174 protein-coding genes, 5 tRNA genes, 6 rRNA genes and 3 pseudogenes (2 of these 188 cut by a window edge) are annotated in these 230,686 nt (G+C 55.3%); 99 read left to right on the top strand and 89 right to left on the bottom strand.

Features of this window, described 5'->3' with window-relative positions:
* A protein-coding gene (locus tag ACI0FJ_RS10025; RefSeq protein WP_424302629.1) for an aminotransferase class V-fold PLP-dependent enzyme crosses the window boundary here: on the top strand, positions 1 to 912 show its 3' portion. 321 nt of this gene lie to the left of the window's left edge; only the last 912 of its 1,233 coding nucleotides appear in the window; its start codon lies beyond the left edge, outside the window; it ends in the stop codon at positions 910 to 912.
* Between the two features lie 200 nt (positions 913 to 1,112).
* Here ACI0FJ_RS10025 and ACI0FJ_RS10030 read toward each other — a convergent pair whose 3' ends face one another.
* The 5 genes from ACI0FJ_RS10030 to ACI0FJ_RS10050 form a co-directional block, all read right to left on the bottom strand.
* A complete protein-coding gene (locus ACI0FJ_RS10030; protein WP_424302632.1) occupies positions 1,113 to 1,925 on the bottom strand; it encodes a formylglycine-generating enzyme family protein in 813 nt (270 codons plus the stop codon).
* A 318-nt stretch (positions 1,926 to 2,243) separates the two neighbouring features.
* Positions 2,244 to 5,111 (bottom strand): formylglycine-generating enzyme family protein, encoded by a 2,868-nt coding sequence (locus ACI0FJ_RS10035; protein ID WP_424302635.1) that lies wholly within the window; start codon positions 5,109 to 5,111, stop codon positions 2,244 to 2,246.
* Positions 5,111 to 6,121: an AAA family ATPase gene (locus ACI0FJ_RS10040; RefSeq protein ID WP_424302638.1), complete on the bottom strand. Its 1,011-nt coding sequence runs from the start codon at positions 6,119 to 6,121 to the stop codon at positions 5,111 to 5,113. The genes ACI0FJ_RS10035 and ACI0FJ_RS10040 overlap by 1 nt, the downstream gene beginning before the upstream one ends.
* Positions 6,121 to 7,569 (bottom strand): hypothetical protein, encoded by a 1,449-nt coding sequence (locus tag ACI0FJ_RS10045; protein ID WP_424302641.1) that lies wholly within the window; start codon positions 7,567 to 7,569, stop codon positions 6,121 to 6,123. Before ACI0FJ_RS10045 ends, ACI0FJ_RS10040 begins: the two co-directional genes overlap by 1 nt.
* Positions 7,570 to 7,636: 67 nt before the next feature.
* The gene (locus tag ACI0FJ_RS10050; RefSeq protein ID WP_424302644.1) at positions 7,637 to 7,918 is read right to left on the bottom strand and encodes a hypothetical protein; all 282 of its coding nucleotides are present in this window, start codon (positions 7,916 to 7,918) and stop codon (positions 7,637 to 7,639) included.
* Positions 7,919 to 8,169: 251 nt separating this feature from the next.
* Between ACI0FJ_RS10050 and ACI0FJ_RS10055 the strand changes: the two genes are divergently transcribed.
* The 10 genes from ACI0FJ_RS10055 (at position 8,170) to ACI0FJ_RS10100 (ending at position 16,745) form a co-directional block, all read left to right on the top strand.
* Positions 8,170 to 8,370: an RAMP superfamily CRISPR-associated protein gene (locus ACI0FJ_RS10055; RefSeq protein ID WP_424306536.1), complete on the top strand. Its 201-nt coding sequence runs from the start codon at positions 8,170 to 8,172 to the stop codon at positions 8,368 to 8,370.
* A gap of 303 nt (positions 8,371 to 8,673) precedes the next feature.
* The gene (locus ACI0FJ_RS10060; RefSeq protein WP_424302647.1) at positions 8,674 to 9,411 is read left to right on the top strand and encodes a class I SAM-dependent methyltransferase; all 738 of its coding nucleotides are present in this window, start codon (positions 8,674 to 8,676) and stop codon (positions 9,409 to 9,411) included.
* 112 nt (positions 9,412 to 9,523) lie between these two features.
* Positions 9,524 to 11,059 (top strand): ABC transporter substrate-binding protein, encoded by a 1,536-nt coding sequence (locus tag ACI0FJ_RS10065; RefSeq protein ID WP_424302650.1) that lies wholly within the window; start codon positions 9,524 to 9,526, stop codon positions 11,057 to 11,059.
* A gap of 75 nt (positions 11,060 to 11,134) precedes the next feature.
* The gene (locus ACI0FJ_RS10070) at positions 11,135 to 12,064 is read left to right on the top strand and encodes an ABC transporter permease (protein WP_424302653.1); all 930 of its coding nucleotides are present in this window, start codon (positions 11,135 to 11,137) and stop codon (positions 12,062 to 12,064) included.
* A 10-nt stretch (positions 12,065 to 12,074) separates the two neighbouring features.
* Entirely contained in the window at positions 12,075 to 12,905 is an 831-nt protein-coding gene (locus ACI0FJ_RS10075) for an ABC transporter permease (RefSeq protein ID WP_424302656.1), read from the top strand.
* Positions 12,902 to 14,470, top strand: a complete 1,569-nt coding sequence (gene nikE, locus ACI0FJ_RS10080; protein WP_424302659.1) for a nickel ABC transporter ATP-binding protein NikE — start codon at positions 12,902 to 12,904, stop codon at positions 14,468 to 14,470. Before ACI0FJ_RS10075 ends, nikE begins: the two co-directional genes overlap by 4 nt.
* 152 nt (positions 14,471 to 14,622) lie before the next feature.
* Positions 14,623 to 15,321 (top strand): SDR family oxidoreductase, encoded by a 699-nt coding sequence (locus ACI0FJ_RS10085; protein ID WP_424302661.1) that lies wholly within the window; start codon positions 14,623 to 14,625, stop codon positions 15,319 to 15,321.
* 276 nt (positions 15,322 to 15,597) lie between these two features.
* Positions 15,598 to 16,176 (top strand): TetR/AcrR family transcriptional regulator, encoded by a 579-nt coding sequence (locus ACI0FJ_RS10090; RefSeq protein ID WP_424302664.1) that lies wholly within the window; start codon positions 15,598 to 15,600, stop codon positions 16,174 to 16,176.
* Positions 16,177 to 16,234: 58 nt separating this feature from the next.
* Entirely contained in the window at positions 16,235 to 16,480 is a 246-nt protein-coding gene (locus ACI0FJ_RS10095) for a CopG family ribbon-helix-helix protein (protein ID WP_424302666.1), read from the top strand.
* Complete coding sequence (locus ACI0FJ_RS10100) at positions 16,467 to 16,745, top strand: type II toxin-antitoxin system RelE/ParE family toxin (protein ID WP_424302669.1); 279 nt, start codon at positions 16,467 to 16,469, stop codon at positions 16,743 to 16,745. The genes ACI0FJ_RS10095 and ACI0FJ_RS10100 overlap by 14 nt, the downstream gene beginning before the upstream one ends.
* A gap of 70 nt (positions 16,746 to 16,815) precedes the next feature.
* On the opposite strand, the gene ACI0FJ_RS10105 is transcribed toward ACI0FJ_RS10100, so the two are convergent.
* The 4 genes from ACI0FJ_RS10105 to ACI0FJ_RS10120 all read right to left on the bottom strand — a co-directional run bounded on the left by ACI0FJ_RS10105 (position 16,816) and on the right by ACI0FJ_RS10120 (position 19,764).
* A complete protein-coding gene (locus ACI0FJ_RS10105) occupies positions 16,816 to 17,028 on the bottom strand; it encodes a hypothetical protein (protein WP_424302672.1) in 213 nt (70 codons plus the stop codon).
* A 528-nt stretch (positions 17,029 to 17,556) separates the two neighbouring features.
* Positions 17,557 to 17,820: a hypothetical protein gene (locus ACI0FJ_RS10110; RefSeq protein WP_424302674.1), complete on the bottom strand. Its 264-nt coding sequence runs from the start codon at positions 17,818 to 17,820 to the stop codon at positions 17,557 to 17,559.
* Positions 17,821 to 18,003: 183 nt separating this feature from the next.
* A complete protein-coding gene (locus ACI0FJ_RS10115) occupies positions 18,004 to 18,270 on the bottom strand; it encodes an RNA recognition motif domain-containing protein (protein WP_424302676.1) in 267 nt (88 codons plus the stop codon).
* A 246-nt stretch (positions 18,271 to 18,516) separates the two neighbouring features.
* Positions 18,517 to 19,764 carry a DEAD/DEAH box helicase gene (locus tag ACI0FJ_RS10120; protein WP_424302678.1) on the bottom strand — a complete coding sequence of 416 codons (1,248 nt, stop codon included), beginning with the start codon at positions 19,762 to 19,764 and terminating at the stop codon, positions 18,517 to 18,519.
* 796 nt (positions 19,765 to 20,560) lie between these two features.
* On the opposite strand from ACI0FJ_RS10120, the gene ACI0FJ_RS10125 reads away from it, so the two are divergent.
* Positions 20,561 to 21,253: a type 1 glutamine amidotransferase gene (locus tag ACI0FJ_RS10125; RefSeq protein WP_424302681.1), complete on the top strand. Its 693-nt coding sequence runs from the start codon at positions 20,561 to 20,563 to the stop codon at positions 21,251 to 21,253.
* 83 nt (positions 21,254 to 21,336) lie between these two features.
* Here ACI0FJ_RS10125 and ACI0FJ_RS10130 read toward each other — a convergent pair whose 3' ends face one another.
* Entirely contained in the window at positions 21,337 to 22,533 is a 1,197-nt protein-coding gene (locus tag ACI0FJ_RS10130; RefSeq protein WP_424302683.1) for a glycosyltransferase, read from the bottom strand.
* Entirely contained in the window at positions 22,530 to 24,287 is a 1,758-nt protein-coding gene (locus tag ACI0FJ_RS10135) for a glycosyltransferase family 4 protein (RefSeq protein WP_424306538.1), read from the bottom strand. The genes ACI0FJ_RS10130 and ACI0FJ_RS10135 overlap by 4 nt, the downstream gene beginning before the upstream one ends.
* A gap of 191 nt (positions 24,288 to 24,478) precedes the next feature.
* Between ACI0FJ_RS10135 and ACI0FJ_RS10140 the strand changes: the two genes are divergently transcribed.
* From ACI0FJ_RS10140 to ACI0FJ_RS10155, 4 genes are all read left to right on the top strand, one after another.
* Entirely contained in the window at positions 24,479 to 25,948 is a 1,470-nt protein-coding gene (locus ACI0FJ_RS10140; RefSeq protein WP_424302686.1) for a GGDEF domain-containing protein, read from the top strand.
* A 366-nt stretch (positions 25,949 to 26,314) separates the two neighbouring features.
* Positions 26,315 to 27,091, top strand: coding sequence for a tetratricopeptide repeat protein (locus ACI0FJ_RS10145; protein WP_424302689.1), 777 nt, complete (start codon positions 26,315 to 26,317; stop codon positions 27,089 to 27,091).
* A gap of 204 nt (positions 27,092 to 27,295) precedes the next feature.
* Complete coding sequence (locus ACI0FJ_RS10150) at positions 27,296 to 28,444, top strand: HD-GYP domain-containing protein (RefSeq protein WP_424302691.1); 1,149 nt, start codon at positions 27,296 to 27,298, stop codon at positions 28,442 to 28,444.
* Positions 28,445 to 28,747: 303 nt separating this feature from the next.
* Positions 28,748 to 30,880 (top strand): methyl-accepting chemotaxis protein, encoded by a 2,133-nt coding sequence (locus tag ACI0FJ_RS10155; protein WP_424302693.1) that lies wholly within the window; start codon positions 28,748 to 28,750, stop codon positions 30,878 to 30,880.
* A gap of 326 nt (positions 30,881 to 31,206) precedes the next feature.
* Here ACI0FJ_RS10155 and rlmN read toward each other — a convergent pair whose 3' ends face one another.
* The 5 genes from rlmN to ACI0FJ_RS10180 all read right to left on the bottom strand — a co-directional run bounded on the left by rlmN (position 31,207) and on the right by ACI0FJ_RS10180 (position 36,119).
* Positions 31,207 to 32,253: a 23S rRNA (adenine(2503)-C(2))-methyltransferase RlmN gene (rlmN, locus tag ACI0FJ_RS10160; protein ID WP_424302695.1), complete on the bottom strand. Its 1,047-nt coding sequence runs from the start codon at positions 32,251 to 32,253 to the stop codon at positions 31,207 to 31,209.
* A gap of 81 nt (positions 32,254 to 32,334) precedes the next feature.
* On the bottom strand, positions 32,335 to 33,714 hold the full coding sequence (locus ACI0FJ_RS10165) for a trehalose 6-phosphate synthase (protein ID WP_424302698.1): 1,380 nt from the start codon (positions 33,712 to 33,714) through the stop codon (positions 32,335 to 32,337).
* A 174-nt stretch (positions 33,715 to 33,888) separates the two neighbouring features.
* A complete protein-coding gene (locus tag ACI0FJ_RS10170) occupies positions 33,889 to 34,146 on the bottom strand; it encodes a TM1266 family iron-only hydrogenase system putative regulator (protein WP_424302700.1) in 258 nt (85 codons plus the stop codon).
* Positions 34,147 to 34,498: 352 nt separating this feature from the next.
* A complete protein-coding gene (locus ACI0FJ_RS10175) occupies positions 34,499 to 34,846 on the bottom strand; it encodes an iron hydrogenase small subunit (protein WP_424302703.1) in 348 nt (115 codons plus the stop codon).
* A 16-nt stretch (positions 34,847 to 34,862) separates the two neighbouring features.
* Positions 34,863 to 36,119, bottom strand: a complete 1,257-nt coding sequence (locus ACI0FJ_RS10180; protein ID WP_424302706.1) for a [FeFe] hydrogenase, group A — start codon at positions 36,117 to 36,119, stop codon at positions 34,863 to 34,865.
* A 453-nt stretch (positions 36,120 to 36,572) separates the two neighbouring features.
* Here ACI0FJ_RS10180 and ilvD point away from each other — a divergent pair, with 453 nt between their 5' ends.
* From ilvD to ACI0FJ_RS10210, 6 genes are all read left to right on the top strand, one after another.
* Positions 36,573 to 38,240 (top strand): dihydroxy-acid dehydratase, encoded by a 1,668-nt coding sequence (ilvD, locus tag ACI0FJ_RS10185; RefSeq protein WP_424302709.1) that lies wholly within the window; start codon positions 36,573 to 36,575, stop codon positions 38,238 to 38,240.
* 133 nt (positions 38,241 to 38,373) lie between these two features.
* Complete coding sequence (locus tag ACI0FJ_RS10190) at positions 38,374 to 39,123, top strand: class I SAM-dependent methyltransferase (RefSeq protein WP_424302712.1); 750 nt, start codon at positions 38,374 to 38,376, stop codon at positions 39,121 to 39,123.
* 746 nt (positions 39,124 to 39,869) lie between these two features.
* Positions 39,870 to 41,303, top strand: coding sequence for an FAD-binding protein (locus ACI0FJ_RS10195; RefSeq protein ID WP_424302715.1), 1,434 nt, complete (start codon positions 39,870 to 39,872; stop codon positions 41,301 to 41,303).
* Between the two features lie 36 nt (positions 41,304 to 41,339).
* Complete coding sequence (locus ACI0FJ_RS10200; RefSeq protein WP_424302717.1) at positions 41,340 to 41,954, top strand: winged helix-turn-helix transcriptional regulator; 615 nt, start codon at positions 41,340 to 41,342, stop codon at positions 41,952 to 41,954.
* Positions 41,955 to 41,956: 2 nt separating this feature from the next.
* Positions 41,957 to 43,039, top strand: coding sequence for an N-acetylneuraminate synthase family protein (locus ACI0FJ_RS10205; protein WP_424302719.1), 1,083 nt, complete (start codon positions 41,957 to 41,959; stop codon positions 43,037 to 43,039).
* Between the two features lie 241 nt (positions 43,040 to 43,280).
* Entirely contained in the window at positions 43,281 to 44,228 is a 948-nt protein-coding gene (locus tag ACI0FJ_RS10210; RefSeq protein WP_424302721.1) for a glycosyltransferase family 1 protein, read from the top strand.
* Here the strand turns inward: ACI0FJ_RS10210 and ACI0FJ_RS10215 are convergent, their stop codons facing one another.
* The 3 genes from ACI0FJ_RS10215 to ACI0FJ_RS10225 form a co-directional block, all read right to left on the bottom strand.
* On the bottom strand, positions 44,229 to 44,489 hold the full coding sequence (locus ACI0FJ_RS10215; protein ID WP_424302724.1) for a hypothetical protein: 261 nt from the start codon (positions 44,487 to 44,489) through the stop codon (positions 44,229 to 44,231).
* A 101-nt stretch (positions 44,490 to 44,590) separates the two neighbouring features.
* Positions 44,591 to 46,486, bottom strand: coding sequence for a chloride channel protein (locus ACI0FJ_RS10220; protein ID WP_424302727.1), 1,896 nt, complete (start codon positions 46,484 to 46,486; stop codon positions 44,591 to 44,593).
* A gap of 17 nt (positions 46,487 to 46,503) precedes the next feature.
* A complete protein-coding gene (locus ACI0FJ_RS10225) occupies positions 46,504 to 47,352 on the bottom strand; it encodes a universal stress protein (protein ID WP_424302729.1) in 849 nt (282 codons plus the stop codon).
* A 395-nt stretch (positions 47,353 to 47,747) separates the two neighbouring features.
* Between ACI0FJ_RS10225 and ACI0FJ_RS10230 the strand changes: the two genes are divergently transcribed.
* The 3 genes from ACI0FJ_RS10230 to hemC are packed head-to-tail and all read left to right on the top strand — an operon-like array spanning position 47,748 to position 49,617.
* A complete protein-coding gene (locus ACI0FJ_RS10230; protein ID WP_424302732.1) occupies positions 47,748 to 48,374 on the top strand; it encodes a D-sedoheptulose 7-phosphate isomerase in 627 nt (208 codons plus the stop codon).
* A 42-nt stretch (positions 48,375 to 48,416) separates the two neighbouring features.
* The gene (locus tag ACI0FJ_RS10235) at positions 48,417 to 48,656 is read left to right on the top strand and encodes an FmdB family zinc ribbon protein (protein ID WP_424302735.1); all 240 of its coding nucleotides are present in this window, start codon (positions 48,417 to 48,419) and stop codon (positions 48,654 to 48,656) included.
* A gap of 34 nt (positions 48,657 to 48,690) precedes the next feature.
* Positions 48,691 to 49,617 (top strand): hydroxymethylbilane synthase, encoded by a 927-nt coding sequence (gene hemC, locus ACI0FJ_RS10240; RefSeq protein WP_424302738.1) that lies wholly within the window; start codon positions 48,691 to 48,693, stop codon positions 49,615 to 49,617.
* Between the two features lie 86 nt (positions 49,618 to 49,703).
* Here hemC and ACI0FJ_RS10245 read toward each other — a convergent pair whose 3' ends face one another.
* From ACI0FJ_RS10245 to ACI0FJ_RS10255, 3 genes are all read right to left on the bottom strand, one after another.
* Positions 49,704 to 50,981 carry an SO_0444 family Cu/Zn efflux transporter gene (locus tag ACI0FJ_RS10245; RefSeq protein WP_424302741.1) on the bottom strand — a complete coding sequence of 426 codons (1,278 nt, stop codon included), beginning with the start codon at positions 50,979 to 50,981 and terminating at the stop codon, positions 49,704 to 49,706.
* Between the two features lie 44 nt (positions 50,982 to 51,025).
* On the bottom strand, positions 51,026 to 51,472 hold the full coding sequence (locus ACI0FJ_RS10250; protein WP_424302744.1) for an ArsR/SmtB family transcription factor: 447 nt from the start codon (positions 51,470 to 51,472) through the stop codon (positions 51,026 to 51,028).
* 449 nt (positions 51,473 to 51,921) lie between these two features.
* Entirely contained in the window at positions 51,922 to 55,764 is a 3,843-nt protein-coding gene (locus tag ACI0FJ_RS10255; RefSeq protein ID WP_424302747.1) for a class I adenylate cyclase, read from the bottom strand.
* A 224-nt stretch (positions 55,765 to 55,988) separates the two neighbouring features.
* Between ACI0FJ_RS10255 and ACI0FJ_RS10260 the strand changes: the two genes are divergently transcribed.
* Together ACI0FJ_RS10260 and ACI0FJ_RS10265 are read left to right on the top strand one after the other, a co-directional pair.
* The gene (locus ACI0FJ_RS10260) at positions 55,989 to 57,185 is read left to right on the top strand and encodes a GAK system CofD-like protein (protein ID WP_424302750.1); all 1,197 of its coding nucleotides are present in this window, start codon (positions 55,989 to 55,991) and stop codon (positions 57,183 to 57,185) included.
* A gap of 636 nt (positions 57,186 to 57,821) precedes the next feature.
* Positions 57,822 to 58,097: a hypothetical protein gene (locus ACI0FJ_RS10265; RefSeq protein WP_424302753.1), complete on the top strand. Its 276-nt coding sequence runs from the start codon at positions 57,822 to 57,824 to the stop codon at positions 58,095 to 58,097.
* A gap of 196 nt (positions 58,098 to 58,293) precedes the next feature.
* On the opposite strand, the gene ACI0FJ_RS10270 is transcribed toward ACI0FJ_RS10265, so the two are convergent.
* The 4 genes from ACI0FJ_RS10270 to ACI0FJ_RS10285 form a co-directional block, all read right to left on the bottom strand.
* Positions 58,294 to 60,630 (bottom strand): GGDEF domain-containing protein, encoded by a 2,337-nt coding sequence (locus ACI0FJ_RS10270; protein ID WP_424306540.1) that lies wholly within the window; start codon positions 60,628 to 60,630, stop codon positions 58,294 to 58,296.
* Positions 60,631 to 60,710: 80 nt separating this feature from the next.
* Positions 60,711 to 60,839 (bottom strand): hypothetical protein, encoded by a 129-nt coding sequence (locus ACI0FJ_RS10275; RefSeq protein ID WP_424302756.1) that lies wholly within the window; start codon positions 60,837 to 60,839, stop codon positions 60,711 to 60,713.
* A gap of 1,288 nt (positions 60,840 to 62,127) precedes the next feature.
* Positions 62,128 to 62,799 (bottom strand): CBS and ACT domain-containing protein, encoded by a 672-nt coding sequence (locus ACI0FJ_RS10280; RefSeq protein ID WP_424302759.1) that lies wholly within the window; start codon positions 62,797 to 62,799, stop codon positions 62,128 to 62,130.
* Positions 62,800 to 62,929: 130 nt separating this feature from the next.
* The gene (locus ACI0FJ_RS10285; protein WP_424302762.1) at positions 62,930 to 64,180 is read right to left on the bottom strand and encodes a peptidase U32 family protein; all 1,251 of its coding nucleotides are present in this window, start codon (positions 64,178 to 64,180) and stop codon (positions 62,930 to 62,932) included.
* A gap of 479 nt (positions 64,181 to 64,659) precedes the next feature.
* Here ACI0FJ_RS10285 and ACI0FJ_RS10290 point away from each other — a divergent pair, with 479 nt between their 5' ends.
* Positions 64,660 to 66,690, top strand: coding sequence for a methyl-accepting chemotaxis protein (locus ACI0FJ_RS10290; protein WP_424302765.1), 2,031 nt, complete (start codon positions 64,660 to 64,662; stop codon positions 66,688 to 66,690).
* A gap of 95 nt (positions 66,691 to 66,785) precedes the next feature.
* On the opposite strand, the gene ACI0FJ_RS10295 is transcribed toward ACI0FJ_RS10290, so the two are convergent.
* The gene (locus ACI0FJ_RS10295) at positions 66,786 to 67,418 is read right to left on the bottom strand and encodes a flavodoxin family protein (RefSeq protein WP_424302768.1); all 633 of its coding nucleotides are present in this window, start codon (positions 67,416 to 67,418) and stop codon (positions 66,786 to 66,788) included.
* 743 nt (positions 67,419 to 68,161) lie between these two features.
* Between ACI0FJ_RS10295 and ACI0FJ_RS10300 the strand changes: the two genes are divergently transcribed.
* The 9 genes from ACI0FJ_RS10300 (at position 68,162) to ACI0FJ_RS10340 (ending at position 80,108) form a co-directional block, all read left to right on the top strand.
* The gene (locus tag ACI0FJ_RS10300; RefSeq protein ID WP_424302771.1) at positions 68,162 to 70,123 is read left to right on the top strand and encodes a TonB-dependent receptor; all 1,962 of its coding nucleotides are present in this window, start codon (positions 68,162 to 68,164) and stop codon (positions 70,121 to 70,123) included.
* 14 nt (positions 70,124 to 70,137) lie between these two features.
* Positions 70,138 to 71,214 (top strand): methyltransferase, encoded by a 1,077-nt coding sequence (locus tag ACI0FJ_RS10305; protein WP_424302774.1) that lies wholly within the window; start codon positions 70,138 to 70,140, stop codon positions 71,212 to 71,214.
* Between the two features lie 26 nt (positions 71,215 to 71,240).
* A complete protein-coding gene (locus ACI0FJ_RS10310; RefSeq protein ID WP_424302777.1) occupies positions 71,241 to 72,071 on the top strand; it encodes a metal ABC transporter substrate-binding protein in 831 nt (276 codons plus the stop codon).
* Positions 72,068 to 72,847, top strand: a complete 780-nt coding sequence (locus ACI0FJ_RS10315; protein WP_424302780.1) for a metal ABC transporter ATP-binding protein — start codon at positions 72,068 to 72,070, stop codon at positions 72,845 to 72,847. The genes ACI0FJ_RS10310 and ACI0FJ_RS10315 overlap by 4 nt, the downstream gene beginning before the upstream one ends.
* Before the next feature lie 19 nt (positions 72,848 to 72,866).
* Positions 72,867 to 73,790 carry a metal ABC transporter permease gene (locus tag ACI0FJ_RS10320; protein ID WP_424302783.1) on the top strand — a complete coding sequence of 308 codons (924 nt, stop codon included), beginning with the start codon at positions 72,867 to 72,869 and terminating at the stop codon, positions 73,788 to 73,790.
* On the top strand, positions 73,787 to 74,410 hold the full coding sequence (locus ACI0FJ_RS10325; RefSeq protein ID WP_424302786.1) for a class I SAM-dependent methyltransferase: 624 nt from the start codon (positions 73,787 to 73,789) through the stop codon (positions 74,408 to 74,410). The genes ACI0FJ_RS10320 and ACI0FJ_RS10325 overlap by 4 nt, the downstream gene beginning before the upstream one ends.
* Positions 74,411 to 75,055: 645 nt before the next feature.
* The gene (locus tag ACI0FJ_RS10330) at positions 75,056 to 75,676 is read left to right on the top strand and encodes a TetR/AcrR family transcriptional regulator (protein WP_424302789.1); all 621 of its coding nucleotides are present in this window, start codon (positions 75,056 to 75,058) and stop codon (positions 75,674 to 75,676) included.
* Positions 75,677 to 75,740: 64 nt separating this feature from the next.
* Positions 75,741 to 76,934 carry an efflux RND transporter periplasmic adaptor subunit gene (locus ACI0FJ_RS10335; protein ID WP_424302791.1) on the top strand — a complete coding sequence of 398 codons (1,194 nt, stop codon included), beginning with the start codon at positions 75,741 to 75,743 and terminating at the stop codon, positions 76,932 to 76,934.
* A gap of 30 nt (positions 76,935 to 76,964) precedes the next feature.
* Entirely contained in the window at positions 76,965 to 80,108 is a 3,144-nt protein-coding gene (locus ACI0FJ_RS10340) for an efflux RND transporter permease subunit (RefSeq protein WP_424302794.1), read from the top strand.
* Between the two features lie 217 nt (positions 80,109 to 80,325).
* Here ACI0FJ_RS10340 and ACI0FJ_RS10345 read toward each other — a convergent pair whose 3' ends face one another.
* A complete protein-coding gene (locus tag ACI0FJ_RS10345; RefSeq protein ID WP_424306542.1) occupies positions 80,326 to 81,705 on the bottom strand; it encodes a sensor domain-containing diguanylate cyclase in 1,380 nt (459 codons plus the stop codon).
* Between the two features lie 516 nt (positions 81,706 to 82,221).
* Between ACI0FJ_RS10345 and carB the strand changes: the two genes are divergently transcribed.
* The 5 genes and pseudogenes from carB to ACI0FJ_RS10370 all read left to right on the top strand — a co-directional run.
* A complete protein-coding gene (gene carB / locus ACI0FJ_RS10350) occupies positions 82,222 to 85,464 on the top strand; it encodes a carbamoyl-phosphate synthase large subunit (protein WP_424302797.1) in 3,243 nt (1,080 codons plus the stop codon).
* Positions 85,465 to 85,536: 72 nt separating this feature from the next.
* Complete coding sequence (purF, locus tag ACI0FJ_RS10355) at positions 85,537 to 86,943, top strand: amidophosphoribosyltransferase (protein WP_424302799.1); 1,407 nt, start codon at positions 85,537 to 85,539, stop codon at positions 86,941 to 86,943.
* Positions 86,944 to 87,067: 124 nt separating this feature from the next.
* Positions 87,068 to 88,078 carry a KpsF/GutQ family sugar-phosphate isomerase gene (locus ACI0FJ_RS10360; protein ID WP_424302802.1) on the top strand — a complete coding sequence of 337 codons (1,011 nt, stop codon included), beginning with the start codon at positions 87,068 to 87,070 and terminating at the stop codon, positions 88,076 to 88,078.
* A 643-nt stretch (positions 88,079 to 88,721) separates the two neighbouring features.
* On the top strand, positions 88,722 to 89,036 hold the full coding sequence (locus tag ACI0FJ_RS10365; protein ID WP_424302805.1) for an NIPSNAP family protein: 315 nt from the start codon (positions 88,722 to 88,724) through the stop codon (positions 89,034 to 89,036).
* A gap of 562 nt (positions 89,037 to 89,598) precedes the next feature.
* Positions 89,599 to 90,813: pseudogene (locus tag ACI0FJ_RS10370) on the top strand (IS5 family transposase); the annotation flags it as partial.
* Between the two features lie 865 nt (positions 90,814 to 91,678).
* Here ACI0FJ_RS10370 and rrf (ACI0FJ_RS10375) read toward each other — a convergent pair.
* The 9 genes from rrf (ACI0FJ_RS10375) to ACI0FJ_RS10415 form a co-directional block, all read right to left on the bottom strand.
* Positions 91,679 to 91,793 (bottom strand): 5S ribosomal RNA (gene rrf, locus ACI0FJ_RS10375).
* 187 nt (positions 91,794 to 91,980) lie between these two features.
* A 23S ribosomal RNA gene (locus ACI0FJ_RS10380) occupies positions 91,981 to 94,911 on the bottom strand.
* Positions 94,912 to 95,074: 163 nt separating this feature from the next.
* A tRNA-Ile gene (locus ACI0FJ_RS10385) sits at positions 95,075 to 95,153 on the bottom strand.
* 73 nt (positions 95,154 to 95,226) lie between these two features.
* Positions 95,227 to 96,777, bottom strand: a 16S ribosomal RNA gene (locus ACI0FJ_RS10390).
* Positions 96,778 to 98,111: 1,334 nt separating this feature from the next.
* Positions 98,112 to 98,226: ribosomal RNA gene (gene rrf / locus ACI0FJ_RS10395) — 5S ribosomal RNA — on the bottom strand.
* A 187-nt stretch (positions 98,227 to 98,413) separates the two neighbouring features.
* Positions 98,414 to 101,343: ribosomal RNA gene (locus ACI0FJ_RS10400) — 23S ribosomal RNA — on the bottom strand.
* Between the two features lie 73 nt (positions 101,344 to 101,416).
* Positions 101,417 to 101,492 (bottom strand) — tRNA-Ala (locus ACI0FJ_RS10405).
* 15 nt (positions 101,493 to 101,507) lie between these two features.
* A tRNA-Ile gene (locus ACI0FJ_RS10410) sits at positions 101,508 to 101,586 on the bottom strand.
* Positions 101,587 to 101,659: 73 nt separating this feature from the next.
* Positions 101,660 to 103,210, bottom strand: a 16S ribosomal RNA gene (locus ACI0FJ_RS10415).
* The 16S, 23S and 5S rRNA genes sit together here with 3 tRNA genes alongside, the layout of an rRNA operon.
* 681 nt (positions 103,211 to 103,891) lie before the next feature.
* Between ACI0FJ_RS10415 and ACI0FJ_RS10420 the strand changes: the two genes are divergently transcribed.
* On the top strand, positions 103,892 to 104,458 hold the full coding sequence (locus ACI0FJ_RS10420; protein ID WP_424302808.1) for a DNA-3-methyladenine glycosylase I: 567 nt from the start codon (positions 103,892 to 103,894) through the stop codon (positions 104,456 to 104,458).
* Positions 104,459 to 104,903: 445 nt separating this feature from the next.
* Here ACI0FJ_RS10420 and ACI0FJ_RS10425 read toward each other — a convergent pair whose 3' ends face one another.
* The 6 genes from ACI0FJ_RS10425 to ACI0FJ_RS10450 all read right to left on the bottom strand — a co-directional run bounded on the left by ACI0FJ_RS10425 (position 104,904) and on the right by ACI0FJ_RS10450 (position 111,495).
* On the bottom strand, positions 104,904 to 105,695 hold the full coding sequence (locus ACI0FJ_RS10425; RefSeq protein WP_424302811.1) for a sugar phosphate isomerase/epimerase family protein: 792 nt from the start codon (positions 105,693 to 105,695) through the stop codon (positions 104,904 to 104,906).
* A gap of 70 nt (positions 105,696 to 105,765) precedes the next feature.
* Complete coding sequence (locus tag ACI0FJ_RS10430) at positions 105,766 to 107,532, bottom strand: M14/M99 family metallopeptidase (protein WP_424302813.1); 1,767 nt, start codon at positions 107,530 to 107,532, stop codon at positions 105,766 to 105,768.
* Positions 107,498 to 108,205: a hypothetical protein gene (locus ACI0FJ_RS10435; protein ID WP_424302816.1), complete on the bottom strand. Its 708-nt coding sequence runs from the start codon at positions 108,203 to 108,205 to the stop codon at positions 107,498 to 107,500. The genes ACI0FJ_RS10430 and ACI0FJ_RS10435 overlap by 35 nt, the downstream gene beginning before the upstream one ends.
* Positions 108,202 to 109,449 carry a L,D-transpeptidase Cds6 family protein gene (locus ACI0FJ_RS10440; RefSeq protein WP_424302818.1) on the bottom strand — a complete coding sequence of 416 codons (1,248 nt, stop codon included), beginning with the start codon at positions 109,447 to 109,449 and terminating at the stop codon, positions 108,202 to 108,204. The genes ACI0FJ_RS10435 and ACI0FJ_RS10440 overlap by 4 nt, the downstream gene beginning before the upstream one ends.
* A 275-nt stretch (positions 109,450 to 109,724) precedes the next feature.
* Entirely contained in the window at positions 109,725 to 111,026 is a 1,302-nt protein-coding gene (gene purB / locus ACI0FJ_RS10445) for an adenylosuccinate lyase (protein ID WP_424302821.1), read from the bottom strand.
* A gap of 100 nt (positions 111,027 to 111,126) precedes the next feature.
* Positions 111,127 to 111,495: an FmdB family zinc ribbon protein gene (locus tag ACI0FJ_RS10450; RefSeq protein WP_424302823.1), complete on the bottom strand. Its 369-nt coding sequence runs from the start codon at positions 111,493 to 111,495 to the stop codon at positions 111,127 to 111,129.
* Positions 111,496 to 112,222: 727 nt separating this feature from the next.
* Here ACI0FJ_RS10450 and ACI0FJ_RS10455 point away from each other — a divergent pair.
* The 4 genes from ACI0FJ_RS10455 (at position 112,223) to ACI0FJ_RS10470 (ending at position 118,426) form a co-directional block, all read left to right on the top strand.
* Positions 112,223 to 112,780, top strand: a complete 558-nt coding sequence (locus tag ACI0FJ_RS10455) for an HD domain-containing protein (RefSeq protein ID WP_424302826.1) — start codon at positions 112,223 to 112,225, stop codon at positions 112,778 to 112,780.
* A 374-nt stretch (positions 112,781 to 113,154) separates the two neighbouring features.
* Positions 113,155 to 114,594, top strand: a complete 1,440-nt coding sequence (locus ACI0FJ_RS10460; RefSeq protein ID WP_424302828.1) for a sigma-54-dependent transcriptional regulator — start codon at positions 113,155 to 113,157, stop codon at positions 114,592 to 114,594.
* A gap of 781 nt (positions 114,595 to 115,375) precedes the next feature.
* On the top strand, positions 115,376 to 116,725 hold the full coding sequence (locus tag ACI0FJ_RS10465; RefSeq protein WP_424302831.1) for a 4Fe-4S binding protein: 1,350 nt from the start codon (positions 115,376 to 115,378) through the stop codon (positions 116,723 to 116,725).
* A gap of 333 nt (positions 116,726 to 117,058) precedes the next feature.
* Positions 117,059 to 118,426, top strand: coding sequence for a nicotinate phosphoribosyltransferase (locus ACI0FJ_RS10470; RefSeq protein ID WP_424302834.1), 1,368 nt, complete (start codon positions 117,059 to 117,061; stop codon positions 118,424 to 118,426).
* Positions 118,427 to 118,522: 96 nt separating this feature from the next.
* Here the strand turns inward: ACI0FJ_RS10470 and ACI0FJ_RS10475 are convergent, their stop codons facing one another.
* From ACI0FJ_RS10475 to ACI0FJ_RS10490, 4 genes are all read right to left on the bottom strand, one after another.
* Positions 118,523 to 119,128 (bottom strand): MBL fold metallo-hydrolase, encoded by a 606-nt coding sequence (locus ACI0FJ_RS10475; protein WP_424302837.1) that lies wholly within the window; start codon positions 119,126 to 119,128, stop codon positions 118,523 to 118,525.
* A gap of 129 nt (positions 119,129 to 119,257) precedes the next feature.
* Positions 119,258 to 119,605, bottom strand: coding sequence for a hypothetical protein (locus tag ACI0FJ_RS10480; RefSeq protein ID WP_424302839.1), 348 nt, complete (start codon positions 119,603 to 119,605; stop codon positions 119,258 to 119,260).
* A 224-nt stretch (positions 119,606 to 119,829) separates the two neighbouring features.
* Positions 119,830 to 120,468: an MBL fold metallo-hydrolase gene (locus ACI0FJ_RS10485; RefSeq protein ID WP_424302842.1), complete on the bottom strand. Its 639-nt coding sequence runs from the start codon at positions 120,466 to 120,468 to the stop codon at positions 119,830 to 119,832.
* On the bottom strand, positions 120,468 to 120,986 hold the full coding sequence (locus tag ACI0FJ_RS10490) for a nitroreductase family protein (protein ID WP_424302844.1): 519 nt from the start codon (positions 120,984 to 120,986) through the stop codon (positions 120,468 to 120,470). The genes ACI0FJ_RS10485 and ACI0FJ_RS10490 overlap by 1 nt, the downstream gene beginning before the upstream one ends.
* A 167-nt stretch (positions 120,987 to 121,153) precedes the next feature.
* Here ACI0FJ_RS10490 and queD point away from each other — a divergent pair, with 167 nt between their 5' ends.
* From queD to ACI0FJ_RS10535, 9 genes are all read left to right on the top strand, one after another.
* Positions 121,154 to 121,537, top strand: a complete 384-nt coding sequence (gene queD, locus ACI0FJ_RS10495) for a 6-carboxytetrahydropterin synthase QueD (protein ID WP_424302847.1) — start codon at positions 121,154 to 121,156, stop codon at positions 121,535 to 121,537.
* Between the two features lie 8 nt (positions 121,538 to 121,545).
* A complete protein-coding gene (gene dtd, locus ACI0FJ_RS10500) occupies positions 121,546 to 122,016 on the top strand; it encodes a D-aminoacyl-tRNA deacylase (protein ID WP_424302850.1) in 471 nt (156 codons plus the stop codon).
* Positions 122,017 to 122,111: 95 nt separating this feature from the next.
* Positions 122,112 to 122,537 (top strand): ATP-binding protein, encoded by a 426-nt coding sequence (locus ACI0FJ_RS10505; protein WP_424302852.1) that lies wholly within the window; start codon positions 122,112 to 122,114, stop codon positions 122,535 to 122,537.
* Between the two features lie 61 nt (positions 122,538 to 122,598).
* Positions 122,599 to 124,392: a CgeB family protein gene (locus ACI0FJ_RS10510; protein WP_424302855.1), complete on the top strand. Its 1,794-nt coding sequence runs from the start codon at positions 122,599 to 122,601 to the stop codon at positions 124,390 to 124,392.
* An 11-nt stretch (positions 124,393 to 124,403) separates the two neighbouring features.
* Positions 124,404 to 126,092, top strand: a complete 1,689-nt coding sequence (locus ACI0FJ_RS10515) for a glycosyltransferase (protein WP_424302858.1) — start codon at positions 124,404 to 124,406, stop codon at positions 126,090 to 126,092.
* Positions 126,089 to 127,486: a glycosyltransferase family 9 protein gene (locus ACI0FJ_RS10520; RefSeq protein ID WP_424302861.1), complete on the top strand. Its 1,398-nt coding sequence runs from the start codon at positions 126,089 to 126,091 to the stop codon at positions 127,484 to 127,486. Before ACI0FJ_RS10515 ends, ACI0FJ_RS10520 begins: the two co-directional genes overlap by 4 nt.
* 313 nt (positions 127,487 to 127,799) lie before the next feature.
* The gene (locus tag ACI0FJ_RS10525; protein ID WP_424302864.1) at positions 127,800 to 129,590 is read left to right on the top strand and encodes a flagellar hook-length control protein FliK; all 1,791 of its coding nucleotides are present in this window, start codon (positions 127,800 to 127,802) and stop codon (positions 129,588 to 129,590) included.
* A gap of 25 nt (positions 129,591 to 129,615) precedes the next feature.
* Complete coding sequence (locus ACI0FJ_RS10530) at positions 129,616 to 130,485, top strand: flagellar hook assembly protein FlgD (protein ID WP_424302867.1); 870 nt, start codon at positions 129,616 to 129,618, stop codon at positions 130,483 to 130,485.
* A gap of 61 nt (positions 130,486 to 130,546) precedes the next feature.
* Positions 130,547 to 132,196: a flagellar hook protein FlgE gene (locus ACI0FJ_RS10535; protein WP_424302870.1), complete on the top strand. Its 1,650-nt coding sequence runs from the start codon at positions 130,547 to 130,549 to the stop codon at positions 132,194 to 132,196.
* Between the two features lie 220 nt (positions 132,197 to 132,416).
* On the opposite strand, the gene ACI0FJ_RS10540 is transcribed toward ACI0FJ_RS10535, so the two are convergent.
* Positions 132,417 to 132,860 (bottom strand): flagellar protein FlaG, encoded by a 444-nt coding sequence (locus tag ACI0FJ_RS10540; RefSeq protein ID WP_424302873.1) that lies wholly within the window; start codon positions 132,858 to 132,860, stop codon positions 132,417 to 132,419.
* A gap of 325 nt (positions 132,861 to 133,185) precedes the next feature.
* Here ACI0FJ_RS10540 and ACI0FJ_RS10545 point away from each other — a divergent pair, with 325 nt between their 5' ends.
* Positions 133,186 to 134,061, top strand: a complete 876-nt coding sequence (locus ACI0FJ_RS10545; protein WP_424302877.1) for a flagellin — start codon at positions 133,186 to 133,188, stop codon at positions 134,059 to 134,061.
* A 161-nt stretch (positions 134,062 to 134,222) separates the two neighbouring features.
* On the opposite strand, the gene rnc is transcribed toward ACI0FJ_RS10545, so the two are convergent.
* The 4 genes from rnc to ACI0FJ_RS10565 form a co-directional block, all read right to left on the bottom strand.
* On the bottom strand, positions 134,223 to 134,915 hold the full coding sequence (gene rnc, locus ACI0FJ_RS10550; RefSeq protein ID WP_424302879.1) for a ribonuclease III: 693 nt from the start codon (positions 134,913 to 134,915) through the stop codon (positions 134,223 to 134,225).
* A 218-nt stretch (positions 134,916 to 135,133) separates the two neighbouring features.
* Positions 135,134 to 138,220 carry an EAL domain-containing protein gene (locus ACI0FJ_RS10555; RefSeq protein ID WP_424302882.1) on the bottom strand — a complete coding sequence of 1,029 codons (3,087 nt, stop codon included), beginning with the start codon at positions 138,218 to 138,220 and terminating at the stop codon, positions 135,134 to 135,136.
* A 115-nt stretch (positions 138,221 to 138,335) separates the two neighbouring features.
* Positions 138,336 to 138,812: a ribonuclease HI gene (gene rnhA / locus ACI0FJ_RS10560; protein ID WP_424302884.1), complete on the bottom strand. Its 477-nt coding sequence runs from the start codon at positions 138,810 to 138,812 to the stop codon at positions 138,336 to 138,338.
* Positions 138,805 to 139,317 (bottom strand): hypothetical protein, encoded by a 513-nt coding sequence (locus ACI0FJ_RS10565; protein WP_424302887.1) that lies wholly within the window; start codon positions 139,315 to 139,317, stop codon positions 138,805 to 138,807. The genes rnhA and ACI0FJ_RS10565 overlap by 8 nt, the downstream gene beginning before the upstream one ends.
* 737 nt (positions 139,318 to 140,054) lie before the next feature.
* Here ACI0FJ_RS10565 and ACI0FJ_RS10570 point away from each other — a divergent pair.
* Both ACI0FJ_RS10570 and ACI0FJ_RS10575 read left to right on the top strand, forming a co-directional pair.
* The gene (locus tag ACI0FJ_RS10570; RefSeq protein WP_424302890.1) at positions 140,055 to 141,284 is read left to right on the top strand and encodes an L-serine ammonia-lyase; all 1,230 of its coding nucleotides are present in this window, start codon (positions 140,055 to 140,057) and stop codon (positions 141,282 to 141,284) included.
* A 295-nt stretch (positions 141,285 to 141,579) separates the two neighbouring features.
* On the top strand, positions 141,580 to 143,124 hold the full coding sequence (locus ACI0FJ_RS10575; RefSeq protein WP_424302893.1) for a dihydrolipoyl dehydrogenase family protein: 1,545 nt from the start codon (positions 141,580 to 141,582) through the stop codon (positions 143,122 to 143,124).
* A 21-nt stretch (positions 143,125 to 143,145) separates the two neighbouring features.
* Here ACI0FJ_RS10575 and ACI0FJ_RS10580 read toward each other — a convergent pair whose 3' ends face one another.
* The 5 genes from ACI0FJ_RS10580 to ACI0FJ_RS10600 form a co-directional block, all read right to left on the bottom strand.
* Positions 143,146 to 143,913: a ComF family protein gene (locus ACI0FJ_RS10580; protein WP_424302896.1), complete on the bottom strand. Its 768-nt coding sequence runs from the start codon at positions 143,911 to 143,913 to the stop codon at positions 143,146 to 143,148.
* Positions 143,914 to 143,933: 20 nt separating this feature from the next.
* Positions 143,934 to 144,887 (bottom strand): hypothetical protein, encoded by a 954-nt coding sequence (locus ACI0FJ_RS10585; RefSeq protein ID WP_424302899.1) that lies wholly within the window; start codon positions 144,885 to 144,887, stop codon positions 143,934 to 143,936.
* A 6-nt stretch (positions 144,888 to 144,893) separates the two neighbouring features.
* Complete coding sequence (locus tag ACI0FJ_RS10590) at positions 144,894 to 145,139, bottom strand: hypothetical protein (RefSeq protein WP_424302902.1); 246 nt, start codon at positions 145,137 to 145,139, stop codon at positions 144,894 to 144,896.
* Positions 145,140 to 145,145: 6 nt separating this feature from the next.
* Positions 145,146 to 146,021: a 3-methyl-2-oxobutanoate hydroxymethyltransferase gene (gene panB / locus ACI0FJ_RS10595; RefSeq protein WP_424306544.1), complete on the bottom strand. Its 876-nt coding sequence runs from the start codon at positions 146,019 to 146,021 to the stop codon at positions 145,146 to 145,148.
* Positions 146,022 to 146,366: 345 nt separating this feature from the next.
* Positions 146,367 to 147,050, bottom strand: a complete 684-nt coding sequence (locus tag ACI0FJ_RS10600; RefSeq protein ID WP_424302905.1) for a LexA family transcriptional regulator — start codon at positions 147,048 to 147,050, stop codon at positions 146,367 to 146,369.
* 132 nt (positions 147,051 to 147,182) lie between these two features.
* Here ACI0FJ_RS10600 and ACI0FJ_RS10605 point away from each other — a divergent pair, with 132 nt between their 5' ends.
* Complete coding sequence (locus tag ACI0FJ_RS10605) at positions 147,183 to 147,473, top strand: helix-turn-helix domain-containing protein (protein WP_424302908.1); 291 nt, start codon at positions 147,183 to 147,185, stop codon at positions 147,471 to 147,473.
* A gap of 182 nt (positions 147,474 to 147,655) precedes the next feature.
* Here ACI0FJ_RS10605 and ACI0FJ_RS10610 read toward each other — a convergent pair whose 3' ends face one another.
* Positions 147,656 to 148,357, bottom strand: coding sequence for a LexA family transcriptional regulator (locus ACI0FJ_RS10610; RefSeq protein ID WP_424302911.1), 702 nt, complete (start codon positions 148,355 to 148,357; stop codon positions 147,656 to 147,658).
* A 654-nt stretch (positions 148,358 to 149,011) separates the two neighbouring features.
* On the opposite strand from ACI0FJ_RS10610, the gene ACI0FJ_RS10615 reads away from it, so the two are divergent.
* On the top strand, positions 149,012 to 150,127 hold the full coding sequence (locus ACI0FJ_RS10615; RefSeq protein ID WP_424302914.1) for an ATP-binding protein: 1,116 nt from the start codon (positions 149,012 to 149,014) through the stop codon (positions 150,125 to 150,127).
* Positions 150,128 to 150,235: 108 nt separating this feature from the next.
* Here the strand turns inward: ACI0FJ_RS10615 and ACI0FJ_RS10620 are convergent, their stop codons facing one another.
* Complete coding sequence (locus ACI0FJ_RS10620) at positions 150,236 to 150,415, bottom strand: hypothetical protein (RefSeq protein ID WP_424302917.1); 180 nt, start codon at positions 150,413 to 150,415, stop codon at positions 150,236 to 150,238.
* 207 nt (positions 150,416 to 150,622) lie between these two features.
* Here ACI0FJ_RS10620 and ACI0FJ_RS10625 point away from each other — a divergent pair, with 207 nt between their 5' ends.
* Complete coding sequence (locus ACI0FJ_RS10625) at positions 150,623 to 153,049, top strand: methyl-accepting chemotaxis protein (RefSeq protein WP_424302920.1); 2,427 nt, start codon at positions 150,623 to 150,625, stop codon at positions 153,047 to 153,049.
* A gap of 106 nt (positions 153,050 to 153,155) precedes the next feature.
* On the opposite strand, the gene ACI0FJ_RS10630 is transcribed toward ACI0FJ_RS10625, so the two are convergent.
* From ACI0FJ_RS10630 to ACI0FJ_RS10660, 7 genes are all read right to left on the bottom strand, one after another.
* Entirely contained in the window at positions 153,156 to 153,482 is a 327-nt protein-coding gene (locus ACI0FJ_RS10630; RefSeq protein ID WP_424302923.1) for a DMT family transporter, read from the bottom strand.
* Positions 153,483 to 153,503: 21 nt separating this feature from the next.
* Complete coding sequence (locus ACI0FJ_RS10635) at positions 153,504 to 154,934, bottom strand: sodium:solute symporter family protein (RefSeq protein ID WP_424302926.1); 1,431 nt, start codon at positions 154,932 to 154,934, stop codon at positions 153,504 to 153,506.
* Positions 154,935 to 155,144: 210 nt separating this feature from the next.
* The gene (locus ACI0FJ_RS10640) at positions 155,145 to 157,244 is read right to left on the bottom strand and encodes an acetate--CoA ligase family protein (RefSeq protein ID WP_424302929.1); all 2,100 of its coding nucleotides are present in this window, start codon (positions 157,242 to 157,244) and stop codon (positions 155,145 to 155,147) included.
* Positions 157,245 to 157,247: 3 nt separating this feature from the next.
* Positions 157,248 to 157,784 carry a 2-oxoacid:acceptor oxidoreductase family protein gene (locus ACI0FJ_RS10645; protein WP_424302932.1) on the bottom strand — a complete coding sequence of 179 codons (537 nt, stop codon included), beginning with the start codon at positions 157,782 to 157,784 and terminating at the stop codon, positions 157,248 to 157,250.
* Positions 157,777 to 158,520 (bottom strand): thiamine pyrophosphate-dependent enzyme, encoded by a 744-nt coding sequence (locus ACI0FJ_RS10650; RefSeq protein ID WP_424302935.1) that lies wholly within the window; start codon positions 158,518 to 158,520, stop codon positions 157,777 to 157,779. The genes ACI0FJ_RS10645 and ACI0FJ_RS10650 overlap by 8 nt, the downstream gene beginning before the upstream one ends.
* Positions 158,521 to 158,532: 12 nt before the next feature.
* Positions 158,533 to 159,573 carry a 3-methyl-2-oxobutanoate dehydrogenase subunit VorB gene (vorB, locus tag ACI0FJ_RS10655; RefSeq protein WP_424302937.1) on the bottom strand — a complete coding sequence of 347 codons (1,041 nt, stop codon included), beginning with the start codon at positions 159,571 to 159,573 and terminating at the stop codon, positions 158,533 to 158,535.
* Positions 159,563 to 159,796: a 4Fe-4S binding protein gene (locus tag ACI0FJ_RS10660; protein ID WP_424302940.1), complete on the bottom strand. Its 234-nt coding sequence runs from the start codon at positions 159,794 to 159,796 to the stop codon at positions 159,563 to 159,565. The genes vorB and ACI0FJ_RS10660 overlap by 11 nt, the downstream gene beginning before the upstream one ends.
* Positions 159,797 to 160,138: 342 nt before the next feature.
* Here ACI0FJ_RS10660 and ACI0FJ_RS10665 point away from each other — a divergent pair, with 342 nt between their 5' ends.
* The 3 genes from ACI0FJ_RS10665 (at position 160,139) to ACI0FJ_RS10675 (ending at position 163,565) form a co-directional block, all read left to right on the top strand.
* Positions 160,139 to 161,299 (top strand): Glu/Leu/Phe/Val family dehydrogenase, encoded by a 1,161-nt coding sequence (locus ACI0FJ_RS10665; RefSeq protein WP_424302943.1) that lies wholly within the window; start codon positions 160,139 to 160,141, stop codon positions 161,297 to 161,299.
* Positions 161,300 to 161,419: 120 nt separating this feature from the next.
* Complete coding sequence (locus tag ACI0FJ_RS10670; protein WP_424302946.1) at positions 161,420 to 162,664, top strand: MFS transporter; 1,245 nt, start codon at positions 161,420 to 161,422, stop codon at positions 162,662 to 162,664.
* 160 nt (positions 162,665 to 162,824) lie between these two features.
* Positions 162,825 to 163,565 carry an IclR family transcriptional regulator gene (locus tag ACI0FJ_RS10675; RefSeq protein WP_424302949.1) on the top strand — a complete coding sequence of 247 codons (741 nt, stop codon included), beginning with the start codon at positions 162,825 to 162,827 and terminating at the stop codon, positions 163,563 to 163,565.
* A gap of 329 nt (positions 163,566 to 163,894) precedes the next feature.
* Here the strand turns inward: ACI0FJ_RS10675 and ACI0FJ_RS10680 are convergent, their stop codons facing one another.
* From ACI0FJ_RS10680 to fdnG (ACI0FJ_RS10725), 10 genes are all read right to left on the bottom strand, one after another.
* Positions 163,895 to 165,169, bottom strand: a complete 1,275-nt coding sequence (locus ACI0FJ_RS10680; RefSeq protein WP_424302952.1) for a TRAP transporter large permease — start codon at positions 165,167 to 165,169, stop codon at positions 163,895 to 163,897.
* Positions 165,170 to 165,178: 9 nt separating this feature from the next.
* Entirely contained in the window at positions 165,179 to 165,730 is a 552-nt protein-coding gene (locus ACI0FJ_RS10685; RefSeq protein WP_424302955.1) for a TRAP transporter small permease, read from the bottom strand.
* A 54-nt stretch (positions 165,731 to 165,784) separates the two neighbouring features.
* Positions 165,785 to 166,762 (bottom strand): DctP family TRAP transporter solute-binding subunit, encoded by a 978-nt coding sequence (locus ACI0FJ_RS10690; protein ID WP_424302958.1) that lies wholly within the window; start codon positions 166,760 to 166,762, stop codon positions 165,785 to 165,787.
* A gap of 448 nt (positions 166,763 to 167,210) precedes the next feature.
* Positions 167,211 to 167,906: a response regulator gene (locus tag ACI0FJ_RS10695; protein ID WP_424302961.1), complete on the bottom strand. Its 696-nt coding sequence runs from the start codon at positions 167,904 to 167,906 to the stop codon at positions 167,211 to 167,213.
* Positions 167,899 to 169,530: an ATP-binding protein gene (locus tag ACI0FJ_RS10700; protein ID WP_424302964.1), complete on the bottom strand. Its 1,632-nt coding sequence runs from the start codon at positions 169,528 to 169,530 to the stop codon at positions 167,899 to 167,901. Before ACI0FJ_RS10700 ends, ACI0FJ_RS10695 begins: the two co-directional genes overlap by 8 nt.
* Before the next feature lie 765 nt (positions 169,531 to 170,295).
* Positions 170,296 to 171,240, bottom strand: coding sequence for a formate dehydrogenase accessory protein FdhE (locus ACI0FJ_RS10705; RefSeq protein ID WP_424302967.1), 945 nt, complete (start codon positions 171,238 to 171,240; stop codon positions 170,296 to 170,298).
* A gap of 424 nt (positions 171,241 to 171,664) precedes the next feature.
* Positions 171,665 to 172,432 (bottom strand): 4Fe-4S dicluster domain-containing protein, encoded by a 768-nt coding sequence (locus ACI0FJ_RS10710; protein WP_424302970.1) that lies wholly within the window; start codon positions 172,430 to 172,432, stop codon positions 171,665 to 171,667.
* A gap of 27 nt (positions 172,433 to 172,459) precedes the next feature.
* Positions 172,460 to 175,498: a formate dehydrogenase-N subunit alpha gene (gene fdnG / locus ACI0FJ_RS10715; protein WP_424302973.1), complete on the bottom strand. Its 3,039-nt coding sequence runs from the start codon at positions 175,496 to 175,498 to the stop codon at positions 172,460 to 172,462.
* Between the two features lie 420 nt (positions 175,499 to 175,918).
* On the bottom strand, positions 175,919 to 176,674 hold the full coding sequence (locus ACI0FJ_RS10720; protein ID WP_424302976.1) for a 4Fe-4S dicluster domain-containing protein: 756 nt from the start codon (positions 176,672 to 176,674) through the stop codon (positions 175,919 to 175,921).
* A gap of 28 nt (positions 176,675 to 176,702) precedes the next feature.
* Positions 176,703 to 179,741 (bottom strand): formate dehydrogenase-N subunit alpha, encoded by a 3,039-nt coding sequence (fdnG, locus tag ACI0FJ_RS10725; RefSeq protein WP_424302979.1) that lies wholly within the window; start codon positions 179,739 to 179,741, stop codon positions 176,703 to 176,705.
* A gap of 362 nt (positions 179,742 to 180,103) precedes the next feature.
* On the opposite strand from fdnG (ACI0FJ_RS10725), the gene ACI0FJ_RS10730 reads away from it, so the two are divergent.
* From ACI0FJ_RS10730 to ACI0FJ_RS10755, 6 genes are all read left to right on the top strand, one after another.
* A complete protein-coding gene (locus ACI0FJ_RS10730) occupies positions 180,104 to 180,409 on the top strand; it encodes a hypothetical protein (RefSeq protein ID WP_424302982.1) in 306 nt (101 codons plus the stop codon).
* 32 nt (positions 180,410 to 180,441) lie between these two features.
* The gene (locus ACI0FJ_RS10735) at positions 180,442 to 181,329 is read left to right on the top strand and encodes a DUF4198 domain-containing protein (protein ID WP_424302985.1); all 888 of its coding nucleotides are present in this window, start codon (positions 180,442 to 180,444) and stop codon (positions 181,327 to 181,329) included.
* A 111-nt stretch (positions 181,330 to 181,440) separates the two neighbouring features.
* Positions 181,441 to 183,513, top strand: a complete 2,073-nt coding sequence (locus ACI0FJ_RS10740; protein ID WP_424302988.1) for a TonB-dependent receptor — start codon at positions 181,441 to 181,443, stop codon at positions 183,511 to 183,513.
* A gap of 307 nt (positions 183,514 to 183,820) precedes the next feature.
* Positions 183,821 to 184,753 carry a helix-turn-helix transcriptional regulator gene (locus tag ACI0FJ_RS10745; RefSeq protein WP_424302990.1) on the top strand — a complete coding sequence of 311 codons (933 nt, stop codon included), beginning with the start codon at positions 183,821 to 183,823 and terminating at the stop codon, positions 184,751 to 184,753.
* Between the two features lie 240 nt (positions 184,754 to 184,993).
* The gene (locus ACI0FJ_RS10750) at positions 184,994 to 187,102 is read left to right on the top strand and encodes a TonB-dependent receptor (RefSeq protein ID WP_424302992.1); all 2,109 of its coding nucleotides are present in this window, start codon (positions 184,994 to 184,996) and stop codon (positions 187,100 to 187,102) included.
* A gap of 210 nt (positions 187,103 to 187,312) precedes the next feature.
* A complete protein-coding gene (locus tag ACI0FJ_RS10755; protein ID WP_424302995.1) occupies positions 187,313 to 188,326 on the top strand; it encodes a helix-turn-helix transcriptional regulator in 1,014 nt (337 codons plus the stop codon).
* Positions 188,327 to 188,461: 135 nt separating this feature from the next.
* Here the strand turns inward: ACI0FJ_RS10755 and ACI0FJ_RS10760 are convergent, their stop codons facing one another.
* Complete coding sequence (locus ACI0FJ_RS10760; RefSeq protein ID WP_424302998.1) at positions 188,462 to 189,805, bottom strand: glutamine synthetase family protein; 1,344 nt, start codon at positions 189,803 to 189,805, stop codon at positions 188,462 to 188,464.
* A 620-nt stretch (positions 189,806 to 190,425) separates the two neighbouring features.
* Between ACI0FJ_RS10760 and ACI0FJ_RS10765 the strand changes: the two genes are divergently transcribed.
* The 3 genes from ACI0FJ_RS10765 to ACI0FJ_RS10775 all read left to right on the top strand — a co-directional run bounded on the left by ACI0FJ_RS10765 (position 190,426) and on the right by ACI0FJ_RS10775 (position 192,047).
* On the top strand, positions 190,426 to 191,625 hold the full coding sequence (locus ACI0FJ_RS10765; RefSeq protein ID WP_424303001.1) for an HDOD domain-containing protein: 1,200 nt from the start codon (positions 190,426 to 190,428) through the stop codon (positions 191,623 to 191,625).
* Positions 191,626 to 191,863: 238 nt separating this feature from the next.
* Positions 191,864 to 191,939 (top strand) — tRNA-Lys (locus ACI0FJ_RS10770).
* Positions 191,940 to 191,971: 32 nt separating this feature from the next.
* Positions 191,972 to 192,047, top strand: a tRNA-Glu gene (locus ACI0FJ_RS10775).
* Between the two features lie 305 nt (positions 192,048 to 192,352).
* On the opposite strand, the gene ACI0FJ_RS10780 is transcribed toward ACI0FJ_RS10775, so the two are convergent.
* From ACI0FJ_RS10780 to ACI0FJ_RS10815, 8 genes are all read right to left on the bottom strand, one after another.
* Entirely contained in the window at positions 192,353 to 193,627 is a 1,275-nt protein-coding gene (locus tag ACI0FJ_RS10780) for a hypothetical protein (RefSeq protein WP_424303003.1), read from the bottom strand.
* A 117-nt stretch (positions 193,628 to 193,744) separates the two neighbouring features.
* Positions 193,745 to 194,743: a TRAP transporter substrate-binding protein DctP gene (dctP, locus tag ACI0FJ_RS10785; protein ID WP_424303006.1), complete on the bottom strand. Its 999-nt coding sequence runs from the start codon at positions 194,741 to 194,743 to the stop codon at positions 193,745 to 193,747.
* Positions 194,744 to 194,882: 139 nt separating this feature from the next.
* Positions 194,883 to 196,187, bottom strand: a complete 1,305-nt coding sequence (locus ACI0FJ_RS10790; protein WP_424303009.1) for a TRAP transporter large permease — start codon at positions 196,185 to 196,187, stop codon at positions 194,883 to 194,885.
* A 1-nt stretch (position 196,188) separates the two neighbouring features.
* Positions 196,189 to 196,686 carry a TRAP transporter small permease gene (locus ACI0FJ_RS10795; protein WP_424303012.1) on the bottom strand — a complete coding sequence of 166 codons (498 nt, stop codon included), beginning with the start codon at positions 196,684 to 196,686 and terminating at the stop codon, positions 196,189 to 196,191.
* A gap of 27 nt (positions 196,687 to 196,713) precedes the next feature.
* Positions 196,714 to 197,064 carry a RidA family protein gene (locus tag ACI0FJ_RS10800; protein ID WP_424303015.1) on the bottom strand — a complete coding sequence of 117 codons (351 nt, stop codon included), beginning with the start codon at positions 197,062 to 197,064 and terminating at the stop codon, positions 196,714 to 196,716.
* A 57-nt stretch (positions 197,065 to 197,121) separates the two neighbouring features.
* Positions 197,122 to 198,546, bottom strand: coding sequence for an FAD-dependent oxidoreductase (locus tag ACI0FJ_RS10805; protein WP_424303018.1), 1,425 nt, complete (start codon positions 198,544 to 198,546; stop codon positions 197,122 to 197,124).
* Positions 198,543 to 198,863, bottom strand: a complete 321-nt coding sequence (locus ACI0FJ_RS10810; protein WP_424303021.1) for a (2Fe-2S)-binding protein — start codon at positions 198,861 to 198,863, stop codon at positions 198,543 to 198,545. Before ACI0FJ_RS10810 ends, ACI0FJ_RS10805 begins: the two co-directional genes overlap by 4 nt.
* On the bottom strand, positions 198,856 to 199,977 hold the full coding sequence (locus ACI0FJ_RS10815) for an NAD(P)/FAD-dependent oxidoreductase (protein WP_424303024.1): 1,122 nt from the start codon (positions 199,975 to 199,977) through the stop codon (positions 198,856 to 198,858). The genes ACI0FJ_RS10810 and ACI0FJ_RS10815 overlap by 8 nt, the downstream gene beginning before the upstream one ends.
* 509 nt (positions 199,978 to 200,486) lie before the next feature.
* Between ACI0FJ_RS10815 and ACI0FJ_RS10820 the strand changes: the two genes are divergently transcribed.
* Positions 200,487 to 202,400 carry a sigma-54-dependent Fis family transcriptional regulator gene (locus tag ACI0FJ_RS10820; RefSeq protein WP_424303027.1) on the top strand — a complete coding sequence of 638 codons (1,914 nt, stop codon included), beginning with the start codon at positions 200,487 to 200,489 and terminating at the stop codon, positions 202,398 to 202,400.
* An 84-nt stretch (positions 202,401 to 202,484) separates the two neighbouring features.
* Here ACI0FJ_RS10820 and ACI0FJ_RS10825 read toward each other — a convergent pair whose 3' ends face one another.
* Complete coding sequence (locus ACI0FJ_RS10825) at positions 202,485 to 203,273, bottom strand: hypothetical protein (protein WP_424303030.1); 789 nt, start codon at positions 203,271 to 203,273, stop codon at positions 202,485 to 202,487.
* 211 nt (positions 203,274 to 203,484) lie between these two features.
* Here ACI0FJ_RS10825 and ACI0FJ_RS10830 point away from each other — a divergent pair, with 211 nt between their 5' ends.
* The 3 genes and pseudogenes from ACI0FJ_RS10830 (at position 203,485) to ACI0FJ_RS10840 (ending at position 206,428) form a co-directional block, all read left to right on the top strand.
* Entirely contained in the window at positions 203,485 to 203,955 is a 471-nt protein-coding gene (locus ACI0FJ_RS10830; RefSeq protein WP_424303033.1) for an IS5 family transposase, read from the top strand.
* A pseudogene (locus tag ACI0FJ_RS10835) lies at positions 203,865 to 204,240 on the top strand (IS5 family transposase). The gene ACI0FJ_RS10830 and the pseudogene ACI0FJ_RS10835 overlap by 91 nt, the downstream one beginning before the upstream one ends.
* A 148-nt stretch (positions 204,241 to 204,388) precedes the next feature.
* Positions 204,389 to 206,428, top strand: coding sequence for a methyl-accepting chemotaxis protein (locus ACI0FJ_RS10840; protein ID WP_424303036.1), 2,040 nt, complete (start codon positions 204,389 to 204,391; stop codon positions 206,426 to 206,428).
* 351 nt (positions 206,429 to 206,779) lie between these two features.
* Here ACI0FJ_RS10840 and ACI0FJ_RS10845 read toward each other — a convergent pair whose 3' ends face one another.
* Positions 206,780 to 207,019 carry a hypothetical protein gene (locus tag ACI0FJ_RS10845; protein ID WP_424303039.1) on the bottom strand — a complete coding sequence of 80 codons (240 nt, stop codon included), beginning with the start codon at positions 207,017 to 207,019 and terminating at the stop codon, positions 206,780 to 206,782.
* Between the two features lie 600 nt (positions 207,020 to 207,619).
* Between ACI0FJ_RS10845 and fabG the strand changes: the two genes are divergently transcribed.
* From fabG to ACI0FJ_RS10945, 20 genes are all read left to right on the top strand, one after another.
* Positions 207,620 to 208,348, top strand: a complete 729-nt coding sequence (fabG, locus tag ACI0FJ_RS10850; protein WP_424303042.1) for a 3-oxoacyl-ACP reductase FabG — start codon at positions 207,620 to 207,622, stop codon at positions 208,346 to 208,348.
* 28 nt (positions 208,349 to 208,376) lie between these two features.
* Positions 208,377 to 209,591, top strand: a complete 1,215-nt coding sequence (locus ACI0FJ_RS10855) for a beta-ketoacyl-[acyl-carrier-protein] synthase family protein (protein WP_424303045.1) — start codon at positions 208,377 to 208,379, stop codon at positions 209,589 to 209,591.
* 3 nt (positions 209,592 to 209,594) lie between these two features.
* Complete coding sequence (locus ACI0FJ_RS10860; RefSeq protein WP_424303048.1) at positions 209,595 to 211,076, top strand: phytoene desaturase family protein; 1,482 nt, start codon at positions 209,595 to 209,597, stop codon at positions 211,074 to 211,076.
* Entirely contained in the window at positions 211,067 to 212,302 is a 1,236-nt protein-coding gene (locus tag ACI0FJ_RS10865; RefSeq protein WP_424303051.1) for a beta-ketoacyl-[acyl-carrier-protein] synthase family protein, read from the top strand. The genes ACI0FJ_RS10860 and ACI0FJ_RS10865 overlap by 10 nt, the downstream gene beginning before the upstream one ends.
* The gene (locus ACI0FJ_RS10870; RefSeq protein WP_424303054.1) at positions 212,292 to 212,552 is read left to right on the top strand and encodes an acyl carrier protein; all 261 of its coding nucleotides are present in this window, start codon (positions 212,292 to 212,294) and stop codon (positions 212,550 to 212,552) included. The genes ACI0FJ_RS10865 and ACI0FJ_RS10870 overlap by 11 nt, the downstream gene beginning before the upstream one ends.
* Before the next feature lies 1 nt (position 212,553).
* Positions 212,554 to 213,363: a lysophospholipid acyltransferase family protein gene (locus ACI0FJ_RS10875; protein WP_424303057.1), complete on the top strand. Its 810-nt coding sequence runs from the start codon at positions 212,554 to 212,556 to the stop codon at positions 213,361 to 213,363.
* A gap of 16 nt (positions 213,364 to 213,379) precedes the next feature.
* Positions 213,380 to 213,796: a hypothetical protein gene (locus ACI0FJ_RS10880; protein ID WP_424303059.1), complete on the top strand. Its 417-nt coding sequence runs from the start codon at positions 213,380 to 213,382 to the stop codon at positions 213,794 to 213,796.
* Positions 213,797 to 213,966: 170 nt separating this feature from the next.
* Complete coding sequence (locus tag ACI0FJ_RS10885; protein WP_424303062.1) at positions 213,967 to 214,431, top strand: 3-hydroxylacyl-ACP dehydratase; 465 nt, start codon at positions 213,967 to 213,969, stop codon at positions 214,429 to 214,431.
* Complete coding sequence (locus ACI0FJ_RS10890) at positions 214,432 to 215,061, top strand: LolA family protein (protein ID WP_424303065.1); 630 nt, start codon at positions 214,432 to 214,434, stop codon at positions 215,059 to 215,061.
* 4 nt (positions 215,062 to 215,065) lie between these two features.
* A complete protein-coding gene (locus ACI0FJ_RS10895) occupies positions 215,066 to 217,426 on the top strand; it encodes an MMPL family transporter (RefSeq protein ID WP_424303068.1) in 2,361 nt (786 codons plus the stop codon).
* Entirely contained in the window at positions 217,423 to 218,082 is a 660-nt protein-coding gene (locus tag ACI0FJ_RS10900; protein WP_424303071.1) for a hypothetical protein, read from the top strand. The genes ACI0FJ_RS10895 and ACI0FJ_RS10900 overlap by 4 nt, the downstream gene beginning before the upstream one ends.
* Complete coding sequence (locus tag ACI0FJ_RS10905; protein ID WP_424303074.1) at positions 218,079 to 218,459, top strand: hypothetical protein; 381 nt, start codon at positions 218,079 to 218,081, stop codon at positions 218,457 to 218,459. The genes ACI0FJ_RS10900 and ACI0FJ_RS10905 overlap by 4 nt, the downstream gene beginning before the upstream one ends.
* Positions 218,456 to 218,914 (top strand): acyl-CoA thioesterase, encoded by a 459-nt coding sequence (locus ACI0FJ_RS10910; RefSeq protein ID WP_424303076.1) that lies wholly within the window; start codon positions 218,456 to 218,458, stop codon positions 218,912 to 218,914. Before ACI0FJ_RS10905 ends, ACI0FJ_RS10910 begins: the two co-directional genes overlap by 4 nt.
* A 3-nt stretch (positions 218,915 to 218,917) precedes the next feature.
* Positions 218,918 to 220,285 carry a lipid biosynthesis B12-binding/radical SAM protein gene (locus tag ACI0FJ_RS10915; protein WP_424303079.1) on the top strand — a complete coding sequence of 456 codons (1,368 nt, stop codon included), beginning with the start codon at positions 218,918 to 218,920 and terminating at the stop codon, positions 220,283 to 220,285.
* On the top strand, positions 220,285 to 221,493 hold the full coding sequence (locus ACI0FJ_RS10920) for a DUF2062 domain-containing protein (protein ID WP_424303082.1): 1,209 nt from the start codon (positions 220,285 to 220,287) through the stop codon (positions 221,491 to 221,493). The genes ACI0FJ_RS10915 and ACI0FJ_RS10920 overlap by 1 nt, the downstream gene beginning before the upstream one ends.
* On the top strand, positions 221,490 to 222,407 hold the full coding sequence (locus tag ACI0FJ_RS10925; protein ID WP_424303085.1) for a lysophospholipid acyltransferase family protein: 918 nt from the start codon (positions 221,490 to 221,492) through the stop codon (positions 222,405 to 222,407). The genes ACI0FJ_RS10920 and ACI0FJ_RS10925 overlap by 4 nt, the downstream gene beginning before the upstream one ends.
* Position 222,408: 1 nt before the next feature.
* Positions 222,409 to 222,660 (top strand): phosphopantetheine-binding protein, encoded by a 252-nt coding sequence (locus tag ACI0FJ_RS10930; protein ID WP_424303088.1) that lies wholly within the window; start codon positions 222,409 to 222,411, stop codon positions 222,658 to 222,660.
* A gap of 1 nt (position 222,661) precedes the next feature.
* A complete protein-coding gene (locus ACI0FJ_RS10935; protein WP_424303090.1) occupies positions 222,662 to 223,864 on the top strand; it encodes a beta-ketoacyl-[acyl-carrier-protein] synthase family protein in 1,203 nt (400 codons plus the stop codon).
* Positions 223,861 to 224,835: a beta-ketoacyl synthase N-terminal-like domain-containing protein gene (locus ACI0FJ_RS10940; RefSeq protein WP_424303092.1), complete on the top strand. Its 975-nt coding sequence runs from the start codon at positions 223,861 to 223,863 to the stop codon at positions 224,833 to 224,835. The genes ACI0FJ_RS10935 and ACI0FJ_RS10940 overlap by 4 nt, the downstream gene beginning before the upstream one ends.
* On the top strand, positions 224,835 to 226,055 hold the full coding sequence (locus ACI0FJ_RS10945; protein WP_424303094.1) for an AMP-binding enzyme: 1,221 nt from the start codon (positions 224,835 to 224,837) through the stop codon (positions 226,053 to 226,055). The genes ACI0FJ_RS10940 and ACI0FJ_RS10945 overlap by 1 nt, the downstream gene beginning before the upstream one ends.
* Positions 226,056 to 226,437: 382 nt before the next feature.
* Here the strand turns inward: ACI0FJ_RS10945 and ACI0FJ_RS10950 are convergent.
* A pseudogene (locus ACI0FJ_RS10950) lies at positions 226,438 to 227,652 on the bottom strand (IS5 family transposase); the annotation flags it as partial.
* A gap of 506 nt (positions 227,653 to 228,158) precedes the next feature.
* Here ACI0FJ_RS10950 and ACI0FJ_RS10955 point away from each other — a divergent pair.
* Positions 228,159 to 229,478 carry an agmatine deiminase family protein gene (locus tag ACI0FJ_RS10955; RefSeq protein ID WP_424303096.1) on the top strand — a complete coding sequence of 440 codons (1,320 nt, stop codon included), beginning with the start codon at positions 228,159 to 228,161 and terminating at the stop codon, positions 229,476 to 229,478.
* A gap of 335 nt (positions 229,479 to 229,813) precedes the next feature.
* On the opposite strand, the gene ACI0FJ_RS10960 is transcribed toward ACI0FJ_RS10955, so the two are convergent.
* A protein-coding gene (locus ACI0FJ_RS10960; protein WP_424303099.1) for a dipeptidase crosses the window boundary here: on the bottom strand, positions 229,814 to 230,686 show its 3' end. Its footprint extends 873 nt past the window's final position; 873 of the gene's 1,746 nt are visible here — the last part of the coding sequence; its start codon lies beyond the right edge, outside the window — the gene reads right to left on this strand; it ends in the stop codon at positions 229,814 to 229,816.

A 230,686-nucleotide genomic window follows, 5' to 3' on the forward strand; every position in this document is an offset into this window, starting at 1 on the left:
CAACCCGGCGACGAGGTCATCGTCACCAATCAGGACCACGAGGCCAACAGCGGTGCGTGGCGGCGGCTGGAAAGCCAGGGTATGGTGGTGAAACAGTGGTCCATCGACCCCGAAACCGGTTCCCTGGACGTGGCCGATCTGGAACGGCTGATAACCCCCAAGACCAAGCTGCTGACCTTTCCGCACTGCTCCAACATTCTGGGCGAGATCAACCCGGTGGCGGCGTTCTGCAAGGTAGCCAAGGACCACGGCGTGCGCACCGTGGTGGACGGCGTATCCTTTGCCGGACACGGCCTGCCCGACGTCCCGGCCCTGGGTGCCGATATCTATCTTTTCTCGCTGTACAAGGTGTACGGCCCACACCAGGGCGTGATGGTCATTGCCCCGGACATGGTGCCCAACCTGCGCAACCAGGGGCACTACTTTCACGAAGAAGTGCGGGTGAAACGGCTGATGCCTTCAGGACCGGACCATGCGCAGATAGCCTCCATCAAGGGCGTAAGCGACTACTTCGACGCCCTGCTAACGCACCACGAATACGACGGCCCGAACTCGGACCAGGAAAAGGCCAAGGCAGTCCGCACACTCCTGAAGGAAGGCGAACGCCCGGCCCTGAGCGCACTGCTGGACTACATTGCAGGCAAGGACGGGCTGCGCCTGGTCGGCCCGGCAGAACTGGCACACCGCAACCCCACGGTGTCGGTGGTGCCTGCGGGTAAGACACCTTGGGAACTGGCTGAACGGCTGGGCGAAAAAGGCATTTTGTGCGGCGCGGGCCACTTCTACTCGGTGCGGCTTATCAAGGCGCTGGGTATTGATCCCGACCTGGGCGTGCTGCGCTTTTCCCTGGTGCACTACACGTCGGGGAAGGACGTGCAGCGGCTTGCCACGGAGCTGGATAAGTTGTTGTAGGGGGGGAGGCGGCAAGAGTGCACTTGAATGGGGTTCAAGGGGGGGGCGATATTTTGAATATTTTTCACTCTTCGCAGCAATTCTACAACGCATACTCATGGAACTTCGCCCCTGACCTTGGCTGCCCAAATCTGTAACCATCCTGCATCGCAGCCCGGCAGGGGCTTCTGTTTTCCCTGTTGCGCCTCCGGCGAGTTCGCTTAACGACCTAGAGAAAAACGAAAGCCAGTGATGACGTAGCGGAAGCCTGGATCGAACCTGCCGCGGTAGGCAGAACGAACGCTCCCGCCGTAGCGGATCCAGCACCCCCCACGAATCAAACGATTCTCGCCAGAATCTGCCCCAAAAGGGTCAACAACTGAAGACGTGGGATACTCACCATACCAATCCTGACACCATTCCCATACATTGCCATGCATCTGGTACAGCCCCCATTGGTTACACTCGAGCGCCTTTACCGGAACCGTTTTTTTTCGGAACCTTCCCTCTTGCCCGTCAGCATACGGGCGGGTTCCATCGTAGTTGACTTGTGCCGGTGTGATATTTTCCCCAAATGAAAAAGGGGTTTCCGTCCCTGCACGGCAGGCGTATTCCCATTGTGCTTCGGTCGGTAGTGTAAGGCGTATGTCAGGAAGCAATGCACTCACCTTTTGACAAAAATTTTGGCAATTCTGCCAACTCACACTATCAACGGGCAATTCCGGTTCCCCGGAGAACTTACTCGGATTATTCTCCATCACTGCTTCCCATAGCTCCTGAGTACAAGCGGTATCGGCGAGCCAAAAGCCATGTGTAAGTGTCACCTCATGTTGCGTTTCGTCATCTTTGCGATCAAACTCTGATTCGGGAGAGCCCATCAAAAATTTGCCAGGCGGGATCCAACGCATGCGTTGAGTAACATCATTTATGATGATATCGGCATGCACGCCGTAACAGTCCATCCCCCAAGCACTCGCCCATTGTGGTGGAAAAGGGGAAGGAGGAATGCCGTTGTCCAGCCATTCAAAAGTCATTACAAAATCCTATGTGTTGCAATTCGGCGCGTTGGGCTGGACACAACAACATGCTTGTCCACAGCTACCACACGATTCTGGGAACAAAATACATTCAGTTCCCCAAATCATGTGCTGGCAGCCTCAGAATCACCGACTGGCACTGTAAAAAAAGCATATTTCATATTGCCCCAAGCAATCTTATCGTCGTGTAATCTCCCAAACCCGTTCCAGCCTTGCTGTCCCGCCCCTGACCTTGGCTGCCCAACGCTGTAGCCATCCCGCATCGCAGCCTGGCAGGGGCTTCTACCTTCCCTGTTGCGCCTCCGGCGAGTTCGCTTAACGACCCAGAGAAAAACGAAAGCCAGTGTTGTGGTCGCGGTAGCCCGGAACGACCCTGAGGCGGCAGGCAGAACGAACGTGCCTGCCGTTGAGGATCCAGCTCCCCCCACGAAGCACACGATCCCCGCCCGAATCTGCCCCAGAAGGGTCAACAACTGAAGACGTAGGATACTCACCATACCAATCCTGACACCATTCCCATACATTGCCATGCATCTGATACAGCCCCCATTGGTTGCACTCGAGCGCCTTTACCGGAACCGTATTTCCCCGATATAATCCCTTTTGCCCGCCAGCGTACGGGGAGGTTCCAGCGTAGTTGACTTGTTCCGGTGTAATGTTCTCCCCAAATGAAAATGGTGTTTCAGTTCCTGCACGGCAGGCGTATTCCCATTGGGCTTCGGTCGGTAGTGTAAGACGTATGTTTGGAAGCAATGCATTCACCTTTTGACAAAAATCTTGGCAATCCTTCCAACTCACTTTTTCAACGGGCAATTCCGGCTCTCCGGAGAACTTACTCGGATTATTCTCCATCACAGCTTCCCACAGTTCCTGAGTGCAGGTGGCATCTGCCAACCAAAATCCGCGTGTAAGTGTCACCCCATGTTGCGTTTCATCATCGTCACGCTCAGGTTCAGACTCCGGGGACCCCATTAGAAACGTTCCCGGATGTATCCAACGCATGCGTTGAATTATCCCCTTAATACGCAGGTCGGCATACAGACCGTATTGGTCTATCCCTTCGGCAACCGCCCAGGAAACATCCGGGAGTTTTTTGCCGCTGAATTTTTCCAGCTGGCTTATATTCACCCAGCGAGCATGCTCTTGAGAACTAACCAAGCCAAAATACTCATCGTAATCACCGACAGGCCGCACTTCATCGTAAGAGGGGCTTAATCCCCATCTCAAAAGCCCCAAGGCCTCCGGCACTTCGCCGGTCTGCTCCAGATATATTCTTTTAAGGTCCGAAGGCAGAACCCACTTTATCTTTGAATCGTTCAAAGGAAGTGTCGCATACAACCCCTTGGCATTTTGCACGATGGAATCGGCCCATTTGGGCTTTTGCATGGAGCCCAACGTGAGAGACTCCTCGGAAGATACAATGGAAATTGTTTCCTGCCTTGGAAGCGAAATGGAAAAGCCATTGGACAACGTGTAGCTGGCATGTTGCTTTGGAAGAACCACCTCGACGATCCTTTTGGCAGGCAACACTCCGAATGGACAGCCTCTGTCGAAATTTCCCAGCTCTTTAAAAAGGAGCTTCTCCCCTTCCTGCACCAGAATCCAATCTTTTGCCTGGCTTGGGGCAGATTCCTCAAGTGCTTCAATGTCGTCATCAGACACGAGAGGAGGAATTTTATGGCTTTGGGCGGAACGCAACTCCTCTGCAAAAGCGGCTGCCACCACCTTTTTCAACGGTTTCGCCCAGGGTGTCTCCCTTTTAAGTTCCGAAAGCTGCCTGTGGCCCATACGCCGAACCCAGGCCTTGAGCATCCCAGGCTCAACAACCTCCTCGCTACGTTCACCAAGCCATTGCAGATACTGCAAAACATCTTGGGGTACAGGCAAATTAGGATTGTCCGAAAGGCGTAATGTATACTGCGTAAGACGCTCTTCCAATTGGACTTCTGCCGGAAGCCCGGAATGGTACAAATTTATCAGTTTGTCGGCTGCCTTACGCAAACACTTGGGGAGTGTGGCAAATTTTTTGCGCAGGGTTTCATGGGAATTCTCGCCCGATGTTTTGAAAGAAAAAGCCAAAGGATTAGGCTCAACATCAACATGATTCCAAGCCATCCCTTCTGTTCCAACATCGGCCTCTGGGAGCAAACGCCTCACTGCACGCAGAAGTTGAGGTTCGACCCGCACGGCAGGGGAACATAACGCCAGCAAAGACTCTGAAGGCGTGCTGTCCCCGGCATCGGCCGGGACCATGGACGGATTTGCTCCGGAGGAAGTAAAACGCACTGGAGCATGATCATCGAGACAGACCACACGAAATAAATTGGCGATATTTTTCTGCACCAAACGCTGGGGAACAGGGCTTATAATTGCAGGCTTGCATCCACGACGGGAAAAAAGTCTCCCGAATTCTTCCCATTGTTCGCGCATCTCGCGTGTACTGTACACGCCACAATCAGAGAAAATCAGACATGGCAATTCTACAGGAAATGAGGAGAAGGGCACGTACTCTCCAGTCCGCAGATCGAACGTTCCATTCAGCGGTCCAAACTCGGCACAGGAAACTGTAAGGCTGTTCTTCCCTACGTGGCGCATAATCCCCTGAATAATCATATAAAAATCGTCCCAAAACGGGATCAGCGGATCAGAGCAGTCAACCAATATGTGAAGACGTGCACTCCACGCCTTCCGCTTTTTTCTCGGGATATCCACAAGATGCTCGCCCCTGGACAGCAACCGTACCGCTTCTGCTTCATCCGGCTGCCTGGAATAGAGATGGCCTGCTACAATATCGCGCAGCAACGGCCATAAACGCACCCACGGCACAAGCGGGGAAAACTCGGGGACAGGGCCTTTCATGTCCGGCAAGTGGGTAGGCACCGCAGGAGGCATTTCTTCTGGAGGGATGTCTCCAGGCTTGTCCGAAGAAAAACGTTCACGCTTCACGATGTGCCAGAACCAGGGCGACTGAAGTTCTGGAGTCTGTTTCTCGGCAGTCTCCTGCTCTTCGGGCGTGTCAGGAAGGCGAGGCGGTTCTTCTACGATCGCCTCCGTTGGAGTGTAGTCATACCCCAAAAAAGACGCGATCTGCTCCGGTGGATGGTTCGGAAAAAGAGTCAGCAGCCTCACAAGGTCTGCACGGCCCACTGCCCCTTTTCTCGCGTTGCGCTTCCCCACAGCCATTACACATTCCGAGCGTTTTTCTTCAACGCAAAGGAGCTGATTTTTTTCAGCAGATCCTCGTCAGACAGCTTAGGCAAATTCTGGCGCATGTGTTCAAAGGCATAGGCAAAATCGAGGTACTCTCCCAACCCAGGACAGTGAATACCGTTTTTTTCCCTGCGTTCCTTAAGAAGAAGTTTGGCTATCTTTACAAGTATGTCGGAGGAAACAGATAAACCATGTTTTTCGGCACGCGCCAAAAGCCACTCAGGGGCGTCCTCATCTTTCGGGAATTCCATATTCAAAACAAAGCAACGCCGCAGAAAAGCAGCGGGAAGTTCACGGTCTTCATTGGTAGTGATAACGACCAACGGTTTGGAAGCGTTGCAGGACTGCCCCGCCCCCCCAGCACGACACACAGGCTCGGCAAAATGCGGAACCGCGAATTCATTTTCAGCAAAAGCTTCCAACAAGGAGTTGGGAACGTCGGAATCTGCCTTGTCTATTTCGTCAATAAGGAGCACCCAGCCGTTCTTGCCGTTTTCTGAGGTAGTTTCATTGCCGGAAGTGTTTTTCTTGGGAAGGCCTGTGTGCTCATCAAGCTGTGCAGCAATTATGTCCTTCATATCATCAAAACTCGGACAACAACTCCCCGGACAAATGGAATGCTGCGCTTTTGCCCACTCCGGCTGAAACACCCACCATAAGGCCCCCGGCGCAATGTAATCTCTTTTGTCCAGAGTTATCTTGTTGCCACCTGCGGTACATTTTAATTGAGCATCCGCTAGCCGCTTCACTCCGTCAAACTGCCATAGCAGGTCGTTTGGCTCGGTGCGTGCCGTCACAACCTCAGAAACAAAATAGCGGCCCAACCTTTCTGCCGCCGCCCTGGCAAGAGTGCTTTTTCCTATCCCAGGCTCTCCCCGGACCAAAAGCGGACGCCCAACTTCAATAGCCGCCTGAATGGCAAAGAGATGGTCGGCCTCCCAGTAGTAACACTGTGAGGCTGAATTTGTGCTGGTGTGTGTCATTATTGATTCTCCAAAATAATCCAATCTCGTTTTATGTTTTCTATGTTATCAATTTTTACTGCATCTTTTTGTTCACTGACAACAGCGAATCGTAAAGAATGAAACTTAGTTGCAAATCCAGTCATTACAGTGCTTACTTCTCTGTTATCATCAAACACAAGATAATAAAATATTTTGAAATTATTCGTTATAGCTCTCATATCTAGAGTTTCATTTACATACGCATCATCAAGGGCACGCCAAAGATCATTCCCTTTTGTTAACTCTTTTTTTAAAAGTACGTCATACTCAGATATCATATTATCAACAAACGCCCCTGTTTCTGGTAAATTAATAAATTTATTTCTTTCTTTTGGAGAAACAATGCGGAAACCTTGACTATCAACCCTAGGAGCTTCGCCATGAACGACAGAAACAACAATGCCAATTTCATCTTTATTGGTATGATGACACAACACACAGTCAGAGCCTTCCACTTTAAAAACGGATTGTGATTTAATATGAATATTATCTCCATTTGAAATTAACTTCCAAAGGAAAAGATCACTTTTTAACTTCAATTCATCGAAAGATTTATCATCTCCCTCTTTAAAAGCTTTAAACATATCGTCTAAAAGCGATCTAAACTCAATGTAAGACAATTTAAAAAAATAAGAATAGGCAGCTTTACGATATTCAGTAATATCATCTTCTTCATAATCGATATTCTCTTTGATAATTTTTGACGCATATGCACGAACAAAGTCACTGTCTGAATCCAAAATATTGTTTACAATATTCCAAAGACATTTATCCTTAAGCGATTTTATAGCATGTGCTTCAAAGACTTTTCTTACTTTATTTTCAAGTTCATTTTCATCTTGACTTTTTAGATGAAGAAAGGCGTTATCAAAGTCACGAGTCCCGCATATTTCATTAATAAATATCGACACTTCTTCTCTTAAACATTGTACATCATTATGAATTTTTTGCTCCTGAGCCATCATTAATGAAAATTTACTTTTCTCTGAAAGCAAAAACAATATAGTGAAATACCCAGTACATGCTTCTAAAAAACTAACATATGCTCTTTTCCTATCACCTGTCATTTCCATAAAACTTTGCAGATTGGATTCAAATTTTTCAACTTTATTCATTTGAGTGTTTCCCTGAAAGGCCAGAATACAATCTAACAAATAGTCATTTGAACAGGCTTGCAGCCATTCAAAGTATACTTCTCTTGTAATATTTTCTCCTATAAATATATTCTGAACTAGTGATGACGCGGTCTTTTCCATTCTATTTTCTTTATTACACAAAAAATTTTTTTGGGACTCAATCACCGCAACTGCGGCAGGAGAATACTTTCCTTTTTTATTCTTAGAAATGTCTTTCAATAAAAATTTGAATTGTAACAGTGGTTTGAATGCACTACAAATTCGTTTTCCTATAGGCAACAAGTCTTCCATTAATTCACCCCCGCTTATAGCCTTATTTTTTTTAAAAGCTCATACTCAAGGTAATAATACATAATATTTATAAATGTAAATCATTCTGAACCTGCACCGCAATATGTCGTAATGGATCATGGTTTGCGAGTTCGTTTTCAACAACATACAAAACGGGCACCCTAATACTCGAAAGAACGATCAAATAACCATCAGGAATATTGCGGACTCTTCCCTTTGCACCGATCTTTTTGCAGTCGAGATAGATTCTCCTTGGGCCGAACAAATCAGCCTCGACCTTCAAAATCGACTTTTCCAGTTCCGCCTCGGTTTCAAATCCAAATTGAAAAAATGCTTGCCAGAAGTTCAAAACATTATCCGCCCCTCTCGTTGATTGCGTGAAATTTAAATAATACCTTCTAGCTCTGTCCACTGTCCCAACAGGCCTTCCCTAAAATAGGCTCTCGTCACACAATCTATTGATTATCAAGATTGTAATACGCAAACAATAAATGAAACTAATAAAAAAAGGACCCCACTTAGCAGCTAAAGATTTAATAATTACAGTAAAATATAGAGTATCTTCCTTCCTTTTCCTTTCCAATCCAGATCAAGCCAGACCTGCGAATAAGCTCCATCCGTGGCGCGCTACGTTTCTGGCGGCGGACCTGGGCCTGGAGCAGGCATAATGGAGACTTATCCCAAATACGAAAAGAAGAGTCGGAATTGGTTGGCAGTACCAATGCAAAGTCTGGGAAAGGCTGGTTTATACTGCCCCGATTTGAAACTACCTCCCCCCGCTATTGCAAAGGCTTAGAGTAAACCTCTAAGCCTTTTTTGGTGCCCCCCAATTGGGGGCAAGCCACTTTCCCCAAAACCGGGAACAGCCCCGCTGAGGGGAAAAAACTTGTAGTTAAATGCCAATTATAATAATACGTCTTTAGTTTTTGTGTTATTTTTGTTCGTCTAAGTTTAAAATATTACTCATTTATCAAGCATATCTTCCCAACTATAGATGATGAACATACCTAAATGCCATTTAGGTATACACATCGGCACAAAATGCCCAGGCCTCCCCTGCTCCGACAGCAGGCCCCTTAACATTTTTTTAAGGAGCAGCTTCAAATGGATACACTGAAAACCAAAATCGAAAGTTATTGGAATTGGCGGAGCACAAGCTACGCCCTGGATATTGAAAAATCACCGGAAACGGAAAAGGCCTGGGAAACAACAATCAAAGCTCTGGCAAAGCCCGGTCAGTCTCAGAAAGCTTTGGATATAGGCACCGGTCCGGGGCAACTTGCTTTTTACCTTGCCGGAGCCGGTTTTGACGTCACCGGACTGGATCTATCCCCTCAGATGATCAGCAACGCCCAGAAAAAGGCGAAAGAAAGGCATCTTGCTATTGATTTTCGCACCGGCGATGCGGAAAAACTCGATTTCGCAGATAATAGTTTCGATGTTGTCGTATCCAGAAACCTGGTCTGGACATTGCCCAATCCTGGTCTGGCGCTCCAGGAATGGCACAGGGTGTTGAAACCAGGAGGCCGCATCATAGTTTCGGATGGTTTCTGGAGAAACCAGACATGGCGTCGCTTCTATGAAATACCAATCAACATGATCAAAAGCATACTGCACATGAACAACAGAATTTCGCTTCGCTTTTTCATGCATTATGCACGCATGATAAAGGATTTGCCGCTGTATGAAGGCGTAAAAAAGAATGAAGTGAAAAAAATGTTGCATCACGCCGGATTCGGCGAAGTGCTCTCATGGGATATTGAAAAATATTTCGCACAAAATCCCTATGCATTTGACATGAGCGTAACGCCGTCGTTCTTCATCGTTTATGCAGACAAATAATCCATTCTGATATTGTTCGACCTTTGAGTCTCGTTCTATCGCACTACTGGAGTTTCCAACCGGAGCGATTCAACTGCCTGACGAAACATGTTTATTCCAAGGAGATTGCGAGATGTTTTCCAAAAGGGGCGCGGATGTTTCCATCAAATGCCTGATGATTTTTTTCATGCTGCTCTCTGTGCTGGCCTTTTTTTCGCCCAGCGTGGAAGCGGCACAGCCAAAAATTGTACGTATCGGCGATCTGTTCGCCAACACGTACACCAGCCTGGACCCGCATAAAGGAACTTTCGGCTGGTATACGTCCACAGTGGGCCTTTCCGAGACCCTGTTCAGGATAGACGACAACTACGCTGTTGTTCCCTGGCTGGCCGAATCCGCTACCGTGGATGGCACCACCTGGACGATAAAAATCAGGGACGATGCCGCTTTTTCCGATGGCAGCAAGCTTACCGCCGATATGGCCGTAAAATGCATAGAACGCGGCAGAAAGTTAAATGAAAGAGCGCGGATGCTTAAGGACGCGTCTTTCGCGGTGGTGGATGCCAAAACATTCACCATCACCACCCCGAAGCTCGTGCCCACCGTGCTCAACGAGCTCTGCAACGTCTATATGGCGATGGTAAATCTCGATGCATCAAAAGACATCGATAACGCCCCGGTCTGTACCGGGCCCTTCAAGGTAGAGGCATTCGATCCGGGCGTGTCGGTCAAACTTGTGCGCAACGACAAGTACTGGGCTGGCAAAGTAAAACTCGACGGCGTCGAAGGGCTGTACGTGGCCGATGCCGATACGCTTTCCTTGGCATTCCAAAATGGTGAGATCGATGCGTATATCGGCCCCACAACCAACGACCTCACCATATTTTCCGAGTCTCCGGAAAAATACACTGTTGTCGCCATCCCGGCCTCCCGCCTGTATTATTACTACTTGAACATGAACCGGCTTCCGCAGAAGGAGCTTCGCGCTGCCATCAATATGGCCTTTGATTCGAACTCCGTATGCATCCTCCTCGCCGGTCTGGCCAGCCCCACTGTCGGCGCCTATGGTACCGAAACAGCCTACGGGCAACTTACAAAACATGGGTACGACCCTGCCGAGGCAAAGAGAATTATCGAAAAACTCGGCTACACCCTCGATGCCAACGGCTACTACGCCAAAGACGGCAAGGAAATTGAACTGGATATTGCCTACTACGCAGCCCGTTCAATTGATAAAATCGTCCTTCTCATGCAGGAACAATTGAAGGCCATAGGCATCAAGGCCACGCTGAGCGTCTCCGAAGACCCGGACGGGACCTATATGAGCACCGCAAACTTCGATATCGGCGTCTACTGCATGACAGCAAACCCTTCGGCAGACCCGTATTATTTTATAGAGCGTGTCGTCGGCGGCGGCAAATACACTTCCGGCAGATACAACAGCGAGAAAGCAAAGCAGCTTCTGGCCCAGCTCTTCTCGGAACCTGTCGCAGCCAAGCGGGCCAAACTCGCTGTTGATATCCAACAGCAGATCATCAACGATGAAGCCATGGGCTTTTTGGCAATACTTAACAAAACAACCGTGATGCGGGCCGGTGTTGTTCACTGTAACGAAAAAAACCCGATCAGTTTTTATTTTCTGAACGCCAATACCGACATAACGGACTAATGTATAAGGCTGATGTTCTTAACGGCGTGTGGATTCATTTTCCACACGCCTTTTTGTGTTCCGCAGGGTAAAGCCATGCTCAAGTATATCAAAAATCGTCTTATACGGCTCATCCCCGTACTTCTGGTAATAACCTTTATTACATTTTCCCTTATGTACCTTGCTTCCGGCGATCCGGCACAGAAAAAACTGGTGGCCCAGGGAAGAGTACCCACAAAGGAAATGCTGGATGCCACCCGGGAGAACATGGGACTGAACAATCCCTTTCTGGTGCGGTATGGTCAGTGGTTGTGGAGCTTCATGCAGGGGGATCTTGGCGAGTCTTATGCAAAAGATCTTCCTGTATCCCAGCTTATGTGGAAGGCAATGGGGAAAACGTCAATGGTGGCGGTTTCCGCGCTGCTTCTCTCGCTTATCGTATCCATTCCCCTTGGTATATGGACAGCAGTCCGACGAAACACATTTGCAGACTATCTTGTACGGTTTTTTACATTTCTCGCCAATGCAATCCCTTCCTTCCTGGCCGCGCTCTTATTGATCTATCTTTTTTGCGTCTATCTTCAGTTGCTTCCCGTATTGGCGAAAAACAGTTTTCAGGGGCTTATTCTGCCCACTGTTGCTTTGGCCATGCCCACCATAGGCAAGTTCATCAAACAGATAAGGGCGGAAGTGCTGGGTGAATTGGGAGAGAACTATGTGATAGGCGCGCAGGCCAGAGGTGTAACCTCCAGAACCATTCTTGTAAAAGACGTACTGCACAACGCCATGCTTTCCATTCTAACGGTTATAGGCTTTTCCGTGGGCCACCTTTTTGCCGGCAGCGTGGTTATAGAAGCGATCTTCCAGTGGCCCGGAATGGGAAAGTTGGTAATGGACGCCATCACAGCCAGAGACTACCCCGTCATACAGGGTTTCGTCGTCTACATAGCAATCATCTATGTGCTCATTAATCTGCTGACCGATCTGGCATATCGTTATTTTGACCCGCGGGTAACTGAAAGCTGAGAACGCCCCTATGAAAAAAACACGTAATGATTTCTGGTTGAGGGTGTTCCTCGTCATAGCCCTTTTGCTCGTTGTAGGAAGTCTGTTTGCCGAGCAATTTGCCCCCAATGACCCATATGCCACCCATGTACTGCGTATGCGGGAGGCACCCGGAGCGGAATACCCCATGGGAACGGACGCCATGGGCCGCTGTGTTTTCTCCCGCCTGCTGTATGGCGCGCAGACCAGTGTTTTTTCCGCCCTGATCCTTGTGGTCATCACAGCAGTGTTCGGTGCCTTTGTCGGCATTATCTGCGGCTATTACAGCGGTTCGGCCGATAGAATCGTCATGCGCTTCATCGACGGCATCATGGCCTTCCCCCAAATGGTTCTGGCTATTTCCGTGGCCGGTATTCTTGGGGGAGGAATGGGCAATGCAATGCTGGCAATGGGTTTTGCCAGTTGGACGCCCTACGCCCGTCTGGCACGGAGCCGGGTTATCTCGCTGAAAAATGAGGAGTTTGTTCAGGCCGCCAGGATATCGGGCTGCAGCGACTGTACCATTATGGCGAAATACCTCCTGCCGAACATCTTCAATTCGCTGCTCACCTTTGCAACCTCTCAGATAGGCACGGTTATGCTGGGCTTTGCAGGGCTCTCCTTTCTCGGGCTGGGCGTGCAGCTCCCCCATGCGGAATGGGGCAGCATGATCAGCGAATCCCGGGGAATGCTGCGCACCGCCCCATGGACTGTAATGTACCCGGCCATGGCCCTTGTTTTTACGGTAATGGTCTTCAATTATCTGGGCGACGCCCTGCGCGACCGTATGGACGTCAAGGATATCGGCGAGAACCGCGTATGAAAAATCCAGTATTGAGCCTTCGGAACCTCTGCGCCGGATACAACGGAAGCAATGTTGTATCCGATATTTCCTTCGAGGTCGGCGCCGGAGAAATTTTCGCACTGGTCGGCGAATCCGGGTCGGGCAAGTCCACTGTTCTCAAGGCGATACTGGGGCTTCCTTCCAATGGTGTACGGACCTCCGATGGCTCAATCACTTTTAATGGTCTGAATATGGCGGAACTCTCCACCGAGGATCGCCGAAAACTACTGGGTGAAAAACTGTGCACGGTTTTCCAAAACCCCACCACGGCCATGAACCCCATACGGAAAATCCGCAGCCAGTTTCTGGACACCATGCGGAGCCATAAACGGGTAGAGCCCCAACAGGCCCTTGCCGCAATACGTACGGTATTCAACAAACTGGGACTGAACGATGCAGACCGGGTGCTGGATTGCTGCCCTTTCGAACTTTCCGGGGGCATGTGCCAGCGTGTTGCCCTGGCCCTGGCAATGGTCATGGAGCCTGCCCTTATCCTGGCCGATGAACCGACCAGCGCCCTGGATGTGATGAACCAGCGGCAGGTTATTGAAGAATTCCGCATCCTGCGCGAAGAATGCGGGGCGTCCATTGTTCTGGTGACCCACAACATCTCTCTTGCCTCGCATATAGCCGACCGGACGGCCATCATGTACCGGGGGGAGCTTGTCGAATGCGGGCCCACCAGCCAGATACTGACGTCTCCGCAACATGCCTACACGAAAAAACTGATCTCCGACGTACCGCGCATTCAGGCCAACGCTTCGGGCCACAGCTTTACCGACCGGCTCCTTGAGGTGCGCAACGTCACGAAGCGATATACCGTCACCAACCGGACAGTGGACGCGGTTCAAAACATCGGTTTCACGCTGGCTCGGGGCGAGGCATTGGGAATAGTGGGCGAATCGGGCTCGGGCAAAAGCACCCTTTCCAGGCAGCTGCTGCAATTGGAAAAAACGGATCAGGGGAGCATCAGGTATGAGGGGGAAGAGATAACGGATTTGAACCGGAAAGGCCTGCGTACTCTGTATCGCCGGGCCCAGATGGTGTTCCAGGTTCCGCTGACCTCTTTTGATCAGCACAAGAGAATCCGCGCAACCATGAGGGATGTTGTGCGCAACCTGAGCGACCGGAAAACAAAGAGGGCGGCAGATGCCCAGATCGACGAACTGATGCAGAGGGTGGGGCTTGCCCCGGAACTGGCCGACCGCTACCCCTGGGAGCTTTCAGGGGGACAGTGTCAACGGGCCGCCATTGCCCGCGCCCTGATTGCCGGGCCGGAACTTCTTATTTGCGACGAGGCTACCAGCGCGCTGGATGTCACCTCCCAGGCGCAGATTGTGGATCTTCTGCGTTGTCTGGTGCGGGAAAGCAACATGAGCATGATCTTCATCTCCCACGATATCGCGTTGGTGAGCGGGCTTTGCGATACCGTCATGGTGATGAAATACGGGCGGTGTGTGGAATACGGCCAGGTGGAGCAGGTCATTACGGCTCCTGCGCACGAATATACCCGGGAATTGCTGGAGGCATCGGCTCTTTGTTGAATGGTATGGCTGCCAGCTGAACCGTTTGAGTCCGACATGGTAAAGCTGCCTTGTGGGCGATAACTTCAGAAAGGCGGGGCCACCTCGCCATTTTTTCGGACATCCCGCCAACTATTGAATTGGGACAACCAATAGTTTATTTTTAAGAGATGATGACCTACCAGTTGCAAAATAAGAAAATAATTGTTGTTGGCGGAAGTGCGGGGCTGGGACTTGCCGTTGCCATTCAGGCGCGGAAGTGCGGGGCAAAAATAGTCATTGCCTCCAGATCCGCAGCCGAAAAGCATGACGAGTTGGCCGCTGTTGTTGGTCCAGAAATAGAAACAGTTTCATTGGATGTGACCTCCCAAAACAGCCTTGACCAAGCCTTGCGCGGAATCGAGGAAATTGACCACCTTGTTATAACCACCCGGCCGGTAATCTCACCGGCTTCCTTTGTTGAAACCGATCTGGAACAGGCTAAAAAGGCCTTTGAAACAAAGTTTTGGGGCCAGTGCCAGCTCATTCAAAAGGTACAGGGCCGGATACGTCCGGGAGGGTCCGTTCTTTTGACGACAGGCATAGCTGGCGAAAAAGTGTATGCGAAGAGTTCGATCATGGCCGTACTTAACAGTGCCACTGAAACTCTCTGCCGCACCCTGGCCGTTGAAATGGCGCCAGTACGGATCAATGCCGTCAGTCCTGGGTTTATTGCGCCAAAGTCCCAGGAGGTAGAACTCTATGCCAAGCAGTTCCCTTCCGGGAGAGTTGCTTCATCTGCCGAGGTAGCTGAAGCCTACATCTATCTGATGGCAAATCAATATGTCACGGGCACGACTCTGGTGGTTGATGGCGGTGCAAGGCTCATTTGAACAGACCAGCCCCTCTACGGAGGGGCGTTTTATAATGACTTGAGCGGTATTTCCACGTTAGCTCCACGGGCAAGGTCCCAATGAGAGCGAAGTTCTTCCAAGCCTTTTTCGTTGCATATGGCAAAGGGCATACTGATTTTCCCACCCTCCTCATTCTGGACCATACGGTCCAAAACGACTATTACTACTCCACAAGTCACGAAACGCTTTCGCCATTCTCCATCGGGAGCGTGACGATTTGGTATTTTCCGGCCCATAAACTTCTTGGAGTAATTGATGGCAAGACCACAGGAATTCGATACGCAGCAGGTTCTGGAGGAAGTGCTGTTGGAGTTCTGGACCCACGGATACGAAAGAACAACCCTGCAGGACATTATGCAGGCGACCGGTCTGAACAAGAGCAGCCTGTACAGCCAATACGAAAACAAACACGCCCTGTTCCTGGCAGCCTTTGATAGATACCGCAAAGAATACCGGGAAAGTCTGCAACGCGTCATGCAGGGGGCCGGAGCCAGGGACGCGATAGAAACATTTTTTCGGGATATGCTCCCCAATACCGAAGGAACGGACCGTCAGGCCGGGTGCATGAGCATCAACGTGGCGGTGGAGATGGCGCCCCACGATCCGGAGGTCAGGGAGCGGGTCGATTCGGACTTTCGTTTTGTGGAAGAACAATTGAAACAAACCATAGAACGCGGGCAATCCGAGGGGGACATCAACCCCGGGCTGAACGCCCGCAGCACCGCACGCATGCTTGTGGTTGCCTTCGCCGGAATTCAGGTGCTTACCCGCTCGCAATGTGGAAAGGAATCTCTGGACGAAGCGCTTTCGGCCTTTTTACAGGTCTTGGATTGATCCTACAGACATTGACCACAATGTATACAATGCATACATTGTGTAAAAGGAGGTCGATATGAGTACTGTAACTGCACGGGTGTCCGAAGAGACCGTGGCAAAGCTGGACGCACTTGCAAAGGCAACAAATCGCAGCAAGTCTTTCCTTGTTGCCAGTGCCTTGGAGCATTTTCTGGAAGACCAGTCCTGGCAGATTTCCCGAACAGCCGAGAGTTTGGCACAGGCAAACAACGGCGAATTCGCAAGCGCTACTGAGGTTCAGGAAGCTTTTGGCAAGTGGGGGCTGAAGGTTGAAGCTGACTAGAATCCGCTGGACGGCAAATGCGATCAAAGACCTTGATGCCATCTGGCGTTATTTGGCAGAGCTGGCAGATGAAGAGGTCATGTATTCCGAAGCACAGCGCATTTGGGATGGCTGCCAACGGCTGAAACACTTTCCCGAAAGTGGCCGCCCCGGGCGTGTTCCCATGACACGGGAACTGGTTATTTCGCCCTACATCATCCCGTATCGAATCCAAGACGATGCGGTCGATATTTTGAATATTTTCCACTCGTCGCAAAAATTTTAAAACTATGCACTGGGGCCCCCCCCCGCTGCAGGGTCTTCATTGGGCTATCAGCCAGCCCTTCTTCCCCTCCCTACTGCGGAATATTATTCCCAAAATCGGCCAGGGAAAGAACATACATCTTGTTTATCCATGTATCCCCTTCTTCCTCGCTAAGGTCCTCCAGCCGGTCACGCTGCACGCCGATGAACTCCATGGAGGTGTCCTTGATGTACGAATCCACGTCGGCTCCCATTTCCCCGCTCAATTGCTTGAAAATTTCCACCTGGATACGGTTCAATTTCATCTGTCAGCTTCCTTTTTGTAATCTTTCCTGATGATATATTGGTATATCCTGGCGGATCAAAAATCCAGTTGGTTATCCAGCCAGTTCTCCAGTCAGTTATCGGGGGACAACTCCGGTGGCCCCAGTGCGTTGCGGGTCATGCCAGACTGGGGCCCTAACTTGGGGCCCTACTGGGGGCCAACTGGGGGGCCCTACCGGGCAGTAATCCGGACATTAATCGGGGCTCAACCGAGGCATCAGCAAGACACTCAACATGACCTATAAAGAAAAAAACGCGTGGGACTGAAAAGGCTGCATGAGGGCGCGATAAAACTTCCGCACGCCTGCGAAGAGCGAAGGGCAAAGGGCGAAGGGAGCTACGGAATTTTCTAAAAGCGCTGTGAAAAAAGAAGGGGGGAAATTTAATCGGCCGTTTGGGTGAACACCCCTTCGACTCCGCCAGGAAGAGAAAAAAGCGACATTTTTCTTCTGCATGGCCGCAGTCGGAGGGCGAATTCAACCGCAAGTGGTCGCTGACATACGGGGCGGCTATGATTCCTCGGCTTGATCCTGTTCTTCAGCATTGGGATCTACCGTAACGCTTTCATCTGCTTGCTTTTCCATTTTCTGAGCAAGCTTGCGTTTTTTCTTCTCATCTTGCTTCTTTTTCTTGGCAGCTTCCTTTTGGCGTTTGAGAAAACCGTAATTCGGTTTTGCCACAGCTTTCCTCCTGTCTGTAGTTGATGCCCACAAAATACGTCCCGTATTTTGTGGAGGACTGCGATCTGAAAAAAATTTTCCAGCTTCGCTCACTCCGCTTCCAGAATTTCTGGTCGCGCAGAATGGGCCATGCCCACCATGTTGCTTATCGCGTGTCCGGCTCCATTTTTAGTCAAACAAATGTAACGGCACGGCTTAAAATTTGAGGTGAATAAAAAAGCCGTCTCCCCCTAAAGAGAGACGGCGTAGGTACTGTCTATAGCAGAGGAACAGCGACTACCAGCGCGGGCGCTCGGCCCGGGGCTTGGCTTCGTTCACCTTGAGGTTGCGGCCGCCAAAATCCTGGCCGTCCATGGCACTGATGGCTTCCTGGGCAGCGGAGTCGTTGCTCATTTCCACAAAACCAAAGCCACGGGGGCGGCCTGTTTCACGGTCTTCAATAAGCTTTACGGAAGTTACTTCTCCATAAGCTTCGAAAGCAGAGCGGACTTCTTCTTCAGTGGCGGACCAAGCAAGGTTACCAACATACAAATTCTTAGACACTGTGTCTCCTGGGTTGTTGTAATACCAGACACTTTTATAAATGATAAGGCATTACTTTGTTAGTTCTGGTGTCGGACTACCGACTACAATGCGGTAAGCCGTACACCTTTTACGAGCTGCCTACAAGAGGCATCTCTTTTGAAATATTTTTCAAAGATACACCTGCTTTCTCCCATAAAAAGAAAGAGAGCAAGCTTTATTTTTAAAACAAAGAGCTGGCGTATCAATTTTCTGCCGTCTGACAGCTTAAGCAGCCTGTGGCCGCCGGCGCCGTCTCCGCTTGGGCGAGGATTTCTTTGCTGCGTCCTGCACCTTTTGTTCGGGATATTTTCCCGCCTTGGCTTCGGACTTCACCGGGGCAACAGATTTACCCTGCCCTTCCAACGCGCCGAACGACTGCACTTTCGCAGTAAGTTTCATCCCACGCTGAATGGCCCGTACCTGCGAAGCATCATCATCTGTCACCAGGCTGATGGCACTGCCCGAACGGCCCGCCCTGCCTGTTCTTCCAATGCGGTGCGTGTAGGTTTCCACCGTATCCGGCACATCAAAATTGATGACGTGGGTTATGCGCTCACAATCGATACCGCGCGAGGCAATATCCGTCGCCACCATGATGGGGAAGCGTCCTGTGCGGAACCCGTCCAGCGCCTTTTCCCGTTGCCCCTGGCTCATGTTGCCTTGCAAAAAGGTGGAGCTGAGGCCGTTTTGGGAAAGCCTGCGTGCCAAATTCTTGGCTTTGTGCTTGGTACGGGTAAAAATAAGCATGCTCTGGAAATCCGCTTTCTTGATAAGCTTTTCCAGCAGAACGGTCTTTTCCATTTTTTGTGTTTTGTAAAACACATGCTCAATACTGGTAACCGCAGATTGCGTGTCGATCCGTACGGTCTTGGGATCGTTAAGAATCCGTTTGGTCAAAGTACGGATGGAATCGGGCATGGTTGCAGAAAAAAGCAGATTCTGCCTTTTCTCGGGGAGTGCGGCAAGAATCCGTTTGATGTCGGGCATGAAGCCCATGTCCAGCATCCGGTCCGCTTCATCCAGTACAAGGGTATTGATACCGCTGAGGTTGATATTATTCGCAGCGTTGAGAGCGACAAGACGGCCGGGACAAGCCACGACAATCTGAGCCGTTCTGCTGGCGCGAATTTGCGGCCCCATGGCGACGCCGCCCATTACAACAGCACTGTGGATGCCGGTGTTGCGGGCGAACTCGTTAAAATTTTCATTGATCTGCATTGCCAGTTCCCGGGTAGGGGCCAGCACAAGAATTTGAGGAGTTTTTTGGGCCGAATTGCTGCCAAGAAGGCGCTGCAAAATGGGCAATGCAAAGGCGGCTGTTTTCCCGGTGCCTGTCTGGGCCAGGCCCATGACATCATGTCCCTGAAGAATCAGCGGGATGGTCTGGTCTTGGATGGGAGTTGGATTTTCGTAGCCGCAAGCCTTGAGATTCGCGTAAATACGCTTATCAAAAGAGAAATTCTGAAAGGTCATAAAAGCCTTGAGTAAAAAAAGTGGTACTAACGACAGCGCGCGACGGCTGCCGAACCTGATTTTTTTCAGGTGGTAATCAGCTGGCTCATGTACGGTGAGTATATCTTTCGACTGACGTAGAACGTTAGTTGCCCAATTGGGGCGAAGAAGTAATCATGCGTCCTGTCACGCTGAGCTGCCTGTTCTTCGGTTATTTCCAGAAAAATGTAAAGTTTTATTTTTAATAAAAATTAAAATATTTTTTAGGAGCCATCCGGCTGGCGCAGTTTTACAGAAAATATCATTGATGTACACGCTCTTTATTTCATTCAAGAGCAGCCTGCAAAAGACAAACGTCTTAACTTTCGCGCTGCATACTTTTCAGTGTTCCAATTGCCGTCAATTATAGCCTGTCCAATGCAACTTCAAAACATGTACAAGGCGTAATAGTCCAAACAAACAGCGCCAATACAGCATTTCATCCAACAAAATACCAACCGGTTTATACATTTACTGCAGGCAACAAAACATTAAAGCAAACTCTAAGAAGAATATCTTCTCTCTTTACTTTATAAAAAAGAGAATAAAAGAAGCTGCCTAAAGGGGAAAACCCCATAGAAAGACTAACATTTCCTCTTTTTAAAACGGCACGTTATCCACATCTCCCTTGTGATTGTCCGGGGTTCCCCCATTGAAATCACATGCCCCCAAATGTATGTTGCGCCCTACGCTGTGGCTTGTGCAATACAAGGCACACGCCGCATATCCGGCCTTTGCAATGGTGTACATGCGCTTACTTTTGAAAAGGATCTCAATAATGAAGCCCAAAAAGGCTCTTGTACTGAATATTCTCTTTGAAACGCCCTTTCGGACAAGCTTTGACAACAGAATCGCCCAAGCGTTTCAGCCCCTCGAAATACCGTACGATACCGTGCACCTGGAAGATTTGGGAAAAATTGGCGACATGGAACGCTATACCCACCTGCTTATTTCCGGCTCCACGGAAAGTGCCGCTGGAGAGAACACATGGTATGCGGAGTTGGACACTCTTCTCCGGCGCTTCATCAACGATGAAAAATCCATTCTCGCCATCTGTTTCGGGCATCAGTTTTTGGTCCGGCATATACTCGGGAAACACCATGTACGGAAGTCGCCGACACCGGAAATAGGCTGGGCCGACATAACCCTTTCCGACAACCCCATTTTCAAAAACATGCATTCCCTGAAATCATCAGTGTTTCACTATGACGAGGTTTTTGATCTGGATGATCGGTTCGAAATTACGGCAAGCTCGGACCGATGCGCCGTACATGGATTTCAGGTTAAAGGGAAAAATATCTGGGGCGTGCAGTTTCATCCCGACTTCATGTACCGGGATGTTTTTGAATTTGCAGAAGAACTTGAAAAGGATGGTGGAGTCCCCGAGGGAAGTCGCAGCCGAACCGAGGTATCTCCGGAAGAATTCAGGGAAAACGACCAGATTTTCAAAAACTGGTTTGAAATCTCCTGATACCTCTGCCCTTACGAAGCGCCAAACGTAGGGCTAAACCCTATTTTTCGGGGAGGGCGACGATCCAAATAACCGCCCGGATATCACACAAACTTCTTGTAGATCCGAAGGTAGTCGTCGGCCATACGCTGCACATTGAACCGCTTTCCCCCTTCCACAAAGGCTTCGCTGCCCATGCGGGCCGCCTTGGCCGGATGGGAAAGAAGATAGATGCAGGATTCGATGAAACCGGAAATGTCACGGTACGGGGCCAGCAATCCGGTTTGGCCGTGCATTATCTGTTCGGGCAGGCCGCCCGTGTTCCAGGCCACCACTGGGCATTGCGCGGCCATGGCCTCCAGCACCACAAGGGGATGGTTGTCCGCCAGGGTGGGATAGGCCAGCACGTCCGCGGCCAGCATCAAAGTATGCAGCCGCTCCCCGTCCAGATAGGGCCAGTGGATGAGGTCCCCTTCCACGTCGTGCCGGTCGCCGCCCACCAAAAAGAACAATGCACCGGGTACGGCGTTTCTGATGCCCGCACAGATATTTCGCCAATACTCGCCCCCCTTGTACACGGCTTTTTCCCCGCCATGGGCCACAAAAAGGACCATCCGTGCGTCCAGCCCCACCCCCACGGCCTTGCGCGCCGCCTCTTTCGCCTGTTTGCCCCCCAAACCACTCAAAGTGGAAGATTCGGGCCACGCCACACCATTGGGCACCACCCGCGTATCCGGGCCGGAAACATGGCTGCGGGCCATGTTCTTGAGCCACCCGGACGGGCTGACCAAAAGCGGATTGCAGGCTTTCAGCAATTCGCGCAGTTCGTCTTTGCGGCGCGCGCTTTCAGGGAAGCCTCTGGGACAGGGATCGGGACACCCGGCAAAATGGCTTGGGCAGTCCAGGGGATAGACGCACCCTCCGGTCAGCAGGCTGCAGTCGTGCAGGGTGAGAACGATGCGAAACAAATTTTCAGAGCCAGGAGAACCATTCCCCCCCAAGGCGGCATTCCCAAAAGAGGCAAATTCCTGACGCAGGGCCAGGACAGCACGTAAGGTTGTGGTCCAGTCGTGGCTGGAATGCAGGTGCAGTATGCCGCCCTTTTCCAGCACGGGCTGCCAGGCTGCAACGGCCTGGTCCAGGCCCGGACTCTTGTGCCCCGCCTCCCGCTCGTCGAGTTCCCAGGTCCGGCTGCTGTGCACTCCCCGCTGACGCAGGGCGGTGTGCAGCATCTCGGCCACGCGGGTGGCCCCGCCCGAGGATCGAAGCAGGGTGTGGTGCACAATCGGAGGACAGTTCAAGCGCAACGCTCCAGAAAATCGTGCTTCAAAGCCCACAGCACCAGGGCCTCGGCCTGCTCCACTGTCTCAATCCCGCCAATCCGACCAATCAGGCCCGGTTCCATGATCATGCCGACAAGCTGTTCCACGGTCTGCGGCTTGCGCGCGGCAAAAAGCAGGGCATGGACCGCCTCTGTCGAGACAATGCCGGAAATGCCCTCATAGATAACGGGATGGTCGATGTCCCTGTACACGGCCTGTCCGGCGCGGCTGATCTGCAGCGTCAACTTTCCGTCCAAAATTTGGGTTGGGTAGCCTTCGAATATGCGGGCATACGGCACCTGCAACGGATGGCGCACCGTTTTGAGCCCGCTTTCAACGTTTTCGGCGTGTTCTACGTGTACGACCGGGGCCTCCCACAGCTCGTCCCACAGCCGCAGGTGTTCCCGCACGCAGCGTGTCCAGGTCAGCTCCATGGCCTGGACGCGTCCTGCCCGGCCCATGTCCCGCGCGCCAGCGGGATCGGCCAGCAGACAGCCCATGCACCGGGCCAGTGCAGGCACATCCACCACCAGCCGCTGGGCCAGGGGCAAATGGTACTGGTTGTCGAACAGCAGGCGCGACATGGCGTCGATTTCCTGCGTGGTGTCCGGCCCTATGGTGGGGACCAGCAAGCCGGGGCCTTCGTCCTGAACCAAATCCTTGTACCCGTCATAATCCGAAGCAATCACGGGCAGGGCAAATGCTCCGGCCTCCAGAATGGTCAGCCCAAAGGTTTCCTGCGGGTTGTCGGCAATGGAAACAAAAATATCCGCAGCCTGGAACAGCTCGGTCTTGGTTTTCTTGTCGGGACGGAGCACCAGCCGCAGATCCAAATTGAAACCTTTGGCCAGAGCGCGCAGCTCGTCGGGAAAATCATCGCCCTCATCGGCCCACCCCGCCAGCAACAGCACAACCTTTTCACGCGGCACACCATCCATGAACAACCGCATGAACGCCCTGAAAAGCGGCAGGATATCCATTTTGGAGTGATGCTCCAGCCGCCCGAAACACAAAAAGGCCGTGGTTTCCTCGGGAATGTCCATCTTCTGGCGCAAGGCTTCCCGTGATGTGGCATCCAGCGGCTGCATTCCCTCCGCATTGACGCCCAACGGAATGGTTTCAAGCCGTGGCTCGCGGTATTCGCCGGACAGGCCGTAGGCCGTGCGGGCTTCGCGGAAAAATCTGGCCACAGCCTCGCGCCCGGCCTGGGACGTGGCCACAATGGCGTCGCGCGGCGTTGTTCCCGGCCAGAGGTGGGCCAGAAACCGCTCCGCATACGAGGCCAAACTCAACGAATGGATCCCCCCGGTAATGGGAAATATCTCCGCACTGCAAAGATTGCGAACCCTGGCAAGGTGCGGCTGGTAATTGATGCAGTCGGATTGGTGAAAGCAGTAATAGGCGCAGCTGCGCAACTGGTGGGGAAGCTCCCGCCGATAGTGCAGCACAATGCGCCCCTGGGCCGTCAGGGAGGGATGCTGCTGGGCCAGGGCCTGCTCCAGATTCTCCAGCATCGGCCGGGACATGGGGAAAAAATGATAGGCGTCAAAGGGGTCGAGCTGCAGCAGGGCATTGAGGAAAGCGGCATTGGCCACCTTGCGCCCCATAAGCGGCCCCGACTCGTAAAAAGGGTCCAGCGATGCCCATATTCTTTGCTTTGCCATGGTGTGATGAAAGACATACTCGGCCAGCAATGTCAAATCATCGTCACACGGAGCTATTTTCCCTTTCACAGCCGTCAAAAGAAATATTTTCCTATATTTGTGGCAACCCCTTTCCCTTTTTGAAACCCCACCAAAAAGTTTTTATCTGTAAATTCAGCCTATTGAAAAACAGAGTCTTTCGATATGCAAGTGGTCTTGATCTTGCATTGATCTTTTCCGAAAACTCTATGGGGTATTGTTCCCGACGACAGGAGAAGAGCATGCAGCGCGGTAAAAACTCCAGGCTTATGTGGGCCGTGGAACTCGAAGAGCAGGACTTTCAGGCAATAGCCCGGGCCGCTGGAGAAAGTCATCATCTTAAGGCTATCCCCCTTGAAGACCTCCCGGAACGCTTTGATAACGAAGAAGAACCATACCTTATATGGATATCCGACAAGGCATATGCACAGATGCCCGATGCCAAGGAAAACTTCCTTGCCAACTGGGAAGGGCCGCAGCGCGCCCTGGTTGTCGGAGCGGGATCTCACGGCCCGGATTTTGAGGAAACTGCGAACAAAGGCTACCTGACCACCGTGCTCTCCCCCCTTTCCGAAGAAAAGCTTCGGGAAGTCATGCTTCGGGCCGATGAAATCAACCACCTGTACTCTGATATTTTCCGCATGACCCGCGAGGTGCTTCTGGAACGGGAACTCCTGGCCCGCAAGACAGATCAGCTTCTTTTTCTCAACCAGATGCTTTCCCGCGCTTCGCAGTCCCTGGACCCCGGCACCATTCTCAACAGGGCAAAGGAAGACATGAACCTGCTCTTCCCGGTCAGCGCCCTGCAGGCTGTGTTCTGGAGCCCCTCGGCCACGGAGAGCATTGAAGCCGAACTGCTGGTAAGCCCCAATACCGACGGCTCCGTGCGTCAGGAATGGATGGATCATCTGCTGGAAAACGCAGTGCGCCTGGCGGCCGCTCCGGTAAAGAACTTCCGTCTCGACCTTCTGCCTTCCAGCGGTTCCAATACGCCGCTGCAGGGCCCGGAAGCAGAAGAAACCGTGGTGATGCCCCTGCGTACCGGGTATGAATATTTCGGCTGTCTGGCCTTGTGCTCGCCCAAGGGAACCCGCCTGGCCAAAGATCAGGTCCAGACCATGCGCGCGGCCATAAACCACCTGGCCCTGGCCCTCAAAAACGCCCTGCTCTACACACAGGCCAAAACCCAGGCCGAATACGACGGCCTGACAAAAATCCACAACCGCGCCAGCTTCGACGAAAGGCTGACTGAAGAGGTCAAACGCCACCAGCGCCATGGCCACGATTTTTCCCTGCTGATGCTCGACCTGGACCACTTCAAACGTATCAACGACGACTACGGCCACCAGGCCGGAGACGCGGTTCTGCGCGGCATCGGTATGGTTCTGGCGGATACCCTCCGCATTTCCGACTTCACGGCCCGCTACGGCGGCGAAGAATTCGTGGTGCTGCTCCCCCAGACCTCGGAAGACAAGGCCTGGTTGCTGGCTGAACGGCTTCGCAAGCGCATTGCCAAAAAGCGCTTCGACTACTTGGGCAAGCCCATCCAGGTAACGGTCAGCATCGGCGTTGCCAGCATCAGCCCCGACTGCCTGAGCAAGGTGGACACGCTCATCAAGGACGCGGACGAAGCCCTGTATCGCGCCAAGTCCAAAGGCCGCAACATGGTTTGTCTTTCCAACAAATTCGAAAGCCAGACCGCTATGCAATAGCGCCTTTCCCAGCCATCTGCCGCACCAATGCCAGCGGTACGGCATGCATTTTTCCCAGCAAGGGGCCGGTTCTTAAAAAAACCGGCCCCTTGCTGCTGCCAAAGGCACATTCTCGTTGTTACTTCCCCACAAAAGCAAGACCGACGAATCTTCGCACCCATCGTCGATCCTGAATTCACCACCCGGCAATAAGTTTTTTGCCCCCTGCGCTTTTTCCGCAGCCTGACGGAAAGAGATGGGAACCCGCATGGCTTCCGGCTTTGCAAAGCATGACAAATTGGACTACAAACAAAAAAATGGACTGACCTTACGATCTGCAATCCAGCAGCAGGGCGTGTCCGTGATGTCAACGTTGCAAAGGAAACCATGCAGGAAGATCAAGCAACCCGCATTCGCGGAATTTTCTCCCAAAGACGGGACAGCACCCTTGGTCCAGGAACCACTCCTCCTAAAACCGAAAGCCTTATCTACTGGTTTGCCAAGGAAGATGCTCAGGGAAAAATCAAGACACAGGTCCTCAACGACGAATTCATCCCATCTGGCAAGCAGGAATTCTTCGAAAAAAACGACTTTCTCAAAAGGTTCACCCTGGAGCCGGAAATCTGGTACCAGCAGGTTACCCAACGCCTTATAATGGGCGAGCAATACCGCCAGACCGACCAGCTCATCGAAGCCCAAATCGCCTACAAACGCATCCTTTCCATCGACGAAGACAACATCCGGGCCAACTTCGGCCTGGGACTCGTCTACCTGGCCCAGAACGAAGCGGGAAAAGCCACCTATGTGTTTGAAAAACTCGTGGGGCTTCAGGAATCCTTTTTGCCCGAACACAAACATCTGTTCAACGAATTCGGCATTGCCCTGCGTAAGAAACAGATGTTCGACGAGGCCATACGCTACTACCACCGGGCCATCGAACTCACGCAAAAGGACGAGAACCTCTACCTCAACCTTGCCCGCGCCCATTTTGAAAAAGGCGACAGAGCCCCGGCCTTTGCCAACCTGCGCATCTGCCTGGAGATCAACAGCGCACACGGAGAAGCCAAATCATTCCTCAAGTACATGGCCCGGGAACGGCTGCTTCCGCCCGGAGACGACGTCATGCCCTTTGTCCGCGCAGCCCTGGCGCAGATGCCCAAGTAACGTCCTTCATCCTTCCTCCCTCAAAAAATCAGAATGCCCTTTCCCCCCGATCCATAAGGGCGATGGCGATTTTCCCCCCGGACTACGCCCCCAAACAACAAACTCTCTGATTGCTGGCCCCTTAATATTTGTGTAATTTATAGATAGAAATCGGGAGTCCTGAACTCCAACCGCATTTATGATCCTCTCGCCAAGGAATTTAAGATGCACAAAAGGATTCGTCTCGGCCAATTGTGCCCCGGCATGTTCGTAGTCAACTACGGAGCCGGCACCTTTGACGATCCTTTTGTTGAACTCGGATATTTCATCAAAACCATGGACCAGATTGTGGAGCTCAAGGAGCGCCGCATCCATGAGCTGCTCATTGACATACGCCTCGGCTGCGATGTCCGCTTCAAAGACACCCCGCCCCAAAACACCGTTTCTTTCGAGCAGGAACTGCACGTTGCCGAAAAGCTGTATGTGGAAACCCTGCGCCATGCCCGTTCCTTCATGGCAGATGTCCGCCATGGCAAAGGTGTGGATTACCAGCAATCCCTTCCACTCCTGGACAAACTCATGCAAAGCGTCCGGCGCAACAGAACCGCGGCGGGCAGTCTTTCCAAACTGCGCAGGTTCGACGAATACACGTATACCCACTGTATCAACGTCGCCGTGCTGAGCATGTCCTTCGGCTCCTTTCTGGGGCTGGACGAGGAAGAGCTCCGCCTGATAGGATTGGCCGGACTGTATCACGACGTGGGCAAGGCCCTTGTTCCTGAAAAACTGCTCAACAAACCAGGCCGTTTTACGCCTGCAGAATATGCGCAGATAAAGACCCACCCCCTGCACGGGTACAAGCTGATGACCAGCCAGAGCGGGCTGGACCAACGCGTGCTGCGGGCCATTGTGGAACACCACGAACGGGCCGACGGTTCCGGCTATCCCATGGGGCTGGCAGGAGATGATATTTCAACTTTCGCCCAGATCATCGGCATTGTAGACGTTTACGACGCCCTCACATCCAACCGCTGCTACCGCAGTGCCCAACTCCCGCGCGATGTTCTCCGCATCATGTTCGAACGCCGCGAGAACGATTTCATCACCGGCCTGGTGGAAAGGTTCATCAAGTGTATGGGGATTTATCCCCCTGGCAGCTTTGTCCGCCTTTCCGACGGACGGTACGGTGTGGTTTGCGAAACAAATACGGATCAGGCACTCGCCCCCCGTGTCAAAGTGGCTTTGGACAGCAAGCTCCGCCCCCTGACACCGGAAATCGTCGACACGGCGGTTGAGTCCAACCCCAAACTTTCCATTGTGGACTGTCTTGATCCGGCTCAATTTAAGATTGACGTGTACCGACTGGTGAACTGAGCCGAAGAACCATTGCCGTCGGCCATGGTCCGCATTTTTTTTGGATGTACAATCCAGGAAAGCGATTTTTAGTTGCGCGAGCAACTTTTAGTTAAATTCCTATTTACTAAGAACTACTATTTAGGTATTTATACTATCAGTTGTTTGCAACAAAGGCATACTTTCGGATTGAAATCCATGACGCAGTTCTTATGTATGCCCATGTATATGTCCTCGGATGGCAACAAGACGTCAAAGAGTCATTTTAATACTACGGGAAACCGTCAATATTCACGCGCATTCTTATTCACACAGGAGGGGAAAATGACCATCAAACTCAAATTGGCAATCGGCTTTCTGGCCATGGTGTTGCTTGTAGGGGCCACGGGCTTTTACGCCTACCAGGCATTGGACGGACAATCCCATGCGGTCAATGAACTCATCAATGACGACTTTGTCTACTATCAGACTACGTGCCGGGTGACGGAATCCATGCTTTTGCACAACCGGCATGCAAAAATGGTTTTTCTTAACATGGGCAAACCCGACGTCCAGGCCAACTTTATTGAGAAAATAAAGAAACAATCGGCAATCATCCGCCCCTTGCTGAGCAAACTGGCAAAACTTACTGCCGAAGACCCTCATCTGGACGGTGAAACAAAACGTATCGCAGCAGAAATACAGGACCAGTACGCCTACTATTACGACGGATTATCCAAGGTGTTGGATCGCGCTCTAAAGGACCAGACGCTCACGCCCAACCAGGCCGACGCCCTGATGGACCCTTACAAGGACGCCGCCCACGAATTGGAATCCGGCATTGATACGATGGCCCTGGCGGGCAAGGAAATGCTGCAGTCGGTTTCCGAAGAAACCCTGGCCAATCTCAAAAGCGTGGGAAAAAATATGACCCTCGTTATCTTGGCGGCCTTTGTTTTGGCCGCTCTGCTGGGAGTGTCCATCACTTTTTCCATCACCCGTCCCCTCAAGCGCATGGTCCAGTCTGTTTCGGCCTTGGCCCGTGGCAGTTTCGGGCAGCAGCTCGAAACAAGCCGCAAGGATGAAATCGGCCACGTGGCCCGCTCCATGCAAGAGATGATCAACACCCTGAACAGCGCTCTCGAAGAACTGGAACACGTTTCCCAATCCATCCAGAACGGCCACCTGCTGCAACGCGGACAAGTGGATAAATTCCCCGGCGATTTCAGGCAGTTCATTCATGATTCCAACAGCCTGGCCGATTCGCTGGTTGGATTTTTCGACAACCTGCCCACTCCGGTCATGGCCATCGATAACAAATACAACATCTTGTACATGAACACGGCCGGGGCCGCCGTGGGCGGAACAACGCCCGACAAACTGCGTGGAACCAAATGCTACGACCACTTCCGCACGGGCGACTGCCAGTCGAAGCAATGCGCCTGCACCCTGGCCATGCGAGACCGGACAAAACGCAACTCCCAAACACACGCCAACCCCGGCGGCGTGGCCAACCTGGATATCGACTACATCGCCATCCCCATAATGGCTGACAACGGCGAGGTGCAAGGCGCTTTCGAAGTCGTCCTCGACCAGACCGAAGTCCGGGAAAACCAACGCAAAATTATTGCCGCGGCAGAAAAAACCGCCGCTGTTGTCGACCGCCTTTCCTCGGCGGCCGAAGAACTCTCCGCCCAGGTGGAACAGTCCAGCAGAGGCGCCGACGAACAACGCACCATGACCACGGAAACCGCCACCGCCATGGAAGAGATGAACGCCACGGTCATGGAAGTGGCCCACAACGCATCCAACGCCGCATCCAGCGCCGAAGAAGCCAAAAACAATGCCCAGAACGGCGAAAAAATAGTGGAGCAGGTGGTAGGAGCCATTGAAACGATTCGGGGAAAAACCGAAGAGCTCACAGCAGATATAGACACCCTCGGCAGCCAGGTGGAAGGCATCAGCAAGGTTATGACGGTCATCACCGACATTGCCGACCAGACCAACCTGCTGGCTCTTAACGCCGCAATCGAAGCTGCACGGGCAGGCGATGCCGGGCGCGGATTCGCCGTGGTCGCAGACGAAGTCCGCAAGCTGGCGGAAAAGACAATGCAGGCCACCAAGGAAGTGGGCGAAGCCATCACCTCCATCCAGCAGGCCACAGCAACCAATGTGCAGGGAATGCGCGAGGCGGAAAACGCAGTGCAGGAAAGCACGGACCTGGCTTCGGAAGCAGGACAGGCCCTGCATAGCATCGTGCGCATAGTGGACACTACGGCAGACCAGGTGCGCAACATTGCCACCGCCTCGGAAGAACAGTCCGCAGCCAGCGAGGAAATCAGCCGCAACGTGGAAGAAATCAACAGGATTTCCAACGAAACCGCAGACGCCATGGGGCAGTCGGCCCAGGCCATTACCGAACTGGCCGCCCTTGCCAGCCAGCTCGGCGGAATGGTGAGCGACATGCGGCAATCGTAACCTGCGAGCAAAAATAACAAAAAACCGCGGCCCGGATGTAATTTCCAGGCCGCGGTTTTTTGTTATTGAATCGCGACGTGTACTCTTCTTGTACACAAGCGAGTTCAATTTTTCGCAGCAACACCGCTATCGTGTTTTTTTCAGCCGCCCGCCGCGCAGCGAAACCAAATGCAACGAAGCCGGGGACAAAAATCGCGCGGTCATCATCACAAGGCTGCTCAAAAAGGTGCGAGAGCAAGGCGCCAGAAAAATTGAATCGCGACGTGTACTCTTATTGTACACAAGCGAGTTCTATTTTTCGCAGCAACGCTGCTATCGTGCCTTTTTCAGCTGCCTTGAGACTGATTGGCGAGCTGTCCACACGCCGCCGCAATATCCTGCCCCTTGGACTTACGCAGGGTACAGGTCATGCCCTTTGAACAAAGATATTCGGAAAAAGCGGTAACGTCTTCGGGTTGTGGCGCCTTGTACAGGCTGGTGCGGCCGGGGTTGTAGGCAATGAGGTTGACCTTGCACTTGAGCCGGGAAAGCAGGCGGACCAATTCGCGGGCATGGCCCAGGCTGTCGTTCACACCGCGCAGCATCACGTATTCCAGGGTAACACGCTCGCGTGGCCGCACAGGGTAGGTGCGCAGGTCGTCCATGAGCTGGTCCAGGGGATAGGCCCGGGCCGCCTTGGGCATGATGCGTTCGCGCAGCTCCTGGGTGGGGGCGTGCAGACTCACGGCCAGCAGGGCCATGTCGTGGCGTCCGAACTCCTCCAGCGTGCCGGGAATACCCACGGTGGAAACGGTGCATCGGCGCGCGCCGATGGCAAGCCCGCTGTCGTCGTGGATGGTGCGCAGGCTCTTGATGAGAGTCTCCATGTTCAGCATGGGCTCGCCCATGCCCATAAAGACCAAATTGCGCAGTCTTTTGGATTCCATTTGCATGTCGCGCAGATAGTTGCGCGCCACCACAACCTGCCCAGCCATTTCGGAATGGGTAAGATTGCGCGCGCAGCCCATGGTGCCGGTGCTGCAAAAGGTGCAGGCCATGGCGCAGCCTGCCTGCGTGGAGAGGCATTGGGTGTAGTGCGTGGGTTCGGGGATGAGAACGGTTTCCACCAGTTCCCCGTCGCTCATGCGCAACAGAAATTTGATGGTCCCGTCCGTGCTGGTCAGCACCTCGGCCACTTCCGGAAGGATGGCCGAAGCCTCTTCTCCAAGCTTGGCCCGAAAGGTCTTGGACAGGTTGGTCATGTCCGCAAAATCGGTCACGCCCTTTTGCCACAGCCATTGCCACAGCTGTGCTGCCCGAAAGGGCGGTTCTCCAACGGAGCTGATAAAATCTTTCAGCTCTTCCAATGAAAAATCAAGCAGATTCGGATTCATATGTTCCTGGTGGTTTTAACGGCACGAAATATTTACAATGCGCGCCTATTCCCTGACGGATGTTCTGTCAAGGCGACGGGCTCAGGCGTAGACGCCAAGGCAGGTCACCAGCACGTCGGGCGACGAGGCAAAGGCTGCGCCGGGCAGCAGCTTGCGCACCTTCTCCCTGAGGTCGGGGTCGGTGGTGACGAAAATGCTCTTTGTCTGGCGGCACCGCTTGATGGCCGCGGCCAACATGGGCAGATCGCTGCATGTATCCCCGCAAACCAGATTGGGCCCTGTAGCCATGTCCAAGTTCAACATGCTGTCCAAAAACGTTACAGCATCGCCCTTGTCGAAATCCTTGAGCCCACTCTCCCCTTGAACCGTAAGGATGATTTCAATGTCCAGCCCGGTGTCTTCGATGCGCAGCATGGTTCCGGCGGGATCGAGATGGCGCAACAGATCGGAAACCCGGCTCAGCAAAGCACGCGAACGGTCCGGGGAAATGCTTTTGTTCACATCCTGCCGCGCCAGCGTGGTCTGCCCGAACTTGAACTGCAGCCCCGACCCGATCATCCCGAAAATTTCCATGCCGGGTTCCCGCAGAATTTTTTGCAGACGGGAGTTGAGCAGCATCAGCAAGGCTTCCTTGTCCGGTTCCACCGGGTAGGCTCCGCGACGGCCGTTCAAATCCACAAATTCCCGCCCCTTGGATCCGGCCAGAATGTAGCGGCCCATGGGCATGACATTGACGTCTGTCAGGCCGCCCCCGTTGTTGGCGGACGCCAGGGGAGCGGACGTGAGCATGACCGCGCGCTTGCAGTGTGTGGCCGAAAACCGTGTAAGAAACACGGCGTTGTATATGGATTGGATGGACGAGCGGTAGTGCCCGCAGTAGTTGTTGACCGTGCCGTCCCGGTCCGTGAAAAAACAGGCGTAATACTCCTCGCCCACATACTCGGCCAGGGTTTCGACCTCGCTCGCCAGCTCGGGCAAAGATGCGGCCATGTACCCGACCAGGGCGTCCTCGCCGTCGCGCAGGTACGTCAGGTCCTTGGCCAGTTCGCCTATCTCGTATTCCAGGTCCAGGCCCAACCAGTCCGTCCCAGCTCTGTCCGTCCCCGATTTATCAGGCCCAGCCCCACTTTTCACGGCCACCTGAAAACGCCCCTCTTGCTGAGGAAGGCGCTCCAGCTCTTCCAGGGCGGTTTCCAATGTCCGGATGTCGGCCCTCGACGGTTCCCCGCCGTTGAGCACGGCAAGGGTGAGCCTGCGCCGTACCGCGGCCACACCTTCCATAAGCAGGTAAAAACCGGACAATGTCAGGACCCCGTCCCGTGTACGGGCCTCTCCTTGCATGGGTGCAGCTCCTTCCCGCGCCAAAACGCCGTAGCCGAAAGGACCGGGCCGGGCAACGGGGATTTTCACGTCCGGTTCAATAGTATCGGGTTGCCCTTTTTCCGGCAAGTTGCAGTGCAAAAATAACATCCCAAATACCATTCCATGCAAAAGCCCGACATGCATGGCAAACATTCCTTTGCGCGGCACCGGCGTTGCCGGACTCTCTTCCCCCTGGACGGGGCTGATTTTCCCAAAGTGGAGGAAACCGGCAGCCTGCAAAGGCCTGCCTTTTCCTGCTTCTGACGTGTTTGGTTACACCAGAAGCGACTTGACCTGCACCCCTTCGATCATCCCAAGGCGGCCGGTAATGGCCCCGACCTCGTCCGTGGTGGCTTCCACGATAAGGCTGATGACACTGACGCCCCGGTCCTTGTACGGCAACCCGATGCGCCCGATGATGGCCTGACCGTGGCGGCTGAGTATTTCATTGACCTTGGGCGCAAAGGCTTCGCGCTCCTTGACCACAATGCCGATGACGCCAAGACGCTTTTCGCCTGCCGCATTATCCATGGCAAAACTCCAATGGGTTTGAAAATCCGCTTGTGGAAAAAGGGAACAAAACCGGAACTGCCATGCAGGTCCTGTTCTGCCGGAAGGGATGAGCCGAGGACGCAAAAGCCCCTCGGAGAATCCCACCCTGAAGTGCAGACGCATCCTTCCCGCAGGCAGATCCTCGTCATGAAGGTGTTCAATGGAAATTTTCTATGTGTATAAGTGTTACATGTCAAGAAAAGATAACACTTTAAGGACACATTTCAGTAAAAGTTCTCTGATAAAAAAACAGTGAGGATTCGGGAAATCCGCCTCCCCCCCTTGGCTTCAGACGCTTCCTTGCCGCAGGAGTTCGGGGAAATGGACGGGACTACAGGGCGAGCTTGATACCCTTGGCCTTCAGCGCCTTAACAGCTGCGCTGCGATCATCATAATGGGTATGCAGCAGATGGTGCGACATATGGCCGCAGGGACCTTCGTGCAGGAATCCGTCCTGCTTGTCGTACAGGGCAACGATCATGGGGTTGTCCTGCGACTTCTTGTATTCGTACAGTTTGTCGTCGCTGTCCGCCTCGTACACTTTCTCCTGGCGTTTTGCGACAAACTCCATGGCAGCAGCCACGGCTTCCTTGGTCATGTTCAGGCCCAGCACGGCATAGCCGCAGGCCAGTCCGGTGGCCCTCAAAAAGCCACGACGGGTAAGGTGAAGCAATTTCATGATATGATGCCCTCCTTTAGGCCATGGAGCGCATTCTGTAGCGCTTGTTGATGCGGGCGATCATGCTTCTGACGTAGGACGCCCGGATTTCGGGATCCAATGGCTGTCCGCCACCGTTCACGCAGCCGCCGGGGCAGGCCATGACTTCGATGAACGCATACGGGGATTCACCGCGACGAATCTGTTCCAGCACCGGAATGGTGTTGGCCAGGCCGCTGATGACGCACACCTTGACTTCCCCGAAGTTGGGGATGGCAACCGTTGCTTCGTTCACGCCCTCATGCGTACGCACGGCCTTGATGTACGGATCGTTCAATTTTTCGCCGGAAAGGACTTCGTAGCCCAGGCGCAGGGCAGCTTCCATAACGCCGCCGGAGCAGCCGAAGATGGTTGCCGCGCCCGTGGACTCACCCAGTTCGCGGTCGGGCTTCTGTGAAGGCAGGCTGCGGAAATCAATGCCTGCTTTCTTGATCATATAGGCGAGTTCGCGCGTATTGATGGTGGCATCAATGTCGCGGAATCCGCTGTCCTGCATTTCCGGGCGCATGCCTTCGTATTTTTTGGCGATACAGGGCATGATGGACACCGTGTACATTTTCTTGGCCGGTGTGTGCGACTCATGCGCGCCGTAGGTTTTGGAGAGAGGGCCAAGCATGCTGATGGGCGATTTGCAGCTGGACATGTTGGGCAGCAGATCGGGATAAAAGGTCTCCACGAACTTGACCCAGCCCGGGCAGCAGGAAGTGAACTGCGGCAGCGGACGGGCGTCGGGCTTGCCTTGTTCCTTCACGCGCTGGATGAGCTCCGTGCCTTCTTCCATGATGGTCACGTCGGCGGTCCATTCGTTGTCGTAAATCAGGTCGAAGCCCAGTTTGCGCAACGCCGCATGCATCTGTCCGCCCACGTACGTGCCGGTGGAATAGCCGAAGCATTCGCCCAGACCGTAACGAACGGCCGGTGCGGGCATGGAAACGACCACCGTATTGGGATCTTTGATCTTTTCAAAGATCTCATCCACATAGGATACGCCTTCGTAAATGGCGCCGTAGGGGCAGTTGACGAGACACTGGCCGCAGTTCATGCAGGCGGCGGGGTTCACTACCGCATGGATGCCCTCGTCATTTATGGCCTGGATGGCCCCGGTACCGCAAACTTCCTCGCAGTTTCCGCAGGCCTCGCATTTTTTGGGGTCCACCTGAACAAAATAGATATTGTCCGGGTCCACCCCTTTGGGCGCATTGGTCTGATACAACACGCCTTCCATGTCTTTCATGGTGCCCTCCTTGTCGGGTTGAATTGCAGATAGGTCCACTGGTGCCACTGGTTGCGCTCCAGGCGCAGCCTTGGCCCGGCATCCTGACATGCGTCACCTCCTCGGGTTACGTAACATGAATAAGATTTTAAATTTGGTATTACTATATGCGGTTAATACCAAATAAAATATCCTGTCAAGGGATTGAAATTAAAAACAGTGCTACAAATTAATTCTCGCCGTCCATCCACTCCCTCTTGCTCCTTTCCCGGCAAGATTGTACGAATCGGGGTGCAGGATGAGTCCACATCCCGCAGACACGTCCTGTCCGGACAAAACTACCCGCCCTCCGGCTGCTTGGCCGGTCCACGGCCCACCGGACAGCACGACGCAAACTCAGCCCGGCCCTGTGCCGCATCCCGGCCGGACTATGCGCACAAAAGCATCCAACAAACATTTCTGGAGGATAAAGGCATGCGAAGCCATAAAATGACAAAGGGACTCGAAAGAGCTCCCCACCGCTCCCTGCTCTACGCACTGGGGCTTACAGACGAAGAAATCTCCCGTCCCCTGGTGGGCGTGGTCAACGCGTTCAACGAAGTCATCCCCGGACACGTCCATCTGGACCGCATCACCGCCGCTGTGAAAGCCGGCGTGCGCGCCGCCGGAGGAACTCCCATGGAATTCCCGGCCATAGGCGTGTGCGACGGTCTGGCCATGAACCACGAAGGCATGCACATGAGCCTGCCCAGCCGCGAAATAATCGCCGACTCCGTGGAATTGATGGCTACGGCCCATCCTTTCGACGCCCTGGTGCTCGTCCCCAACTGTGACAAGATCGTGCCCGGCATGCTCATGGGCATGCTGCGCCTGAACATCCCGGCCGTGCTGGTGAGCGGCGGCCCCATGCTTGCCGGTGCCAAAGGCGGCCAGCCCGCCGACCTGATCACCGTGTTCGAGGCCGTGGGACGCGTCCGCAGAGGCCTGATGGACAATGAGGAACTTTCGGAAATGGAAAAATGCGCCTGCCCCGGCTGCGGTTCCTGCTCCGGCATGTTCACGGCCAACTCCATGAACTGCCTTTCCGAAACCGTGGGACTGGCCCTGCCCGGCAACGGCACCATCCCGGCCCACTCCGCCGAACGCATCCGCCTTGCAAAGTCCGCGGGCATGGCCGTCATGAATCTGCTGGAAAAAAACATCCGCCCGCGCGACATCGTCACCGAGGACAGCCTGGCCAACGCCGTCACCCTGGACATGGCCCTGGGCTGCTCCACCAACACGGTGCTCCACCTGCCCGCCATTTTTCACGAGGCAGAGCTCAACCTCTCCCTGGACATTTTCGACACCATCAGCCGCAAGACGCCGAACCTCTGTCGCCTCTCCCCTGCCGGGCCTCACCATCTTGAGGAACTGCATGCAGCCGGCGGCATTCCCGCGGTCATGTCCGAACTGGACTCCAAGGGGCTGCTCCGTACCGACGTCATCACGGCCACCGGCAAGACCCTGGGTGAAAACCTCAAGGCGCTCAAAGCCAAAAACAGGAACCCCGAGGTCATCCACAACATCGATAATCCGTACAGCAAGGAAGGCGGCATCGCCATCCTGCGCGGCAATCTGGCTCCCGACGGCGCTGTGGTCAAACAGTCTGCCGTTGCCCCGGAAATGATGCAGCGCACCGGTGTCGCCCGCGTTTTCGACGGCGAGGAAGAAGCCAACCAGGCCATTCTGGACGACAAGATCAAGCCCGGCGACGTCATCGTCATCCGCTACGAAGGACCGCGCGGCGGCCCCGGAATGCGCGAAATGCTCTCGCCCACGGCCAACATCTCGGGCATGGGCCTGGATACCCAAGTCGCCCTTATCACCGACGGCCGTTTCTCCGGCGGCACGCGCGGCGCGGCCATCGGCCACGTGTCGCCCGAAGCGGCCTCCGGCGGCATCATCGGCCTGGTACAGGAAGGCGACAAAATCCAGATCGACATCCCTGCCCGCAAGCTGGAACTCCTTGTGGACGAAGCCGAACTCGAACGCCGCCGCGCCGCGTACACGCCCAAGACCAAGGAAATCAAATCCCGTTTCCTGCGCCGCTACATGCGCATGGTCACGTCGGCAGCCCAGGGCGCGGTTCTGGAAGACTGATTCAGCCTGTTAAACGGTCCGGCAGCCCTCAGGCCTGCCGGACCGTTCTCCCTCCTGCAAGGACGGATTGCCCCAAAAACCTTCAGCATTCCGTCCCAACACCATCCAACCCCGGCCACTCCCGGAGGAGCCCATGTGGGCCAATAGCCACGACGCCGTAAAAAACTACGAGAACTGGTTCACTACTCCCTCCGGCAAATTCGCCTTTGAACGGGAGCTGAAGCTCTACCGCCATATGGTCGCGGGCTGGCGCAGACGCGGCCACACCCTGCTTGATATCGGCTGCGGTCCCGGCATCTTTCTCCAGGTTTTCTGGGAGTCCGGTTTCGACGTCACCGGTCTGGACGCTTCCCCCGCCATGCTTGCGGCCGCCCGCCAAAAGCTCGGCTGCCGGGCCGATCTGCACCTGGGGCACGCCGAACACCTGCCCTTTGACGACAACCAGTTCGACTATGCCGTGCTCATGACCGTTCTCGAATTCTGTAAAGACAAGGAAATGGCCGTGCGCGAGGCCGTGCGCGTAGCCAAAAAAGGCGTGCTTGTCGGATTTCTCAACCGCTTTTCCCTGCATTACCTTATGGATGTGCGCCGCTCCGGCTCAGCCGACAAAAAGAACACCCTGCGCCAGGCCGATTGGCTGGGAAGCAGCCAGGTGCTCGACCTGCTCGTCCAGGCCGCGGGCTGGCGGCCCCACAAATCCGCGTCCGTGCTGGCCGGTCCCGAATCCACATGGAAGGACCGCTGGTACTCGCGTTGCCTCAACTACCCCATCCTGCCCGCCTGGGTGGGCGCCTTTGCCATGACACGCTTCGACCTTGTGAACGAGGCACCCTTCACCCCCATCTACTCCATGTCCACAGAGCCCAAGCCCTACGCTGGGTAAAAATAGTTTAAAGAAGGAGCAAGGGGAATGGTGTGATTTCATCTTCCGCTCAATCAGGCTGCTCAGAAAGGCGTGAGAACAAGGCGTGAGAAAGACCCAAGGCCGACGCGTATTTCCTGATACGCGAGGATTTGGGCCTTTTGAAACAACGCAGGTATCAGGCCTTTATCAGCAGCCTGAAGAGGTTTTTCCCCTCGCGCTCCCCCTTCCAGAACTTTTTATTATTTAAATCAGATAGCCCCACCCTACAGAATCAAAATCTCCAGGTTGTCGCGAAAGGTACGAGAGCAAGACGCAAGGCCAATTTAAACGCGAAGTGTACTCTTCGTGTACACGAGCGGCTTGAATTGGCTGCAGCAACGAAGCTATCGTGATTTTCCCGGCAACCTGGGACGGCTCGAGAAATTTTCAAGGCAAACGCGTATTTCCTGATACGCAAGGATTTGAAAATCTCGAAGTAACGCTGCCATCGTGCTTTTTTCAGCAGCCTGAAACCTCTTGAAAGAGGTTTTCCCCTGCGCTCCCCCTTCCAGAACTTTTTATTATATAATTCAAGCTGATATATTCATTATACTGCCGAATATCCAGGCTGCTCAGAAAGACGTGAATTGGCTGCAGTAACGCAGCTATCGTGATTTTCCCGGCAACCTGGGACGGCATCGTTTTTGCTTGTTTATTCTCCGCAGTAACAATTCTGCCGGTTTCTTTGACCGCCAGAGCCTTGAGAATACGCCGGAGAACAAGCAATGACGCACACCGAGCCCACATGCCAGGAAGTTGACATTCTCGTCCTGGGAGCAGGTCTGGCCGGACTGCGCGCAGCCTGGGGAGCCTTGCAGCAGGCTCCGGACAGCCGCGTGGCAGTGGTCCGTCCGGGACCGGGGCCTTCGGGATCGTCATTTTCCAATGTAAACAACATGCTGGGCATGCAGGTTTGCCAATGCTCCCATGACGAAGACGCCCTGGTGGCGGATGTGAAGGCCGCGGCCCTTCAGGGCCACGTGGATGAGTCCCTGGTGCGCATAATGGCCCGTGAAAGCCGCGACCGGTTCGACGATCTGGCAGAACTCGGCATCGAGTTCAAGACGGACGCCAATGGCGACCCGCAACGATTTTCCGGCTGCTTCAGCCCAAACTCGCGCCGGGCAGTTGTATTCACCAGGCTGGGACGCATTTATCACCGCTTTGCCGACAAGGTGACTTCCCTGGGCGGAAAATTCTTCACCGGGTTTATGGTTCGCGACCTGTTGACCGATACGGACGGCCAGCGCGTTCACGGAGCCCTGCTCCACCATGCACCCGACGGACGGCTGCTTGCCGTACGAGCCCAGGCCGTCATCATGGCCTTGGGCGGTTCGGCCCCGCTGTTCGCCTTCAGCCAGGCAGGTCCCCAAAATCCAGGTTTTTCCCTGGCTCTTTTGCAACGGGCCGGTGTCCGGCTGGTCAACCAGGGCTTCATGCAATTCATGTGGGCCGAGACCCAAACCCGTGCCTTCTGGCCCATCCAACGGCTGGGCCTCAACGGCGCACTCGTCCGGGCGCAAAACGGCAATGAATCCGCCCTGCCAGACGAACTGCGCGAACTGGCTGTCCCGCGCGCGGCCCATTGTCCCTACGGACACGGGCTTGAGGACGCACGCCTGGACAGATACCTGCTGGACAGGCTTGGGCCCAAAGGCACCGCACAGGTGCACGACCCGGACCGTGGCTGGCTCGAGATAGCTCCCATGGCCCATGCCGGAAACGGCGGCGCACTCATAGACGCCACTGGCGCAACCAATATTTCCGGCCTGTATGCCTGCGGCGAATGCGCCTCCGGCATGCATGGAGCCAACCGCGTGGGCGGAGCCATGGTTCTGGCCACGCAGGTCTTCGGAGAACGGGCAGGACGCCATGCTGCCGCCCGATTAAAGTTTTCCATGGGTCCGTCCGATAAAACAATAACTGGGTTAGTGATTCGGGATTCGGACCAACAAATCGAAGATGACGCCGAATACCGCCGGGAAAAACACTGGCTGGCCTGGGCGCTGCAACGCTGCGTACCCGGATATGCAAGGAAAGAAACAGGTTTTCTGTGTAACGAGGCAGTCCGGAGGCAACGGACGGTAAAGGATTGGAAGGCAAGACTTGCCCTGGATACGGGATTGACGTTATTGAGAGCCTTTGCCGTAAATAACTAACCTAGTGGATGAACGGTGTATAAACGGAGCCTTGCCATGAGTGCGACCCCCTATAATTTTTTCAAGCCTGGAAAAGACACCCGCGTCTTGTCCCTGCTGGAAGGTATCCACACCTCGGGGCGCACCAGTCAGAACGAACTGGGGACCAAGGCCGACCTGAGCGGCGCAATGGTCAATAAGTATATAAAGGATTTGCAGGCCGGAGGGCTGGTCAACCCCATCCCCATCAACGGAAAATGCTTCGAGTACCAGCTCACCGCAAAGGGCGAGACAGCTCGTAATCAGATGATGGGCCAATATTGTGCTGAAATAGTGAGAATTTACTCTTCGCTCAAGCAATCGCTGCTCTCCAAGTTTGAAGACCTGCACAAAAACGGCGCGACCACCCTGGCCCTTTTCGGAGCCTCGGAGACTTGCGAGATCGTATACAACGCCCTTAAAGACACGAATTTCAGAATCGCCACGGTGGTGGATAACGATCCCCAAAAACAGGGCGAGCCGTTTTTCGGCCACATCATAGCCTCCCCCGAGGTATTGGCCCATATACGGTGTGATGCGGTAATCATCACATCGTTCGGCAAACAGGAAGAAATTTACGAGCATTGCCTCAAGTTCCAGGCACAACAAACCTTCAACATCATAAGGTTGTGAGCATGAATACCAAAACCATCAGGCTTTCTTCCGGCGCATGCATTGGTCAGGGACATCCCTGCTTCGTAGTTGCCGAAGTCGGCAACAACCACCAGGGCAAGCTCGAGATGGCCAAGGAAATGGTCTACGCGGCGGCGGAATCCGGGGCTGACGCCGTCAAATTCCAAAAACGGCACACACCGTCCCTGCTCACACGTGATGGACTTTGCGCCCCCTACACCGGTCCCAACAGTTTCGGCCCCACCTACGGAGAACACCGCGACGCTCTGGAGCTGAGCATCGACGAGATGGCCGTGGTCAAGGACCTTTCCGAAAAGCTGGGCATGGTCTTTTTCGCCTCCGCCTGGGACCAGATAAGCATCGACCAGATGAAAGACCTTGGCGTGGAACTGATGAAGGTCTGCTCCGCCGACCTCATCTGCACCCCCCTGCTGCGTTCCATCGGCGAGATGAACGTTCCGGTCGTGGCCTCCACGGGCATGAGCGACTGGGATCAGATCGACTTTGCCGTCAAGGAACTGAGGGCCTATCACGACGACATCATTTTGCTGCATTGCAACAGCTCCTACCCCTGCCCCAACGAGGAAGTCGGGCTGCCCGTCATGCATGCCCTGGCCGAACGCTACAACCTGCCCGTGGGCTATTCCGGCCACGAACAGGGGCTGGCACCCAGCCTGGCAGCTGCGGCACGCGGCGCATGCATGGTGGAACGCCACTTCACCCTGAACAAGCTCTTTCCCGGCTCGGATCACAAGGCGTCTCTGGAGCCTTCGCAGCTGAAGGAACTTGTCGGCATGATCCGCGACATCGAGCAGGCCATGCAGATTCGCGATAAATGCGTCACGGACAAGGAAGCCGGATCGGCCAAGAAACTGCGCAAAAGCATTGTCTCCGCCGTGGACATTCCCGCTGGAACCCGCATTACAGAGCAGCATCTTACCGTGAAGAGCCCCGGCACGGGTATCAATCCCATGCGCTGGGACGAAATAATCGGCAAGAAGACCAATTGCGATATCGCGGCGGACACCCTGCTCATGGACGACATGTTCGGAGAACTGCGCTGCCTTAAAACCAGGTCGGCCTAAACCGCCCTATACGCAGCCCCGTATGCGGCCCCCGTATTGGGCCAGTTTCGGACACCTCGGCCGGAGAAATTGAAAAGCCGCCGGTCGCCGCTGAGTCGCCGGGCCAGTTTTTTCAAGATATGTTGCGTGAGGCCTGCTGAACGAGGCCTGCGGAATGAAATCTGTCGAGCGGGATCTATCGCGTGAAGTCTGGATTTGCACACGGCCGGGCAAAAAACAGGCGCGTACCAAAGGACACTGCATGCGCATATTGATGCTGGCGATCAACGACCCAGCCGGAACGGCCATTGCCTTTGCCAATGCCCTGAACCGCCATACCGAACACACCTGCCGGGTGGTGACGCTGGAAACCAGATACACCCACTCCTGGGAAAAGGATCTGCACGTCCCGGACCTGGATGCAACCGGCCTGGCCGAGGTGGAATATCTGCTTGAAACCTCGGACATCTTTCATTTTCACATGACTGCGGACGAGACCTTGCGCTTCGGGCCATTTCTGCCCGCGGATTACATGCGGGGCAAACGCATCGTCCACCACCATCACGGCCATCCCGACTTTCGCGGCAATCCGGGAAAATACAGTAAAAAGTACGCCCAGCTGGGCCGCACCAAACTTCTGGTCAGCACGCCCGACCTGCTGCGCCTGCTCCCGGAGGCCACCTGGCAGCCCAATCTGGTGCCCAACAACGATCCCCTGCTGCTGCCCATGGGCGGCAAGCCGGACGATCCGCTGCGCATAGCCCACTCGCCCACGCGAAAAGACCTCAAGAACACCGATGACCTGTTGCGCGCTCTGAACGGCCTGAAAACACAAGGCGTTCATCCCCTATTGGATATGATCGACGACGTACCGCACAGCGAATGTCTGCGACGCAAACGGCGCTGTCACATTCTGTTCGACCATATGCAGGGGTATTACGGAGTAAGCAGTTTGGAAGGATTATCGCAGGGATTGGCCGTCGTGGCCGGGCTGGATGACTGGTGCGCAGGCCATGTGCGCGATTTTTCCGGTGTGGAGGAACTTCCCTGGGTAACGGCCTCGCCGGAGACCTTGGAAAAGACCCTGTACAATCTGGCCAACGATCCCGACAGGATACGCGAAATCGGCCGGGCCTCGCGCCGCTTTATGGAAACGGCCTGGTCGGAACGCAAAGTGGCGCAGCGACTGGCCGACTTCTACACCGCCTGATCAGTCGCCGCTTTTATCCTGCGGAGACCGCTTCGGTATGCGGTCCACGGCCCAGCGCAGCAGATAAAACACCACCGCACCCACCGCCAGAATGCCTGTCAGAGAATATTCCGTATTGCCAAAGGGGATGGGCATCCAATTGTCGGTACGCATCCAGATATACCCCTGGAACCCCATCACCATGAGCCAGCCGAGAGCCAACGCGAGCGCTATCTTGAAAAAAAGGTCAGCCACGCCCGATGCGTTCTTTTCTGCGTCCATATGCACCTCAAAACAGTTTTTCTTGCCATGGCTATATGCCATTACGGCAATCCACGTCCAGATTTAACCACTCTTGCAAAAGCCCCGTATAAACCAGGTTTCTATTCGCCCAAAGGCTCAGAGTCGCCTTTGACGCCTTCCGGGGCCTTTACCGGATTTACATATTGGGACGTGGTGGTTCCCAAGGATCGGGCCAGTTCCGGGCGTACCTCCTTAAGCCGGGTATTGTAGAAATCGATCACCTCGCGACGCCCGAGCATGCCCATCAATACCGAAGGGTCGTCTTCGCGCACCACGGGCAGGCTGTCGATATTGCGCTGGGTGAACTTGTTCATCACCGAGTTGAGGTCTTCGCTGGGCCGCACCGTAATGATGTCGGTCATGGCGATATCCTTGAGCAGAATAAGATGAACAATGGCCGACTCGAACAAAATGCTCCTGAAGTCATTGATGGAAAAAATGCCGGTCAGCTTGCCCTCGTCATTGACCACAGGGAAATAATGCTGGTTTGTCTTGGAATACAGTTCCTTGAAACTGCCGAAGTCCATATCTTCGGGAACCGTGGCCACCCAACGGATACGGTTGTCCAGATCCTTGACCCTGTACGCCTGCAGAATGTCCACGTGCACTTCTCCGGCATGGGCCGGGGAAGCGAATTTGTTGGGCACCTGCTCGCTGTAGATGCTGAACCGCGTGGACAGCTGGTGACAAAGAAAACAGACCAGCAGGGAAGGCAGGAGCAGATGATAGGAGTTGGTCATCTCGCTGACAAAAATAATGGTGGAGACCGGAGTGGACGAAACAGAGGTGAAAAATCCGGCCATGCCCACAATGACAAACGGCCCGGTATGCGGAATGAGGTCCGGGGCGAACATCTGGAAAATCTTGCCCACGGCCCCGCCCAATGCGCCGCCGATGACGATGGACGGGCCGAACACGCCACCGCTGCCGCCGGAACCGATGGTAAAGGCGGTGGTGAAAATCTTGCCCAAGGCCACGCCCAGCAGCAGCGTGAGCGGAGCCTGCTCCAAAATGCCCTTCTGCACGATGCCGTACCCGAAGGCCAGGGTTTCGGGCAGATAGAACCCGATCATACCGGTCAGCAGGCCACCGATTGCGGGCTTGATATGGTTGGGCACCGCCTTGAACTTTTTAAAGGTCCCGTGCACGGAATAGAACACTTTGGTGTAGACATACCCGCCTGCCACCAGAACCAGGGCCAACAGGGCGTAGGGGCCGAGTTCCAGCGGATTGGTGAACTGAAAGTCCGGGGCCTTGAACAACGCGCCCCAGCCAAAGACCAGACAGAACAGGCAGTAGGCCACCACGGAGGAAATGCCCGCGGGAATAAGCACGTCCGACTCGAAATCCGCGTCCGAATACAACACCTCGGCGGCAAAAAGCGCCCCGGCCAGAGGTGCGCGAAAAATACTGCCCACGCCCGCGCCCACACCAGCCGCCAACATGATGCGCCGTTCGTGCGCGGACAATTTGAGACGTGTGGCCAGAAACGAGCCGAACCCGGCACCGATCTGGGCTATCGGCCCTTCGCGTCCGCCAGAACCGCCTGTTGTCAGGGTTATCGTTGAGGCAATGGTCTTGATGAAGGGCACCCGGCCCCTGATGATGCCGCCCTTGTTGTGGTAGGCGTCTATGGCGCCATCCGTGCCGTGGCCCTCGGCCTCCGGCGCAAAGGTATAGACCAGCCAGCCGCTGACGATTCCCCCCAAAGCGGGAAGAATGAGCAGCACCCAACGGTTGAAGGGGGTGTTCGACGGCGCAAGCAGGGCGTGTTCACCAGCCGGGCCCACCGGCCTGTACCCGGCCATTCCATCCATGAAGTAGCGCATGCCGTAATCGCAGAGTGTATGGAAAAGAATGGACCCACCGCCTGCGATTACGCCGATGAGTATGAACAGAAACAACCATTTGCCAGTGCGCTTGAGTCCGGCGGGAGCATGAAGAGCGCGATGAAGAGTAGCGGAGGTCTGGCTCATAATATTTCGGCTCGCTTTCAGATTTCCAAAGCGGGGTTACACCAGGGCTGCACCTGGAAATTCGGTCCGGCGATAAGCAGGTTGTTGGGCATGGTGGACTGGACCAGCTCCATCTTGCTGCCGAAAACCACGTCGCGGATAAGTCCGTGGCCATACGCCCCCATAATCACCAGGGCGTCATGGGGCACGGCGTACAGATTGCTGACAAATTCGCCCTGGTCGAAAAAATGCCAATTCCGCACCGGAGCCTCGCCGCAGCTCAGCCCGTTGTGCTCCATGATGTCCTCGTAATATTCCCGTCCCTTCCCATCCGCCTGGGTGAACACGTCCAGGGGAAGGCGGCTGTTGCGGCTGATGCGCATGCCCAGTTCCAGGGATTTTACGGCATTTTTCGACCCGCCGAACATGACCATGACACTGGTCCATGGTTTGAACACCTGGCTGGGAATAAGCAGAGGGAAATGGGCTGTCTTGAGAATGCCGCGTACCTTGGAACCTATCTTGCCAAGGGCGATCTTGCTGGACTGGTCGGCCATAACCCGGGGAGAACACATGAACTGAAAATCCGTGGGCACGTCGGGCAGGTTGGTAGCCGTAAACTCGTCGCTGTACAGCAGAGAGCAGGAAAAATCATGCCCCTCAAGCAATTGGTGCACATGGGGTTCCATGCTTTCCGGGTCGGCCAGATACGAAGGGTCCAGCTCCACCTCCACTGCGTCGTACTCGAAGTACATGAGAAATTTTCTGGATTTGGGTATATAGACGGTAAGGCCTACATTGAGAGTTTTGCAAAAATAGAGACTTTGCAGGAATGTTTCTCGGCCCAGCGGGGTATTTCGGAAAATGTGCAAAAGACGTGGTTCCATGCAGCGAACTCCGTGAATGGCTGAAGGCTATCTCTCTTTCCAAGTGTATAGTCTTTGCCCTGCAACGTCCATGGGGGGCGGAAAATCGGGCGCAACGAACACGGTTTCCTGGCGGTTGCCCACCGCGCACCCACGGGGCAGCCAGAAGTGGCGGCATCCCCTTCCGGCGCCAGCCTGCTCACGCCGCCTCTTACATTGTAAGTCGCGGGGAATTGGGCTAGTGTCGCTCTCCGCTTAAAAGCGACACATACCGGCGGGCAGGCTGAATGCCGTTGTTTCGGCCCAAATGCCGCAAGGCCCCCCGCCGTTCCCGGCGGTCTTCGCAACCGTCCGCAAGCGCCGGACAGGTTGGGATTTCAAATCGTCTGCAAAGCCGTCATGCAGCAGGAGGACACATGTCGCAGGAAGCATTGGACAGGGTTATGACCCATTGCCGCGAAGGCATGGCCCTTAGAGAAAAATTTTTCGAGCAGTACGGACAGGACGTGGTGGATGTGGCCCGGGTAATGGCCGTGTGCCTTGCCCGCGGCGGCAAACTGCTGTTCTGTGGCAACGGCGGCAGTGCGGCCGACGCCCAGCATATAGTGGCGGAATTCGTCAACCGTTTCCAGCTGGAACGGCCTCCGCTTCCGGCCATAGCCTTGACGACCGACACCTCCGTGCTTACCGCTATCGGGAACGACTACGGTTTCGACCAGGTTTTTTCCAAACAGGTTCAGGCTCTGGGCACCAAGGGCGACGTGCTGGTGGGAATTTCCACCTCGGGCAACAGCCCCAACGTTATCCGCGCCTTCCGGGTGGCCCGAGACAAGGGCATTACCTGCGTAAGCATGGGCGGACAAAACGGCGGGGAAATGGCCCCCATGGCCATGCATAACCTGCTCGTCCCCGGTAAGGTGACGGCCCTTATTCAGGAAGTACACATCTCCATCGGGCATATGTTGTGCAATCTGGTGGACTTTTTTCTGTTCGAGGCGGTCACGGAACTGCAACCCTATCTGCCTATCCAGGAAGACGTGTAACAACGTCCGAAGGAAGACGCCTGAAACATTTCAGGAGGAATTATGCCGATTTTTGAATACAAATGCGCGGCTTGCGGCAAAGAATTTGAAGAAGTCGTGTTTGGCGATGCCAAGCCCGACTGCCCCGACTGCGGCTCCAAGGACACGGAAAAACTGATGTCCTGCTGCCGTCACAAGACTGGTGGAGCCGGAGGACTGGAAATGCCCTCCTCAAGCTCGTCCAGCTCCTCTGGCGGCTGCTCCGGATGCGTGGGCGGCAATTGTTCTTCCTGCGGCGGCTGAGCCGGATCTCTGCACTCCAACCACTCGCGAGACTATGACCGACACCATTGTTATCGCCACACGGGGCAGTTTGCTCGCCATGTGGCAGGCGAACCACATCAAGTCCCTTATTGAGAAACGGCACGGCGTCCACGTCGAGCTGCTCAAGATCAAAACCAAGGGCGACAAGATCCTGGACGTTCCGCTGGCCAAAATTGGCGGCAAGGGATTGTTTGTAAAGGAAATCGAAGACGCTCTTCTGGACGGACGCGCCCATCTGGCCGTGCACTCCATGAAGGACGTGCCCACGGAGCTGCCTGCCGGACTGGTTGTGGGCATTATCCCCAACCGCGAAACGCCCACGGATACGCTCCTCTCCGTCAAGTACAACGGACTGGACGACCTGCCCCAGGGAGCCGTGGTCGGCACTGCCAGTCTGCGCCGCCAGGCCCAACTGTGGATGCGCAGGCCCGACCTGGACATCCAGACGTTGCGCGGCAACCTGGACACACGTCTGCGCAAGCTGACCGAAGGACAGTACGACGCCATTGTTCTGGCCTCCTCCGGGCTGAAGCGCCTGGGGTTCAGCGGACCCAAGATGCAGGTGCTGGGGCCGCCGGACTTTCTGCCCGCCGTGGCGCAAGGTGCCCTGGGCATCGAATACCGCGAGGATGACAAGAACATCGCCTCGCTGCTCTCTTTCATCAACCACACCCCTTCCCGCATCTGCGTACAGGCGGAACGCGGTTTTCTGACAGGGTTGGACGGCGGATGCCAGGTACCCATTGCCGGTTACGCCGAACTGCACGACGACACCGTGCACCTTACCGGTCTTGTGGCGGACGCCAAAGGCCAGGAGGTCATCCGCATGGAAGCCGACGGTCCGGCCGAAGAGGCCTGGGACATCGGGCAGGCACTGGCGCAAAAGGTGCTGGCCGCGGGTGGCAAAAAAATTCTCGACGAAGTGTACGCGGCCCAATAGCCGAAGTCTGTCGGGACCATCCCAAATACAAAACGCCCTGCGGATATATGTCCGCAGGGCGTTTTTCTTTATTTATGGGCGTGGGATTAACGGCCGAGTCCCAACTTATGCCCGTACTTGGCCCGAACAACCAGCCCAACCAAAAGCAGGGAGCAAACCACGGAAACCACGGAAATGCTCTCGCCCGCGCTCTGGCTTACCCAATCGGCCACGGACAGCCCCAAGGCGTGATACAGGACGTTCACACCCATTCCAAGGGCCAGGGAAACAACGGAAATGGCCGCCACATAGACCATGGTGGTGCGCTTGCCCAATCGCTTGGCCAGCACGGTAAGTCCGGCGGCGTTGGTGGCCGGTCCGGCCAGAAGAAAGACCAGGGCCGCCCCCGGAGAAAGTCCCTTGAGTGCCAGGGCCGCAACAATGGGTGTGGAGGCCGTGGCGCATACATACATGGGCACGCCGATAACCAGCATGAGCAGCATGGAGAACATGCCTTCGCCCAGGTTTTCCGCCACAAAGTTGGGAGGCAGAAAATAGCTGATGCCCCCTGCCAGGACGATTCCGGCCAGCAGCCAGAAGCCGATGTCCTTGGAGAGCTCTATAAAGGCGAACTCCATGCCCTTGCGCAGACGGCTGGGCGGTGTGAGGTCGCCAAGCTGCGGGCTATGCGAATGGTTGTGCGAATGGCTGGGCGAATGGCCGCCGCAACCGCAACCGGTGTCACACGAGGCAAAGGCGTGGACATGGTCGTGCGTGGGACGCAGAATCGTTCCGATTTGCGGTGTCGCTTCTTCCGAACCATGCCCCGAATCACATGCAGACGAACAACACGCATCCGTGCACCCGTCGGAACATCCCGCATCGTGCTCATCTGCGGAACATGCCGGGTCTGAACATCCGCACGACGAAACCGGAACCGAATGGTCCAGACCGGCTTCTTCCTCCGGATCTTCGGGCAGACGGTTCACTGCCAGTCCGGCCAGGATTGCGGTAATGAATGCGGCCACGGGCCGGATCACGGTCATGACCGGGTCGAGCAGGGCATAGGTTACGGCAATGGAATCCACGCCGGTTTCCGGTGTGGAAATAAGAAAAGACGTAACCGCCCCCTTGCTGGCCCCCTGCTTGCGCAGTCCCAAGGCGGTGGGAAGCACCCCGCAGGAGCACAATGGCAGGGGCACCCCCATGAGCGAGGCCTTCAGGACCGATGCGGTCCCGCTCTTTCCAAGATGGCGTGCAATGAAGTCATCGGGCATATAGGCCTTGAGCAGACCGGCCACGAACATTCCGAACAACACATAGGGTGCGGAATCGTTTAAAATTATCCAGGTTTCCCGGACTATTCCGATAAGCATGTCAACCATGGTTCCTCCCAAAGGAGCACTTGCGGTTCCTGATGTATTCCAGCTTAGGACGAGCAGTCGTTGGCGGCATGGCACAGCCCCTGCGCCATGAGCGTTTTCACGTGATCGTCGTCCAAACTATAGTAGACCCACTTGCCCTGCTTGCGCCCCTTGACCAGGCGCATGGCTCGCAAAAGCCGAAGCTGATGCGACACCGACGACTGGGACAACCCCAGCAGATCGCACAGGGCACAGACACAGAGCTCCCCGTCTTCCCGCTCTTCTCCGGTCCGTTCGGATTCTTCAGTCACGGCAGCCAGGGCCGCCAGAATGCGCAACCGGTTGGGATCGCCCATGGCCTTGAACATCTCGGCGGCGCGTTCAATGGATTCATCCGAGGCCATTGAACGTCGGGCCAGGGCCACGGCTTCGTGGTGGTCATTGCAGAAACAATGGGCGTCTTCCGGAAGTTCTTCCGAAGCCTTGCCGGGATTTTCTGTGGTTTGGGACACGATACTCTCCTATGAATTATTCATCATATGTTCATTTGTTCATATGTAGTCACAAGCGCGCTGTCAACAGAAGCTGATGAAAAAGCTCTTCCCTTAGTGCGCAGCCAATCTTTCAAAAGCAAAGGATACGCCACCGCACCACTCTACGCAGTCCGCCAACTCTCCGTATAGAATGGAAAATTCATGTTCTCCAAGGCTACACAAAGGGCTCACCAAACATCTCGTCGGACCAGGAAACTTGGAAAAAAGAAAGGAAAGACCGGGACTCGGCTCAGATTGATTACAAAGTTCAATCTGGCAGGCTGCTCAAAAAGGTACGAGAGCCACAAGACTCACCGTCGTAAAAAAAACTCAAGACCGACGCATATTTTCAGATACGCGAGGGTTTGAGTTTTTTGAAACAACGACGCTATCGGGCCTTTGTCAGCAGCCTGGGCCGGGAACCCGGATTACGGAACCAAAATGCCGGGACAGGTAGAACGGTGGGGAATGAAGAAGTCCATCTTCGGATTCGCGGAGCACTCCTGCTCCACATGGGTGCGCAAAAAGTCCAGCGGATCGACATTCAGGCTGTCGTCGTCCACCAGCACGGTTTTACAGAACATTTCGCCCCAATTGGTGGAGTAGACAATGGAGGCTTGCTGAATGTGTTCTGCTTCGCGTGGCTGCATAAGATTGAGGATGAAGTACGCCTTGACCACACGCTCCGGGTTGAGGTTTTCTCCGATGTCCGTGTCAAAGGTACTCTTGGGCGGAAAGTAGTCAACCAAGGATGAAAGCAAGTCTTCGCAATCCTTGACAATAACAGGAGACAAGGTGAAGTCGACCTTGACCTGCACCCCGTCGATATAGACCCCGTTGGCAGCCAGCCAGGTGAACAGCCAGGCAATATCCTTGTTGCGTTTCAGCTCCACGCTTTCCATGCGCCGGGTGGCCTGCTCCATCTGCCCGCCCTGCACCACAAATATCTGCCCCTTGTTGGGCCGCGTCTCGGCCGTGAATTCAATCTGGTCGATGAAACTCTTCTTCATGCTGGTGAAGGAGAGCCGGTCTATCTTGTGCTCGCGATGGGCAAAGGTGGAAAAGATCTTGCGCCCCAGCTTGGTCAGGTCCAGGGGATTGATGGCAATGGAGGCATGCGCCTTCTGCTGCTCGCGCACCTTGAGATAGGTATTGATGACGAACTGGTTGATACGCGTGCCTATTTCAATAAGCCGCCCCAGGTTCCACTCGTCCGCGGTGAGCACCTCCTGAAAATCCAAAGGAGTCGCGCCGGACTGGCCCGAGAACAGCTGGCGCACGTTCTTTTCCTCCAATCGCGCAGGCAAAAGAATGCGTCCGGCCTCGCGTTTGATCTGCGACTTGAGAAAAAAGGACATCTTGACCAGCTCGAGCGTGTCGCGCTCTCCCTTGTTGGCGTAAAACTCCGCCACCTCGCTGAAAAGCAGGACATACGGGTCGATGTGCCAAATGTCCTCGTGCCCGGCCAGCAGATTGGCCTTGATGCGGTCGCACAGCAGGCTGTTCCGGAAATCCCCCTGTGAAATATAGCGTTCCAGCAGGCCGAACTTCATAATGGATTTGAACGGGCTTTTCATGGCCTTGACGATCTGCCAGAGCGAGGCCCCGAAAAACTCGCTTATGGGAATGGCCGCCACATGGCCCAGATCCACATACTGTTTCTGCAGCTCGTCATCGAGCTTGCGCACCACCATGTCATATTCGGCCTGTCCCGTGCCCGGCGGCACGATCCACCACACCGGGAGCTTACCCGCCACGTGCACGGCGGTCCGGTAAAATTCTTCCTTGAGCATCAACGCCTGGGCCGTTCCCGAGGACTCGCCACCGCTGCTGCCGAAATTATTTTCGCGCACGCTGCGTACATCCATAAGGAAGAAATAGACCTCAAGGTCGAACTCGCTGTCCGCCCACTGGGAAATGGCTTCCAGCTTGGTGTTCAGCCCCTGGACGTCGTCCTCGGCTATATTGTCCAGATCGCAACAGACCCAGTAGTCCACATCCGAACTTGCCGACTGGGCCACCGTGCCCAAAGAACCGATGGTGTAAAGTCCCTCGATGCTGATGGCGTCATCGTGCGTTTCGGGCAAACGCGCATCGGGCAGGTATTTGCGGGTAAGTTCCAGCGTGGTGTAATCCGGGACATATCCACTGATATGGCAGGGCGGCGCCTGCGGGTACAGGCCGAAGGCCCGGTCAAAAAAATCCGAATGAAGCAGAAAAGGAATAATCTGAAGCAGCTCGACCTGGCGGCGCTCCATTTTTTCTTGTGCCCAATTCAGCCGCCTGAAATTGTTGACCAGAAAAGGACGGGCCTGGCAGGCAGCTGCCCGGCGCCTGAACCAGGTGGCCACAACCTTGGCGGAAAGTGCGAGCGTTGTCCGGGTCAGCCCGCGGGGCAGGCGTTCCTTTTCCAGCTCCTCGGCGGCAACCGCCAGACGCTGGGCCAACGTGTGGTCGGCAATCTCGCCCATAACCGGGTCGTTCCCGGAAAGTCCCGCCACGCTGCATCCCACAAAAACGCAGGCCTCGAACCGGGCATTGTCGAGGCGCAGATGGGAGAGCCGGGCATCCCGAAACATGCAGTCGCCGAAATGCATGCCGGAAAAGGAAACTCTGTCGAACTCGGAGGAAGAGAGATCCACCTGCTGGATGGCACAGGCGGTCAACTCGGAATCCAGCACCTGCGCGCCGAACAGACAGGAACGCACAAAGGCCGATGCATCCGCCCACAGACAGGAGAACCCGGCACCGGACAGCAGACTGTCCTCCATGCGGCATCCATCCAGAACACAGCGGAACCACCTGCTGGAGCGCAAGTTGCAAATTTTGAAAGTACAGTCCACAAAACGGCAATCGGTGAAAACCGCCACGGAAAAACCAGAATTCCGAAAGGTACACCGCTCGAACACGCACTCCTTCAGAAACGCCCCTGCAAAGTCCGCCCCGGTAAAATCGCACTCCGTTGCCGTGGCCCCCACCACTTCGCGCCCGTTGGCCGAAAGCCGGTAGCTGGTTTCCTTGTTCAGGGCAAAATGCATGCTGCCCGAAGAACTGTCCTTGTCTTCGCTGCCATGGCCGCCAAAACCGAAGAGTCCCTTTCGTTCCTTTTTCTGGGCAGCGGGAGCAAGGTTGCATTGCTTGAACTCGGGCTCCACCAGTTTGGAACGGACGGATGGGGAAACAAAGGACTTCAAGGCGTCCGCGCCGTTGAGTTCGTCCAGCAGTTTGGAAATGTTTTCCGGGTCCACCCGGCACAGGGCGAGAAACAGCACAAAGGCCGCGACAGGTGCCTGATTGCGGGGAATGGCGCGTAAAAAAGCCTGATAATGGGCGAAGCCGAGCATCGGCAGCCGGACAAGCACGCCCTTTTTCATGGCAGGCCGCTTGGTGTACAGGGCCGCGGCCAGCCGTCCCAGCACGGGCACGCCCATCATGGCCAAAACCTCGAAGGCGTTCATGGCCACGTTCCTGTCCGGGTGGTTGAGGAAACGGCTCAGGGATGAAACCACCCGCCGCTGCGCACGGGGCCGCGCCTGTTTCAAGGCTCGGAAAACAGGCAGAAGGTGATCGACATTGTCCTCTTCCAGCACCAGCAGGTCCACCAGCATGCCGGGGAAGGGATCGCGCCGAAGGGTCATGGGAAATTCCAGGGCCTTGAGCAGCTCGCCGGAAAACTCGCCACGGTCCAGAATCTGACCCAGCTGTATGCCGTACGCCCCTTCGTGGATGGCCTCGGTTACGGGAAAGGCGTATCCCGGCATGAGATTCCTGGTCTCGGCCAGGAAATGGCGTACTTCCATGGGGGTGCTGTCCTTGATCATGGTCAGCACATCCAGGGCGAACTGATGGAACTCGCTGTTTCTCCGGCGGTGGGACATGAGATAGCTGTTGAGAAGATGCAGCTTGTGCTGGTCTTCCAAGGCCGCGATAATGATGGCAGGCTCGTCGAACGGGATACGCTCCTGCTCCACATAATCGATGAACAAAGTCCGCCCCAGCGGTCCCAGCTCGGCCAAGCCCCGCAGGCAGATCAAAACAAGCTCCCGGTCATTTTCCGGGTCCGCCCTTTCCGCCAGGCCGTAGAGAATGATAGCCAGCTCGTTGAAAGCCCGGCAGCATTCGCCAAAATCTTCCCCCGGCTCCCTGCCTGTGGCAATGAGGAGCCGCACAAGCCGTTCCATCTCCGGCCAGAGCCTTTCCGTAGGAGGCGACACCGCATAGGAGCGCAGACTACGCAACAGGGTCTCACGTTGGGGCGCTTGTTCTACCATCAACCGTACATCCATATAGTCGGTAGGGAACAAATCTGTCGCCGGGACTCCCGGCAAAGCCTTTCCGTAGGGCTCGGCGGCAAAAAGTCAAAAGAACTCAATCCAAATGCAGTATTGACTGTGCTACATTTTCCAGCAAAACTTCAAGCATCAAACAGTGATTTTTCTCCATGTTTTCCTGACACGCGCACACAAGCTCCCGCTGCCACCCGGAGGGCAGGGTTTTGAATAAAAAAATAACCATTACCAGAACGCTTTCCCTGCCCGATAAAATAAAAATCGCCCGCAGCCTTCGCGCACCCGACCTGGGCCCCAGAATTCTTTTTTTCAGCGGCGGCTCGGCCCTGCGCCAGATGTCGCAGCACATCATCGACTACACGCACAACAGCATCCACCTGATCACTTCGTTCGACTCCGGCGGTTCATCCGCCGAACTGCGCAAGTCCTTTTCCATGCTGGCGGTGGGCGACATTCGCAATCGGCTCATGGCCCTGGCCGATAGAAGCCTGAAAGGCAACCCGGAAGTCTTCAACCTGTTCAGCTATCGCTTTCCCAAAGACGCCGGGCAGGACGAACTGCTGGAACGGCTGAAAAACATGGTCCAGAACCAGGACGACCTGATGAAGACCGTACGCGACCCCATGCGCAAAATCGTACGCACCCATCTGCGGTTTTTCCTGGAGCGGATGCCGGACACCTTCGACCTGCGCGGGGCAAGCATCGGCAACCTGATCCTGGCCGGTGGATTTTTCAATTACAACCGCCATATCGACCCGGTCATCTACCTGTTCAGCAAGCTTGTGGAAGCCCGTGGCGTGGTCCGACCCATCGTCAACCGGAACATTCATCTGGCCGCAACCACTGCGGACGGAAAACGCCTTGTGGGCCAGCACCTCATTACCGGCAAGGAGGTGGCTCCCATAGCCTCGCCCATCACCGACCTGTACCTGACAAGGGAGGAAGACAGCGAGGAACGGTTGCAGATTCCCATTCGCAAAAAGACCAGGGAACTGATCCAGACCTGCGACCTTATCTGCTTTCCCATGGGCAGTTTCTACACAAGCCTGATAGCCAACCTGCTGCCCGCCGGAGTAGGCGATGCGGTGCGCAACAACAAGTGCCCCAAAATCTACATTCCCAACCTGGGGAACGACCCGGAAATGAAGGGGATGACGCTGTTTGACGCGGTCAAGACCATCATCGACTACCTGGACAGGAGCAGTTCCGAACGTTCACCTGTGGGCGACCTGCTCAATTTCATCCTTATCGATTCGGCCAATGGCAACTATCCCGCGCCTCTGGAACTGGCGAAAATCCGGCGCTACGGCATCGAGATCATCGACACGCCGCTGGTGACCGAAGAGAGTGCGCCCTATCTGGACGAGCGTAAGGTGTTGGATGTGTTGCTGTCGCTTTGCTAAAGGCGGGTGGGCGGATGGGCTGCTGAAAAAGGGACGTTAGCTTCGTTGCTGCGCGAAACGCAAATCCTCGCGTATCAGGAAATACGCGTCGGCCTTGTGTTTCGCTGGCGCCTGGCTACCGCCGCCTTTTTGAGCAGCCCATAAAATTGAGGTGGTGGAATTTGAAAGAAAGACTGCGGGAAGATTAAAAAAAATTCATCCGAATATTACAGCAATTTTTCTTCTGCTCTCACCCATGATCAAAACTGAAAAAGCGACCTCAGCTTCGTTACTGCGCGAAACACAAATCCTCGCGTATCAGGAAATACTCGTCGGCCTTGCGTTTCGCTGATGCCTGGCTCCCGCCGCCTTTTTGAGTAGCCCATAAAATTGTGGTGGTGATTTTTAAAAGAAAGGCAGCAAGAAAATTTCTTCAAAGACTCATCCCACATGCTCGCTCACCAGATAAAACAAGCTTTTCTTTTGCTCCATCGACCAACCCCGACCGAGAATGCAGGGGAATCAAAGCTGAAAAAGCGACCTCAGATTCGTTGCTGCGCGAAACACAAATCCTCGCGTATCAGGAAATACGCGTCGGCCTTGTGTTTCGCTGGCGCCTGGCTCCCGCCGCCTTTTTGAGCAGCCCACAAAGTTGCGGTGGTGATTTTTAAAAGAAAGGCAGCAAGAAAATTTCTTCAAAGACTCATCACACTTGCTCGCTCACCAGATAAAACAAGCTTTTCTTTTGCTCCATCGACCAACCCCGACCGAGAATGCAGGGGAATCAAAACTGAAAAAGCGACCTCAGATTCGTTGCTGCGCGAAACACAAATCCTCGCGTATCAGGAAATACGCGTCGGCCTTGTGTTTCGCTGGCGCCTGGCTATCGCCGCCTTTTTGAGCAGCCCACAAAGTTGCGGTGGTGGATTTTGAAAGAAAAGACTGCGGGAAGATTAAAAAAACTCATCCGAATATTACAGCAATTTTTCTTCTGCTCTTACCTGCTCCCGTTCGCAGGGTGCTCAAAAAGGTGTGAGAGCAAGACGCGAGGTCTATTCAAACGCGACGTGTACTCTTACGTACACAAGCGGCTTGAATGGACCGCTGCAACGACGCTATCGCGCCTTTTTCAGCGCCCTTGCCCACTGCCAAGCGGCGCCCGCCGATCACGCACAAAGGAGTTGCCGGGAATGCTCTTGGCGTATTTTTTCATCTCTGCCGACCGTTTGCCGATGGCGGGCAGGTCGCACGCGCCCATACAGTCGACGATGGCAAGCGAGACAGAAACCAGAGGGAAATTCGCCACCTCGCCGGAACGTCCCTTGCCGGTAATGTAGCCTTTGCATCTGTCTTCCGGAGTATAGCGGTAACGGACCAGCCTGCCGAAGCACCGAGTAATGGCCTTGCAGATGCGCTCGCATTTTTCAGGACGGGAAATAACGACAAAGTCGTCACCGCCCACATGTCCGGCAAAGTCGTCGCCCGTGCCATGCCGCCGGATGGCCCAATTGATGATCCGCGCAATGAGCAGGATGATGCTGTCGCCGTCCTTGAACCCATAGATGTCGTTGTAGACCTTGAAGTTGTCCAGGTCCGCGTAGACGATGCTGAACGCCTTGCCGCTCTGCCCGCGCTTTTCCAGTTCCAGTTCAATAGCCACGTTGCCGGGAAGCCCGGACAGGGGATTTGCCCCCTTGGCCATTTCCACCTGCACCGAGGCCAGGGTGTCCAGAATGCGGCGCACGGAAACAATGCCTGCCAGCTTGTTGTGCTCGGTAACGATGATATGGTCGTAAATTTTGAATTGCTCGCGGTCCATGGCTGCACGGGCCACGATTTCCACGGGTGTTGTCCCGTCCACCACCAGTGGATTGCCATCCATCACGCGGGTGGCGTCCCGGTTGTAGTACAACGACATGCCGTAGCGGGTGGAAAGGGCGCGATCCATGTGGTGGCTCATCACCAGCCCCACCGGAACACCGTCCTCGGCAACCACGATGGCGCTGATGGGGTCGCGCCCTTCCAGCAGCATCTTGATTTCCTTGACCTTTGTTCCCGGCTCAACAAAATGGGCTGCTTTGGCCAGCTTGACGACCGGGATGGAACACTTGATTTCTTCCTTGCTGAGCCCCTTGTTGCGACCATGAAAGACCGGAAGCTGCACACTGGGCTCCGGCTTTGGCCGTTCCGGCCCGCCGAGAAAAAAACCCTGACCGAACTTGACGCCAAGGCCGATCAGGCAGGTCAGCTCGGCCTCGTTTTCCACCCCCCCGGCAATCACCTTGCTGCCGATGCTGTGACCAAAGGACAGCAGGGTTTCCACCATGGCCCGTTTTACCGAATCTTGGTCCACACCGTGCACCAGTCCCAGGTCGAGCTTGATGTATTCGGGTTTCAGCTCGGCCATGGACCAAAGCCCGGAATATCCTGTCCCGGCATTGTCCACGGCAACCTTGAACCCCTGGCTACGGTAGTGCTCCAGGGTTTTCACAAACAGGGAAAAGTCGTGGATGGAATGGCGTTCCGTGACTTCGAAAACAATGTTCGAAGGACTGATGCCGAACTCCTTGACCAGCCGGGCCGTTTCGCCAGGGGTGAAGGAAGGATCGGACAGGGTTTTGGGATGGATGTTGAAAAAGACCTTTTGCGAAGGCTCCAGTTCGCCCAGATTTTCGAATGCCTTTTCCCGGCAGACCTTTTCCAGGTTGAACAGGTTGCCGGTTTCCTCGGCAAACTCGAAGAGCATGGAGGGCTGACTGAAGTAGCTGTCTTCCGGGCCGCGGGCCAGGGCTTCCCAGGCGTAGATGCGTTGCTCGGAGAAATCCACGATGGGCTGATACACGGTCTGGATGGACGGTTTTGCCAGCACCGCCCGGAACTCGCGCAAAAGATCAAGCTCCCCGTCGTCTCCGCGCTTGCCCACCGTAGCCATGGCCTCGCAATAGGCATTGTACATGGTGTGGTCAAAGTCGCCGTTCAGTTCCGAGATCATGGAATAGCCTGCCCGCACGTCCAATGGCTGGCCGGTCAGACGCAGGGATTCCTGCTTTACCTGGCTCTTGAGCTTGAAGCGCAGGGCAAGGGTATTATTGGCCATCTGCGATTTCTGCTGCCGCTCAACACCGCACAGCATCACCAGCACTCCCGGCTCATGCTGTACAAGCATCACCGGGCTGACTCCGCAGACCTCTTCGCACAACACGTTCAGCTCACGGTGCAGCACGGCGGTAACGTCCTCGGACACGCCCTCGCCGTACAGTTCGCTGTATGCGGAAAAATTATGGATTTCGAAAAGGTAAAAGCCGATGGCTCTGCCACTGTGCAGGATGTTTTCAAACTCCCTGCGCATGGATAAACTCAGTGAAAGTCCGCCTGCCGCTGCCTGAGTGGACAGCAGCCGTGGAGAAATCCACCGCTGCTCTGCACCAGCTGCGGAAGAAAAACTTTTTTTAATTCCCGCCTTCATTTTCAATACCTGTTTTCCAGAGCGGCCCGCCCTGGAATCCCCCCCAGTCAGCGCCTGAACATTACTGAATGAGTGTTGGATTATGCCCAGATAATCCCCAGATGCACGATGAGCATCAACAGAGGAAACGCTCCCGCAATATATACCATGTGGCGCAGTCGTTCTTCCGAATCATACCGAAAAAGAGGAAAGTTGGATTGTCCGCTCATGGTCCGCCTCCGTATGAATTTTCCCGCGTCTGTTGGAGGAAAAACACTCTTTTCTTATAAAGCAGGCGTCTCGTACGGGTGAAATCCAAGTGAACACTTGGTGACAAAAAAAAGAACGGGTATATGCCCCTTTTCTCCGAAATTGGCGACAGTATGCAATACGGCAGGTGGCGGAGAAAGGTGGGAAAGCAAGACGGGAAAAATACACAGGACAGACGCGTATTTTTGCATACGCGAGAGTTTGTGTATTTTGAACCAACGCAGCTATCGCGCCGCTCTCCACAACTCCACATTTTATTCTTGCATTACGAGACGGCTACCAACAAACGCAGGCGGCGGAGAAAGGTGGGAGAGCAAGACGGGAAAAATACACAAGACAGACGCGTATTTTTTGCATACGCGAGGGTTTGTGTATTTTGAACCAACGCAGCTATCGCGCCGCTCTCCACAACTCCACCTTTTCTTCTTGCATTACGAGGCGGCTACCAACAGACGCAGGCGACGGAGAAAGGTGGGAGAGCAAGACGGGAAAAATACACAAGACAGACGCGTATTTTTGCATACGCGAGGGTTTGCGTATTTTGAACCAACGCAGCTATCGCGCCGCTCTCCACAACTCCACATTTTCTTCTTGCATTACGAGGCGGCTACCAACAGACGCAGGCGGCGGAGAAAGGTGAGAGAGCAAGACGGGAAAAATACACAAGACAGACGCGTATTTTTGCATACGCAAGGGTTTGCGTATTTTGAACCAACGCAGCTATCGCGCCGCTCTCCACAACTCCACATTTTCTTCTTGCATTATGAGGCGGCTACCAACAGACGCAGGCGGCGGAGAAAGGTGGGAGAGCAAGGCGGGAAAAATACACAAGACCGACGCGTATTTTTGCATACGCGAGGGTTTGCGTATTTTGAACCAACGCAGCTATCGCGCCGCTCTCCACAACTCCACCTTTTCTTCTTGCATTACGAGGCGGCTACCAACAGACGCAGGCGACGGAGAAAGGTGGGAGAGCAAGACGGGAAAAATACACAAGACAGACGCGTATTTTTGCATACGCGAGGGTTTGCGTATTTTGAACCAACGCAGCTATCGCGCCGCTCTCCACAACTCCACATTTTCTTCTTGCATTACGAGGCGGCTACCAACAGACGCAGGCGGCGGAGAAAGGTGGGAGAGCAAGGCGGGAAAAATACACAAGACCGACGCGTATTTTTTGCATACGCGAGGGTTTGTGTATTTTGAACCAACGCAGCTATCGCGCCTTTCTCCGCCGCCTGAGGGTGGTTACAGGATGGAATGCACGTTATCCCGCAACCAAAACATGAGCTCGTAATTTTCGTTCAGCGATTTCTCGATCTTGTTCAGCTCAGACTTTTCCATCTCCGCTATACGGATGTATACTTGGCGATGTTCCTGTCCCTGCGGATACACGGTGATGACGGAAAGAATGGAGGCACCGAAGGAGACGAGGTCTTCCAGGATGGGCTTGAGCGCGCCGGGCACACGGGGCAGCCTGAAGCCCATCTGAATACCACCGTCCTTGACCCTGGTGATTTCGATGAAAACATTGAAGATATCGTTTTCCGTGATGATGCCGCACACCACATCGTTTTCATCCACCACGGGCAGTCCGCTGAGGCGCTTTTCATGCATGACCACGGCGGCTTTTTCCACGGTCTCTTCCAGGCGCAGGGCCACGGGATTGCGGGTCATGATGTCTTTTACCTTGATTTCGGACAGCAGGTAGTAGAGCTCATGCACATCCAACGTGGTGGCCTTGCTGGGCGAGGCCTCTTTGACGTCACGATCGGAAATGATACCAACGAGCACACCCTCGTCGTTGATAACCGGAAGGCGGTCGATATCGTTGTCTTTCATGAGCTTGGCCGCCTTCATCATCGAACTTTCGGGAGTGACGGTGATGACATCGGTGCTCATCCAATTCTTCAGGCGCATGGAACGCTCCTCCGTGTTCTTATTAATGCTGCTTGAACTGCCACAGGCACAAGATTTTCCGGTTTGACCTACATATTGCACACCTGATGCTGTTTTTCAAGCAAGGGCGGACCATTGACGCCATCTTTGGTTACTTTACAGCGGAAAGAAACAGTCCGTTGCCCAAGGTCCGGCCGGGGCAATGAAACTCGCCAGCCATCCCGGAGTTCAGGCGGCTCGTCTCTTCGCCCTGGTGATCGACCAGGGTGTACTCACCGGCCCTGACCACGTCGCGCCGCATGCCGGGCAGAACAAGCTCCACGTCGCGCCCCGCATCCCAGGCAGCCTTCACCTGTACAATATGGCGTCCGTTGCCTTCGGCCCTTTCCACACGGGCCAACACTCCGGCGATATTTTTTGTCTCGGGCGTCCAGACATCCCGCTCCTCTCCCAGGAAAAATCCCGTGGACAACGGACGCGAGGCTGTTGCCAGCAGTTCGGTCATATAGTCGTGGCTGCCGAAATTCCCGGCGGCCAGATCGTCCAGAGCGGTGCGGTAGACGTCGAGCACGCGGGCCAGATATCCCGCGCTTTTCATGCGCCCTTCTATCTTGACGGCGTGAATCCCGGAGCGGGCAAACCATTCCAGATAATCCACCAGACAAAGATCCTGAGGCGCGAACATGGCGCTGAAGCCGTCCTCTTCCACAATGTCCCACAGCGGTCCGTCCTTGCGCTGCTGCTCTTCCACGGTCATGTGCAGCGGCCCTTCTGACACGGGACGGTAATGGAAGCGGCAAGGCTGGGTGCACTGCCCCTGGTTGGCGGCGCGGGAATTGAGCCAGTCGGAGAGCAGGCACCGTCCGGAAAGGCTCAGACACATGGCCCCATGGACGAACACCTCAAGCTCCACGCCCTTGTCCCCCATATGCGGCGAAGCAGCGGCAACCGCTTCCATGTCCTCGCGCGTGAGTTCACGGGCCAGGTTCACGCGCGATACGCCCTGCCCCGCCCAAAATTCGGCGGAGGCTGCGCTCATGGTGTTGGCCTGCGTGCTGAGGTGTACGGGCAGATGTTTCAACCGCTCTTGGCAGATGGACAGCACGCCCGGATCGGCCACGATAAGGCCGTCCAGATCGAAATCCGCCAAATGGTCGACATGAGCGTGTACGGCGGAAAGACGCCCCTGCGGGACAAATGCGTTGAAACAGAAATAGACACGGACTCCATGGCGATGGGCAAAGGCCACGGCCTGGCCCAGTTCGTCCCAGTCCAGCCCGGCGGACCGGGCGCGCAGATTAAGGCCGGGACCGCCAAGATATACGGCGTCGGCACCGTAAAGCACAGCGGTTTCCAATTTTTCCAGACTCCCCACGGGAGCAAGCAATTCGGGAATTTTCATGGGCCGAACATGGCTTGTGGCCAAGGGCAGGTCAAGAACGAAGATCGCAGGGAAGGCAAAAAGCGCGGCAGCTTTGGTGCTTCAAGAAACACAACACCTCACGCAATGAAACATACGCGCCAGCCTGTGTCTTCATCCTTGCCCCCAACCGTTTGCTGCGGCCTCTTTTAAAAACAACAGCAGAAGCTCCGCAGAAGAACATCCATCTTTACAAAAGCATTCTCTGTATCGGCAACACCCAACAATAATTTAATTTTATTACAAATATACGTTTCCACGCACTCGCGTACAACGACAAGTAGACTGTGGAAGCAGTGTGAAAATCATTTGCTGAGAAACTGCTGGCAACAGCAACTATAGACAGAAAGAAGAAGCATCCATAAACACGTCATAACTAAACCAGAAATTAAATAATTATGGACGCCAACATACGTAGATTGTAGGTTGCACCATATGCACCAGCAATAAGGAGAGACTCAATGCGTGCGTCCATCATGGTCAAAGTTATGGGCATGGTTAGCGGTATCGTCATCTTTACCTGCCTGTCCGTTTACCTTACGGCGAATCATTATATGTCGCGAGGTTTCGCCCAAAGCGAAGAAGGAAACATCAATACGATGAAATCCGTCGTCGCCAAGGAAATCCAGGATCTGATGGAAAAATACGAAGGCGAGGCCAAAATTTTCGGACGCGATTACGACCTGGAAAAGGCTGTGGCCGAAGGAGACATTCCCGCCTTGAAACGCCAGGTCCAGTCCCTGATGACGGAAGCCCACATGGACTTCATCACCATTACCGACGCCCGGGGCAAGGTCCTCATGCGCGGCCATTCCGATCAAACAGGTGACAACGCCGCCGGGCACGAAGGCGTGGCCGCTGCCCTGAAAGGCAAGGCCTACGTGGGTGTGGTGACCGGAACGGTCGTTCCTTTTTCCCTTCGGGCCAGCGCTCCCATTTACAGCCAGGACAACATCGTGGGCACCATCTCCCTGGGCAAATCCCTGGTCAGCACCGAGTTTGTGGACAGCATCAAGGAACACACGCACCTGGACGTAACGGTCTTCAAGGGTGACACCCGCGCCATGACCACCATCGTCAAAAACGGCAAGCGGGCCATTGGCACCAAGATGTCGAACCCCGAGGTGGTGGAAACCGTGCTGCTAAAGGGTAAGGCCTTTCTGGCAAGGAACAACATTCTGGGCCGCGACTACCAGACCGCCTACTGGCCCATCCGAACCCACGGAAAGATCGTCGGCATGTGGTTCATTGGCGCTCCCCTCACCGTTATTGAGCAGACCCAGGATGCGGTATCCAACGCAACCATGGTTGCCGCGGTCATCATCACACTCCTCATGCTCTGTGTCGGTTTTATCCTGGCAAAAACGCTCAGCACCCCCATCCACAAAACAACCATCTTTGCCTCGGCGGTTGCCGAAGGCAATCTGGACATGGAACTCAACGTCAAGACCACCGATGAAACCAACACCCTGGCCGGAGCACTGCGTACCATGGTGGCATCACTCAAATCCAAAATCCAGGAGGCCGAGAATAACAGCCGCCGTGCCGCGGAAGAGACGGAAAAAGCCCACGAGGCCATGAAGCTGGCCGAAGAAGCCCGAAAAGAGGCGGAACACGCAAAGAGAGAAGGCATGCTCCTGGCCGCCGAACAGCTTCAGGACATTGTTGAAATCATTTCGTCGGCCTCGGAAAATCTCTCCACTCAGATTGAAACCTCCGCCAACGGCGCGGATGTCCAATGCCAACGCACGGCTGAAACGGCCACAGCCATGGAAGAAATGAACGCAACCGTGCTGGAAGTGGCCCAAAGCGCATCCGCGGCCGCAAGCACATCCAACGACGCCACCTCCCGGGCCAACGAAGGGGCGGAAATAGTGGATGGGGTCATCACGGAAATAGACCATGTGCACACCCTTTCCGGCGAACTGGAACAGGGCATGGACCGTCTGGGCCAGCGGGCCGACGCCATTGGCAACATAATGAATGTTATTGCGGATATTGCGGACCAGACCAACCTTTTGGCCCTCAACGCAGCCATTGAAGCGGCCCGGGCAGGCGATGCCGGACGCGGCTTCGCGGTTGTGGCCGACGAAGTGCGCAAGCTGGCGGAAAAAACCATGCACGCCACCAAGGAGGTGGGCGAGGCCATCAACGGAATCCAGGCCGACACCCACACCAACGTGACCCAGGTGGCCGACACCGTAAAGGTTATCGACGTTTCGCGGGAAAAAGCAAAGCAGGCCGGAGAAGCCCTTTCGGAAATAGTGGAACTTACCCAGAACGCTTCCGGTCAGGTGCTTTCCATTGCCACGGCCAGCGAAGAACAGTCTGCCGCGTCCGAGGAAATCAACGAGGCAGTGGCCGACATCAACCGCATCTCCGAAGAAACCAACATCGCCATGAACGAATCGTCCAAGGCCGTCATGGAGCTGACCAACCAGGCGCAACAGCTCAAAAAGCTCATCGACCAGATGCGCGAAGAAAACTCATAGATTCGCTCGCAATACACGGAAAAAGCCGTCCCATCCCCACCACGGGGCTGGGGCGGTTTTCTTTGATGCGGCCCCCAAAATATTCCCCTGCAAGGCTAACGGATAAAGTTGGTGGAGACCCGCTCTTCCTGTTCCGGCAGGGAAATACCGGATTTGCGGCCCGCCTCCAGACACTTGAGAAGCCAGGCCATGTTGTTGCCCAGCACACGCATGGTCTGCATGCCTTCCAGATCCTGCCGGACCTCGTCGGGCGTGTTGCCGTGCACGATATTCCAGGAGCAGGAGGAAACAACGGGCATCTGGACGGCGTTGAGGTATTTGTTGAACTGGTCCAATGCGCCCGAGGCGCCCGACCTTCGGGTGGAAACAACGACCGCACCGGGCTTGAACTGAAACAATTGTTTCCCGGACATGCGCAAGGAAAAGAAAAGGCGGTTCATAAACGAGGTCATTGTTCCGGCAACACCACCACAATGCACGGGCGAACCGAAAATGAAACCGTCTCCGGTGGAGGCGAGTTCCACGAACTCGTTGACCTTGTCCTCGAACACGCATTTCCCCAGTTCCGCACACTTGCGGCAGGCGATGCACCCGGAAAGCGCCTTGGTTCCAATGTTGAAAATCTCCGTTTCCACGCCGTGCCTGTTCAGTGGTTCGGCGACTGTAGACAGGGCGGTATAGGTGCATCCCTTGGGATGCGGGCTGCCATTTACCATGATGACCTTCATGTTGCTCTTCCTTTCAATATAGAGTGTTACCGGGCGAATCCCAATTTTTCCAACCAGCCTGCAATTTGCTCTTTCGCGCTATGCACCTGGCTCCTCCTCGGGGCCAAACCTTTCAATAGCCGGACAGCGGGGCAAATCCTCCTGGATGTCCTGTACAATACCGGCGGCACTTCCGTGTTGCCTATGGGCAGGTCCACAATGCCACCGCTGGCAGATTTCATTCCGTGACGGGAAAAAAAGCAACCGAATCGAGCTCTACCCGTCTCAACCTGGACGATTTCACCACAGGTTTCCTGGCCGAGTGCCACTCTCTCTTCTTCAGCGGCTCAAAGTCATCCATATCCCAGGTGTTGCCAACCACCTGTTCCATCTCCGAGCTCCGCCTCCTTGTACCCCCAATTGGCACAAACCAAGTAGACCGATCCTCTCGCTTTATTGCTCAATCCTCTTCAACATTTTGAAAATGGAGGTCCCAATCACTTACGGACAAGCAAACAAAACATCGCCTGCGGCATGAAAAAGACTTGTACCTGCCCATATCCCTTTCCCACATACGTACCTGCCACTTTCGACAATGCAGTGCACACGATAATCATTGTTACTATTCTATATAAAACACTCAGCCATCTTGCACCATTTCACAATTAGTGTTACGCATCGCATCGCATTTATTTTTTTAAAGTACATAGGTGGGAATTGCTAAATTTTCTTATGCAAAAAGAACTCTGAAAAAGACGGGTACCATGAACGCACACCTCTTGATCACACGACATCTCAAGCCCCGATTCTTTATTGTCTCACTCCTGCTGCTCCAGCTCTGTGCCGTCCCCTGCGCTCTGGCTGTCGACAACGACAAAGACACGAACGCAACGGAAAGACGCTCCAGAGTAACACTGCCCGAGGTTACCGTGGTGGCAAACCCGATTATCGACGGCAACAAACTGGACCGCTACGCCGCCACCACAACGGTGGTGAGCAAGGATCAGATTGAAGATCTCAATGCCGTGGATCTGCCCCAGGCCCTGGTGCGCGTACCCGGCGTAACCATCACGCGCTACAACCATGTGGGTTCCTTTGGCGGTGGCGAAGGCGGCGCGGTCTTCATTCGGGGCATGGGGTCCAGCAGGCCCGGCGCGGAAATAAAGACCTATGTGGACGACGTGCCCATGTACATGGGGCCGTGGAACCACCCGCTTATGGACCTCCTCCCCGTGAACGCGGCAGACGCCATTGAAGTGATCAAAGGACCGCAACCCCAACGTTACGGAAACACGCTTTCGGCAATCAATCTCGTGCCCAAACGCCAGCATGGCGACGACATGACCACCATCGCCAAATTTTCGGGCGGAAGCTACGGCACGTTCGGCCAGTCCCTGGAACTCGGCGACACGGTCGGAGCCTTCGACTACTACGTGGGCGAGGGCTACATCCGCTCCGATGGCGACCGCCAGAACTCGTCCGGCTCCAAGCTCGGTTATTTCACCAACATGGGCTACACCTTCAACGACAACTGGGATGCCCGCCTGGTGGCTCTGGGCGTGACCAACCGCTCCGAAGACCCTGGCCCGGATGTTCCCGGCGGCCAGTCCGAAGGCAGATACGGCACCAACGCCCAGCTGGTTTCCATGACCCTTTCCCACGACTACGAATACGTGGACGGCAGCCTGAAGTTTTTTGTGAATACCGGCGAAGGCAACTGGAAGGATCAGATCGGCAACGATGAAGACAACTTGAACGACTTCACCTTTTACGGCCTGCGCCTGAAGGAAACCGTGCATCCGTGGAAAGGGACGGACCTTACCATGGGGCTGGACCAGGACTGGATGCACAGCGAAGTACGCTACACGTACGACGACGGCAGCCCGGACAAGACCATCAAGCCCAGCGACTTTTCACTGACCATGCCCTACATCGGACTCAGCCAGCTTATCGGCGACAAGGACGGCTTTTACGCCATCCCGTCAGCAGGCGTACGCTTCTACTCGCACAACAAGTTCGATTCGGAAACCGCCCCTCACGGCGGCCTCATTCTGGGTTACAAAAACACGGAAGCCCACGTGGCCCTGTCCCGAGGCATAGTCTATCCCGGCCATGACGCCATTGTGCTGGGCTGGGCCGACTGGGAAGACCTGGAAGCTGAAACCACGGATCACATCGAAGTGGGCCTCTCCCACAACTTCGACGATCTGGTCAAAGCCGAGGCCATCTACTTTGAAAACCATGGCCGCAACCGCTACGTTTTCTCCTTCCCCGGACCGGTCTGGTACAACAGCGGCGAATACGACATCAACGGCTGGGAATTCACGGTCAACGTAACCCCTTCAGACGACTTCGCCGTCTTTGCCGGTCTTACCCTGCAGGACGTGTCCGAACCGACCGACCTGCCCTACGCACCGGAAACCACTCTCAGCTCCGGATTCACCTGGCGTTTCCTGAAAGACTTCACCCTGAACATGGACGGCCAGTACGTGGACAAGATGTACGTGCTCAAGCAGGTCCGCATGGCTACAGCCAAGAACACACAGCAGGTATCCTCCCACTTCCTGCTCGGCGGACGCCTCAGCTGGGCATTCGAGAATGAAACAATCGGTGGCGGCGAACTGTATGCGGCCGTGGAAAATCTGCTGGACGAAGATTACGAGTACCGCCCCGACTACCCCATGCCAGGCCGCAACTTCAGCGTCGGCATCAAGCTGACCTTCTAAAGGCGCTTACCCGCTTGAAAAACAACAAGCTTCTGCTTACGCCCCCCACCCCCTCCCCGGACAGGCTGTACAGCCTGCTCGGGGGGTGCGCGCGGGGTGCCAAAACCTTTCTGGCCATCCACACCGCCCTCAACAAGGGCGTCTTCACCCAACTCGCCACCCCGCTTTCCACGCAACAGCTGGCGGAGAAGCTGCATCTGGACCTCGGCGTCCTCCAGGCTCTGTGTGCTCTGCTGCACGAAGCCGGGATGCTGGCCCTGAATGAAAATGGTGCGTGGACAGTGCCCGACGATGTAAAAACCTTTTTCGTCGACAAGGGGCCGCTCAACCAGCGCTCCGTGGTGGACAACCTGTCCGAGACCCTGGCCCTGTGGGAAAAACTGGACGACATCCTCGAATCCGGCCCGGTAAATCCGTTCCGCACCGGACTGTTCGGCGGGGCCTTTCTTCCGGCCCTGGCTGCCGAAGCCCTCAGCGGTGAAGCCCAACGCAGTGCCGCGCTCCTGGCTGCCATTCCGGAGATGGCCCAAGCCCGCGATATGGTGGACCTGGGTGGCGGACACGGGCTGTACGCCCTGGCAGCATGCGCCCGGCTTCCTCATCTGAAGACGGAAATTCTGGACCGCGAATCTGCGGCAGAGGTCGCCCAGGCCAACATAGAGCACTTCGGGGACGGAAGAACCAGCTTTCGGGTGGCAGACATCTTCCACGACCCGTTGGGCAACAACCGTGATGCAGCCCTTCTTTTCTACAATCCCGGCGGCAAGAACGCCGCCCTGCTGGACCGCATCCATGGCTGCCTGAAACCGGGCGGCATCTTCGCCACAAAGCACGCCTTTTATTCCAGGGGCGAAGGCGGAAAAGATGCCCTCAACGATTTGGAATGGAACCTGACCGCCTTTCCCGGCGTAAGCAAAGGGCCGAACGTATACCGTTTTCTGGACGACATGGACTTTGAAGACTATATGGATTTGTTCGAAAAACGCTTTGAAATACTTGCCGACCACGGTCCCGAAGACTTTGCGGCTCCCGATCTGGGCAAATTCGGAGACCGTCTGGATTCGCGTCTGATCATCGCGCGCAAGCGTTGAAGCCTACCAACAGAAAGGAAATAGCCATGCGGCGTTGTATTCTCGCTTTTCTCCTCTTTGCGCTCCTGCTGCCCTGCACCGGCAATGCCTCGCAAACCACGCCCCGCATCCTGGCGGGAACCAGCATTGTCGCCGATATCCTGAGCGATCTGACCGGCCCCGAAGCCAAGGTGCAACAGCTCATCCCCGGTGGCGCCTGCCCCGGCCACTACGACCTGCGTCCCGGCGACCTCATTTTTCTGGAAAAGGCCGACCTGCTGGTACTGGAAGGCTACCAGCCCAACATGTCCAATATGACCAACCTGATCCAGGCCGCGGACAACCGCAAATTGCAGACGCTGGTCCTCCCCAAAATCTACAATTCCATGCTGCCTTCGGCCCAGATCACCTATACGGAACGTCTGGCCACGGAGCTTGCCAAGCTCTTTCCGGCCATGGCTTCGTCCGTGGACAAGGCCGCAGCCAAGCGCATCGATATGATCCGCACCAAGGCCTCCCGGGAAGCCGCCCGGCTGAGACCGGCCAAGGACGTTCCCACACTGTGCGCAGCCATGCAGAAGGGCTTTGCCTCCTGGGCCGGACTGAAGGTGGTGGGAACCTATGGACGCCCGGAAGACCTCTCCCCAAGTGCCTACGGCAAGTTGCTCACCTTGGGTAAGGACAACCACGTCCGCCTGGTGCTGGACAACCTGCAAAGCGGCCCCAATGCCGGAGCCGGAATTGCCGAATCCCTGCAGGCCGGGCACGCCGACCTGACCTCCTTTCCCGGGGCATTGCCGGGCCAGGACGGCTGGGCTGCCGCCTTTACCGCCAACACGCAAAAGCTGCTGGACGCTTTGGCAGAGGCAGGCAAGTGACCTCTTCCTCCGTCGTGGTCATGCGCAACGTGGCCGCGGCCTACGGGCGCCATGTGGCCATGCGTGATGTGAGCCTGCGTTTGGAGCGCGGCGAATTTCTGGGGGTTATCGGCCCCAACGGAGCGGGCAAGACGACCCTGCTCACAGTGCTCAACGGGCTGGGCCGCATGGTCGCGGGCAGTGCCGAAGTGCTGGGCCTTCCCGTCACCTCGTCCACGGCCCGCTCGCTGCGCCGCCGCATCGGCTACGTGGCCCAGCTGCAGGAATACGACCCGCTGCTGCCCATGACCGTACGCGAAAGCGTTGTTACGGGCTGCTACGGCCGGTTGGGTCTGCTGCGGCGGGTGCCCGGTTCGGCCTACGACCAGGCCGACGAGCTCATGGAACTGGTCGGCCTGTCCGGCCTGGAACAGCGCCCCCTGGGCCATCTTTCCGGCGGAGAACGCCAGCGGGCGGCCATTGCCAGGGCACTCATCCAGGAACCAGAAATGCTCCTGCTGGACGAACCAACCGCCTCACTCGACTGGCAGGCCCAACGCGGCATCCTGTCCCTTATCCGCGACGTGCACCGCCGCTTCGGACTGACCAGTCTGATGGTTACCCACGACCTCAACACCCTGCCGGAAATCTGCACACGCATCGCCTGCATGAAGGACGGGCGTGTGGTCGGCATAGGCACCCCCGAAGAAATTTCCGATCCCGACCTGCTGAGCAGGCTCTACGGCACGTCCATCCGCGTGCTGGAGCACGACGGCAGGACACATCTTTTGTACTAACAGGAGGCAGGAGGGCGTTTTGGATTTCACCATTCTTACCCATGGGTTCATGCTCAAGGCCTTTCTGGCCGGACTGCTGGGCGGAGCGTCCTGCGGCATCACCGGCGTGCTGGTGGTGACCATGCGCATCACCGCCATCGGCACCTGCATGGCCCACGCCGCCTTTGCCGGGGCCTTGCTCGGCATGCTTCTTGGGGTGGACTGGCTGCCCATAGCCTTTGCCTTCAGTTTCGCTGCCGCAAGCATCATCGGTCCTGTTTCCGACCGGGCAGACTTTGCCCCGGAAACCGTGGTCGGCATCGTCTTCACTGCCATGCTCGGTATGGCCTTTCTCTTCCTGGGCATGATGACCGGTTCCCGCACAGACGCCCTGAACCTTTTCTGGGGAAGCATCCTCACGGTCAAACAGGTCGATCTGGTGCTCATGGGCACGGTGTGCGCCCTCCTCGTTGGCGGGCTCGCACTCTTTTTCAAGGAAGTCCGGGCCGTGCTCTGCCATCGGGCCGTGGCTTTGGCTGTGGGTATTCCGGCCACTGCCATCTACTACGTCATGCTCCTGGCCGTGGGGCTTACGGTTACCGCTTCGTTGCGCAGTATCGGCGGCCTGCTCATCTACAGTCTCATCATCAACCCGGCGGCTGCGGCCTACCAACTCTCCTACGACCTCAAACGCATCTTTCTGCTCTCCGCCCTCATAGGTGTGGGCTCCTGCTGGGCCGGGCTCATGGCTTCCTATTGGTTGAATGTCCCGTCCGGTGCGGTTATCGTTCTCATATCAACCCTGATCTTTTGCCTCTGCACCCTCTTTTCTCCCAAGAAAAAGGCGCTCTCCCGCAAGGAACGGCTGGAAATAAGCTACTCGGCCCCGGTTGAAACCATAGAAACAGTCGAAATAATGGAAACAGGGGAAACCACTCCGGGCTCACAAAGGAAACGCGCATGATTGATCCCGCATACAAAGAAAAAGCCGCCTTTTTTGACGGCCAGGCCAATGCCTACTGGGCCGATTCGGACTACACGCCCGAAGAACACGAAAAAATCCGCAAACTCCTCTCCCTGCTGGAAGCCGGTCCCGGCAAACGCATTCTGGAACCCGGCTGCGGCACGGGAAGGCTGACCACTGTTTTGGGACAGAGCGTCGGCCCGGAAGGCGGTGTCACCGCCCTGGACATCAGCGCCCGTATGGTGGAAACCGCTCAGCGCCGCTGCGCCGGGCAACCCCACGTACAGGTGCTGGTAAGCGGTCTGGAATCCTGCTCCCTCCCCGAATCCACCTTCGATGCCGTGGCCTGCCATCAGGCTTTTCCCCACTTCAACGACCATGTGCTGGCCCTGGAATACATGTCCCGCTATCTGCGCCCGGCGGGCCGTCTGGTCATCTCCCATTTCATAGGAAGGGCCGCCATCAACGACGTCCACCGCAAGGGCGGAACCGCCGTGGAAAAAGACCTTTTACCGGACGCCGACGACATGCGCGCCCTGCTTGCCCAGGCAGGATTTATCGTGGAGCTGCTGGAAGACACCGACGATGCCTATTATCTGGCGGCCCGTCTGCGCGCCTAGTTGTGGGACTGCGGCCTGAAAACAGCTGTTTTCAGGTGTTCCCGCCCCGGTTCGAGAATCTCCGGTGGTTTAGAAATCCCCCGATTCATGAGCATACTTGGCGGGCAGTGGTCATCAAGTGACCTGCCGCGTGTACTGCACATATATAATGATACAAAGCGCACGGCCGCGCGTATTGCGGCCGTACGCCAGTTTTTTTCAGGAAAATCCCAAAAACACACCGGACAGGCCACAACCGCTCTGCCTCAAAAACAATATCTCCACATGAAAAGTAGTTTCATGGAGTCTGGTTGGGCTTTGGGAAGTATTTTTAGTTGCGAACGCAACACTATGCAAATTCCCATGAAGCCCTTGTAAAAAGGTCATTTCTTCCTAGAAAACGGGCAACAAAATTCGTTTGACCAATTATTTAAGCTTGACAAAATGTCGTTTCATTCTATTTCTTGAACGCGATGTTCATTTTTATAATGAAGCGTCAGGCTCGTTTCCCGGAACTCTGCCAGTCTGTTCGGCAACCTCACAGCCAATAGCACGCAGCCCCCGACATACGCACAATGGAAAGTGCAGCCCAAGGATGGCGCCCGAAATCCAAGTGATTTTCGGAAATCATCCCCAAGGGGAGATGAGCTGCAAGGAAAATGAAATATGGAAAAAACTTTGTCCCGCCGCGAAAAAGAACGCCTGAAACGACGCGAGTATATACTCGACGTCGCCTTGGAGTTGTTTTCCAGCAAGGGCTACCACAACGTCACGATGCACGAAATCGCCAAGAAATCCGAATTCGCCATCGGGACGCTGTACACGTTTTTCAAGAACAAGGAGGAACTTTACCGTTCCCTTCTTATTCACAAGTCAGATGCATTTCACACCCAGGTGGAAGAGGTATTGGACACTCCCGGAGACGAAGTTGAAAAACTGCGCAACTACGTTTTGACCCTACGGACAATTTTCCAAAAAAACGCCGACTGCATCCGGCTGTATTTTGCCGAAACCCGAGGTTCCTGCTTTAATCCTAAAGCCGGACTTGACGAGGAGATGAAGTCTCGTCATAGGAAAATCCTTCAGCGGCTTGCCGCAGTTTTTGAACAAGGAATAAAGAGCAAGAGATTCCGCCCCCTGGGGGAACCGACCTATCTGGCTCACTGTCTGGATAGCCTGTGCAATCTCCATCTTTTCCTGTGGCTCGAAAACCCGACAGACAACCCTTATCCGGAAGATCCGGATAAAATTCTAAACATTCTTTTTTACGGGCTTCTCGCCTCCTAAAAGCGCTAGACCCCGATTTTTTTACCAGACCTTTTACAATAAAACCGCGATGTGGAGTTTTTCTATGTACAGTAAACAACGCGCCTTCGCTCCCTTGTATCGTAGCGTCATCGCGCTGTCCCTTTTGGGGTGCTTTTTTCTGCTGGCTGGCTGCAAGGAAGAACAAAAGGCCGCAACGGCTGCCCCCAGCGCCATTAGCGTCCATACGTTTGAGGTTGTCCCTCGGAAAGTTGCGCTCACAACGGAACTCCCCGGCCGCACCGCCTCTTTCCGTCTGGCCGAAATTCGTCCGCAGGTCAGCGGGCTCATTCTCAAACGGCTGTTCACGCAGGGGTCCGACGTCAAGGCCGGTCAGGTTCTTTATCTGATAGACCCCGCGCCTTTTCAGGCTGCCCTGGACAATGCCAAGGCATCCCTTGCCAAGGCCAATGCCCAGCTGCCGTCAATCAAGGCCAAGGCAGACCGCATGACACGGCTTTATCAGAGCAAGGCCATCAGCGAGCAGGACCGCGACGACGCCGTGTCCGCCTTTGACGCCCTCAAGGCCGACATCGAATACTACAAGGCATCTGTGCAAAAAGCGCAGATCGACCTGCAGTACACCCGGGTCACCTCTCCCATTTCCGGGCGCATCGGCATATCCAACGTCACCGAAGGTGCCATCGTCACCTCGTACCAGACCCAGCCGATGGCAACCATTCAGCAGTTCGACCCCATCTATGTGGACGTAACCCAGTCCACCTCCGACCTGTTGAGCCTGCGCGAGTCCGTCCAGAACAATTCGCCCGAGAAAAAGAAGGCCCAGACCAAGATCAAGCTGATCCTGGAAAACGGACGCGAGTATCCGCATGAGGGCACCTTGGAATTCCGCGACGTAACTGTGGAACAGACCACTGGTTCGGTTACGCTGCGTGCGGTATTCCCCAACCCCGACGGCACGCTTTTGCCCGGCATGTTCATCACCGCCGTGGTTCCCGAAGGCACCAGGGAAAACGCCATTCTGGTTCCCCAGCAGGCCGTACAGCGCGACAGCAAGGGCAATCCCTATGTAATGCTGCCCGATGCCCAGAACAAGGTCGCTATCCGGCCGCTGAAGCTGGACCGCGCCATCGACGACATGTGGCTTGTGAACAGTGGGCTCAAGGCTGGAGACAAGGTCATCATCGACGGGCTGATGAAGATTCGCCCCGGCATGACGGTCGACCCGATACCGGCCAATAACGCGGACAAAGCCCCGGCGAACGGCACCGCCCAATAGAACAGCCTAAAGCATCGATAGAGGCCTACAATGTTATCGAAATTCTTTCTTGATCGCCCGGTTTTCGCCTGGGTTATAGCCATCATCATCATGACGGCGGGCCTTTTGGCGATCTATAACCTGCCCATATCCCAGTATCCGCCTATCGCTCCGCCGTCGATTTCCATCGAGGCCTTCTACGCCGGAGCCTCCGCGGAAACCGTGGAAAACACGGTTACCCAGGTCATTGAACAGAAAATGACGGGTCTGGACAGCATGATGTATCTGTCTGCTTCCAGTTCGTCCTCGGGCGCATCGCGCATCGAGCTGACCTTTGAACCGGGCACCGACCCGGACGTGGCCTGGTCCAAAGTACAGAACAAACTCCAGCTGGCCACGGCCAGCCTGCCCGATGTGGTGCAGCGCCAGGGCGTAAAAGTCAGCAAGTCCACGGCAAACTATCTGCTCATCGTCGGCCTTGTTTCCGAAGACGGCAGCATGAGTGCGGAAGACTTGCGCGACTATTCCCAGTCCAACCTGGAAAAGATCCTTTCCCGTGTGCCCGGCGTGGGCGAAGTTGAAAACTTCGGCACCCAGTACGCCATGCGCATATGGGTCAACCCGGACAAGCTGACCAACTACCACCTGACCATCGCCGACGTGACTTCGGCCCTGTCCAACTACAACGTGGAAATCTCGGCCGGCCAGTTCGGCGGTGCGCCTGCGGTCCCGGGCCAGCGGCTCAACGCCTCCATCATCGTCCAGCACCTTCTGGAAACGCCGGAACAGTTCGCCAACATTCCCATCCGCACCAACCAGGACGGATCGATCATCCGCATCAAGGATATCGGCCGCACGGAAATGGGAACCGAACGCTACGACGCGATTGCCACATTCAACGGTCTGCCCTCGGCAGCCATGGCCATCCGGCAGGCCGCCGGTGCCAACGCCCTGGATACGGCAGATGCCGTCAAGGCCAAGCTGAACGAGATGAGCAAGTACTTCCCCCCAGGGATGAAGATTGTCTACCCGTACGATACGACCCTGTTCACCAAGGTCGCCATCGACGAGGTGGTACACACCCTGTTCGAAGCCATTTTCCTGGTCTTCGTCATCATGTACCTGTTCATGGGCACGTTCCGGGCAACGATCATCCCGACCATCGCCGTACCGGTCGTTCTTTTGGGAACCTTCGGCATACTTGAACTCTTCGGGTTTTCCATCAACATGCTCACCATGTTCGCCATGGTCCTCGCCATCGGCCTGTTGGTGGACGATGCCATTGTTGTTGTGGAAAACGTGGAACGAATAATGAGCGAGGAGGGACTCAGCCCACGGGAAGCCACGGCCAAATCCATGGACGAAATCACCAGTGCCCTTGTCGGCATCGGCCTGGTCCTTTCCGCGGTGTTCGGCCCCATGGCCTTTTTCCCGGGGTCCACGGGTGTCATTTACCGACAGTTCTCCATCACGGTCATCTCCTCCATGTTGCTTTCCGTGGTGGTCGCATTGGTCCTCACCCCGGTGCTTTGCGCCTCGTTTCTGAAGCCCGTTCCCAAGGGGCACGAACCTGCGGACAACGCGGTTTTCTTCCTGCGTCCCTTCTTCAGATGGTTCGATAAATCCTTTTTCTGGATCAGGGACCGCTACACCGCCATGGTGGGCCATGTCCTCCGGAAAAAGATTCGCTACGTGGTGATCTTCCTGGTCATCGTCGGAGCCACCGGCTACCTGTTCCAGCGCATGCCCACAGCCTACCTGCCTGACGAAGACCAGGGGATTCTTATCACCCTGATCAACCTCCCGTCCGGCTCCACCCTGGAGCAGACGGAAACAGTCATGCAGCAGGTCGCCAAGTACTTTGAAGTTCAGGAAAAAGACAACGTAACCTCTTTCCTTGGGATTACCGGCCACAGCTTTTCCGGCGAAGGCCAGAACGTGGGCTTCGGTTTCATCAAGCTCAAGGATTGGAGCGAACGCACCCGGCCCGATCAGGCCTTGGGCCCCATCCTTGGCCGGGCCATGCGCTATGTCTCGCAAATAAAGGCCGGGCGTGTACTTGTTGTCGCGCCTCCGGCAGTTATCGAACTCGGCAATGCCAAGGGCTTCGACTTCCAGCTGCAGAACCTGGGCACGGCCACGCACGGCGAGCTCATGGCCGCACGTAACCAGATGTTGGGCATGGCCTTCCAAGACCCGCGCCTCCAGCTCGTACGGCCCAACGGTATGGAAGACGTGGCCGAATACTATGTTACCGTGGATTGGGAAAAGGCGGGCGCCATGGGCCTCCCCATTGCCTCCATCCACAACACCATTGCTGCCGCGTTCGGCGGTACCTACGTCAACGACTTCATCCAGAACGGACGGGTCAAACAAGTGTACGTCCAGGCCGACGCCCCTTACCGTATGCTGCCCAAGGATCTGGACAAGCTCTACGCCCGCAACAACGAAGGCAAAATGGTTCCGTTCTCCTCGTTTGCAAGCGGCCATTGGCAGACCGGTTCGCCAAGGCTGGAACGCTTCAACGCCTTCCCTTCCATCAACATCCAGGGTGAACCAGCACCGGGTTACAGCTCGGGTGACGCCATGGATGCCATGGAAGAACTGGCGGCCAAGCTGCCCAAGGACTTCGGCTTCTCCTGGACCGGCCTGTCCTACCAGGAAAGTATGGCAAGCTCCCAGGCAGCTCCGCTGTTCGCCTTCTCGGTATTCGTCATCTTCCTGTGCCTCGCGGCCCTGTACGAGAGCTGGCCGATTCCCATCGCCATTCTCATGTGCCTGCCGCTCGGTGCCATCGGCGGCATCCTGGCAACCAGCATGCGCGGCATGACCAACGACGTCTACTTCCAGATCGGCCTGCTGACCACTCTGGGCCTGACGACCAAGAACGCCATTCTGATCGTCCAGTTCGCCAGGGCAAAGGTTGACGAAGGTATGGGGCTGATCCAGGCAACCCTGGAAGCGTCCAAGCTCCGGCTGCGGCCCATCGTCATGACCTCGCTGGCATTCGGCTTCGGCATCCTGCCGCTGTATTACTCCAGCGGTGCCGGTTCCGGAGCGCAACGGGCCATCGGCACCGGCGTCATGGGCGGTATGGTTACATCCACCCTGCTGGTCATCTTCTTTGCACCGCTCTTTTACGTCCTTATCTACAGGGCATTGGGCAAGCATAGAAAGAGAGCCCAGTCCGAATAAAACAAACCAAAAGCCCACGCTGTTCGCAGCGTGGGCTTTTTTTCATTTTCCCGACCAATCAGTCGAACCGATCGAGTCCCCCGGCATACGACACCGTGGCCTAAGAGTGGACAGACGCACCACTTTGCAGGCCGCAAGGTATTCGTGGCCGCTCGTCCTCACAAAGGATTTGGCCGGGCAGTCGGCAGTCCCATAGGGCTCCCTCACCCCATGCACATCAGCACTTGATGCACCCCCGCCCGGTTTCCTTTGCCTTGTATAATTTTTGATCGGCCCGCTGCAGCAAAGATTTCACCCCCTCTCCCCTCTCATATTCCGCAACGCCAATGGAAAGTTCCGCGTACAGAGCAGAGGTGTCGAAGGTGCAGGGAGTCTTGGCGAGATGGCTGACGAATTTACGGATGGCCTTCAAACCATCTTCCAATCCCGCCTGCGGAAAAAGAAGAAGAAATTCATCGCCGCCCAGTCTGAAAATAAAATCACTTTTCCGTGCGAAAGCCACAAAGGCCGAGGCAACATGCTGCAGCAATTGGTCCCCAACCAGATGCCCATGGTCGTCGTTGATTTTCTTGAAAAAATCGAGGTCAACCATGGCGACTGTCAACTTCTGTCCATACCGTTGGGCTTGCTCAATCTGAAACTCCAAGATCTGCATGCAGGCTCTTCGGTTGCCAACCCCTGTCAATTCATCGGTCATGGAAAGTTCAAGGAGCCGTTTGTTCAGATTGACAATTTCCAGTTGCCTGGCCCTGAGTTGACGCTGCTGGAAAAAAATATAGATCGACACGATCAGGGCCAAAAGGAAAATGGCTATGCGGAAAAAATTGTAATACGGGTACGAGTGCGGAGTACGCTTGAGTTTTAGAATCCACTCTCCATTGGGAACAATGATCGGCATGCTTACGGTACTCGCAGACTCGGCCGCATCCCAACCGCTGGAGACAAAAAACGTGGGCGGAGCTGCAGCATCAGGGTCGCTGCCTTCTATTTTTACAAGCACTCCTTGTCGCTCAATATCCTGGAGCCAATCGGAAAGAATATCATCCACCAGAAGGATGGCTATTGAAAATCCCCAAAATTCTTCTCCCTGCTCTGTACTCTTGAAGATCGGCTGCCGCGCAATAACGGCGTATTTTCCATTCTGTATAAGCTTGAGAGGCCCCACAAAAGTAAGTTTTTTGCTCTGTATGGCTTTTATTGCCCCGTCATTCCGTCTTTTATCCTTCAGCAAATCGTGCCCCATGGCAGCCTCATTCCCTTTAAGAGGATAAATATACGACACAATACCTTTTGGAGCGAGTTGAACCGTGCATCTGGACGCTGCAAGTTGCCGTCCCCATCCGTCGAAATCAGTAATATTGTATCCTGTTGTTTTCAAAAGGACATGCAACGTCTCTGTGACAAAAATACAGGAAGCAATATCCTTTTGAATATCCTGTGCTATCAGTGCACCCGTATCCAAAAGACCAGCACGGACAATTGCTTCCCGATGCTCAGTTTCGCGCAGAATGAACAATTCTACCAACACAACACTTGTCGACATCAACAGTATGCAAAGAGTGGCAACTCCTGCAGTGAAAAACCTGTTCCCCACCATAAACAAGCCCCCAAAGAAAACAGCAAGAAAAGGACTCAGACGTTTTACAACGTGACAGACACCATATGGAATTCTGCGCCCCTCGTACCCCAGAATGAAAAAGTAACGCCATTAATACAATGATAATAATTACAATGCGGTATGTTGCCTCCCTCCGCTCGGCTCGAAAGATTTCCTTTCGATGTCCGGAACAAAATCCACGTCAGGAAAAAAAGCAAGCTCCAAGGGAGTATCAGTGCAGACCTCGAATGGAGCTATTTCAAGAAATCATATCCACTACCTCGGATAAAATCCAATCTGAACCTCGCAAAAGCAAATAGAAAAGATTATACTATTCCAAAAATAAACTATACTATTGCAGAATTCTTCGTAATTGCCCGCATTGCAGCTTTGCGCTATTGTCCAGCGCGACGACAACCTTATAATACGAAAGTCATGCCATGATGCTTGCGCACCGGGGCATGATATCGTACACAGGCCGCTCCCGGCACTTTGAACACCCTACCCCACAAGTCTATGCCTAAAAGAACAGATATAAAAAAGATCATGGTCATCGGGTCCGGCCCCATCGTCATAGGGCAGGCCTGCGAATTCGACTACTCCGGCACCCAGGCCATCAAGGCTCTGCGTGAGGAAGGGTACGAGGTCGTGCTCATCAACTCCAACCCGGCCACCATCATGACCGATCCGGAGTTGGCGGACCGCACCTATGTGGAACCGATCACACCCGAATTTGTCGAACGCATCATCGAAAAAGAAAAACCAGACGCCCTGCTGCCCACCCTGGGTGGACAGACAGGCCTGAACACGGCTCTTGCCGTGGCCGAATCCGGTTTTCTCGAAAAGCACGGCGTGGAGCTCATCGGCGCCAGCCAGGAAGCCATCCGCAAGGCGGAAAGCCGCGAAGAGTTCGGACAGGCCATGGAACGCATCGGCCTGCGCGTCCCCAAAAGCGGCATTGCCCACACCATGGAAGACGTCCGGCGTCTGGGGCAGGAAGAACTGACCTTCCCCATCATCATCCGCCCGGCCTTCACTCTGGGTGGCATGGGCGGTGGCGTGGCCTACAACATGGAAGACCTGGAAGAGATCGCCCGCCGCGGCCTGGATGCCAGCATGAAGACGGAAATCATGCTGGAGGAATCCGTTCTGGGCTGGAAGGAATACGAACTTGAGGTCATGCGCGACAAGGCCGGCAACTGCGTCATCATCTGTTCCATCGAGAACGTCGATGCAATGGGCGTGCACACGGGCGACTCCGTCACCGTGGCTCCGGCCCAGACCCTGACCGACCGGGAATACCAGGTCATGCGCAACGCGGCCATTGCAATCATGAACGAAATCGGCGTGGATACCGGCGGTTCCAACGTTCAGTTTGCTGTAAACCCGGCCAACGGGGACATGATCATCATCGAGATGAACCCCCGCGTGTCCCGTTCCAGCGCCCTGGCCTCCAAGGCTACGGGCTTTCCCATTGCCAAGATCGCGGCCAAGCTGGCCGTGGGCTACACGCTGGACGAAATTCCCAACGACATCACACGCGAAACCATGGCGTCGTTCGAACCCACCATCGACTACTGCGTGGTCAAGATTCCCCGGTTCACCTTTGAAAAATTTCCCGGTGCCGAGGACATGCTGACCACTGCCATGAAGAGCGTGGGCGAAACCATGGCCATTGGCCGCACCTTCAAGGAAGCCCTGCAAAAGGGGCTGCGCGGACTGGAAGTGGGCGTGCCCGGACTGGGCAAGTACTTCGAAGACCCGGACTGCGACGAAGAAGGCATGCTGTCCGAACTGCGCACCCCGAACTCGCACCGCCTGTTCGCCATCCGCCGTGCCCTGCTTTGCGGGCTGAGCCTGGAAACCCTGTACGAGACCACGCACATCGATCCCTGGTTCCTGCGCCAGATCGAAGAGATCGTCCGCTTTGAACAAAAGCTCCGCGAGTTCGGCCTTGAGGAAAGCATCTCCAAGGACAACCCCGCCCTGCCCGCAGTTCTGCGCCAGGCCAAGGAGTTGGGATTTTCCGACCAACAGCTCAGCACCCTGTGGAAGCGGCCGGAATCCGAAATCCGCCGTCTGCGCAAAGTACTCGAAATTCACCCCACCTATTATCTGGTGGACACCTGTGCCGCGGAATTCGAGGCCCACACCCCGTACTATTACTCCACGTATGAGACGGGCAATGAAATGACCGCCTCGGAGAACAAGAAGGTCATGATCCTTGGCGGCGGTCCCAACCGCATCGGCCAGGGCATAGAGTTCGACTACTGCTGCTGCCACTGCTCCTTTGCCCTGCGCGAAATGGGCGTGGAATCCATCATGGTCAACTCCAACCCGGAAACCGTGAGTACGGACTACGACACCTCGGACAAGCTTTTTTTCGAACCGCTCACCTTCGAGGACGTGCTCAACATCATTGATGTTGAAAAACCCGACGGCGTGGTCGTGCAGTTCGGCGGCCAGACGCCGCTGAACCTGGCTGTGGCCCTGCTGCGCGCCGGGGTGCCCATTTTGGGGACATCGCCCGATTCCATTGACCGCGCAGAAGACCGCGAACGTTTCCAGGCCCTTCTGAACAAGCTCGGCCTCAAGCAGCCGGACAACGGCATTGCCAAATCTGTTGACGAGGCACTGGCCATAGCCAACAACATCACCTATCCCGTGGTGGTTCGGCCCTCCTACGTGCTGGGCGGACGCGCCATGGAAATAGTGTACGACGACAACGAGCTGCAGAACTACTTCCGCCAGGCCGTGATCGTTTCTCCGGAACATCCCATCCTCATCGACAAGTTCCTGGAAAACGCCGTGGAAGTGGACGTGGACGCCCTTTCCGACGGCACCGACACCTACGTGGCCGGAATCATGGAACACATCGAGGAAGCGGGAATCCACTCGGGAGACTCTGCCTGCGTTATTCCGCCGCACACCATCAGCCACGCCCTGTGCGAAGAAATCGAACGCCAGACCATTGCCCTGGCCGCAGAGCTCAACGTCGTCGGCCTGATGAACATCCAGTTCGCCATCAAGGACAAGCAGGTATATATTCTGGAGGTCAACCCCAGAGCTTCGCGTACCGCCCCCTTCGTGTCCAAGGCCACGTCCGTTCCCCTTGCCAAGCTGGCCACATACGTCATGCTGGGCAAGGGAGTGAAGGAACTCGATCCCTGGTCCATGCGCAAAAGCGGATACGTGGCCGTCAAGGAATCGGTCTTCCCGTTCAACAGGTTCCCGGGCGTGGATACCCTGCTCGGACCCGAAATGCGCTCCACCGGCGAAGTCATGGGTGTGGACACCCGCTTCGGTCTGGCCTTTATGAAGGCACAGCACGCGGCAGGGCAGAAACTTCCGCTGGAAGGCACGGTGTTCATCTCGGTCAACGACTCGGACAAAAAGGACATCCTGCCCACGGCCATGCTCTTTGAAGAGCTTGGATTCACCATCATGGCCACGCGCGGAACAGCGGAATTCCTTTCCGAACACGGTATCAATACGGAAACCGTGCTCAAGGTGTATGAGGGTCGTCCCAACATCAACGACCACATCAAGAACCGCCGTGTAAATCTGATGATCAACACGGCCAGCGGCAAGCGGACCATGCACGACTCCAAGGAGTTGCGGCAGACGACACTGCTCTACAACGTGCCCTACACAACAACGGTGTCCGGGGCTTGGGCCATGGTCCAGGCAATCCGGGAACTGAAGAAAACCGGAATGAGTGTAAAGAGTCTGCAAGACCATTACAACGCCGCGCGCTAGAATGACGTATCCGCCCGGGAGCAAGTGCGCTCCTGGGCGTTCTTCATTCATACGCCGGGAGACATGAAAACCATGAGCAAAAAAGAATATTGCGGTCTGTTCGCCGTATATAACCATGAGGACGCAGCACGGCTGGCCTATTTCGGCCTGTACGCCATGCAGCACCGGGGACAGGAGTCCGCAGGCATCGTAACCTGGGACGGAACCGGCATACGCGAACAGAAAGGCATGGGCCTGGTGCCCGAGGTCTTCAACGAACGGCATCTGGGCAAGGAGCTCAAGGGCCGCATCGCCATGGGCCACGTACGCTACTCCACCACCGGCGCCTCGCTCATCCGCAACGCCCAGCCCTTTCTGGTGCGCATCGGCGGCAAGCAACTTGCCATCGGCCACAACGGCAACCTGGTGAACACCCTGGAACTCCGCCAGGAGCTGGAAGCCTCAGGCTCCATTTTCCAGACAACCATGGACTCGGAAATCTTCGTCCACCTGCTGGCCCACTACCTGCCCGAGTGCTCTCTTGAGGAAGCCATCCAAAAAGCCTGCCTCAAGGTCAAGGGCGCCTACTCCCTGCTCATCCTGGCGGGCAACAAGCTCGTTGCCCTGCGCGACCCGCACGGTTTCCGCCCGCTCTCGCTGGGACGAACGGGCAATTCCTATGTGCTGGCCTCGGAAACATGTGCCTTCGACCTGATGGAAGCCGAATACATCCGCGACATTGCTCCGGGTGAAATGCTCGTCATCGAAGATAAAAACGTCAACTCCTACACCGTGGGCACTCCTTCCCCCTGCCGCCAGTGTGTGTTCGAGCAGGTCTACTTTGCCCGCCCCGACTCCATTGTCTTCGGCGATGTGGTCTACGAATCCCGCAAACGCATGGGCCAGATTCTCGCCAGGGAATCGCATGTGGATGCGGACTTCGTGATGCCCTTCCCCGATTCCGGAAACTTCGCCTGCCTCGGCTATGCCCAGGAATCCGGACTGCCCATGGAGCTGGCCATGATCCGCAACCACTACGTGGGCCGGACATTCATCCAGCCCTCGCAGACCATGCGCGACTTTTCCACCCGGGTGAAGATCAACCCGGTGCGCAGCATGATCAAAGGCAAGCGCATCGTCATTGTGGACGACTCCATTGTGCGCGGCACCACCGTACGTACCCGGGTCAAGAAACTTCGCGAACTCGGCGCCAGGGAAGTCCACTTCCGCGTAAGCTGCCCGCCGGTCCGCTTCCCCTGTTTCTACGGCATCGACTTCTCCTCCAAGGGCGAACTGATTGCTTCCAACAACACCGAGGAAGAAATCGCAAAGTTCGTGGGGCTGGACTCCCTGCACTACCTGACCGTTGAAGGGCTGCTCGAGGCAGTGGGCAACGGCGACTCGTACTGTAAGGCGTGCTTTACCGGCGAGTACCCCATTCCCATCCCGGAAGCGGCTCGCAAATCGTGCCTGGAAGACGAACTGGCCCTTTCCTGGTAAAATATCCATCCGTCCGTAGGGACGGTATTCTTAGCGGGGGTGCGGACGAGAGTGTCCGCACCTGCCGCGAAAAAGGCCCCCCGGCCTCCGGGCGGCCCTTTCAGCCTTTGGCACAGGACGACACATGACCAAGACAACTCCAACGCAAGGACAGACACCGTCCGCAACCTCGTGGATAGAACGCGGGCGGCAGGTCCTGAATATTGAAATAGAAGAGCTGCAGCGGGTACGCGACAGCCTGGACGACTCGTTCCCTCTGGCTGTGGAAACCCTTGCCGCCTGCACCGGACGTGTAATCGTGTCGGGCATTGGCAAGTCCGGCCTGGTCGGACGCAAAATCGCCGCCACCCTGTCCAGCACAGGCACACCGGCCTATTTTCTCCATCCGGTGGAAGGCGCACACGGTGACCTGGGCATGATCCGTCAGGGCGACGTGGTCCTGGCACTGTCCAACTCCGGCGAAACCGACGAGCTCAACGCCATTCTGCCCAGCCTGCGTTCACTCGGGGCCTGCATTATCAGCATCACCGGCAATACCGCGTCCACCATGGCGAAACTCAGCGACATCACCGTCACTGCCCACGTCCAACGCGAAGCCTGCCCCCACAATCTGGCCCCAACCGCCAGTACCACGGCCGCACTTGCCGTGGGCGACGCTCTGGCTGTCTGCCTTATAGAGAAAAAGCAGTTCACCGAATCCGACTTCAAGCTCTGCCACCCTGGCGGAGCACTTGGTCAACGCCTGTCCCAAGAAGTCGGCGGGCTCATGCACACGGACAACCTGCCCGTTATTGCCTCGGATACTTCCCTGCGCGAAAGCCTTGCCGCAATGAATGCGGGCGGCCTTGGATTTCTGGCGGTCACTGCCGCCAACGGCGCTCTCTCCGGCATCCTCACCGATGGCGACGTCCGGCGTCTTCTCAGTTCGGGAACGCCCGATCTGGATGCACAGGTCCAAACCTGCATGCGTACGGTCTTTCTGACCGCATCCCCCTCACACAGGGCCGCTCAGGTACTCGACACCATGGAAGAGAAGCAGGTAACCGTCCTGCCCATAGTGGAAGACGGACGGCTGGTGGGCATGATCCACCTGCACGACCTGCTGGGCAAAGGCAAGTTCAAGTTCTCCGCATAAATGCCTGAAGACTGCCCTGTCACAGATTGATTACAAAGTTCAATCTGGCAGGCTGGTCAAAAAGGTACGAGAGCCCAAAAAACTCACCGTTGTAAAAAAGACTCAAGACCAACGCGTATTTTCAGATACGAGGGGTTGAGTCTTTTGAAACAACGACGCTATCGTGCCTTTGTCAGCAGCCTAAAGCTGTCCTGTCAGATTGTTTGCCGGTTCAAGGACAAACAGCTGACAACGGTACAGCAAGCAAAGCAGAAAACACACAAGGCCGACGCATATCCAGAATACGCGTCGGCCTTGTGTGTTTCAAAGCAACGAAGCTGACCTAATTTTATTCGCTGGCTTGAGGAAAGGACATACGCCCCGTTCAGAAGCGAAATTTGTGAACGGATGAACTGGGCATCCCCTGTTCCTCACGCAAAACAAGGTCTGAAAAAACTCTTCCGGTCTGCGCTGCTGTTGGCGTCTGCAAAGGTGGAACGAGCTACGGGGTTACGCCCGGATGGTATAGCTTTCCGGCGTTCACGGTCAGATTACGGAGACCATTGCGCATGGAATGGCGTACAACTAGATGGTTGATAAGAGCTACTTATAACCATAAACTATGACACAATCATCCACCCAACCTATTGGAGAATAGTTAAAAATGTATTTTGAAATGCGAACCTACACAATACACCCCGGCATGCTTCCAACCTACATGAAACTCTTTGAGGATGTAGGACTCCCCATTATTCAAAAATATGCAGAGCTCGTCGGGTATTGGTATACAGATATCGGTGAGTTAAACCAAGTCGTCCATCTGTGGCGGTATGAAAGTATGGATCAAAGATCTGTTAGCCGTAAAAAACTTTATGAGGATTGCGACTGGCAAAACAAATTTCTACCCAACGCGCTGCAGATGTTGGAAAAGCAGGAAAATAAAATAATGCTCGCGGCACACTTCTCACCAATAAAATAGTTAAGCGCGTTACCTACACTTTGATAAACAAATGCAATCCTACGAAAAGTTTCAGTTGTGTTCATAAAAAAGGGGTTACATCGTATTTGATGTAACCTCTTTTTTTAAGCCGTTCCCAGGAAGGAACTGGAACGCCGCAAGGCACCTAAATTCTGCATTAGGCCATCCCGCTTCCCACTGAGGGAAAAAGCAAAGAGGTTGTGGGCGGCTGGCGCGTCATGGTGTCCCTTCGCATAGCCGCCAAGCTCAGATTCAGCATGTTTTACGGAAAAAGTGGGGAAACCCGGTATTCCATTAAGGCAGCGTAAGTTTTGATTCTACCAAGGCGCTGAAGAACATTAGATCAGAGCAATTTTCTTTTCTTTCCAAGATGGAAGTCGGATGCCCTGCAAGGCGCGGCGTGACGGGATGGCGAAGGATAGTAGTTAGTCGGGCCTGAAATATCTCTAGTGGATTGATTTTTATTAACAATTCTCCTTGTACAATGTAGTATTTTCGACCAGAGAACGTTGTGAATTCGTATAAAACCGGTCGAAATGATGCAGCGAATGGCGGGAGAATCATGAGGGCAAAACCCAAAAAACAGCCGCAGGGTACGTTCCTTTACCCAGACCTTCTGGACCAGCTCAATCCGAAGGCTCCGCTCCTTCAATTGGCGAGGAGAATTCCCTGGGGGCGATTCGAGGAGGAGTTCGCCGGACTCTACAGCGACCAAGGTCGGCCAGCCAAGCCGACCCGGCTAATGGTCGGGCTGATGCTGCTCAAGCAGTTGGAGAATCTGAGCGACGAACGGGTCGTGGAGGCATGGACGCAAAATCCCTACTACCAGGCGTTTTGCGGTATGACCGAGTTCCAGTGGAAGCTGCCTTGCGATCCCACGGATTTGATCTATTTCCGCAAGCGCATTGGCGAGGACGGGGCACGACTGATTTTCGAGGTCTCCGTGGAACTGCACGGTGATGACGCCAAAGAACGAGAGATCACGGTGGATACCACGGTCCAGGAAAAGAACGTAACCTTTCCTACCGACCTGAAGCTTTTGACCAAAGTCATCGAGGGCTGCCGTAAGATCGCGGACAGCGAAGGCGTCGGTCTACGCCGCAGCTTCAAGCGCACGCTCCCCAAGCTTCGGCTGAAACGGATGAAGATGGCCAAAAAGGCGAGGAAGATGCGGACAATGGCTGGTGCCTTGATCCGTGAACTCCGGCGCAAATTGCCGGGCGAAGCCCTGGGCCGCCACCAGGAGCGACTTGACCTGTACGAGCGGGTCAAGGACCAGAAACGAAGCGACAAGAATAAGGTCTACAGCCTACACGAACCCGATATTCTCTGCATCTCCAAGGGTAAAGCGCACAAGCAGTACGAGTTCGGGCGCAAGGCGTCCATCGCGGTCACAAAAACTACGGGTATCATCGTCGGCGCGATGTCGTTCAACGAGAACGTCTACGACGGCCATACGTTGCCGGATGTCCTCGAACAGTGTTGGGAGGTCACCGGGGTCTGTCCGTCCATGGCGATCTGCGACCGAGGCTACAGGGGCCTGAATCAGGTCGGTGACACGCAAATCCTCATCCCAAAGCCTCCGAAGAAGAAGGACACACCGTACCAGCGCCTTATGGCGCGGCTCCGCTTCCGCCGTCGGGCGGCTATCGAGCCGGTGATCGGCCATCTCAAACACGATCACCGCATGGCCCGGAGCTATCTCAAGGGCGCGGTCGGCGACGCCATTAACTTGTTTATGGCCGCAGCGGCGTTCAACTTCAGGAAGTGGATGCGGAAAATCGGAGAGTTTTTTGCGCTCTTGGCGTTTCTGCTCCTCGGCAAAGACTCAAGCCGACGGCTGGCGGAAAATGTGGCGTAGAAGCTGAAACGGGTTTTTCAGGCCTGACTAGTTAGATCTACAACCCTCCGCAGCGCGCTATGACGTAGCAGCGTGTGGAAGACGGAAAACCAATGCGCTTTCACGCATTGTAAAAAGGGACTGGCAGCCGAACAGAGAAAGTCATGGTGTCCCTTTGGCCGTCTGCTCAATCAAGATTATTGTTTTTTACGGAAACAGTGGGGAAACCCGGTCAACGCGCCCGGTTTCCCCGTTTGTTTCCGAACCTTCTCCTCCCTTTCCGGCACGAAGGAGCCGCAGGTATCTAAAAGGAAGTCTTGGTCGCCCCTTTGAACCAAGGCAGGTGAGGTAACGGCATTGCGCCGTAGAGCATGAGCTGCATTGCAGATTGCCCGCCGCAGGTACGCCACGAAGCGTGGCGAATGACAATGGCGTTGTTTCTGATTGATGTTCAGCCTCTTGCTGACATCGAAAAAAGGGGATCATGCGATATGAAAAATGGGGCAGGAAGCCTTTAAGGGCCTATCAAAGAAAAAGACGACTCGGAGCATCCCCTCTCTTCTTCCCGCGGCAGCGTAAGTTTTGTTCCTGCCGAGGCGCAACTTGCTGTTTGGGGGCGTGGATAGGAGTTGGCCTCCAGCCCGCTCCCAAACAGTGAGTTGCAACGAAGGCAGGGGCAAAAATCGCACTGCCGCCCAACCAAAGGCAGCACGTTACACCGCAACGCCGCAGGGCGCCGAAATCCCGCCTTGGGCCATAAAAAAAGGTCCATATCTTTCGATATGGACCTTTTGAAAAGGAGCCCTGGCAGCGACCTACTTTCCCAGCGACTACTCGCAAGTATCATCGGCGAAGAAGAGCTTAACTTCCGAGTTCGGAAAGGGATCGGGTGTGGCCTCTTCTCTATGGCCGCCAGAGCAAATATATTGCTCATGGCACAGAGTTGAAGAGATGTGCTCCTGGCGTGGCGCGAAGGGAAATGCGCGGAGGCGTATTCTTACATACGCCGCACAAGCTATTTTCCTGCGGCAACGAAGCCAGTGTGCAGCTATTTCAACTCTGAGAGCGAAATATAGAAAATAGGGACGAAGTTGTGTTTAAATCTGAAAAAAGACTCACGAACTATTAGTACCGGTCAGCTGAACGTATCGCTACGCTTACACATCCGGCCTATCAACCAGGTGGTCTACCTGGGTTCTTTAGGATCTAATGATCAGGGAGAACTAATCTTGAGGCTGGCTTCCCGCTTAGATGCTTTCAGCGGTTATCCGTTCCGAACGTAGCTACCCTGCAGTGCCGCTGGCGCGACAACAGGAACACCAGAGGTTCGTCCACCCCGGTCCTCTCGTACTAGGGACAGACCCTCTCAATTCTCCTACGCCCACAGAGGATAGGGACCAAACTGTCTCACGACGTTTTAAACCCAGCTCGCGTACCACTTTAAACGGCGAACAGCCGTACCCTTGGGACCTGCTCCAGCCCCAGGATGTGATGAGCCGACATCGAGGTGCCAAACCGCGCCGTCGATATGAACTCTTGGGCGCGATCAGCCTGTTATCCCCGGCGTACCTTTTATCCTATGAGCGATGGCCCTTCCATTCGGGACCACCGGATCACTAAGACCGACTTTCGTCCCTGCTCGGCATGTCTGCCTCACAGTCAAGCTCCCTTATGCCTTTGCACTCAACGGTTGGTTTCCAATCAACCTGAGGGAACCTTTGCAAGCCTCCGTTACTCTTTGGGAGGCGACCGCCCCAGTCAAACTACCCACCAGACGCTGTCCCTTCACTGGATAACAGTAGAAGGTTAGGGCCTTAGACTAGCAAGGGTGGTATTTCAAGGGTGGCTCCACGAACACTGGCGTGCCCGATTCACAGCCTCCCACCTATCCTACACATGCTAGCCCAAAACACAACGTCAAGTTGTAGTAAAGGTGCACAGGGTCTTTCCGTCCTTCTGCGGGAACACGGCATTTTCACCGCGAATTCAATTTCACCGAGTCTCTGGCTGAGACAGTGGGGAGATCGTTACGCCATTCGTGCAGGTCGGAACTTACCCGACAAGGAATTTCGCTACCTTAGGACCGTTATAGTTACGGCCGCCGTTTACCGGGGCTTCGGTTTAGAGCTTCGCTTGCGCTGACTCCACCCCTTAACCTTCCGGCACCGGGCAGGCGTCAGTCCCTATACTTCGTCTTGCGACTTAGCAGAGACCTATGTTTTTAGTAAACAGTCGCCACCCCCATTTCTCTGCGGCTCTTCGATGCTTAGCGAGTAAACACATCACATCAAAGAGCACCCCTTATCGCGAACTTACGGGGTCATTTTGCCGAGTTCCTTAGCCAGAGTTTCCTCGAACGCCTTGGGTTACTCACCCCGCCCACCTGAGTCGGTTTGCGGTACGGTCCATGTGAACTAAACTTAGAGGCTTTTCTTGGCGGCAGAGGCTCAACCACTTCAGAGCAAAAGCTCACGGCATCGTGTCTCGGCCTTGAATCTCCGGATTTGCCTGAAGATTCAGCCTACACACTTGCACCGGGATATCCAACACCCGGATGGCCTACCTTTCCGCGTCCCCCCATCGCACATTCACACGGGTACGGGAATATTAACCCGTTTCCCATCAGCTACGCTTTTCAGCCTCGCCTTAGGGGCCGACTAACCCTGGGCAGATTAACTTTACCCAGGAAACCTTGGGCTTACGGCGTGGGAGTTTCTCACTCCCATTATCGTTACTCATGTCAGCATAATCACTTCTCTACACTCCAGCGTGGCTTACGCCTTCACCTTCATCGCAGTAGAGAACGCTCCCCTACCGATCGTCTAAAAGACGATCCCGCAGCTTCGGTGGTATACTTAGCTCCGTTACATTTTCGGCGCAGGACCACTAGACCAGTGAGCTATTACGCTTTCTTTAAAGGATGGCTGCTTCTAAGCCAACCTCCTGGCTGTCTAAGTAGTCCCACCACCTTTCCCACTGAGCATACACTTGGGAACCTTAGCTGGCGGTCTGGGCTGTTTCCCTTTCGACTACGGACCTTCGCACCCGCAGTCTGACTCCCGGACAACAATTAACCGGCATTCGGAGTTTGATAGGGTTTGGTAACCTGGTGGGGCCCCTAGCCCTGTCAGTGCTCTACCTCCGGTAATCTAATCCGAGGCTATACCTCAATATATTTCGGGGAGAACCAGCTATCACCGGGTTTGATTGGCCTTTCACCCCTATCCACAAGTCATCCGAGTCATTTTCAACTGACAACGGTTCGGCCCTCCACTTGACTTTACTCAAGCTTCAGCCTGCTCATGGATAGATCACCCGGCTTCGGGTCTACTCCGCACAACTAACGCCCTATTCAGACTCGCTTTCGCTTCGGCTACACTTAACGCTTAACCTGGCTGTACAGAGTAACTCGCTGACTCATTATGCAAAAGGCACGCGGTCACGGAACAAGTCCGCTCCCACTGCTTGTAGGCAACTGGTTTCAGGTTCTATTTCACTCCCCTAACAGGGGTTCTTTTCACCTTTCCCTCACGGTACTGGTTCACTATCGGTCACCAAGGAGTATTTAGCCTTGGAGGATGGTCCCCCCAGATTCAAACGGGGTTTCACGTGCCCCGCCCTACTCGGGTGCTGCCTGCGTCGTTTTCGCCTTCACATACGGGGCTTTCACCCTCTATGGCCAAGCTTCCCAGCTTGTTTTGCTAGCTATTCGAATCGCGTATGGCAGTCCCACAACCCCGCATGCACGGATGCATACGGTTTGGGCTAATCCCGGTTCGCTCGCCGCTACTACGGGAATCTCTTTTGATTTCTCTTCCTCCGGGTACTGAGATGTTTCACTTCCCCGGGTTAGCTTTCCAAGGCCTATGAATTCAGCCAAGGAATAACCGGACATAACTCCGGCTGGGTTTCCCCATTCAGAAATCCACGGATCAAAGGATGTTTGGCTCCTAACCGTGGCTTATCGCAGCCTACTACGTCTTTCATCGCCTCTTGGTGCCAAGGCATCCACCAGTTGCCCTTACTATCTTTTTTCAGACACAACTTCGTCGCCTATTCTACTATCAATGATCATTACCGACACGTGGCCAGTAAGTTCACCACCACTTGGTGGAGGTGAACGGAATCGAACCGATGACCCCCTGCGTGCAAAGCAGGTGCTCTCCCAGCTGAGCTACACCCCATGTGGTGATAACCGTGGTGGGCCTAGATGGACTTGAACCATCGACCTCACGCTTATCAGGCGTGCGCTCTAACCGAAACTGAGCTATAGGCCCTTAAATCGGCTCTACAGTGCAAAGAACACAAAGGTCCTTGCAATTAAATAGCGAGCGGGCGCATTTGCTCATTAAAGGAGGTGATCCAGCCGCAGGTTCCCCTACGGCTACCTTGTTACGACTTCACCCCAATCATCAGCCCTACCGTAGGCGGCTGCCCCCCAAAGGGTTGGCTCACCGACGTCGGGTAGAACCGACTTTCGTGGTGTGACGGGCGGTGTGTACAAGGCCCGGGAACGTATTCACCCTGGCATGCTGATCCAGGATTACTAGCGATTCCAACTTCATGCAGTCGAGTTGCAGACTGCAATCCGGACTGGGAGGGGCTTTTTGGGATTGGCTTGGCCTCGCGGCGTAGCTGCCCTTTGTACCCCCCATTGTAGTACGTGTGTAGCCCTGGGCGTAAGGGCCATGATGACTTGACGTCGTCCCCACCTTCCTCCCGGTTGACCCGGGCAGTCTCGCCAGAGTGCCCACCATTATGTGATGGCAACTGACAATAAGGGTTGCGCTCGTTGCGGGACTTAACCCAACACCTCACGGCACGAGCTGACGACAGCCATGCAGCACCTGTCACTTGGTTCCCCGAAGGGCACTCTCCTATCTCTAGGAGATTCCAAGGATGTCAAACCCAGGTAAGGTTCTTCGCGTTGCATCGAATTAAACCACATACTCCACCGCTTGTGCGGGCCCCCGTCAATTCCTTTGAGTTTCAGCCTTGCGACCGTACTCCCCAGGCGGGATGCTTAATGCGTTAACTGCGGCACCGAAGGTGAATCCCCCCGACACCTAGCATCCATCGTTTACAGCGTGGACTACCAGGGTATCTAATCCTGTTTGCTCCCCACGCTTTCGTACCTCAGCGTCAGTACCTGTCCAGATGGCCGCCTTCGCCACCGGTGTTCCTCCTGATATCTACGGATTTCACTCCTACACCAGGAATTCCGCCATCCTCTCCAGGACTCAAGCCTGTCAGTATCAAGTGCAATTCCTCGGTTGAGCCGAGGGCTTTCACACCTGACTTAACAGGCAGCCTACGCACGCTTTACGCCCAGTGATTCCGATTAACGCTTGCACCATCCGTATTACCGCGGCTGCTGGCACGGATTTAGCCGGTGCTTCCTCTGAAGGTACCGTCAAACATATGCGCTATTAACACATACGCACTTCTTCCCTTCTGACAGAGGTTTACAACCCGAAAGCCTTCTTCCCTCACGAGGCGTCGCTGCGTCAGGGTTTCCCCCATTGCGCAATATTCCCCACTGCTGCCTCCCGTAGGAGTCTGGGCCGTGTTTCAGTCCCAGTGTGGCTGGTCATCCTCTCAAACCAGCTACTCATCGTTGCCTTGGTAGGCCGTTACCCTACCAACTAGCTAATGAGACGCGGGCCCATCCAGACGCGGATGCATAGTTTAGAGGCACCCTTTCAACCAAAATAAATTGATTCGTATACGGTATTAGCAGCCGTTTCCAACTGTTATCCCGATCGTCTGGGCAGGTAGCCCACGCGTTACTCACCCGTACGCCGCTCTACTAGGCTCCCGAAGGAACTTTTCTCGCACGACTTGCATGTGTTAAGCACGCCTCCAGCGTTCAATCTGAGCCAGGATCAAACTCTCCAATTAGGAAAGTATTTCTAGCTAAAACTCGTAAGTTCATACGAACCCACGATGATAGTATTTCGCGCCCTGCTCGCTATTTAATTGTCAAAGACCTTTCCGGCTCGGGGCCGGAAGTGGGAGAGTGTAAGTAGTAAATTACGCTTCCCGTGTCAATCTCTTTTTTCTAAATTCGCTGCTTGTTTTTGAGTGACGCTTTCGCGTCGTTTTCCCCAAGCAGCGGAGGGTGTTTCTATGTGTTTCCGCCCTGTGCGTCAACCCCTTTTTTCAACTTTTTTGGTTGAACCCGTCAGGGTCGTAAAGTCGATTGCGGCCGGATACCGGCCCGGGGTGTCAGCTCATCGCTTCCACACACTCACCCTATCTATTCTATTGTAAGAGAACACCCCGCCGGAAAACTTGCGATTCCCGTGCGGCGGAGGGGCTTTCTATGTGTTTCACACCTACCCGTCAACAGGTTTTGTGAGTTTTTTTCAGAAAGTTTTGATTTTGTGTTTTGGAGACAGGTGGTGTTGTGGGGCAGAGATCGGCTGAAGGGCTGATAATGAAAGGGAAATTCCATGTATAAGGGGGAGATTTATCCCGCGTGAGTGATGAGTATAAGTAAGGTGTGAACTTCTTGTTCTGTAGGAAAGGCAAAGAGGATGTGGGCGGCAGACGAGCCATGGTGTCCCTTCGCATAGCCGCCAAGCTCAGATTCAGCACATTTTACGGAAACAGTGGGGAAACCCGGTCAACGCGCCCGGTTTCCCCGCTTGTTTCCGAACCTTCCCCTCCCCTTCCGGCACGAAAGGGCCGCAGATATCTGACAAGGAGACATGGCCGCCTCTTTGAGGCAAGGCAGATGAAGTAGAATCATTGTGCCGTAGAAGTATGAGCTGCATTGCAGATTGCCCGCCGCAGGTGCGCCACGAAGCGTGGCGAAGACGAGGTCATTGTCGGCTGAAAATTGCACAGGCGTCTGCTGACAACAATTTTAAGATAGGGGATTTGAGTCTCACCCCATTTTTTCTGAGGAAAACGGGCAGGGAGTCCTTGGAGGACATGAAAGGAAAGAAAGGAGAAGCTCCGGCATTTCCGCCCCTCTTTTTCCCACGGCAGCGTAAGTTTTGATTCTACCGAGGCGCTGGAGAACGTAAGATCTGGCAATTTTTTTCTTCTCTTCCCAAGGTGGAAGTTCGGATGCCCTGCAAGGCGCGGCGTGACGGGATGACGGGGGATAGTAGTCAGACCTACAGCCCTCGGCAGCACGTTACGCCGCAACGCCGCAGGGCGCCGAAATCCCGCCTTGGGCCATAAAAAAGGTCCATATCTTTCGATATGGACCTTTTGAAAAGGAGCCCTGGCAGCGACCTACTTTCCCAGCGACTACTCGCAAGTATCATCGGCGAAGAAGAGCTTAACTTCCGAGTTCGGAAAGGGATCGGGTGTGGCCTCTTCTCTATGGCCGCCAGAGCAAATATATTGCTCATGGCACAGAGTTGAAGAGATGTGCTCCTGGCGTGGCGCGAAGGGAAATGCGCGGAGGCGTATTCTTACATACGCCGCACAAGCTATTTTCCTGCGGCAACGAAGCCAGTGTGCAGCTATTTCAACTCTGAGAGCGAAATATAGAAAATAGGGACGAAGTTGTGTTTAAATCTGAAAAAAGACTCACGAACTATTAGTACCGGTCAGCTGAACGTATCGCTACGCTTACACATCCGGCCTATCAACCAGGTGGTCTACCTGGGTTCTTTAGGATCTAATGATCAGGGAGAACTAATCTTGAGGCTGGCTTCCCGCTTAGATGCTTTCAGCGGTTATCCGTTCCGAACGTAGCTACCCTGCAGTGCCGCTGGCGCGACAACAGGAACACCAGAGGTTCGTCCACCCCGGTCCTCTCGTACTAGGGACAGACCCTCTCAATTCTCCTACGCCCACAGAGGATAGGGACCAAACTGTCTCACGACGTTTTAAACCCAGCTCGCGTACCACTTTAAACGGCGAACAGCCGTACCCTTGGGACCTGCTCCAGCCCCAGGATGTGATGAGCCGACATCGAGGTGCCAAACCGCGCCGTCGATATGAACTCTTGGGCGCGATCAGCCTGTTATCCCCGGCGTACCTTTTATCCTATGAGCGATGGCCCTTCCATTCGGGACCACCGGATCACTAAGACCGACTTTCGTCCCTGCTCGGCATGTCTGCCTCACAGTCAAGCTCCCTTATGCCTTTGCACTCAACGGTTGGTTTCCAATCAACCTGAGGGAACCTTTGCAAGCCTCCGTTACTCTTTGGGAGGCGACCGCCCCAGTCAAACTACCCACCAGACGCTGTCCCTTCACTGGATAACAGTAGAAGGTTAGGGCCTTAGACTAGCAAGGGTGGTATTTCAAGGGTGGCTCCACGAACACTGGCGTGCCCGATTCACAGCCTCCCACCTATCCTACACATGCTAGCCCAAAACACAACGTCAAGTTGTAGTAAAGGTGCACAGGGTCTTTCCGTCCTTCTGCGGGAACACGGCATTTTCACCGCGAATTCAATTTCACCGAGTCTCTGGCTGAGACAGTGGGGAGATCGTTACGCCATTCGTGCAGGTCGGAACTTACCCGACAAGGAATTTCGCTACCTTAGGACCGTTATAGTTACGGCCGCCGTTTACCGGGGCTTCGGTTTAGAGCTTCGCTTGCGCTGACTCCACCCCTTAACCTTCCGGCACCGGGCAGGCGTCAGTCCCTATACTTCGTCTTGCGACTTAGCAGAGACCTATGTTTTTAGTAAACAGTCGCCACCCCCATTTCTCTGCGGCTCTTCGATGCTTAGCGAGTAAACACATCACATCAAAGAGCACCCCTTATCGCGAACTTACGGGGTCATTTTGCCGAGTTCCTTAGCCAGAGTTTCCTCGAACGCCTTGGGTTACTCACCCCGCCCACCTGAGTCGGTTTGCGGTACGGTCCATGTGAACTAAACTTAGAGGCTTTTCTTGGCGGCAGAGGCTCAACCACTTCAGAGCAAAAGCTCACGGCATCGTGTCTCGGCCTTGAATCTCCGGATTTGCCTGAAGATTCAGCCTACACACTTGCACCGGGATATCCAACACCCGGATGGCCTACCTTTCCGCGTCCCCCCATCGCACATTCACACGGGTACGGGAATATTAACCCGTTTCCCATCAGCTACGCTTTTCAGCCTCGCCTTAGGGGCCGACTAACCCTGGGCAGATTAACTTTACCCAGGAAACCTTGGGCTTACGGCGTGGGAGTTTCTCACTCCCATTATCGTTACTCATGTCAGCATAATCACTTCTCTACACTCCAGCGTGGCTTACGCCTTCACCTTCATCGCAGTAGAGAACGCTCCCCTACCGATCGTCAAAAGACGATCCCGCAGCTTCGGTGGTATACTTAGCTCCGTTACATTTTCGGCGCAGGACCACTAGACCAGTGAGCTATTACGCTTTCTTTAAAGGATGGCTGCTTCTAAGCCAACCTCCTGGCTGTCTAAGTAGTCCCACCACCTTTCCCACTGAGCATACACTTGGGAACCTTAGCTGGCGGTCTGGGCTGTTTCCCTTTCGACTACGGACCTTCGCACCCGCAGTCTGACTCCCGGACAACAATTAACCGGCATTCGGAGTTTGATAGGGTTTGGTAACCTGGTGGGGCCCCTAGCCCTGTCAGTGCTCTACCTCCGGTAATCTAATCCGAGGCTATACCTCAATATATTTCGGGGAGAACCAGCTATCACCGGGTTTGATTGGCCTTTCACCCCTATCCACAAGTCATCCGAGTCATTTTCAACTGACAACGGTTCGGCCCTCCACTTGACTTTACTCAAGCTTCAGCCTGCTCATGGATAGATCACCCGGCTTCGGGTCTACTCCGCACAACTAACGCCCTATTCAGACTCGCTTTCGCTTCGGCTACACTTAACGCTTAACCTGGCTGTACAGAGTAACTCGCTGACTCATTATGCAAAAGGCACGCGGTCACGGAACAAGTCCGCTCCCACTGCTTGTAGGCAACTGGTTTCAGGTTCTATTTCACTCCCCTAACAGGGGTTCTTTTCACCTTTCCCTCACGGTACTGGTTCACTATCGGTCACCAAGGAGTATTTAGCCTTGGAGGATGGTCCCCCCAGATTCAAACGGGGTTTCACGTGCCCCGCCCTACTCGGGTGCTGCCTGCGTCGTTTTCGCCTTCACATACGGGGCTTTCACCCTCTATGGCCAAGCTTCCCAGCTTGTTTTGCTAGCTATTCGAATCGCGTATGGCAGTCCCACAACCCCGCATGCACGGATGCATACGGTTTGGGCTAATCCCGGTTCGCTCGCCGCTACTACGGGAATCTCTTTTGATTTCTCTTCCTCCGGGTACTGAGATGTTTCACTTCCCCGGGTTAGCTTTCCAAGGCCTATGAATTCAGCCAAGGAATAACCGGACATAACTCCGGCTGGGTTTCCCCATTCAGAAATCCACGGATCAAAGGATGTTTGGCTCCTAACCGTGGCTTATCGCAGCCTACTACGTCTTTCATCGCCTCTTGGTGCCAAGGCATCCACCAGTTGCCCTTACTATCTTTTTTCAGACACAACTTCGTCGCCTATTCTACTATCAATGATCATTACCGACACGTGGCCAGTAAGTTCACCACCACTTGGTGGAGGTGAACGGAATCGAACCGATGACCCCCTGCGTGCAAAGCAGGTGCTCTCCCAGCTGAGCTACACCCCCATGTGGTGATAACCGTGGTGGGCCTAGATGGACTTGAACCATCGACCTCACGCTTATCAGGCGTGCGCTCTAACCGAAACTGAGCTATAGGCCCTTAAATCGGCTCTACAGTGCAAAGAACACAAAGGTCCTTGCAATTAAATAGCGAGCGGGCGCATTTGCTCATTAAAGGAGGTGATCCAGCCGCAGGTTCCCCTACGGCTACCTTGTTACGACTTCACCCCAATCATCAGCCCTACCGTAGGCGGCTGCCCCCCAAAGGGTTGGCTCACCGACGTCGGGTAGAACCGACTTTCGTGGTGTGACGGGCGGTGTGTACAAGGCCCGGGAACGTATTCACCCTGGCATGCTGATCCAGGATTACTAGCGATTCCAACTTCATGCAGTCGAGTTGCAGACTGCAATCCGGACTGGGAGGGGCTTTTTGGGATTGGCTTGGCCTCGCGGCGTAGCTGCCCTTTGTACCCCCCATTGTAGTACGTGTGTAGCCCTGGGCGTAAGGGCCATGATGACTTGACGTCGTCCCCACCTTCCTCCCGGTTGACCCGGGCAGTCTCGCCAGAGTGCCCACCATTATGTGATGGCAACTGACAATAAGGGTTGCGCTCGTTGCGGGACTTAACCCAACACCTCACGGCACGAGCTGACGACAGCCATGCAGCACCTGTCACTTGGTTCCCCGAAGGGCACTCTCCTATCTCTAGGAGATTCCAAGGATGTCAAACCCAGGTAAGGTTCTTCGCGTTGCATCGAATTAAACCACATACTCCACCGCTTGTGCGGGCCCCCGTCAATTCCTTTGAGTTTCAGCCTTGCGACCGTACTCCCCAGGCGGGATGCTTAATGCGTTAACTGCGGCACCGAAGGTGAATCCCCCCGACACCTAGCATCCATCGTTTACAGCGTGGACTACCAGGGTATCTAATCCTGTTTGCTCCCCACGCTTTCGTACCTCAGCGTCAGTACCTGTCCAGATGGCCGCCTTCGCCACCGGTGTTCCTCCTGATATCTACGGATTTCACTCCTACACCAGGAATTCCGCCATCCTCTCCAGGACTCAAGCCTGTCAGTATCAAGTGCAATTCCTCGGTTGAGCCGAGGGCTTTCACACCTGACTTAACAGGCAGCCTACGCACGCTTTACGCCCAGTGATTCCGATTAACGCTTGCACCATCCGTATTACCGCGGCTGCTGGCACGGATTTAGCCGGTGCTTCCTCTGAAGGTACCGTCAAACATATGCGCTATTAACGCATACACATTTCTTCCCTTCTGACAGAGGTTTACAACCCGAAAGCCTTCTTCCCTCACGAGGCGTCGCTGCGTCAGGGTTTCCCCCATTGCGCAATATTCCCCACTGCTGCCTCCCGTAGGAGTCTGGGCCGTGTTTCAGTCCCAGTGTGGCTGGTCATCCTCTCAAACCAGCTACTCATCGTTGCCTTGGTAGGCCGTTACCCTACCAACTAGCTAATGAGACGCGGGCCCATCCAGACGCGGATGCATAGTTTAGAGGCACCCTTTCAACCAAAATAAATTGATTCGTATACGGTATTAGCAGCCGTTTCCAACTGTTATCCCGATCGTCTGGGCAGGTAGCCCACGCGTTACTCACCCGTACGCCGCTCTACTAGGCTCCCGAAGGAACTTTTCTCGCACGACTTGCATGTGTTAAGCACGCCTCCAGCGTTCAATCTGAGCCAGGATCAAACTCTCCAATTAGGAAAGTATTTCTAGCTAAAACTCGTAAGTTCATACGAACCCACGATGATAGTATTTCGCGCCCTGCTCGCTATTTAATTGTCAAAGACCTTTCCGGCTTGAGGCCGGAAGTGGGAGAGTGTAAGTAGTAAATTACGCTTCCCGTGTCAATCTCTTTTTTCAAATTCGCTGTTTGTTTCTGCTTCGCTCTCGCGCCGTCTGTCCCAAGCAGCGGAGGGTGTTTCTATGTGTTTCCGCCCTGTGCGTCAACCCCTTTTTTCAACTTTTTTGGTCAAACCCGTCAGGGTCGTAAAGTCGATTGCGGCCGGATACCGGCCCGGGGTGTCAGCCATCAGCTTTCACACATTCACCCTATCTATTCTATTGTAAGAGAACACCCCGCCGGGAAGCTTGCGATTCCCGTGCGGCGGAGGGGCTTTCTATGTGTTTCACACCTACCCGTCAACAGGTTTTTCAGAATTTCTGAAAAATACCTTCAAAAAACTGGATTCTCACCCTTTCGAGGAATAACCTGCTATACAAATAGGCGTTGTTCAGGACGGTCCCCTTGGTCGGTGCACTCTGCATATCCATTATATTGCAGGGGGTTCCAGCTGGACAGCACGGCAAAGTTCCGGCACAAACACCAAAAACGCATATGTTCTCATCTTTTTTCACACCGCATCTTTGGGAGGCTTATTAATGTGCAAACGCTGCCCTTGGGCCCAACATGAACTTGAAATTGCCTACCACGATAATGAATGGGGCATGCCCGTCCATGACGACCGCACCCTTTTTGAATTCCTCCTCCTTGAAAGCGCTCAGGCCGGACTCTCCTGGCTGACCATACTGAAAAAGCGCGAAAGCTACCGGGCCGCATTCGACAACTTCGACCCGGAACTGGTCGCACGCTATGACGAGAACCGCATTGCTCAGCTTTTGGAGAACCCCGGCATCATCCGCAACAAGCTCAAAATTCGCTCTGCCGTGCAAAACGCCCAGGCCTTCCTGCGCATCCAAGAAAAACACGGCTCCTTCAATACATATATATGGCAGTTCACCAACGGACAGCCCATCCAGAACAGCTGGAAGACCATGGACGAAGTTCCCGCGGTTACCCCGGAAGCACAAACCATGAGCAAGACACTTAAAAAAGATGGCTTCAACTTTGTAGGCCCCACCATCTGCTACGCACTCATGCAGGCCATCGGCATGGTCAATGACCACATCGTGAGCTGCTATAGACATAAAGAAGTAATGAGCGGGTAAGCAAAAACATGTGGGGGAGGAAAAACCCTTTTGGAAAAGGGTTCTTTCCTCCCCCACACCCCCTCCTTTTCCTAAAACTTTTGCGCTTGAGAAACAGGTAACTTCAACTTGGGAGCCCTTTTCCAAAGCCATGCGAAAGCATGGCCGGTGCGCTGCACCGTGAGGCGAAGCAGGACCACGCTCCTGCGAAGCCGGTCCCGTAAAGGCAAAACCCTTGCGCTGGTGATACATCAAAGGGGTATTTCCTCCCCCCCCTTTTTTCCTGAAACTTTTAAGCTTAAGGAGAAGGTCCCGCCAATTTGCTCTGCAAATGCCCTTTTTAATGCAAACGGTCCCGATGGCTTAGCCATCGGGACCGTTTGCATTAAAAGATCGCTGGTCCAGGCGGGCGTTCCCGCCTGGCGGAGTCCAGAGGCAGCGCCTCTGGCCCCCGGAGGGAAATCTCTTACTTTATCCGTGCCCCCAGCTTGTGCCCCTGTAAAAAGGCCGCACTGTGCTTGAACGCATCACGGGTATGCGGCTCGCCTGTTGCGGTGGGGTGGATGTCGTACTTGTCGAGCTGCTGTTCGAACTCGTCCCAGGGAATCGTGCCCTGCCCCATGCCCAGGTGCTGGTCGCTTTCGCCGTTGTTGTCGTGCAGATGCAAATGCATGCGGAATGGCGCAAACGCGGCAATCCATTCTTCCAGATTCTTCCGTTTGCTTCCATTGGCAAAAGAATTCCAATGGCCAATGTCGAAGCAGACGCCGACTCCCTTATCCTGCACAACAGAAAGCAGGGCCACCAGCAGGTCGGGTTCGGTTTCGAGCGTATTCTCCAGAAAGAGGGGCGGATGGCCGGGCCATTCATCCAGCAGGCTCCCCCACGTCTGGCAGGAGTTGCTGCGCTGAAGCTCGGCAGAATTCTCAAAATAGACGTCCTGAAGACTGGGATGGCCGACCATATGCGCGGGGTCATATATTCTGGCGATGCGCATTCCCACCTCCAACCGCTTGCGGCTGGCTTCGCGGATAAACGGATCTTCGGCAGCCGGACGCAGTTCGAGAAAAGGAAGATGTACCGAACACTTCAACCCGGCGTCGCGCAGACGCTGGGCAAGATCGTGGTGATATTGCTCTGGAAGCTGATCCAGGCTGTCTGCATCGAGTCCGATTTCGGGACATATGGAATGAGACAGAAAGGTATCCACCAGGGTTTCATCGAGGCGGGCATACCGAAGAGGAAGATTAATAAACATAAAGCCCTCGCTTTTTTGCGATTCTTGAAAAAGTTGCCGAAGGCTACCCGGTATGGGACGCGGTGTCGTTTCAGAACAGAGACGGCGGTGTGCTGACTTGCGCCAGATGTGACGCGCACAGTTCCATGGAGCCCAAAGGCTGAAAGGTAGTGGCCTGCATAAGGGAAAGTTTTCTGGTCTCGTTGCTGCCCATGGTAAAGGAAGCACCCCATGAAAGGGGCTTGCCGTCAAGCAGAACCAAGACCTTGTCTATCGTGCCGTTGCTCCAACAGGTATCCAGAACGTACCGTCCCGGCGTCATGTTGTGGGAATGGCCGTTTTTAAAAGGCACGAAAATGGAATGCCCCGAATCGGTCAGCAATTTGAAGGCCTTTACCGTACGGGGACGGATGGCAATATGAAAGTCGCTTCTGGTCTGCCCCTTGGTTTCGCGTACCACGCGGCAGACGACGCCGGGACCGTTTTTCGGGCTGTCCAGATAGCGTCTGATGAACATTCCGGAATCGAGCACCACCTCGCAACCGGCATCCTGGCCGTCATTACGTCCGGCACTGGTGACAAGCCCTTTGATATTGATGATTTCCTCGGAAGTCTGGCCCCATATGCCATCCAGACGCAATTGATCGCCTTCAACCGTTTCCAACACTCCTCCAGCCGGAACAAACAGCAGCGAATCGTTGAGCCAACAGACGAAAAGCGGCTTGTCCGACTTGGCCGTTGCGGTCCACGAGCCTTTCCAGACGATGGGAATTCTCGTCATCCTTTTGCCGTCCACCCGGACCTGCAGGTATTTGAACGGCGTCAGTGCCATGCGCGGGGCATTGATCAAATCCATGGAAGAGCTGTCGGCAGCGGTCACACTGGGGACCGGTGAAAAAATCGAAGGAGGCTTCTGCGCGCTGACCCGTATGGGAGCCAGGGCGTCCAGGGACAGCTGCTTGACCTTGGAGTTTATTTCCTTGCCATTGACCAGGATTAACGGCTCGGGCCCCATATAGTTGCGAATGGTCTTATCGCTTACTTCGGGCAGGTCAACGATGACCCCGAACGTTTTGAGAAAAAGCTGCACAGCTTTGAGCTGCTGCCGCACCTTCCAGTCCACCTGAATGATATCCTTGCTGACTTCGATTGCCAGGGCCGGAATGCAATGGTGGTTGAGCGCGTAGTAGGTAAGGGACTTGCGTTGCTCGGAATAGTGGGAATTGGAAGCGAACGTCTCGGTGTTGAACAGGCGGAACCGATAGCTGGCCGGAACAACGGTGGGGTTGAGCTGGTCCAGCACCTTGTTGGCGAACTGCTCCAGAAAAACGCGGCCCTTGTAGGTTTTGGTATCGATGATGACGGACTGTCCGTAGCGCTTGGGGTTGCGCAGCGAGTCCACATAGGTGGGGTGGTAAAAGCCCGAGCCTTCGTGCAAATGGATAAAGGCATCGCACGGCGCCAGAAGGTAGCGGATGACGCGGGCCAGCCGATCTTCGTAATAATCGTTGTAGTCTTTGTCGAACCGGCGGTTGAGGTCGACATTGACCTGCCGGGTATGCTGCTGAACCGTCGGGACGTTGGCGCGGGGCACCACGATGAGATTGCCCTTGCGCACCTTGCAGTGGGAAATGAGCTGTGCCGTGAGAAAACCGGCGACCTCGTCTCCCTGTATGCCCCCCTGCACCAGAACAGTGGGACCGGGCTGGTCGCCTTTGAGCCAATGCACCGTCAGGGGATACTGCGTTCCCTGGAAAAAGGTGAACGAATCACCATATGCCAGCCCCGCCCCTCCGAACACAGCCGGAAGAAGCAGGCACAAACTAAGCAATAATCCGATAAAGCGGGAACGTATCACTGAAGATCATTTCTCCTTTCGGGGAGACAATTTTAACTTGAAGGGCGAAAATATCATCCCTGGCCACATTTTTCGGCAAACTGAACTTGCTGATTATCCTCTTGAAGCGCTGGATTGAAAAATTGAGATCTTTGGATCGGGCTTCGACCTTGAGCACCTTGCCCCCGTTGGTGACCAGGGCAAAGGAGACATCACCAACCAGTACCTTGTTATCCTGTTGCAGGTTGTTGACGTCAAAGCTGGTACGCATGGAATGGTTGACGAACTGCACCTGCAGATTTTCCACCCTGCAGAGGTGGCTGTCGGCCTGGACGAACAGGGTGGACAGGTTGATATCCGGCGGCGGCACGACGGGTCCGGGCTTGCGGCCCACGCTGCCAGCCAGTGCGGTCAGCTCCTCGGGGTCGGTCCGTTCCATGAGTTTTTCAACATTTTCCAGGCGTTCCAGGCGCACCTGCATTTCCACCAGACGGCGTTCCAAAGTTTTACGGCTTTGGGAAAGCGCCTGGTTCTTGTGCCAGAAGGTATACCCTCCCACAATGCCTGCGGCGGCAAGCACGACAATGCAAACCAGAGCATACACGCCGAGTTTGAGCCAAAAAGGACTGACGCGGAATCTGCGGACATTGCTGTCGTCCCGCATGAGGAGAACGCTGTACTTGGTATGTTTCATAGGGTGCTGCCGGTCCAGGTTTCCGAGATTATTTTCCAGTTATCGCCATCGGGGCGGACAACGAGATGTTTTATACCTTTATCTTCGTATCCGTTCTGTGACGCATAGTCCTGAACCAGCCTCAGTTCAAGACCTTTAGGATTTTCGCTTACCTGCATATCGCTGAAATGGACGAATTTGGGCGGGTTATCTGCCCATATCTTCCGCTTTTGTCCGGTAATCTGCTCGATTCCCCGGCGTCCGTCCTGCCCGGCATCGGCATCGTAAAACCCTGCGTATTTCACAAGGTCACCCGCTTCCCAGGCGCGGCGCCAAGCCTCCACAAATTTACGCATGCGGAGATCGGCGTCTTCCAGGTATTTTTCCTTGAGGTCCCGGGGCGGGGCAGCGGTTTCCACGCCGACGATGACAAACTTTCCGTCCTTGTCGCGCTGCCAATACAGCCGCTTGGTAATGGCCGAGGTAAAAGAGGGGGTGCGATAGTATTGCCCGAACCAGGTCACCCAATAATCGGGTCCGGGAAGCAAATGAACGTCGGTTACGAACAGATCGATCCAGGGCGTCTTTTGAAAGATGCCTTCCTTGTGGCGGCGAAAGCCTTTGAACGACAACCGCTGCGCCCGGCTGAACTTGCCCGGATCGTAATAGGAAAAAAAGTCTTGGCTCCGGCTGCTCCAGGCCTCGGCCCAGCCGTGCAGCCGCTTGAGCACCAGGGCCTGTCTTTCCATGACCGTGGAATTGCCGGCTGTGGAGGAATCGGAGACCCAATCGACATCCCGGGCAATGATCACGGGCGTGCCCCGTTTGGCCTGGGATTCCAGGGAGTGGATGTCGTTCTGGCTCAGGGCCACGCAGCCGCGGGTTTCGCGCGGGCTGAAGACGCGTCCGCGTCCGTGCACCCAGATGCCGCTTCCGGTCTTGCCCTGCAACCGATCCACCGGGTTGGGATAGTTGAGAGGAAAGGCGAGATCGCCGTAGAGTTCGTAATCGAGATTGCTGGTACGCTTCCCAGTGACGAAATACACGCCTTCGGGCGTTTTGAAGTCACCTTCAAAGACCTTATCGCCCTCGGACCTGCCTGTTGTGCACGGCTTTTCCTCGATAAGGGACAACGGACTTTTGCGACCCAGCACGTAAAATGTCTGGTCCTGCTTGTCGATGGCCCAAAAATAGGAAGGATTCGTAGGATGATCAATTAAATGCGCCCGCCACCCCTCGGCCATGCCGGGGGTGGCGAAACACATGAGTAGTACCAGGATAGTGAGTAGTCTATTCATCAGCGCGCTGTAACCATACCCCTCCGCCCACGCCGTACGGCGCCTAGGGCGCACTGTGCCCGCTCGGGCCCTTACAATTCTTTTGTCCCCACCTCAACAAACCAGCGTGGTCCGGAATGCACCACAGCCCTTGCAAAGCGCAGGCTTATGCCGGGCACGGCCCAACCCTTCCGTCTTTCTGTCCCGGCAGGAGTTCCTGCCGGATTCCCCCGAAAGATGGACCGGACGTTTACGCCGATTCCCTACTTTTCATCAAAAACGCGTTTGAAGATCATGTCTTCGTGGCGCAGATAGTATTCGGGATTAAAGATCGAATCAAGCTGTTCGCTCGTAAGGGCCTTGGAAATAACCGGATCGGCCCGAATAAGATCCTCGAACGGCGTTTTTTCCTCCCAGCATTTCATGGCAACGCGCTGGACCGTCTCGTAGGCCTTCTGACGTTCCAGTCCGCTGCTCTCGATGAGATTGAGCAGAACACGCTGCGAGTAGAAAAGGCCGTAGGACCCGTACAGGTTGCGGTCCATGTTCTCGGGGATGACCCGGAGGTTGGACAGCAGGTTGGACAGGCGGTTCAGGATGTAGTCGGCCAGAATGGTGGAGTCCGGCATGATGACCCGTTCCACAGAGGAATGGCTGATGTCGCGCTCGTGCCACAGGGCCATGTTTTCCATGGAGGCCATGGCATTGGTGCGCAGCAGGCGGGAAAGTCCGGTCATGTTTTCTGCGGAAATGGGATTCTTTTTGTGCGGCATGGCCGAGGAACCCTTCTGCCCCTTGGCAAAGCCCTCTTCCACTTCCAGCACTTCGGTGCGCTGCAAATGGCGCAGTTCCACGCACAGCCGTTCCACCCCGCCGCCGATAAGGGCCAGGGAGGTAAAGAAATGGGCATGGCGGTCGCGCTGGATGATCTGGGTGGAAATTTCATCCACCTTCAGGCCGAGCACGTCGCAGGCGATCTTTTCCATTTCCGGGGAAAGGTGGGCGTAGGTTCCCACGGCACCGGAAATTTTGCCGACGCGGATGCCTTCCAGGGCTTCTTCAAAGCGCTTTTTGTGGCGCAGAAATTCGGCATAGAAACCGGCCATCTTGAGGCCGAAGCTGGTGGGCTCGGCGTGGATGCCGTGGGTACGGCCCATGCACAGGCGGCCCTTGTGGTCGTGCGCCAGCTTGGAAAGGGTTTCCAGCAGCTTGTCCAAAGCCTTCATTACCATGCGTCCGGCCCGGGTGAGCAGTACGCCGTTGGCCGTGTCCACGATATCCGAGGAGGTGCAGCCCAGATGGATGAAGCGGGAATCGGGGCCGACCTTTTCTTCCACTGCGGTCAAAAAGGCGATGACGTCGTGCCGGGTTTTTTCCTCTATTTCAAGGATGCGGTCGAGTTCGAAGTCGGCCTTGGAACGGATGGTTTCCATGGCTTCCGTCGGGATGACGTCCAGCTTGTGCCAAGCTTCGCACACGGCCAGTTCCACTTCGAGCCAGACCCTGAATTTGTTTTCCAGGGTCCACAATGCGGCCATTTCGGGCCGGGAATATCTGTCTATCATGGTATTGCGGGGGTTGGGTGTTTGCGGGAAGAGGAAGCCCCTCCCGAACGGTGCGCTGGGCCGCGAACAAAAAAGGCAGCCTTGGCTGCCTTATTCTGCATCAGGATGACGCGCTTGTCGATGTCGCGCCGGAAGATTCTCCCGACGATTTCTGACTTCCTGCCGACGCTGCATCGGCCGAAGAGCCAGCCGAAGAGCCAGCCGAAGAGCCGGAAGATGAGTCAGACGAGGATTCGGACGAGGACGAACCGTTGCCGTGCCCGTTGTTGGTGCTGGACGTGGAGGCGTTTTTGCCCGCGTAGTCCGTTACATACCAGCCCGATCCCTTGAGCACGAACGACGTATTGGAAATAAGCCGTTTGGACGTGCCGCCGCAGATGGGACAGGGCAGCTCCTTTTCCTCAAAATTGCTCTGCCATTCCTCGAAAATCTGTTCACAGTCCTGGCATCTATATTCGTAAATCGGCATACCTTGAAAACCTCCTAGAACGAAAAAGCCGGTGAACGCAAAAAAGACCGCCCGCCGGGGCGGACAGCCAAAAAGTAGTCATGCGTTCGTGAAGGTCAAGAGCTGACATTCAATCCGCTGAAATTAGAATTCAGCTGGATGCCACGCCTGCCGGACGAACCGGAAGAGTCGGGAGGAAAAACACAGTCGGACGGGCTGAATCCGTCCGCCCTTCTCATGTTGGAACCACTACACTCCACACGGGTTCGCCGTGCGGAAAAGCGCCCCTACCGGCATGTCCGGAAGCACGTTCGAAAACCATTGGTCTCCGTGTCCCGGCCTTTTGCGCCGAGTGAACGCATTCGGGCAATAATCCACCCAGCCTGCGCCCACTTCCGGCAACCACGTATCGCAACCGCCTCGCCCAAAGGGGCGTGGGGCACTTAGGCTTTGGCTGCTGCCTTGGCCTCGCGAATGCGCTGCTTCAGGTTTTCCTTCCTGCGTTTACGCTTGCGAGCCAATTCCTTTTTACGTTCGATTTTTTTGTGCCTGGCCATATCTACTCCTCATAACGGATTTGGTAAGCTTTCGTGAAGCCTGGCATCATTACCCAAACAATCGCCAGTGGTCAAGCCTGGAATCCCCTTTTTCCGGCTGTTCCCTCAAAGCGTGGCTGGTCTGTCTATTTACATGGTACATCGCTGCAACTACAAGAGAAGTATAAAATAAATTATCAGGAGTAAAAAAGATGCTCACACGTGAACAAGCCTTGGAACTGTTGCAAAATGCAATGGGGCATGACGAATCCCTGCGCAACCATAGCCTGCAGACCGAAGCGGTCATGCGCGGCCTGGCCGCTCACCTCGGAGAGGACTCCGAGCTGTGGGGCATCACCGGGCTGCTGCACGACCTTGATTTTCCCAAGACCAAATCCGCGCCCGAACGCCATGGGCTGGACGCAGCCGAACAGCTGGCGGGACAACTGCCCGAAGACGCCATCCACGCCATCCAGGCACACAACGAAATGAACGGCGTAACCCCGGAGAATTCCTTTGATTACGCCCTGCGCTGCGGCGAAACCGTCACCGGGCTGGTGGCTGCCAATGCTCTGGTACGGCCCGATGGCATGTCCGGCATGAAGCCCAAGAGCCTGAAAAAGAAAATGAAGGACAAGGCCTTTGCCCGCAACGTGAACCGGAAAATCATTCAGGAGTGTGACAAGCTGGGGCTGGAACTGGGAGATTTTCTGCAAATAGCCATAGACCGCATGACGGAAGTGGCACCGGAAGTAGGCCTGGCGAAATAGGCTGCCCTGAAGAAAGCCAAGCAGGAGAAAGCCGTGCCGGGCAATGGTGCATGCGGCAGACGCCACAACACTATTTTTTCCTTCGGTTACTCGCATCGTCCAATCCGGCAGGTTGCCTGAAAAGGTCCGAGAGTCCCAAACATCTGCCGGAATGCAAGATAAGAACAGCCCGAGACGCATTGAGCAATGCGTCTCGGGTTTATTTTTTTTCGAAGCAACGACGCTATGGTGCTGTTTCCATGTGCTCCCCACAAAATACGTTTCTTTTTTATGAAGAAACGCGCCCCGAAAAATGCGGTTTCAGGTTCGCCCACGCCGCTCCCAATCCCCCCGTCTCGCGCATGGCGGGCTATGCCCGCCGTGGAGCGTGTCGTGTGTACTGCTTGTTTTTCAATCAAGCGAATGGAGCGGACACGGCACAGGACAACCTGAAGGGATGGCACTTCACTTCTGCGCGCAAGCCTTGTATTTACAACCGCATGCAAGGTTCCATTCTTATATTCGACGAAGACCGCGCCCGCCTGAACGAACTGGCGGACCACCTGCGCCGCGACAAGCACGAGGTAACCACCACCCCCCGCGCCCTGGACTTTTTCAACGCCCTGGAGCGGGTAAAGTATGATGTGGCCTACGTGGGCAGCGGCGAATACGACGCCCTTGAACTGCTGCGCCAGGTCAAACACCACCGCCCCACGGCCGAAGTCATCATCGCCGCGTCCTATCCTTCTGTGGACGGTGCCGTGGAGGCCGTGCGCGAAGGCGCTTTCCACTATGTTTCCTCCCTGACGCCGCCGGAAAAGATCGCCTTTATCGTGCAAAAGGCCCTGGAAAAAAGGCTCATCACCATTGAAGTGGCGGAGCTGCGGGAAATTCTGCGTTCGGTGCGCGGCCCCAAGATTATCGGCGAAAGCCCGGCCATGCAGGAGCTGAAAAAGACCATCACCCGGGTGGCGACCATGGACGGGACCGTGCTTGTTCGTGGGGAAACCGGGACCGGTAAAGAACTGGTATCACGGGCGATTCACGAAATGAGCCACCGGGCGGACAAGAAATTTCTGGCCGTCAACTGCGGCGCGCTGACCAGCGAACTTTTGAGCAACGAATTGTTCGGCCACGAAAAAGGCGCGTTCACCGGCGCAGGCGCAGTCAAGAAGGGGCTCTTCGAAGCCGCGGACGGCGGCACCATTCTGCTGGACGAAATCGGCGACACGCCGCCGGTCATGCAGCGCCAGCTTTTGCGCGTTCTTCAGGAAAAGACCATCATGCGCGTGGGCGGAACCGAGGAAATCCCGGTCAACGTACGGGTTATCGGGGCTACCAACCGCAGCCTGCTGGACGATGTGGAAAGCGGCATTTTCCGTGAAGACCTGTACTACCGGCTCAATATCTTCATTTTGCGCATCCCTCCCCTGCGTGACCGGCGCGACGACATCCCCCTGTTCTGCCGCCATTTTCTGGACAAGTTCAACGCCCAGTTCGGAAAATCCGTTGAGCGGCTCTCGGAAAAGACCATGCGCATGATCATGTCTTACCCTTTTCCCGGCAACGTCCGCGAGCTGGAAAACGTGATGGAGCGGGCCACGGCGCTGTGCGACGGCCCCCAGATTCTTCCGCGCCACTTACCCACCAGGATGATGGCTTCGGCCCGAGGCATGATGAAGGAAGACGAAAAAATGCTCACCCTGGCCGCCATGGAGCAGCGCTATATTTCGCGCGTGTTGGAATCCGTAAATGGAAATAAAACAGAAGCAGCAAGAATTTTGGGCATAAATCGCTCGTCTTTGTGGCGCAAGCTGAAGGCAGACAAAAATTAGCGGTGCAAATCGCAACATCGTTGCAAACTGCACCAATACCTCTTTATCCCCCGTATACCAAGGGTCCCGCCAGAACTCAGCGCAGGCTGCGGTGCAAAATGCAACGCTATCTCAATTCCCCTTCTTAGAACGGAAAATAAACAAACTCTGGAATATCAGGCTCTTAAAAGATAAAAACGAAACTGGCACGCCTCTTGTATTAAGTCAAGACATCTCGCCCACGGGCGATGTTCTTTGGAAAGTTAAATCAAATTGCTTACTACCGGTCGGGTGGCAGGATCGTTGAGCGTAATATTTCGTTGTACCAGGGAACTACCTCCCCTTGGTCCCGACTTCAAGGCTTGCCCATGCGTGAAAGTCCTTGATGCGCCAACTGTCCATTGTCCGCCACAGATCAGGGAACGTAATGAACGCCTTTACGTCCTGTCACCCGCCGGAGAGATATCTCCACGCCCCGGACTCAACCCATCCGGGCGTTTGACAGACTCCCATACTTTGGTCGCTGTCTGTGATCATCCCCATCCTATCCTACTGACACGGGGCTTAACCCACCCCGCTCCCAACGGAGAGAGAGGCCGACCCCACCCCGGCCTCCTCTCCTCCCTTCCTTTTCAAGCCTCTTTTCCTTGCACCCCGTTTTTTCCACAACCTGCTTCCTGTCCCTTTATTTGACTCAAATCAAAGACACATTTCCTCTTTTTCCGTACGCTCTTCCCTGAAACAAACCTGCTTTTTACTGCCCCCCGCAGTGCAACTCCAGCAAATCGTTCAGGGAAACGTAATGCCCCACAGCCTGCTCCGCCTTTTCATCTGCCTCAACTGCCTGCTGACCGGAGCGCACTTTCTGCATGCCGGAGAACAAGGCCTGGCAATCGCCTGTGCGGGCCTCGGCCTTGGGGCCTTCTGCCGTGCGGACTGGCTCCGGCCTGTCCTGGCCGTATTCTTTCTGACTTCTTCCATAGTATGGACCGACACCGGCGCGGAACTTGTCCGCTTTCGGGCAACTGCGGGGCTGCCCTGGACCCGCCTGCTTTTCATCATGGCCTGTCTGTGCGCCTCGGCTCTGGCCGCAGCTGCCGCGCTCTGCACTTCCCTGAGGAAAAAAACCTTCCCTCTGATCACTGCCCACGGGCGGCTCCGGTCCCTGGTCTTTCTTGGAATAGCCGTGCTGCTGCTTATTGCCCGCAGCAAAACGCCCTTTCCCATCCTGCTGGCCGACCGTTATCCAACCGGAAACTCTGGGGGCTCCGGCTGGGGAGGCCTGGAAATATTTTGTCTGGCCCTGTATGGGCAATGGCTGGCCGCCCGGCTGATCAATCCCACCCGCCGTCCCGGTGCAGGGGGCCTGCGCCCCATCATCTGGGCCGGGTTCTCCGCAGTCTTTTTTGTACAGCTTTTCCTGGGGCTGGCCGGCATGGAGCAAATGCTTATGACTGGCAAACTTCACCTGCCCGTGCCCGCCCTTATTGTCGCAGGCCCGCTGTACCGGGGAGGTGGGCTGTTCATGCCCATCCTGCTGGGCGTTTCCGTGCTGCTTCTCGGCCCGGCCTGGTGCAGCCACCTGTGCTACATCGGAGCCTGGGACGACTTGGCTTCCCGGCGCAAAAAAACACCTCGCGCGTTATCACCCCGCCTGGCCCGCCTCATCAAATGGTCGCGGCTGGTCATACTTATCCTTGTCTGCGCAACGGCCCTCGGCCTTCGCGCTGCCGGCGTCCCCGGCACCACAGCAATCTGGCCCGCAGCCATTTTCGGGATCATCGGACTGGGCGTGATGTTCTTCCTTTCCCGCCGCTGGGGCTTCATGGCGCACTGCACATTGTTCTGCCCCATTGGCTGGCTCACAACCACCCTGGGCCGGATATCCCCCTGGCGCATGGACATGGGGCAGGACTGCACCCACTGCGGCGCATGCTCCCGCGCCTGCCGCTACGCCGCGCTCACACCCGATGCCATTATGCGGGGAAAGCCTGGCCCCACCTGTACCCTGTGCGGCGATTGCGTGGCCGCCTGCCCGCACAGCACCATGCACTATACATTATATGGAGGCTGTGCTTCCATTGCACGGCCGGTCTTTGTCGGGCTGGTGGTTATTCTGCACGCCGTTTTCCTGGCAACGGCCCGCATCTGAACTTTCCACAAGGAGATTGCCCCAGCTGGTGGAAGGCAGCCTTGGACTTTTCCGCCCAATCTATTTTCCAGCGCAAGGGCGAGAAAAAGTCCAGGCAGAAGCTGTTTTTTTGTACGCGAGAAGTTGAAAAGTATCGCGGCAACCAGGCTCATATGCCTTTTTCTACAGCTCCAAAAAATATATAGCAGTCCCAGCGTATTATTTTCTCCTTCCAGCCCTTGAACACGACGACAAAAAAGTGAAGAATGCGCGCGTTTCGATTCGGTTCCCAACGCATCGATTCCGCGAGGGCCAACAGGCCCCGTTGCCACCCCAAAAGCACGCGGAGACCCAATGTCCACTCCCACTCCCAACGGAAACCGGGAACATGCATATGTTCCCGATTCCGCCCTGGCCACCGACCTCTACGAACTGACTATGCTCCAGGCGTACTGGCGCGAGTCCATGTTCGACACGGCGGTGTTCAGCCTTTTTCCCTGGCGGCTGCCCAATAACCGCAACTACCTTGTGGCCTGCGGGCTGGCCGAAGTTCTGAATTATCTCGAAAATCTTCATTTCCGGCCCGACGAAATCGACTATCTGCACTCCCTGGGCACGTTTAGCGAGGACTTCCTGGTCTGGCTCAAGGATTTCCGGTTTACCGGAAACGTCTACGCCATGGCCGAGGGCACCCCGTTCTTCCCCCTGGAACCTGTGCTGGAAATAGAAGCCCCCATGCCCCAGGCCCAGCTGGTGGAAACGTTCGTAATGAACCAGATCCACATCCAGACCGTGCTTGCCACCAAAGGCGCACGGGTGATGCAGGCGGCGGACGGCAGGCCGGTGTTCGACTTCGGCCTGCGCCGGGCCCACGGCCTGGACGCCGGGCTCAAGGGCGCACGCGCCTACCACGTGGCCGGGTTGAGCGGCACCAGCCACACCCAGGCCGGACAGATTTACGGAATGCCCGTTACCGGCACCCTGGCCCACAGCTACATCCAGGCCCATGGCTCGGAAATGGACGCCATGCGCCGCTTTACCGAGTGCTACCCGGACACCATCCTGCTGCTGGACACCTACGACGCCATGGCCGGAGTGGACAAGGTCATCGCTTTGGCCAAGGAAATGGGCGACGCCTTCCGCATCAAGGCCGTGCGCCTGGATTCCGGCAATCTGCCCGAGCTGACCCGCCAGACCCGCGAAAAGCTGGACAAGGCCGGGCTTTCCCAGGTCGGCATCGTGCTCAGCGGCGGGCTGGACGAATACGCCATTTCCGACCTGCTGGCCCAGGGCACGCCCGTGGACAGCTTTGGCGTGGGCTCGCGCATGGCCGTATCCAGCGATGCTCCCGGCATAGACCTCTCCTACAAGTTGGCAGCCTACGCCGGTGAGGGACGGGTGAAAAACGCCGGGAAAAAGCAGAGCTATCCGGGCCGCAAGCAGGTGTTCCGCATGACAGAAAACGGGAAGGCCCTCGGCGACGTGGTGGCCAGAGCCGACGAGGACTGTCCGGGCAGGCCCCTGCTCCAGCAGGTCATGCGCGACGGAAAAATACTTCCCGGACTGCCCGACCACCATCAGGCCCGGCAAAACTTTGCAGAAGAAAAAAAACTGCTGCCCGGCGAACTGCTTTCCCTGACGGGCAGCGCGCATTATCCGGTCACCATAAGCCAGGCCTTGGAAGAAACCCGTCGGCAGATCCTGCAACGGGCCAAATCCTGAACCTCGATTCGCCACTCGATAAAAAAAATCCCCGGAGAGATTCTCTTCGGGGATTTTCGTTTTTCTGCAAATGAAATCGAACGGATTGTCAGCCGTTTATTGCCTCTGTAGTCGGGAGAGCAGATCATCCATGGCGGCATTGTCGCTATTGTCCATCATCCCCCCATGGTAACAAAAAATACTGGTTGGTTTGAGTTCCCAAATCTCATGTATTGTTTGGACACATCTGTCCATATCCAGCGTGAATTGGGGATTGGCAATGGAGAGTTCGCCATGTTCCACGGCAAGGGAATCTCCGGCGATAAAAGACCGTGAGCTGTGAACGAAGAGGGAAATGTGGCCCGGTGTATGGCCGAAAGTGGGCAGTATGGTTATATCGTCGTTGAAATCTTCGGGCTGCGCCGGGACGGTTTTGTCAATGGCGCACGGCTCTATGGTTTGCAGATACCCGAGAAATTCCTCTCCCCATTGCAACGCTTCTCCCGAAAGGGTTTTGTTGTATTCCCTTGCCTGGACAATGCGCAGGGATTCTTTTTTTCCAGAAATATAGGGCGCTTCAATTTCACTTGAAATGACAGTGATTCCCTTGTTTCTGCGCTTGATCGCTGCCAGTGACCCGACATGGTCGTGGTCCTGGTGGCTGACGATGATATGAGTGACGCCCATCAAAGGAGCAGCCATGGCGGCCCAATGCTTCCTCAAGCTGGTCGATCTGCCGGGGCAGACAGGCGTCGAAGAGGAGGACCGATGTCTTTGTCGTGAGAAGAGTCGGATAAATGGTGATCTGTTCGCTTCCGATCACTTGCGTGATCTCAAGGGGGATGATCGTTGTCATGGAGAAACCATCGTCTTGCTCGGGTGTCTGGTCTGCCCCAAGGGCTTCCAACAAAATAACAGGTAGTGCCGAAGCTCTTTGGTGGCGATGAGTTGCCACAATGCTCTTAGGCCATTTCCGGTAGCCCCCCAAATGCCGTGGGAGGCCATCTGGTACAGCCCCTTCTTTTTGAGTCGAAATCGTATCCGAAACTGTGCGGACAAGGGCGGGGAAGCCTCGGCCGTGGTGGCCTGGAACGACCCGGCCGAGGCTGTAACAGCAAACTGCGCTTCCTTGTTATTCTCCACCACCGGGCTGTTTCCGGCCCGTGCGCGTGAATTCAAGGCGCAAGTGGTCGGGCTCATCAAAGACTTCCCACGTCCACCCGCTTTCCGAGGGAACATGGTAGGCCACCTGCTTGAGCAGGCGTTTGTCGATGAGCGCCGTAAAACTGTCGCCAGCCGAATAGAACCGGGTGTACCACCCGATCTCCAGACCGACGCCTCAGCACTTGCCGCGCTGGTCCACCACCATTTTTTCGGGCGGGGTGGTTTCCGCCTTTTTGCGCAGAGACATTTCTTGCTCCGGTTTACAGACGCACGTACGGATTATGCGCCTTTTCATCTCCCACCGTGGTATCGATCATATGGCCGGGGTGAACCACCGTTGCCCCGGGCAGGGTGTAGATGACCTCGCGGATGGATTTTTCCAGCACGGCTTGGTCGCCGCCATACAGGTCGCTCCGGCCGATGCTCCGGTAAAAGAGCACGTCGCCGCAGAACAGACGTCCCGCTTCCGGAAAATGATAGGACAGGCTGCCCTGGGAATGTCCGGGCGTGTGCAGGGCGTGGCAGGGCTGGCCCAGCAGCTCGAAGGTTCCCGGCTCAATGAGCGTCCGCTCAAACGGCTCCACCCTGGGAAGTCCCATCATTCCGCCACTGCCGATGTCCATTGTCATCAGCACCTCGTCCCCCTTGGGAGACCAGATATCCACGTCGGTCAGCCGCTTCAGTTCGGCGCACCCCAGCACATGGTCGAAATGCATGTGCGTCACCAGAATGCGGTCCAGCTTCAGGTTCTTTTCCTTGAGAAAGGCAACCACAGCCGAAGGTTCGCCACCGGGATCGACAACAATTGCATGGCCGTCCCGCCAGGCTACATGACAGTTCGTTTCCAGAGGGCCGAGGTGAAGGGTCTCGACCTGAATGGGAAGGGGAAATGCAGACATTATATTTTCTCCAGTAAAAGCTCGGACAATGGTTTCCGGTCGGAAGAGCCCTTTTGGGCGGGGTGTCCGGCCACAATCACCGTCATAAGTTCATAGGCGTCCGCATCCAGCCCCAGTGCGGGCAGGACCTCGGCCTCCTGATTGATTATCTCGCCCAGCCAGACCGCGCCCAGGCCAAGGCCATGGATGGCCAGCAGCATATTTTGTATGCATGCCCCCGCGCCCTGGTAGTCCTTGCGCGGACTGTACATGGCGGCCTTGTCCAAAAGCACCACGAACAGGGTATCGCCCCCGCGCAGAACATGGCTGTATTTGGTCAGCCCGGCCAGTGCCTCGCACCGTTCATCCCCGGAGCGGAGAACCAGAAAACGCCAGGGCTGGTTGTTCATCCCGCTGGGGGCCCAGCGTCCGGCTTCGAGAACGGCCAGAATTTCGTCGTTGGTCAGCGCTTCATCCGTAAACTTGCGGATACTGCGCCTTTGCCTCAGAGCATCGAGTAGTATTGTGCGTTCATCCATCGGTTTTATGTATCAGAGCCGCTACGGGCGGGCAAGAAATGGCACCCTGTACCGGCCACTTGCCAGCCCGGCCCGTGTAATACTACATTGGCCCGGAACAAAAGACCGCTGCCGGTTTTGCATTCCAGGCAACGGCCGGGGCAGCGTTTAACCCATACGGAGAACACATGGCGGGCCATTATCGCCTTACCGTGGTGCGGGAATTTTCCGCATCCCACCAGATAGAAAACTATTGCGGCAAATGCGAGGAACTGCACGGCCACAACTTCGGCGTGGAGGTCGTGGTGCAGGGGGAAAATCCCGATCCGTCCACAGGCATGCTGCTGGACTTCAAGATACTCAAGAAGACCACGGACGACGTCCTCGACACCCTGGACCACAAACATCTGAACAAGCTGGAAATCTTCAAAGGCATCAGTCCGTCCAGCGAGCACATCGCCCGGTATGTGTTCGGGGAGATCAAAGCCCGGCTGGCCGCCTACGATGTGGTCCTGCAGGAAGTCACTGTTTCGGAAAAAGCCGGACAGTCCGCCACCTATTACGAAGACTGAGGTCTGTGATGCGCCTTTTATTGCAACGGGTACGCAGCGCGCGTGTGGATGTGAAGGAACGCACCGTGGGCCGGATAGACGCCGGACTGCTGGTGCTGGCCGGTTTCGGCCCGGACGACGGGCCCGACGCCTGGGAATCCACGCCCTGGCAACGCACGGTGGACAAGATGCTGGACCTGCGCATCTTTCCCGATGCCCAGGACAAGATGAACCTGAGCATCAAGGAATACGGCGGAAGCATCCTGTGTGTTTCGCAATTCACGCTATACGCGGACTGCCGCCGGGGGCGCAGACCGTCCTTCTCATCAGCTGCAGCCCCCGACGTGGCCGAAGCCCTGTACGGACAATTGCTCACCGACCTGGAACGGGCCATGCCCGGCCGGGTGGAGCGGGGCGAATTCGGCGCAATGATGGACGTCTCCCTGGTCAATTGGGGACCGGTCACCATCATGCTGGACAGCCAGATGTTCGAGAGTTGACACAAGACACGCTGACGGCGATTATGCATGCACGTAAAAGAGCATGACGGGCATATGCCGCTCCATGGCCGCAAGCCTTGCAATTAGAGGAAACCATGTCGCGATTCGTCTTGAGAACCGGTGCTACACCGGAGGCCAGCAGAAAACTGGCCAAGGCTGCGGTTTGCATACTTGCAGACACCATCCTGAGCTGGGAAACCATCCACGAGCTGGATCTCATAATGACCGAAGGCTGCGCCAACGTGGTACGCCACGGCTACCGCAACGGCACGCTCAAGGGCGATGTGGAAATGGTGCTGGAAATAGAGGATGAAAAGCATGTGGACATCTCCATAACGGACTGGGGCGTGGGGCTGGAACAGGACAAGACCACTCCGTGCGATCCCGGCCCCCTGGCCGAGGGCGGGCGCGGTCTGTTCATCATGTCCGAGCTGTCTGATGTTTTTGAAGTGAAAAGCGACGAAAATTCCACCACCCTTTTCGTGCGCAAGCTCATCCCTGCGGACCAGTGGAAAAAATGATCCTGCCGAGAGGAAACGCCTGGCTCCCGCGGCGCTAACTCCAGCCGAAAGGAACAACCAAGTGTCCCGATCCGCATCCCGACCATCCAAAAAACCGCGCACCACCCCCAGGGCTGGCGATTCCCCCAAACGTTCCTCGCTGTACCAGGCGACACCACAATACAAGAGTGACCAGGGTGATGACGCCCAACTCCAAGACATTGTTCTGACCTTTCCCGACGGCAAAACCCGTCATTTGTGCGGACGCTCCGGCCCCCTTACAGAACAGCGCCCCATCCGTGCTTTTCTGGCCGATGCCCTGGCCACGGACTGCCTGCCCGTGTTGTTGGGCACCGGCCTGGGGTACGGCCTGGAGCTGCTGCTGGAAAAGACCGAGCCAGCCCTTCCCGTGGCCGTCATCGACAGGGAAGCCGTCATTTCCCAAATTTCCGGGACGGCAGAGAGATACCGCAACCATCCCCGCGTCACGTGGATCGCTTCCGACTCGCCCAAGGACGCGCTCAAGGCCCTGACCAAATGGCAGATGGAGCACGGCAACCGCCCTCTGGTTCCGCTGCACCATCCCGTGTATCTGCGGCTGGATGCAGATTTCTACGGGACCTTGCGGCGCTCTCTGGAGGCAAGCCGGAGTTTCGATTTCTGGGGCAAGGCCCGGTACGCCAAATTCAAAAGCTGGCCGCCGCGCATCCTGCTGCTGACCAGCCAATATTTTCTCATGGGCGAACTCAAGGCCGCGTGCGAACGCATGCAGGTTCCCCATCAGCTGCTGGATATCGGGGCCAAGGAACTGGGACGCGAAGAATTCGTGGAAGACCTGCTCCAGGCCGTGTTGAACTTTCGCCCGGACTTCGTGCTTACCGTCAACCATCTGGGCGTGGACCGCGAGGGCATTCTCTCGGATCTGCTGGAAAAGCTCGGTCTTCCCCTGGCCTCCTGGTTCGTGGACAACCCCCACCTGATTCTTTCCATGTATTCCAAGCTGGTGAATCCCTGGACCACCCTGTTCACCTGGGACGTGGACAATATACCCACCCTGCGGGCCCTCGGTTTCGAGCATGTTTTCCATCTCCCCCTTGCCGCAGATGTACAACGATTCCGTCCTCAGCCCAATGCCCAGGTCCCCAAAGAATGGAAAACCCCGGTTTCGTTTGTGGGCAACTCCATGGTCATCAAAACCCGGCGGAGACTGGAAGCAGCTGATCCATCCCCAGACCTGACCAAAGCCTACCCCAGCCTTGCTCACGAATTCGGCAAATCCCGGCATCGCAATGCCGCAGACTTTCTACACCAACGCCACCCAGAACTTGTGGATGGCTACGAAAGCCTTGCCACACCGGAACGCAAGCTGGCTTTCGACACCCTTATCACCTGGGAATCCACCCGCCAGTACCGGACGAGCTGTGTCCGGGCCATGCTGCCGTTTACCCCCCTCATCGTGGGCGATCCGGGCTGGAAGGAAACCTTTGCCGATGAAGGAACCGCCTGGCGCTGGCACAAGGAACTCAGCTATTATACCGACCTGCCGCTGTTTTATCCCTGCAGCCGGATCAACTTCAACTGCACCAGCCTGCAGATGAAGGGTGCGGTCAACCAGCGCGTCTTTGACGTTCCGACCTGCGGTGCCTTCCTGCTCACCGACCACCGCGACCAGATCGAGGAACTTTTCGAACCGGGCAGGGAAGTGGCCGTGTACAAAAGCCCTGCCGAGGCCACGGACATGGCCCGCCACTACCTGGAACATCCCGAAGAACGGCAGGCCGTTACCCAGGCCGCCCGAAAAAGGGTGCTGGCCCAGCATACTTACGAACACCGCATGGAAAAGCTTATGCGCGCCATGTTCAACATCTATAAATAGCCGGAAAAGATATGCCCCAAGTACTTCATGTTGCCCAGGCCGACGCGGAGACAGACCTGGCTCTGCTTACCGCCATCGGAGGCAGAGCACACCTGCAGCAGGCTGCCGCCCATGTGCTGGCCCTTGCCGGACAGGGGGGAAAACATGCCAGGGAACTTTTCCTTCTGGGCCGCGACCTGCATTTCTGTGCCCTGGAAGCCGAACCGCTGGACGCGTCCGCAGTAACTCTGGCTCTGTCCCTGGACAAACAAAGCCCCTTCCTTGGTACGCCGTTGCGGACCGAACTGCATGGGGTGCTCAAGGCCACCCGCCAGCCCGAAGACATCCGCTACCTGTCGCGGCTGGCCCGGCAGAACCAGACTGCCAAGCTGGAGACCTATCTCGCCAACATGACGGACAAGGAGCCGGACAATCTGTTCTGGCTGCGCCACCTCATCTCCCTGCGCATGGCCGTGGGCGATTTTTCCGGTGCCATGAGCCTCATGTCCCGTCCCGCACTCAAACAATTTGAACAACTGCGCCTGCGGCTGAGTGCGGATATTCTTTTTCAGAAAGGAAAATATGACCGGGCCTGCGCCACCTACACATCGGCCCTGGCCGGTGCGCCCTGGATTCAGGCACGACTGCGGCTGGCCGAAGCCCTGTATCGCGAAGGAAACACACCCCGGGCCGTACGCGCCTGCACCGAACTGCTCCAGGCCTTTCCCTGGCACACCAACGCGGCCCTGCGCCGCCGCGAATATCTGACCGACCGGCCCAAAAGCAGCCTGTCCGGACGAACGAACATCTGCCTATATACCTATAACAAGGCCGACGACCTGAACCAGACCCTGGACGCACTCATGGCCTCGGATCTGGCCTCGGATATAGATGGAGCCGTGGTACGGGTGCTGGACAACGGCTGCACCGACGCCACGCCCGAGATTCTTTCCGCCTGGAGCAACCGGGTGCCCAGGGAACGCTTCGAGGTCATCCGCCTGCCCATCAACATCGGCGCTCCGGCCGCCCGCAACTGGCTCATCCAAAAGTGCTTGGACCAAGAGACCGAGTGGATCGCCTTTCTGGACGACGACGCCCAGGTGGAACCGGCCTGGCTGAGCGGCTTCGGCCAGGCCGTGGCCGCGTATCCCGATGCCGGGGCCTGGGGCTGCAAGGTGGTGGACCAGGACAACCCGGCCTTTATCCAGAGCGTGGACCTGCACCTGCTGCCGCCCACGGACACCCCGGAGCACGAGGGCCATCTTTTCCACGTGGCGCGTCCCCACCGCCAGGAACTGGACTTCGGACAATACGATTACATCCGTGGCTGCGCCTCGGTCACGGGCTGCCTGCATCTGTTCCGCACTGCCACCCTGAAGCGCAGCGGCGGCTTCGACATCCGCTTTTCCCCTTCCCAATACGACGATCTGGACCATGATATCCGGCTCTGCGCGGCTGGCACGCCGCCCGTGTATACCGGATTTGTCCGTGTCCGCCACGCCAAGTCCACGGGCAAGCTGGCCTCGGTTTCGGACAGTGCCTATGCCTCGGGCCATGCCAACAGCTACAAGCTGCACATGAAGCACGAACCCGACCTTATCCGGCGCATCATGCTGGCCGACCGCGAGGCCCTGCGCACAGACATCCAGTCCGCACTTCAGGGGATTCCCTTGGCCCCTTCCAGCCCCAAGGAGAGCCGCGCAGGGGACGACAAGCCATGAGCAACGATCCCATACTGGTCCTCCAGATGGAGCGTATGGGCGACCTCATCCTGACCTTTCCGCTCATCACCTGGCTGCACAAAATGCATCCGAAAAACGAGGTTTGGGTTGTGGGCGAAGAAAGTTTTTTCTCGTCCATGTTCAAGATCAGTCCGCAAGCGGTCTATTTTCCATGGACCGCCGCCGACCGGTTGAAAACCCGGCGCTACCGTTTCGTGCTCAACCTCAGCCACAGGGAGCAGGCCGCCCGTCTGGTGGGCGAACTCCCCGAGGTCGAGCGGTACGGCCCGGCCATCCTGCCGGACGGACGCCGGTCCATCGTCGGCCCGTGGCGGCTGTACCGGGCCTCCATAGTGGAAGGCAACCGCTACAACCTGCTGCATTGGGCGGACATGAACGCCATGGACGTGATTGATGCGCCGACCTTTCGCCTTACCGACTGGCCCAAGCCTCGTCGGCTGGGCCCAAACGACAAGCGCATCGGTCTGTTTCTGGGAGCCAGCGAACCGGAAAAAAGGCCCGATCCCGCTTTTTGGGCGGGGCTGGTAAAGGAACTGCTGCGCCGGGATTTCCGACCCGTTCTGTTCGGCGGCCCCGCCGAAGTCGCAATGGGGCAGGCCGTGCAACAGGGCCTGGACGCTCCGGTCCTGGATATGTGCGGCAAACTCAGCCTTGAGGAGCTTGCCCTGTTCGGCCAAAGCCTGCAGCTTTTCATCACCCCGGACACAGGCCCCATGCATCTGGCGGCCTGGACCGGCACGCGCGTGCTCAATCTGTCCATGGGGCCGGTCAATCCCTGGGAAACCGGACCGTTCCAGCCAGGACATTTCGTTCTGCGTTCCAGCGTAAGCTGTACCGGCTGTTGGCGCTGTACCCGAAAACGGCTGCATTGCCACGACGCCTTCACCCCGCAAAAGGTCGGCCGCCTGGCCGCGGCCATCGTCCGCAAAACCCCGCAGGAAGCCCTGGCAACGCCCTTGCCCGGACTGCGCTGTCTTCTTACGGACCGTACCCCGCAAGGCCACTACCATTTGCGCGGCAACGGCCCGGTTTCTCCCCGCCTTGCCCTGGCCCTTTTCTGGCGTACCTTTTTCGGCCACCGCCTCCGGCGCTGGGACAGGGACGTGGTTGTGGACGCCTGGGGAGAATATGCCCACAACCACCCCGAACTCGCATTGCATTTCAAAAAGCAGCTCCCCCTGTTCGTCAGGCGGCTGCACCTGGGCATTGCCGGTTCCAAGGCCCGGCTGCCCCAAAACTTCTGGGCAGAGACGCCGCAGATATTCCGCCCGGCAGCAAGCTATCTGCAGATGGCCCTGGAAAACAGCCTTTACTCCCCGGCCAGCAAAGCCGACGCCGCAGGCTGGCTGGAGCTTCTGGCCACCCTGCCCTGACCTTTTCTTCCGCCCGTTCCCGACGCCCGATCCCTACGCCCCATCCGCCCGATCCGCTTAACTGGCCTCAAAAACCAAGCAAAAGAAAAGCCCACGCCCTGCGTATTCCTTTCTGGACGTAGGGCTGATTTTTGAAATAACCACGCTTTTGTGCCGTTCTCAGCCGCCTTCCCTTGGTGTTTTTCTCTTTGCGGCCGCTTTGCCCGGAAAAAAATACCCTCCTCCCAAACGCCGAAATCTCAACACACTGTTTTTACACAACTATTTTTTCTGGTATGGGTTTTGATTCATAAGGCGCAAAGGAGAGTGAGCCATGCAATTTATTCCCGCTTTCAATGCCACCGAGCAAAGTACAAACAGCCTCATGCTGTCGCACGATGCCAGTCAGGTAAACCTGCAGGCCGCCTCCACACGTTTCGACGCACTTCTGGAGCAAACCAGCAACGCCATGCAACAGATGCAGGACACCGTAACCGAAGTACGCAACGACCTGACCGAACAGGGACGGCAGTACGCTTCGCAGTATGCTCACAGAAGAACCGACACGGACAACGCCTCCGGAGCCGCCAGCTCCTTCAAGAAGATAAAGGAAATGAGCGAAGATGATTCCGCGCTCGATACCCCCATTTCCAAGTCCGACATCCACGCCATCCGCAAAAGCCTCAAGAAGCAGGGGTTCACGGATGATGAAATCAGCGATCTCGAAGAACGCGCGTCCAGCCAGGCAGGAATGACCTGGGCCGACTTCATCGGCGTGGTCCAGGCAAAGATTGCCGGACTGGCAAATGCCAAGTTCGTGGACCTTACCCAGGAAGACCGCAACAACCTGCTCAGCCTTTTCCAGAAGGTCGGTTTCGACCCCAAGAAGGCGGAGCAGCTGGTCAAGGATATCAGCGACGGCAAGGGCGGCAAGGTTATGAAGCAGCTCCAGACACAGCTGGACAAGCTTGCCAGTGATTCTTCCGTAAGCATCAACAAGGAAGAAATGGCCGCTCTGGCCAAGGCCATGAATGTCGGTGGAAATACCGCATCCGAGATCGCCTCTTTTCTGCAAAAGACCGGGACCGAGATGTCCCCCGACGCGCTGAAGAGCGCCCTGGCCCTCATGCAGAAGGATATGGCCGAACAGGTCCAGGCCAGCGCCGATTCCATCAAGGAACTGCAAAAGGATATCCGCGATCTTCTGAACAAGGCCCTTGCCAAGACCGGCAACGGACAGGACGACAGTGCCAAGCAGATTCAGGCCAGCAAGGATGCAAAGGCCGCTGCCGAATTCGTAGGCAAGGAAGCCAAGAACGACGACGGCAAGGCACAGGCCGATGCCAACGGCGCGGACGATTCCAAGAACAAGCAGCAGCTCAAGGACGACGCCGCGGTGGCCGACAAGAACGGCAAGCAGACCAGCGACGAGGACACAAAGAAGCAGACCAAGCTGGCCAAGGCCGCGGCACAGACCGAGGAACAGACCGACGACCTGCCCAAGCCGGACACCAAATCCACTTCCGAAAAGTCGGAAATGGAAGCGCTTATGGACAAGTTGACGGGAAAGGTGAACACCACCGCCGCCAACCCGACGGGACAGGTCCGCAGCGCAAGCGAAGCCGCGAATGCCAAGGCCAACCTCTTCGACGCAAAGTCCGGCAAGAACGAAATTCTCAAGCAGATCGAAACCGGCGTGCTCAAGGGAGCCAGCAACGGTGCCAAGCAGCTGACCATTCAGCTCAAGCCCGTTGAACTCGGTACGGTTCAGGTCATGCTGCACCAGTCCAAGAACGGCGAACTCAAGGCCATGATCCGCACCGAAAACGCGGACGTGACCAAGGCCGTGGCCGACCAGCTTGCCCATGTAAAGGAAACCCTGGCCCAGCAAGGCGTCAAGGTAAGCCAGGTGGAAGTGCAGACCGGTCTTGCCCGCGACTCCATGGGCCAGCAATGGAACGGGCAGCAGCACAACATGGAAGCAGATCACGAAGCAATGGCCAGAATCCGGACCCGCATGCGCAATCTGCGCGGCCAGGGACTGGCGGCAAATATTTCCCAAAACGTGGAAAGTGGTGTCTCCCGCCGATTCATCGGCCAGGGAAGAGTTCACTACGTAGCCTAGAGTTGAGAGAGCGGAGAGCAAGACAATGCCAGTCGGAAACATCGTAGGACAAGCCGAACACGCATTTTCCAAAGATGCGACCAAAGCCGAGCACAAAGATGCGCTCGATAAGGATGCTTTCCTCACGTTGCTGGTTGCCCAGCTGGGCAACCAGGATCCGCTCAACCCCATGGAAGACAAGGAATTCACCACACAGCTGGCACAATTCTCGTCTCTGGAACAGCTTACCCAGATCAACGCAGGCATCGGCACTCTCAACGATGCCGGGCAACGCCAGGAAATGCTGTCCGCAGTGGGCTTCATCGGCACCCAGGTCATGGCCGACGGCAGCAGCCTGAGCAAGATCGGCGACGCAACCAGCAGTGCCTACTATTCGCTGGATTCAGCCGCCGCCCATGTCTACGTCAACATCTTTGACAAGTCGGGCAACGTCATCCGCACCATCAAGACCGGCGGCATGGCACCTGGCAACTACGAATTCAACTGGGACGGTTACGACTGGACCGGCGCCGATGTCAAAGACGGTGTGTACGGAATTTCCATTGCTGCCGAAGGTGAAGACGGAGAACCCATACTGGTCGATACACAGGTCAGCGGACAGGTGGTTGGAGTCATTACCGAAGACGGCGAACAACATTTACGCCTTGCAGATGGCAGAACCGTCAGATTCGTCGACGTCAAGCAGGTGGTCAAAGCCCAGCAGACGGTCGAGGAACCCACCGACGGCACCGACGGTTCCAAAGATGGCACCAACGGCTCGGAAGGGACCGAAGGTTCCGAGGGAACCGAGGGCTCGGAGGGGACCGAAGGTTCCACAGACGAAACCGACGGCACTGCCGGGGAAGAACAACCCGATTCCGGTTCAGATGGTCAGGACTCGGAGACTGAGGGCTGAGTTCTTCAACAGGGCACGTAACTGAAATGAGTATGAGTCAAACGAGTCAAGGAGGTCACAAATGAGTCTTTCCGCATCCCTCTACGCGGGTATTACCGGTCTGGGAGCACACGGCGAACGCATGTCGGTCATCGGCAACAACCTCGCCAACGTGAACACCGTGGGCTACAAAAGCTCGCGCATGTTCTTTGAAGATGCAATTTCCCAGGATATTTCCACATCCCAGGGCGTGGGGCAGGTAGGTCGCGGTGTCCGCGTGGGCGCCATCTATTCCGACTACGGCCAGGGGTCTTTCGAAACAACCAACGAGGCCACGGACATGGCCATCGGCGGCAACGGATTCTTCGTGCTCAAATCCCAGGGCGACGAGTCCACCTACTACTCCCGTGCCGGCAACTTCCGTTTCAACAAGGACGGCTACCTGATAGACCCGCACGGCTACGTCCTGCAGGGCTGGGCAGTGGACCAGACCTCCACCCAGGTGGGCGGTACGGTGGACGAAAAAGATACGTCCCGCAGCGTCAGAATCAAGGGCGTGCCCACGAACATCCGGCTGGACAACTTTCAGTCGCCTCCCAAGGCGACCAGCAGGGTGAGTTTTTTCACCAACCTGGATTCCGGTGAAAAAGACAACTCCCTTGATCCCACCGATCCCTTCTTTGCCATGGCAAAGAACTGGGACGCCACCAAGGAACCGCCTCTGGGCGAATCCAGCTATGCCTACCAGACCACAATGAAGGTCTATGACGAAAACGGCTCTTCGCACAACCTGTCGGTCTATTACGATCCGGTCACGCTGAGCAACTCGGGCGGCAAGCAGGTGTGGGAATACATCGTCACCTGCGACCCCGACGAAGACGGACGTGTTCTCGGCGGCAACGTGCAGCTGCGCAATACCTCCGCAGCCGGCCTGCTGGCCATGGGCACCATCACCTTCAACTCCGCGGGCGAGATGGAAAACACTTCCACCTTCATGCTCCAGTCCGGCGCCATGCCCGACCCGACCAACCTGCGCGCCCTTTCCAACTGGACATTGCCTTCCAGTTTTTCGCAGAACGGCTACCCGGTTATCGACGCCAACTTCCTGAGCGTTTCCAACGCCAGTTTCGTCAACTCTTCGGCCGTTAACTCATCCAACGTTCTCATGGAACTGGATTTCGGCCTGCGCAACCCCTCGGGCAACTGGACCAACCCCGGCTACAACCAAGCATCGGCCTTTACCGGGCTGTCCCCGGATGGCGGCACCATGACCCTTCTGCCCGGCTTTGCCGATGTTGAACATGCGGCACTGACCACGACCTCTTACTCGCAGGGATCAACCACCATCGACCAGGGGCAGGACGGGTACACGGCAGGTTTTCTGCAAAACCTCTCCATTGACCGCGACGGAGTCATGACGGGCCGCTACTCCAACGGCCAGGTGCTGGAACTCTTCGTCGTCACACTGGCAAACTTCAACAACAACTCGGGGTTGCGGCGCGACGGCGGCAACCTGTTCACGGAAACCAGGGAATCGGGTTCGGCCATTACCAACCGGCCCAACAGCGCGGGGCTGGGCAGCATCGCTTCCAACCAGCTGGAACAGTCCAACGTGGACATGGCCCAGGAATTCGTAAAAATGATCACCACCCAGCGTGGTTTCCAGGCCAACTCCAAGATCATCACCACCACGGACAGCATGCTCGGCGAACTGATCATGCTCAAGAGATAACAACTAATTAGCTGACCAGTGCGGCCCGAAAGGGCCGCACATAAAAGCTCCGGGCAGAAGACACATATGTCTTTCCCAAGGAGCATACCCGCAGGACTCCAGACTCACTCTCCATATGCCCGGGTCCGTCGGCCCGACCAACCAACGGCCCCGGGTACTGCAAAAAAAAAGCCGCCCTGAATATTCAGAGCGGCTTTTTTTCGACATATGGAAAGAACGTTCAGAAACTGCTGTCCAGCAACCCACGTGAAAGTTCCTTTATGGAGGCGGTCAGCTGAAGCAGATTGTCGGGCGGAAGTTTGCGAACGGTCTTCCCCGTGGTGGAATCGAGCACCTCGACCTGCAAGATGTCGGTTTTCTCATCCACCTTGAACTTGAGCTTCAGGCCGTGCGATGCCAGAGAGTCTTCCAACTCGGAATAGCCCTCCCCTTCCTGTTCCTTTCCTCGCCCCGCCGCGTCCGGCAGATACGCCGAAGCCGCCTTTGCGCTCTGTGGCTGGGCTCCCTTTGCAGCGGCGTCCGGCGACTGCGCCGCTCCAGAAGCATTTTCCGCCTGCAAAGCGGATCGCCGCGTTTCTTCGTTACCAAACGGCGATACCTTCACCTGCCGGGCAACAGCGCCCCCCAAACCCGCAGCTGAATATAACGTATATACATCGCCCATAACGCCTCCAAAAATAACCAGGTAAAAAACTCCTCTTACCGTTTCCTATCGGCTGCTTCTTGAATTTTCTTAAGAGGGGGACGAAATTTTATTTCTTTTGCTCTGCCTCGCCCTGCTTGCGGAAAAAACTGCATATCCCGCCCGCAATCATCCCCTGCCCTCGCCGGGAGACTCCGAATTTTGACTCTATTTTTCCCATCATACTCTTATTTTTTACAATAACATACTGTTTTTACTCATCTTAATATATATGGCACCAAGAATGCATTATACCGAACAACAACGCACCCTAAGGAAAGGTTTGCAGTAACAAGGAGGTTCGGCAATGTCTCTGGTTATCAATCACAACTTAATGGCGATGGGCGCAGCCCGCAGTCTGGACCAGGCGTATGGACGCCTTGGCGTGTCCACCAGACGCCTGTCATCGGGCCTGCGTATCGGAACCGCGGCTGACGACGCAGCCGGTTTGGCAATTCGCGAACTCATGCGTGCGGACGTTCAGACCCTGAACCAGGGCATGCGCAACGCAAACGATGCCATTTCCCTGATTCAAACGGCTGACGGCGCGCTTCAGGTTATCGACGAAAAGCTCATCCGCATGAAAGAACTTGCGGAACAGGCTTCCACCGGTACCTACAACTCCACCCAGCGTGGCATTATCGATTCGGAATACCAGGCAATGGCCTCGGAAATCACCCGTATCGCAATGGCTACGGACTTTAACGGAATCTACCTGCTGAACGGACAGCTCTCCGGCACCCATGACGGTACCGGCCTGACCTCCACGGGTAACCTGAAGGTCCACTTCGGCACGGGCAACGACTCGGCCGAAGACTATTACTATGTCACCATCGGCAACTCCAGCGCATCCGCACTGGGTGTCGGACTGGCTGCGGGGAACTCCATTTCCACCCAGGAACTGGCCCAGGATTCCCTCGACAAGATCAACGCCGCCATCATCTCCAAGGATAAGATCCGGGCACACCTCGGCGCCATGCAGAACCGCCTGGAAAACACCATTACCAACGTCCAGATCCAGGCCGAGAACCTGCAGGCGGCAGAATCACGAATTTCCGACGTTGACGTGGCAACGGAAATGACTCAATTTGTTCGCAACCAGATTCTGAGCCAGTCGGCAACAGCCATGCTGTCGCAGGCCAACAGCCTGCCCAAGATGGCCATGCAGCTCATCGGCGGCTAATAGACAGAATTTGGCGGACATACCTCAGAAATGATCGAAGCACAGTCAGGCGACTGTGCTTCGTCACGATATTGACGGTCAACCCACCTCTTCCCCGGGGGCAGGTCAAGCCGTTCCTGATCGTCGGACGCCTTCGGGCGTCCGACGTGTTTTTTTGGCGATTATTCTGTGCTATCGATGGATGCCAGCGCCTTGCGCGCGGCATTCTGCTCGGCCTTCTTCTTGCTTGCGCCCTCGGCAGAAAACTCCCTCCCATCCGGCAGGCTGACCTTTACCTCATAGTCCTTGGCATGGTCCGGCCCTGTCATGCGCATCAGCCCGTATACGGGACGCTGCTTGAACTGCTGCTGCGTATATTCCTGCAAGGCGGTCTTGAAATCCTTGGTGCGCGGCAGGCTTGCCGTTTCCGGCCAGGAATTGCTGAACAGCCTGTACACGCAGCTTTTGCCCGCATCGTAGCCGCCATCCAGGAAAATGGCTCCCAGAACCGCCTCGAAGGCATCCGCAAGCAGGGAATCCCTGCCGCGTCCGCCTTGGGTTTCCTCTCCCCGCCCCAACAGAAGAAAACGATTCAGGTCTATGGACCGCGCCATGACGGCCAAGCTGGACTCCTTGACAAGCCGGGCCCGCAAACGGGTCAGCCGCCCTTCACGTTCTTCGGGAAAGCGGGCAAAGAGCTCCTCGGAGACGGACAGTTCAAGAACCGCGTCTCCGAGAAATTCCAGCCGCTCGTTGCTTTCGCTGCCTCCCCCTCCCTCGTTCACACGGGAAGAATGGGTCAGCGCGGTAACAAGCAGACTCTCATCCTTGAATTCATAGTGCAGAACCTGCTGCAACTCTTTCAACTCCGCCATTATTCCTCCTTTGTTTCAAATAGCCCCGCAACCGGGGCAACACAGGGCTCCGTATACCCTTGTACGCATTGACGGGCATACGACCTCCGCACAACGCCCCCAAAACGGGGCCCCTTGCAAATAAACCCTGAGCATACAAAAACACATACTCCCGAAGGACCGACAGGGAAAAATCCCCGACAGTCCTGCGGGAGGGAAAATTCCAAGACGTTGGGGCGCTAGGCCATCAGGTCACGCCACGGCGTTGTTCGGGCGGTTTCCTCGAACTTGCCGGGAGGCAGGGGCGGTGAAAAGAAATAGCCCTGGATGCGGTTACATCCGTTTTCTTTCAGAAAAACAAACTGGTCCATGGTCTCAACGCCCTCGGCCACGGTTTCCAACCCCATGAGGTGCGCCATGGTAAGCATGGTGCGCACCAAAACGCGGCCATCTTCCTCCGGATCGGAGATCATATCAATGAAGCTCTTGTCAATCTTGATGACATTGAAGGGCAGGCGACGCAGGTAGGCCAGGGACGAATACCCCGTCCCGAAATCGTCCAGGGAAAAACGAATGCCCATGGCACTCAGGGAGTCCAGCGTCCGTTTGGCCTCCTCGAAATTGGTCATAAGGGCTGTTTCCGTAATTTCCAGCTCCAGATATTCCGGCGGCATCATGGTCTTGCGCAGCACAGCCTGCACGCTGGCAACGGTATCCCCGGCCTGAAAATGACGGGAGGAAAGGTTGACCGAAACCTTGAAGGGGCCCAATCCCTGCGCAATCCAGCTCATGTTCTGCAGACAGGCCTGCTCCAGCACAAGAAGATCCAGGGGGACGATCATGCCCGTATCTTCCGCAAAGGGAATGAACTTCATGGGCGGCCGGTACGATCCATCCGGCTGGGGCCAGCGGATGAGGGCCTCCATGCCGTAGATGGCGCCGGTATCGGAAAGCACCTTGGGCTGGTAGAAAACGTCAAAGACATTGGCAGCAATGGCCTCGCGCAATTCACTTTCCAGCACGACCCGGCGCATGGCCTTGTCGTTGAGATCCTTGGTATACAGGGAGAAGCGGTTCTTGCCCGCCTCCTTGGCCCGGTACATGGCCATGTCCGCGTTCTGCACCAGCCGTTCCGGCGAATAGCCGTCCGTGGGATAGATGGCCATGCCGATGCTAACCCCCAGGTACACGTCACCCCCGCCCGCCGTAAACGGCTCGGACAGGATATCGATGATCTCCTGGGCAATGCGCGTCATGTTGGTAACGTCCGTGATGTCTTCCACAAGAACGGCGAACTCGTCCCCGCCAAACCGCGCCAGCGTGTCGTTTTTACGGACGGAACTGGAAAGCCGCTCGGCCGCCTGGCGCAGCACACTGTCGCCAGCTGAATGGCCGAAGCTGTCGTTGACGTTCTTGAACTCGTCCAGATCGCACAGCATGACCGCAACCTGGGTTTCGCGCCGGGCCGCGCTCTGGATGGCATGGCCCAGCCGGTCCTGGAAGAGTTGGCGGTTGGCCAGCCCCGTAAGGCTGTCGGTAAAAGCCAGCTTCGCCAGCTGCCGTTCCGCATCCTTGCGGGCAGTGATGTTCTCTATGGAGGCCAGGCTCAGGGTGGTTCCAGGAATCATGGCGACGGTCATGGCGACCAGATGTTGTCGGCCTCTGGCATCGATGAACCTCGCCTCGTAGTTGCGCGGGGCCGACTCGTCACTTTTCCGGCGCAGGTCGTGAAACTCACGCATCCGCGACAGGTCGTCCCGGTGGAAAAAGTCCGTCCAGGAAACATCGCCCTGCTCGAAATATTCGGGCGTAAGGCCGGACAGTTTGACGAACTCGCTATTGGCCAGCCGAATGGTGGTATCGTCATCCAAAAGAATGCTGGCCGTTCCGGTATTCATAAAAATGGTACGGTACTTCTGTTCCGACTCCAAAAGCGCCATGCGCGTCTTTTCCAACTCCGTAATGTCCACGAACGTTTCCACCAGATACGGCTCGCCCGCCTTGGAAATGGATGCCACCGACTTGAGAATGGTCAGCTTTTCCCCGGAATGGGTCAGAAGAATACGCCGGGTCAGTTCCCCCGGTGTGCCCTGATCCAGAACCGGACAGCTGCCGCGCTTGTTGGGGCAGATGAAACCGTGGCACTCCCGGTCAACCACCTTGTCTTTTGCAAGGCCTATGAGGTCCAGGGCGTATTGGTTGATGTCCTTTACCAGCCGTTCCTTGCAGGAGATGATGACCACACCCACCTGCATGGAGTTGAGCAGGTTCCCCAAAAACCGGTCTCCTTCCCGCAATTCGGAGACGAAACTGTCCATGGCCTCGGACATTACGGCCAGCTCGTCGTTGCCGGAAAGGCGGAGCGCCAGATCCTGGTCCGGCATCTCCCTGGCTTTGACCAGCTGTGTGGAGATACGGGAAAGACGCGCCAGAATGTTCCGTTCGAAAAGCAGAATCATCACCGCGCCCATCACAAAGGCGGACAGGGAAAGCATGAAGAAATTGATGCGGGAAAGCCCCAGTCCGGTGTTGTAAATCGTCCGGGGCATGGAAATGGCAAGGACGGCTCCTATGCTGCCCTGCAGATCGTGCAGCCCCTTATACGCGGTGATGGTAGAGCCATGAATGGCCAACCTGCGCGTTTCGTCCCAGTCGGAGGGGGGACCGATCACTTTGGCCATATCTTCGGACATGGGAGGAAGCCCCGGCCCGAAAAGGTGCAATGGTTCCTGTATTCCCTGGGAGATGCGGTTCACTTCTTCGCCGTCCAGAAGCTTGCCCATGGTCAGCCACCCGACGGGAGGTCCGGTGCGGTCACTTTTCAGGATGGGTTCACTGGCAACAAGAAGAAGCATGTCGGGAAGACGGATACATCCGGAAAAGCCTGTCGGATTTCCATCGGCAGAGGTCGTATTGAACCGCAGAGACTCGGTAAATCCGGAAGGAAGGGCACGCCAATGTTCGGTTTCCCGTGGCTGAAATGCGCTCCAGAGCACAGTGCCGTTCATATCGTAGTAGACCAGCGCGTTGAGCTGAAGATTGTTCAGAATTCCGGCGGTAAGGTTGGAATCAACATACTCCTGGTTCGGCTTGAGAACGAACTCGTAACTGTCGCTCCACCAGGCCCAATCCGAGACAAGCATGCGCAGATGAGCGGTTGTCTGTTCTATGGCCCCCTCTGCCCGGCTCAGATATTGGTATGCCTTCTCCTGCTCCAACCCCTTGAACTCACCTCTGATGAGCGCATCGGTCAACAGAAACTGAATTCCAACGAGCAGCAGAAAGACTGCGGCTATGGAAAAGATGGTAGCTCTTCGTAATGTCATGCGTCGGCCCGGAAGCAATTAACGAAAAAATATTTTGCAAAGGATATTCAACTCATTACTGGGGTGGTATGCTATGCCAATTCTGACATCATGGGAATGATTTCTGCGTAAATTATCATCCCGGGTACCCGGCATCTTCTGCCCAGGGGCCGCGCTCGGCACTGGTGCGGGCCAGGATGTCGCAACGCTCGTTGTCCACATGTCCGGCATGTCCCTTGAGCCAGTTGAAGGAAACCTCGTGCTTGGCCAAAAGCGGAAGAAGCCGAAGCCAGAGGTCCTTGTTCTTGACCGGTTTTTTCGCGGAATTGATCCAATTTTTGCGCTGCCAGGAATCCAGCCACTTTTTGACGATGGCATTGCGCACATATTGGGAATCCGTATAGAGATCGACCTGGCAGGCCCTCTTGAGGCTTGCCAGAGATTCGATAACGGCCAGAAGTTCCATGCGGTTGTTCGTGGTCCGCTTGTAGCCGTCGGCAAGCTCCTTGCGGTGGCCGCTGTATTCCAACACGGCTGCCCAGCCTCCGGGGCCGGGATTTCCCAAACACGAACCGTCCGTATGTATTGTCACCTTTGTCAATTCGTCAGCCATTGCTTCTCCCTTGCATTTCCGACAGCCGTTCCCATATGGCCGCCAGGGCAAAGGTGATGCCTTCGCGCCAGTCGTTTCCTTCGTCAAACAGCGTGGATAAATGGTTGTTTTGCAATTGTTCCAGAAAATCCTTTCCCAGCGCATTGCTCAGCAGAGGGGGAAAACGCACCACCACCTGCTTTGCCGCCGGGTCTATACCGAAAAATACGGTTTTTCCGTTCAACTCCGGGTCCTCTACCGGCTCATCCCGAACCTGCAGGCGGAACTCCAATCCGAATTCCGCTTCCAGGCTCCGGGCAAAGCCGCGCACAAAGGCGAGCTGCTTTTTGTCCAGGGAGCCCGTTGTATCGGAAATGGCCTGCGAATCCTTGATCTGCCGCAAAGTCCGCCCCGTATGTTCCCAAAAGGCCCAAATAACAAGGGCGAAGACGCCTACCAGGGCAAGCGCCCTGAATATTTTCTCTTTCGGGGTATACTCCCCTGACTTGGGCATGAATCGTGACATGTGTTTCACTCGCTCGTCGTGTTGCGTTTCTCGGGTATACTACACACGCACATGCCACCGGAGCAAGTATTGACAGCAAATTTAACCACCTGCCATGTCTGAAGACAGAAAACGACATGAAATCCGCGCTCCGCCGCGCCTTTTCCCCAAAAAATAAGTGTTCCACCCGCCTATCGGATACCCATACCGTTCCATCCTGCCTTATTTTCACAAGAAAACGTATACGACGAGGAAGAAACAGAGCCGCCACAGAATTACGGGGAAGCCGGAGGTGCGTTTGGCAAAGAATACCACTGGCAAGCCTTGGGCAGCGGTGATCGCCGGCAAAACGTGAAGCACGGTGTGCTTCAGATTGAGTACAAAGTTACATCTTCCAGGCTGCTCAAAAAGGTGCGAGAGCCCAAAAAGACTCACTGTCGTAAGAAAAACTCTAGGCTGACGCGTATTTCCTGATACGCGAGGGGTGAGTTTTTTGAGGCAACGACGCTATCGTGCCTTTGTCGGCAGCCTGAAGCACGGTGTGCTTTTTTACTCACTCCATAATACTGTCAAAAACCCGGGAAGAGAGGCCTCCCGCCGCTCTCCGGCAAGTCCACGTTTCGCAGGCATGCAAATCTCTGTTGACCCAGCCCGCCACCCCGCTATTATGCAGAAAATTTTATACTGGGGGACGCCCCCCACCGACCGCCCGCAACGCCCATAACACCGGCCCGGGCCAATCAACAGAAGGGCTATACATGGAATCCATCAGGGAATTGTACCGCATAGGCTTGGGACCTTCTTCCAGCCATACCATGGGGCCTCGGTTCGCAGCCGAGCGCTTTGCCGAAAAATACCCCGAGGCTGCGGGCTACAGGGTCAGCCTGTTTGAAAGCCTGGCCGCCACCGGCAAAGGGCACATGACCGACTTTGCCATTGTTTCGGTGCTTGGCAAAGAACGCACGGAGATACTCTGGAAACCCGAAGAAAAGCTGCCCATGCATCCCAACGGCATGTTTTTCGAAGCCCTGGACGCCAACGGCGCGGTGCTCGGCACCTGGACCGTGTACAGCGTGGGCGGTGGAGCCCTGCGCGAAGAAGGCCAGGAGCTGGATCAGGAACAGACCGCCAGCATCTATCCGTTGTGCACCGTGGCCGACATCATGGCCCATTGCGACGACAAGGGCATCACCTACTGGGAATATGTGGAACAGTGTGAAAGCCCGGACATATGGGACTACCTGCGCGAAGTGTGGCACACCATGGAGGACTGCATTGCCCGTGGGCTAGCCACCGAAGGCGTGCTGCCCGGTTCCATCGGGCTGAGACGCCAAGCCATGGCCTACCTGCGCCGCACCCGCCATGCCGGGCCGGACATGCAGCAGACCGGACGGCTCACCGCATACTCCCTGGCCGCGTCCGAGGAAAATGCCGCCGCGGGCATAGTGGTTACGGCCCCTACCTGCGGATCGTGCGGAATCATCCCCTCTGTTCTGCGCTACCTCAAGGAAACCCACGAGATTGACGAGACGGCCATACTGCGCGCTCTGGCCACAGCCGGGCTGTTCGGCAACGTCATCAAGTTCAACGGTTCCATTTCCGGCGCGGAAGTGGGCTGCCAGGGCGAAGTGGGCAGTGCCTGCGCCATGGCGACAGCCGCCGCCACCCAGCTTATGGGCGGCAGCCTGCGCCAGATCGAATACGCCGCGGAAATGGGACTGGAACACCACCTGGGGCTGACCTGCGACCCGGTGGACGGACTGGTCCAGATCCCCTGCATCGAGCGCAACGCCTGCGCTGCCAGCCGCGCCCTGTCCAGAGCGCAGATGGCTATTCTTTCCGACGGATCGCACCGCATTCCGTTCGACGAGGTCGTGGCCGTGATGAAAACCACGGGACACGATCTGCCAAGCCTGTACCGCGAAACCGCCACAGGTGGCCTGGCAAAAGCCTATGGCAGTCGGCGCAACGCCGTCTTGGGCTGCTAGGGGCGCATTCTCCCCAATTTGCTTGCCAACATTCCGGGGAAAGATTTTTCTTTCCCCGAAATTCCACCCAAACCACGGAAATTGCTTCCCCGCAAACTCCGCCCTCCCCGTCTATGATAACCACATGTAAAACCTGAATTTCACTGCTGCTGAAAGGACTTCAGCCCCTGTGCCATCTCTTCTTTCGCATTACGAAATATTCCAATCATAATTTACCAAGAGCGCAATTCCGTGTATTCTTCTACAAGGCCGGAGACCGGCTCTACAGCCACGGATCGGCCAAAGGAGATAACGTATGCATGACTTTGATCTGGGCATTATCGGCGGCGGCGCGGCAGGACTGACCGCGGCTTCGGGAGCGGCTCAACTGGGAGTGAAAACACTGCTTCTGGATGCCGGTCCAGCCCTGGGCGGCGACTGTCTTCATTACGGCTGCGTGCCCAGCAAAACCCTTCTGCACACAGCCAGGGTTCGCCATCTCATGGCCCACGCAAACGATGTGGGCCTGCCGGGAACAGACCTCCCGCCCGTGGATTTTTCCCGGGTACGGGAGCGCATCGCCCAGGTCATTGCCACCATCCAGCAACACGATTCCGTGGAGCGGTTCTGCAAGCTCGGTGCGCAGGTCCGCTTTGCCCGCCCCGAGTTCGTGGATGAGCATAGCGTGGAAACCCACACCCAGGACGGACACACGGAACGCATCAGTGCCGCCCGCTGGCTTATTGCAACGGGTTCCTCCCCCTTCGTTCCGGACATTCCCGGCCTGCATACGTCAGGGCAGGACAAGGCCACCTGCCTCACCAACAAGGAAATATTCTCCCTGGACAGTCTGCCGGAATCCCTGGTCATTCTGGGAGGCGGAGCCATTGCCGTGGAAATGGCCCAGGCTTTTGTCCGCCTGGGAAGCCGCGTGGATGTGGTTCAACGCGGCAAGCAGATTCTCAGCGGGGAGGACCCCGACCTGGCTGCCCAGATTCAGGCCGCCCTGGAAGCCGAGGGGGTGCGCTTTCACCTGGGCGCCACCGTGGACGGTGTCCACTCCGAAGGCGGCCTTCACGAAATCCATCTGCATACAGAGGACGGCAAGCAGCTCATCCGTTCAAGCCATCTACTGGCAGCCATGGGGCGCACTCCGAACCTTGAAGGGCTGGGACTGGATGCGGCGGGCATTGCGGTTGCTGCGCACGGCATCCAGGTGGATTCGCGCCTGCGCACGGCCCAGCCGCACATCTACGCAGCCGGGGATGTCACAGGACAATATCAGTTCACCCACGCCGCAGGGTACGAAGGCGGAGTGGTCGTAACCAATGCGGTTTTCCGTCTTCCGCGCACGGTCGATTACACTTGGATGCCCCATTGCATCTATTGCGACCCGGAGCTTGCCGGAGCCGGACTGAACGAGACCCAGGCCAAGGCCGCTGGCATCGAATACAAGGTGCATGTGGAAAAATTCAGCGACAACGACAGGGCACTGGCCGAAAACAGCACGCGCGGCTATCTCAAGCTGCTTCTGGACCGCAAGGACAAGCCTTTGGGAGTACGGATTCTGGGACCACGGGCAGGGGACATTCTTTCCGAATGGGTGGCGGTGCTCAACGGCGGAGTCCGGCTTTCCAGCCTGGCATCGGCAGTGCACCCCTACCCCACGCTGGCGGAGATCAACAAACGGGCGGCAGGCAACATCATTGCGCCCAAGATATTTTCCGGAACAGTAAAAAAGGGACTGAAGTTTTTCTTCAACTACAAGGGCAGAGCCTGCGAGTACGAGAGCTCACCCGATGCGACCAATGCGCCGGAAGCCACCAGTGCACAAGAGAGGCCGGAAACGCAGAAGCCGTGAGCCACGGCGTACGGGAGCCTGCTATGCCCGGGCCAGAACAAGCACGTCCACGGCAGCTGCTCCTGCCTGCAGCAGCACCCGCGTGCATTCCCTGAGCGTGGTGCCGGTGGTCATGACGTCGTCCAAAAGCAGCACGCGCCGCCCCGCAACCTCACCTTCCCGCGCCTGGAATGCTCCCTGCACATTGCGCAATCTGTCCTTACGCTCCAAAGAAACCTGGGGGATGGTACAACGCACCCTTTCCAGGGCATGCAGGGTCAGAGGCCGTTCCAGACGGGCGGCCAGCCGGCGGCCCAGCTCCCTGCTCTGGTTGTAGCCCCGCTCCAACAGCCGCCTGGGATGCAGGGGAACAGGCACGATAAGGTCGGGCACTCGATATTCCCGCAAAAAAAACGTCTCCACAACCAGGGATTGCAGCAGTTTTCCCAATCCCAAGGCAGAGCGGAATTTGTAGGCCCGCAAAAGTTCCCCCAACAGGCCGTCGTAGCTTCCGTGAAAATAGATATTTTCCCAATCGGGAGGGACGTCCAGGCAGGTTGCGCACAGATGCGGCACGCCATCCGGGTCGGCATGGAGAAGCCCGCAGGCCGGACAGTATCCGGCAGTGCGCGGAGCCAGCCGGGCGCGGCACTCGGGGCAAAGTCCCAGTGCATCCCGCTCGGAAAGCACCCGGCTGCACACCGGGCAACGGCTCTGGGCAAGCAGCGACGCGACCCGTCCGATACGGATTTCCCCGGCAATGCATGCGCCGGACAACCACCAGGGCAGCATTCCCAAAAGATTGCGCATGGCCCCCGCTTCCACAGCCGCTAGCCCCACCAGGCGTACAGCAGGGCCACCACGATCAGACTGCCCACGCGCACGCTCTGGTTGACCACAATAAGCCGCAGGGCCAGCTTGGGAGAAAAAATGCCCGCATAGTAGGGGAACTGATGGCGGAAGGCACGCATGGGGGCGGACAGGATATTGCCCACCATAAGCGCCAGCACGATCTGTTTGGCCGGAAGGCTGGCCGCTTCCAGCAACGCGCCCGCAACGGCAAGCCCTGCCGTGAACTCGGCAGCCATCTGAAAGGCAATGATGCTGACCGCCTTGGGGTGCAGCCATTTGAGGAAAAAGGCATTGTGCGCCAGGAAATCTTCCAGGGCCGTGAACACTCCCCATCTATGCGACAGGAAAATCAGAATATAGATGGGCACCGTGATGTAGATGATGCGGGGAATCCGCTTGAGAAAACGCGTCCATGTTTTTTTCAGGGCGTCGCGCACGGATTTTCTGCCCGTATCCTTCAGCCTGCAGGGTACGCATCCCGCCTCGATGGGGGGCAGCCAGACCCGGCCCAGAAAAATGATGCCCGTTGTACGCAAAAAAGCGGCCAAAAGGGTCAGCCCCACGTAAACGACGGCAGCCCCCTTGAGAAACGGCAGCGTTATGAAAAAGACCGTGGGCAAATGGAGAAAATAGGTGGGCAGCGAGTTGAACAGGTTGGAAAGCAGCAGCTCGCGGGTGGTCATTTCCTTTTTTTCGTAGGCCTCGGCCAACATGGTGTTTGCCGAAACACCGGAAAAAAAAGCCATGGAAAAACTCGCCCCGGAAACATCCTTGAGCCGGGCCAGACGGACCAGAGGTTCGGCAATCCGGGCCACGGCGGAAGTCCAATTCATGGACTCTATGAGGTTGCCGACCAGAAGGCCGAGGGAAATGAAAAAAACAAGCCGTACCAACGGCCAGCCCAGGCCGTGCCAAATTTGATATATATCCATCAATCCTTACTCGGAAAAAAGCCTCTTCCATTCGGAGGAGGCAATAATGCTGAATTGTTCGTCAACAACGGTCACAACTCCGGCCTTGCTCAATTCCACATAGGAAGCAAGATATTCGTCGTTGGTTCCGGTCCAGTCGCGGCGGCAGTTTTTCCCCGTGGGTGCAATCCCGGACGAAACCATGCAGTCAATGAGCAGGTACAGGGTAATCGCCCTGTCGCTCAGGCCAAGGGAAAAAATTTTACTGTTCACCAGCGGTCACAACTTCTCCTTTTCCCCTTCCGGCATGGCAAACTGGTGCTCCGGTCCGGGGAACTGGCCGGTGCGTACTCCGTCGCGGTAGGCCTGCAACGCCTCTACCGCCAGACTGCCCAGCTCCGCATAACGCTTCACAAACTTGGGTGTGAACCTGTCGAACAGTCCCAGCAGGTCGTGCATCACAAGCACCTGCCCGTCGCAATGCGGCCCGGCGCCGATGCCTATGGTGGGGATGTCCAATTCCTTTGTTATCATGGCTCCCACAGGTGAGGGAACCCCCTCGATAACAATACTGAAGCACCCGGCGTCCTGCAGACGCAGGGCATCTTCCAGCAGGCGCTGTGCGGCCTGTGCGGTTTTTCCCTGCACTTTGAAGCCGCCCATGGCCGCCACATGCTGGGGAGTAAGCCCCACATGGCCCTGCACGGGAATGCCCGAAGAGACCATCTGGCGCACGGCATCCACCTGGGCAGCCCCTTCCAGCTTTACGGCCTGGGCATGCCCCTGGCTGAGGCAGCGGGCGGCGTTGCGTACGGCCTGGGCCGTGCTTTCCTGATAGGAACCGAACGGAAGGTCCGCCACCAGCAGGCTGTTGCCCGCCCCTTTGGAAGCGGCCAGACAATGATGAACCATGATGTCCATGGTCACGGACAGGGTATTGTCGTGGCCGAGAACAACCATGCCGAGGGAATCTCCCACCAGAATAATGTCCATTCCGCTCTTAGCGGCAAGAAGCGCCGTGGGATAATCGTAGGCGGTAACCATGGCCAGTTTTTCGCCGCCCTTGCGTGCCATAACGCCAGGGGCGCTCATGGGAGTGTTCAGGGGGCAACCTTTGGGGGAAGATCCGTACGATGTGGGCACATTGAACTCCATCTGTTCATGGAAGCATTTGACGGACTGGCGTTTGCGCATTTGCCGTGGGCACAGTGCAAACGGATTAAGAGAAGGCTCGTCGCCCCAAAGGCTCGCCAGGCAGAAGACTCACTAGGCTGAAGGCTCGCCAGGCAAACAGCTTGTCGCCTGCGCGGCTGAGAAACCAGCCAATGCAGGGCACCCCGCATGCGGGCACCACGGCCGGAAGAAGTTGTCCCAACGAGAGACCGGGCGGACGCGCCGGAAGAAAAATAGCGCAACTGGGGCAGGAAGAAAAGTTCTGAAAAGAGCGGCCTGCCTTCCCGCTCTGGGGCGCAGGCCGCAAGAAAAACATTGGGCGGGGAGCTACATGTCCTGCAGGACCCAAACCACGCGGCCCACAACCTGGGCGTCGGCCTTATCCAGAGACAGGCTCTGCTCCGGATGGTCGGCATTTTCACTGCGCAGGATGAAGCGGTTGTTGCTGGCATCGTAAAAAATACGCTTCAATACAAGGCCTTCGTGCGGCATGTGCAGCCCGTACAATTCGCCGGAACGAATGCGCCTCTGATCGGAATCGATACCCAGATACGCGCCCCGCCGAACAATGGGCTCCATTCCGGAACCGTCCACGCGAATGACGAGAATTGCGGGCTTGTAAAACGTTTCCGGGATATTGAGTTGGCTTACAAAATCAGGCTTCCACTCATCATTGTCCCCGGTAATGCCGGTCATGCTGGAAACGCTGACCACGCGGCCGCGGGAAGCAGACTTGCCGTAGGACGTGGCACTCTCGCCCACGGTCTGCACATAGGATGTGGCTTCGGCCATACCCGGCTTGAGAAACATGGGTTCCACACCTTCTGCAAGCCAGTCGGGGTTCAGCCCATGGCTGCGGTACAGTTTGAGATACCAGTCAGAAGGAACGGAATTGCGGCGTTTGGCGTCGGAGATGCTGGATTGGCGAATGGCCAGAATATTAGCCAGCTCCACCTGCGTACGGGCTCCGGTGGCTTTTTTGATGCGCTCAAGAATTTCATCAAAGTTCATGGGTAGTTCCCCTCTCGGCAACCGATAAACAAGAAAAAGGATAAAGATATTGACCTTGGACTATTTGCTGTGCGATAAGTAATCAGAAAACAAATTTTTTATCTGTAACATACTGAAATTACGAGCCCCCTCATGAGTCAAAATGTTGACCGATTCCATGACGCAAAAAAAGGCGTTCGTCAAGCCAGACTTAAGGCATGGCTGGCCTACCATGGTGTAGGAAATCGCGAACTTGCTGAAAAACTAGGAGTTCATCCGTCCATGATAACCCGGATATTCAAAGGGGAAAGGGCACCTGCCGAACGCATTGCCCAGTTGGTGGACTTGGGCATTCCCAAGTCCCTGCTCCCCGAGCCGAACGGGCGTAAACCGGGCCGTCCGAAGAAAGCGGCAGCAAAAACAGCGGGAAATTCCCAAAGATAATTCGGAAAAATTACAAGCAAAAAAGAAGACCGGAATGAGCCCCGACAACGGTGTACAAAAGTTGCCTAAACGACCGAAAGAAATAAATCAAAAAAAATACCGGAAGCGCCGCAGCGATTCCGGTACTTCGGAAAATTTCACTGCCGCGGAGGTAAAACCTCCGCAGCAGGTAAATATAGAGGCTACAGTTCCTGCAGAACCCAGGAAGCCTTGCCCACGATCTTTTCACCCTTCTGCATCACAGGCATGGTGTTCTCGGGATATTCCGGGTTGTCGGCACGCAGCACGAGCATTTCATTGCCGATATCCAGGAAGATGCGCTTGAGCACAATCCCCTTGCCGGGGACGAACACACCGTAGACATCGCCTTCGCAGATGTCGGTACGCTCGCGGTCCAATCCAACCAGCGCCTTGCGACGGATGCCGGGCTCCATGCTGGAATCGCTGACCTGCACAACCAGAAGGTTGGGACGGTCCTGGCTCTTCTGCACCAGCATCTGGCCCAGGGGCTTTCCGCTCCACTCACCTTCGGCAAGGTCGCCTTCACAGCTGTAGATATTGACCAAACGCCCACCTGCGGGTCCGATTACGGAAGAATCGTTCGCGGAAACGCCGTCTTCATCCGTATCGTCGTAGGCGTAGAGGTTTTTGGGATATTCACCATGGATCAACCATTTGGGGTTCCATCCTTCCTCCATAAAGAGGGAAAGGATCCAAGAGGCCGGAATGCGGCTATTTTTCTTGGCATCGGAAATGCTCGACTGACGGATCCCCAGCTTGTTTGCCAGTTCAACCTGGGTGCGAGCCCTGGCGGCATGGTGGATGCGGGAATAGATATCCGGGAACTTTTCATCGTCCCGCAAGATTTCGAGTGCTTTTGCCATATTATTATCTCCTTGACTATTTGACGGTGGGGGGTACAGACCCCAGCCGTCTTCTAAGTGCCTGAAACGCAAAGCGCATCTGCACCATTTTTATGTATATAGCCTCTTACCGAAGGCCACAATACCTCTTCCGAAAATTATAACGCCTCTTCAAATAAAATAAGGCCGAAAAGTGGCTTTACCGGGGAGAAAAATACTTTTTTGGGAATTCGCCAAGTGAAGAACAGTTTTTCAGGCGGACGAAGTACAGAAAAGTAAAATCGTTATAATATTTGTAACCCCAAAAATTTTTTTTACACACAAATACGGGCAAATCATCTTTAAAAATCTGAGTTATTTTCCAACATCCTGTTTTTGTAACAGAAATTTTGCATACCTCTATAGAAGGAAATATGCAATAAAAAATTTGACTAATTTTAGCAAGAGCATAAAAACTTATGCCTTTTACCGAGGAATACATTAATCCCCTGGAGCAGATAGTTTAGGGTATACATTTGCCGAATTAAAGAAACGTACGTTTTGCCATGGGTTCCAGGGGGCAAAGGAAAAGCGGATAAGCCTGCGGCAAAAAATAAATTTCCTTTTTTTCGGTTTCGGAATGCTCTGGTATAAAATGCATTTGGAAGTTATAAGAGCAGACTATCTGGAGGGTCGATGGCTTCCAAGGCACCAAAATTCCAAAATAAAAAAACATGTTCCAAGACCGAACAGGCCCCTTCCGACCGAACCGTCGGCCTTGTGTACAAAGCCAAAAAAGAATGGGAGCTGACGGTCGACGCTCTCCCGGACCTCATTGCCCTTTTGGATGCGGACCTGCACATCGTCCGGGTGAACAAATCGCTGGCCTCACGGCTGGATGTAACTCCGGCCCAGGCAGTGGGCATGGAATTCACACGCATCGTTCCCGCCTGTCCCGAGCCGGCCGCATTTGAGAACGAACAGGCCGGGCTCAAAGAACATCATCTTTTCGACGAAGAGCTGGGAGGCCATTTCGAGGTTACCTGTTCCCCGGTCTTCAACGAAAATACGTTGGAATACATCGTGTTTATCGGCCGGGACGTCAATGAGCGGTATAGGCTGAAACGCATGAAAAGCGATCTTATTTCCATTGTCAGCCACGAACTGCGAACCCCGCTGACAGCCATACAGGGTGCGCTGGGTCTTCTCAAGGGCGGAGCCTTGGGTGAAATCCCCAAAAATATCGCCGCCATCGTGCAAATTGCCTATCACAATACCGAACGGCTCATCCGCCTGGTCAACGACCTGCTCGACATCAAGAAAATAGAGGAAGGGCAGTTGCGCCTGAACCTTGCCCCCGTGGACATGACGCCTCTGGTCCGGCACAGCGTGGAGGAGATGACTCCGTTCGCCGAAAAATTCGGCATCCGCCTGCGCTTCGCAGACCCCATGGAAAAGACATTGGTCTACGCCGACGCGGACAAGTTGGTGCAGGTTCTTACCAACCTTCTTTCCAATGCCATCAAATTTTCGCCCCGCGACGATGTGGTGACGGTCTCCGTATACCACATTGAGGGAACCATACGTGTTTCCGTTGCCGACAACGGGCCGGGCATTCCAGAATCGTTCCGCGACTATGTCTTTGACCAGTTTTCCCAGGCGGAATCCGTCAAAAACCGCGGCGTGAACAGTTCCGGCCTGGGCCTGTCCATTGCCAAGGCCATTGTGGAAAAACACGGCGGCCGCATTCATTTCACCACGTCCACGGGCAAGGGCACGACCTTTCATGTGGACCTCAAGGCCATGGAATAGCCTCTCCCGCACGCGTTTCCCTCAGCACCGACACAGACGACAAGGCCCTGCTCGGCGGTCTGCTCCTGGGTATTGCCGGATGGTCCAGCCAGCCCGATAAAATCGTCATCACGGCCAACGGGCCGGACACGCCCCTATGCCCCGCCCTTTGCCGATAACCGCTTCTTCATCAACCGCCTGAAGCCCAACCAGAGGTTTACCGAGAGCAAACACCGCGGCATCAGCACCTGTTCCGGCAACATGGTTCTGTCGCTCGACTGCGACATCCGCCTCTCCCCAGGCAGACACGTATCCCATATAATGTGAATTTATTCACAACGCTTAATCGGAAAACTTCATTTTTCTTTGCCTTTTTCAGCCCGCTATGTGAAAATCATGGCATAGATTAGAATATAATTCCTTCCACCTTGAAACAATGCTATCGAACCCCACTGAATGAAGTCCGGTGTGCTCTTTGAAGTCTCAGCCAATACCCCGAAATCGGAGGACAAAACAATGCAGATCAATATCCGCATGAAAATAGGCATCCCTCTCACGCTCACTGTCGCTCTTCTGGGAATGCTGAGCTTCTTCTTCATGTGGAACCAATTTTCCACGCTCAAGGACTCGAACATCAAGGACATACTCCTTGGAAAGCAGGCCAAGGTATACGAATCCCTGGATTTCGCCTCGACTTTCGCCAGGGACATGGCCGCCCTCTTCAGCCGCATGCCAGAGGTTATTTCGGCCTACCAGACGGCCCTCAGCGGCGACATCAATGATGAGAACTCCCCGCAGAGCCAGGCGGCCAGGGAACATCTGCGAACCGCCCTGGCTGAAGTCCTGACCGGCTATGAAAATATAACCGGAAAGAAATTCCAGCTGCATTTCCATCTGAGCAACGGCCGCAGTCTGGTCCGACTCTGGCGGGAAAAGCAGGCCAAACGCAACGGAACCTGGCTGGATATTTCCGACGATCTCTCCTCCTTTCGCCAGACCGTGTTGGACGTCAACAGAACAGGCAACGCCGTACAGGGGATCGAGTTGGGCAGGGGCGGCTTCGTCATCCGCGGCCTGGCTCCCATCAAGACGGCAACGGGCAAGCAGCTCGGCTCCGTGGAAGTGCTCATCAATTTCGCCCCCATTATCCAGGCTGGCGGCACGGGAGAGAATCAACAGATCCTGCTGTACATGAATGCGGACAAGCTGAAGATAACCACCCGGCTTCAGGACAAGGAAAAATACCCCATGTTCGGGCAGAAGTTCGTGCTGGTTTCGGGGCAGAAAAACAAAGCCCTGCGTGAAATGTTCACCCCGGATTTTCTTGAACAGGGCCGCAACGCCTTTACCAGCAAGGAAGTCGGCAATACCGCCCTCTCCGCCTTTCCCATCCTCGATTACCGGGGCAAACAGATCGGCGTCATGGTCTATGCCACCAACATCGCCCAACAGACGGCCATCATCGACCACGCCGTGTGGGCGCTCGGCATCCTGCTCCTGTCCATTCTTCTGCTGCCGGGCATCATCGGCAACCTGGTGATCTATCGTTTCGTCATCCGCCCGGTACAGCGCATCATGGACAAGATTCTGGACATTGCCGAAGACCGGGCCGACCTGAGCGACCGCCTGGACGATTCCCAAAAAGACGAACTGGGGGCCCTCTCCCGCCGCTTCAACCAGCTTATGGACAAGATACGACACCTGCTGGACGAGGCTCAGGGGTATGTGAACATGCTCAATGCCGTGCCCGATCCCATCTTTGCCGTGGACAAGGACTGGAACGTCACCACGGCAAACGAGGCGACCCAGACCATGCTGGGCACGGATATGGACAACATAAAGGGCCATCGCTGCATGGCGCTTATGCAGACCGAAGCCTGCGAAACAGATAATTGTCCCATTGCCAAGGCTCGGGAAAAGGAAGGGTATGTCCAGGCGGAAGTCATCGACATGAGCCGCGGCGGAAAACAGCTTTTCGTCCAGCCCATCGGCAACGTCATCCGCAACAGCCAGGGAGAAATCGTCGGCTATGTGGAAATAGCCCGCGACGTGACCGACCTGGTCATCAAGGAAAAGGAAATCGCCGCCAACATGCAGCGGGTGGAGAACATCAACGTCCAGACCGGAAAAGCCGCCACACAGATAGCCCAGACCTCCGAAGAACTGACCGAACAATTCGGCATCATTACCCAGGGAGCCTCGGAACAGAGGGAGCGGGCCGGGGAAACAGCCACCGCCATGGAGGAAATGAACGCCACGGTGCTGGAAGTTGCCCGCAACTCCGGGCGGGCAGCCAATGAGGCCGATACGGCCAAGAACAAGGCCCTGGAAGGTGCGGACATCGTTGCCAAATCCGTCGATTCCATCAATCAGGTGCAGGAACGCGCCCTGAAGATGAAGGAAAACATGGATCAGCTCGGCAAACAGGCCGACGAAATCGGCCAGGTCATCAACGTCATCACCGATATTGCCGACCAGACCAACCTCCTGGCCCTGAATGCGGCCATTGAAGCGGCCAGGGCTGGCGACGCCGGACGCGGATTCGCCGTTGTGGCCGACGAAGTGCGCAAGCTGGCCGAAAAGACCATGCATGCCACCAAGGAAGTAAGTACTGCCATCACGGGGATTCAGCAGGGGGCCAACCTAAATATTGAAAACGTGGACAAGACAACGGAACTGGTTACCGAAGCCGCAAAGTTGAGCGAGCTTTCCGGCCAGGCGCTGCGGGAAATAGTCGAGCTCATCGTGCGCACCAGCGATCAGGTGCAGTCCATTGCCGCAGCAGCCGAACAGCAGTCGGCAGCCAGCGAGGAGATCAACCAGGCCATCATGGACGTTACCCGCATTTCCGACGAAACATCGGAAAACATCGGCAGCTCCAGCCGGGCCGTCATGGACCTTTCCGAACTGGCCGAAAGCCTGCGCAATCTGGCTGGAAGCTGAGCAAGGAAAACGCAGCAGAAACATCAGAGTCAGCGTCGTCTGCAGAAAATAAAAAGGGAGGACCGTATCCGCACACACTGGCGCGGATGCGGTCCTCCCGTTGGGTTCAGCTGTTGCCCGCAAAGTTCAGGCAGATAACCCCGGCAATGATGATCAGGAGGGAAAAGGCTTTGAACATGGTGATGGTTTCGCCCAAAAAGATGCAGGAAAGCGAAACCACGCTGACAATGCCCACGCCCGACCAGATGGCATAGGCCACGCCCACGTCGATTTTCCGAACGGCCACGGACATGCTTGCAAACGATATCCCGTAGAAGACGAAGATCAGAATGCTGGGCAAAAGCCTGGAAAATCCGTTCGAGAACTTCATGCACATGGTCCCGCACACCTCGAAGGCGATGGCCGTGTACAGCAGCAACCAGTATTTAAGCATATCCCTCCACTTGTCCCGGTATCAGGGAAGATTACTCACCGCCGCATTCATAGCAAATCTATGCTCCTTGAACGCCAGGGTAAAGAAAACTCCTACGGACATCAGCAGGCCCGGCCATACCGGGTCCACGGCCAGCAGCGGATTGAGCGGAAAAAGCGCCTGCCCCACATACCATGCCACCACCACGACAAGCGACAGCGTCATGCTCCAAAAGGCGGCCCGTGCGGAAGCCCACTTCCACAGGAAGACACCTACGGTGGGAACGAACAGCCCTGCCGAGTTCACGGTGAAGGTCATTATGAGCAAGGCCATGATGTCCTTGGAGTACCAGCCTATCAGCGCCCCCGTAATGCCCACCACAAAGGAACTCACCATGCTCAGGCGCAGAATCCTCTTCTGGGGAGCGTTCGGATTGATGTAGCGATGGTAGATATCGCGGGTCAGATTGGCCGAGGCGCACAGAATGCAGGTATCGGCCGTAGACATGATGGCGGAAAGAATGGCCACCAGAATAAGCCCCTTCAGCCCCACGGGGAACAACTTGATGATCAGCGTGACCAGGGCGGTTGTTCCTCCGGCGGCGTTCGGAAACAGCACCTTGGAACTCATGCCCAGAAAACAGATGGACCCGGAAACCACCAGCACAAAAAAGGCGGCCAGCAGAGTGCCGTTACGCGCGCTGCGCTCCGACTTGGCGGCATAGCACCGGGTGTAGCCGTCCATGGAGGTGAAAAACGTCAGCACCATGCTGATGAACATGGCGGCAATGGTGCCCCAGCCCCAGGTGCCCATCTGAAAATACGAATCCGGGAGTTCCGTGGTCAGCCGCGAAAATCCGCCCAGGTCGTTCAGCGTGAGGGGAACGGCCACGACGGTCAGGCCCAGAATCATCAGCAGGGCCTGGAACCTGTCGGTCCGCTCCACGGCAAAAAAACCGCCCACCGAGGTGTAGAGAATGGTCACGGACGTGGCCACCACAAAAGCCAGCCCCAGCCCCAGCCCGGTTATGGAATTGATGATGTGCGCCGCGCCCAGCAACTGGCTGGCCGTATAGCCTATGTAGGCAAGGATGGTGGTGACGGTGCTGACGATCCGGGTACGCGAATCATAGCGTTGTTCGATAAGGTCGGGGTAGGTGATGTGGCTGTATTTGTCGCCGAGCCGCTTGATACGCCCGGCAAAGGTGAGACCGAAAATGATGAAACCGCAGAACATGCTCAGCGGATACCACAGAAAGGTGATGCCCATGCTGAACGATTTTTCCGCGCTGCCCATGATGGCCGCGCCGCCGACCCACGAGGACATCCATAAGGCCATCAGCGACAGAGCCCCCTGCGACCTGCCGCCCACGTAGTAATCTTCCGCCCCTGTGTGCTTCTTGTTTCCTCTGTACCCAATGAAGAGCAAGGCACAGAAATAAGCAACCAGAACGGCGTAATCAACAAACTGCATCGCGTTCTCCTTCCGTTTCCCCGCCCAAAAAGCGAGGCTTTTTTACCCAGAGTTGGAGGGCTAGCCGTTTGTAAGCAATGGATACAGGGGCGGACCGCATAAGGACCAGGTAAACGTCGGACAAACACGCCATGCGATGGGCCCGGAAGACATTGCAAACAATTCAACTAGGGGAGGACACACCCGTGCGGGCGCGCCCTCCCCGAATTCTTATTTTGACAAAACAACCAAGGCGTCTGCGGCGCACACGCCTTTGCCACGCTCGTAAACAAAGACCGGATTGAGATCCAACTCTTCCAGCGTGTCCCTGTGGTCCGCGGCAAACTCGGAAACACTGGCGATCAGATCGGCCAGGGCTTCCATGTCCAGCACCGCTCCCCCCCTGTAGCCGGTGAACAGCGGCAGGGATTTCAGGCTGCGGATCATGGCCAGGGCTTCGTCCCGGCTTACGGGCGCAGGCAGCATGGCCGTGTCTTTGAAGACTTCCACGAACACGCCCCCCAGCCCGCACAAGATGCAGGGGCCGAACTGCGGGTCCTTGGAAACCCCAAGGATGACTTCCATGCCAGGTTCCAGCATGCGCTGCACAAACACGCCGTCCACCTTGGCCTTGGGCGCATTGGTGCGGGCGTTGTCCATTATCTCGGCATAGGCTGCACGGACGGCCGGGGCGTCGTTCAGGTGCAGCTTGACGCCGCCCATGTCCGACTTGTGACCGATATCCGCCGAGGCCACCTTGAGCACCACGGGATACCCGACCTCTTCGGCCAGGGCTGCGGCCTGTTCCGGGTCTTCGGCCAGTCCGCCCTTGGGCAGGGGAATGCCGTAGCCGGAGAGCAGACACATGCTTTCAAACTCGGAAAGCGTCTGGCGCGTGGTCGACGTGTCCTCGGATTTCATGGGAACTGCGGCATCCAGGGTATGTGCGGAAGGATCGTATTCCACAAACCGCTTCAGATGGCCCAGTACACGGAAGGCATACGCAGGAGGAGGCAGAATCGGTACGCCAAGCGAAGCCAACCTGTCCAGATATTTCGGGTTGCGGCTGTTTTCCACAAAGGGAAGCATGGCCATGGGCTTGGCGTGTCCGTCCCGCACCACCTTTTCGATGCCGTCGGCCATGTAGTGGATGGCCGGGTCGGCAATTTCGTGCAGCAGGGTGTAGCCCAGCACCACCATGCCCACTTCCGGGTCGTCCATCACTGCCTGCACTGTCGCGGCATAGGCGTCGGCGTCATAGGAAATGGTGGCCGTGGAATCCAGCGGATTGGCCGGGCTGGCGTACTCGGGAAGAATCTCCCGCAGCTTGGCCAGGGTTTCCGGCGTAAAATCGGGATAGGCAATGCCGTGCAGCTCGCCCATGTCCGCGCAGATGCCGGTTTCCCCGCCGGAAAGGCTGATGGAGGCGAAGCCGCTTTTCTCCGGCAGGTGCGGCAGGGTGGAAAAAAGCACGGTGGTTGCCAGCAGTTCTTCAAGGTCGTTGACGCGGATGACGCCGAACTTGTCGAACACGGCATCGTAAATGCGGTCGGCACCGGACAGGCTGCCCGTATGCGAAGCCGCCACACGGCTGCCCTTTTCACTGCGTCCCACCTTGAGCACCACTACGGGCTTGCGGGCCAGAGCCGCCTTTTTAAGGCAGTTCAGGAACCTGCGGGGCCGGGTCACGCCTTCCAGATACAGGCCGACCACCTTGGTTTCCTCGTCGTCCACCAAATAGTCCAGGTAGTCTTCCATGCTCACGACGCTGCTGTTGCCCGACGAGATGGAATAGGAAAAACGCATGTTGGGGCTGTCCATGAGGGACAGGCACAGCTGCCCGCTCTGCGAGACAATGCCCACTCCGCCCTTGCGGTCGCGCTTGTCCGAGATGAAGGCAAAGGCGGACACGCCGTCTGCGTAGTTCATGAACCCGGCGCAGTTGGGGCCCATCAGGGCCATGCCCAGTTCACGGCACAGGGCCTTCAGATCTTCCTCGGCCTTGCGCCCTTCGGGCGTGCCGACTTCGGAATATCCGCTGGCATAGACCACGGCTGCCCGCGCACCCTTGGCGTGGGCCTGGCGGAGCAGCGTTTCCACGGTCTTCTGCGGGGTGCAGATAACGACCATGTCGATCTCTTCCGGCAGATCGGCCAGCGAGGGGTAGCATGGCCTGTCAAAGACGCGGTCACGCTTGGGGTTGACGAAATACACGCCCTCGCCCGTGCTGTAGTCCAGCACGTTGCGGCAGGTATCTCCGCCAAAACCCTCTTTTTCACTGGCCCCCACAACCGCCATGGCACGCGGGGAAAGAAGTTTTTTCAGATCCATGGCCTATCCTTTGCTGGCCGCTTCCGCACCTTGCAGAAAGCAGGCGCGGTTGAGCGGATTGTTGCGTCCCTTGGCCTCGAAGTAGGCGTCGATGCCGTCCGCGAACTCTTGCACGGGGAAAAGCTTGCTGGCTGCAATGGCCGCACCCAGCATGGCGATGTTCGCGCCGCGCGGGTTTTTCAGGTCGGCAGCCAGCGCCGTGGCCGGAACCTCCACCTTGACGATGTCGTCACGCAGGCCGGAACAATCCACCATGGTGGAGTTGGCAATGACGAAACCGCCCGGAGAAACCAGTTCCTGCATGGTGTCCGCGGAATCCTGGTTCATGGTGATGAGCACGTTGGGCGCATCGAAAAACGGATTGAGAATTTCGTTGTCGCTGATGCGCAGGCGGCAGCTTGCGGTTCCGCCGCGCATTTCCGAACCATAGGAGGGAACCCAGGTGACGCGCTTGCCTCCGCTTACGCTCACCTCGGCCAGGACCAGCCCGGCGGTGAGAACGCCCTGGCCGCCGAATCCGGCGCAGATGATACTAAGCATCGACTTTCTCTCCTGCTTTGATGAATTCACCCGTGGGGTAAAAGGACTTCACGTTGTCCTTGATATGGTCCAAAGCACCCTGCATGGACATCTTCCAGTTGGTCGGACAGGGCGAGAGAATCTCGACCAGGGAGTAGCCTCCCCCTTGCAGCTGGGTGTTCACGGCGGTCTTGATGTATTTTTTCAGCTTGATGATTTCCCCGGGCGAGGCCACGCAGCCGCGTGCCAGATAGCCAATGGGAAGGCTCTTCATATGATTGATGATGTTCACCGGCTGTCCGGCAAGACCGGCATCCTTGCCATTGGGCGAGGTGGTCGTACGCTGTCCCGGCAGGCTGGTGGGGGCCATCTGGCCTCCGGTCATGCCGAAGATGCCGTTGTTCACGATGATGGCGGTGATGTTTTCGTTGCGAATGGCCGCGTACATGGTTTCGGAAAAACCAATGGACAGGCTGTCGCCGTCGCCCTGATAGGTGAAGACGAAGTTCTCGGGGCGCACGCGCTTGATGCCGCAGGCCACGGCTGCCGCACGTCCGTGCGGTGCCTGAACCCAGTCCACGCCAAAGGTGTCCATCATCAGACAGGCACAGCCAACGGCCAGGGAGCCGACGGCAATGTCGTCCAGTTGCATTTCTTCCAGGACCTCGGCCAGCACCCTGTTGATGATGCCGTGGCCGCAGCCCGGACAGAACTTGTTATCCTCGACCAACAAGCCGGGTATTCTTTTTTCAGCCATGAGTAATACCTCCTAGCTGTTTAAAATCGTTGCAGCGGCGTCCACAATGGTCTGGGACGAAGGAATCTTCATTCCGCCGAGGAAGTGGTGGACCGGTGTCTTCATCTCCACCGCAAGCTCCACGTCGTCCCGCATTTTGGGCAGGGCGCTCAATTCCACGGTCAGGTATCCACGCACATCCGGATTGACTTCGGCAAAGGCCTTTACCGGAAAGGGCCAAACCGTGATGGGACGCACAAGGCCGAGCTTCAGCCCCTGTTCGCGGGCCATTTCCACGGCTTCCTTGCAGATGCGGGAGCTGATGCCGTAGGCAACCAGAACCACGTCCGCATCTTCCACGCGCACGGATTCCCAACGCTGCTCGCTTTCCTGCATGCGGTCGTATTTGGCCTTGATGTAGGCGTCGAAGTCCTTGATGTAGTACATGGTGGAGGTGACCCGCTTGAAAGCCCCTCCATGTTTGCCGCGCACGGCCCAGTCATGGTCCGGGTTGCAGGTACGGGGCTCGGGCAGTTGCACCGGCTCCATCATCGAGGCAATGGAGGCGTCGGACAGAATAAGGCAGGGGTTGCGGTATTCCTCGGCCTTGTCAAAGGCGTCCACAACCAGATCCACCGACTCCTGCACCGAGGCGGGAGCGTAGGCGATCATGCGGTAGTCACCGTGTCCGCCGCCGCGCGTAGCCACAAAGTAATCGCTCTGGGCCTGAAAAATATCTCCCAGACCTGTGCCGTAGCGCTGCACGTCCACGAACACGGCGGGAAGCTCGGCCGAGGCGATATAGGAAATGCCTTCCTGCAACAGGCTGAAGCCAGGGCCGGACGAGCTGGTCATGGCCCTGTGCCCGGCGGCTGCCGCGCCATAGACCATGTTCACACCGGCCAGTTCGGATTCGGCCTGCACAAAGGTGCCGCCGGCGGCGGGGAGATGCGCGGAAAGATATTCCGGGATCTCGCTCTGGGGGGTAATGGGATAGCCGCCGAAAAAGGTCATCCCGGCACGGATTGCGGCCTCTGCCAACGCATGGTTTCCCTTCATGAGCTTATACGCCATCGTGACCCACCTCGACGATTTCATAAACGTAGTCCGGACAGACAGTGTAGCAAGTACCACATGTGGTACATTTCTCCCTGTCTATCATCATGGTATTGTAGCCTTTTGCATTCACTTCATCCGAAATGGAAATAGCTTCCACCGGACATGCAATGCTGCAATACAGGCATCCCTTGCACCGTTCAGTATGTTGAACGACTTGTCTCTGCTTCTTACTGCTCAAAATGACCTCCTATGCCATCTCATTATACATAAGATGATGCGTTGAATTCCCCAAAGATATATACGCACGAGACGGCTTTATTCTCACCATTGCTTCGGAACTACCCAGCGATATGTCGAACCGTCAACGAAGAGTGAAAACATTTTAAAAGGTCGCATATGCGAACGCACAGGAAGAGCAAAAAAAAAATTCCGTTATTTCTCCTATTTTGGCTAAACCGAACCAACACAGCGAGGATGGAGAATGCTCGACGAACTGTGGACACAACAGTCGACAATCAATAAATGCCCGGCTCCCAACTAAAAGCGGGCAACAACGATTCCAGTATGTGAAGGAGATGTCATGGCAGAGAACAAACCCTACATTCTTGTGGAATGGAACGACACCGAAACAGACGCAAAAGGCTGGTTGTGCGCCTATAACTTTGTAAACAACTATTGCGGCGGCGGAACCCGCATGCACCCCACCGTCACCGCAGAAGAAGTCGTCCGCCTGGCTACGGCCATGGGCTACAAGTACAAGGCCTGTGAATCTACCACCACGGGTGGTTGCAAGGGCGGTATCGCATACGATTACAAGGCCCCCGACGCCAAAGACGTTCTGCGCCGCTATCTCAAGGCCATGGCTCCCTACATCAACGCTGGCGTATCCATCGGCGGCGACCTGGGCGTGGATTACGGCGACGTGCTGGAAATTCTCGACGAAATCGGCATCGGCCTGCCCCAAACCCAGGCCATGCGCAACGATCCCGAACAGCAAAAACGCATCAAAGACCACGACGACGTCTGCAACATGACCTACGACGGTTTCCTGATGTACGACATGATCACCGGTTACGGCGTTGCTGCCGGACTGGACGAAGCATGGAAGTTCAAGGGCGGCAAGGAAGGCGCACGCGTGGTCCTGCAGGGCTTTGGTTGTGCGGGTGCAAGCCTGGCCAACTGCCTGGACAACTGGGGCTACAAGGTTGTGGGCATTGCCGACGCCAACTGCCTGGTGACCTGCCAGGACGGCCTGGATGTGAAAAAGCTCATCAAGACCCGCAAGCCCAAGGGCGAAATGGATCCTTCGGCCTTTGAATCCAACTACGAAGTCCGTTCCAACAGCGAATGGCTCGACGTGGACTGCGACATCCTGATTCCCGCCGCGCTGGAAGACGTCATCAACAAGGACAACGTGGACAGGATCAAGGCCAGCCTGATCGTGGAAGCCGCCAACATCCCGGTAACTCCAGAAGCCGACAAGGTGCTGGCGGAAAAGGGCATTGACGTGTGCGTGGATTTCATCACCAACATGGGTGGCATCCGCATCTACGAAGTGGTCGTCTTCGGTCTGGTAAAACCCGAGCCCAAGGCGATTGCGGACGATACAATGAACATCATCCGCAAACAGACCCGCAGGGTCTTTGAAGAAGCCGCCAAGTCCGGCAAAACAACCCGGCAGATTGCCCGGGAACTGTTTGCCCCAGACAAGTCCGGCTTCCCCGATATGCCCAAGATCTAGGCCCGAAAGCCGCCGTGCCCCGCGCACGGCGGCTTTTCCGATCCGGCTTTCGCCTTCTATGGAGGATGGGCGAAGGACCGGCAACCACGCATCGGGTCGCGCAACCCGGAGGAGATTTACATGAACCCAGCCGTCCGTAAGTATCTCAGCATCCTGGCCCTGTCCTTTGCAGGAGGGTCCATCTACACGCTGCCCTACATCAAGTACGTATTTTACGACACGCAGATCGAGGTCATGGGCATCAGCAACACGCAATCCGGTTTTCTGCTCAGCATGTACGCCCTTGGCTGTATTCTCTCGTACATCCCCGGTGGCCTCATCACAGACAAAATTTCCCCACGCAAATCCATTGCAGTATCCCTGTTCGGCACCGCGGTCCTCGGCATGGCTTATGGCTTGACCTTTTCCTACACCCTGTCCCTGGGCATCTGGTTCCTCTTCGCCCTCACAACCGCTTTCGTCTTCTGGACCTCGCTCATGAAAGCCATCGGCATGGCCGGTGACAGCGACGAACAGGCCCGCCTGTACGGACTGTACTATGCAGGCAACGGCATTGCCGCCGCCATCATCAACAGCCTGGCGCTGAAGGCCTTCACCTGGGGCTCCACCCCGCGCGAAAGCCTGTTCTATGCGGTCGCCATCATGTCCGCCAGCATGGTTCTCTCCGGCGTCCTCATCCTGATGTTTCTCAAGGAAGGCAAAACCGAAAGCGCGGCAGAGGACAAATTCGACTTCAGCGTGGTCAAGGACATCACCAAGAACCCCATGGTCTGGTGTTTTTCGCTGATCGTCTTCTCGGGCTACGCCATTTACTCCAGCACCAGCTACTTCACCCCCTACCTGACCAACGTGGTGGGACTTTCGGTTGAAGAATCCGGTGCCTACTCCATCGTCCGCAGCTACCTGTTCTACCTGCTGGCACCGTTCGGCGGCTACCTGGCCGACAGAATCTTCCATTCCACGGCCAAACTCTTCCTGGCCCTGTTCGCCATGCTGGCGGTGATCATCGGCGGCGTACTCTACCTGCCCGAAACCATGTCCATTACCGCCATCAGCCTGTACACCCTGCTGCCAGGAGCCCTCGGCCTGATGCTTTACGGCCTGGTCTTCTCCGTGGTGCGTGAAGCAGGTATCCCGCTGAAGGTGGCCGGAACCGCCATCGGTATAGCCTCCATCATCGGCTACACGCCGGACTTCTTCTTCTCCGCCATGTTCGGCAGCTGGCTAGACGCTTACGGAAACCAGAAAGGGTATGCCATGATCTTCACCTTTCTGGCAGCCATTGCCGTGCTGGGCGCCGTCATGTCCCTGATCATCGTCAAAAAGGGACAGCGCGATAATAACATGGCAGCAAACAACGCATAACAACCCACTCCCGGGGAGCCGTATGTACGGCTCCCTTCGCGGCTGTCCGCCCTTTTGTTCAGCTGCGGATCTCTTTGGGTCTCCCACTTTCGGGCCACCGTCATCCCTCGGTGGCCCGAAAAAAATTGACAACACCAGCAAGACGCCGCACCATCCCCCTATGAAGATCAATCGTACCGTTCAACGGGCGCTTCAGGTGCTGAACCTGGTAGCCAACTCCCCCAAAGGCTACCGTCTCTCCGAACTCGTCTCCGAACTCGAAATCCCCAAAACAAGCCTTTTCGATATCGTCTCCACCCTCACGGCCATGAATTATCTGAGGGAACACGACAAACGCTTCTTCATCGGCATCCAGGCCAAAGAGACAGGCGACCGCTACGGCAAAATGCAGGACCTCTGCGATGTGGCCGAGCCGATCCTCGTGGCCGCCTCGGAACGCTACAACTCCTCCGTGGCGCTGGTCCGCATAGCCCGGGATCACCTGGACTACTTTTACCAGTACCACCCCAAGGATGCAGTCATGGTCGCCAGGCAGTCCAGCCCGTACAACATCATGCATGCCTCGGCCACGGGCAAGATTCTGCTGGCCTTCGCGCCCGAGGAACAACGGGAACAGCTGCTTGGGGAGATCGTGCTGCACAAATTCACGGACCGCACCCTGAGCACGCTCGAAGACGTGCGCAACGAATTGAAACAAGTGGAAAAACAAGGCTTTGCCCTGGACAACCGCGAATACCACTACCTGCTGCAATGCGTGTCCGCGCCCATCATCCATCACGACCAGGTCATTGCCGCCCTGTCCTTCTCGGGGCTGAATCTCTACAACGACAATCCCCAGGAAATGATCGAACACGTCCGGCACACAGCCGCGGAAGTCTCCGAAGCCTACGCCCGGGCCTAGAGCCTTCCCGGAAACGGGCAGCCGTTACAACGCAGGAAGGGAGCCTCTTCATAAAAGGCTCCCAGGCTGCTGACAAAGGCACGATAGCGTCGTTGTTTCAAAAAACTCAAACCCTTGCGTATCTGAAAATACGCGTCGGTCTTGAGTTTTTTTTACGACGGTGAGTCTTGTGGCTCTCGTACCTTTTTGAGCAGCCTGCCGGATTGGACTTTGTAATCAATCTGGGGAGCCTTTTCATAAACCAGACTTTGCAATGCAAAAAACAAAAGAAATCCGGCGGAAAACCAACCAGGAAGTTTTCCGCCGGAGAGGGTAGGGATGCTTCAGTATTAATGAAGCAAATTGGGGAGAAACGTAATGATCGGCGGACACAAGGTCAGCACAAGCAAAACCGCAATCAAGGCATACAGATACGGCAGCGAGGCCTTCATGACCTTTTCGAGGGGAACCTTGGTGATGGCGCTGGCAACAAAGAGGTCCAGTCCAACAGGCGGCGTAATGCAGCCCAGGGCCAGGTTGATGACCATGAGCACCCCGAAGAACAGCGGATCGATTCCGAGCTGGACCGCGACCGGCAGGAAGATGGGCGTCAGGATGACCACGGCGGCCGAGGCGTTGATCAGCGTACCGATGACCAGCAGGAGCACGTTCATCACCAGCAGAAAAAGCAGCGGAGAATCCGTAAGAGAAACAACGTAGGCCCCGATGTGATGGGGAATCTCCAGGTTGGTCAGCATCCAGCCAAAGACCTTGGCCGCACCGACGATGAACATGATCAGCGTGGTACCGATGACCGCTTTGAAGATGATTTCCGGAAAATCCTTGATCTTGAGTTCCTTGTAGATGAACAGCCCCACGAAGATTCCGTAGACGGCGGCCACTGCCGCGGCCTCGGTGGGTGTGAATATCCCGCCGTAGATGCCCCCGATGATGATGACCGGAGTCATCAGCGCCCAGAAGGATTCCTTGAACGTGACAAACAATCTTGTGGCGGAAAAGGCCCCTTCGGCCGGGATGCCCTCTTTCTTGGCAATGGCCCAGCTGACGATGCACATGCTGAGTCCCATGAGCAGGCCGGGAACAATACCGCCCACAAAGAGATCGCCAATGGACGCACCGGCAATGACGCCGAAGACGACCAGGGTGATGGAGGGCGGAATGACGATACCCACGGTGCCGCCTGCGGCAACAATGCCCGTGGCCAGTTCGCGGCGGTAGCCCTTACGCTCCATCTCGTTGACCATGGTGGAACCGATGGCCGCGGTGGTGGCTGCGGAAGAGCCGGAAATGGCCGCGAAGAACATGCCCGAAACAGCCACGGCCTGGGCCAGTCCGCCCGTGAACGAGCCGACCATGGCCTGGGCGAAGTTGACGAGACGTTTGGTCACCCCGCCTGCGGACATGAAGGTCCCGGCAAGCATGAAGAACGGCACTGCCATGAAGGAAAAAGAATCCACGCCCGAGTACATGGTCTGAGTGATCATGACCTGGGGCATGTTGAGATATTGAAAAAGTATGATGGAAACCGACAGTCCCAGGGCAAAGGCCACGGGAACGCCGAGAAAAGTCATGCACAGGAACGACCCCAAAAGTACGCCTTCCATGTTCCCCTCCTATTTTTCGTGTCGGACCGGTTCGGCATTGGCCAGACTGCCCATAGCGTCGGAAACCACGGGATTCCCCTTCCGCTTTATTTCCCGCATCTCACGGAAAACCTTCATGGTATCCCTTCCCAAATACAAAAGCATTAGCACGGCGCTGACCGGAATAATCACGTACACGGCGCTCATGCTGATTCCGAGGCCCGGGGCCGTCTGAAATGTCATGACCCTGGTCATTTTTGCGCCCTGAATAAGAAGAAGAAGGATGAACGCGCAGCTGCACAGGTTGATGAACAATTGCAGGGCAATGCCCGACATGCGTCCTTCGAGTTTGCTCGGCAACAGGCGTACCGCCAGGTGGCCGCCTTGGCCCATAAGCAGGGCGGAACCGAGAAACACCACCCAGACGAACAGGAACCGGGCAAGTTCCTCCGACCATTCAAAGGTGTACCCAAAGAAATATCTGGTGATGACCTGCATGAAGATAAGCAGCAGCATCACCCCCATTGCCACAACAGAAACCCAGTAAAGAACCTTTTTCAGGCTGTTGAAGAGTCTTTCCATGCCGCGCCCTCCCGGGATGAGGCTGGCCCGGCCGTGTGGCCGGGCCGGTAGAAATTATTCCTTAAGCGCCTCGACCTTGTCGATGTTGTCCTGGCCGACAATGGGAGCGAAGATTTTATACACAGGCTTGGTGGCTTCCATGAACGCGTCGCGGTCCACTTCGATGACCTCGATCTTGCCGGTCGCCTTGATCTTGTCCCAGTATTCCTGGTCCTTTTTCGTGGAAAGATCGCGCTGCCAAGCAATGGCTTCCTTGGCGGAATCCTGGATGATCTTCTGCTGTTTCGGTGTCAGACGCGACCACGAGGCCATGGACATGACCAGTGGTTCGGGAGCGTAGGCGTGGGCGGTAAGGGAGGCGTACTTCTGTACTTCGAAGAAACGCTTGGTCCAGATGTGGGCGCTGGGGTTTTCCTGGCCGTCCACGGTCCCCTGCTGCATGGCGGAGTAGAGTTCGCCAAAAGCCATGGGCGTGGGAGATGCGCCAAGAGCCTTCATCATTTCAATGTAGATCTTGTTGGTCATCACACGGATTTTAAGCCCCTCCATGTCTGCGGGGGTCTTGACCGGACGCACGTTGTTGGTGATGTGGCGGATGCCGTTCTCCATGTAGCCGAGCAGCTTTATGCCCTTGGATTCCAGGGGAACGCCCAGTTCCATGCCCACGCTGTCCAGAGACTTGTAGGCATGCTTTCTGTCTTTGAAGAGAAACGGCAGGTCGAAAAGTGAAATTTGCGGCTGAAACTGCCCGAGAACAGCCGTGCCCACCAGAGCGAGGTCGACGGTTCCGTAGATGAGGCCTTCGATAAGGTCTTTCTGTCCGCCCAGCTGGGAGGAAGGAAACACCCGAACTTCCATCTCTCCGCCGGATTTCTGGGCCACAATCTCGGCAAATTTTTCGGCTCCCTGTCCATAGGGGTGAACCGGTTCGGCAATATGGCCGAGTTTGAGCACAACATTGCCCGCAAAGGCAGGGACCGAAAGACAGACGACCATAAAGGCTACAACAAGAACCTTGGCGAAACGAATCATATCTCCTCCTAAAAATGAATGAGAACGATTGGGACACGCAATGCATCCGATTTGGGAATCGGGGATTTATGAAGAGGAAAGATACACGGTTCAGAGAAAAAAAAAGTTTATGTAAATAAAAAGAGATTATTCCATTTTGTAACTTTTGTTCATTTTGTTCACGGCAGATGAAGCCGGAGAAAACGGGTGGAGAAAGCACGGACGTTTCGGAAAGCGGACCGGTACGGGGAGAGGAAAGACGGACGGATTCCGAACCAGGGCACGGACTTTCGGCTAGCACATCCTTTTGGCTGGCACGGACTTTCGGCTGGCACATCCTTTTGGCTGGCACATCCCTTCGGCTGGTGTGTTCTGGGCGAACAGCCACACTCTGTCCTGGAGGAAAAAGAAAGTTAGAACCCGATATCCACCGGACGGATTCCGGCGGACTCACCAACAAAAAAGAAAATCAGATAGAGAAATAGCGCCGCTCCGGCCTGCCTATGGAACCGTACACAAGGTCGGCATAGGTAACGCCCACGGCAACGAGATATTCCAGGTACCTGCGGGCCGTGGAACGGCTGACGCCCATCTGCGCCCCCACCTCTTCGGCACTGAGGCCCACGGCAGGGTCGCTCTGTTCCAGAACGGACCGAACCTTGCCCAGCGTCAGCGGATCGATCCCCTTGGGCAGCGTGGCCGAGGCATTGGAAAAGCTGTTCTTGGCAGCGGAGTGCAGCAGCTTGTCCACGTCGCCCTGCCCTATGCAGACACCGCTGCTCAACCTGCTGCGGTAGTGGCGGTATTTGGTAAGGCACTCGTTGAAACGTGCGGCAATGACCGGTTTGATGAGATAGTCGAACACTCCGCCCCGCAGGGCTTCCTTTAGCGGACCGACCTCACGTGCAGCGGTAATCAGCACCACATCCGTCTCCAGCCCCTTGGCCCGGATTTCCCGCAGCAGCTCGGTTCCCTGCTGGCCCTCGGGAAAGTACAAATCCAGCAGAACCAGGTCCGGCTCCAGCACTTCCACCATCTCACGGGCCTCGTCCAGGGAATAGGCCACGCCCACCACATCGCAGCCCTCCACCCGTTCGGTGAACCGGCGGTGCAAATCGGCGATGTGCGCATCGTCCTCAACTACAAGTACCCGTATGTTATTCAATTCCCGTCGGCCCCTTCTTGGGTATGGTCACGGTGAACAAAGCACCGCCCAGCATACTGTCTGCCACCAAAATATCCCCCCCCAGCTCGTTCACGCGCTGCCGGACCAGATACAGTCCCACGCCGCGCCGCTCCTTCCCCTTGGATGACACGCCCTTTTCGAAAATCCGGTCTGTGTCCTCAATCCCCACTCCGGGCCCGCTGTCCTCTATTTCGAACACGATATCGTTTCCAAGGTCGGTAAAGGACAACTCGACAACCCGGTAGTCCTCTTTCCGTTCCAGAACCGCTTCAAAGGCATTGTCTATGAGGTTGCCCACAATGGTGACGATCTTTTCCTTGCGTATCCAGCTGGGCACGTCCTGCATGGTGCCTTCCCGGTCTATGTTGAACATGATCCGGAGTTCCTTGGCCCGGTTGAACTTCCCAAGCAGTATGCCCGCAATGACCGGATGGGGCACGGCTTCGCCCAGAAAACGGATGACGTCCTCATATCCGGAGGCCTCGTTGGCAACAAGCTCGAGCGCCTCGTTGTAGGCCTCTATCTGGATAAGCCCGGCAATGGTGTGCAGCTTGTTGGAATACTCGTGCGTCTGCACCCGCAACAGTTCGGAATATTCCTGTACCCTGGAAAGCTCGCTGGCTATGCGGTCCAGCTCGTCCTTGGGCCGAAAGGTGGCAACAACCCCCTCGGGCTTGTTGTTGCGCATCACCGGCACAATATTGAAGATCATGTCCTTGTCGTTGACAATGCGTTCCTGGTCGTACTCCGCCTCGCCGGTCTCAAGCGCCCTGCGCAGCCCGGCTCCTGGCAGCACGGAATCGATGGCATTGTCTTCGTCCACCACGGAAGGATCGGTCTCCGCATAGACAAAGGCGGCCTTGTTGGCGACACGCACCCGGGCATGGGAATCAATGGCCACAACGCCTTCGCGGATGGCCTCCAATATGACGCCACGTTCCAGATACAGGGAGGTTATTTCGGAAGGTTCAAGCCCCAGTGTGACTTTCTTCAGATGATGAGCAAGGATGAAGGCGCTGGCTATCCCGACGAGAACCATTGCCAGGACCAGCGTGAACGGCTTGTTCAGATGGGATGGAATGGCTTCGTGGATGCGCGTCGTGAGGAAGCCGACAGAAACAAAACCGATGATTTTGCCGTTGTAGTCGCGAACGGGCGTCATCCCGCGCAAGGACGGCCCCAAAGTCCCTACCGCCTCGGAAATATACGACCTGCCTTCCTTGAGGGCCGGTCCCGTGTCTCCGCCGACAAAATGCTTGCCTATTCTGTCGGCCTTGGGATGGGAAAAACGAATGCCGTCCTTGTCACCCACCACCACGTAGGACGCCCCGATGCTTTCACGGATGGCCTCGGCGATTTCCTGAATATTTCCGTAAGGGTCCTTGGCCGCCAGCGCCCGGCGGATGGTTGGCATGTGGGCAATGGTCTTGGCGGTCTCCAAGGCGCCTTCGCCGATCTCCTGCTTCAGTATGTCGGACACCGGCCCGGCAATGACCAGCCAGCCCACGCCGATCTCCAAAACAAGCAGCCACAGCACCATGTGAATCAGATGCGACCGGATGCTCCTGGGCCTGATTTTTTCTATGAATGCGGAAAACGCCACGCTGCAGCCTGCCCGGATAAAGTGTCGATGCCGTCCGAACAATATCCGCAATGTAGCGTCCCTACAAAAGACGGAATACGACCACCGCCTTATGCCAGCCGTACCGCATCACCACGAACAAGCTCCGACTTTATTCCCCAAGCGCCGATACCATTCGCAAGATGCGTCCTTTGAAAGGCAACACCCGACAACCCGGGGCGAAATGTTGCCCTACATTTATCACGGTATCCACCATCTATCCATATCGGATTTTGCCTGTTTTTCACCGCTTTATCGAAAAAGCATGTATATTTCAGACTCTGACAGGAGTTCGGATTTACAGGCAGAAAGAAATGCGAGGGGGAAACCTCTTGAAAGAGGTTCTCCCCCTCGCGCTCCCCTTTCCAGAACTTTTTACTATTGAATGGGGCACGCTTGAAAGCGTTCGGTCTTTTTTCTTCTCCCCTAGCGAATAAAACTCCCCTGAAACCAATTGATTTCAGGGGAGTTTTATTCGCTACGAACCAGCCCTCTTCCCAGCCTTTATAAATTCCCGAAATTCTTTCTACGTTTATCTTCCCCGCTCACCAGCCTTCTTCCCAGCCCCACAAACGTCCAGAATTCTTTATTTGCCGCTCACCTACCTTCTTCCCAGGGCTCGTAAGTTTTGTTCCCGGCGAGGCACAACGGAGTGTCGCGAGCGAGGACAGTATATTTTAATACGGCCCGCGAAGCGACACCTCTGTTGTAACGAAGCCGGGATCAAAAATCACGAGCCCTTATACTTCAAATTCTGTTCCAAGCAGTCTCCGCCATAGGCTCATACCCCTTTTCCTGGGCCACAATGTCCAGATGAACAAGGCCCAGCGGAGCCACCCGCGGATCAGGCGCACGCTCAAACTCACGCGTATCCAAGGTGACGAAATAATGCTTGCAGTTGTTGCAGGCATCAATGCGTTCGGTCTTCCAATCCTCGGACTGAAAATACTGCAGCTGCTTGTGGTCCTCGGTTTCGCACCAGGGGCAGACATTGCGCCGGAACCGCCAGCTGTGGCCGCAGCAGGAGCAGTGCAGCCAGCGCTGTCCGCCGTGTGCAACCAGATATTCGGAGTCCAGGCTTTCCTTTTTCTTGAGCAGGGACATGTCCGGGAACGAACCGCAGACGGGACAGTAGCCCTTGGTCCATTGCAGGTTGGCTATGGACTCGACCCCGTCCCGCTCCATACGTTGCATGAACGGCGCCATTGCCAGCAAACCGACAAAGACAAACAAGGCAAGCCGTTCTTCCATGGGGCTTTCCAACGGCGCTGCTCCTGCCAGGGCTTCCACACATGCGGCATCCTCGTCCCACAAGGCACTTGCCAGCTCATTGGCGCTCTTTTCGTTGTCCAGAAACGACATGACGGCGGAGATGTCGTCGGCAACGGCGGGCATGCCCCGCTTGATGGCTTCGGCAACGTTTACGAGCGCCTTTTGAAATCGGGATCCAAAGTCGGGCAGTTTCATCTCGCCAAACAACGGAACGCCTTCCTTGAACTGTACCGGATCGGGAATGGGCAGTGTGAACCCGTCCCAATCGTCCAGAGTTTCCAGGGTGCTCTCGCCAGCCTCGACCAAAGGTCCGAACGCCTGAATGATGTTATCCAGGGCGGGTGCCTGTTTGCGAAGTTCGGCCAGGCTTTCGGCAATCCCTTTTGCTCCGGTTGCGGCGCTCTTGTTGATTCTGCTCATGTTCTGCTCCTGCCTTTGCTCGTATGGTGTGTCCCGGCTCTTCCTAGGAGAAACGCGGTTGGAAAGAACGGTCCAAGCCGTCCCAAACAGTATTCAGTTAATTCATTACTTTTTGCAATCTCCCATTGGCTGTCGGGGATCTTTTCAGACCCCCGGCAGCTCAATGGAGGTATCCATACCGCCCGAACCGGCTCTGATTCCGACGGCTTTGGAACAAAGTATATCTTGAAATATTTCTACCAGCCCCACGGTGCCTTCCAAAACAACTCCGTGTGTCCTGCTTCTCTGGGAAGCCGAAGTCCTGAACGCTTCCAAATGCATTTGCAAAAAAAACGTACAACTGTCTGTAAACAATTTCTTTTCATAATCTGCAGAGGTGAAGCCTCCCGTCCGGCATTGCGCCCAACGGGAGGCGTTGATTACGTTACCCAAGCACTCTACGGAGAGGACTAGCGAGGTTTGCCAGGAATTCCTTGCGTGTTGTGCCCCCATTCTCTCGGGCGTCGTTGCCGGGAAGAAGCGGTGCGGCAGACGAAGCATCGGCTGTAACGTACTCGTAGTACATGTCCGGCTTCTGCATCACCAGGTAGATGACGCTGACGTCATCGGTGTCCACGAGACGGGCGTCCGGGAAGTCCTTTTTCACCCGTTCCAGGGACTTCTTTGCCAGGGCCAGCATGTCCTTGCGTTCGCCAAAGTTCATGGTGCCCGTGGGGCAGGTCTTCACACAAACCGGCACCAGTCCGGCAAGCTGGCGGTCTATGCACATGTCGCACTTGGTGAGCATGCCCGTACCGCTGTTGTAGCGGGGGATGTTGTAGGGGCAGGCTTCCACTATTTCCTTGCTCTGTTCCGCACTGAGCAGCTTGCACAGGTTGGTGTAGAGCACGGCTCCGGTTTCCTCTTCATGCACCACGGCGCCGGGCAGCATGCTGTCGGCCACGTCCTTGCAGGGCGGGGCCACACAGTGGCGGCACTGGTCCGGGAAGAAGAGCCACTCCACCTTGCCGTTGATGCGGTGCTCGCTGAAGCGCACCAGCTTGTAGGTAAAGGGGTTGAGGTCGGGCGGGTTCTGATGGGTCCCCCGCTGCTTCGTCTTTGTCGCGGGCAGGTCGTGCCATTCCTTGCAGGCAACCTGACAACCGCGGCAGGCCGTACATCTCGAAGTATCGACAAAAAACGCTTTCGCCATTGTTTTACTCCTTACGGAAAACCGCGGTTATTCGATTTCCGTTAACTTTTCAGCCTTGTGCACGTTCACCAGACAGGCCTTGAATTCAGGAATGGCCGTGTTCGGGTCGCCCACGGACGGTGTCAGCCGGTTGGTGCAGTCGCCCGCACCGCGCGAGGTCCAGCCGTAGCAGAACGGCATGCCGACCTGGTGCACGGTGTTGCCGCGGATCTTGAACGGCGTCATGCGCACCGTGACCATGGCAATGGCTTCCACCCTGGCGCGGATGCTTTCCACCACCACGGGGTCGCCGTTGGCAATGCCCTTTTCCTTGGCAAGTTCCGGGCTCATCTCCACATAAAGCTGCGGTTCGGCTTCCATCAGGTGCGGTGTGTTCCGGGTTTCGCCGCCGCCGCACCAGTGTTCCGTAAGGCTGTAGGTGGTCAGCACGATGGGGAAACGTTCGTCCGCAGGTTCGGCCAGTTTGTCCATGTCGCTGTGCACCACCTTGTAGCAGGGGCTGCTCAGCTGCCCGGAGAAGGGATGCCGCTTGATGGGCGTTTCCACGGGTTCATAGTGTTCGGGGAAAGGTCCGTCCTGACGGCCCGGTCCGAACAGATGGCCATAGCCTTCCTTCTGCATGATGAACGGATTGCGGCCCTTGCCGGTTGCCATGGGAGGCCAGCCGCCATCGGGCACGTCGCCGACCCACTTGCCGCCCTGCCAGGCGATAACCGCCTTTTGCGGGTTGTAGGGCTTGCCGTTCATGTCCACGGAAGCGCGGTTGTACAGGATGCGCCTGTTAACAGGCCAGGCCCAGGAATAGTTGGGAAACAGGTTGATCTTGGCCTGCATGGGCGTCTGCGACAGGTCGCGGCGCTTTGCCAGGTTGCCGCCCTCTTCGGTATATCCGCCGCAATACAGCCAGTTCATGCTTGCGGTGGCACCGTCGTCCGACAAATACACAAAGGACGGAACCTGCTGGCCCTTCTTGTAGGTCTTGCCCTTTATGGTGACGTCCTTGGTAAAGAACCCGTTGACCCTGCGGGCAACCGCTTCCGCGTCATAGCTCTGGGGCCAGTCCAGGCTCAGAATCGGCTCGGGAAAGGTACCGTTTTCCTTGGTGTAAAGACGGCGTACATGGTTGAGCATGTCCACGTAGACGGCTCCCATGCTCCGGCTTTGTCCCATGGGTTCGCAGGCCTTGTGGTGCCACAGCTGCCAGCGGCCGCTGTTGGTGATGCTGCCTTCTTTTTCCGCACGCTGGGCGCACGGCAGCAGAAAGACCTCGGTCTTCATCTGCGTGGCATCCACACCGGGCCGGTGCCAGTTGTCGGTTGTTTCCGTATGGTTGATTTCGCCCATGACCAGCCAGTCCAGCTGGTCCATGGCCTTTCTGACCTTGTTGCCGTTGGGCGCGCTCTGCGCCGGGTTGGTGGCAAAGATGAATCCGCCGTGAACCTTGCCCCGGTACATGCGATCGAACAGGAAGATGTAGGAGTAGTCTTCCCCGTCGTCCGCCTTGGGCACAAGGCTGTACCCGTATCCGTTCGCGGCCGTGGCCTTGTCGCCCCGCCAGGACTTGAGCAGGCTGGTGAAATACTTGGGAGTATTCTGCCACCAGTTGGCGCTGTCCGGAGTGTGGGATACCGGCGTGTTGGCCTTGAGGTATTCATCATAGCTCTGCCAGCGCGACTTGGGCACGGACATGTAGCCGGGCAGGATGTGCCACAGGATGCTGTGGTCCGTGGAACCCTGCACGTTGGGTTCGCCGCGCAGTGCGTTGATGCCGCCGCCTGCCACACCGATGTTGCCCAGCAGCAGCTGGAGCATGGCGCTGGTGCGGATGTTCTGCACACCCACGGTATGCTGGGTCCAGCCCAGAGCGTACATGATGGTCCCGGCCTTGTCCGGCTTGCCCGTGGCAGTAAAGGCCTTCCACACCCGGAGCAGATCGTCCTTGGACACCCCCGTGGTTTCGGACACCTTGGACAGGGAATAGCGCGAGTAGTGCTTTTTCATCAGCTGAAAAACACAGCGCGAATCCTTGAGCGACTCGTCCCGTTTGGGCGCGCCATTTTCGTCCATTTCAAAGGCCCATTTGCTCTTGTCGTAGGTACGGGTCTTCTTGTCGTATCCGGAAAAAAGCCCGTTGCTGAACTTGTAGTCCTTGCCCACAATAAGCGCGGCATTGGTGTACTTGACCACGTATTCCTTGAAATACAGGTCGTTATCAACAATATAGTTGATCATGCCGCCCAAGAAGGCGATGTCCGAACCGGACCGGATGGGCACATGAAAATCGCTTCGGGCCGAGGTACGCGAGAACTTGGGGTCCACGTGCATGACGGTGGCGCCCTTGTCCTTGGCTCTCAGAACCCACTTGAAGGAAATGGGATGGTGCTCGGCGGCGTTGCTGCCCATGATGAGAATACAGTCGGAGTTTTCAATGTCGCACCAGTGGTTGGTCATGGCGCCGCGGCCGAACGATTCGCCCAGCGCAGCCACGGTGGAGCTGTGGCAGACACGGGCCTGGTGGTCGAAATGGACAAGCCCCAGACCACGTACGCCCTGGTGGACGATGGCGCATTCCTCGTTATCCATCTGCGAAGAGCCGAGATGAAAGATGGATTCCACGCGGTTGACTTCCTGCCCCTTGGCGTTGGTCCGTATAAAGTCCCGGTCGCGGGTTTCCTTCACCCGCTGGGCGATGCGGTTGAGCATCCAGTCCCAGTCCTTTTCTTCCCATTTGGTGCTGTACGGAGCCCGGTACAACGGCTTTTGCAGGCGGTGGTCACTGTTGTGCATGGTCAACATGGCCGCGCCCTTGGCACAGAGTGCGCCTTCGCTTACCGGATAATCGGGATCACCTTCCGTACTCACTATTTTCCCATTCCTCACATGGGCGATGAAATTACAGCTGACCGCACAGAAGGGGCAGACCGAAATGACTTCCTGCGCTCCTTCTATCTTGAGCCCGGCGGCATGAGCCGAAACAGGGGTAAGATTGAGCCCCATCTGGCTCAAGGTAAGGCCCGCCGCACCAATGCCGGCAAGCTTCATAAACCCGCGCCGCGATACGTTCATGGCAGCCTCCTACGTCGTTTGCAGACCAGCGGTCTGCTAACCACTGATCCGGAGTTATATCGATGCTGCCACTGAGCTCCTTTTTTTGATAAAAATCAATAATTTGAACTGGTTAAGTTTAACACATACATAATTGTTTATTTAAATATATGCTTAAATTAAGCAAATGAATTCCCGCATGGGCTCACGATCCGCCATTGCAAAAGTGGCCGGAATGCAATTTTCCCGACTTCTCAAAAAAATTTTTCCGCCCGAAATTTGCATGATAAAAATTGGGCACAAGTTTAGTCCCCCGCATTCTCCGCTTTATGAATGCAAAAAAGCGGGAAAAAGCCGGAAAGAACACAAAGGCTCCCCGAATCCCCAACCGCTGATATCCCTCCCGGATGCAAAACATCCGGGAGGGAGGTCATACGGTGGTTATCCGATCACTCGACGGACAGGCTTGGCAAGGTTTGCCAGGAACTCCTTGCGCGTTACCCCATTGTTGTTGCCGGGCAAAAGCGGCGCGGCAGCAGAGGCATCGGCCATCACGTACTTGTAGTACATGTCCGGCTTCTGGGTAACGAGGTAGATGACGCTGACGTCATCGGTGTCCACGAGCCTGGCATCGGGGAAGTCCTTCTTGACCCTTGCCAGGGATTTCTCAGCCAAGGCCAGCATGTCTTCGCGTTCGCCGAAGTTCATGGTTCCTGTTGGACAGGTTTTGACGCAAATCGGAACCATTCCGGCGAGTTGGCGATCAATACACATGTCGCACTTGGTGAGCATGCCCGTGCCACTGTTGTAGCGCGGGATGTTGTAGGGACAGGCGTCTATAATGTCCTTACAATCCGCCTTGGAAAGCAGCTTGCACAGGTCGGTATAGAGCACGGCTCCGCTTTCCTCTTCGTGCACGATGGCGCCGTTCAGTATGCTGTCGGCCACGTCCTTGCAGGGCGGGGCCACGCAATGGCGGCACTGGTCCGGGAAGAAGAGCCATTCCACCTTGCCATTGATGCGGTGCTCACTGAAGCGCACCAGCTTGTAGGTAAAGGGATTGAGATCCGGCGGGTTCTGATGGGAACCGCGCTGCCGGGTCTTTGTCGCGGGCAGGTCGTGCCATTCCTTGCAGGCAACCTGGCAACCGCGGCAAGCCGTACATCTCGATGTATCGACAAAGAATGCTTTCGGCATTGTTCTACTCCTTACGGAAAATCCGCGGTTATTCTATTTCCGTGAGCCGGGTGGCCTTGTGTACGTTCACAAGGCAGGCCTTGTACTCCGGAATAGTCGTGTTCGGGTCGCCTACAGCCGGCGTAAGCCGGTTGGTGCAGTCGCCCGCGCCGCGGGTCGTCCAGCCGAAGCAGAACGGCATGCCGATCTCATGCACGGTTTCGCCCTTGATCTTGAACGGCGTCATGCGCACCGTGACCATGGCAATGGCCTCGACGCGTCCACGCATGCTTTCCACCACCACGGCATCACCATTGGCAATGCCCTTTTCCTTGGCCAGTTCCGGACTCATCTCCACATAGAGCTGAGGTTCGGCTTCCAGCAGGTGCGGTGTATTTCGTGTGTCGCCGCCGCCGCACCAATGTTCGGTGAGGCAATACGTGGTAAGGACGATGGGGAAACGCTTGTCCGCAGGCTCGGCCAACTTGTCCAGATCGCTGAATACCCGCTTGTAGCACGGGCTGCTCAACTGCCTGGAGAAGGGATGCCGCTTGATGGGCGTTTCCACGGGTTCGTAGTGTTCCGGGAAAGGACCGTCGGGACGGCCAGGGCCGAACAGATGGCCGTGGCCTTCCTGCTGCATGATGAACGGGTAGCGCCCCTTGCCCGTGGCATTGGGCGGCCAGCCGCCGTCGGGCACGTCGCCCACCCATTTGGTACCGTTCCAGGCGATGACCGCCTTTTGCGGAGCATAGGGCTTGCCGTTGAGATCAACCGAGGCACGGTTGTACAGAATGCGTCTGTTAACCGGCCAGCACCACGAGAAGTTCGGGTACAGGTTGATCTTGGCCTGCATGGGAGTCTGGGACAGGTCGCGCTTCTTGGCCTTGCAGCCGCCTTCCTCGGTATAGCCGCCACAGTACAGCCAGTTCAGGCTGACCGTGGAACCGTCGTCGGCCAGGGAGCCGAAGGACGGAACCTGCTGCCCCTTCTTGTAGGTCTTGCCCTTGATCGTGACGTCCTTGGTAAAGAAGCCGTTGATCTTTTTGGCAACGGAATCCGGCTCGTAGTATTCGGGCCAGTCCAGACTCAGGAGCGGCTCGGGGAAGGTGCCGTTTTCCTTGGTGTAGAGCCTGCGCACGTGGTTGATGATGTCCACGTACATAGCGCCCATGCTGCGGCTTTCGCCCATGGGTTCGCAGGCCTTGTAGTGCCACAGCTGCCAGCGGCCGCTGTTGGTGATGCTGCCTTCTTTTTCCGCGCGTTGGGCCGAAGGCAGCAGGAAGACCTCGGTCTTCATCTGCGTGGGATCCACGCCGGGGCGGTGCCAGTTTTCCGATGTTTCGGTGTGGTGGATTTCGCCCACCACCAGCCAGTCCAGATTATCGAGCGCCTTTCTGGCCTTGTTGCCGTTGGGCACGCTCTGGGCCGGGTTGGTGCCGAAGGTGAAACCGCCGTGCACCTCGCCGCGGTACATGCGGTCGAACAGGAAGATGTAGGAGTAGTCTTCTCCGTCGTCCGCCTTGGGCAGGAGGTTGTAACCGAAGCCGTTGTCCGCCGTGGCCTTGTCGCCGCGCCAGCCCTTGAGCAGGCTTGCGAAGTACTTGGGCTTGTTCTGCCACCAGTTGGCGCTTTGCGGATCGTGGCTTACCGGCGTGGTCGCCTTCACATAATCCTCGTAGCTCTGCCAGCTCGCCTTGGGCATGGGCAGGTAGCCGGGGAGGATGTGCCACAGGATGCAGTGGTCCGTGGACCCCTGCACGTTGGGCTCGCCGCGCAGGGCGTTGATGCCGCCGCCTGCCACACCTATGTTGCCCAGCAGCAGCTGAACAATGGCACTGGAACGGATGTTCTGCACACCCACGGTATGCTGGGTCCAGCCCAGGGCATACATGACCGTGCCGGACTTGTCGGGCTTGCCGGTAGCGGCAAACGCCTTCCAGACCTTCAGCAGGTTGTCCTTGGAAACGCCCGTGGTTTCGGACACCTTGGACAAGCTGTAGCGGGAGTAGTGCTTCTTGAGCAGCTGGAGTACGCAACGGGAGTGCTTGAACGATTCATCACGCTTGGGCACGCCGTTTTCGTCCAGTTCAAAGGCCCACTTTTTCTTATCGTAGGACCGGGTCTTTTCGTCGTATCCGGCGAAGAGGCCATTGCTGAACTTGAAGTCCTTGCCCACAATAAAGGCCGAGTTGGTGTATTTGGCGACGTATTCCTTGAAGTACAGATCGTTTTCAAGGATGTAGTTGATCATGCCGCCGAGGAAGGCGATATCCGTACCCGAACGAAGGGGCACATGAAAATCGCTTCGGGCCGAGGTACGCGAGAACTTGGGGTCCACGTGCATGACGGTGGCGCCCTTGTCCTTGGCTCTCAGAACCCATTTGAAGGAGATGGGATGGTGCTCGGCAGCGTTACTGCCCATTATGAGGATGCAATCGGCATTCTCGATGTCGCACCAGTGGTTGGTCATCGCGCCGCGTCCGAACGACTCTGCCAGAGCCGCAACTGTAGCGCTGTGTCAGATACGTGCCTGGTGATCGAAATGCACCAAGCCGAGACCGCGCACGCCCTGGTGGACAAGCGCGCATTCTTCGTTATCCATCTGGGAGGTGCCCAGATGAAAGATGGATTCCACGCGGTTGACTTCCTGCCCCTTGGCGTTGAAGCGCTTGAAATCCTCGTCACGCGTGTCTTTGACGCGCCGGGCGATGCGGTCCAGCACCCAGTCCCAGCTCTTTTCTTCCCATTTCGTGCTGTAGGGCGCACGATACAGGGGCTTGTCGACACGGTGATGGCTGTTGTGCATGGACAACATTGCCGCACCCTTGGCGCAAAGCGCGCCTTCGCTCACCGGATAGTCGGGGTCGCCTTCGGTGCTCACGATTTTGCCGTTCTTTACGTGAGCAATGAAGTGACAGCTGACCGCACAGAAAGGACAAATGGAAATGACTTCCTTGGCCCCTTCGATTTTCAGCCCGGCAGCGTATGCCGTGGCCGGAGTCAGGTCGAGCCCCAACTGGCCCAGGGTGAGGCCCGCCGTCCCAATGCCGGCAAGCTTCATAAACCCGCGCCGTGATACGTTCATGGCAGCCTCCTACGTCGTTTGCGGGCCAGCGGCTGAAGGCCGCACGACCCGAATATTATATCTATGATGACATAAGACGCGTAGGGTACAAAAAAGTCAACTCGCCAAAAGTTGCTTAATAAAACACATATACATTTTTCCGACGTTTCCGCCGCCCATACCACCTCCGGTTTGCATCTCTGCCGCTTCACAATCAAAGAAACTGCTCCTTTTTCGGATGTTCTTTGACCCTGCCCGGATAGTCTTATCTCCATTTGCCCACTAGTAATTGATTCCGAAGATCATTTTCAATGACTCATTGGATTCAGGCTCGTCGGCATGCGCCGCCAGCCGCGTTCAAGACTTTTCAAGGGACAATGCACATGAAAAAAACCTTCGCCTCCATGGTCCTGGTCGCCCTGCTTTGGGCCACGCCAGCCCTGGCTCACTCCCTGTTCATGACCATCAGCGACAACTCCGACGGAACCATTACCGTGGAAGGCATGTATTCCACGGGCGCAACCGCAGCCTTTACCGAAGTACGGCTGGAGGACGCCCAGGGCAACGTGCTTTTCAAGGGAAAAACCGACGAATTCGGTGAATTGATCGTGAACAAGCAACCCAAGCCCTACACGGTCATCCTCGACGCCGGCCCCGGACACGTGGCCAGCGAGAAAGGCCCCCAATAACCACCAACCCTCTGTTGTTCAGGAGCAAAACAATGCGAAAAATACTCTTTGCCCTGGCCCTCGCCGTATCGCTTTTGACTGCCGGTACGGCCTCGGCCCACATGTTCTGGATCAATCTGGTTGAAGCCACCAACCATCCTCCGGGACACGTAATGGCGGGCCTCAGCTTTGGCCACGCCCTGCCCATGGACGACTTTCTCGTCGGCAAGGACGGCTCCATCCACATTGCGCAATATGATGTGGTAACCCCGGAGCAAAAAAAACTTCCTCTGGGGCTGCCTGACGAAACCTACCGGCCCGCAGAAAAGAAAGACGGATTGGAAGTAAGCCGGGGCGACCTGGCCCTGCGCAAAATAGAAATGACCAAGGACTCCGCTCCGGGTACCTACCAGGTGGAAGCCACGTCCAAGCCTTTCTTCTTTACCGTGTACCTCGACGAGAAAGGCAAGCAGCGCATGGCCCCCAAACCCATCGACGCAATCAAGGGCGTAAGCAAAGTCATCTCGTCCTTCAAGTACGTGTCCTACGCCAAAAGCTTCTTTTCCATGGACAAATGGACCAAGCCGCAGCCTCTGGGGCACGACCTGGAAATCATCCCCCTGGACAACCTCTCGGATGTCCACGTGGGCGACCTGATACGCTTCCAGGTGACCTACATGGGCAAGCCCGTAAACGTCACCCCCAACGCCATCCGCAGCATGAGCTGCACCAGCAATACCTTTGGCGGACCGGACAAATTCTATCTGGGAACGTACATTTATAACGGCATAGCCCAGTTCCGCATGCCCACGCCGGGGCAGTGGGTAGCCAACGTGCTCTATTCCCAAGATGTAGAAAAAGATCCCACGCTGTCCGACCTCAAGGGCAAATGCCATACTGTCTACACAGGCAGCACCATAGGATTCAACGTCAAACCATAGAACAACCTCGCCTTATCCCAGCGGGACCGGCGAAATGCCGGTCCCGAAAACCAAGCTCGACCATTCAAGCCCGGCCATTCAAGGCCAACCATAATCCTTAAGGAGTATTCAATGAAAGCCCGCAGCGCTCTGGCGGGACTGGCGCTACTGCTCGTGCTTGCGACGCCAGGTCCGTCCTTTTCCCATGACCATGCAGTCAATTCCACCGACCAGACCTACACTCTGGAGACCATCACCGTAAGCGCCGACAAACGCACGGAAAACATCCAGGACGTCCCGGCCAGCATTTCGACTATGAACAGCGAACAGATGGAAACCTACGGCATCGACTCGTCCAAGGACATTTTCACCCGCACTCCCAACATACATGTGGTGCAACTCGGTCCCAAAGCCACCTCCACAAGCTTCGCCAGCATGAGGGGAATTTCCAGCTACATGACCGGAAACCCGGCCATCGGATTTTATGTGGACGACGTCTACTATCCAGGGTTCGAGATCAACCTCTTCGACATCGAACGCTACGAGGTGTTGCGCGGTCCGCAGGGCACCCTGTACGGACGCAACACGGAAGCGGGCGTGGTCAACATCATTACGAAAAAGGCGACCAACCAGTGGACTTCCAAGATGAGCGCGGGGCTGGCCAACTACAATACGCAGAATGTGGAAGGATATGTCAGCGGGCCCCTGGTGGAGGACAAGCTTTTTGTACGCGGTGCAGCCAGCTACAAGAGCACCAACGGGTTCTTTACCAACGAATTCGACGGCGACCACGCCGTAAACGAACAGCGCGAGGCCGACGGCCGTTTCGACCTGCGCTGGCTTCCCACAGACAAGCTGGACCTGCGACTGACCACGGACATCCAGAGCTACCACGGCAACTATGCCGAATTCGCCCCGCTTGACGATATCAAGGACAATCCGCACAAGGTGGATGTGGACTGGCCGGGCAAAGCCGCAAAGGACGCACTGGGCACGGCACTGCGCGCCGAATACAAGATGCAGGGGCTGAAGCTCCTGTCCATCACCGCCCTGCGCAACGAACAGACCAGCGCCGACAACGACCTGGACTTTACCCCCATGGACCTCATGCGCCTGTACGTGGACAAGGAGGACACCCTGTTCAGCCAGGAGCTGCGGCTGCTCTCCGACAACGGCAACTCCCCTCTGGAATGGCTGGCCGGGGCCTATCTCTTTCACCAGGAAACCGACACCAAATACACATCCCATTTCGGGCAGCTCTCCGGAATGGCCGGAGACTTTCACCAGGACAGTCTGACCAAAACACTTGGCACCGCCCTGTTCGCCCAAGGAAGCTATCTCTTTTTCGACCGTCTGAAATTTACTGCCGGTTTGCGCTACGACAGGGAGGCCAAGGACTTCGACTACCAGTGGTCCGGCAGCGGCCCCTATGGCAGCGCATTCTTCAACCGCTCCGGTTCCTCGGACAAGACCTACGACGCCTGGCTGCCAAAGGCTTCCCTCAGCTACACCCTTACCGAGAACATCATGCCCTACCTCAGCGTGGCCCGCGGGTTTAAAAGCGGCGGCTTCAACATCAAGGCCGACGCTGGCAAGGCGTACGACTCGGAATTCACCTGGAGCTATGAGGCGGGCATCAAAACCGAATGGCTGGACAACAGACTCCAGGTCAACCTGGCCGCCTTTTATATCGACTGGACCGATTTGCAGGTGGAGCAGCCCAATTACCCGGACTTCACCATCGACAATGCTGGATCGGCCAAAAGCCAGGGATTTGAAGCGGAAATCAGGGCCTACCCCATTGCCGGACTGGAAATACTCGGCGGCTTTGGTCTGACACAGGCCGAATATACTGAATACGAGCGCGGCGACCTGGACATGGCAGGGAAGAAAATAGCCGGTGTTCCGGAGCTTTCCGGCCAGCTCGGTGCCACCTACCGTTTTGCCAACGGCCTCTTCATCAATGCCGACTACGTTTACACCGGATCGTCCTACTTCGACTCCCTCAACACCCGCAAGCAGGGCGGATACCAGACCGTCAACGCCAAGGTCGGCTACGAAGACGAAACCTACGAATTATGTCTGTGGGCGAAAAACCTAACCAACACCATTTATGCCACGCGCGCCTTCGCCATGAGCGACACCTGGTACGGACGCGCCGGAGATCCCCTTACCTTCGGCCTGACCGGCGGCATCCGGTTCTGACCCGTGCTCTTTCGCGGCGGCGTGCCGGAATTTCCGGCCGCCGCCGCTTTCCATTCACAGAGTACACACCATTTTCCCAAATAAGGCACACAGATAAAGCACACGATGGCGGCAGGGAGACAACATGGAGAGGGAAATGTTGGTGGGACGATTATTTTTCGATCCTATGCTTGATATTGAATCTCATATTCAATATGACTCATTTATGGAACAACAGCACTCTTTCATATCCGACTGCGCCGTAAAGAAACAAACCCAACAAAATCCGTACGAAACCCTTGCGCCCAGTGTTACGCCGAATTTTGCAATGTCTCTGACCGGCCTTGGAAAACCGCCTCAGTTTCCCCAGCTCCAATCGTCCGAGCTTTTGCCCGGTGTCGTTCTGCACAGCCTTTGCCACTGCCAGGAAGACATCCGCGAATACGCCTTCAACGTGAAGAACTCCCCTCTTTCCATCTCGTTCTGCTCCAAAGGCAGGGCCGCCATCAGCATTGCCGCAAAGCCCCGGCCCAAACACATCATGCATTCCCCGTCCACCTGCACCATATCCTACCTGCCGGAAGGCAAGGGACACTGGCTCCCGCTGACCCACGAATGCAACTTCTGCACAGTGCAGTTTGCCGAAGGAACATTTCAGGAGCTTTGGACGTCGCTGGGGGATTCCTTGTGCCCGGAACTGCGCCCCCTGTCGCAACAAAAAGCCCCGAAACCCTTTTTCCTGGCCCGTTATGCCAGCCCTGCCGTACGGATGGCCTTTCACGGCCTTACCCATTGTCCGCCGGTGCCGGGGAGTGCCAGGGAAATGTACCTGGGCTGCAAACTCGTGGAACTGCTCATGCTTCTTGCCCCGCAGGGCCCAGCCCGGAAACAGGACGAGCGTGTGATTTCACTTTCCAAGGAAGACGTCCTGCGCATCCATCAGGCCCGCGACATTCTGGAAACAAAGATTGAAGAGCCGCCGACCCTGCCCCAGCTGGCGCGCCTTTCCGGTCTCAGCGAATTCAAGCTGAAGCGGGGCTTCCGCCAGGTCTTCGCCACCACACCCTACAACCATCTGAGGACCACGCGGCTGAACAAGGCCCGGGAGTATATTGAAAACGGCGAGATGAACGTGTGCGAAGCCTGCATGGCCGTGGGCTATTCCAACCTGGGGAACTTCATAGACCTGTTCAAGAAACACTTCGGCACCACGCCCGGCGTGTTGCGAAAATCCGCGCATCTCTCCCACATGAATCCCTAGATTATCATCGCCCAGGGAGAGTGCGTCCCACAAACAAGTGCGCACTTTCATGGAGCCAGCCGCTTGCGCCGCATGCAACGTCTGCATGCCCCACCTTTGCCCCTGCTCCCCCCAGCTGATCGTAAAAAAATCCCGATTCGGACCATCTTGTTCCCTGACCGGATAGTCCTGGCCCAAACGAACGGCTAACCACCCCATTGTACACAAGAAATAGTTGCAACAACATGGGGAGCGAACAAGATGAAGAAAAGAAGAAGATATTTTGCCATTCTCCTGGCTGTATCCATTGGAGCAACACTCTGCCTGGGAGGGGTCTGCCTTGCCCACGCCAGGGAAAACGCAACGCAACAGGAAAATGCCACACAGCAGGAGAAGACGTTCCAACTGGGGGAGGTGGTGGTCACCTCGGGAAAACGCGAAACAACGGCCCAGGAAACCCCGGAGAGCATGACCGTTCTCAATGACATCGAAATCGGGGACTACGGAATCACAGACACCGAACGTATTTTCCAGATGGCATCCAACATCCATCTGATACGTACCGGCCCTCCGGCTGCCTTCGACACCTTTCCTTCGGTTCGAGGCATAACCGGATACATGGCTGGCGAACCGCCATTGGGACTGTACATCGACGACGTGTACTACCCCGGTTTCGACGTCAACCTGGTGGATATCGACCGGATTGAAGTTCTGCGAGGCCCCCAGGGTACGCTGTACGGACGCAATTCGGAAGGCGGCGTCATCAGCATCACTTCCAAGCTGCCGACAAATTTCTGGGAAACCAGCGCAGATTTGGGATACAGCAGCTACAACACCCGCACTCTGAATGCCCGCGTGAGCGGCCCGCTGGTTGAGGACAAGGCATTGATCAGCGCTGCCATGCGCTACAGAACCTCTGACGGATATTATGAAAACATCGCGTTGGGCGAGGATGATCCGGATCGCCAGGAGGACCTGGACGGCAGGTTGTCCCTGCTTCTGACTCCCACTCCGGATTGGGACATCCGAATTACGGGCGACCTGCAAAACTACAATGACCACAATGCCGAATTCCAAACCATGCAGGGCATTCAGGACGGCGACTTTGAAGTAAATGTCGATGAAGACGGTATTTCCCAAAAGGAAGCTTACGGCCTGAACCTCCGCGCCGAACATGACTTTGGCCCTTCAAAGCTGCTGTCCATTACCAGCTACCGGGATGAACAGTTCAAAAACTCCAACGACATCGACTTCACTCCCAATCCTTACAGCGTGTTGTACGTCAATAAAGACGTGGGACTCTTCAATGAAGAAATCCGATTCCTTTCGGACACCGACTCCCCATGGCGCTGGCTTGTCGGGGCAAGCGGATTTTATGAAGAAGACGAGCGCACCTACACCACATTCATGGACTATCCCAGCATGGGAGGGGCCACCACGCTGAACCAGCACGGCACAACCAAAACCACGGGAATGGCCCTGTTCGGCGAGACCGGCTATACATTTTGGGATCGGTTGGAACTCGTATTCGGCCTTCGCTACGACCACCAGCTAAAGGATTTCGACTACGACTGGTCCGGAGGCGAGAACATCGGCGTGTCCAATACCAGCGGCAAGGAAGACAAGTCCTTTGATGCCTGGCTCCCCAAGTTCTCGGCAAAATACAAGCTCACCGAAAACATTTCGCCCTACGTCACCATTGCGCGCGGCTTCAAAAGCGGCGGGTTCAACCTCAAGGCAAGCGCGGGCGAACCATACGACTCCGAGTTCACCTGGAGCTACGAGGGAGGCGTAAAAAGTTCGTGGTTTGAAAATAAGCTGGTTGTAAACCTGGCTGCCTTTTACATTGATTGGGACGACATACAGGTGGAACTGACCGACTATCCGGATTTTACCTATGTAAACGGCGGCAAAGCCACAAGCAAAGGCGTGGAACTGGAAATACAGGCGCGCCCCTTGCAGGGGCTGGAGCTGATAAGCTCCATCGGCTACACGGACGCCAAGTACGATGACTTTTACGACTACAATTCCGGCGTTGATTATTCCGGCAAATACATCCCCAATGTGCCCAAGTATACCGCGCACTTCGGCGCGACCTATCACTTCCTCAACGGGCTTTTCCTTGGGGCGGATTACAGCATGACGGGAAAAAACTATTTCTCGCAGGCAAACACCGAAGGACAATCGCATTACAATCTGCTGGGCGCGAAAATCGGCTACGAAGCAGATAACTTCAACATTTACCTGTGGGGCAAAAACCTGCTGAACACCAAATACGCCACGCGCGCCTTTGAAATGGACGGCGCCGGCTGGTACGGACGGGCGGGTGCGCCGCTCACCGTAGGCGTGCAGGTTGGTGTGAGTTTTTAGATCCCTGTTTTAAGGCGCCCCTCGGCCACTCTCCCTGCACAGCAACAGGCCCCGCGGTTTCATCGGATTCCGCGGGGCTTTCTTTTGCTCCCATATTGTAAAAAAACGTCTCTGGAAGAAAAGGAAAGGCTGACTTGCCCAATCTCTTGAAAATGATTCTCAAATACAATAGGCTCCACCCATGAAACACCGCAACCCGAATGCCGCCCCATGACCGACAAACAACCTCTTTCCCGCTTGCAACTCACTCCAAGCCTCGACCCGCATTTCGATTTTTCCCTCGAAAGTCCGGGCGTTGCCGAATCGTTCACCACCCTCAAGGGAGTGGAAATTGTAAAAGGTGTCACGTTGCACCACATCACGTATTCCCAGGAGAGCATGCACGAATACGCCTTTGTCGTAAGCCAATCTCCATTTTCCCTGGATTTTTGCTGCCAAGGGCGCGCGGCCATCAACATCCGCACGGGCCGCCGCAAAAGCACGCACATCATGCATTCCCCGTCCACATGCACCTTGTCCTACCTGCCCGAAGCCCACGGGGAATGGATTCCGCTCACCAAGGAATGCACCTTCTGCACGCTGCAGATAAACCCGCATCTGTTCACCGAGCTTTGGACTTCCGTACAAGACAACCTGCCCCCGGAGATGACCCCGCTGGCACGCCAGCAAGATCCCATGCCATTTTTCACAGGGCGCCAGGCGCCCCCTGCCGTGCACATGGCCGTGCGCGATCTGGTTTCCTGCCCACCCATGCAGGACAGCGCCCGGGAGCTGTTCCTTGGCTGCAAGATCATGGAAATCCTGCTGCTTCTCACCACCCAGCCCAGCCAGCAAAATGCCGGTGGACGCTCCCCCATTCCCCTGTCCCAAGGGGATCTCTCGCGCATCTATCAGGCCCGGGAAATTCTGGAAGATCAGCTCGATGCCCCTCCCACCCTGCCCCAACTGGCGCGCCTGACGGGCCTTAACGAATTCAAGCTGAAGCGGGGCTTCCGCCAGGTCTTCGCCACCACGCCCTACAACCACCTGAGGACCACGCGGATGAACAAGGCCAGGGAATATATAGAGAAAGGCGAGATGAACGTGTGCGAAGCCTGCATGGCCGTGGGCTATTCCAACCTGGGGAACTTCATAGACCTGTTCAAGAAGCATTTCGGCACCACGCCCGGCGGGTTGCGAAAATCCGCCTTACGCGCGGCCCGCACCTGTGAAGGCAACGCCTGAAGTACCACGGACCAAGCCCGGCCAAAAAGAAATGAACACAGAAGCCGTGTTGGCACAAAAAAGGCCCGCTGCAACCATTGCAGCGGGCCAGGGGGGAATCCTTAACGCGGCCGGAGATGAGCCACAGATGTTCTCTTACAGGGTAGGCAGGTAACGGGAGATTTCCCACTCGGAAACGTGTGTGCGGAATTCGTCCCATTCAGCCTTTTTGGCCTTCACGTACGCAGCGTGCAGGTGTTCGCCCAGAGCTTCCTTCATCAGTTCGGAATTCTCAAAGGCCACCGTGGCTTCGTACAGGCTGCCGGGCAGGGATTCAATGCCCTTGCCGGCCATTTCGTACTCGGTCATGGAGAAGATGTTCTCTTCGACCGGGGTGCTGACTTCGTAACCTTCCTCGATACCCTTGAGGCCGGCAGCGAGCATGGCGGCGAAAGCCAGGTAGGGGTTAGCGGTCGGGTCCGGGCAACGCAGTTCCATACGAGTGGCAACTTCCTTGCCGGGCTTGTACATGGGCACGCGGATCAGAGCGGAACGGTTACGGTTGGCCCAGGCAACGTAAACAGGAGCTTCGTAGCCGGGAACCAGACGCTTGTAGGAGTTGACCGTCGGGTTGGTGATGACGGTGAATTCCTTGATGTGCTTCAGCAGACCGGCGATGTAGCTTTTGCACTCGCCGGACAGGCAGTATTCTGCATTGGCGTCGAAGAAGGCGTTGGAGCCGTTCTTGAACAGGGACTGGTGCACGTGCATGCCGGAGCCGTTTTCGCCGAACAGGGGCTTGGGCATGAAGGTGGCGTAGCAGCCGTGCTTGCGGGCGACTTCCTTGACCACAACCTTGTAGGTTACGGCAGCGTCGGCCATGCGCAGAGCTTCCTGGTAGCGCAGGTCGATTTCATGCTGGGAAGGAGCAACTTCGTGGTGGCTGTATTCCACCTGGATGCCCATCTTTTCCAGGTTGAAAATGATTTCGCGACGGATGTCGTTGCCCAGGTCCAGAGGCGGAGCGTCGAAGTAGCCGCCGAAGTCCAGGATTTTGGGCTCGTTGGGACTGGCGAAGGTGAAGAACTCCAGTTCCGGTCCCACGTACATGGTGTAGCCCTTGCTGGCAGCCTTTTCCAGGTTGCGGCGCAGGACGTAGCGGGGATCGCCTTCAAAGGGGGTGCCGTCGGGGTTCTTGATGTCGCAGAACATACGGGCGACCGGACGTTCTGTAGGACGCCAGGACACCATCTGAAAAGTTTCCGGGTCGGGGAAAGCGACCATGTCGGACTCGTCGATGCGGGTAAAGCCGAGAATGGAGGAACCATCAAAACCCATTCCCTCTTCAAACGCGGCCTCAAGTTCCTTGGGGGTAATCTGAAAGCTCTTCAGGGTACCTACAATGTCAATGAACCAGAACTGAACAAAGCTGATATTGTAGTCTTTGACCGCACGGAGTACGTCATCGGCATTTTTGCATTTGAAAACGGGAAGTTCCATAACTCCTCCTTGGAGTGTGTACTATTTTGTCAAAGCCGTTCCTTAACCTTCTCGTCTTTAAAGCAAGGAACAGGCCAAAACAAAAATGTCTTTTTTTTCAGGTTATTAAATTCAGACCAATAACCACCGCTGCTTGAAGTTTACGAAAAATGAAAAAATATGCAACATCAAAAATGCATTTTTTACGTTTTTGTAACCTTTGTGTTATTTTTAGTTGTGCCTTTTTTTTCAATACTCCGCAACACCCCGCAAAAATCAATTTGCATGGCGCACACCCGGAACCATCAAAAAGACAGGCGAACATCGGGAGTTTACCAACCAGTGGAAAACAGGCAGAGAAAAGACACGTACTGCAACAAAGTGTTCGGCACGGCCCACTCCGGGCTTTTTGGCGGGCAGGTGTCCGTCGGCCTGGGCAGACAATTCGGGATCCTATTGTTCTGGAACTCCCGGCATGGTACGAAGAGTTGACCTTATGTTCCGGCAGTGTCAATTTCTTTAGGCGCATGCGGGAGAGCCGCGCACAAGGCTTTTTGACAAAATACGCGCAAAATTCCCATCCACACGCCCGGCCTTTTTGCTGAGCGGATTGCAACACGCTGCGCAACTGGAGAAAAGTATTGGCCCCTCATACCATCAAACCCGGTACTGCAATCAAACAGGACGTTGTCAGCGCTGACGGCAACACCCTTATTGCGCGGGCAGGAACCACACTTACCGAAAAACATGCAGAGCTTGTCGCCCGGGGCAAGGCCGTGCTGGTCTCCCCCGCATCCCGGCTGGACCAGGCGACGAAAGACAAGATCAAACGGCGGCTCAAGCTCATCTTTTCGGCACAGGACATGACCGACCCCATGGTGCGGGAGTTGTTCAAGCTGACGTACAATTTTTTGGGATCGCGGCTGGCAACCAGGGCCGGACTCCCCGACTCCCTCACCAAGAAACCCCGCGCCCGGGACGGGCAGACGGATTTTCCACCGGCTGCGGTCTCCCCCAAGGCGTTGATAGACAGGCTGGGCGAGATGGCCAGCTTCCCGGATATATATTTCAATCTCAGCCAGACCCTGCAGCGGCCCAATGTTTCCGCCGCGGACATCGCCAAGGTTGTCAGCTCGGACATGGTCCTTTCGGCGCGGCTGCTCAAGGTGGTCAACAGCCCTTTTTACGGGTTCCGGGCCAAGATAGACACGGTACACCGGGCTATTGCCCTGACCGGAATGAACGAACTGCTGACCATGGCCCTCGGCATGACCGCAGTGAACTATTTTCAGGATATCCCGCCCGGATTCATCACCTTGGAGTCGTTCTGGCGCCATTCCATCGGTTGCGGGCTTCTGGCCCGCTCCCTGGCCGAGAACATGGAGGGAATGAACCCCGAGCGTTTGTTCACGGCAGGACTGCTGCACGACCTGGGGCGGCTGGTCATGTCCAAGGAGCTGCCCCAGCTGACGGCCACTTCCATGGGGCTGGCCCTGGAAAAACGCATCCCCCTGGTGGACGCCGAACAGATGATCCTCGGCTTTGACCACGCCCAGATAGGCGGGGAACTGCTGCGCCAATGGTCCTTCCCGGATATTCTTGTATCGCTGGTGGAAAACCACCACTCCCCCATGCACAGCGTAAGCCCCGGAGAGGCCTGTTTGATCCGATTGGCGGATATGGTGAGCAATGTCCTCAATGCCTCACGCGGAGCGCCCTACGTACTGGCAAAGCTGGACCCGGAAGTTTCTGCGGAATTGAAACTCCCTCCGGGCGAACTGTCCCGGGCCATAGACGAACACGACGAACAGATCGCCGACCTGTTGCGGGTGTTCACCTAATACTTAATGTAATGAACGGCAGAACCACGGCGTAAGCCAGGTTGTAAAGCCGGTTGAGTCCCCGACCTGCTGCATGTATAATGATACGAACGTGACGGGCGCGGCACGAGAAACCGCAAATGCAGGACATGGTTTCCGCCCTTTTCACAAAAAATCTTGACCAAAGTAAATTTTTTCATATTATTTTGTTGACAGGTTAAAACTGGGGGTATAAAGAAAATCCTCCCTTTGAGCAGGAGGGCCGTTAACTCAGTTGGTAGAGTATCTGCCTTTTAAGCAGAGAGTCGCTGGTTCGAGCCCAGCACGGCCCACCACCTAAAAGCTCAAACACAACGGTCACGCATCTGTCCCCATCGTCTAGTGGCCCAGGACTCCGGCCTCTCACGCCGGCAACAGGGGTTCAAATCCCCTTGGGGACGCCAAAGGATATCAAGGACTTACGAGAAATCGTAAGTCCTTTTTTTGTGTCGGACACAAATCCCGGACACAAAACTTTTTTTCCTGAACAATTCCAGCATATTGTGGACGCCTTTTTTACCCCCTGTTTCCGGTCTGTTTTTAAGCACATGCCGCAGTGCTTTGAAATTCCTAATATTTTAGGATGTCTCTTAGACATCGGCCTGAAAACCCAAAAGCCGCCGTTCAAGTTAAAGTTGCCCAGCGTGCACAAACTATGGGCTAAACTTAGCTGGCACGACACAAGGGGGGCAGGTCAAGGGGGAGTACGTCAAATCATATTAAAATAAAAGATATTAACCAAGTTCGCACACAGCCACATAAAAACGGCATAATGGAAATTATTTACTAATACTGAACGGACAGGAACACGATAGCGACTGCAAAGCACAAGCCCTACTCCTGATAGCGGGCTGCTGCCTGTCGAGATTGCCCAGCAGGTGAGAAATAGAAAAGCAATTTGGGAGTGGTCAGGATTCAGAGGCAGTAGTAAAGGACTGATCACTGAAATTCCTACCAGAGGATGCAAGCCGATGAGTCCCAAAACGATAAGCAGTGCCGAAATTATTGCAAATAGCGAATTGGTAAATGTACTACCTTCGAAATTGAATATTTGCGGGTAAACCTGAATAATTGAGGTGATACCGCTAGAAAACAAACCCGCCGTCAAAAATAGAACAAACTGGCTGACGGTAGAAGTAATCCGGTTGTTAATAAAATCGTGAAGAAGAGGTAGCCTAGGCCTGTTACGCATAAGTATTATGGCTGCAGGTGGAGCCACAAGACAAATCAACATAATCATACCCAGATCAGGAAAGAAGTAATGTCCTACAAAGACACCCACAGCGAGAAGGAAAGGTACCGTCATGCTTTCCGCCCGCACGGGATAACCGGAAAATTCAAGCTTACGAACAACCCCGACCTCAATAATTGAGTAACAAAGCGCCACAAAGCAGAGAAACATTCCAGGAATGACTGTCCGGCGATAAAGCATATCCGGCGCATAGGTCAGCGCAACCCCGGCTGCAAGGAAAAATGGAGACCACCATGCTGCCGCGCAGAAAGAACGTCCAAGAATAATGGATTGAGCTTTAGTTAAAGTGCCTTTACGGGCCAACCTGTCTCCGAATACAAGTAAAATAGAAAGATTAATGACTGCGCCAAGTAAATTGGTTCCGAACGAAGTTATCGCTATAGCCCATTTCCCTTTAGGTAAATCATCAGCTTGAGTGTTTGGATTTGTCAGCCCTAAAAAAGAAACTGCAATAAACATCGGCAGTAATTGTAAGTTCTGGGTAATTATTCTTTTCCAGCCAAGAAAAACGCCTTGCTGATAAGAAAATAATAGCGCTGCAATTCCGGCTGCAAACAAAAAAGTAGCTTGCCTGCGAGGTCCTACATGCAGCTTGTTCCATTCAATAATAACGACCAGCCAAGCCAATATAGCAACAGAGACAATGAGAGCAGGGCAAAGGCTGCTGAAGATAAATAGAAGTAAGGTGGCAAGGATCATCCACCCTGTGTAGCGTTGCAAATAATTAGCCATGGATATTTTGTGTACAAATTTTCTTCTGGATTAAACACCAAAGCTGGCCCGGAAAGTTATTTTCCGGGCCAGAGTGTTATTGCTCACAGCATTAACAAGCTGTAAGCAGGAGATGACTTATTTTATCAGGTTATTAAGAACGGACTGCCCCCATTCCATGCCTACGTCATTAAGGATCTCAGGCCAAACCGTTTTTTGAACTTTATCAGCTGTTCTAGCGATATCAGCATCAGAAAATTCTACTAAAGTTGCACCGTAGTCCACAAGCTTCTGCTCGTTAGCTTTCTGGTCTGCTTCAGCAGTTTTCCAGCGACGGTTTTCGAATTCAGCTGCAGTTTTGTCGAGGGCCTGCCTATTTTTATCAGACAGCTTATCGTAAATATCCTTGTTTATGATAAGGTACCAGACTTCAAAATGGGTGTTAGCAGGGATGTAGTATTTGGTCACATCTCTGAAGGAAGAGTAGTATCCTTCAGCACCGGAACCGATAACACCGTCAACAACACCGGTCTGAACTGCGGTGAAAGCATCAGAGAAAGGAATCGGAGTACCGAGGTAGCCAATGTTATCAGCCATCATCTGGAAGGTTTTCATTGGGGGAACTCTCAGTTTGATACCTTTAGCTGCATCAGGGTCACCAGGATTAATAGGTTTGGTGTTCAATGAGATACCGCCAAAGTATACAGGCCATACTGCCAGCAGATGGATTCCCTGCTTTTTATAAAGATCGGCAACCGTTTCACGCAGGGGGGCACCGGCGATGAAGTTCTTACGAGCCTGGTCCCAGTTTTTGAACATGTAGGGGAAGTAAGGAAGTTGAAATCTTTTATCAGCAGAAGAGGAAGGAGTCTGACAAGCCATCTCAATGGCACCGAGGCTTACCCTTTCCTGAACAACTGTGTAGTCGCCAAGAGCTGAGGCGGGATAAATCTTAGTCTTGATTTTACCTCCGGATTCTTCCTTCAAAGCTTTTGAAAACCAGCGAAGGTCATTGTCAATGGCAGTCCCCTGAGGACGGACATGAGAGATTTTCCAAGTTCTTGCTTGCGCAGTACCAGCAAGAATCACCATACAGACCAGAATAGCCATCACCACGTAAACTCCGCGCATTTTCATGTGCATACTCCTTAGTAACAAATTATTCGGTTCTAATTTTGTGAAGAATATATCTGCAAAAGACCTATCAGCATCAAGCCATAATATTGAATGATTTCAACGAATATCCCTTCAAGCCCTCTATTCCGTTCCCTTATTCTTAATAGCCAAACAATCCCGGGAAAAACAGGGAGAGGCTTGGCCATAGAGAAGTTAAGAAGACCACGGGTACATATCCGAAGAGGATGAGAATCATGGCCGGTTTGATGACTTCGGAAAACTCAGCTTTCCCGATTCGCATACTTAAATAAAGAATACTTGCATAAGGAGGAGTTACCCCGCCCATAGCAGTGTTAACACCCATGATTGCGGCAAACTGCACCGGAGAAATTCCGATGGCTTGCATCAGGGGGAGAAGCAGAGGCGCAAGCAAAATAATCGAGGTGATGTCGTTGACGATCATGCCAACAAAGAAGAGAAGGAAATTGATCAGGATCAGCAGAACCACCTTGTTCTGGGTGATTGTGAATACACCTTCTACCAAAGCCTGAGGAACATCTTCCATAACGAATATCTGGCTCAACATCAGGCTGAATACAATCATAACCATGATGGCGCCTACTGCAGTGGCGGAAGATTTAGCAGACGAAATGAAGGTTTTAAAAGTCAATCCCTTGTAGACCATAAGGCCTACCGGAATTGCGTAAATAACAGCGACAGCTGCAGCTTCGGTTGGAGTCATGATCCCGCCGTAAATACCACCGAGGATGATTAGTGGCATGATCAGCGCAGGAAGAGCGCGCGAAGTCATGGAGACGGCTTCCTGAGCAGTCTCTTTTACAGGACGAGGGGGATCGAGAATCAGAGGGAATTTACGGGCCATCACCAAGTTAACCACGCAGAAAAGGAGAGTAATGAGAATCCCCGGTCCCATGGTTGCGAGAAAACAGGCCAGAATGGAGGTATCTGTTACCCAACCGTAAATGATCATAGTTACACTTGGCGGAATAAGCAGCCCAAGGATTGATGAGTTTGCAACAAGTGCTGTTGCGTACCCGCGAGGGTAACCTTTGGAGGTCATTTCCGGGATAAGGATTGGGCCGGTTGCTGCTACGCCTGTAAGTCCACTGCCGGAGATAGCACCGATTAATGCACAACTGGCACTTGCGACTACACCCAAACCACCGCGGAGACGTCCGACAAATACGTTAACAAACCTCAGTAGACTTTCAGCGATTCCACTTTCACTCATTAACGTGCCTGCAAAGACAAAGAGCGGAATACACAGTAAAACCGGGTTAGCAAGCTGGCTGTAGCCCCAGACCATGGTGCCGTTCATTGTGGCATCGCCCACAAAAACCATAACCATGAGAGCACCGCCAAAACAGAATGGAAGTGGCACGCCGAAGCTGAGCGTCAGCACCAGTACACCCATGGCGATAAAAGAAACGGTAACAATATCCATGCTATACTCCTACCTTCGAGGCAACTGCCTGCTGATCCGCAAGTAACGTGAGACGGCGGATATTTCTAATAAGGTGCCAGAGTACAAACATCGTCATCAGCATCATGCCGATGAAAAATGCACATTCGGCCCAGAATGTCGGGATATAAAGAGTCGGGCTTTCTTTCCAAATTCTCAAAGCATAGAGAAAATAGTCCCATGCCCACCATGTTAACCAAGATGAAACGACCAAGGACATTATGTCTGCCACGACTCTCACACGCAGTTTACCGAGGTCGGTTTTCATAAAAATGTCCAAAACATTAGCCTTGATCTGGGTATCTTCCCGACAGGCGTTTACGCTACCGAAGAAATATAACCACAGTGTGGGGTATACTAAAAGTTCATCCAATCCCATCACCGGCAACTCGAAGATGTAACGCATTACCACTTGGTAGAACTCAAGAGCGGCAACAGTACTCATGAGAGCTGCTAATGCGTATTTAAAAAATTTCTCCATGAAGATCCTCCGAAATGGAATAATTTACTACTTAAGCGCCGCTACAATAGAAACCTCCACTAAAATATCGGGCCGGGCCATCCGTGCTTCAACACAGGCTCTTGCGGGGGCATGTCCCTCGGAAACCCAGTTATCCCAGACTTCGTTCATTCCTGCGAAGTCTTTCATATCGCGAACATAAACTGTGGCAGAGAGAATATGTTCCCTGCTGCTGCCTGCCTTTTTCAAAAGTGCATCCACCTTGGCAAGCATGCTTTCTGTCTGAGGGCCGATAGATTCATCTGTGTTATCAGCTACCTGCCCGCTAAGGTAAACGGTATCATTGTGAATCACGATCCTGCTCATACGCTGTGCTGTTTCCATCCTTGTAATACCCATCTTAACTCCTTATAATTTAAATTTTATTTATATCTGGATAATAAAGACCCTTCCTAATTATTTTTTGTCCAGTAGCCAGTTTCCACCATCCGTACCCTCATCGCCCAAATCCATAGAGGCAACTTCGGCCAAAGGAATTGGTTTCAAAGGGGGACGCACAGTCAAAAGACCTGTCCGGTCCGGTTCAATGGAAAGATAATCCCCAACGATTTCAGCCAGAGCCGGTCCGCACATCCGCCCCTGACAAGGTCCCATGCCGCAACGGGTGATACTTTTCACCTCGTTTAAATCACGAACTCCTTCATCCAGAACTTTACGGACGTCTCCGATGGTGACATTCTCGCACCTACAGAGCACTGTATTATTGTCAAATTCAAAATGTGAAGGATTTGGTGCATAAACAGCATCAATGAAAGGTCGGGGGAAGTTATCCTGTCTCAAGGCTTTACGGACAGGCTCGGCGAGGGCGTCTCTTTCTGACTTAGGAATCATGCCCAGGCAACATGCAATTTCCAAGGCAGCCAAGGTTCCTTTGTGGCGGGCAGCAACTGCACCGTGGACCCGGCTGCCGTCCCCGGCTGCAAATATTTTTTCAAAATTGGTACGGCCCCAGCTGTCACAGTAGGGGTACCAATACCTGAGCTTTTTATCCCAGACCATCTGGCAACCAGCCTGCCTGAAAATATGAGTGTTGGGGATAACACCAAAATGAAGCAGCAACAGGTCAGCGTCAAATGCCAAATCTTTTCCCTTTACCGTAGCTTCCACTCCACTCAGTGCATCGGTTCCCAAAGCACGAATCTTGCGGACACCCCGGTAGTGGGGAATGCCATGCTTCTGGAGCTCCAGAAGCATGGCTGTTCCTTTGTACAGCAACTTCCAACCCATAAGGGCTTTGGGGAGTTTGGTTGCGGAATCTACAGGCGGAATAAAGTCTGTTGTTTCAAGAATGGCAGCTATTTCCACCCCTTTCTTCAAAAGCATTGAAGCTTCGAGAAGTAAAAGAGGACCACTACCTGCCAAAACAACCTTCCCGGCAGGGGTAAGCCCGGCTTCTTTAGCCAGATTGTTTGCTGCACCGGCACCCATTACTCCCGGAAGAGTCCAATCATCGATAGGGACAGGACGCTCCATAGCACCTGTAGCAGCGATAATATAATTGGCGGATATCCTGCTGGACTCTCCGTCTTTTGAATAACAGACGCGACCATCAGCCTCTACCTGCCAAACCGAAGCCCCGCCTTCATAATTAACGCCGGCTTCCCTGAATTCATTTACCAGATCAAGGCCCACACTGTAGTCGGGGCCGAAAAGATTCAAACGAGCATCTCCGGCTCCTTCTACGTTCCGGTAAATCTGGCCACCGAGACGCTGCTGTTCATCCAGAGCTACGACATTCAGTCCCATCTTGGTCAGCTGGGTAGCAGCGCTCAGACCAGCTGGTCCGGTACCGATAACTATTGCATCATAGTGGCGGCTCATGCGTCTTCTCCTTTAGAATTTAGATGGCGGTTGATGACCATACCTTCTTTGGGATCTGTCATGCATGCTTGGCGCTCCACACCGTTGATCTCCATCAAACATTCATAGCAAACGCCCATCAGACAATGGGGGGAACGGGGCTTATGGGCCGAGGGAGAGATTCGGGAAATTATTTCGCCGATACTTAAAAGCCCTGCGGCAATACTGACACCCTTGGGAAGTTCAACTGTCTTTCCGTCCAATAGTACGGAGACAGTTTCAGTTGGAGTCTGGTCCAGTTTGAATTCAGTAGTGGAAGTTGTGGAATCTTTAAGCATGGAACCGTCCATTTGAAAATTCTGATACTTGGTTATCGGTTGTCTCTCCTAGAATCCAAGGTGCTATAACCTCAGTATGCAAGGGAGCTAAAGAAACACCGGAATGCAAAGCAAGGACGCTGATATTTTCATGTCCCGGAATCTTGCTGTATATAGGACCGCCATCCGGTGTCATAACGCGGATAGCTCCCCAGCCCCTAACCCAATTTAAATTTGCCAGCTCCGGAAAAATGCGCACCGCGTTGGCGGCTTGCGATTTCATGGCCTCAGCAGTAACCCCGGAATCTAGAGCGGTGTTCTCAGTAGACAAGCCGAGCAAATACGTACCGTCCTGAGTCTGGCGTACGGCGAGTAGAGGAATATCGAGTTTGCGTTCGCAGCGGGCTGAGACCATAAGCTGGCCCCGCTGTGGATAGATATTGAGCTTTTCACCAAGAGCAGCCGTCAGTCTGGAAGAACCGTGTCCGGCGGCAATTACGAGCTTCCGGCATTCATATGTTTCGGTGGTTGTTTTAACGAGGACAGTTCCATTAGACTGTGGGATGATCTCTCTTGCTCCGTCTGCTCCATGATAAACTCCACCCAGCTTTTGAAAGCAACTCCTCACCGCTCCAAGGAGCCTCAGGGGATTCACATGTCCCTGTTCTTTGGTATACATGCCTCCGGCAACGTCTTCACCCAGAGTCATTTTAGGCATCAATTCAGCGAACTGCTGCCTGTCCAGAACTTCCACCGGGTAATCGATACCTTTGCTGCTGCATCCTTCCCGGATGGTTTCCACAGATCGTGCAAAACCATCCAATTCCTCCTGCCCAAAGGCATGTACCGCGCCTCCGGTCCAGTCTAATTCAATATTGTATCCGCTCGCATCTTCAAGGATCTCTGCATATTCAGGCCATGCCACGGCTGCCTTCCGACACCACAAGGAATAACCGGGATAACCAGCCCCTTTGCACATGAACCAAGTCAACCCAAAGTTACCACGTGATAACCGCTGACTCTTAAGCTGTTCGTCCAAAATCACCACTTTGCCGGCTCCCTTACGCATGAGCCCCAGAGCTGTTGAAGATCCGGTGATGCCACCGCCGATGACCAAAACATCCGCTGTCTGCACTAGCACTCTCCTTTCCAAATTTCCGGCAGTTGATATATTTTTTAGCACTCAACCGACTAAGGGCAGTGTCATTTTTTCAGTAGTGCTGAGCAAAGTGAATGCCAGAGCTGCGAGATATGCACCTCTCTTTTTTTATAGATTGGCTAAGATCCTGAGATGGTTTGCTATTTTATGAGTCAAAATTTAACTATTAGAATCTGTAGTTTCGACGTAGCAATAATTATCACCTGCTACTTTCGTCTCGTTTTGAGACGCTTTCAACCATCAAACTCAAAAGAAACACCTACGTTCGGCGCCTTGCACAAAACTGTCTCAAACTGAGACGCGTCTCAATTTGAGACAGTTTCAACTTTGTTACATTTTTCACAGATATAGCTCAAAAATACTTAAAACTACAACAGATTGAAGACTGCATTGTTTCTGTATATACTCTTGATAACCTGCAATTCCAAAAACATTTCGGGCTTGCAGCTTTAAGTCTGTACGGAAATTTATGGAGAATCCGGAACATGTCTAAAAAAGAGACACCCTTGTTTGTAAATGAAGGGCAAATGATTAGCCCGGAAGCCATGAAGCAGGAGATTGCCCTCTCGCACCAACGATCCCGGGAGTACGGAATTGACCCTATCCGGAGAAATAAAAAACAAAAGATGCTTTCTCCGGCGGAGCTATCTGAAAGGCGGCGTAAGAATAAGAAGCTGCTGGACATTCTCTGCCCTCAGTTTGAGGAATTTTATAAACTTCTGTACCCTAATGATTTTATCATCGCCGCAGTTGATTCGGATGGATACATGCTTCATATTCGAGGGAAAGAGGAGTTGATTGAAGACTCTGCCGAAAAAAACTGTGTACCTGGGTACCGATGGACAGAAGAGGACGTCGGAACCACGGCCATATCCCTGACCCACAAACTCCAAATTCCCATTCAGCTTGTTGACGACGACCATTTCTGCCGTCAGGCCCACGGCCAAACCAGTTCCACAGCTCCGGTATTTGGTAAGGATAAAAAACTTATCGGCATTATTGCTGTCTTCGGTTCATCGGAACAGGCACATGCACATACGCTATATATGGTTACCACGGCAGCCCGGGCGGCAGAGCAGCAGCTCAGGGTGTTACGCAGAAACAGGGAATTGGCAGCGAACCTTAACTTTTTAGACCAGACCATTTCTTTTTTTCGCATCGGATTGATCATTATCAACAGCGAAAAATATATTTGGCGCGTTAACCGTGAAGGGGCAAATATTCTTAAAAGAGATGATCTGGAGAACAACCCCCTATCTGTACTTCAAGGGCTAAATGTTGATCTGGACCACGTAGAAGAATCCCCGGAAGCATGGATAGACAAAGAAGTTCGCATCAAAGTCCAAAACAATCACATCCGCCTGATTCTTACGGTCCAGTTGGTAAAATCTGAAGAAGGAGAGCGGCTGGGAGCCGTAATCACTTTTAACGAGGTCAGAGATGTTTATAAATTAGCGCAGAATATTGCAGGGACTCGGGCCCATTTTACTTTCGAAAGTATAGTTGGAGTCTCCCCCGCTTTTCTGGAAACTGTAAAGTTGGCCAAGGGTGCAGCTTCTTCAGATAGTACAGTGCTCCTTCAAGGCGAGACCGGAACAGGGAAAGAACTCTTCTCCCAAGCCATTCACAACCAGAGCTGCAGGCGGCATAACCCCTTTATTCCCATCAACTGTGGTGCCATCCCTTCTAATCTTCTGGAAAGTGAACTATTCGGATATGTGGACGGTACTTTCACCGGCGCAGCAAAAGGGGGAAAACCAGGTAAGTTTGAACTGGCTAACAACGGCACCATTCTTCTAGATGAAATTGGCGATATGCCTCATCGGATGCAAGTGAAGTTGCTTCGCGTCCTTGAAACGGGGGAAGTTTACCGCATCGGGGCGGACAAACCCATTAAAATTAACACAAGAATTATTGCCGCCACCCATGTGAATCTACCAGCAGCTATTCAGGCTGGTCGATTCAGGGAAGATTTATACTATCGACTGCATGTGTTCCACATCCAGATTCCCCCTCTTAAAAAAAGAGGTCGGGATGACATCTTGCTTTTAGCTTCCCTCTTCCTGAAAGAAGGGGCTGCTGTGCCACCAGCCCTCAGTCTTGATGCTCAAAATTTACTCATCAGCTATCATTGGCCCGGAAATGTCAGAGAATTAGAAAATTGCATACAAAGGGCTCTCCACTTCTGTGAAGGGGAAACCATAGAAGTCCAGCACTTAGGAATGCCTGAGGTTGTAACGGGAAAAACGTACCGATCCAGCGGTTCTTTAGATGAAGTGATACGTAAAACCATTAAAGAGGCACTGAAAAAGACAAATAACAGCCGGGTGCTTACGGCCAAACTCCTCGGGATATCCCGAGCGACCTTGTACCGGAAGATGGACAAGTACGGGATCTAATCACTAACAAGATCGGCAGTGGACTTTTTTTGATTTTGCGGACACGATTTTATCCCACCGAACACCCCCTCTGGTCTGTCCCAATCAGGCGGCATAATCCATAAAAATGTCCACCTTAGTTTCGCCGCCAACTGGTCCAAACAACCGGGACCACTTCTTCGCGATGGATACGATGCTTCCGTCTGATTTATGATTTTCAAACGCGGCCTCAATTAACCCTCCGTTGGGCAATGATTCGCCATTCTTTTTCAATTCCTCATTTAAGCTCAATAGGCGACCAAGAATTTGAGCCCGAAGCATTTGAGGCGATAAATCTATAGCCCTCCACAAAGGGTCGTGCCTCATATCTAGAATCTGCGTTAATACACCTTCCTGAGTAGCAAGTTTTTCTAGATCGCTGATGAATCTTTCTACATCAGCAGGCCCAGGCCCCAATATGTCGCTAATGATGCTCGCATGGGCAACCGCAGCCATATGGCGCCAATAGGGAGGTGTTTCCCACATGGATTGCTCAACGCTTATTATGCCGAGGCATATTCGCACTAGAGATGGAGTAACTTCCCCCACCCAGGTATTAGCCTTTTCGCCTAGAATTCTATTGAGAGTCTCTTCCACCAGTTCATAGAATCCAGTTTCAGGTAAATGTGTAGCAGCTATTTCCACAACTCCGAGTAAAGCGAACGGTGACTGCATATTGCAACACTTTTGTAGGGCTGCAAGTAGCTCATCAGGTGGGATGTCCTTGGTTAAATTTACCAAGGATATTTGAGGGGCTATGGTTAGGCGTAAAGCAAGCTGAAGCCCTTTGGACAAGGATTTGTCCATTACTTGTTTAAGGTGAGGAATAAGAGAGCCCTCAAGCCAATCATTCACTCCGATAGCTTCGTGAATAGGACCGAGTAAACACTCATAGTACTTCTTCGATAGGGGGAATAGGTCTGCGTAGCTGAGACTCGAATTTGTTCTTAGTTTAGTCTCAATCTTGACCATAAACTGGCCAGGTGTTTGCTCAATATCTTCTAGATAGTGTCGTCAAATTAAAAAAATCATGCTATCCTCCTTTAAGCCGAACACGGAGGATCGAATGCTAGCACACAGACGACACGACATTAGCGACAGAATTTGGGACGCTCTGAAGCCACATCTTCCAGGACGAAAAGGCTCTGTTGGTCGCCCCGCAACAGACAACAGATTATTCATCAACGCGGTCTTTTGGATACTCCGCACAGGCGCACCCTGGCGCGATCTCCCACCGGATTACGGTCACTGGAAAAACACACAACGCAGATTTTGCCGATGGCGGGATCGTGGCGTGTGGGAAGGCCTGCTGGAGGAGTTGATGGGGGAGCCGGACTTTGAATGGCTGATGATTGATGCAAGCCATTGTAAGGTTCATCCACATGCGGCTGGGGCGGTTGGAGGCAACCAAGCAATGAGCCGCACAAAAGGGGGCTCAACACCAAGATACACTTGGCCGTGGATGCGCTTGGTTTGCCGGTCCGAGTTTCTATTACAGAAGGTACCAAAGCTGATTGCGCAGAGGCCTGTTGCCTGATTGATGGATTTGAAGCTGACTATCTTTTGGCAGACAAAGGGTATGATACGGATGAAATCATCAACAAGGTCGAAAACATGGAAGCAACTCCGGTCATTCCGCCCAAAAAAAAAGCGGAAGAAACAACGCGATTATGACAAATACTTGTATAAACTACGGCATATTGTCGAAAACGCATTTTTGCATCTCAAGAGATGGCGAGGTATTGCCACGCGATACGCCAAAAGGGCCTCGTCCTTCCTTGCGGCGATTCAGATTCGGTGCATAGTATTGTGGCTACAATAATTTGACGACACTATCTAATACGTATGTGATTCGGTTAGCCAAACTTTGTTACAAATTGTATTTAACTATTTGATATAGGTGGAAAATATTGTTAACATAGTCTTAAGTGTAGTTATGTAATAAATTTCTATAAATGGGGGGGGAGGGCATGCGTAGTTTATCATCTAAATTCCTTATTCCGACTTTGGTTTTGATCATTGTATGTCTGTTCACGATGTCTTCGTTGGTCTATCGTAAATCGGTTAATTCGTCCTCAGCAGCAGCAGAATCGCTGAACGATGCTAAGCTTGCTAATACCGTATCATTAATTGATATTTGGCTTGATGGTCTTGAACAAAAGCTTGCCGCAATTTCAAAACTTAAGGAAATTGTCGATTCTGCAAGTAACGGTATTTCAGATAAAGAAGCGCAACGAGAAGCTGTTTCTGTGCTTAAAGACATGGTCGGAGAACAAAATATCGTTCCACGTATGAATCTTATGGATATAAATGGTATTGTTACAGCTTCTTCACAAACAAAATCAATCGGTAATAATTATTCAGATCGTGCTTATTTTAAAGCTGCTGCTGCGGGAAGTCCGTATTTATCAAATGTTATTATAGGTAGAACGTCAGGAGCTCCTGTTCTAATGGCTTCTCATCCAGTAAAAAAAGATGGTAAAGTTGTAGGAGTTGTTTCTTTAGTAATTGAAATTAGTGCTTTTGCAAAGAAATTTATTGATAACATAACTATTGGCAAGACAGGGTATATTTATATAGCAAGTGATGATGGATTAGTTATAGTTCATCAAGACAAAAAATTGATTGCAAAGCTCAATCTGGTTAATGAATTTGAGTGGGGAAGAGAGCTTGTAAGCAAAGGCGATGGCGTTGTTGAGTACGATTATAACGGAAAAAGTTGTTTAACATATTTTACTAAATCAGAAAAAACAGGATGGATTATTTGTTCTACAGCTCCTGTTTCCGAATTTTTTAGCGAGTCGCGTTCGATAGGCATATTTATCATATCGTCGGCAATAGTTATTATGTTTGTTATCGGGTTGGGGGTATTTTTCATTCTTAAAATGAATGTGATTGTTCCGGTAAAAGGCATTGTGGATGTTGCTTCAAAAATTTCTGAAGGAGACTTAGAAACGAATCTGCAAGTTGATCGTAACGATGAAATTGGTCTGCTCCAGACAAGTCTATTGAAGATGGTTGAGCGGCTTCGTGAAATGATTGCAAGTGCAGAAGAAAAGACTGAGCTTGCTCGGGAAGAGTCGCAAAAAGCCCAAATTGCCACTCAGGAAGCTGAAGAAGCCCGCAAACAGGCAGAACGGGCTAAGGCTGAAGGAATGTTAGCGGCAGCTAATCATCTTGAAGGTATTGTTGAACAAATTACTTCTGCGTCAGAAGAGCTTTCTTCCCAGATAGAGGAATCTGCTCGAGGCTCTCAAATTCAGCGTGAACGCACTTCTGAATCCGCTACTGCAATGGAAGAAATGAATGCTTCAGTGCTTGAAGTTGCCCAAAATGCATCGCAGGCTGCGGAAAGTGCAATGGATGCTAAAGATCAAGCTGAAGATGGAGGAAAGATTGTCGGTGACGTTGTCGCCTCAATTGATTCAGTAAACGAAGCTTCCGTCAAAATGGTGGAAGGGTTGAACGGACTTGGAGATCAGGCAGAGGATATTTCCAAGGTTGTCACTGTAATTACCGACATTGCAGACCAAACGAACCTGCTTGCACTCAACGCAGCTATTGAAGCTGCACGGGCCGGAGAAGCAGGACGAGGCTTTGCAGTTGTTGCTGATGAAGTTCGTAAGTTGGCTGAAAAAACAATGAAGGCTACTCAAGAAGTAGAGCAGTCGGTTCGAGGTATTCAGTCCGTCACCCGCACGAATATTGAAGAAATGGACAATGCGGCCAAGCTGATTTCTCAAAGTAAGGAATATGCGGGTAGAGCTGGTGAAAGTCTTCAGATAATTGTTGAAAATGTTGAATCAACCGCTGATCAGGTTCGAGCTATTGCTACAGCAAGTGAAGAACAATCTGCTGCAAGTGAGCAGATCAATCGTAGTTCTGATGAAGTAAACCGTATTGCGATGGAAACATCCGAGGCTATGCAGCAATCAATGTCTGCTGTCTCCGATCTTGCTCGATTGACGGGGGACCTTCAAAAACTTATTGATGAGCTTAAAGATGTTTAACTGATTGCATCCAAAGTAAATCAGTACCTTACGAAGTGTCTTGGTCATGGGGATCACATCGAACTCGGTGTTGCCGAATTCACGTTTGCTGGTACCGATGGTGATCGCGCACTGCGAAAAATCCAGGTGACCGACCTTAGCCCGATAGATTTCCCTACGTCGGGCAGCGGTGTGCAGGGCATACTGTGGGTTGCACACAGCTACCCGGTGGAGCAGATTGGGACAAAGTATTCCCTTTCCGCCCTACTCGATTTCGCTTCATTATTTTAGCCTGAATAAGGCCGTGCAGACGCGTCCAAAGCGCTGCCAAGGCCCGATGACTTTGGGTTAGCAATTCGGGAGAAAGTTTCCTCACCCTCCTGCGCCCCCTTTGGCAACCATGAACCTTTGTTGTTTGTTCTCCGGTACCCTCCCGGCCAAAGTTTCTCCTACAATTTCACTGGTACTTTTTGGCAGTTCTCCTGCCGAGCGACACAAAATCTTATTCAAATTCTCACGAGCATCGATCGGTAATTCAGAATAACTTGTAGCGTTGCCGAGGGCCTTTTCTTCCGCGGGCCTCAGCTCAACCATATTTTTGAGAATCGCCACGATCTTCCGCGCATACAGAATACAATCCTGTGTGGACTCACATCGGTCCCGCACCTCGGACAAAACAACCCCGCAACCTGTCCAGCAAGCCCGGATAATGCCGTTCGCCTAGTTCTTCATATCCCTTCGAGAAGCAAGCTCAGGGACATCCACGTTCGCACAGACAGCAACCGAATAATCAGGAGCGATTTTCTTATGCCTTGCAATCTTTGCAGAAATGATACGATTTCAGCTAAATCACTCATTCTGATGCGCCCCAAATGGAAGCATCGCCCCAACACAATATGCATATAGACAAACTGAACAACTTGCTTTTGCAGTTCTACTCATTTAAGTTCTTGGAGGGGGGGAATGGATTCCCGCATGCAGAAACAATGCATTCCTGAAGTTCGGGATGCATTCAACTCTGTTTTATCCGGCTCGTATCAAAACTTTTCAGAATTATTCCATAGATTTGCGTTATTAATCTGTAAAGCACTAACCAGCCGGACAATTAGCACACCTGCCCTTCCTCCCTGCACTGCAAATTTTGCGTCCACATACAACATAAAGTAGTAAAGCGGCAGCCGTCCCTGCCAGCTTTTGGGATTTTATTAAGACATGGACAACAAAGGAACCGCCCTTGTTACCGGTGCCAGCAAGGGCATTGGCGAAGCTGTCGCCTTGCGTCTTGCACAAGACGGCTTCGATATCTGGCTAAACTATCGCAGCGACCATGAAAATGCGCAGAAAATAGGTGCTGAAGTCGAAAAAATGGGCAGGACCTGCACTTTGCTGCCCTTTGACGTTGCCGATTGCCAGTCCTGCGAGGAGGCCCTTGCTCCTCTGCTGGAAAATGAGGTCCCTTTTGCGGTGATCAACAATGCCGGTTTTGCCCGTGACAATCTGCTGGTCTGGATGAAAGAAGAGGATTGGACCAATGTGCTCTCGGTCCATCTGAACGGATTCTTCAACGTTACCCACACACTCCTGCCCCGCATGATCCGCAAACGCAAAGGACGCATAGTCAACATAGCCTCCACATCGGGTCAGACCGGAGTTGCTGGCCAGGTAAACTATTCGGCAGCCAAATCAGGCCTCATAGGGGCCACCCGCTCCCTTGCCGTGGAAGTCGCCAAACGCAATATTCTGGTGAATGCCGTGGCTCCCGGCTTCATAGATACGGAAATGATCCAGGAATTGCCCATGGAGGAAATTGTGAAGCAAATCCCCATGGGGCGCGCCGGCTCTCCACGCGAAGTCGCCGACGTTGTATCCTTCCTGTGTTCCCCCGGCGCGTCCTACATCACCGGGCAGGTACTGTCGGTCAACGGCGGCATCTACACCTAATCCGATTTTCATTTTTAAGGCATTCTCAATGAACAAAGTCGCCATTACCGGAATTGGTATCATCTCCACCCTTGGCAACGATACCGAAACCGTTTCCAAGGCTATGTACCATGGGCAATCCGGCATCAAGGTCGATCCGGAACGCATACAAATGGGCTTTGCCTCTCCTCTGACGGGAGCCATCCAGGGGTTTGCGGCCAAGAAATGGCTTACACGCAAGCAGCTTAAGACCATGCCGGATTTTGCGGCCTGGACCTACGCCGCGGCTATGGAAGCCATCGGCATATCCGGACTCGATCCTGAAGAGCTGCAAAACGACCGAAGCGGTTTGATTTTCGGCTGCGACTCCAGTTGCATTGCTGCCTTGGAACAAGTCGAGCTTCTCAAGGAACGCGGTGAAACCGGATTGATAGGCAGCGGCCTTGTATTCCGCTCCATGACATCCTGCATAACCATGAACCTGACCACCCTGCTCGGCACCAAAGGAGCCTGCTGGACGTTAAGCTCCGCCTGTGCCAGTGGCGGTCACGCCGTTGGTCAGGCCGCCGATCTGATAGCCCTCGGACGTCAGGACCGCGTGCTTTGCGGCGGTGCCCAGGAAATCAACTGGCAGTCCATATGCAGTTTCGACGGTTTGGGGGCCTTTTCCACACGCACGGACTGTCCGGAAGCATCCAGCCGTCCCTTTGACGCCAACCGGGACGGACTTGTTCCCAGCGGAGGAGCTGCGGCCATCCTGCTGGAAAACTGGGACATGGCCGTTGCACGCGGCGCTCGAATTCTGGGAGAATTGGCCGGATACGGTTTTTCTTCGGACGGTGAAACCCTCTCCGTGCCAAGCCGCTCCGGCCTGGGCAGGTCCATGAACAATGCACTGCTGGCTGCACAACTCCAGCCAGCAGACATAGACAGCATCTGTGCCCATGCCACATCCACCCCTGCCGGGGACTGCGTGGAAGCCGAAAACATTGCGGATGTCTTTGGCGAGAACTGTCCGGCCGTCTTTTCCACCAAATCCATGACAGGCCACGAACTGTGGATGTCCGGAGCTTCGCAGGTAGTCTACAGCACGCTCATGGCGCGCGACGGATTTATTGCCCCAAACATTAATTTCGAAACCCCGGACGAATCTTCGGCCAAACTAAACATCGTAACCGAAACGATAGAACGCGCCCCACGCAACGTACTGTGCAATGCAGCCGGGTTCGGCGGCACCAACTCCTCCCTCATTCTGAAGTTCTAGGCGATGAAGTACGACTTCGTAATTATCGGTGCCGGTGTTTCGGGCATGACTTCCGCCCTACTTCTCGCCAAACACGAACACAGGGTTGCGCTTGTAGAGCAGTTTCGTCATCCCGCCCCTACGCTCAGGGGCTTTTTCCGGCAGGGCGTATACTTTGACACAGGCCTGCATTACACGGGCAGCTTCGCTCCCGGCGAGATTCTCGACGTCTATTTCCGCTATCTGGGCATGACCGGGATTGAACGCGAAAGCTACAACCCAGACGGATTTGATCGGCTGCTTTTTCTAAACAATGGCCAGGAGTTCAACCTGCCCATAGGCTACTCTCGCATGGAGGCATATCTAGGAGAACTCTTTCCGCAGGAAAGGAAAAACATCCAAACCTATTTGAATGCTGTGCGTGACGATTTCGACACATCGCCGTTTTTGAACCTTTCACGCTCCCTTTCCTTTGATAACCTTACCGACATCCCAAGCAATACAACGCTGGCCGCCTACCTGGACAGCCTGACGGACAACGCCATGCTCAAGTCCGTCCTGTCCATGCACTGCATGCTTTACGGAGTGCCGCCGGAAGAAACCCCCTTCACCAACCACGCAAAAATCGTCGGTTCCTATTTCCAGTCCGTACATGGAATCAACGGCGGCGGGCTGTCCGTTGTCCGCTCCTTTGAAAAAGCCCTGAAGGACGCGGATGTCTCCCTTTTTTGCGGCAGCGGCGTAAAGCATATTCTGCTTGCAACGGACGGAAGCACCCGAGGCGTGGAACTGGAAAACGGCCAAATTTTCGAAGCCCCTAAGGTCCTCTGCACCACCCACCCCGAAGTGCTTTTGGATCTTGTGCCCGAGGGTGCCTTTCGCCCGGCATATCGTCGTCGAATCCGCAGCCTCAGGGACACCCCTTCGGCCTACATGCTCTTCGGCATAGCCGACGGCCCCATTGATTCCATTGAAAACAGAAATCTTTACGTTTGTCCGGCAACTGATGTTTCGTCTTTTTTCCGCCCGGACCGGCACCCGGAACAAGGCCCCTTTTACGTGGCGTCCACGGCCTCGGCCAAAGACAACAGACGGGGCGTTGTCGCCATTGCTCCGGGCTTTGCAAAAGACGCCGCTCAGTGGCTCGATTCACGCACCGGCCACCGCCCGGAAAGCTACAGCGAATACAAGGAAACAAACCTTTCTGCTGTTCGCAAAGCCCTGGTAGAGGCTGTTCCGGAACTTGGTCAGGTCCGTTTTGTGGACGGTGCAACTCCGCTGACCCTGCGCGACTATATGCAGACGCCAACAGGCAGCCTCTACGGCTCCGGCCATTCAATCAATCAGTTCAATCCCGTACCGGGCACCCGCATCCCCGGCCTTCTTCTGGCTGGTCAGTCGGTAGTCGCCCCCGGAGTGCTCGGCGCTGTGGTTTCGGCATTTCTCACCTGCGGCTACATCATCGGGCACGAAAGAATTCGCGAGGAACTTATCACATGCGCCTGAAAAGGGTTGTAATAACGGGCTTGGGGGCGGTTTCCCCCTTTGGCAAAGGAGCCGACCAATTATTCGAGGCCCTTGCTGCCGGAAAAAGTGGCATTGAGATTGTCCCCGAGCTGAAACGGATTGGCGGATTGGGACCACGCGTCACCGGCCCTGTTACAGGGGTGGATCCACGCGAAATTCCCCGCAAGAATCGGCGCTCCATGTCCCGCATGTCCATCTACGCCCTGCTTGCGGCTCAGGAAGCACTCGCCCAGGGCGGTGTGGACGAAATCATACGTACGGGCGGCAGGCTGGGCATTGCCATGGGGTCCACCGTAGGCAGTGTGGACACCATGGAAGAATTTTTCAATGAATACCTAGTGTCGAAAAGCATCGAGCACATCAAGTCCATGCTCTTTTTTCGCATCATGGGCCACTCCTGCGCCGCCAATGTTGCCCAAACGCTGGGCATAACCGGCAGGACGCTGGCTCCCTCCGCCGCCTGTTCCACAGGTTGCCAGGCCGTGGGACTGGGGTACGAGGCCGTGGCCCTCGGCCGCCAAGACATGATGCTTTGCGGGGGCGCAGACGAATTCCACCCTCTGACCGCCGCCACGTTCGACATCATGCAGGCTGCCTCCACCAAATACAACGACAGGCCCGACTGCACCCCGCGGCCCTTCGACAGGGACCGGGACGGCATTGTCTGCTCCGAGGGGGCAGGACTTTTGCTGCTGGAATCCCTGGACTCCGCCCTTGAACGCGGCGCCGACATCCTTGCCGAGGTTACCGGCTTTGCCTCCACCTCCGACGCAACCAGCATTGCCAATCCCGATCCCGCCCCCATGCGCCGCTGCATGGAAACGGCCATGAAGGATGCAGGACTTGAAACGTCCGAAGTGGGGTACGTCAACGCCCATGCCACCGGTACCATGCAGGGCGACGAGGCGGAATGCCGGGCAATTGCCGACCTGCTTGGTGAAGTTCCGGTTTCCAGCCTCAAGGGGCACCTTGGCCATACCATGGCGGCAAGCGGTGCGCTGGAACTCATCGCCTGCGTACACATGTTGCGGACAGGCCAACTCATCCCTACCCGCAACCTGGAAAACCCTGCACCGGAATGTTCCGGCGTGCGCCATCTGCGCACTGTGGAACAAGCCTCCATCCAAAACATACTCAAAAACAACTTCGCCCTTGGCGGAGTGAACTGTACCGTAGCGCTAAGGAGATTCTCGCATGACGGATAATGAAATAATCGAACGCACCAATGCCGCCCTGGCCGAAGAATTCGAGCTGGAGGCCGAGGACATGGTGCCCGAGGCATCTTTCAAGGACGATCTCGAATTGGACAGCCTTGATGCCGTGGACATGGTCATCGTTCTGGAACAGGAATTTGGAATCAAAATCGGCAAGGACCCGCAGATAGCCCAGATCAAAACTTTGGCCGACCTGTACACCTACATCATTGAAAAGAAAAACGCGTTAGTTACCCAATAAGATGCAATCCGCCTGGCGTAACTTTTTCAGTCTGCGCGGCATGGTCCGTAACATCGGCTCCTATTCGGGCCTCGCGCTGCTGACCCTGGTTACGATCATCCTGTCTCCCCCGGGCTATATGCTCATGCGCTGGCTACACGGCTACGAACCGGGACATGCAGTCCGTAAAATCATCTGGATGTACGGACGGGTATGGACCTGGATGGTATCGCTTTTTGTGCCCTTCCAGGCGCAGACGGGTACCGTGGCGGACTATCCGAAACCCAGTATCATCGTTGCCAACCACCAGTCGTTTTTCGACGCCTTTTGCATGGGGGCGCTTCCCATTTGGGATGTCGCCTTCGTCGTCCGGGCCTGGCCGTTCAAAATTCCCTTTTACGGTCCCTACATGCGACGGGCAGAATACCTGAACAGCGAGCACTTGAGCTGCGACACTTTTCTAAGTGAAGCCAAAAAAAGGCTCGACAAGGGCACCTCCATCCTCATCTTTCCGGAAGGCACACGCAGCACAAAAGACAAACTGGGCCGTTTCTATTCCGGGGCGTTCAAGCTTGCGGTTGAAACCGGAACCCCCATCGTGCCCATGTGCATACAAGGCACCGGCGCTGTTCTCCCCAAGAGCAACGCATGGCTGAGGTACCACTCCATATGGGTGGAAACTCTTGCCCCGGTCTTTCCCGAAGAATTTTCCCAAACCGGTCCCAAGGCCCACATTGCAATGCGTAAACAGGTCAAGCAACGTATTGGTCAAAGGCTACAAAAAACCCAGCAAGCTGATGCTCCAAGTGAAATATGTCAGGAAAACGTGTAAACATAAGGAGAATATCATGAAATGCAGTGGTAAACGTCTTCGTTCCTCAGTCATCGTTCTTGTGGCCGCTTCCATGTTGTTCATCGTAGGTTGCCGTACTTCCCCGGTTCACAATGTAATAAACGCCCCGATCGTGGCACCCAGCGAAGCCAGCCCGGACATGGCCAAAATACGCGCCGCCATCATCAAGGCCGGAGTCGGCCTTGGCTGGCAGATGAACCCGGTTGAAAGCGGGCACATCGTCGCCACGCTCAACATCCGCTCTCACCAGGCAGTCGTCGATATCACTTACAACACGAAAGACTATGATATTGAATACAAAAACAGCGTAAACCTGAAGTACAACGGCTCCACAATCCACAGCCAGTACAACAACTGGGTCAAAAACCTTGATCGGGCCATACAACAGGAGTTGGCGAGCGAGTTGTTATAAGCACACTGCACCAACAGGTACACAGGGCGGAAAATACATTTCCGCCCTTTTTAAGGAAAAAAGACTGCATGCCCGGCAGACAACAACACCGGCATTCAGCCTGTTTGCCTGCCAGCCAAAGGAAACCGCAGGCTATATTTGTACAGTCGCAAGACCAAACAGGAGACGACATGAGCGCCGCTTCCACAGCACTTCCAACAAATGCAGAACCACTGCTGCCGCACAGCGCGCCCATGGTATACATAGATCGTCTGCTGAAGGTAGAGGATGAATACGGGATGTGCGAAACACGCCTCTCCCCCGGCCACATGCTCCTTGATGACGAAGGACGCATGGACCGCGCCGGGTTCGTCGAACTGGCCGCACAAGGATATGCCGCGGTGCAGGGTTTCGAATTCGCCAGCAAAGGTCTGCCCTTTCCCGTTGGCTATCTTGTCGGCGTACAGGCCTTTGAATGTTTCGGTGATGCATACGAAAACGACCTGTTGCACATAGAAACCAAAACGGTAGGCACCTTTGAAGGCTTCGGCGTGGTGCAAGCCACCATCCGCCACGGCAACAGCGTGTTGGCACAGGGCAAAATCAAACTGTATGTCCCAAATGCGGAGGAGTTAGAAATGGAGGCGGAACGCTAGATGGCACGTCTTGTCACTCTTCTTCTCCTTCTCGGATGTCTGCTCGGCATTCCTGCCGAAGCATACGCCCAATCGCCGGATGTGGACGCAGTACTCCGCAAGATTCAAGAGCGGGTGGCGACCATCGAGACCATTTCCAGCAGCTTTACGCAGACAAAACACCTTTCCATGTTCGACGGCGATCTGGTCTCCACCGGGAAATTTCTGTTCGGCAAGCCAGACAGGCTGCGCTGGGAATATCTGACCCCCATGGTAAGCGGCTTTGCCCTGGACGGAAAAAAAGGCCTGAGCTGGGAAGGAACCACGGGAACACGCAAGGAATTCAGCCTGCGCAGCGACCCGGTTATGGGTGTGGTTGCCAAACAGCTGCTGGCCTGGGCCTCCTTCGACCTGGAACAACTGTCGCAGCAGTATTCCATAGAGCTTGCAGGAGATGCCCCCACGGCTTTGAAACTCACGCCCAAAAGCAACGTCGTACGCAACTTTCTAACCGATCTTGTCATTGAATTTTCCCAATCAGAGGACACGCTTAAACAGATTGAACTACACGAAAAAGGTGGCGATTTCACCCGCATCATTTTTGAAAACACAGTCGTGAACGGCCCCATTTCCGAAAAACTGTTCAGGTAGTTCCATGTTCAACGTCTTCAACCGTCTATACCGCACCTTCGCCCCCAGAAGATTTCTGCTTCTGGCTGTCACCGCAATGCTCGTCTGTGCCTGCGGTCTTCTTTTCTCGCGGCTGGTGGTACGTGAAGACATCAGGACCATGCTCCCGGACGGGGCCACCAAGGTGGCAGAGGACTTTGCCCTGCTACGACATGCCCCCTTTACCCAACGCCTGACCATTACGGTAAGCGACCCCGACGGCGATCCGACAACCGCGGCAACCCGACTCGCCCAGGCGCTGCAAGGGGACGTGTTCCCCCAAGTGGTCACCGGCCCTCCAAACGACATTTCCCCCGATTTTCTGACAACACTCCTCGAGGTCGCGCCCGGACTCCTGACGCCCAAGGACCTCGACAAAATCAAGGCTACAATCACCCCCAAAGACATTCGCACGATTTTGGAAAAAGACTTCCACACGCTGATAACACCAAGCGGACTGGCCTTGAAGAACGTTATACGCCAGGACCCTCTGGAAATCCGCAATCTGCTTTTTCCCAAACTGGCATCTGCCGCAAGACTCGCCAATGTACGTGTGGACAATGGTCACTTTGTAAGCCGCGACGGAAAACATGCGCTTGTACTGGCGGATACCACCATCCCCATGACCGATTCGGTGGGTGCGGCCAAGGTTATGTCCCGTTTCCGGGAAGCGCTGAAAGCCCTGCCAAAAGACGCGCAAGCCGTGCCTGTGGGCGGGCACCGCCACACCCTTGCCAATGCGGAGGTTATCAAGGGAGACCTGAGAATCATTCTTCCGGCCTCCATGGTGTTGCTTGTTCTGCTTTTTTTCGCGTTTATGCGCACCCGACAAAGTTTATACGTATTTCTCGTGCCAGCCTGCGTGGTCTGCATTGCGGGTGTGGCCACCTCCCTGGTTTACGGCAGCATTTCCGGCATCGTCCTCGGCTTCGGCGCCGTGCTTCTGGGCATATCTGTGGACTTCGCCCTTCATGTTTTCTACGCCCTGCGCCAACCACGACCGGCAACTGAACAGAATCCAGGAGAAACTCTGGCCCAGGTCGCCCGTCCGGTCGTCTTCGGCGCACTGACCTCGGCAGCTGCCTTTGCCGCCCTGCTCATTTCCGACATTCCCGGCATCCGCCAGATGGCTGTCTTTTCCATTTTCGGGCTTGCAGCCTCACTTTTTCTCTCGCTTGTGGTTCTGCCCCATTTCATCACCCCGGCAAAGGATGCAGCTCCCGCCCGTGCCCACGTACAGGCAGGCACACGCCCGCATCCCTTCTGGCTGTTCGCGTCCTGGGCCGTGGTCCTTGCCGCGGGGCTGTGGTTCGGCCTGCATACTCAGCTCAACGGCGACCTGCGGGAACTGGGCTATGTTCCTGCCGAAATCCAAAAGGATGAAGACACCACGCGCTCCATCTGGGGAGGAATGCGGGAAATGGCCATGATTTTCGCCAAGGGCGACACCTTTGATGCGGCATTGCAGACCAACGACAAGGTCTGGCAAATGGTTCAGGACGTACACGAGGACGACACCGCAGTCAGCCTTGGGCCTATTCTGCCCTCGCGGGAAACACAGGCTCTGCGAAGTGCGGGCTGGAACAAATTCTGGAACAGCCACGGTCCTGATGCGCTCCGGCTCATCGAAACCGAAGGAAAGCCTTTCGGCTTTTCAAAGACGGCCTTCGCCCCTTTTAAAGAGTACATTCATAGACCTGCAGCCCTCATGACGGCCGAGACGCTGGAATCCCTTGGGGCTGGCGGTCTGCTGGACATGCTGACCGTACAGGGGGACAGGGGATCGCTGGTCATGACTCTCCTGCCTGACACGGCACAACTCACCCGGATGTTCACGCCGGAAGTGGAACAAAAACTAAATGCCCGGCTGGTCTCGGGAAGCCGTTTCCGAGAAATGCTGGGAGAGGCCATGCGCCGTGATGTCGTGCGCTTCGGAAGCACCGCCTTTGTGGCCATTGCACTGCTTACGGCACTGCTGTTCCGCAATATGCGCAAAACACTGCTCGCCCTTCTCCCTGTAGGCATAGGCGTAACCGCAGTATTGGGGGCCATGGAAATTGCGGGGCATAGCCTGAACCTTTTCCACATCGTGTCCATCCCGCTGGTCATGGGACTTGGAGCGGACTACGGAATTTTCATGGTCTGCCGCCGCAGGGCCCAATTCAACCACGGCACCGAACGAGCTGTGCTGGTTTCCGGCCTGACCACGCTGGCCGGTTTCGGATCGCTTACCATGGCACGGCACCCGGCTCTGTTCTCCATAGGGCTGACGGTGCTCACCGGCATTAGCGCGGCCATGCTCACCGCACTCCTCCTTGTTCCCAGGCTGGACGGAGGCAGCGAATGATACGGACAATCGCTCTGCTGTTGCTGCTGCTTTGCACCGCCTGTGCCCCAAAGGGCCCGGACATGGCTCCATGGCAGCTGCCCCCCACACCCAAGGGTGAACGCCTGGCAATGGACAGCCGCCTGCCGAACGAAAAGCTCGTCATGCGACATACAGTACACCTGCAGGTTCCGGGCTGGCATCTGGACAATACCCTCGACGGCATCATGCGCCTCGACACTGAAACGCAGACCGCACGTATCGTGGGCATGGGCGGATTCGGGCTGAAACTTTTCGACCTGAGCGTGACCCCAAAGACGCTGAAAGTACATTTCCTGCACCCCAGCTTGGCCCGCATCTCCAACGCTGCGGAACGCATCGCCTTCTGCATCCGGCGGATATGGCTCGATTACGGTCCCACACCGCACGACGGCCTGGCAGATGTTGACGGCACAACACGACTTTATGGAAAACAGCACGGCGTCCTGATGGAGCATGTTTTTTCGGGCGGACAATTGGACGTTACCCGTGCACTGGGGCCAACAGAATTCTGGGAAATACGCTACGCAGGCCGTACAGCGGATACACGCCAGCCCGAACAAATAGAATTTACCGACGGCGAGGGCCGATATTCGCTCCTCGTCAGACTTGTCGATGCAAGGATATCCCCCAAATGAGCAGCCTCCTTCAGGAAATCTCGGCCTGCGCAACAGGTCCGGCAATACCCGCCAGCAACGGTGGATTGGAAATGGAATTCGTATTTCCATCCACGTTCTCAGCGTTCAACGGCCATTTTCCAAACAGCCCAATTGTTCCGGGCATGGTCCAGATCATGGCCGCCATTCTCACGGTGAGCGCGGGCCGCTCTCTTCAACTGGTCAAAGTCAGCCGCTCCAAATTCACGCGCATCGTTACTCCGGACGAGCCACTCAAGGTCGTAGCAACGTCCGTTGAAAAGGCCGGACGCATCCAGGTTTCTGCACAACTGTCCTGCAACGACGAGGCGGCTGCGTCTCTGACCTTATTTCTGGAACCTACGGAAAAGGCACAATGAAAAAACCATATTTCAAGCTCGTTCCCAGTGCCCCCGCTCCCCTTGCCATAAGCATCTCCCGGCGCATTCGCTTCGAGGAGGTCGATCCGCTGGGCATTGTCTGGCACGGGCACTACCCCAGCTATTTCGAAGATGCGCGCGTGGCCCTTGGCGACCACTACGGCATCGGCTATCTCGACTTTCACCGTGAGCACGTGGTTACCCCCATCAAACAGATGCACGTAGACTACGTTCTGCCGTTGCGCTTTGGCGAAAGCTGCACGGTTACGGGAAAGCTGCACTGGGCCGAAGCCGCACGCATGAATTTCGAATTCGAAATCCGCAACGAGGCAGGAAAGCTGACCACCACGGGGGCCACAGTACAGCTTTTTCTCAAAGAGGACGGAAGTCTGCTCATGGCTCTTCCGGACTTTTACCAGGAATTCTGCGACCGCTGGAAAAAGGGAGAGCTGTAACCCATGCGCGTCCTCCTTATTGCCACAAACACCGAAACAGAACCCTACCCGGTTTTCCCGCTCGGCATGGCGGTGATTGCCAGCGCACTGTCCTCGGCAGGACATGACGTCCACCAGGTGGACTGCCTTGCCTCCGGAGGAGGGCGCGAGGAAGTTCGCCGTTTCTGCCGAGACTTCACCCCCGAAGCAGTGGGCATATCCCTGCGCAACGTGGATAACGTCGATTCGCTTACGGCGCATGAGCATTGGGCACTTGAAGGTGTTCGCGAAATGGTCGCCTTTATCCGCTCCCTGAGTCCTGCACCCGTATTCATGGGTGGCCCGGGTTTTTCACTCATGCCAGGCAAGATTCTCGACTACACGGGCGCGGACTACGGGGTTACGGGAGAAGGCGAAGCAGCCTGCTGTGAATTGTTGGACCTGCTCTCCCAGGGGCAGACGCCCCCCAGGGTGATGAAAGGGAAAAAACGACTGACCGGACAGGACATCCACGGTGCCGCCCCCGATCCTCAAATCCTGGATTACTACCTGCAGGAAAGCGGCATTGCCAGCATCCAGACCAAGCGAGGCTGCCCCAACGCCTGCTCCTACTGCACCTATCCGGCTTTGGAAGGCACAAAGATACGGGCCAGGGAACCGGGGGCGGTAGTGGACGACATAGAACGTCTGCTTAAGGACCACGAGGTCAACGAACTTTTTTTTACAGACTCGGTATTCAATGACAATGAAGGGCACTGGCTGCGTCTGGCCGAAGAAATGGCACACCGCGAGATCAAAATACCCTGGAGCGGATTTTTCCAGCCCACGGAAATGCGCCGCGAAGAATTGAAGCTGTGCAAAAGGACCGGACTCAAGGCCGTGGAACTTGGAACCGATGCGGCTTCGGATGCAACGCTCAAAGGCATCTGCAAACGCTACGACTTTGCCACGGTGGAGCGCGTCAATGCCCTGTGTGTTTCCGAACAAATGCCCTGTGCGCACTTCATCATCATGGGAGGCCCGGGCGAGACAGAGCTGACGGTCCGGGAAGGCCTTAACAACATGGAGAGGCTCGATCACTCCGTGGTCTTTGTCTTCCTTGGCATCCGCGTCTACCCGGACACGCTTCTCCTCAGGCAGGCCATTCGCGAGGGAATCCTGCCACCGGAGACGAACTGCATAGAGCCCACCTACTATTTTTCACCGCATATCGACGCAAAAACAGTGGAAGACCAGCTCACCCAGGCCTTCAAGGGCAGACGAGACCGTCTGTTCCCGCCCTCCAAGGGACAGGAGCAGATTGCGGTAATGCGTAAGTTCGGTTTTCGAGGCATCCTATGGGATACGCTCATCCGCTTCCCCAAAAATCGAGTCCGGAAAGGCCGTCCCTGATGCCCATGCAGACGCCTCCAGCAAACATACAGGACCGCGTGCTGGTCGTGGTCCCCGTATACAATCACGCGGCAACCCTAAGGGTGGTGGTGGATGGCATACTGGCCGTGCACCCGAATGTGCTTGTGGTGGATGACGGCAGCGACGACCTGACGCAGGGCACACTCTCGGCCCTTGGCGTCCCGGTTGTGCGCCACCCCCAAAACAAGGGCAAGGGCGCTGCCATCCTTACCGGTGCCCGAAAGGCCCGGCAGATGGGGATGACCCACATCATAACCATTGATGCGGACGGGCAGCATGCCCCGGCAGATATTCCCGCCTTTCTTGATGCCATTGGTGAGGACGAGAATGCAATTGCCGTGGGGGCACGCAATTTCAACACGGCAAACGTCCCCGGCTCTTCCCGGTTTGGCCGCAAATTTTCCAATTTCTGGCTGCGCGTGCAGACCGGCGTAATACTGTCCGATGTGCAGAGCGGCTTTCGCGCCTATCCTCTGGCCGTACTGGAACACCTGAAGTTCACGGAAACCCGCTACAGTTTCGAGATTGAAGTGCTTGTCCGGGCCGCCTGGGCAGGCTTTCAACTGCGCGACGTGGACGTGGACGTATATTATCCGCCAAAGGACAAACGCGTTTCGCATTTTCGGTCCTTCATGGACAACGTGCGCATATCCCTGCTCAACACCCGGCTGACCATCCGGGCCATCATCCCTATCCCACACCGCAAATTCGGCCAGGATGAAACAGGCAAAATTTCTCCCATACACCCGCTCAAATCCCTGCGCATCCTTTTGGCCGATGATGCCACCCCCATGACACTGGCGCTGTCCTGCGCATTGGGCATTTTTCTGGGTACGCTGCCGCTCATCGCCTGCCACAGCATTCTCATCCTGCTTGCTGCCGGTTGGCTGCGGCTGAACAAAATAGCAGGGCTGGCGGCAAGCCAGCTGTGCATGCCGCCCTTTGTTCCGGCATTGTGCATCGAAGCCGGGTACTTCATGCGACACGGGAAATTTCTCACCCAAATATCACTGCAGACGCTGGGCTACGAAGGCCTTCAACGCATCTGGGAATGGCTGCTCGGCTCGCTCGTGCTGGCCCCTGTGTTCTCCGTAATCATCGGCGGCGTCGTCTACGTTATGGCCAAAGGTGTTTCGCTCGGCCTCAAAGCGCACGACGCACCACCCACCAGAGAAGGCGAGCTATGAGCACCCAGCAACAAAAGTGGAGCAGCAAAAGCATCGGCTCCCGCCTCCAGCACGGCATCTTCTATCTGATCATCTGCACTCTGGGCAGAACACCGGCGTACATGCTGCTTTTCTTTGTGGCGCTCTGGTACACCATTCGCCCGCTCACGCGCGCCTACTCCGCCCCCTATCTGGAACACCGCTTCCCGGAGGCAAAAGGCCCAGCCAAGCTCTTACACTGCTTTCGGCTGAACTGGACCTTCGGCCAGACGCTTGTGGACAGGGCCGCAGTGGGCATCCTGCGCAAGCTCGACATAACCGCCACCAGCGAGGACGAAGCAACGTTGCAACGCCTTTGCGCCGAAGGAAACGGACTGATTCTGCTGAGCGGCCATGTCGGCTGCTGGCAGACCTCCATGGCCGGGCTGAAGAACATAATCGACGCCCCCGTGCACGTTGTCATGCACCGTGCCGCAGACGATATAGACCGCCACTACTTTGAACATACCGACGGCCCTGCTCCGTTTTCCATCATAGACCCGCGCGGCTACCTGGGGGGAACGTTGGAGATAATCGATGCCCTGAACAAAGGAGGAATACTCTGCGTTATGGGAGATCGTCTCTTCGGCAACGACGGCAATGCGGTGGAAGCGCCATTTCTGGGAGAGACCGTGCGCCTGCCGGTAAGCGCCTATCGCCTGGCCTCAGCCACGGGCGCTCCGATCATCGTATTTTTTTCCCTGCGCACCGGGCCGGGTCGGGCCGTACATAAAATAGCCAAAGTTATCCGGGTTCCCGAAAAACTAGGAAGATCCGACAAAAACTATCTTTCCTACGCACGGGAATTTGCTGCTGCTCTGGAGGAGCTTACCCGCAACGCTCCCTACCAGTTTTTCAACTTCTACGACATGTGGGAACATAAGGACCAAAGCTGAAATGGATATCAAGGAACAACTCAAAGAAGCCCTCGTCAGTGAACTGAACCTCGAAGACATTACCCCTACGGATATTACCGATGACGAACCACTGTTCGGCGAAGGGCTGGGCCTCGATTCGCTGGACGCAGTCGAATTGGTAGTGCTTGTACAGCGCATTTTCGGAGTGGAAATCAAGGACATGGACCAAGGAAAAGAAGCGTTCCAATCCGTAAGTTCACTGGCAAAATTCATTGAGGACAACAGGGACTAGCATGCGCAAGGCTCTCCCCGTCAGCGTTACAGGAATGGGCTGTGTCTGCGCTGCCGGGCTTTCCCTGCCCGAGTGCCTGAAAGCACTCGACACCGGCGTACGAGCTCCCAAAAAGCCGACGCGTTTTGCCAACGGACACGCCAAGATCTACCCGGTCTTCGAGCTTCCCGAGGCTTTTTTCTGCATGCGGAAAATACAGAAGCCCGAAATATCCGTTACCGTACGGATGGCCCTGCGCGCCGCGCATGAAGCACTGGCCCAGGCGGGCTTGCCCGCGCAACAGACTGCGGGCCCCCGCATCGGAGTATGCATAGGCACCTCTGTTGGCGCGTCGCTCAACTTCCCCGACTTCTACCGCGCCCACCGCGAAGGAAACTCGCCGGAGCTTGGCCCCATCCACCGCTACCTTGCTTCCAACCCGGCCCTGGCCGTAGCCAAGGAGCTTGGAGCGACCGGTCCGGTACAGACGATAGTCAATGCCTGCTCTTCCGGGGCCGACGCCATTGGCATGGCCGCTTCATGGATTCGCCAGGGACTGTGCGACGTTGTTATTGCCGGTGGAGCCGACGAACTTTCCGAAGTCACCTACAACGGATTCGTCCGGTTGATGATCACCGACGAAGCCCCTTGTCGCCCCTTTGATCAGACCAGAAAAGGGCTGAATCTCGGGGAAGCCGCCGGGATGCTCGTTCTCGAATCCGAAAAATTCAAAACCGAACGCGGCGCACATGAATTGGGCACCCTGCTCGGATACGGTACCGCGGCAGACGCCTACCACCTTACGGCCCCCCGCCCGGACGGCCTGGGACTGAAAAAAGCCGTTGCCGATGCCCTGGCCGCAGCCGGTCTGGACAGGAAGGACATCGCTTTCATCAACGCCCACGGCACTGGCACACCAAACAACGATATAGCCGAAGCTTCGGTATTCAACGAACTTTTCCCCGAAACTCCGTTTGTGGCCACCAAAGGAGTTACCGGCCACACTCTGGGTGCGGCCGGAGCCATCGAGGCTATTTTCACCTTGAACCACCTGGCGGAAGGCAGGCTCCCAGCCAGCCCCGGATTCACCACTCCGGACCCGGAACTCGGAACCGGTCCCACCACCACGCCGCTTGCGGTTGCGGGCAAGGCGGCCATATCCCAGTCGCTGGCCTTTGGAGGCAACAACTCCGTACTTGTAGTGGGCAAAGAAGGGGAAGCATGATGAGACTGGCAATTGAAGGTCTGGGCCTTGTCGGCAGTTTTGGCAACAACCCGTCCGCCCTGGCTGAAAACGCACGCCGGGTCCTTGCCGGGCAAACGCCTCTCCCCTTTGAAGACACGTCCACCGAAGCCCTGAAAAATTATCTGCCGGTACGTGCTCTGCGCCGTGTTGACCACTTTACGCGCATGACGCTTTTAAGCGCATATGCAGCCGTTGAGGACGCCGGACTTTCCCCGGAAGAACTTAACGACACGGGTATTGTGCTTGCCACGGGCTACGGCCCGGCCAAACTGACGTTCGACTTTCTCGATTCCGTCATCGACTTCGGTCCGGGTATGGCCTCGCCCCTGGCCTTTTCGCACTCGGTACACAATATCCCGGCAGCCACGGTTGCGATCAAAATGCAAATCAACGGTCCCTGCTTCACGGTCAGCCAGTTTGAAACCTCTGTTGCCGCAGCGTTTCTTACAGCTCGTTCATGGATGGCCGAGGGGCGGGTTTCACGCGTCCTGCTCGGGGCCGTGGACGAACGCACCAGCCTGCTGGAAGAAAACACGCAGCGCATTGCCGACATCCTTCCTGCCGGCTCGGAAGGACGTCGTATACACCCCATCGGCGAAAGCGCTGTCTTTTTTTGTCTGCACGCCGAAGAAGCCAAGGCCCGACATGGTGTGGTCGATACCATTCTTTTTTCCCGCACCCGCCCCGATATGCCGGACAATACACCGGTGTTCTTTTCCGGGGCAGCAAGTGCCGAACGCCGCAAGTCGTTTTCTCAAAACACGTACGTTTTTTCCAACAGTTATGGGAACCTGCCCACAGCCATGGCCTTGGATGCCGCCCTGGCCGCTCTCGCCCTGCAAGGGAAACTGGTACCAGCCATCGCCCCCCAACAGCCCATTGTCTGCGTAAACCGCGACCGATTCGATAACATCACAAGTCTGACCATCGCACCGCGGGAGCACATATAATGCCGAACCTGCATCTTACAGAACACGACCTCCACACCATTCTCGCCAGCTTTCTCCGCAGCCACTTGCTGACAAAACGCAAGGCTCAATTTCTTTTTATGCAAAGCGATAAACTGAATGCCCTCCCATCGACGCCGCCTTCGGCGCTTGGGCTGACAAAGGCCGAACTCCAGGAACTCGCCGTCTCCTTCGCCACCATGTTCAACCTGCCCAAGGAGATGGCCGACCGGCTTGCCGTGATGTCTACGCTGAAAGATTGGGCGCACACAGCCTTTGCCGCTAACCACAGCCCTCTGGAGACCATTGTTTTCATGACTTCCGGCAGCACGGGCATCCCCACTTCCTGCCCCCAACCTTTTGCCCTGCTGGCACAGGAAATCGAAGCTCAGGCGCAGATCTTCACGACACGTTCCCGCATCCTTACGCTTGTACCACGGCACCATATCTACGGTTTTCTCTTTTCGGTGCTGCTGCCCAAAGCGCTGGACATTCCGGTCGTGGACCTGCCCCCCGTACCCACAACATCCATGACCGAAAAAATGCGAGATGGGGACCTTGTCATTGCCTTTCCCATGTTCTGGAAAGCGATGTCCCAACTGGAAGCGATCTTTCCCAAGGGCGTGCACGGCGTAACCTCCACAGGTCCCTGCCCTGCCAAGATTATTTGCAGTTTGCTGACCCAGGGGCTTTCCCGCATGACAGAAGTCTACGGCTCATCGGAAACAGGAGGAATGGGCACACGCAACCACCCGGACGACGCCTACACACTGCTGCCATTCTGGCAGCCGCACCCGCGTGAGGTAAAAAATCCCGCCCAGCTTATGCGCAGCATGCCTAACGGAGAAATAATCGGACCTTATGCCCTGCCGGACCACGTTGCCTGGGAAGACGCCCGCCGGTTTCGCCCGATAAAACGGACGGACAAGGCCGTGCAGGTGGCAGGAACCAATGTCTACCCGGAAAAGGTGATGAAGCTCATTAGTTCGCACCCGCTGGTCGTGCAATGCACGGCACGACTGATGCGCCCGGAGGAAGGCGACCGCCTGAAGGCCTTTATCGTACCCTCGCCCCAGGTGTCCGAGGAAGCTGCCCGCCGCGAACTCCGGAAATGGATGGAACAAAATCTCGCACCCGTGGAAATTCCAAAGTCCATTACCTTTGGTGAATCCCTCCCAGCAAACGCCATGGGAAAGACAGCGGACTGGGAAATCGAACGCTGAACGGAAAGAAAAATCTTTGTCGCACACGTGGCTGTGGCTGCGATTTCCTCGCCTGTGGTTCCACATAGCATTGGAAAACACGGTGCACAGGGGGCTGTACAGATATAGTGTTCACCTGCCACTCGTCGCCTTTGCGAGGTGACTGTGTATCCCCCCAAGAGCCGCTCCGCCGAAACGGACATTGGGCACAAAACCGGACACAAAACCTGCGGAACATCTGGAACGTCTGGAACCTGCGGGACAGGATAACCGCGTAACATACTTAAATTAGTCAGGCCTGAAAAACCCGTTTCAGCTTCTACGCCACATTTTCCGCCAGCCGTCGGCTTGAGTCTTTGCCGAGGAGCAGAAACGCCAAGAGCGCAAAAAACTCTCCGATTTTCCGCATCCACTTCCTGAAGTTGAACGCCGCTGCGGCCATAAACAAGTTAATGGCGTCGCCGACCGCGCCCTTGAGATAGCTCCGGGCCATGCGGTGATCGTGTTTGAGATGGCCGATCACCGGCTCGATAGCCGCCCGACGGCGGAAGCGGAGCCGCGCCATAAGGCGCTGGTACGGTGTGTCCTTCTTCTTCGGAGGCTTTGGGATGAGGATTTGCGTGTCACCGACCTGATTCAGGCCCCTGTAGCCTCGGTCGCAGATCGCCATGGACGGACAGACCCCGGTGACCTCCCAACACTGTTCGAGGACATCCGGCAACGTATGGCCGTCGTAGACGTTCTCGTTGAACGACATCGCGCCGACGATGATACCCGTAGTTTTTGTGACCGCGATGGACGCCTTGCGCCCGAACTCGTACTGCTTGTGCGCTTTACCCTTGGAGATGCAGAGAATATCGGGTTCGTGTAGGCTGTAGACCTTATTCTTGTCGCTTCGTTTCTGGTCCTTGACCCGCTCGTACAGGTCAAGTCGCTCCTGGTGGCGGCCCAGGGCTTCGCCCGGCAATTTGCGCCGGAGTTCACGGATCAAGGCACCAGCCATTGTCCGCATCTTCCTCGCCTTTTTGGCCATCTTCATCCGTTTCAGCCGAAGCTTGGGGAGCGTGCGCTTGAAGCTGCGGCGTAGACCGACGCCTTCGCTGTCCGCGATCTTACGGCAGCCCTCGATGACTTTGGTCAAAAGCTTCAGGTCGGTAGGAAAGGTTATGTTCTTTTCCTGGACCGTGGTATCCACCGTGATCTCTCGTTCTTTGGCGTCATCACCGTGCAGTTCCACGGAGACCTCGAAAATCAGTCGTGCCCCGTCCTCGCCAATGCGCTTGCGGAAATAGATCAAATCCGTGGGATCGCAAGGCAGCTTCCACTGGAACTCGGTCATACCGCAAAACGCCTGGTAGTAGGGATTTTGCGTCCATGCCTCCACGACCCGTTCGTCGCTCAGATTCTCCAACTGCTTGAGCAGCATCAGCCCGACCATTAGCCGGGGCGGCTTGGCTGGCCGACCTTGGTCGCTGTAGAGTCCGGCGAACTCCTCCTCGAATCGCCCCCAGGGAATTCTCCTCGCCAATTGAAGGAGCGGAGCCTTCGGATTGAGCTGGTCCAGAAGGTCTGGGTAAAGGAACGTACCCTGCGGCTGTTTTTTGGGTTTTGCCCTCATGATTCTCCCGCCATTCGCTGCATCATTTCGACCGGTTTTATACGAATTCACAACGTTCTCTGGTCGAAAATACTACATTGTACAAGGAGAATTGTTAATAAAAATCAATCCACTAGAGATATTTCAGGCCCGACTAACTATATGAAAATTTAGATTAAACTGGACACTGGCGAGAATTATGGGGTTGAAACCGATTTTTGGATATAGCTACTTTATTGAGCCCTATGAGTTTCTTGAACTTCCTGAATATGATGAAGATCATAGTGTAACCACACTATAGGACTAGAAAATTGTCCGCAAACGTTCTTTGTCTTATGAAAACTGGTCTGTAATCATCCACATTGTTTAGTAAGGTCTAAACGATAATTCAATCTTTCCAGTATTATAATGACAAGAGACTGTTGCATCAACCAAAACACTCCGGTGCGTTCCGTACTGAATTACGTTATTATACTCGACAAAAATCAGCAAGTTGGATTACAGACGAAGCAACAGGAGAAAAATTTATGCACAAGAGCAAATGGATGAGACTCGATCTATTGTTGTTTACTTTCTGCATGCTTGGTTGCTGGAATCTCGCGTCGGCGTCAGATGTTCAGAGTAAGACCGCGAATGAACAGACTGCGCAGACTACGGACGCCTTCTCCATGCCAGGTGAGTTTGAGCCCATTGAATCCGTGTGGCTGGCTTATCCTTGTTACGACAATTTGGCCGGACGGCCGATATCCGAGGTTCAGGGGGCCATGATCAAGACGCTGGCTCCTAGTATTTATATTGATCTGCTCGTTCAGGACGCGGCCGACCGTGCAAAAGCGGAAAAATGGGTCGCATCCCTCGGCATACCAGAGGGAAAAGTGCGTTACCATACCATCCCGCATACCGATGTCTGGGTTCGGGATATGGGCCCCATCTTCCTTTCCAACAGAAAAGGGAAGCTGCGAATAGCGGATTTCGGGTTTAGTGAATGGAGTTACAGCGACCCCACCGACCCGGACGCCATGGAAGACGAACGCGTGGACCGTCTGGTTGCGCGCGATCTGGGCTTGCCCATTGTACGTTCTTCTTTGATAAGCGAAGGAGGCGATCGCGAGTCTAACGGGCATGGCACTTTACTCACCACAGAGGCAGTAGAGTTGAATCGCAATCCAGGCATGACAAAGGAACAAATCACGGACGAGTTAAAGCGCGTTTTCAATGTTCAGAATGTCATATGGCTGAAGCAGGGGCTGGCTGATGATGATTTGACCTATTACGGGCCGCTGCCCAATGGCAAGCTCCCGGTGATGACGACCGGCGGTCATATTGACGAGTACGCGCGTTTCGCCGACCCGCATACCATTCTACTTGCCGAGGTTTCGGAGGAGGAACGCGACTCAAGTCCTGTTGACGCCATCACCTATGAACGCATGGAGACCAACTATGACATTCTCAGCCATGCGGTGGACCAGGATGGGCAACCGTTTACTCTCTTGCGGGTACCCATCGCGGAGCCTATCGAAGTAACCGTGACTGAAAAAGATCCGATTTATCAGAAGCTGGCGGAGATTGAGTACACAAACGGCTATACCTTTAAAAAAGGCGAACCCGTAACTATTGTCCTGGCTGCCAGCTACATGAATTTTCTGATTGCCAATGACGTGGTCCTGGTCCCGGCATACTGGAAGGAGGGGCGTAGCGAAAGTATGAAAGAAAAGGATGCCCGCGTGCAGCAGATTTTTGAAAAGGCATTTCCTGGCCGCACCATAGTCCGGATTAATCCTGAAAATGTAAATGCCGGTGGCGGCGGAATGCATTGCATTTCACAGCAGATGCCGAAAAGGCGTTAACCTGAAGTAGTTGCAGTATAACGTTGTATTGCTTGTAGTGGGTCATACTTGATCTGACAGTCTCTCCCTTTTGACGGTCCGCAATTGTCAGATTAATTCAGCTTTGAAACGTGTTCCGTCCCAATAAGGGGTGCTAGCAAAACAACCCGCTCACGGTAAACCCCTTGTGCAACGCCCCGAGACTTGCTCCAGGACAAAATGGAGACGTCCGGCCCCAAACCACAAAAAAGGGCTTCAGACATCTGTCTGAAGCCCTTAACTTTATCATGGTGGAGGGAGGGAACTACTCCCACGACAAAACGTCCTGGTTACCTTCTCCCACCGGGCGACCCGGTTCAGGGTTGCTTTTTGTACGTTGTCTGATCTTTTTCAAAACCAACCTTCTTGAGCCACCATGCGGGGTAAAAGACGGGCTTGGCAATGTGCGTGTCGGTATTGATATATCCATCCTCATACTTGAGGAAAAGCTGCTCCGCCAGATTCCACCATGCGTTGAGGACGTTCCGGCTTTGTTGTTCGGAAAAGTCGGTCAACAGCGCGACAGCTTCCTTGTTCTTTCCCTTGGCGTACAGGCTCTGTGCCTTAGCCTCAACGGCAGCACAATCCGTGGACATTTTTTCTTCGATTTTTTCCCTTACGGCGCAAAGATCCTTGTACATGTAGCAGTACTTCAGCGCAAGGAGATTGCCCATATAGTTGTTGACGGTCCACAGGGTGCTGCGATCGAATTTCATGACGTTGCCCTTGCTGAGGGCCGGGGGAACCGCGCTCGAACCGGCATAAAGGGGAATCGTAATGGAGGTTGCGGAGCGGTCCGGGGCAAACCAGGTCACGCCGCCGACACCGTCGGGCATGTTCTTTCGCGCCTGGCTCACATGATAATACAGACAGCGGTAAATGTTGATGGGACGTTCAAAGTATCCATGCACGGGGGTAAGCTTCCCTTCCTGGTCGGCCAGCGCCTCGGCATTGCCCTCGAACCGGTTGGGGTTGCCGAAGGGACCGGCTGCGAGCCCTTTGGTCAGATCAAACTCGGTTCCTTCGTAATTGTCCCGGCAGATACGAAGAATGTCCTTGACACTCATTTTCCGGTCAGGCTTGAGGGAGAAAGGGTACTCCCTGGAAAAAGCGCTTTTCACCCAGGGTGAAAGGTGTTTGCTGGGAGCGGCGAGGCTCAGGCCCCTCCAGACCCTGCGCTTTGAGTAGTA

The organism is Desulfovibrio sp. 7SRBS1 (assembly GCF_049723905.1).
Taxonomy (GTDB): domain Bacteria; phylum Desulfobacterota; class Desulfovibrionia; order Desulfovibrionales; family Desulfovibrionaceae.

Coding starts and splice junctions, on each gene's coding strand:
- ACI0FJ_RS10030 (WP_424302632.1), bottom strand. CDS start 1,925: ATGACTTTTGAATGGCTGGACAACGGCATTCCTCCTTCCCCTTTTCCA.
- ACI0FJ_RS10035 (WP_424302635.1), bottom strand. CDS start 5,111: ATGGCTGTGGGGAAGCGCAACGCGAGAAAAGGGGCAGTGGGCCGTGCA.
- ACI0FJ_RS10040 (WP_424302638.1), bottom strand. CDS start 6,121: ATGACACACACCAGCACAAATTCAGCCTCACAGTGTTACTACTGGGAG.
- ACI0FJ_RS10045 (WP_424302641.1), bottom strand. CDS start 7,569: ATGGAAGACTTGTTGCCTATAGGAAAACGAATTTGTAGTGCATTCAAA.
- ACI0FJ_RS10060 (WP_424302647.1), top strand. CDS start 8,674: ATGGATACACTGAAAACCAAAATCGAAAGTTATTGGAATTGGCGGAGC.
- ACI0FJ_RS10065 (WP_424302650.1), top strand. CDS start 9,524: ATGTTTTCCAAAAGGGGCGCGGATGTTTCCATCAAATGCCTGATGATT.
- ACI0FJ_RS10070 (WP_424302653.1), top strand. CDS start 11,135: ATGCTCAAGTATATCAAAAATCGTCTTATACGGCTCATCCCCGTACTT.
- ACI0FJ_RS10075 (WP_424302656.1), top strand. CDS start 12,075: ATGAAAAAAACACGTAATGATTTCTGGTTGAGGGTGTTCCTCGTCATA.
- nikE (WP_424302659.1), top strand. CDS start 12,902: ATGAAAAATCCAGTATTGAGCCTTCGGAACCTCTGCGCCGGATACAAC.
- ACI0FJ_RS10085 (WP_424302661.1), top strand. CDS start 14,623: ATGACCTACCAGTTGCAAAATAAGAAAATAATTGTTGTTGGCGGAAGT.
- ACI0FJ_RS10090 (WP_424302664.1), top strand. CDS start 15,598: ATGGCAAGACCACAGGAATTCGATACGCAGCAGGTTCTGGAGGAAGTG.
- ACI0FJ_RS10095 (WP_424302666.1), top strand. CDS start 16,235: ATGAGTACTGTAACTGCACGGGTGTCCGAAGAGACCGTGGCAAAGCTG.
- ACI0FJ_RS10105 (WP_424302672.1), bottom strand. CDS start 17,028: ATGAAATTGAACCGTATCCAGGTGGAAATTTTCAAGCAATTGAGCGGG.
- ACI0FJ_RS10120 (WP_424302678.1), bottom strand. CDS start 19,764: ATGACCTTTCAGAATTTCTCTTTTGATAAGCGTATTTACGCGAATCTC.
- ACI0FJ_RS10125 (WP_424302681.1), top strand. CDS start 20,561: ATGAAGCCCAAAAAGGCTCTTGTACTGAATATTCTCTTTGAAACGCCC.
- ACI0FJ_RS10140 (WP_424302686.1), top strand. CDS start 24,479: ATGCAGCGCGGTAAAAACTCCAGGCTTATGTGGGCCGTGGAACTCGAA.
- ACI0FJ_RS10145 (WP_424302689.1), top strand. CDS start 26,315: ATGCAGGAAGATCAAGCAACCCGCATTCGCGGAATTTTCTCCCAAAGA.
- ACI0FJ_RS10150 (WP_424302691.1), top strand. CDS start 27,296: ATGCACAAAAGGATTCGTCTCGGCCAATTGTGCCCCGGCATGTTCGTA.
- ACI0FJ_RS10155 (WP_424302693.1), top strand. CDS start 28,748: ATGACCATCAAACTCAAATTGGCAATCGGCTTTCTGGCCATGGTGTTG.
- rlmN (WP_424302695.1), bottom strand. CDS start 32,253: ATGAATCCGAATCTGCTTGATTTTTCATTGGAAGAGCTGAAAGATTTT.
- ACI0FJ_RS10170 (WP_424302700.1), bottom strand. CDS start 34,146: ATGGATAATGCGGCAGGCGAAAAGCGTCTTGGCGTCATCGGCATTGTG.
- ACI0FJ_RS10175 (WP_424302703.1), bottom strand. CDS start 34,846: ATGAAATTGCTTCACCTTACCCGTCGTGGCTTTTTGAGGGCCACCGGA.
- ACI0FJ_RS10180 (WP_424302706.1), bottom strand. CDS start 36,119: ATGAAAGACATGGAAGGCGTGTTGTATCAGACCAATGCGCCCAAAGGG.
- ilvD (WP_424302709.1), top strand. CDS start 36,573: ATGCGAAGCCATAAAATGACAAAGGGACTCGAAAGAGCTCCCCACCGC.
- ACI0FJ_RS10190 (WP_424302712.1), top strand. CDS start 38,374: ATGTGGGCCAATAGCCACGACGCCGTAAAAAACTACGAGAACTGGTTC.
- ACI0FJ_RS10195 (WP_424302715.1), top strand. CDS start 39,870: ATGACGCACACCGAGCCCACATGCCAGGAAGTTGACATTCTCGTCCTG.
- ACI0FJ_RS10200 (WP_424302717.1), top strand. CDS start 41,340: ATGAGTGCGACCCCCTATAATTTTTTCAAGCCTGGAAAAGACACCCGC.
- ACI0FJ_RS10205 (WP_424302719.1), top strand. CDS start 41,957: ATGAATACCAAAACCATCAGGCTTTCTTCCGGCGCATGCATTGGTCAG.
- ACI0FJ_RS10210 (WP_424302721.1), top strand. CDS start 43,281: ATGCGCATATTGATGCTGGCGATCAACGACCCAGCCGGAACGGCCATT.
- ACI0FJ_RS10215 (WP_424302724.1), bottom strand. CDS start 44,489: ATGGACGCAGAAAAGAACGCATCGGGCGTGGCTGACCTTTTTTTCAAG.
- ACI0FJ_RS10220 (WP_424302727.1), bottom strand. CDS start 46,486: ATGAGCCAGACCTCCGCTACTCTTCATCGCGCTCTTCATGCTCCCGCC.
- ACI0FJ_RS10225 (WP_424302729.1), bottom strand. CDS start 47,352: ATGGAACCACGTCTTTTGCACATTTTCCGAAATACCCCGCTGGGCCGA.
- ACI0FJ_RS10230 (WP_424302732.1), top strand. CDS start 47,748: ATGTCGCAGGAAGCATTGGACAGGGTTATGACCCATTGCCGCGAAGGC.
- ACI0FJ_RS10235 (WP_424302735.1), top strand. CDS start 48,417: ATGCCGATTTTTGAATACAAATGCGCGGCTTGCGGCAAAGAATTTGAA.
- hemC (WP_424302738.1), top strand. CDS start 48,691: ATGACCGACACCATTGTTATCGCCACACGGGGCAGTTTGCTCGCCATG.
- ACI0FJ_RS10245 (WP_424302741.1), bottom strand. CDS start 50,981: ATGGTTGACATGCTTATCGGAATAGTCCGGGAAACCTGGATAATTTTA.
- ACI0FJ_RS10255 (WP_424302747.1), bottom strand. CDS start 55,764: ATGGTAGAACAAGCGCCCCAACGTGAGACCCTGTTGCGTAGTCTGCGC.
- ACI0FJ_RS10270 (WP_424306540.1), bottom strand. CDS start 60,630: ATGAAGGCGGGAATTAAAAAAAGTTTTTCTTCCGCAGCTGGTGCAGAG.
- ACI0FJ_RS10275 (WP_424302756.1), bottom strand. CDS start 60,839: ATGAGCGGACAATCCAACTTTCCTCTTTTTCGGTATGATTCGGAAGAA.
- ACI0FJ_RS10280 (WP_424302759.1), bottom strand. CDS start 62,799: ATGCGCCTGAAGAATTGGATGAGCACCGATGTCATCACCGTCACTCCC.
- ACI0FJ_RS10285 (WP_424302762.1), bottom strand. CDS start 64,180: ATGAAAATTCCCGAATTGCTTGCTCCCGTGGGGAGTCTGGAAAAATTG.
- ACI0FJ_RS10290 (WP_424302765.1), top strand. CDS start 64,660: ATGCGTGCGTCCATCATGGTCAAAGTTATGGGCATGGTTAGCGGTATC.
- ACI0FJ_RS10295 (WP_424302768.1), bottom strand. CDS start 67,418: ATGAAGGTCATCATGGTAAATGGCAGCCCGCATCCCAAGGGATGCACC.
- ACI0FJ_RS10300 (WP_424302771.1), top strand. CDS start 68,162: ATGAACGCACACCTCTTGATCACACGACATCTCAAGCCCCGATTCTTT.
- ACI0FJ_RS10310 (WP_424302777.1), top strand. CDS start 71,241: ATGCGGCGTTGTATTCTCGCTTTTCTCCTCTTTGCGCTCCTGCTGCCC.
- ACI0FJ_RS10325 (WP_424302786.1), top strand. CDS start 73,787: ATGATTGATCCCGCATACAAAGAAAAAGCCGCCTTTTTTGACGGCCAG.
- ACI0FJ_RS10330 (WP_424302789.1), top strand. CDS start 75,056: ATGGAAAAAACTTTGTCCCGCCGCGAAAAAGAACGCCTGAAACGACGC.
- ACI0FJ_RS10335 (WP_424302791.1), top strand. CDS start 75,741: ATGTACAGTAAACAACGCGCCTTCGCTCCCTTGTATCGTAGCGTCATC.
- ACI0FJ_RS10340 (WP_424302794.1), top strand. CDS start 76,965: ATGTTATCGAAATTCTTTCTTGATCGCCCGGTTTTCGCCTGGGTTATA.
- ACI0FJ_RS10345 (WP_424306542.1), bottom strand. CDS start 81,705: ATGGTGGGGAACAGGTTTTTCACTGCAGGAGTTGCCACTCTTTGCATA.
- carB (WP_424302797.1), top strand. CDS start 82,222: ATGCCTAAAAGAACAGATATAAAAAAGATCATGGTCATCGGGTCCGGC.
- purF (WP_424302799.1), top strand. CDS start 85,537: ATGAGCAAAAAAGAATATTGCGGTCTGTTCGCCGTATATAACCATGAG.
- ACI0FJ_RS10360 (WP_424302802.1), top strand. CDS start 87,068: ATGACCAAGACAACTCCAACGCAAGGACAGACACCGTCCGCAACCTCG.
- ACI0FJ_RS10365 (WP_424302805.1), top strand. CDS start 88,722: ATGTATTTTGAAATGCGAACCTACACAATACACCCCGGCATGCTTCCA.
- ACI0FJ_RS10420 (WP_424302808.1), top strand. CDS start 103,892: ATGTGCAAACGCTGCCCTTGGGCCCAACATGAACTTGAAATTGCCTAC.
- ACI0FJ_RS10425 (WP_424302811.1), bottom strand. CDS start 105,695: ATGTTTATTAATCTTCCTCTTCGGTATGCCCGCCTCGATGAAACCCTG.
- ACI0FJ_RS10435 (WP_424302816.1), bottom strand. CDS start 108,205: ATGAAACATACCAAGTACAGCGTTCTCCTCATGCGGGACGACAGCAAT.
- ACI0FJ_RS10440 (WP_424302818.1), bottom strand. CDS start 109,449: ATGTGTTTCGCCACCCCCGGCATGGCCGAGGGGTGGCGGGCGCATTTA.
- purB (WP_424302821.1), bottom strand. CDS start 111,026: ATGATAGACAGATATTCCCGGCCCGAAATGGCCGCATTGTGGACCCTG.
- ACI0FJ_RS10450 (WP_424302823.1), bottom strand. CDS start 111,495: ATGCCGATTTACGAATATAGATGCCAGGACTGTGAACAGATTTTCGAG.
- ACI0FJ_RS10455 (WP_424302826.1), top strand. CDS start 112,223: ATGCTCACACGTGAACAAGCCTTGGAACTGTTGCAAAATGCAATGGGG.
- ACI0FJ_RS10465 (WP_424302831.1), top strand. CDS start 115,376: ATGCCCCACAGCCTGCTCCGCCTTTTCATCTGCCTCAACTGCCTGCTG.
- ACI0FJ_RS10470 (WP_424302834.1), top strand. CDS start 117,059: ATGTCCACTCCCACTCCCAACGGAAACCGGGAACATGCATATGTTCCC.
- ACI0FJ_RS10480 (WP_424302839.1), bottom strand. CDS start 119,605: ATGAGCCCGACCACTTGCGCCTTGAATTCACGCGCACGGGCCGGAAAC.
- ACI0FJ_RS10485 (WP_424302842.1), bottom strand. CDS start 120,468: ATGTCTGCATTTCCCCTTCCCATTCAGGTCGAGACCCTTCACCTCGGC.
- ACI0FJ_RS10490 (WP_424302844.1), bottom strand. CDS start 120,986: ATGGATGAACGCACAATACTACTCGATGCTCTGAGGCAAAGGCGCAGT.
- queD (WP_424302847.1), top strand. CDS start 121,154: ATGGCGGGCCATTATCGCCTTACCGTGGTGCGGGAATTTTCCGCATCC.
- dtd (WP_424302850.1), top strand. CDS start 121,546: ATGCGCCTTTTATTGCAACGGGTACGCAGCGCGCGTGTGGATGTGAAG.
- ACI0FJ_RS10505 (WP_424302852.1), top strand. CDS start 122,112: ATGTCGCGATTCGTCTTGAGAACCGGTGCTACACCGGAGGCCAGCAGA.
- ACI0FJ_RS10515 (WP_424302858.1), top strand. CDS start 124,404: ATGCCCCAAGTACTTCATGTTGCCCAGGCCGACGCGGAGACAGACCTG.
- ACI0FJ_RS10520 (WP_424302861.1), top strand. CDS start 126,089: ATGAGCAACGATCCCATACTGGTCCTCCAGATGGAGCGTATGGGCGAC.
- ACI0FJ_RS10525 (WP_424302864.1), top strand. CDS start 127,800: ATGCAATTTATTCCCGCTTTCAATGCCACCGAGCAAAGTACAAACAGC.
- ACI0FJ_RS10530 (WP_424302867.1), top strand. CDS start 129,616: ATGCCAGTCGGAAACATCGTAGGACAAGCCGAACACGCATTTTCCAAA.
- ACI0FJ_RS10535 (WP_424302870.1), top strand. CDS start 130,547: ATGAGTCTTTCCGCATCCCTCTACGCGGGTATTACCGGTCTGGGAGCA.
- ACI0FJ_RS10540 (WP_424302873.1), bottom strand. CDS start 132,860: ATGGGCGATGTATATACGTTATATTCAGCTGCGGGTTTGGGGGGCGCT.
- ACI0FJ_RS10545 (WP_424302877.1), top strand. CDS start 133,186: ATGTCTCTGGTTATCAATCACAACTTAATGGCGATGGGCGCAGCCCGC.
- rnc (WP_424302879.1), bottom strand. CDS start 134,915: ATGGCGGAGTTGAAAGAGTTGCAGCAGGTTCTGCACTATGAATTCAAG.
- ACI0FJ_RS10555 (WP_424302882.1), bottom strand. CDS start 138,220: ATGACATTACGAAGAGCTACCATCTTTTCCATAGCCGCAGTCTTTCTG.
- rnhA (WP_424302884.1), bottom strand. CDS start 138,812: ATGGCTGACGAATTGACAAAGGTGACAATACATACGGACGGTTCGTGT.
- ACI0FJ_RS10565 (WP_424302887.1), bottom strand. CDS start 139,317: ATGTCACGATTCATGCCCAAGTCAGGGGAGTATACCCCGAAAGAGAAA.
- ACI0FJ_RS10570 (WP_424302890.1), top strand. CDS start 140,055: ATGGAATCCATCAGGGAATTGTACCGCATAGGCTTGGGACCTTCTTCC.
- ACI0FJ_RS10575 (WP_424302893.1), top strand. CDS start 141,580: ATGCATGACTTTGATCTGGGCATTATCGGCGGCGGCGCGGCAGGACTG.
- ACI0FJ_RS10580 (WP_424302896.1), bottom strand. CDS start 143,913: ATGCGCAATCTTTTGGGAATGCTGCCCTGGTGGTTGTCCGGCGCATGC.
- ACI0FJ_RS10585 (WP_424302899.1), bottom strand. CDS start 144,887: ATGGATATATATCAAATTTGGCACGGCCTGGGCTGGCCGTTGGTACGG.
- panB (WP_424306544.1), bottom strand. CDS start 146,021: ATGGAGTTCAATGTGCCCACATCGTACGGATCTTCCCCCAAAGGTTGC.
- ACI0FJ_RS10600 (WP_424302905.1), bottom strand. CDS start 147,050: ATGAACTTTGATGAAATTCTTGAGCGCATCAAAAAAGCCACCGGAGCC.
- ACI0FJ_RS10605 (WP_424302908.1), top strand. CDS start 147,183: ATGAGTCAAAATGTTGACCGATTCCATGACGCAAAAAAAGGCGTTCGT.
- ACI0FJ_RS10610 (WP_424302911.1), bottom strand. CDS start 148,357: ATGGCAAAAGCACTCGAAATCTTGCGGGACGATGAAAAGTTCCCGGAT.
- ACI0FJ_RS10615 (WP_424302914.1), top strand. CDS start 149,012: ATGGCTTCCAAGGCACCAAAATTCCAAAATAAAAAAACATGTTCCAAG.
- ACI0FJ_RS10625 (WP_424302920.1), top strand. CDS start 150,623: ATGCAGATCAATATCCGCATGAAAATAGGCATCCCTCTCACGCTCACT.
- ACI0FJ_RS10630 (WP_424302923.1), bottom strand. CDS start 153,482: ATGCTTAAATACTGGTTGCTGCTGTACACGGCCATCGCCTTCGAGGTG.
- ACI0FJ_RS10635 (WP_424302926.1), bottom strand. CDS start 154,934: ATGCAGTTTGTTGATTACGCCGTTCTGGTTGCTTATTTCTGTGCCTTG.
- ACI0FJ_RS10640 (WP_424302929.1), bottom strand. CDS start 157,244: ATGGATCTGAAAAAACTTCTTTCCCCGCGTGCCATGGCGGTTGTGGGG.
- ACI0FJ_RS10645 (WP_424302932.1), bottom strand. CDS start 157,784: ATGCTTAGTATCATCTGCGCCGGATTCGGCGGCCAGGGCGTTCTCACC.
- ACI0FJ_RS10650 (WP_424302935.1), bottom strand. CDS start 158,520: ATGGCTGAAAAAAGAATACCCGGCTTGTTGGTCGAGGATAACAAGTTC.
- vorB (WP_424302937.1), bottom strand. CDS start 159,573: ATGGCGTATAAGCTCATGAAGGGAAACCATGCGTTGGCAGAGGCCGCA.
- ACI0FJ_RS10665 (WP_424302943.1), top strand. CDS start 160,139: ATGGCAGAGAACAAACCCTACATTCTTGTGGAATGGAACGACACCGAA.
- ACI0FJ_RS10670 (WP_424302946.1), top strand. CDS start 161,420: ATGAACCCAGCCGTCCGTAAGTATCTCAGCATCCTGGCCCTGTCCTTT.
- ACI0FJ_RS10675 (WP_424302949.1), top strand. CDS start 162,825: ATGAAGATCAATCGTACCGTTCAACGGGCGCTTCAGGTGCTGAACCTG.
- ACI0FJ_RS10680 (WP_424302952.1), bottom strand. CDS start 165,169: ATGGAAGGCGTACTTTTGGGGTCGTTCCTGTGCATGACTTTTCTCGGC.
- ACI0FJ_RS10685 (WP_424302955.1), bottom strand. CDS start 165,730: ATGGAAAGACTCTTCAACAGCCTGAAAAAGGTTCTTTACTGGGTTTCT.
- ACI0FJ_RS10690 (WP_424302958.1), bottom strand. CDS start 166,762: ATGATTCGTTTCGCCAAGGTTCTTGTTGTAGCCTTTATGGTCGTCTGT.
- ACI0FJ_RS10705 (WP_424302967.1), bottom strand. CDS start 171,240: ATGAGCAGAATCAACAAGAGCGCCGCAACCGGAGCAAAAGGGATTGCC.
- ACI0FJ_RS10710 (WP_424302970.1), bottom strand. CDS start 172,432: ATGGCGAAAGCGTTTTTTGTCGATACTTCGAGATGTACGGCCTGCCGC.
- fdnG (WP_424302973.1), bottom strand. CDS start 175,498: ATGAACGTATCGCGGCGCGGGTTTATGAAGCTTGCCGGCATTGGTGCG.
- ACI0FJ_RS10720 (WP_424302976.1), bottom strand. CDS start 176,674: ATGCCGAAAGCATTCTTTGTCGATACATCGAGATGTACGGCTTGCCGC.
- ACI0FJ_RS10730 (WP_424302982.1), top strand. CDS start 180,104: ATGAAAAAAACCTTCGCCTCCATGGTCCTGGTCGCCCTGCTTTGGGCC.
- ACI0FJ_RS10735 (WP_424302985.1), top strand. CDS start 180,442: ATGCGAAAAATACTCTTTGCCCTGGCCCTCGCCGTATCGCTTTTGACT.
- ACI0FJ_RS10740 (WP_424302988.1), top strand. CDS start 181,441: ATGAAAGCCCGCAGCGCTCTGGCGGGACTGGCGCTACTGCTCGTGCTT.
- ACI0FJ_RS10745 (WP_424302990.1), top strand. CDS start 183,821: ATGTCTCTGACCGGCCTTGGAAAACCGCCTCAGTTTCCCCAGCTCCAA.
- ACI0FJ_RS10750 (WP_424302992.1), top strand. CDS start 184,994: ATGAAGAAAAGAAGAAGATATTTTGCCATTCTCCTGGCTGTATCCATT.
- ACI0FJ_RS10755 (WP_424302995.1), top strand. CDS start 187,313: ATGACCGACAAACAACCTCTTTCCCGCTTGCAACTCACTCCAAGCCTC.
- ACI0FJ_RS10760 (WP_424302998.1), bottom strand. CDS start 189,805: ATGGAACTTCCCGTTTTCAAATGCAAAAATGCCGATGACGTACTCCGT.
- ACI0FJ_RS10780 (WP_424303003.1), bottom strand. CDS start 193,627: ATGGCTAATTATTTGCAACGCTACACAGGGTGGATGATCCTTGCCACC.
- dctP (WP_424303006.1), bottom strand. CDS start 194,743: ATGAAAATGCGCGGAGTTTACGTGGTGATGGCTATTCTGGTCTGTATG.
- ACI0FJ_RS10790 (WP_424303009.1), bottom strand. CDS start 196,187: ATGGATATTGTTACCGTTTCTTTTATCGCCATGGGTGTACTGGTGCTG.
- ACI0FJ_RS10795 (WP_424303012.1), bottom strand. CDS start 196,686: ATGGAGAAATTTTTTAAATACGCATTAGCAGCTCTCATGAGTACTGTT.
- ACI0FJ_RS10800 (WP_424303015.1), bottom strand. CDS start 197,064: ATGGGTATTACAAGGATGGAAACAGCACAGCGTATGAGCAGGATCGTG.
- ACI0FJ_RS10805 (WP_424303018.1), bottom strand. CDS start 198,546: ATGAGCCGCCACTATGATGCAATAGTTATCGGTACCGGACCAGCTGGT.
- ACI0FJ_RS10810 (WP_424303021.1), bottom strand. CDS start 198,863: ATGCTTAAAGATTCCACAACTTCCACTACTGAATTCAAACTGGACCAG.
- ACI0FJ_RS10820 (WP_424303027.1), top strand. CDS start 200,487: ATGTCTAAAAAAGAGACACCCTTGTTTGTAAATGAAGGGCAAATGATT.
- ACI0FJ_RS10830 (WP_424303033.1), top strand. CDS start 203,485: ATGCTAGCACACAGACGACACGACATTAGCGACAGAATTTGGGACGCT.
- ACI0FJ_RS10840 (WP_424303036.1), top strand. CDS start 204,389: ATGCGTAGTTTATCATCTAAATTCCTTATTCCGACTTTGGTTTTGATC.
- fabG (WP_424303042.1), top strand. CDS start 207,620: ATGGACAACAAAGGAACCGCCCTTGTTACCGGTGCCAGCAAGGGCATT.
- ACI0FJ_RS10855 (WP_424303045.1), top strand. CDS start 208,377: ATGAACAAAGTCGCCATTACCGGAATTGGTATCATCTCCACCCTTGGC.
- ACI0FJ_RS10860 (WP_424303048.1), top strand. CDS start 209,595: ATGAAGTACGACTTCGTAATTATCGGTGCCGGTGTTTCGGGCATGACT.
- ACI0FJ_RS10865 (WP_424303051.1), top strand. CDS start 211,067: ATGCGCCTGAAAAGGGTTGTAATAACGGGCTTGGGGGCGGTTTCCCCC.
- ACI0FJ_RS10870 (WP_424303054.1), top strand. CDS start 212,292: ATGACGGATAATGAAATAATCGAACGCACCAATGCCGCCCTGGCCGAA.
- ACI0FJ_RS10875 (WP_424303057.1), top strand. CDS start 212,554: ATGCAATCCGCCTGGCGTAACTTTTTCAGTCTGCGCGGCATGGTCCGT.
- ACI0FJ_RS10880 (WP_424303059.1), top strand. CDS start 213,380: ATGAAATGCAGTGGTAAACGTCTTCGTTCCTCAGTCATCGTTCTTGTG.
- ACI0FJ_RS10885 (WP_424303062.1), top strand. CDS start 213,967: ATGAGCGCCGCTTCCACAGCACTTCCAACAAATGCAGAACCACTGCTG.
- ACI0FJ_RS10890 (WP_424303065.1), top strand. CDS start 214,432: ATGGCACGTCTTGTCACTCTTCTTCTCCTTCTCGGATGTCTGCTCGGC.
- ACI0FJ_RS10895 (WP_424303068.1), top strand. CDS start 215,066: ATGTTCAACGTCTTCAACCGTCTATACCGCACCTTCGCCCCCAGAAGA.
- ACI0FJ_RS10900 (WP_424303071.1), top strand. CDS start 217,423: ATGATACGGACAATCGCTCTGCTGTTGCTGCTGCTTTGCACCGCCTGT.
- ACI0FJ_RS10905 (WP_424303074.1), top strand. CDS start 218,079: ATGAGCAGCCTCCTTCAGGAAATCTCGGCCTGCGCAACAGGTCCGGCA.
- ACI0FJ_RS10910 (WP_424303076.1), top strand. CDS start 218,456: ATGAAAAAACCATATTTCAAGCTCGTTCCCAGTGCCCCCGCTCCCCTT.
- ACI0FJ_RS10915 (WP_424303079.1), top strand. CDS start 218,918: ATGCGCGTCCTCCTTATTGCCACAAACACCGAAACAGAACCCTACCCG.
- ACI0FJ_RS10920 (WP_424303082.1), top strand. CDS start 220,285: ATGCCCATGCAGACGCCTCCAGCAAACATACAGGACCGCGTGCTGGTC.
- ACI0FJ_RS10925 (WP_424303085.1), top strand. CDS start 221,490: ATGAGCACCCAGCAACAAAAGTGGAGCAGCAAAAGCATCGGCTCCCGC.
- ACI0FJ_RS10930 (WP_424303088.1), top strand. CDS start 222,409: ATGGATATCAAGGAACAACTCAAAGAAGCCCTCGTCAGTGAACTGAAC.
- ACI0FJ_RS10935 (WP_424303090.1), top strand. CDS start 222,662: ATGCGCAAGGCTCTCCCCGTCAGCGTTACAGGAATGGGCTGTGTCTGC.
- ACI0FJ_RS10940 (WP_424303092.1), top strand. CDS start 223,861: ATGATGAGACTGGCAATTGAAGGTCTGGGCCTTGTCGGCAGTTTTGGC.
- ACI0FJ_RS10945 (WP_424303094.1), top strand. CDS start 224,835: ATGCCGAACCTGCATCTTACAGAACACGACCTCCACACCATTCTCGCC.
- ACI0FJ_RS10955 (WP_424303096.1), top strand. CDS start 228,159: ATGCACAAGAGCAAATGGATGAGACTCGATCTATTGTTGTTTACTTTC.